Source organism: Methylobacterium phyllostachyos (assembly GCF_900103445.1).
Lineage (GTDB): Bacteria > Pseudomonadota > Alphaproteobacteria > Rhizobiales > Beijerinckiaceae > Methylobacterium > Methylobacterium phyllostachyos.
Genome location: NZ_FNHS01000009.1, coordinates 121,356 through 287,396, shown reverse-complemented (window position 1 = coordinate 287,396; position 166,041 = coordinate 121,356). Strand labels below are relative to the sequence as shown.

At 69.7% G+C, this 166,041-nt stretch carries 158 protein-coding genes and 2 pseudogenes; 67 read left to right on the top strand and 93 right to left on the bottom strand.

Features of this window, described 5'->3' with window-relative positions; all coding sequences use genetic code 11:
• Nucleotides 1–396: 396 nt before the first annotated feature.
• On the bottom strand, nt 397–918 hold the full coding sequence (locus BLQ49_RS16600) for a DUF2244 domain-containing protein (RefSeq protein WP_091717516.1): 522 nt from the start codon (nt 916–918) through the stop codon (nt 397–399).
• A 20-nt stretch (nt 919–938) separates the two neighbouring features.
• On the opposite strand from BLQ49_RS16600, the gene nth reads away from it, so the two are divergent.
• Both nth and purC read left to right on the top strand, forming a co-directional pair.
• On the top strand, nt 939–1,718 hold the full coding sequence (gene nth / locus BLQ49_RS16595) for an endonuclease III (protein WP_208859073.1): 780 nt from the start codon (nt 939–941) through the stop codon (nt 1,716–1,718).
• A 196-nt stretch (nt 1,719–1,914) separates the two neighbouring features.
• Nucleotides 1,915–2,709, top strand: a complete 795-nt coding sequence (purC, locus tag BLQ49_RS16590) for a phosphoribosylaminoimidazolesuccinocarboxamide synthase (protein WP_010684691.1) — start codon at nt 1,915–1,917, stop codon at nt 2,707–2,709.
• A 5-nt stretch (nt 2,710–2,714) separates the two neighbouring features.
• Here purC and BLQ49_RS16585 read toward each other — a convergent pair whose 3' ends face one another.
• From BLQ49_RS16585 to BLQ49_RS16570, 4 genes are all read right to left on the bottom strand, one after another.
• Entirely contained in the window at nt 2,715–4,289 is a 1,575-nt protein-coding gene (locus tag BLQ49_RS16585) for a glycosyltransferase family 2 protein (RefSeq protein ID WP_091717514.1), read from the bottom strand.
• Entirely contained in the window at nt 4,286–6,163 is a 1,878-nt protein-coding gene (locus BLQ49_RS16580; protein ID WP_091717511.1) for a glycosyltransferase family 2 protein, read from the bottom strand. Before BLQ49_RS16580 ends, BLQ49_RS16585 begins: the two co-directional genes overlap by 4 nt.
• A 151-nt stretch (nt 6,164–6,314) precedes the next feature.
• Nucleotides 6,315–6,935: a hypothetical protein gene (locus BLQ49_RS16575; protein WP_091717509.1), complete on the bottom strand. Its 621-nt coding sequence runs from the start codon at nt 6,933–6,935 to the stop codon at nt 6,315–6,317.
• A gap of 77 nt (nt 6,936–7,012) precedes the next feature.
• Nucleotides 7,013–7,558 (bottom strand): invasion associated locus B family protein, encoded by a 546-nt coding sequence (locus tag BLQ49_RS16570; RefSeq protein ID WP_425284007.1) that lies wholly within the window; start codon nt 7,556–7,558, stop codon nt 7,013–7,015.
• Nucleotides 7,559–7,744: 186 nt separating this feature from the next.
• Here BLQ49_RS16570 and BLQ49_RS16565 point away from each other — a divergent pair, with 186 nt between their 5' ends.
• Nucleotides 7,745–8,119: a hypothetical protein gene (locus tag BLQ49_RS16565; RefSeq protein WP_091717508.1), complete on the top strand. Its 375-nt coding sequence runs from the start codon at nt 7,745–7,747 to the stop codon at nt 8,117–8,119.
• 12 nt (nt 8,120–8,131) lie between these two features.
• On the opposite strand, the gene BLQ49_RS16560 is transcribed toward BLQ49_RS16565, so the two are convergent.
• The 3 genes from BLQ49_RS16560 to BLQ49_RS16550 all read right to left on the bottom strand — a co-directional run bounded on the left by BLQ49_RS16560 (nt 8,132) and on the right by BLQ49_RS16550 (nt 9,846).
• Complete coding sequence (locus BLQ49_RS16560) at nt 8,132–8,863, bottom strand: M48 family metallopeptidase (protein ID WP_091717506.1); 732 nt, start codon at nt 8,861–8,863, stop codon at nt 8,132–8,134.
• A gap of 87 nt (nt 8,864–8,950) precedes the next feature.
• Nucleotides 8,951–9,472 (bottom strand): A24 family peptidase, encoded by a 522-nt coding sequence (locus BLQ49_RS16555; RefSeq protein WP_244507629.1) that lies wholly within the window; start codon nt 9,470–9,472, stop codon nt 8,951–8,953.
• A 209-nt stretch (nt 9,473–9,681) separates the two neighbouring features.
• The gene (locus BLQ49_RS16550) at nt 9,682–9,846 is read right to left on the bottom strand and encodes a Flp family type IVb pilin (RefSeq protein ID WP_091717502.1); all 165 of its coding nucleotides are present in this window, start codon (nt 9,844–9,846) and stop codon (nt 9,682–9,684) included.
• A gap of 318 nt (nt 9,847–10,164) precedes the next feature.
• On the opposite strand from BLQ49_RS16550, the gene BLQ49_RS16545 reads away from it, so the two are divergent.
• From BLQ49_RS16545 to BLQ49_RS16535, 3 genes are all read left to right on the top strand, one after another.
• The gene (locus BLQ49_RS16545; RefSeq protein WP_091717500.1) at nt 10,165–10,656 is read left to right on the top strand and encodes a pilus assembly protein N-terminal domain-containing protein; all 492 of its coding nucleotides are present in this window, start codon (nt 10,165–10,167) and stop codon (nt 10,654–10,656) included.
• Nucleotides 10,657–10,767: 111 nt separating this feature from the next.
• A complete protein-coding gene (locus BLQ49_RS16540) occupies nt 10,768–11,415 on the top strand; it encodes an RraA family protein (protein WP_091717498.1) in 648 nt (215 codons plus the stop codon).
• A 65-nt stretch (nt 11,416–11,480) separates the two neighbouring features.
• Entirely contained in the window at nt 11,481–12,155 is a 675-nt protein-coding gene (locus BLQ49_RS16535; protein ID WP_091717496.1) for a metallophosphoesterase family protein, read from the top strand.
• A gap of 170 nt (nt 12,156–12,325) precedes the next feature.
• Here BLQ49_RS16535 and BLQ49_RS16530 read toward each other — a convergent pair whose 3' ends face one another.
• From BLQ49_RS16530 to hemA, 8 genes are all read right to left on the bottom strand, one after another.
• On the bottom strand, nt 12,326–12,709 hold the full coding sequence (locus BLQ49_RS16530) for a DUF423 domain-containing protein (RefSeq protein ID WP_091717495.1): 384 nt from the start codon (nt 12,707–12,709) through the stop codon (nt 12,326–12,328).
• Nucleotides 12,706–13,371 (bottom strand): ribosome biogenesis GTP-binding protein YihA/YsxC, encoded by a 666-nt coding sequence (yihA, locus tag BLQ49_RS16525; protein ID WP_091717493.1) that lies wholly within the window; start codon nt 13,369–13,371, stop codon nt 12,706–12,708. Before yihA ends, BLQ49_RS16530 begins: the two co-directional genes overlap by 4 nt.
• Nucleotides 13,372–13,384: 13 nt before the next feature.
• A complete protein-coding gene (yidC, locus tag BLQ49_RS16520; protein WP_091717491.1) occupies nt 13,385–15,241 on the bottom strand; it encodes a membrane protein insertase YidC in 1,857 nt (618 codons plus the stop codon).
• Nucleotides 15,231–15,827, bottom strand: coding sequence for a ribonuclease P protein component (rnpA, locus tag BLQ49_RS16515; RefSeq protein ID WP_091717489.1), 597 nt, complete (start codon nt 15,825–15,827; stop codon nt 15,231–15,233). The genes yidC and rnpA overlap by 11 nt, the downstream gene beginning before the upstream one ends.
• Nucleotides 15,828–15,888: 61 nt before the next feature.
• Nucleotides 15,889–16,023, bottom strand: coding sequence for a 50S ribosomal protein L34 (gene rpmH, locus BLQ49_RS16510; RefSeq protein ID WP_039893469.1), 135 nt, complete (start codon nt 16,021–16,023; stop codon nt 15,889–15,891).
• A 169-nt stretch (nt 16,024–16,192) separates the two neighbouring features.
• Nucleotides 16,193–16,738 (bottom strand): adenine phosphoribosyltransferase, encoded by a 546-nt coding sequence (locus BLQ49_RS16505; RefSeq protein ID WP_091717486.1) that lies wholly within the window; start codon nt 16,736–16,738, stop codon nt 16,193–16,195.
• Nucleotides 16,739–16,808: 70 nt separating this feature from the next.
• Complete coding sequence (locus BLQ49_RS16500; RefSeq protein WP_167627719.1) at nt 16,809–17,606, bottom strand: inositol monophosphatase family protein; 798 nt, start codon at nt 17,604–17,606, stop codon at nt 16,809–16,811.
• Between the two features lie 314 nt (nt 17,607–17,920).
• Nucleotides 17,921–19,216 carry a 5-aminolevulinate synthase gene (hemA, locus tag BLQ49_RS16495; RefSeq protein ID WP_091717484.1) on the bottom strand — a complete coding sequence of 432 codons (1,296 nt, stop codon included), beginning with the start codon at nt 19,214–19,216 and terminating at the stop codon, nt 17,921–17,923.
• 579 nt (nt 19,217–19,795) lie between these two features.
• On the opposite strand from hemA, the gene murA reads away from it, so the two are divergent.
• Complete coding sequence (gene murA, locus BLQ49_RS16485; protein WP_091717480.1) at nt 19,796–21,085, top strand: UDP-N-acetylglucosamine 1-carboxyvinyltransferase; 1,290 nt, start codon at nt 19,796–19,798, stop codon at nt 21,083–21,085.
• Nucleotides 21,086–21,179: 94 nt separating this feature from the next.
• On the top strand, nt 21,180–21,446 hold the full coding sequence (locus BLQ49_RS16480) for a transcriptional regulator (RefSeq protein WP_143012271.1): 267 nt from the start codon (nt 21,180–21,182) through the stop codon (nt 21,444–21,446).
• Between the two features lie 4 nt (nt 21,447–21,450).
• Here the strand turns inward: BLQ49_RS16480 and BLQ49_RS16475 are convergent, their stop codons facing one another.
• On the bottom strand, nt 21,451–21,864 hold the full coding sequence (locus BLQ49_RS16475) for a hypothetical protein (RefSeq protein WP_091717476.1): 414 nt from the start codon (nt 21,862–21,864) through the stop codon (nt 21,451–21,453).
• Nucleotides 21,865–22,044: 180 nt separating this feature from the next.
• On the opposite strand from BLQ49_RS16475, the gene BLQ49_RS16470 reads away from it, so the two are divergent.
• The 5 genes from BLQ49_RS16470 to BLQ49_RS29050 all read left to right on the top strand — a co-directional run bounded on the left by BLQ49_RS16470 (nt 22,045) and on the right by BLQ49_RS29050 (nt 25,394).
• Nucleotides 22,045–22,494 (top strand): DUF2948 family protein, encoded by a 450-nt coding sequence (locus BLQ49_RS16470; protein ID WP_091717474.1) that lies wholly within the window; start codon nt 22,045–22,047, stop codon nt 22,492–22,494.
• A gap of 12 nt (nt 22,495–22,506) precedes the next feature.
• Entirely contained in the window at nt 22,507–23,802 is a 1,296-nt protein-coding gene (gene hisD / locus BLQ49_RS16465) for a histidinol dehydrogenase (RefSeq protein ID WP_091717472.1), read from the top strand.
• Between the two features lie 10 nt (nt 23,803–23,812).
• Entirely contained in the window at nt 23,813–24,295 is a 483-nt protein-coding gene (locus BLQ49_RS16460) for a UPF0262 family protein (RefSeq protein WP_091717584.1), read from the top strand.
• Between the two features lie 23 nt (nt 24,296–24,318).
• Complete coding sequence (locus BLQ49_RS16455; RefSeq protein ID WP_091717470.1) at nt 24,319–24,801, top strand: arsenate-mycothiol transferase ArsC; 483 nt, start codon at nt 24,319–24,321, stop codon at nt 24,799–24,801.
• A gap of 149 nt (nt 24,802–24,950) precedes the next feature.
• Nucleotides 24,951–25,394 (top strand): hypothetical protein, encoded by a 444-nt coding sequence (locus BLQ49_RS29050; protein ID WP_143012270.1) that lies wholly within the window; start codon nt 24,951–24,953, stop codon nt 25,392–25,394.
• A gap of 66 nt (nt 25,395–25,460) precedes the next feature.
• Here the strand turns inward: BLQ49_RS29050 and BLQ49_RS16450 are convergent, their stop codons facing one another.
• A complete protein-coding gene (locus BLQ49_RS16450; protein WP_091717468.1) occupies nt 25,461–25,787 on the bottom strand; it encodes a hypothetical protein in 327 nt (108 codons plus the stop codon).
• A 154-nt stretch (nt 25,788–25,941) separates the two neighbouring features.
• Nucleotides 25,942–26,619 (bottom strand): transglutaminase-like cysteine peptidase, encoded by a 678-nt coding sequence (locus BLQ49_RS16445; RefSeq protein WP_208859072.1) that lies wholly within the window; start codon nt 26,617–26,619, stop codon nt 25,942–25,944.
• A gap of 252 nt (nt 26,620–26,871) precedes the next feature.
• Here BLQ49_RS16445 and BLQ49_RS16440 point away from each other — a divergent pair, with 252 nt between their 5' ends.
• From BLQ49_RS16440 to BLQ49_RS16420, 5 genes are all read left to right on the top strand, one after another.
• Entirely contained in the window at nt 26,872–27,450 is a 579-nt protein-coding gene (locus BLQ49_RS16440; RefSeq protein WP_091717464.1) for a c-type cytochrome, methanol metabolism-related, read from the top strand.
• Between the two features lie 152 nt (nt 27,451–27,602).
• On the top strand, nt 27,603–28,793 hold the full coding sequence (locus BLQ49_RS16435; protein ID WP_244507628.1) for an FIST signal transduction protein: 1,191 nt from the start codon (nt 27,603–27,605) through the stop codon (nt 28,791–28,793).
• Nucleotides 28,790–30,136 (top strand): ATP-binding response regulator, encoded by a 1,347-nt coding sequence (locus BLQ49_RS16430; protein WP_091717460.1) that lies wholly within the window; start codon nt 28,790–28,792, stop codon nt 30,134–30,136. The genes BLQ49_RS16435 and BLQ49_RS16430 overlap by 4 nt, the downstream gene beginning before the upstream one ends.
• A 166-nt stretch (nt 30,137–30,302) precedes the next feature.
• Nucleotides 30,303–31,703, top strand: a complete 1,401-nt coding sequence (locus BLQ49_RS16425; RefSeq protein ID WP_091717457.1) for an MFS transporter — start codon at nt 30,303–30,305, stop codon at nt 31,701–31,703.
• A 67-nt stretch (nt 31,704–31,770) separates the two neighbouring features.
• Nucleotides 31,771–32,568 (top strand): SDR family NAD(P)-dependent oxidoreductase, encoded by a 798-nt coding sequence (locus BLQ49_RS16420; RefSeq protein ID WP_091717454.1) that lies wholly within the window; start codon nt 31,771–31,773, stop codon nt 32,566–32,568.
• A gap of 280 nt (nt 32,569–32,848) precedes the next feature.
• Here the strand turns inward: BLQ49_RS16420 and BLQ49_RS16415 are convergent, their stop codons facing one another.
• Nucleotides 32,849–33,226 carry an SWIB/MDM2 domain-containing protein gene (locus tag BLQ49_RS16415; RefSeq protein WP_091717452.1) on the bottom strand — a complete coding sequence of 126 codons (378 nt, stop codon included), beginning with the start codon at nt 33,224–33,226 and terminating at the stop codon, nt 32,849–32,851.
• 412 nt (nt 33,227–33,638) lie between these two features.
• Here BLQ49_RS16415 and BLQ49_RS16410 point away from each other — a divergent pair, with 412 nt between their 5' ends.
• Complete coding sequence (locus BLQ49_RS16410; RefSeq protein WP_091717450.1) at nt 33,639–34,124, top strand: DUF2721 domain-containing protein; 486 nt, start codon at nt 33,639–33,641, stop codon at nt 34,122–34,124.
• Nucleotides 34,125–34,238: 114 nt separating this feature from the next.
• Nucleotides 34,239–34,598, top strand: a pseudogene (locus tag BLQ49_RS16405) (PRC-barrel domain-containing protein); the annotation flags it as partial.
• A 29-nt stretch (nt 34,599–34,627) separates the two neighbouring features.
• Here BLQ49_RS16405 and BLQ49_RS16400 read toward each other — a convergent pair.
• Nucleotides 34,628–35,035 (bottom strand): hypothetical protein, encoded by a 408-nt coding sequence (locus BLQ49_RS16400; protein ID WP_091717446.1) that lies wholly within the window; start codon nt 35,033–35,035, stop codon nt 34,628–34,630.
• A 301-nt stretch (nt 35,036–35,336) separates the two neighbouring features.
• Between BLQ49_RS16400 and BLQ49_RS16395 the strand changes: the two genes are divergently transcribed.
• The 4 genes from BLQ49_RS16395 to BLQ49_RS16380 all read left to right on the top strand — a co-directional run bounded on the left by BLQ49_RS16395 (nt 35,337) and on the right by BLQ49_RS16380 (nt 40,735).
• Nucleotides 35,337–36,035, top strand: a complete 699-nt coding sequence (locus BLQ49_RS16395) for a PRC-barrel domain-containing protein (protein ID WP_091717579.1) — start codon at nt 35,337–35,339, stop codon at nt 36,033–36,035.
• Nucleotides 36,032–37,414 carry an MFS transporter gene (locus BLQ49_RS16390; protein WP_091717444.1) on the top strand — a complete coding sequence of 461 codons (1,383 nt, stop codon included), beginning with the start codon at nt 36,032–36,034 and terminating at the stop codon, nt 37,412–37,414. Before BLQ49_RS16395 ends, BLQ49_RS16390 begins: the two co-directional genes overlap by 4 nt.
• A 260-nt stretch (nt 37,415–37,674) precedes the next feature.
• Nucleotides 37,675–39,444 (top strand): ABC transporter ATP-binding protein, encoded by a 1,770-nt coding sequence (locus BLQ49_RS16385; protein WP_091717576.1) that lies wholly within the window; start codon nt 37,675–37,677, stop codon nt 39,442–39,444.
• Nucleotides 39,445–39,805: 361 nt separating this feature from the next.
• Entirely contained in the window at nt 39,806–40,735 is a 930-nt protein-coding gene (locus tag BLQ49_RS16380) for a glutaminase (RefSeq protein WP_091717442.1), read from the top strand.
• A gap of 85 nt (nt 40,736–40,820) precedes the next feature.
• Here the strand turns inward: BLQ49_RS16380 and BLQ49_RS16375 are convergent, their stop codons facing one another.
• A complete protein-coding gene (locus BLQ49_RS16375) occupies nt 40,821–42,551 on the bottom strand; it encodes a methyl-accepting chemotaxis protein (RefSeq protein WP_091717440.1) in 1,731 nt (576 codons plus the stop codon).
• 252 nt (nt 42,552–42,803) lie between these two features.
• Between BLQ49_RS16375 and BLQ49_RS16370 the strand changes: the two genes are divergently transcribed.
• From BLQ49_RS16370 to BLQ49_RS16360, 3 genes are read left to right on the top strand one after another with little or no spacing between them, the layout of a single operon-like run.
• On the top strand, nt 42,804–44,213 hold the full coding sequence (locus tag BLQ49_RS16370) for an MFS transporter (protein ID WP_091717438.1): 1,410 nt from the start codon (nt 42,804–42,806) through the stop codon (nt 44,211–44,213).
• A 34-nt stretch (nt 44,214–44,247) separates the two neighbouring features.
• Complete coding sequence (locus BLQ49_RS16365; protein WP_091717437.1) at nt 44,248–44,832, top strand: Uma2 family endonuclease; 585 nt, start codon at nt 44,248–44,250, stop codon at nt 44,830–44,832.
• A 51-nt stretch (nt 44,833–44,883) separates the two neighbouring features.
• A complete protein-coding gene (locus BLQ49_RS16360; protein WP_091717436.1) occupies nt 44,884–45,897 on the top strand; it encodes an adenosine kinase in 1,014 nt (337 codons plus the stop codon).
• 109 nt (nt 45,898–46,006) lie between these two features.
• Here the strand turns inward: BLQ49_RS16360 and BLQ49_RS16355 are convergent, their stop codons facing one another.
• The 3 genes from BLQ49_RS16355 to BLQ49_RS16345 form a co-directional block, all read right to left on the bottom strand.
• On the bottom strand, nt 46,007–47,689 hold the full coding sequence (locus tag BLQ49_RS16355) for a methyl-accepting chemotaxis protein (RefSeq protein ID WP_091717435.1): 1,683 nt from the start codon (nt 47,687–47,689) through the stop codon (nt 46,007–46,009).
• Nucleotides 47,690–47,852: 163 nt separating this feature from the next.
• Nucleotides 47,853–48,824, bottom strand: a complete 972-nt coding sequence (locus BLQ49_RS16350) for an NADPH:quinone oxidoreductase family protein (protein ID WP_091717434.1) — start codon at nt 48,822–48,824, stop codon at nt 47,853–47,855.
• A 55-nt stretch (nt 48,825–48,879) separates the two neighbouring features.
• The gene (locus tag BLQ49_RS16345) at nt 48,880–50,967 is read right to left on the bottom strand and encodes a hybrid sensor histidine kinase/response regulator (protein WP_091717574.1); all 2,088 of its coding nucleotides are present in this window, start codon (nt 50,965–50,967) and stop codon (nt 48,880–48,882) included.
• Between the two features lie 230 nt (nt 50,968–51,197).
• Between BLQ49_RS16345 and BLQ49_RS16340 the strand changes: the two genes are divergently transcribed.
• Complete coding sequence (locus BLQ49_RS16340; RefSeq protein WP_244507627.1) at nt 51,198–51,602, top strand: GrpB family protein; 405 nt, start codon at nt 51,198–51,200, stop codon at nt 51,600–51,602.
• A gap of 105 nt (nt 51,603–51,707) precedes the next feature.
• On the opposite strand, the gene BLQ49_RS29045 is transcribed toward BLQ49_RS16340, so the two are convergent.
• The 7 genes from BLQ49_RS29045 to BLQ49_RS16310 all read right to left on the bottom strand — a co-directional run bounded on the left by BLQ49_RS29045 (nt 51,708) and on the right by BLQ49_RS16310 (nt 59,937).
• Nucleotides 51,708–52,655, bottom strand: coding sequence for a hypothetical protein (locus BLQ49_RS29045; RefSeq protein WP_143012269.1), 948 nt, complete (start codon nt 52,653–52,655; stop codon nt 51,708–51,710).
• 44 nt (nt 52,656–52,699) lie between these two features.
• Nucleotides 52,700–55,846, bottom strand: coding sequence for a DNA polymerase I (polA, locus tag BLQ49_RS16335; RefSeq protein WP_091717432.1), 3,147 nt, complete (start codon nt 55,844–55,846; stop codon nt 52,700–52,702).
• A gap of 22 nt (nt 55,847–55,868) precedes the next feature.
• Nucleotides 55,869–56,231 carry a HepT-like ribonuclease domain-containing protein gene (locus tag BLQ49_RS16330; RefSeq protein WP_091717430.1) on the bottom strand — a complete coding sequence of 121 codons (363 nt, stop codon included), beginning with the start codon at nt 56,229–56,231 and terminating at the stop codon, nt 55,869–55,871.
• The gene (locus BLQ49_RS16325; RefSeq protein WP_091717428.1) at nt 56,212–56,508 is read right to left on the bottom strand and encodes a nucleotidyltransferase family protein; all 297 of its coding nucleotides are present in this window, start codon (nt 56,506–56,508) and stop codon (nt 56,212–56,214) included. Before BLQ49_RS16325 ends, BLQ49_RS16330 begins: the two co-directional genes overlap by 20 nt.
• A 61-nt stretch (nt 56,509–56,569) precedes the next feature.
• The gene (locus BLQ49_RS16320) at nt 56,570–58,051 is read right to left on the bottom strand and encodes a UdgX family uracil-DNA binding protein (RefSeq protein WP_208859071.1); all 1,482 of its coding nucleotides are present in this window, start codon (nt 58,049–58,051) and stop codon (nt 56,570–56,572) included.
• Nucleotides 58,051–59,262, bottom strand: a complete 1,212-nt coding sequence (locus tag BLQ49_RS16315; protein ID WP_091717572.1) for a putative DNA modification/repair radical SAM protein — start codon at nt 59,260–59,262, stop codon at nt 58,051–58,053. The genes BLQ49_RS16320 and BLQ49_RS16315 overlap by 1 nt, the downstream gene beginning before the upstream one ends.
• Before the next feature lie 78 nt (nt 59,263–59,340).
• The gene (locus BLQ49_RS16310; RefSeq protein ID WP_091717423.1) at nt 59,341–59,937 is read right to left on the bottom strand and encodes a regulatory protein RecX; all 597 of its coding nucleotides are present in this window, start codon (nt 59,935–59,937) and stop codon (nt 59,341–59,343) included.
• A gap of 155 nt (nt 59,938–60,092) precedes the next feature.
• On the opposite strand from BLQ49_RS16310, the gene BLQ49_RS16305 reads away from it, so the two are divergent.
• The 3 genes from BLQ49_RS16305 to grpE all read left to right on the top strand — a co-directional run bounded on the left by BLQ49_RS16305 (nt 60,093) and on the right by grpE (nt 65,092).
• Nucleotides 60,093–61,514, top strand: coding sequence for a TAXI family TRAP transporter solute-binding subunit (locus BLQ49_RS16305; RefSeq protein ID WP_091717421.1), 1,422 nt, complete (start codon nt 60,093–60,095; stop codon nt 61,512–61,514).
• Nucleotides 61,515–61,586: 72 nt separating this feature from the next.
• On the top strand, nt 61,587–64,379 hold the full coding sequence (locus tag BLQ49_RS16300) for a [protein-PII] uridylyltransferase (protein ID WP_091717419.1): 2,793 nt from the start codon (nt 61,587–61,589) through the stop codon (nt 64,377–64,379).
• 101 nt (nt 64,380–64,480) lie between these two features.
• Nucleotides 64,481–65,092, top strand: a complete 612-nt coding sequence (gene grpE, locus BLQ49_RS16295; protein WP_091717570.1) for a nucleotide exchange factor GrpE — start codon at nt 64,481–64,483, stop codon at nt 65,090–65,092.
• A gap of 18 nt (nt 65,093–65,110) precedes the next feature.
• Here the strand turns inward: grpE and BLQ49_RS16290 are convergent, their stop codons facing one another.
• The 4 genes from BLQ49_RS16290 to BLQ49_RS16280 form a co-directional block, all read right to left on the bottom strand.
• Nucleotides 65,111–65,482, bottom strand: coding sequence for a phospholipase A2 family protein (locus BLQ49_RS16290; RefSeq protein WP_244507626.1), 372 nt, complete (start codon nt 65,480–65,482; stop codon nt 65,111–65,113).
• Between the two features lie 183 nt (nt 65,483–65,665).
• Entirely contained in the window at nt 65,666–66,403 is a 738-nt protein-coding gene (locus BLQ49_RS16285; RefSeq protein ID WP_091717417.1) for an outer membrane protein, read from the bottom strand.
• 36 nt (nt 66,404–66,439) lie between these two features.
• Nucleotides 66,440–66,574: a hypothetical protein gene (locus BLQ49_RS30630; RefSeq protein ID WP_280140979.1), complete on the bottom strand. Its 135-nt coding sequence runs from the start codon at nt 66,572–66,574 to the stop codon at nt 66,440–66,442.
• On the bottom strand, nt 66,571–66,900 hold the full coding sequence (locus BLQ49_RS16280) for a hypothetical protein (protein ID WP_244507625.1): 330 nt from the start codon (nt 66,898–66,900) through the stop codon (nt 66,571–66,573). The genes BLQ49_RS30630 and BLQ49_RS16280 overlap by 4 nt, the downstream gene beginning before the upstream one ends.
• Nucleotides 66,901–67,051: 151 nt before the next feature.
• Between BLQ49_RS16280 and BLQ49_RS16275 the strand changes: the two genes are divergently transcribed.
• Together BLQ49_RS16275 and BLQ49_RS16270 are read left to right on the top strand one after the other, a co-directional pair.
• Nucleotides 67,052–67,897 (top strand): DUF6502 family protein, encoded by an 846-nt coding sequence (locus BLQ49_RS16275; RefSeq protein WP_091717415.1) that lies wholly within the window; start codon nt 67,052–67,054, stop codon nt 67,895–67,897.
• 11 nt (nt 67,898–67,908) lie between these two features.
• On the top strand, nt 67,909–69,222 hold the full coding sequence (locus tag BLQ49_RS16270; protein WP_208859070.1) for a DUF5666 domain-containing protein: 1,314 nt from the start codon (nt 67,909–67,911) through the stop codon (nt 69,220–69,222).
• Here BLQ49_RS16270 and ada read toward each other — a convergent pair.
• The gene (ada, locus tag BLQ49_RS16265; RefSeq protein WP_091717566.1) at nt 69,219–70,301 is read right to left on the bottom strand and encodes a bifunctional DNA-binding transcriptional regulator/O6-methylguanine-DNA methyltransferase Ada; all 1,083 of its coding nucleotides are present in this window, start codon (nt 70,299–70,301) and stop codon (nt 69,219–69,221) included. The genes BLQ49_RS16270 and ada overlap by 4 nt on opposite strands.
• A gap of 214 nt (nt 70,302–70,515) precedes the next feature.
• Here ada and BLQ49_RS16260 point away from each other — a divergent pair, with 214 nt between their 5' ends.
• Nucleotides 70,516–71,502, top strand: coding sequence for an alginate O-acetyltransferase AlgX-related protein (locus BLQ49_RS16260; RefSeq protein ID WP_091717411.1), 987 nt, complete (start codon nt 70,516–70,518; stop codon nt 71,500–71,502).
• Between the two features lie 8 nt (nt 71,503–71,510).
• On the opposite strand, the gene BLQ49_RS16255 is transcribed toward BLQ49_RS16260, so the two are convergent.
• Nucleotides 71,511–72,257, bottom strand: a complete 747-nt coding sequence (locus tag BLQ49_RS16255; RefSeq protein ID WP_091717408.1) for a YebC/PmpR family DNA-binding transcriptional regulator — start codon at nt 72,255–72,257, stop codon at nt 71,511–71,513.
• A gap of 217 nt (nt 72,258–72,474) precedes the next feature.
• Here BLQ49_RS16255 and BLQ49_RS16250 point away from each other — a divergent pair, with 217 nt between their 5' ends.
• Nucleotides 72,475–73,542, top strand: a complete 1,068-nt coding sequence (locus BLQ49_RS16250; RefSeq protein WP_091717406.1) for an SDR family oxidoreductase — start codon at nt 72,475–72,477, stop codon at nt 73,540–73,542.
• Between the two features lie 89 nt (nt 73,543–73,631).
• On the top strand, nt 73,632–74,606 hold the full coding sequence (locus tag BLQ49_RS16245) for an MBL fold metallo-hydrolase (protein WP_091717403.1): 975 nt from the start codon (nt 73,632–73,634) through the stop codon (nt 74,604–74,606).
• Here the strand turns inward: BLQ49_RS16245 and BLQ49_RS16240 are convergent.
• Genes BLQ49_RS16240 through BLQ49_RS16225 form a run of 4 tightly spaced genes read right to left on the bottom strand, consistent with a single transcriptional unit; the run spans nt 74,567 to nt 77,995 of the window.
• The gene (locus BLQ49_RS16240; protein ID WP_091717401.1) at nt 74,567–75,355 is read right to left on the bottom strand and encodes an HAD-IA family hydrolase; all 789 of its coding nucleotides are present in this window, start codon (nt 75,353–75,355) and stop codon (nt 74,567–74,569) included. The two genes, BLQ49_RS16245 and BLQ49_RS16240, sit on opposite strands and share 40 nt — an antisense overlap.
• The gene (gene rpe / locus BLQ49_RS16235) at nt 75,349–76,035 is read right to left on the bottom strand and encodes a ribulose-phosphate 3-epimerase (RefSeq protein WP_091717399.1); all 687 of its coding nucleotides are present in this window, start codon (nt 76,033–76,035) and stop codon (nt 75,349–75,351) included. The genes BLQ49_RS16240 and rpe overlap by 7 nt, the downstream gene beginning before the upstream one ends.
• A 20-nt stretch (nt 76,036–76,055) precedes the next feature.
• Nucleotides 76,056–76,916 (bottom strand): phosphoribulokinase, encoded by an 861-nt coding sequence (locus BLQ49_RS16230; RefSeq protein WP_091717396.1) that lies wholly within the window; start codon nt 76,914–76,916, stop codon nt 76,056–76,058.
• 23 nt (nt 76,917–76,939) lie between these two features.
• A complete protein-coding gene (locus tag BLQ49_RS16225; RefSeq protein WP_091717394.1) occupies nt 76,940–77,995 on the bottom strand; it encodes a class 1 fructose-bisphosphatase in 1,056 nt (351 codons plus the stop codon).
• A gap of 181 nt (nt 77,996–78,176) precedes the next feature.
• Here BLQ49_RS16225 and BLQ49_RS16220 point away from each other — a divergent pair, with 181 nt between their 5' ends.
• The 3 genes from BLQ49_RS16220 (at nt 78,177) to BLQ49_RS16210 (ending at nt 81,257) form a co-directional block, all read left to right on the top strand.
• The gene (locus BLQ49_RS16220; protein WP_091717392.1) at nt 78,177–79,124 is read left to right on the top strand and encodes a LysR family transcriptional regulator; all 948 of its coding nucleotides are present in this window, start codon (nt 78,177–78,179) and stop codon (nt 79,122–79,124) included.
• Nucleotides 79,121–80,362, top strand: coding sequence for an NAD(P)/FAD-dependent oxidoreductase (locus tag BLQ49_RS16215; protein WP_091717390.1), 1,242 nt, complete (start codon nt 79,121–79,123; stop codon nt 80,360–80,362). The genes BLQ49_RS16220 and BLQ49_RS16215 overlap by 4 nt, the downstream gene beginning before the upstream one ends.
• 427 nt (nt 80,363–80,789) lie before the next feature.
• A complete protein-coding gene (locus BLQ49_RS16210; protein ID WP_091717388.1) occupies nt 80,790–81,257 on the top strand; it encodes a hypothetical protein in 468 nt (155 codons plus the stop codon).
• Nucleotides 81,258–81,448: 191 nt separating this feature from the next.
• On the opposite strand, the gene BLQ49_RS16205 is transcribed toward BLQ49_RS16210, so the two are convergent.
• Nucleotides 81,449–82,690, bottom strand: coding sequence for an MFS transporter (locus BLQ49_RS16205; RefSeq protein WP_208859069.1), 1,242 nt, complete (start codon nt 82,688–82,690; stop codon nt 81,449–81,451).
• Nucleotides 82,691–82,772: 82 nt separating this feature from the next.
• Complete coding sequence (locus BLQ49_RS16200; RefSeq protein ID WP_091717386.1) at nt 82,773–83,687, bottom strand: amino acid ABC transporter substrate-binding protein; 915 nt, start codon at nt 83,685–83,687, stop codon at nt 82,773–82,775.
• Nucleotides 83,688–83,898: 211 nt separating this feature from the next.
• On the opposite strand from BLQ49_RS16200, the gene BLQ49_RS16195 reads away from it, so the two are divergent.
• Nucleotides 83,899–84,816, top strand: coding sequence for a pyridoxamine 5'-phosphate oxidase family protein (locus tag BLQ49_RS16195; protein WP_091717384.1), 918 nt, complete (start codon nt 83,899–83,901; stop codon nt 84,814–84,816).
• Nucleotides 84,817–84,823: 7 nt separating this feature from the next.
• On the opposite strand, the gene BLQ49_RS16190 is transcribed toward BLQ49_RS16195, so the two are convergent.
• Nucleotides 84,824–85,465: a glutathione S-transferase family protein gene (locus BLQ49_RS16190; RefSeq protein ID WP_208859068.1), complete on the bottom strand. Its 642-nt coding sequence runs from the start codon at nt 85,463–85,465 to the stop codon at nt 84,824–84,826.
• A 186-nt stretch (nt 85,466–85,651) separates the two neighbouring features.
• Between BLQ49_RS16190 and BLQ49_RS16185 the strand changes: the two genes are divergently transcribed.
• From BLQ49_RS16185 to BLQ49_RS30625, 5 genes are all read left to right on the top strand, one after another.
• Nucleotides 85,652–86,032 carry a response regulator gene (locus BLQ49_RS16185; RefSeq protein WP_091717383.1) on the top strand — a complete coding sequence of 127 codons (381 nt, stop codon included), beginning with the start codon at nt 85,652–85,654 and terminating at the stop codon, nt 86,030–86,032.
• Nucleotides 86,033–86,112: 80 nt separating this feature from the next.
• Nucleotides 86,113–88,089, top strand: coding sequence for an AI-2E family transporter (locus tag BLQ49_RS16180; protein ID WP_091717382.1), 1,977 nt, complete (start codon nt 86,113–86,115; stop codon nt 88,087–88,089).
• Between the two features lie 111 nt (nt 88,090–88,200).
• Nucleotides 88,201–89,820: a hybrid sensor histidine kinase/response regulator gene (locus tag BLQ49_RS16175; RefSeq protein ID WP_091717381.1), complete on the top strand. Its 1,620-nt coding sequence runs from the start codon at nt 88,201–88,203 to the stop codon at nt 89,818–89,820.
• Nucleotides 89,821–89,838: 18 nt separating this feature from the next.
• On the top strand, nt 89,839–90,153 hold the full coding sequence (locus BLQ49_RS16170) for a plasmid stabilization protein (RefSeq protein ID WP_091717380.1): 315 nt from the start codon (nt 89,839–89,841) through the stop codon (nt 90,151–90,153).
• A 476-nt stretch (nt 90,154–90,629) separates the two neighbouring features.
• Nucleotides 90,630–93,332, top strand: coding sequence for a bifunctional diguanylate cyclase/phosphodiesterase (locus BLQ49_RS30625; RefSeq protein WP_167627718.1), 2,703 nt, complete (start codon nt 90,630–90,632; stop codon nt 93,330–93,332).
• 51 nt (nt 93,333–93,383) lie between these two features.
• On the opposite strand, the gene BLQ49_RS16160 is transcribed toward BLQ49_RS30625, so the two are convergent.
• The 5 genes from BLQ49_RS16160 to BLQ49_RS16135 all read right to left on the bottom strand — a co-directional run bounded on the left by BLQ49_RS16160 (nt 93,384) and on the right by BLQ49_RS16135 (nt 99,040).
• On the bottom strand, nt 93,384–94,583 hold the full coding sequence (locus BLQ49_RS16160; RefSeq protein ID WP_091717378.1) for an L-dopachrome tautomerase-related protein: 1,200 nt from the start codon (nt 94,581–94,583) through the stop codon (nt 93,384–93,386).
• An 89-nt stretch (nt 94,584–94,672) separates the two neighbouring features.
• Complete coding sequence (locus tag BLQ49_RS16155; RefSeq protein WP_143012268.1) at nt 94,673–94,900, bottom strand: hypothetical protein; 228 nt, start codon at nt 94,898–94,900, stop codon at nt 94,673–94,675.
• 183 nt (nt 94,901–95,083) lie between these two features.
• Nucleotides 95,084–96,160 (bottom strand): catalase family protein, encoded by a 1,077-nt coding sequence (locus BLQ49_RS16150; RefSeq protein WP_091717376.1) that lies wholly within the window; start codon nt 96,158–96,160, stop codon nt 95,084–95,086.
• Nucleotides 96,161–97,005: 845 nt separating this feature from the next.
• A complete protein-coding gene (locus BLQ49_RS16140) occupies nt 97,006–98,370 on the bottom strand; it encodes a HAMP domain-containing sensor histidine kinase (protein ID WP_091717374.1) in 1,365 nt (454 codons plus the stop codon).
• Nucleotides 98,363–99,040 (bottom strand): response regulator transcription factor, encoded by a 678-nt coding sequence (locus tag BLQ49_RS16135; protein ID WP_091717373.1) that lies wholly within the window; start codon nt 99,038–99,040, stop codon nt 98,363–98,365. The genes BLQ49_RS16140 and BLQ49_RS16135 overlap by 8 nt, the downstream gene beginning before the upstream one ends.
• Nucleotides 99,041–99,323: 283 nt before the next feature.
• On the opposite strand from BLQ49_RS16135, the gene BLQ49_RS16130 reads away from it, so the two are divergent.
• The 7 genes from BLQ49_RS16130 to BLQ49_RS16100 all read left to right on the top strand — a co-directional run bounded on the left by BLQ49_RS16130 (nt 99,324) and on the right by BLQ49_RS16100 (nt 107,029).
• On the top strand, nt 99,324–99,521 hold the full coding sequence (locus BLQ49_RS16130) for a polyhydroxyalkanoate synthesis regulator DNA-binding domain-containing protein (RefSeq protein ID WP_091717371.1): 198 nt from the start codon (nt 99,324–99,326) through the stop codon (nt 99,519–99,521).
• A 34-nt stretch (nt 99,522–99,555) separates the two neighbouring features.
• Entirely contained in the window at nt 99,556–100,899 is a 1,344-nt protein-coding gene (locus BLQ49_RS16125) for an efflux RND transporter periplasmic adaptor subunit (protein WP_091717369.1), read from the top strand.
• A gap of 7 nt (nt 100,900–100,906) precedes the next feature.
• Nucleotides 100,907–104,065: an efflux RND transporter permease subunit gene (locus BLQ49_RS16120; RefSeq protein WP_244507624.1), complete on the top strand. Its 3,159-nt coding sequence runs from the start codon at nt 100,907–100,909 to the stop codon at nt 104,063–104,065.
• Between the two features lie 51 nt (nt 104,066–104,116).
• Nucleotides 104,117–104,848, top strand: a complete 732-nt coding sequence (locus BLQ49_RS16115) for a response regulator (RefSeq protein WP_091717367.1) — start codon at nt 104,117–104,119, stop codon at nt 104,846–104,848.
• Nucleotides 104,848–106,221, top strand: coding sequence for a sensor histidine kinase (locus BLQ49_RS16110; RefSeq protein WP_091717365.1), 1,374 nt, complete (start codon nt 104,848–104,850; stop codon nt 106,219–106,221). Before BLQ49_RS16115 ends, BLQ49_RS16110 begins: the two co-directional genes overlap by 1 nt.
• A 182-nt stretch (nt 106,222–106,403) precedes the next feature.
• Nucleotides 106,404–106,667, top strand: coding sequence for a GCG_CRPN prefix-to-repeats domain-containing protein (locus BLQ49_RS16105; RefSeq protein WP_091717363.1), 264 nt, complete (start codon nt 106,404–106,406; stop codon nt 106,665–106,667).
• A gap of 68 nt (nt 106,668–106,735) precedes the next feature.
• Nucleotides 106,736–107,029, top strand: a complete 294-nt coding sequence (locus BLQ49_RS16100; protein ID WP_091717560.1) for a GCG_CRPN prefix-to-repeats domain-containing protein — start codon at nt 106,736–106,738, stop codon at nt 107,027–107,029.
• A gap of 72 nt (nt 107,030–107,101) precedes the next feature.
• Here BLQ49_RS16100 and BLQ49_RS16095 read toward each other — a convergent pair whose 3' ends face one another.
• From BLQ49_RS16095 to ydiJ, 3 genes are all read right to left on the bottom strand, one after another.
• Nucleotides 107,102–107,800: a L,D-transpeptidase gene (locus BLQ49_RS16095; RefSeq protein ID WP_091717361.1), complete on the bottom strand. Its 699-nt coding sequence runs from the start codon at nt 107,798–107,800 to the stop codon at nt 107,102–107,104.
• Nucleotides 107,801–108,103: 303 nt separating this feature from the next.
• Nucleotides 108,104–109,000 (bottom strand): ketopantoate reductase family protein, encoded by an 897-nt coding sequence (locus tag BLQ49_RS16090; protein WP_091717558.1) that lies wholly within the window; start codon nt 108,998–109,000, stop codon nt 108,104–108,106.
• An 11-nt stretch (nt 109,001–109,011) separates the two neighbouring features.
• Entirely contained in the window at nt 109,012–112,095 is a 3,084-nt protein-coding gene (gene ydiJ, locus BLQ49_RS16085) for a D-2-hydroxyglutarate dehydrogenase YdiJ (RefSeq protein WP_091717359.1), read from the bottom strand.
• 115 nt (nt 112,096–112,210) lie between these two features.
• Here ydiJ and BLQ49_RS16080 point away from each other — a divergent pair, with 115 nt between their 5' ends.
• The 6 genes from BLQ49_RS16080 (at nt 112,211) to rpmG (ending at nt 117,648) form a co-directional block, all read left to right on the top strand.
• Complete coding sequence (locus tag BLQ49_RS16080) at nt 112,211–112,549, top strand: hypothetical protein (protein WP_091717357.1); 339 nt, start codon at nt 112,211–112,213, stop codon at nt 112,547–112,549.
• A 131-nt stretch (nt 112,550–112,680) separates the two neighbouring features.
• Entirely contained in the window at nt 112,681–115,002 is a 2,322-nt protein-coding gene (gene rnr, locus BLQ49_RS16075; protein ID WP_091717355.1) for a ribonuclease R, read from the top strand.
• Nucleotides 115,003–115,025: 23 nt separating this feature from the next.
• The gene (locus BLQ49_RS16070; protein ID WP_091717353.1) at nt 115,026–115,490 is read left to right on the top strand and encodes a DUF983 domain-containing protein; all 465 of its coding nucleotides are present in this window, start codon (nt 115,026–115,028) and stop codon (nt 115,488–115,490) included.
• The gene (locus tag BLQ49_RS16065) at nt 115,447–116,190 is read left to right on the top strand and encodes an NUDIX hydrolase (protein WP_091717351.1); all 744 of its coding nucleotides are present in this window, start codon (nt 115,447–115,449) and stop codon (nt 116,188–116,190) included. Before BLQ49_RS16070 ends, BLQ49_RS16065 begins: the two co-directional genes overlap by 44 nt.
• A 53-nt stretch (nt 116,191–116,243) precedes the next feature.
• Nucleotides 116,244–117,374 (top strand): MFS transporter, encoded by a 1,131-nt coding sequence (locus tag BLQ49_RS16060; RefSeq protein WP_208859067.1) that lies wholly within the window; start codon nt 116,244–116,246, stop codon nt 117,372–117,374.
• A gap of 106 nt (nt 117,375–117,480) precedes the next feature.
• Nucleotides 117,481–117,648, top strand: a complete 168-nt coding sequence (gene rpmG / locus BLQ49_RS16055) for a 50S ribosomal protein L33 (protein ID WP_091717349.1) — start codon at nt 117,481–117,483, stop codon at nt 117,646–117,648.
• 141 nt (nt 117,649–117,789) lie between these two features.
• Here the strand turns inward: rpmG and BLQ49_RS16050 are convergent, their stop codons facing one another.
• The 22 genes from BLQ49_RS16050 to BLQ49_RS30310 form a co-directional block, all read right to left on the bottom strand.
• Nucleotides 117,790–118,707 (bottom strand): LysR family transcriptional regulator, encoded by a 918-nt coding sequence (locus tag BLQ49_RS16050; protein ID WP_091717347.1) that lies wholly within the window; start codon nt 118,705–118,707, stop codon nt 117,790–117,792.
• Nucleotides 118,708–118,783: 76 nt separating this feature from the next.
• Nucleotides 118,784–120,445, bottom strand: coding sequence for an OFA family MFS transporter (locus BLQ49_RS16045; protein ID WP_091717345.1), 1,662 nt, complete (start codon nt 120,443–120,445; stop codon nt 118,784–118,786).
• A gap of 199 nt (nt 120,446–120,644) precedes the next feature.
• Nucleotides 120,645–120,938, bottom strand: a complete 294-nt coding sequence (locus BLQ49_RS16040; RefSeq protein WP_091717343.1) for a formate dehydrogenase subunit delta — start codon at nt 120,936–120,938, stop codon at nt 120,645–120,647.
• Between the two features lie 4 nt (nt 120,939–120,942).
• Nucleotides 120,943–123,804 carry a formate dehydrogenase subunit alpha gene (fdhF, locus tag BLQ49_RS16035; RefSeq protein ID WP_091717341.1) on the bottom strand — a complete coding sequence of 954 codons (2,862 nt, stop codon included), beginning with the start codon at nt 123,802–123,804 and terminating at the stop codon, nt 120,943–120,945.
• 9 nt (nt 123,805–123,813) lie between these two features.
• A complete protein-coding gene (locus BLQ49_RS16030) occupies nt 123,814–125,373 on the bottom strand; it encodes a formate dehydrogenase beta subunit (RefSeq protein ID WP_091717339.1) in 1,560 nt (519 codons plus the stop codon).
• Nucleotides 125,370–125,843 carry a formate dehydrogenase subunit gamma gene (locus BLQ49_RS16025; RefSeq protein WP_091717337.1) on the bottom strand — a complete coding sequence of 158 codons (474 nt, stop codon included), beginning with the start codon at nt 125,841–125,843 and terminating at the stop codon, nt 125,370–125,372. The genes BLQ49_RS16030 and BLQ49_RS16025 overlap by 4 nt, the downstream gene beginning before the upstream one ends.
• A 409-nt stretch (nt 125,844–126,252) precedes the next feature.
• Nucleotides 126,253–126,909 carry a glutathione S-transferase family protein gene (locus tag BLQ49_RS16020; RefSeq protein WP_091717335.1) on the bottom strand — a complete coding sequence of 219 codons (657 nt, stop codon included), beginning with the start codon at nt 126,907–126,909 and terminating at the stop codon, nt 126,253–126,255.
• Between the two features lie 96 nt (nt 126,910–127,005).
• Nucleotides 127,006–127,512: a cytochrome c-type biogenesis protein gene (locus tag BLQ49_RS16015; protein ID WP_244507622.1), complete on the bottom strand. Its 507-nt coding sequence runs from the start codon at nt 127,510–127,512 to the stop codon at nt 127,006–127,008.
• A gap of 17 nt (nt 127,513–127,529) precedes the next feature.
• Complete coding sequence (locus tag BLQ49_RS16010) at nt 127,530–129,530, bottom strand: heme lyase CcmF/NrfE family subunit (RefSeq protein WP_091717333.1); 2,001 nt, start codon at nt 129,528–129,530, stop codon at nt 127,530–127,532.
• A gap of 10 nt (nt 129,531–129,540) precedes the next feature.
• A complete protein-coding gene (gene ccmE, locus BLQ49_RS16005) occupies nt 129,541–130,047 on the bottom strand; it encodes a cytochrome c maturation protein CcmE (RefSeq protein WP_091717331.1) in 507 nt (168 codons plus the stop codon).
• A gap of 154 nt (nt 130,048–130,201) precedes the next feature.
• On the bottom strand, nt 130,202–131,689 hold the full coding sequence (ccmI, locus tag BLQ49_RS16000) for a c-type cytochrome biogenesis protein CcmI (protein ID WP_091717329.1): 1,488 nt from the start codon (nt 131,687–131,689) through the stop codon (nt 130,202–130,204).
• 183 nt (nt 131,690–131,872) lie between these two features.
• Nucleotides 131,873–133,291, bottom strand: coding sequence for an ATP-binding protein (locus BLQ49_RS15995; RefSeq protein WP_091717327.1), 1,419 nt, complete (start codon nt 133,289–133,291; stop codon nt 131,873–131,875).
• Between the two features lie 15 nt (nt 133,292–133,306).
• Nucleotides 133,307–134,461, bottom strand: a complete 1,155-nt coding sequence (locus BLQ49_RS15990) for a 2-methylaconitate cis-trans isomerase PrpF family protein (protein WP_091717326.1) — start codon at nt 134,459–134,461, stop codon at nt 133,307–133,309.
• Nucleotides 134,462–134,463: 2 nt separating this feature from the next.
• Entirely contained in the window at nt 134,464–135,141 is a 678-nt protein-coding gene (locus BLQ49_RS15985; protein WP_091717324.1) for a response regulator transcription factor, read from the bottom strand.
• A gap of 35 nt (nt 135,142–135,176) precedes the next feature.
• The gene (locus BLQ49_RS15980) at nt 135,177–135,548 is read right to left on the bottom strand and encodes a PepSY domain-containing protein (protein WP_091717322.1); all 372 of its coding nucleotides are present in this window, start codon (nt 135,546–135,548) and stop codon (nt 135,177–135,179) included.
• A 313-nt stretch (nt 135,549–135,861) separates the two neighbouring features.
• On the bottom strand, nt 135,862–137,385 hold the full coding sequence (locus BLQ49_RS15975) for a serine protease (RefSeq protein ID WP_091717320.1): 1,524 nt from the start codon (nt 137,383–137,385) through the stop codon (nt 135,862–135,864).
• A 182-nt stretch (nt 137,386–137,567) separates the two neighbouring features.
• Nucleotides 137,568–137,906 carry a hypothetical protein gene (locus BLQ49_RS15970; RefSeq protein ID WP_091717317.1) on the bottom strand — a complete coding sequence of 113 codons (339 nt, stop codon included), beginning with the start codon at nt 137,904–137,906 and terminating at the stop codon, nt 137,568–137,570.
• Nucleotides 137,907–137,989: 83 nt separating this feature from the next.
• A complete protein-coding gene (locus tag BLQ49_RS15965) occupies nt 137,990–138,400 on the bottom strand; it encodes a 3TM-type holin (RefSeq protein WP_091717315.1) in 411 nt (136 codons plus the stop codon).
• Between the two features lie 2 nt (nt 138,401–138,402).
• A complete protein-coding gene (locus tag BLQ49_RS29730; RefSeq protein WP_091717313.1) occupies nt 138,403–139,056 on the bottom strand; it encodes a glycoside hydrolase family 19 protein in 654 nt (217 codons plus the stop codon).
• A 148-nt stretch (nt 139,057–139,204) separates the two neighbouring features.
• The gene (locus BLQ49_RS30315; protein WP_244507621.1) at nt 139,205–140,662 is read right to left on the bottom strand and encodes a DUF2793 domain-containing protein; all 1,458 of its coding nucleotides are present in this window, start codon (nt 140,660–140,662) and stop codon (nt 139,205–139,207) included.
• 16 nt (nt 140,663–140,678) lie between these two features.
• Nucleotides 140,679–144,578 carry a baseplate multidomain protein megatron gene (locus BLQ49_RS15950; RefSeq protein WP_091717311.1) on the bottom strand — a complete coding sequence of 1,300 codons (3,900 nt, stop codon included), beginning with the start codon at nt 144,576–144,578 and terminating at the stop codon, nt 140,679–140,681.
• A 103-nt stretch (nt 144,579–144,681) separates the two neighbouring features.
• The gene (locus BLQ49_RS30310) at nt 144,682–144,843 is read right to left on the bottom strand and encodes a hypothetical protein (RefSeq protein WP_244507620.1); all 162 of its coding nucleotides are present in this window, start codon (nt 144,841–144,843) and stop codon (nt 144,682–144,684) included.
• Here BLQ49_RS30310 and BLQ49_RS15945 point away from each other — a divergent pair.
• The 3 genes from BLQ49_RS15945 (at nt 144,842) to BLQ49_RS15935 (ending at nt 147,091) form a co-directional block, all read left to right on the top strand.
• Nucleotides 144,842–146,431 carry a methyl-accepting chemotaxis protein gene (locus tag BLQ49_RS15945; RefSeq protein WP_244507619.1) on the top strand — a complete coding sequence of 530 codons (1,590 nt, stop codon included), beginning with the start codon at nt 144,842–144,844 and terminating at the stop codon, nt 146,429–146,431. The two genes, BLQ49_RS30310 and BLQ49_RS15945, sit on opposite strands and share 2 nt — an antisense overlap.
• 73 nt (nt 146,432–146,504) lie before the next feature.
• Nucleotides 146,505–146,807, top strand: coding sequence for a type II toxin-antitoxin system RelE/ParE family toxin (locus BLQ49_RS15940; RefSeq protein WP_091717309.1), 303 nt, complete (start codon nt 146,505–146,507; stop codon nt 146,805–146,807).
• Complete coding sequence (locus tag BLQ49_RS15935; RefSeq protein ID WP_091717307.1) at nt 146,807–147,091, top strand: addiction module antidote protein; 285 nt, start codon at nt 146,807–146,809, stop codon at nt 147,089–147,091. Before BLQ49_RS15940 ends, BLQ49_RS15935 begins: the two co-directional genes overlap by 1 nt.
• On the opposite strand, the gene BLQ49_RS15930 is transcribed toward BLQ49_RS15935, so the two are convergent.
• Genes BLQ49_RS15930 through BLQ49_RS15920 form a run of 3 tightly spaced genes read right to left on the bottom strand, consistent with a single transcriptional unit; the run spans nt 147,022 to nt 149,082 of the window.
• Nucleotides 147,022–147,549 carry an NlpC/P60 family protein gene (locus BLQ49_RS15930; RefSeq protein WP_425284010.1) on the bottom strand — a complete coding sequence of 176 codons (528 nt, stop codon included), beginning with the start codon at nt 147,547–147,549 and terminating at the stop codon, nt 147,022–147,024. The two genes, BLQ49_RS15935 and BLQ49_RS15930, sit on opposite strands and share 70 nt — an antisense overlap.
• A 5-nt stretch (nt 147,550–147,554) precedes the next feature.
• Nucleotides 147,555–148,430, bottom strand: coding sequence for a DUF2163 domain-containing protein (locus BLQ49_RS15925; RefSeq protein WP_091717303.1), 876 nt, complete (start codon nt 148,428–148,430; stop codon nt 147,555–147,557).
• Between the two features lie 10 nt (nt 148,431–148,440).
• Nucleotides 148,441–149,082, bottom strand: coding sequence for a DUF2460 domain-containing protein (locus tag BLQ49_RS15920; protein WP_091717301.1), 642 nt, complete (start codon nt 149,080–149,082; stop codon nt 148,441–148,443).
• Nucleotides 149,083–149,335: 253 nt separating this feature from the next.
• On the opposite strand from BLQ49_RS15920, the gene BLQ49_RS15915 reads away from it, so the two are divergent.
• The gene (locus tag BLQ49_RS15915; protein WP_091717298.1) at nt 149,336–150,253 is read left to right on the top strand and encodes a TauD/TfdA dioxygenase family protein; all 918 of its coding nucleotides are present in this window, start codon (nt 149,336–149,338) and stop codon (nt 150,251–150,253) included.
• Between the two features lie 46 nt (nt 150,254–150,299).
• On the opposite strand, the gene BLQ49_RS15910 is transcribed toward BLQ49_RS15915, so the two are convergent.
• The 7 genes and pseudogenes from BLQ49_RS15910 to BLQ49_RS15880 form a co-directional block, all read right to left on the bottom strand.
• Nucleotides 150,300–150,872 (bottom strand): phage tail tape measure protein, encoded by a 573-nt coding sequence (locus tag BLQ49_RS15910; RefSeq protein WP_091717296.1) that lies wholly within the window; start codon nt 150,870–150,872, stop codon nt 150,300–150,302.
• Between the two features lie 11 nt (nt 150,873–150,883).
• A pseudogene (locus BLQ49_RS15905) lies at nt 150,884–151,048 on the bottom strand (phage tail assembly chaperone); the annotation flags it as partial.
• 50 nt (nt 151,049–151,098) lie between these two features.
• On the bottom strand, nt 151,099–151,431 hold the full coding sequence (locus tag BLQ49_RS15900) for a gene transfer agent family protein (protein ID WP_091717294.1): 333 nt from the start codon (nt 151,429–151,431) through the stop codon (nt 151,099–151,101).
• A gap of 4 nt (nt 151,432–151,435) precedes the next feature.
• Nucleotides 151,436–151,846, bottom strand: coding sequence for a phage major tail protein, TP901-1 family (locus BLQ49_RS15895; RefSeq protein ID WP_091717292.1), 411 nt, complete (start codon nt 151,844–151,846; stop codon nt 151,436–151,438).
• A gap of 11 nt (nt 151,847–151,857) precedes the next feature.
• Complete coding sequence (locus BLQ49_RS15890) at nt 151,858–152,274, bottom strand: DUF3168 domain-containing protein (RefSeq protein WP_091717290.1); 417 nt, start codon at nt 152,272–152,274, stop codon at nt 151,858–151,860.
• Nucleotides 152,271–152,624, bottom strand: coding sequence for a head-tail adaptor protein (locus BLQ49_RS15885; protein WP_091717287.1), 354 nt, complete (start codon nt 152,622–152,624; stop codon nt 152,271–152,273). Before BLQ49_RS15885 ends, BLQ49_RS15890 begins: the two co-directional genes overlap by 4 nt.
• Nucleotides 152,625–152,647: 23 nt before the next feature.
• Nucleotides 152,648–153,208, bottom strand: coding sequence for a head-tail connector protein (locus BLQ49_RS15880; protein WP_091717285.1), 561 nt, complete (start codon nt 153,206–153,208; stop codon nt 152,648–152,650).
• Nucleotides 153,209–153,235: 27 nt separating this feature from the next.
• Between BLQ49_RS15880 and BLQ49_RS15875 the strand changes: the two genes are divergently transcribed.
• Nucleotides 153,236–153,970: a S1 family peptidase gene (locus BLQ49_RS15875; RefSeq protein ID WP_091717283.1), complete on the top strand. Its 735-nt coding sequence runs from the start codon at nt 153,236–153,238 to the stop codon at nt 153,968–153,970.
• Nucleotides 153,971–154,335: 365 nt separating this feature from the next.
• Here the strand turns inward: BLQ49_RS15875 and BLQ49_RS15870 are convergent, their stop codons facing one another.
• Nucleotides 154,336–154,572: a hypothetical protein gene (locus BLQ49_RS15870; protein WP_091717281.1), complete on the bottom strand. Its 237-nt coding sequence runs from the start codon at nt 154,570–154,572 to the stop codon at nt 154,336–154,338.
• 451 nt (nt 154,573–155,023) lie between these two features.
• Here BLQ49_RS15870 and BLQ49_RS15865 point away from each other — a divergent pair, with 451 nt between their 5' ends.
• Both BLQ49_RS15865 and dps read left to right on the top strand, forming a co-directional pair.
• Nucleotides 155,024–155,932 (top strand): S1 family peptidase, encoded by a 909-nt coding sequence (locus BLQ49_RS15865; RefSeq protein ID WP_091717279.1) that lies wholly within the window; start codon nt 155,024–155,026, stop codon nt 155,930–155,932.
• A 197-nt stretch (nt 155,933–156,129) separates the two neighbouring features.
• Nucleotides 156,130–156,675 carry a DNA starvation/stationary phase protection protein Dps gene (gene dps / locus BLQ49_RS15860; protein WP_091717277.1) on the top strand — a complete coding sequence of 182 codons (546 nt, stop codon included), beginning with the start codon at nt 156,130–156,132 and terminating at the stop codon, nt 156,673–156,675.
• A 60-nt stretch (nt 156,676–156,735) separates the two neighbouring features.
• Here the strand turns inward: dps and BLQ49_RS15855 are convergent, their stop codons facing one another.
• From BLQ49_RS15855 to BLQ49_RS15835, 5 genes are all read right to left on the bottom strand, one after another.
• A complete protein-coding gene (locus BLQ49_RS15855; protein ID WP_091717275.1) occupies nt 156,736–158,028 on the bottom strand; it encodes a phage major capsid protein in 1,293 nt (430 codons plus the stop codon).
• A 27-nt stretch (nt 158,029–158,055) separates the two neighbouring features.
• On the bottom strand, nt 158,056–158,547 hold the full coding sequence (locus BLQ49_RS15850; RefSeq protein ID WP_091717273.1) for an HK97 family phage prohead protease: 492 nt from the start codon (nt 158,545–158,547) through the stop codon (nt 158,056–158,058).
• A gap of 100 nt (nt 158,548–158,647) precedes the next feature.
• On the bottom strand, nt 158,648–159,835 hold the full coding sequence (locus BLQ49_RS15845; RefSeq protein ID WP_091717271.1) for a phage portal protein: 1,188 nt from the start codon (nt 159,833–159,835) through the stop codon (nt 158,648–158,650).
• A gap of 739 nt (nt 159,836–160,574) precedes the next feature.
• Nucleotides 160,575–161,921: a DNA-packaging protein gene (locus tag BLQ49_RS15840; RefSeq protein WP_091717269.1), complete on the bottom strand. Its 1,347-nt coding sequence runs from the start codon at nt 161,919–161,921 to the stop codon at nt 160,575–160,577.
• On the bottom strand, nt 161,887–162,537 hold the full coding sequence (locus BLQ49_RS15835) for a hypothetical protein (protein ID WP_091717267.1): 651 nt from the start codon (nt 162,535–162,537) through the stop codon (nt 161,887–161,889). The genes BLQ49_RS15840 and BLQ49_RS15835 overlap by 35 nt, the downstream gene beginning before the upstream one ends.
• A gap of 591 nt (nt 162,538–163,128) precedes the next feature.
• Here BLQ49_RS15835 and BLQ49_RS15830 point away from each other — a divergent pair.
• Both BLQ49_RS15830 and BLQ49_RS15825 read left to right on the top strand, forming a co-directional pair.
• Nucleotides 163,129–164,223: a sensor histidine kinase gene (locus tag BLQ49_RS15830; protein WP_091717265.1), complete on the top strand. Its 1,095-nt coding sequence runs from the start codon at nt 163,129–163,131 to the stop codon at nt 164,221–164,223.
• A gap of 81 nt (nt 164,224–164,304) precedes the next feature.
• Complete coding sequence (locus BLQ49_RS15825; protein WP_091717263.1) at nt 164,305–164,733, top strand: SufE family protein; 429 nt, start codon at nt 164,305–164,307, stop codon at nt 164,731–164,733.
• Nucleotides 164,734–164,749: 16 nt separating this feature from the next.
• Here the strand turns inward: BLQ49_RS15825 and BLQ49_RS15820 are convergent, their stop codons facing one another.
• Nucleotides 164,750–165,604 (bottom strand): DUF6456 domain-containing protein, encoded by an 855-nt coding sequence (locus tag BLQ49_RS15820; protein ID WP_208859066.1) that lies wholly within the window; start codon nt 165,602–165,604, stop codon nt 164,750–164,752.
• Nucleotides 165,605–165,683: 79 nt separating this feature from the next.
• Nucleotides 165,684–165,923, bottom strand: coding sequence for a hypothetical protein (locus tag BLQ49_RS15815; protein ID WP_091717262.1), 240 nt, complete (start codon nt 165,921–165,923; stop codon nt 165,684–165,686).
• Between the last annotated feature and the right edge of the window lie 118 nt (nt 165,924–166,041).

The following is a 166,041-nucleotide window of genomic DNA, read 5'->3' as shown; positions in this document are numbered from 1 at the left end:
GGCTTGCGCCCGAACCGACCCTTGCTCGACTGGAGGAACCGTGATACCGGACCGACCGTTCGGTGGTCCGCCTCAGCGGTGGAGGGCGTCTAAAGCCCGCCGATCCCCCTGTCAACCCCGCCTCGAAGCCGCCGAAGCGAACCATCCGCGGAGCCGGCCTCAACAGACAAACAGAAGACCGCCCGGCTACCCAGCCGGCCAATCCCGCTGCTTGTCAGAAGATGCCTCAGCGCCCGGTCCACTCTCGCGGCCGGCGCCGATGAACCGGGGTATAGATCCCCCAATCCGACCCGTCAACGGCTTTGTTCCAGGGTGGGCGATTTTTTTGATCCGGCCGTCGCGCGCGCCTTGCGAGCCTCCGTAGGCCACCGGCGCCATGCAGCTGATCGAGGGGGTTCAGTAGCCCTTCTTCACCTGCGCCAGCGCCGCGCTTAAGCCCTGAGCCACACGGGCGCGCTCGTCGGGGCCGGCATCCCGGGCGACGAGCGCCTGCTGCCGGCGGGACACCAGAGTCAGGCGCTGGAGCCCGTACTCGTCGTCCTCCACCGTCTCGATCTTGGTCCAGAGCGGGTTGAACCGCCACTCGCGCCGCTCCCCCCGGTGGCTGACCCGGGCGAGCAGGATCTCGATCTGCGAGATCATCACCTCCTCGAAGGAGCGGCCGCGCCGGACGCTCACCTTCAGCGCCGCATAGATCGCCAGCATGTCGAGGCCGAAGAAGCCGGCCACCGGCCAGAACCCCATCCGCCACGCCCAGACCGATACGGTGAGCGAGACCGCACAGCAGCCGGTCATCACCACGCGGAACCCGAGCCGGCTCAGTGACTGGTGCGGCCGGATGGTCGCCGCGAAGACGGGCCGATCCATCGAATCGGGATCGAGGCCATAGGGGTGGACGGAAGGATTGCCGCTCGCCATGCGATCCATATAACGCGCCCATGCCCGCCAGAAAGACACCGAGTCCCGTGACGGATCGCGCCGCTCGCGGGGTGGCGAAGCGGAGCAAGGCTGCCGCCTCCGGTCGGCTCGCCGGCCCGATCCGGCCCGCCGTCACCGCGCAGGTCGATACGGTGCCCGAGGCTGTCGATCCGGAGACCCTCGTCGAGATCTTCCGCCGCTTCCACGCGGCCGAACCCGAGCCGAAAGGCGAGCTGCATTACGTCAACCCATTCACGCTGCTGGTCGCCGTTGTGCTCTCGGCCCAAGCGACCGACCGGAGCGTCAACCTCGCCACCGGTCCGCTCTTCGCGGTGGCCGATACGCCGGAGAAGATGCTGGCCCTCGGCGAGGAGCGCGTCCGCGACTTCGTCCGGACGATCGGGCTGTTCAACACCAAGGCGAAGAACGTCGTCGCGCTCTCGCGCATCCTGGTCGAGCAGCATGGCGGGGCAGTACCGGCGAGCCTGGAGGCGCTCCAGGTGCTGCCCGGCGTCGGCGCCAAGACCGCGAGCGTCGTCCTGAACATTGCCTTCGGGGTTCCGCGGATCGCGGTCGACACCCATATCTTCCGGGTCTCGAACCGGATCCCGCTCTTCGTCGGCACGACGACCGACAAGGTGCAGGCCGGCCTGGAGGCGATCGTGCCGGACGCCTACCGCCTGCACGCCCATCACTGGCTGATCCTGCACGGCCGCTACACCTGCAAGGCGCGCAAGCCCGAATGCCCGCGCTGCCGCATCGCGGATCTCTGCCGATACCCGTCCAAGACGACGGCGTGATGGCATCCGGGGCACGTGCGGGGCGCCCTCCGCAATCCCGCCCCGCGGGCTAACGCGTTGTGCTGGCAGCCCGGTTCGGCTAGTTTGGCGGCCGGTCGCCGGGGCCCTCGGGCAGAGGCCGTCCGGCTGCCCGACCTCGCGTCCGGTCGCCGCGCCGCGGATCCTCCCCATCGTCGCGCATCAGGAGCCTCGGCCCATGGACTTCCTCAAACCACGGTACACGCCTATGAACCGCCGCCGTCGCATCTACGAGGGCAAGGCGAAGGTCCTCTACGAGGGGCCCGAGCCCGGCACGCTCATCCAGCACTTCAAGGATGACGCGACGGCCTTCAACGCGAAGAAGCACGAGGTCATCGACGGCAAGGGCGTGCTGAACAACCGGATCTCCGAGTTCGTTTTCCAGCACCTCAACGATATCGGCGTGCCGACGCACTTCATCCGCCGGCTCAACATGCGCGAGCAGCTGATCCGCGAGGTCGAGATCATCCCGCTCGAGGTGGTGGTGCGCAACGTGGCGGCTGGCTCGCTCGCCACGCGGCTGGGCCTGGAGGAAGGCACCCAGCTGCCGCGCTCGATCATCGAGTTCTACTACAAGAACGACGCGCTGAACGATCCGATGGTCTCCGAGGAGCACATCACGGCCTTCGGCTGGGCGACGCCCCAGGAGATCGACGACATCATGGCGCTGGCGATCCGCGTCAACGACTTCCTGTCGGGTCTCTTCCTCGGCGTCGGCATCCGGCTCGTCGACTTCAAGATGGAGACCGGCCGCCTCTGGGAAGGCGACATGATGCGCATCGTGGTGGCCGACGAGATCTCCCCGGATTCGTGCCGGCTCTGGGACATCAAGTCCTCCGACAAGCTCGACAAGGACCGGTTCCGCAAGGATCTCGGCGGGCTGATCGAGGCCTATACGGAAGTCGCCAAGCGGCTCGGGATCATGTCGGAGAACGAGAAGGTGCAGGGCGGCGGGCCCCGGCTCGTTCAGTAAGGATCTCAGGCCGGCGGGCGGCGCAGGCGCACCGGGCCTGCCTCCGGGAATCCCGGGCGCAGCCGTGCGTGGGTCGAGAGGTCCGGGTCGAAACCCGGGTGATAATGGGGGTCCTGCGCCAGCAGCGGCCCCCATCGCTCTTTCAGGGCGGCGACTTCGCGCGCGTGGCGGGTACGGGCCTCCGGGGTCCAGCGGCGGCTCGCCGCCTCGCGGTGGTGCAGTACGGCCGCCGGCACCAGCAGCGTGCGGTAGCCGGCCGCGTTGAGGCGCAGGCAGAGATCGACGTCGTTGAAGTCGACCGGAAAGGCCTCGGCGTCGAAACCGCCCACGGTCCGGAATTTCTCCGCCTCGACCATCAGGCAGGCGGCCGTCACCGCCGAGACCGCATGCGTTGCGCGGAGCGCCGCGCCGTAGCCCGCGGCGTCTCCCGGGAAGTGGCGATGCCCATGGGTGACCAGACCGCCGGTACCCAGCACGATGCCGCCGTGCTGGATTCGGCCTTCACCGTCGAGGAGCTTGGCGCCGACGGCGCCGACACCCGGGCGCAGGGCTTCGCGGGCCATCAGCATCAGCCAGTCGGGCCGGAAAGCTTCGACGTCGTTGTTGACGAAGACCAGCAGCCGGCCCCGGGCGCGGGCGGCGGCGGCGTTGTTCATGGCGGCGAAGTTGAACGGCCCGGGACAGGGCACGACGTGTCCCCTCCCCTCCCCTTCCAAGGCGCGGAGATAGGCAAGGGTCTCGGGCTCGCGGCTGTCGTTATCGCAGACCAGCACCTCGAGATTCGGCCAGTCGGTGCAGCTCCGCAGGCTGTCGAGGCAGGGGCGGAGCAGGTCGAGGCGGTCGCGGGTCGGGACGATCAGGCTGGCGAGCGGCCGCGGATCGGGGAGCAACGCCTCAACGCGCAGCAGGCTATCCGGCGCGACGACGATGCGGGCTCCGGCACGGCCGGTTCGGCCGAGATGCGCTTCCACCACCCGATGATGGATCCGCCCCCCCTCGCCTGCCGGCGGTGTGGCACCTGATGGCCCCCCGCGTCGGATCGACAGGATTTCCGGTAGATGGCCAATGGCCCGGGGACCGTGCCGCTCGGCGATCCGAAACGCGGCATCCGCCGGGCTGAGCGGATCACAAGCCGGAGCGAGGGCGCTGCCCCGATAGGCCAGAACCGGCCCGAGATAGTCGAGGGCTGCCAGCCGGTCGGCGTCGAAGACCGGCGGCAGGAGCGGCCAGACCGGGTCGCCCGGCCGGTCCTGCACGAGCGCGTCGCCGTAGAGCGCCTGGAGATTGGGCTCGGCATCGAAGATGGCGGCGATCCGGGCCGGGGCGCCGGCCACGAGCACGCCGTCGCCGACCATGCGGATGTCGTCGCCCAAACCCATCTGGTCCGGCGGGAAGCGTTCGAGGATCTGCGCCGGGAGGGTCAAACGGTGATCGATGCCCATGAGGGCCGCGAGCTTCTGCCGAGCGCGCAGGCGCTTGCCCGTCAGGCGCGCCCAGAGGATCGCGCGGACCTCCCCGGGATGGCCCAGGATCCGGCGCACCGCATCGGCCAGCCCATACGGGGACTGGCGCGGACTCATTCCAGATCCTCGCCGAAGGTCGTGAGTGACAGGGACGGATGGTAGAACGGATCGTGGCGGATCGCCCCACGCCAGCGGTCGGAGAACCGCGCCGCCTCCCGCTCGAACCGGACGCGCTGTGCACCGATCGAGGGCCCCCGGCTCACCGATTCCAGGTGGGCGAGGGTCGCGTCCGGTGTCCAGACCGTCTTCCAGCCGGCTGTGCCGAGCCGCAGGCAGAAATCGACGTCGTTGAAGTCGATTGGGAAAGCGTCGGCGTCGAAGCCGCCCACCGCCAGATATTTCTCGCGCGATACGGCAAGGCAGGCGGCCGTCACCGCCGAGATCTCGTGCGCTACGCGCAGGCGCCCAAGATGACCGGGCGTGTCCCCGGGGCGGCGCCGCAGGATGTGGCCCGCACGGCCACCGAGGCCAACCACGACGCCGGCATGCTGCAGGGCGCCATCGCCGTAGAGGAGCTTCGCGCCCACGGCGCCGACCTCGGGCCGGCAGGCCTGCCGGACCATCGCGGCCAGCCAGCCGGGCTCCAGCACCGCAACGTCGTTGTTGAGGAGCACGACCACAGAGCCCGTCGCCACGGCGACGCCGGCATTGACCATGGCGGCGAAGTTGAAGGGCTGCGGGTCGATGTGGATGCGCACGCGCGGATCCCGGCGCAGGGTCTCGTAGTGAGCGAGCACCGCGGGGTCGGTCGAGCCGTTGTCGACGATGATCAGCTCGAGCGGCGCGTAGGCGGTCTCGTGCAGGACGCCGCGGCAGACGCGGGTGATCAGATCGAGCCGGTCGCGCGATGGGATCACGACGCTGACCGCCGGGGGCGGATCCGGCAGGGGCCAGTCGAGACGTACGGCGCCGTCGCACAATACCGCGGCCGGTGCGCCTGGACCCCTGAACCGCGCCGAAAGGGCCTCCACCCGGCTCGGCGGATCGAGGGGATCGGCGGCGTTGCGGGCGACCGGCCGTACGACATGGGCCACCCGTGCCCGCACCGAGACGGCGGCGCGCTCCAGCGTGAATTCCATCTGCGCCATTGAACCGACGGACGACGGTAGGGCTTGGCTGAGGAATTCTCGGGATACGAGCAGCGGGCGGCCCGGATACCCCGTCGCCAGGGCGAGATCCGGGCTCCAATCCGGCTTCAGGCGCGGTTGGCCGTCGGGGCCAATGGAATCGCCGTAGGCAAGATCCGCGTGCCGAAGGGCATGGGCCAGGAGCGTCAAGGCCTCGGGTTCCGGGATGTCGCCGGCGCGCAGGAGGCACAGGGCCTCGGCTCCGGTGGCGAGATCGTCCGGGCCGCCGTCCTCGTCCCAGGCTCGGTGGACGGCGCGGGCATCGGAACGCGGGGGCGGCGCACCCTGCCAGGCGACACAAATGCCTTCAGGGCGGTGCGACTGTGCTGCGAGCGCATCCAAGGTAGAGGCCAGGGCCGCCGCCTCGTCGGGCCGGGCGAGCACGAGGCATCGGATCCGCAGGGGCGCGGGTGGTACGTGGGGCCGCCGGGTCCGGGCCTCGGCCCAGGCGGAGAAGCGCGCGAGCGGCGTCACGGCGCAGGTGCCGCGCAGGGTGTCGCGATAGCGCCGCTCCGAGCCACGGACGCGTTCGTAGAGCGCGCCCACGAAACGCCAGGGCCGCCGGAGGAGACACTGGGCCAGCACATCGATCTCGCGCCGGACGCCGACCCGCTCCAGGACGAAGTCGGGACCGGCGCAGAGGCGGATCTCCCGCGCATCCTGTGGGATCAGCCCAAGCCAGTGGCCGACACCCTGGCATGCCCCGGGCAACACGAAATCCTGAGGCAGGTCGCTGGGGCCGCGCAGGACGCGCAGGATCGGACGGCGCGGCGCGACCGTGGCGGCGTCCGTGTAGCTCAGCACGATCCAGCCGGCCGGATGGTCCGGGAGGACGAGGCGGCGATCAAAGACGGGATCGGCCGCGGGCTCAAGGCGGAAGCGAATCTCGCGACCGGACCAGACGCGATCACGACCGGTCGCCCGGGGAAGCGAATCAACGCGGCGCGCCGCGGCGTCACTGGGCAGCGTCGTCGCCTCCGCCCGCCGGGGCCGCAGCGACCGCCGGCTTCCGGCGGCGCGGCTTCACGGCGGTCTTGCCGGCACCCTTGCCGCCCGCCCCGCCGATGACCCCCACGCCCACCGCGATATCGTAGTCGGCGGTCATCGCTGCGGGGACCGGAAGCGCGTCGGCAACGATGCTGGCGAAACCCTGCGCCTCGCCGGGTCCGACGACCACGGCGGCGCGCTCGACCCGGCTCGTGATCACCTTGCCCTCATGCCGGATCTGGACCGTGACCGGTACGTCGAACCGGCCCGGCGCGCCGGCCGGCCCGAGCAGGACGTTCACCTCGACGCCGACTTTCACGGTGATCGAGCCATCCGGAAGCCGAGTGCATTCGCGTGCGAGACGGCCGAGGGAGAACTGCGTGCGCACGTTCGCTCCGGCCATTGTCCGGGAGGCGGCGGCGTTGTCAGCAACATCCACCGGCGGACAATAAGGCGGATCGAGGCTCTCGGGCTGTGAAGGCGGGACCGTGGTGCCGCCGAACTTGAACAGGTTGGAGAGCACGTTGCCCTCCTCGGCCTGGGCCGGAGCTGCGGCGATGAAGGCGGCGATCAGGCCGGCAGCGGCCATGATCCGGGGGCCGCCTCGGGGACAGCATCCCGTGCTATTCCGATCTCCCGCCATGGCACGGCTCCCGAACGGCATCGTCATTTCAAGCTGTCGAACCCGGCCGCAAAACCCTTCATCGAGAGCGGGATGCCGACGCCTTCCTCGGGTGTCTGGAACACGATGAAGGTGGCCTGCGTGCCGCTCTTGAACTGGCGGATCAGGCCGTCATCCATCACCACCTCGGCCACGCAACCGGTGGTAAGGCAGCGGACGAATCCGGCCCGGCCGATATCGGTCTGGTCGATCTTCAGGCCGAGCCCCGACGGCAGGAGGACGCCGAGAGGCGCCACGACCCGCAGCAGGTAGCCCCGGTTATCCGCAGTCTTCAGGACGATGACCACGAGGGTCAAGTTCGGCCGGTCCTCGGCGGCGAGATACTGCACCAGGGCGCATTGCTCGGCCTTCGCGCCGGCCGGCGTCTCGCAGCGGAGCTGCCAATCGTCGAAGGTCTTGCGGACCATGCCCTGGGCGCTCGCGGACCCCGCGGGGGCGAGCGCCGCCGCGACGAGGGCAAGGATGACCGGCAGCGTGACGCGCAGGACCGCGCGCCGGAAACGAACGAGCCTCGCGTGAAGCGGCACCACCGATCCCTTCGGAACGCTCCGGCCGCAGACCGGCGGGAGCCGTACAATCGGGCGCGTTCGGACCATGGTCCGCCCCGCGCTGTCAAGCGATCCGGGGGCTGTGTTGCGCGGGGGCGCTATTCGGGCGGTATCGCGCGGCCTAGATAAGTCCGAGTCAGTCCTCAAGCACCGGATCGTGAAGTCGTGATGCGCCTGCTCGCCCTTTCGGCCGCCTGCCTGACGGCCACCCTCATGCAGGCCGGGGCTCAAGGCCTGCCGGTCGGCGAGACCACCTATATCGAGCGCTCGCTCAATCACAGCGACACGCTGGTGATCGAGCATCCGCCCGTGGCGGTGAATCCGTATGGCCGCCGCACAGGGCAGGCCGCGATCGCCGGCTATTGCCGCGATGGCGGCCTGGTCCGCCGGCGCGACGCCTTCGGCAATCCGGTGATCATCCGCCAGCGCGAGATCTGCGACAGCGTGGCCCCCCGCACGCTCGATCCCGGCGAGGTCGATCCGCGTCCGACATGGCCGGCCGACGCCGTCGCCCGCGAGCGGGTGCTGCGCGCCAAGGGCTGATGTCGAGCGCGCTCAACCGTAGCGGTGCAGGCTGCTGCCGTTGCGCTTGAGCCACGCTTCGGCGGCGTCGACGTTCGGGCAGAGCTCGCCCAGGAGTGCCCAGAACCGAGGCGAGTGGTTCATCTCGCGTAAGTGGGCCATCTCGTGGGCGACGAGATAATCGAGCACCATCGGGGGCGCCAGGATCAGGCGCCACGAGAAGTTTAGCTCCCCGCGCGCGGTGCAGGATCCCCAACGGCTGCGTGTGTCGCGCAGGGTGATGCGGATCGGCCGCTGCCCGAGGCGCGGCGCATAGCTCTCGACCGCCTCGAGGAGATCGCGCCGGGCTTCACGGGTCAGGAAGTCCCGGATCCGGCGCGCCGCATGGGCGGGCTCGCAGGCGACCGCAATGACCGGCTCGCCGGCGTCACGTTCGATGCGCACGCCGCCGCGCATGCCGCTCAGGCGTACGCGATGCGGCTCTCCACGCAGCGGCAGGCTCGCCCCCGGCTCGAAGATCACGCGCTCCGGCAGGCGGGCCAGCCGTGTCGCGACCCAGCCCGCATGGCTCTCGGCGAAACGCTGCGCGGTGGTCACGGCGGTGCGGCTCGGGAGAGTGATCACCACCTCGCCGGTGGCCGCCGACACGCGCAGAGTGATGCGGCGCGCTGTCGGGCGCCGCCGGAGCGCGATGCGGAAACGCGCACCCTCGTGCTGGACCTCGAGATGATCCGGATCGGGACGACGCAGCAGCGCGAGGGGCATGCGCGACTTCTAGAACATCGTGCCGGGAACCGGAACCGGTGCGATGTCCCGGGGCATGCAAGCCAAAGCGCGCGGCGCTCGGCCGTTTCAGCCGGCGAGCGCCCGAGTCCAGACTTCGGTCTCGGGGAGAACCAAGAGGGCGGCGGCGGCGAGGGCGATGCCGTAGGGAATACCGGTCTTGGCGTCGTGCAGATGCAGGGCGAACGGCATACGCGCGACCCGTTGGGGCAGCGGGTGCGTGCGTGCGAACAAGATGGCGAGGGTCAGGGCGCCGCCGAGGATCGAGGCAACGAGGAGATAATCGCCGAGGCCATCGAACCCGAGCCACAAGGCGGTTGCGGCCGCCAGCTTGGCATCGCCGCCGCCGATGACACCGCAGGCAAACAGCGTGAAGGTGACGATGAGGACGAGCGCCCCCGCGCCGAGATGCGTGCCGATCTCAGTCCAGCCCATAGGCCCCGTGACCGCGAGCAGGGCGAAACCCGCCACCAGGGCCAGCGAGATCCGGTTGGGGATCAGCATGGTCAGCAGATCGCTCGCCGCGGCGTAGGCCATCAGGAACGGAAACAGCACGAGCAGCCCGAAGCCCGCGAGGTCCAGACCCGCCATCTGAGCGCTTGCCCCATCTGCAGAAACCATCTCAGGCCGACCTCTGATGTCTGGCGCCGGGTAGAGAGATTGCGCGGGGCCGGGACATCCCGACCCTCGGAACACGTCTTCACACGCCACGGCCACGCAGCCGGTCGAGAACGCCCCCGTCGCACGGTCGCGACGGGGGCGTTTCGGACCTGCCGCAGATCGTTGCCGTCAGGGTTCGATCAGCCCAGGTTGCCGGAGATCTGGTTGAACTTGTTGCCGAGGTTGTTGCCGACGGTCTTCAGCGCGGCGATGATGGCGACGGCAATCAGGGCGGCGATCATGCCGTACTCGATGGCGGTGGCGCCCGACTCGTCGGAAGCGAAACGCGTGAACAGGCTCTTCATGAGGGACGATCCTTCGATCAAAACGGTGCGACTAAAACTTACACGGTGACCGACGAAGAATTTTCAGGTCTCGATCGGCGGCTCGCACAGACTGCCGATTACGCCTTGAAAATCGGTTAAATCGGTTTTTGGTGGCATGAACAGTCCGTGCCACTGTCAGCTTGGTGAAGGTTCGGTTTCGCTAAAGCCCCACGGGTCGCAGCATCGCAGGGCGGATCGTCGATTGGGACTTGCTTAGCGCTTCCTTCACCCAATCCACGTATCGGTATGACCCCGGGCGGGATTCCATCCACGGACCGCCCCACTCGAGCACCTCCGATGCGCCGCACCCTGTCGAATGCGGGCCGAGCCGGCCTCCTTCTCTTGCTGGCAAGCGTCGCGGCGACGGCCGGGCAGGCCGAGCCATTGCCGGTGGTGACCGTGCTGGTCGACAACGCCAAGGTCATCCGGTTGCCGGAGAAGACCTCGACCGTCATCGTCGGGAACCCGATCATCGCGGAGGTCACGCCACAGAAGAACGGCGTCCTCGTGCTCACGGGTAAGAGCTTCGGCTCGACCAACCTGATCGCGTTGGACAATGCCGGCTCGATGATTGCCGAGACGATGATCCGGGTGGAGGCGTCGCGGGATTCAACCATCACGGTCCAGCGCGGCCTCGATCGGGAGTCGCTATCCTGCACACCGAACTGCCAGCCCGCCGTCCAACTCGGTGACTCGGCGAGCTATTTCGGGACGACCAGCGGCCAAGCGGATGCTCGCCGCAAGCTCGCCACCAGCGGCGGCGGCGCGATGCCAGGTCTCGATCGCTGACGGACGTCACGCCGAGCGAATGCCACGACACGGCACCGTTCTTCGGACAAAATCCCGCGCGCGTCACCGGTCCGCACGATTCGGACGGGATGCCGGGAGAGAACCAGGCCGATGACAGCCATCACACAGAACCCTATACCGCCCTCCGTCGACCCGGACCTGCTCGCCGCCTTCCAGGACGTCGCGACGGCGACGATCAGCGATTGCCTCGACCGCATGCCGGTCCTGAGTGGCCTGCGCCCGTTCCATCGCGAAGGCCAGCTCATCGGTACGGCCTTCACGGTCCAGGTCCGGGCGGGCGACAATCTCGCGATCCATCAGGCGCTGGAGACGGCCCGCCGCGGGGACGTGATCGTCGTTGATGGCGGCGGCGACCTGAGCCGCGCCCTCGTCGGCGATATCATGAAGGCGATCGCCGAGAGCCGGGGGATCGCAGGCTTTGTCATCGACGGGGCCGTGCGGGACACCGGGGCCTTCGCGGCTTCCGACTTCCCCTGCTACGCCCGCGCTGCGACACCGCGCGGCCCGTTCAAGGCAGGCCCCGGCGCGAGCAACCTGCCGGTCTGCATCGGCGGCTGGACGGTGAACCCGGGCGACGTCGTTGTCGGCGATGCGGACGGCGTCGTCACCTTCCCGCCCCGAATCGCGCCGACACTCATCGAGGCCGTACGCGCGCAGGCCGTCCGGGAGGCAGAGGTTCTCGGGCTGATCCGGTCTGGCCGCTACGACGGCCGCTACGCGCGGCCCGCCAACGGCTGAGACTGTCTCGCCGGGCGAAGACCCACACCCTTGCGGAGCGGAGCGCCCCGGTGGACGATGGCGCCATGGAAACCGGGCCCCTCACCTACGCCATCGGCGACGTCCACGGCTGCGCCGCCCTCCTGGATGCGTTGCTGACGCGGATCGCCGACCATGCCGGCGACCGGGTGCACCGGCTCGTCTTCCTCGGCGACTATATCGACCGGGGCCCCGACAGCGCCGGGGCCCTGCACACCATCAGCCGCCTGCACTGGGCCGAGCCAGACCGTGTCGCCTGCCTGATGGGCAATCACGAGCGGATGCTGCTCGACGCGCTCCATACGCCACAGGCGGCCGAGCGTTGGCTGTACAATGGCGGCGAGGCGACCTTGGATTCCTTCGGCGTGCACGACGTCGCCGATCTGCCACGCGACACCCTCGACTGGATCGAGGCCCTGCCGACCCTGCATGCGGACGCATCCCATTGGTACGTCCATGCCGGCTTCCGGCCGGGATCCGAGATCCCGGATCCGGACGATCACAACCGGCTCTGGATCCGCGAGCCCTTCCTGGAGGGCGATCACGATTTCGGGCGGCACGTGGTCCACGGCCACACGCCGCAGCGGAACGGCTATCCGGAGCGCCGCCGGTTCCGAACGAACCTCGACACCGGGGCGGTCTATGGTGGCGCGCTGACGGCCGGCGTCTTTTCCGAGATGCAGGGACCGGCGGTGAATTTTCTGCAGGTGAGAGCTGCGTAGGTCACCGCCCGGATATGGAAGGGCGCGAAGACGCACCCATCTTTGCGAGCGCAGCGAAGCAAGCCGGTGTTGCAGGACGTGTGCCGAGCTGAGTGCTTCCCTGGATGGCTTCGCTGCGGTCGCAAAGATGACGCGAGTCGACCCGACGATGTTACCCGCTCGGTATGCGTTCAGGTCCGCTGTCGCCCCGGCACCAGGGCGCAGAGCATCCCAAAGAGCCAGCCGCCCATCAGGGCGAAGCCGCCGGTGGGTGCGGCCATCGGGAAGAGCGGATGCTGGAGCCACGTTCGCACCGCGAGATCGCCGCAGAACAGGATCAGGCCGACGACCAGCAGCCCCGCCGCGGCACGGGCGAGAGTCGGCCGCGCCAGCCCGGCAGCACCCAAGCCGATCAGAGCCAGGATCGCGGGGGCGTGGAACAGCAGGAACTGGGCCGCGGTCTTCAGCGAATCCGCCCCGGGGATGTGTGCGGCGGCGGCGCTGAGCGCGACGCCGAGGAGGCCGGCGAGACAAGCGAGCGCCGCAAGCGCTCGGTCGATCCCCGAAAGCCTCACGCGCCGCGCTCCACCAGGAGCTTGGCGATCGCCGCCCGCAGCTCCGGCACGCCGGAATCGTCCCGGCTCGACGTGAGGATCACCTGCGGAAAGGCGGCCGGGCGCTTGGCGAGCCCCGCCTCGATCCCGGCGATGCGGCTGGCGACCTCGCCCTTCTTGAGCGAATCGCCCTTGGTCAGCACGACCTGATAGCTCACCGCCGCCTTGTCGAGCCCGTCGAGCACGTCGGTGTCGATCGACTTGAAGCCGTGCCGGGCGTCGATCAGCATGAACACCCGGGCGAGGTTCGAGCGACCTTTCAGGTAGGCGTGGATCAGCCGGGTCCAGGCCTCGACCTTGGCCTTTTCGACCGCGGCGTAGCCGTAGCCCGGCATGTCGACCAGGGACAGGCGCTCGCCGATCCGGAAGAAGTTGAGCTGCTGGGTCCGCCCCGGCGTGTGGGAGGTCCGCGCCAGGGTGTTGCGGCCGGTGAGCGCGTTGATCAGGCTCGACTTGCCGACATTCGAGCGCCCCGCGAAGGCGATCTCGACACCCTCCATGGGCGGCAGCCGGTCGAGGGTCTGGGCAGCCGCGTAGAAGTCGGCGGCGCCGGCAAAGAGAAGGCGGCCGGCCTCGGTGAGGTCGGCCGCGTCGTCGTTGGTCTCGGTCCCAGTATCTTGCACGGCGTCTCGCCCGTCAGCCCTTGGTGGTGGCTGCCTTGGTGCCACCGCGCCGGAACGTGTTCCGCAGGTTGTCCCACAGCTCCACCTTCACGCCGTTGCGGCGCATGATGATGTATTGCTGCGTCACCGACAGGGTGTTGTTCCAGGCCCAGTAGATCACGAGGCCGGCAGGGAACGAGCCCAGCATGAAGGTGAACACGATCGGCATGAAGGTGAAGATCTGCGCCTGGACCGGGTCCGGCGGCGCGGGGTTCATCTTCATCTGCACGAACATGGTCACGCCCATGATCAGCGGCCAGACGCCCAGGTGCACGAAATCAGGCGCCGGGAAGGGCAGCAGGCCGAACAGATTCACGATGCTCGTCGGATCCGGCGCCGCGAGGTCGTGGATCCAGCCGAAGAACGGCGCGTGGCGCATCTCGATGGTGATGAACAGCACCTTGTAGAGCGCGAAGAAGACCGGGATCTGGATCAGAACCGGCCAGCAGCCGGCGACCGGATTGATCTTCTCCTTCTTGTACAGCTCCATCGTGGCCTGCTGCTGCTTCATGCGGTCGTCCTTGTACCGCTCGCGGATGGCGGCCATCTCCGGCTGCACGGCCTTCATCTTGGCCATGGAGACGTAGGACCGGTTCGCGATCGGCAGGAACAGCAGCTTCAGGCAGAAGGTCACCACCAGGATCGAGACGCCGAAATTGCCGAACAGGTGGTAGAAGAAGTCCAGCGCCCGGAACATCGGCTTGGTGATGAAGAAGAACCAGCCCCAATCGATCATCAGATCGAAGTGCTTGATGCCGAGGTCCTTCTCGTAGCCGTTGATGACGTTGACTTCCTTGGCACCGGCGAACAACCGCTGCGTCGCGGTGGCCGAGGCGCCGGCCGCGAGGTTCACGGCATCGCCGCGCACGCTCGCCTGGTAGACGTTGGTGGTGCCGTCGGTCCGGTCGGTGAAGGCGCCGGTATAGGGCGTGTCCTGATCGGGGATCGCGGCCGCGGCCCAGTACTTGTCGGTGATGCCGACGAAACCGCCGCTCACGCCGGTCCAGGCCTTGCCCTTGGTGTTGGCGCCGCCGTAGGCGCCCTCCTTGGCGAGCTTGTCGTAGGTGAATTCCTGCAGGCCGTCATTGCCGAGATAGCCGATCATGCCCTCGTGCAGGACGTAATAGCCCTGGGTGTGCGGCTTACCCCAGCGGGAGACGAGGCTGTACGGGTAGAGCGTGATCGCCCCCGAGCCCTTGTTCTCGACCTCGTCGCGGATCGTGAACATGTACTTGTCGTCGACTGCGATGATCCGCTTGAAGACGAGGCCGGCGCCGTTGTCCCAGGTCAGGGTCGCGGGGCTGCCGGGGGAGAGCGTCTTGCCGTCGCTTGTCCAGAGGGTGTCGTTGTTGGGCAGCGGCCCGGCATTGGCGCCGACCCAGCCGAACTCGGCATAGTAGGGCGTCTCGCTCCCGGCCGGCGAAAGCAGCACGATCTCCGGGCTCTTGGGATCGACGGTCTCATGGTAGTTCTTGAGCGACACGTCGTCGACGCGGCCGCCCTTCAGGGCGATCGAGCCCGAGATCGCCGGGGTGTCGATCCGGATGCGCGGCGAGCGGGCGAGCGCCGCCTCACGGGAGACCGGGCCACCCTGGGGGGTGGGGAGCGTGCCGGGAACGGGGGCTGCCGGACCGCCCTCCTTCGGCGACGGCGAGGGCACGCCGTCCGGGGTCACGCCCGGGGGCTGCTGCTGTTGCTGCGCCGCTTTGTTCTGCGCCTCGATCAGCCGTTGCTGCTCCACGCGCGGACCGGCCACGAAGTACTGCCACCCGAGCAGCACCAGCAGCGACAGGCCGATGGCCACGAACATGTTCGTCTTGTCATTGCCCATCAGGGACACCGCCGCACGCGTTCGGAGTGACGTCAGGGCGGGCGCCGGTCCCGTCGGACCCGCGCGCGCCCGTGATTCGAGGACCTCTGCCGCGCCCGTACGACGCGCCGATGTCGGCTTGGCCGGACGGCGCGGACTGGCCCGCATCCAGCGGGAGAGGTGTGGTCGAGGAAGGTCGAGCGCCAGATTGGCCGGATCGCTTGCCGCGGCCCTGGCCGGGAGGCCGAGGAGCGGCCGGACGCGTTACCGCGGGGAGCGCACGGCGCAGATCCTCGGCGAGGGCCTCGAAGGGCGCATCGAGCGCGGGGCGGCGGGCGATCAGCACGATGTCGGCCGGCAGGCTCGCGAGGTCGCCCGGGAGATCGGCCGCGACCAGGGTCACGGCGGCGCGCAGGCGGCGGCGGATGCGGTTGCGCTCCGTCGCGTGGCCGACCCGCTTCGTGATGGTGAAGCCGAGCCGCAGGCCGGGCGGTCCATCGGAAGTCCGGAGACGGCCCTGGGCGCTCATCCGCTCGGTATGGAAGCGGCGCCCCTCGGCCGCCGCCAGGAAGTCGGGTCGTTTCGTCAGCCGCTCGATCGTCGCCATCGATGGTCCGATCCCGGCCAATCCCATCCTCCGCGGCATGGCCGCGAAGGGCACTCCGGCCTTAGGCCGACAGCTTCTTGCGGCCGTGGGCGCGGCGGCGCGCGATCACCTTGCGGCCACCGGCGGTGGCCATGCGCGCACGGAAACCGTGGCGGCGCTTACGGACGAGCTTGCTCGGCTGATAGGTTCTCTTCATGGCTCAGAGCCTTCAAAGGTCGAGGCGCGCTCGCGGGCAGCTAATGCTGCACCCGACCTTCACGCGTCCTGGTTGTCTGCAAACACGAAGGGCGCCCATGCGGGGCGCCACGTCGCGAGTGGCGGGCTTATGGCGGATGGGTCCGGCGAAGTCAACGTTTCCCCGGGGCTCAATGACCCTCGAACTGCATGAGGGTGCGCACCTCCACGCCCATGTCGCGCAGGCGTCGCGCGCCGCCGATCTCCGGCAGGTCGATCACGAAGCAGGCAGCGACGATCTCGGCGCCGATCTTCTGCAGCAGATTGACCGCCGCCGTCGCCGTGCCGCCGGTAGCGATCAGGTCGTCGACCAGCAGCACCTTGTCGCCGGGCTTCACCGCATCGACGTGGATCTCGATCTCGTCGGTGCCGTATTCCAGCGCGTAGGCCATCGAGACGGTCTTGTGCGGCAGCTTGCCCTTCTTGCGGATTGGCACGAAGCCCGCTGAGAGCTGATGGGCGATGGCGCCCCCTAAAATGAATCCCCGCGCCTCGATGCCGGCCACCTGCTGGATCTGGCCACCCGCATAGGGGTGGACCAGCGCGTCCACCGCCCGCCGGAAGGCACGGGGATCGCTCAGCAGCGTGGTGATATCGCGGAAGATGATGCCGGGCTTCGGGTAGTTGGGAATCGAGCGGATCGATTCCTTCAGCGCGACGTGGCGGCGGGCTTCCATGCGTTCGGCCTTCCGTGAGGAACCGCGGGCTTAAAGCAGAAGCCCGGCACCATGACCAGTTTCCTGCGGCTCAGGCCGCCTGGACCTTCTTGAGGATGGCGACCAGTTCCCGGTGCAGCTCCTCGTTGCCGGCCGCGACCGAGCGGGGTGCCAGGGGCTCAGCCGCGCCGTCCGCCGAACTCACGAACCCGCCCGCCTCCCGCACCAGGATCACGCCCGCGGCGAAGTCGTAGGTCTGGAGGTCGCGCTCCCAGTAGGCGTCGAGGCGCCCGCAGGCGACGTAGGCCATATCGAGGGCCGCCGAGCCCATCCGCCGGGTGCCGCCCGCCACCGCCATCACGGCGCCGAGCTCGCGCAGCAGGCGCGGATGGCTGCCGCGGCCGAGATAGGGCGTGCCGTAGCCGACAAGCGCGTCGGCCATGTCCTGGCGGCCGGAGACGCGGAGGCGGCGGTTGTTGAGATAGGCGCCCTTGCCGCGCTCGGCGACGAACAGCTCGTCCTTGATCGGATCGAAGATCACGCCGGCCACGATCTGGCCCTCGCGCTCCAGCCCCACCGAGACCGCGAAATGCGGCACGCCGTGCAGGAAGTTGGAGGTGCCGTCGAGGGGATCGACATGCCAGGTGTGGCTCTTGTCGGTGCCCTCGATGATCCCGTTCTCCTCCAGCACGAGGCCGTAGCCGGGGCGCGCCTTCATCAGCGCATCGCGCACGACCTCCTCGGCCTTGCGGTCCGCCGCCGAGACGAAGTCGCCCGGGCCTTTGCGCGAGACCTGCAGGTTCTCGACCTCACCGAAGTCGCGGCGCAGGCCCCGGGCGGCCTTGCGCACGGCGTCGACCATCACGGTCATGAGGGGTGAGGAGATCATCGGTTCGAGACTTTTCGCGAGGACGGGTTGGCGCCGTCGTTACAGGGGCGCGCCGGAAAAGACGAGATGGGGGCGGGGGATGGGAGGGATGCTGATGCGAGCGCGAGGGCACCGTGGCGCCCCCTTCCCCCATCTGCGGGGGAGGGTGGCCCCTGCGTCAGCAGGGGTCGGGAGAGGGGAACCCCGCTTCCGAATAGGGCGCAGCCTTCACACAGGGCAGAGCTTCATTCTTTACCGTCGCTCCCCTCTCCCGACCCGCTTCGCGGGCCACCCTCCCCCGCAGAGGGGAGGGAGACGCGGGGAGCGTCGTGAACCTACTCCGCCGCCTCGACGAACACCGTCCCGGCCCGCGGCAGGTCCAGCGTCTCCCAGGTTTCCGTCAGCGCAGCCGCCAGGCGCTCGATATGCGCGGCGTCGTGGAACGGCGAGGGCGTGATCCGCAGGCGCTCGGTGCCGCGCGGCACGGTCGGATAGTTGATCGGCTGGATATAGATGCCGTGACGCTCCAGCAGGTGGTCGGCCGCCGCCTTGCACAGCTCGGCGTCGCCCACCATCACCGGCACGATGTGGGTCTCGGTCTCCAGAACCGGCAGGCCCGCCGCGCTCAGCGCCGCCTTGGTGGCCGACGCCTGGCGCTGGTGCGCCTCCCGCTCGGCGCTCGAGCGCTTGAGGTAGCGCACCGAAGCCCGCGCCGCTGCCGCCACCGCGGGGGGCAGCGCCGTCGTGAAGATGAAGCCCGGCGCGAAGCTGCGCACCGCGTCGCAGATCGCCGCCGAGGCCGTGATGTAGCCGCCGACGCAGCCGAACCCCTTGGCCAGCGTGCCCTCGATCACGTCGACCCGGTGCATCACCCCGTCGCGCTCGGCGATGCCGGCGCCGCGCGCCCCGTAGAGGCCGACCGCGTGGACCTCGTCCAGATAGGTCATCGCGCCGTAGCGGTCGGCGAGGTCGCAGATCGCGCCGATCGGCGCTACGTCGCCGTCCATGGAATAGACCGACTCGAACACGATCAGCTTGGGCCGGTCGCCGGCCTCGCGCAGCAGCGCCTCCAGGTGCTGGAGGTCGTTGTGGCGGAAGATCTTCTTCTCGCAGCCCGAGTGGCGCACGCCCTCGATCATCGAGTTGTGGTTGAAGGCATCCGAGAGGATCAGGCAGTCCGGGATCAGCTTGGCGATGGTCGAGATGCCGGCCTGGTTCGACACGTAGCCCGAGGTGAAGACGAGGCCCGCCTCCTTGCCGTGCAGGTCGGCGAGCTCGCGCTCCAGATCGACCAGGGGCGAATTGTTGCCGGCGATGTTGCGGGTGCCGCCCGCGCCGACACCGCAGCGGGCCGCGGTCTCGGTCATGGCGGCCACCACCTCCTTGTGCTGGCCCATGCCGAGGTAATCGTTGGAGCACCACACGGTGATCTCGGCCGTCTTGCCGTCCGGCTGGCGCCACTTGGCGGTGGGGAAGCGGCCAGAGATGCGCTCGATATCGGCGAAGACCCGGTAGCGTCGCTCGCCGTGGAGTTGATCGAGCGCACCGCGGAAATAGCGCTCGTATCCGGATCCGGCCCGCGTCGATCCCGTGGGGGCGAGCGTCGTGCTGGGCATCCGGGTCACGGTCATCGAGCGTCCTTCGCGTATTCGGCCGTGCGGGCGGCGCCCTCGAGCGCCTTCTGTCCCGCGATCGAGGTCCGGCCTCGGTCAGTCCTTCGCGTGAGGGGCGCAAGATACGCGCGGATCTGGAACTGGTTCAAGGTAAGGTTCCGGCATCGCTGCCCTGCATCCGTTGAGAGGGCCGCTCGAACGCGGTAGCGTTGCGCCGCGTCCAGCTGTCCCAATAGGGTGCGTCGTCCTTGCATTTTCGCCTCGCGTCCTTCCGGAGCGGTACCGCTCCCGTCGCCGAACCCGACCGGATCTTGCGGCGACGAAGGGTCGCGCGGTGACGGACGCCCAGGACGCACGCGTGGCACGCCTGAAGGCCGCGCTCCGGGAGAATTTACGCCGCCGGAAGGCACAGGGCCGCGGCCGCGCCGATGTGCAGCCGGCGCCCGACGCCAATCGGGCGAGCGAAGACGGGTCCGAATCAGGCGGTCCAGATTCCGACAAATCCCGGCTATAGGAACGGCCAAGCCTGGGCGCTGCAGCGCCCGCGAGGAATACGGCCGGCCGCGCGCCATGGGGTGCGCCGCCCGAGGATATATGATGGACCGCATCCACATCACCGGCGGCGTGCCGCTCAACGGCGTCATCCCGATCTCGGGCGCCAAGAACGCGGCGCTGCCGCTGATGATCGCGAGCCTGCTCACCGGCGAGACGCTGGAGCTGATCAACGTGCCGCGCCTCGCCGACATCGCGGCGCTGACGCGGATCCTCGGCAACCACGGCGTCGACCACATGGTGGTGGGCAAGCGCCCGGGGCAGACGGCTGAGACCGGACAGACAATCCGGCTGACCGCCTCCAACATCATCGACACCACCGCGCCCTACGATCTGGTCTCGACCATGCGGGCGAGCTTCTGGGTGATCGCGCCGCTGCTCGCGCGGTTCGGCGAGGCGAAGGTCTCGCTGCCGGGCGGCTGCGCCATCGGCACCCGGCCGGTCGACCTGCTGATCATGGCGCTGGAAAAGCTCGGGGCCGAGATCGACATCGATGCCGGCTACGTGGTTGCCCGGACGAAGAACGGGCTGCGCGGAGCCGAGATCACCTTCCCGAAGGTCACGGTGGGCGGCACCCACGTGGCGCTGATGGCCGCAGCTTTGGCCTACGGCACCACGGTGATCGAGAACGCTGCCCGGGAGCCCGAGGTGGTCGATCTCGCCGAGTGCCTGAACAAGATGGGCGCCAAGATCCGCGGCGCCGGCACGCCCCATATCGAGATCGAGGGTGTGGCCCGGCTCGGCGGCGCCCGCCACGCAGTGCTGCCCGACCGGATCGAGACCGGCACCTACGCCATGGCGGTGGCGATGGCGGGCGGCGACGTGGTGCTCAAGGATACACGCGCCGACCTGCTGCACGCGGCCCTCGACGTCCTGTCCACCACGGGCGCCGAGATCAGCTCGGTCGAGGGTGGGATCCGGGTGCGCCGCAACGGCGCCGGCATTGCCGCGGTCGACGTCACCACCGATCCCTACCCGGGCTTCCCCACCGACCTCCAGGCGCAGTTCATGGCGCTGATGACGCTCGCCAAGGGCCAGTCGCATATCCGCGAGACGATCTTCGAGAACCGGTTCATGCACGTGCAGGAACTGGCCCGCCTCGGCGCCAAGATCCGGCTGGACGGCGACCTTGCCGTGGTCGAGGGCGTGGAGCGGCTGAAGGGTGCCCCCGTGATGGCGACCGACCTGCGCGCCTCCGTCTCCCTGGTGATCGCCGGGCTCGCCGCCGAGGGCGAGACCCAGATCAACCGGGTCTACCACCTCGACCGCGGCTTCGAGGCGCTGGAGGCCAAGCTCGGCCGCTGCGGCGCGCAGATCGAGCGGGTTCGGGCCTGAACCCGATCTGATCCCGGTCGACGGCGCCATATGGCTTGTTCCCAACATGGGAACGGGCCGGTCTACGGATGTGAACGCCGTCGCGCGTTCCGCCGTGGGGAGACCCAACGGCGATCGGTTCGAGGTCTTTCTCAGCCTGCTCGCTGCTCAGATGCAGAATGTCCGGATCGCGGCCGACTCGGTCGAGATCCTGCACTTCGCCATCACCGATATAGGCCGCTCCCTTCGTGAGCGCGCGTCCGAGATCCTGAACCGCGAGCATGCGCTGAGGCTCGGCGTGATCCCGGCGATCAGCGCAGCCTGCAACCTGCCGATCGCGTCGCTGGCGGCGCCCTATCGCCTGGAAGACGACGCCGCCTGAGCGCTCAATCGCCGATCTGGCCGCGCTTGTAGCCGAAGCCCGGAATCTCGCAGCCGCACGGCGTATTGGGCAGCCCGGCCGGCGCCGCGCACGTGCCGCGGGACGTGACGCAGATGGCGTCGTCCCACCGGCGCGCCTCTGGGGATCGCCAACGGTCCCGGGGCCGATCGTAGCCGTCGTAGAGCGGCGGGGGCGGGGGCGGAGGTGGCGGCGGAGGTGGCAGGTTCCAATCGTCGTCCGCGGGCGGCGGCGGGGGCCGATGGTGCGGCCTGGGCGCTCCGTACTCGTAGCGGCCCGGCCCGGGCTCCCCGTACATGTAGATCTTTGCGTCCGGCCCCCTCTGCGCGCGCGCCGGGCCGGCGAGCGGGAGGCTCAGCGTCAGGGCGGCCAAGGCCACGTGCGTGATGCGCTTTCCCATTCCGATCCTGCCTTGAATCGTCGGCCGGGCGATCTTGCACGCCGGGGCTGGCGCGAACCTGTGGCGCAACCGGATCGCGATCGCGGCTGCGGCCGTTGCCCGAACGGGGCGGTGCCGCTACCTACGCCCTGCCGCACGCCCCCAGCCGTTCGCGCACCCCGTGTTTCCAAGGACCCGTTCATGGAGCTGCTCAGGCTCGCCGCCCTCGACGCCGAGGACCTGACCGTGATCTCGGCCCACCTTCAGGATGCGATCCTTCGGCCGGAGGACCTCACCTTTCTCGCCGACGAGCAGCGGTTCCTGATGGTCGCGCGGCGCTTCGACTGGACGCCCAATGTCCCGCCCCGGCGCCGGCTCACCGGCCTGCATATCGAGCGCGTGCTGGCCGCAAAGACCCGTGGTCTCCAACGCGGCGACGCGATGCCCATGAGCCTCCTCGCCATGACCTTCACGCCGACCGACACGCCCTCAGGCATCATCGATCTCGTTTTCTCCGGGGGTGCGGGGGTGCGGCTGGAGGTCGAGTGCATCGAGGTCCGGATGAAGGATCTCGGCCCGGTCTGGGAGGCGGCCACACGGCCCGGCCACGACATCGACCGGCCGGACGCGGCCCCCGTCACGGCGGCCTGAGAGGAGACCCCGATGGTCCGGCTCGACAGCAGCGATCCGCATTTCGCCGCCGATTTCGCGCGGTTGCTCACGGTCAAGCGTGAGATCGCCGAAGATGTGGATGAGGCCGTGCGCGGCATCATCCGCGACGTCGTTGATCGCGGCGACGACGCCTTGGTGAGCTACACGCAGCGCTTCGACCGGCTCGGCCCGGACTTCTCCGCCGGAAGCCTCCGGGTGACCGAGGCGGAGATCGCTGCGGCGGTCGAGGCCTGCCCGCGCGATCTCCTCGACGCCCTGGACCTCGCCGCGGAGCGGATCGAGGGCTTCCACCGCGCCCAGCGGCCCACGGACCACCGTGCGACGGACGCCCTCGGGGTCACCGCCGGCTGGCGCTGGACGGCGCTGGAATCGGTGGGGCTCTACGTGCCGGGCGGGACGGCGAGCTACCCGTCCTCGGTGCTGATGAACGCGCTGCCGGCCCGGGTCGCCGGGGTGCCGCGCGTTGTCATGGTCGTGCCGACCCCGGACGGCCAGATGAACCCGCTGGTGCTGGCCGCTGCGCAACGCTCCGGCGTCCACGAGGTCTACCGGGTCGGCGGCGCCCAGGCGGTGGCGGCCTTGGCCTACGGCACCGCCACCATCGCGCCGGTCGCCAAGATCGTCGGCCCCGGCAATGCCTGGGTGGCGGCGGCCAAGCGCCGGGTGTTCGGGCAGGTCGGGATCGACATGATCGCTGGCCCCTCCGAGGTGCTGATCCTGGCCGACGGCCATGCCAACCCGGACTGGATCGCGGCCGACCTCCTGGCCCAGGCCGAGCACGACGTGGCCGCCCAGGCGATCCTGATCACCGACAGCGCCGAGCTTGCCGAGGCGGTCGAGGCCGCGGTCGAGCGCGCGCTGACCACCCTGCCCCGTCAGGAGATCGCCCGGGCGAGCTGGCGCGATTACGGCGCCATCGTGCGGGTGCGGAACTTCGACGAGGCGGTACCGCTCGTCGACCGACTCGCCCCCGAGCATCTGGAGATCGAGACGGACGATGCCGAGGCACTGGCCGGCAAGGTCCGCAATGCAGGGGCGATCTTCCTCGGCTCGCACACGCCGGAGGCGATCGGCGACTATGTCGGCGGCCCCAACCACGTCCTGCCCACCGCCCGCTCAGCCCGGTTCTCCTCCGGCCTCGGGGTGCTGGATTTCATGAAGCGGACCACGATTCTCGCCTGCGCGCCGGAGAGCTTGCGGGCGCTCGGCCCGGCGGCGATAAGCCTCGGCCGGTCGGAGGGCCTGGAGGGGCATGCCCGCTCCGTCGCGATCCGGTTGAACCTGTGAGGGGATGGGGATGGCGGAGAAGCAGCGCGGGCCGAACCGCCTCGCGAGGGTGACCCTCGACGAAGGCTCCATCGCCCGCGGCAACCCCGATCAGGAGCACGAGCGGGCGATCGCGCTGTTCGACATCCTGGAGGACAATTCCTTCACCATCCCCGGCCGCGAGGGGCCCTACGCCCTGACGCTCGGCCTCGTGGAGAACAAGCTGTCCTTTGCGATCAGCACCGTGGACGGCGAGCCGGTGATGACGCACCTCCTGTCGCTGACGCCGTTCCGGCGGGTGATCCGCGACTACGAGATGATCTGCGAGAGCTACTACAACGCGATCCGCACCGCTTCGCCCTCGCAGATCGAGGCGATCGATATGGGCCGGCGGGGCCTACACAACGAGGCGTCGGAGACCTTGAAGCAGCGTCTTGAGGGCAAGGTTGATCTCGATCACGACACGGCGCGCCGCCTGTTCACCCTGATCTTCGCCCTGCACTGGAAGGGCTGAGGCGCCTTCGGCGCCGACCGGCGATGGCGGAGCCTCTCCCCGAGACCACACCCGCGACCCACTCCAAGAAACGGCGGGTCCAGTCCGTCCTGTTCATGTGCAACTACAACGCCGTGCGCTCCGCTGCCGCGGAGGCGATCGCGCGCGCGTATTTCGGCAAGTCCACCTACGTGCAATCGGCCGGGGTGCGCTCCGGCGAGCCCACCGATCCCTTCATGATCGCGGCCCTCGACGAGGTCGGAATCGATGCGAGCCGGCACCGCCCGCGCACGGTCGAGGAGCTGGAGGACTGGGAGGGGCTGAACTTCGACCTGATCATCACCCTCTCGCCGGAGGCCCATCACCGGGCCCTGGACCTCACCCACACCCTCGCGGCGGATGTCGAGTACTGGCCGACCCCCGACCCGACTCTGGTGCAGGAGGCCTCCCGCGAGCAGCGCCTCGACGCCTATCGGGATGTCCGCGACGGGCTCACGCAGCGGATCAAGGCGCGGTTGAGGGGCTAGAAGGATCCCGGCCCGATGTTCCCGGGCTGCGATAGCACCGGTGCCCCGGCACCGCGTTAGACGCCCCGCATCTGAGCGCCCCTTGTCAGGAAAGCGCGATTGCGCATTATCGCCGCCCAACTCGCGCGAGGCGATGAGCCGTATCCGCCATGACAATCCTCCGTTGTTTCACGGCCGCATGCCTCCTGTACGCATCCCTCGGCGGCTCATCCATTGCGCAATGGAGTCCCTTCGGAGAGGTTGTCGATGTCACAGTGACGAACAACTGCTCGATGACAGGAGGGGAAATCGCAGTCGTCGTGTCGGATGGCATTTTCTATTGCCCGTCACGCGCCAAGATTATCAACAATCAAGTTCCGGATGCGGATCACTTCTATCTCGTTCAGGCCTACGGGCAATTGGCGATCCACAAACGATCCATGAAGCTGGCCGATTGCTGGGCCGCCCACCAACTGGCCGCTGCGCCGAATGGCCGGCACTACGTGCGGCAGTGGATCCGGCACTGGCAGGCGTACGGGACTTGGAAGGCGGCTTACGATTCGCCCGAGCAGAGGATTGCCAATGTTCGGAGCTGTTGCGCCTGCGGGATATGAGCGCGGCGCGTTTCCGGCCATCTGAGGGCGCTCAGCAGGGGTCGGGGCGAAAACGGCTCGGCTGCCTCAACCAGGATTGCTGATCAGCCATGTGCGGTTGCGGCCGGCCAGCAGCGGCCTGGCACGGGCAACGTCTTCGTCATCGAGGAGCGGAGAGCCCGTCAGTGCCGCGAGATAGGCCGCCTCGGGATCCCGGCAGGCTCGAAAGGCGGCATCTGCAGCCAGATCCCGCGCCGTCAACGTAACCTGAACCCGGAAATTGCGGGCGAGGCAATCGCGCCAAACCGCGTGACGCATCGCGGCCTCGCCATCCGCCCGCGCTGGGCAGGCGTTCGCAACGAGAAGCACGGCCATCAGGAACGGGGTCGTCGAGACGAGGCGGGCTTGCGGCATCGATCAGGCACTCCGTCCCGGGACAGAGTGGTTCCGATGAGGTTAGCGGCCGGTTAACGACGCCTCCGTTCCACCGCGAAACTTTCGGCCCCGGCCACGGCGGCGAGGCGCCGGCCAGCATGTTGCAGGCTGCGGTCGCCCGCAGGTTCCGCCATCAGCGGTTTGCGGTGGTGACGGGAGAGGTGACACCGCCGAGGGACACCCAGGCGACCGCGTCCTGGCTCTCGCGCTTGATGAACACGTAGCCGGTCTTGTGCCAGGGCAGGATCGTGTTGGTCTTGTTGTCGAGCACCAGATCACCCCGGTCGGTGATCAGGGTGAGCACGGCGTGGCCCTCGCCCTTCTCGTCGATCACCACGGTCATGCGCATGGCGCGGCGCGGCAGGCCGGCCTCGGCCAGCAGGTGGCGCTTGAGCAACTGGAAGTCCTCGCAATCGCCGATGCCGTCCTCGGCCAGATCCCAGCGGTCGGGCACGTGCAGGTGCTCCTGATCGGTCATCGGCTCGACCGCCTTGTTGACCCGGCGGTTGACCGACACGATCGTCGCCCAGGTGGCGGGGGTGAGGCTGATGCGGGCCGGCTCGGTGCGGTCGACCGCGCACTCGGCCGCGTAGCTCTGGCAGAACGTCACCCACGCCGCGATCGGCTTCGCGTCGCCCTGCAACCGGGCACCGACCTCTGCGGGCAGGCTGGCCAGCGTCTGGGCCTGCGCCGGAGCCGCGAAGCCCAGGAAGGCGAGCGCCAGACCGAACGCCGCATCGCGACGGCGGGAGAGCCGACGCGATGCGGGGCCCGAGACCAGTCCCTGCACCTTGGAAACCGCGAACCGCATCGCCGTGTCTCAACCGTTAAGCTCTCGTTAACGAAAGCTCTCACGCCGGCGGCCCGGCGGCAATCCGCCGATTAACAAAAGGTTAATGCTGTGCGCAACGCGGATAAGCCGACCGGTCCGCTTGGGCCACCGTAGGGTCCGGGCGACAGCGCGAAATCGTGATGTGACCGTCGCGGGCCCGATGCGCCCGGGCGCCGTTATGGTCTCACCGCACCCGCGCGACAGCGCCTGTGGGCGGCAGGAGGAACGCCGATGCGGTGCGCGGACAGAGTGACCGGACTTATCCTGGCCGGACTTGCGGCAGGCTCGCTCTCGACAATCCCCGCCCGAGCGGCGCCCCCCGCCACACCGGCGGCCACCGCTTCAGGCGCGGCGGACCTGAAGAGCGAAGGTCCAACCCAGCCCGCCAAGGTCCAAGACGGCCAGTACACGGACAAGAACGGTGACCCGACCTACCACATCACGGATAACGGCAAGAAGGTCGATTGGTACACGATGTCGGGCTACCTTCGGTACAACGCCAACTGCATCGTCTGCCACGGGCCGGACGGCATGGGCTCGACCTACGCGCCGTCCCTGGTCGATGCGCTCAAGGGCATGGACTATGCGCATTTCGCCGGCATCATCGTCGGCGGCAAGAAGGACGTGAACGCCTCGCAGGAACTGGTGATGCCGGCCTTCGGGGATAACCGGAACGTCATGTGCTACATGCCGGACATCTACACATACCTGCGCGCCCGCTCGGACGGCGCGCTGGGCCGCAACCGTCCCCCGGAGCACGAGCCCAAGCCCGCCGCCTTCGAGAAGGCCGAGGATGCCTGCATGAAGTGAGGCCCGGCCCGGCACATCCCGGATCGGACGGCAGAACACCCCCGTTGCGCGGATTGATTGCGCACGACATACTCACCCCGAGACACTGAAGAGCGGGCAGCAAGCCCGCCGAGGGGGTCCGCAGGGGGTGAGACGTGGCTCAGGGATCGGGTGTGCGCCGCCATCTGTGCGGCATCTGGACGGCCTGGACGGAGGCGGCCTCGGCCGCCGACGCGGTCGCGGACGTCGCCCGGGCGATCCGTGAAGCCCACCTCTCCCAGATCGTCGTGTTCTTCTCGGCCGATTACGACGCCGCGGTGCTGGCCCGTGAGCTGGAGGCGTGGTTCCCCGGCGTGCCGGTCTCCGGCTGCTCGATGTCGGGGGGCATCGCCCCGGCCGGCGGCCTCGACCGCGGCCTCGTGGTCATCGCGTTCCCGGCCGAACGCTTCCGCATCGTCTCCACGATCCTCGACGCCATCGATCATCTCGATGTGGAGCGAACCGCCTCGGCCGTGCGGGCCCTGCGCCGGACCCTCGATCCGCTCGACCCCTGCCGCGACGGCGACCCGACTGCAGCCGGCCGCCGCTTCGCCCTGTCGCTGATCGACGGCCTCGCCAACGCTGAGGAAACCGTGGTCTCGGCCATCGCCTGGGCGCTCGACGGCATCCCGATCGTCGGCGGCTCGGCCGGCGACGACCTGCGCTTCCGGGATGCGGTGCTGCTCCATGGCGGCCGGATCCACCGCAAGGCGGCGGTGCTGGTGCTGGTCGAGACCGACTTTTCCGTGGAGATCTTCAAGAGCGACAATTTCGAGCCGACACAAACCAAGTTCGTGGTCACGGCTTCGGACGGGGAGCGGCGCGAGGTTCAGGAGTTGAACGCCGAACCGGCGGCCCGGGAATACGCCATGGCGATCGGCCTCGATCCCGAAAATCTGTCGCCGATGAGCTTCGCCGCCTATCCGCTCGCCGTGAAGGTCGGTGGCGAGTATTTCTGCCGCTCGATCCGGCGGATGAACGAGGATGGCTCGCTCAGCTTCTTCTGCGCGGTCGATGAGGGCGTGGTGCTGACGCTGGCCGAGCCCCGCGACATCGTCGCCTCGACCCGGGCGGAGCTGTCTCGCCTCGACGCGCAGCTCGGCGGCGTCGATCTGATCATCGGCTTCGAATGCGTGCTGCGCCGTCTCGACGCCGAGAGCCGGCAGGTCCGCCACGGCATCACCGACCTCTACCGCCGTTACAACGTCGTCGGGTTCGAGACTTTTGGCGAGCAGTACCGGGCGATGCACCTGAACCAGACGTTCACGGGCATCGCGATCGGCAAGAGTCTGGCTGTGCCGGATGGGGCTCCGGTCGCGTCGTGAGCCTGCATCCGAACGGGCTGGAGACCGACGCGTCCCTGCGCCGGCGGATCGAGAAGCTCGAGCGGATCAACGCCGCGCTGATGTCCCATGTCGAGCGCACCATGGACCAGCGGGGCAGCGCCTACTCGCTGTTCCAGACCGCGATCATGCTGGAGGGGCGGGTCCGCACCCGCACCGAGGAGTTGACCGGGCTGATGCACCGGCTGGAGCGCTCCAACGAGGCGCTGGCCGCCGCCAAGGAGGAGGCCGAGACCGCAAATCGCTCCAAGACCCGCTTCCTGGCTGCCGCGAGCCACGACCTGCTGCAGCCCGTGAACGCCGCCCGCCTGTCGATCTCGGCGTTGGCCGACCTCGACGTGCCGCCGGAGGCCCGCGCCATCGCCGGCCAGGTGGAGCGGGGCCTGCAGACCATCGAGGACCTGATCAAGACGCTCTTGGACATTTCCAAGCTCGACGCCGGTATCGTCCGCCCGCTTCTGCAGCCGGTCTTCCTGCCCGATCTGCTGGCCGAACTCGCCGAGAGCTTCAAGCCGTTTGCCGAGCGCAAGGGCCTGCGGCTCGCCGTACGCTGCCCCGATCTCACCGTCACCAGCGATCCGGTGCTGCTCCAGCGCATCCTGCAGAACCTCGTCTCGAACGCGGTTCGCTACACCGGCACGGGCGGCATCGTGCTCGCCGCCCGGCGCCGCGCCGGCGGTGTCTCCATTGAGGTGACCGATACGGGCTGCGGCATCGCCGCCGAGGAATGCGCCCTCGTGTTCGACGAGTTCTTCCGCGGCGGTGCCCGGTCGAGCAACGGCGAGGAGCCGGGCCTGGGCCTTGGGCTGTCGATCGTGCGCCGCATGGCCCAGGCGCTCGACCATCCCCTGACCCTCGCCTCCCGGCCGGGCCACGGCACGCGGGTCACGTTGGCCCTGCCGCTGAGCGCGGTCCCGGCCGCCGCTGCACCGCCCACGCCGGTGGCGACCCGCCTGTCGGGAGCGCACGTCCTCGTGGTCGAGAACGATGCCTCCACGGCCGACGCCCTCGCCCGCCTCCTCCAGAACTGGGATGCCCGGGTCTCGACGTTCCGCAATCTCGCCGGGGTGCGGGACGCCGTCGCGGCGGGGGCCGCGCCGCCGGATATCCTCGTGCTCGACTACCATCTCGACGACGGCGCCTGCGGGCTCGACGTCGCCGCCTACCTGCGTGGGCGGCGCGTGGAGCCGCTCCCGGTGATCGTGACCACCGCCGACCATTCCGCCGCGGTCGAGGAGCGGGTCGCGGCGGACGGGGCCGAACTCGTGCGCAAGCCGATCAAGCCGGCGCAGCTACGCGCTCTGCTGACCTACATGCTGGCTTGAGCGGCTTCAGAACAAATCCCTCCGCGCCGTGACATAGAACACACCGCGCCCCTCGACGGACCGCCCCGCCTGCGCGACAGGGATCGGCATCCGCGGCGCCTCCGCGCCCGGTCCCTCCCCGCCATCGACGTCACGGACTCCCCGGACGCCGCAGGAGCGCGCGATCATGGCGCAGGTCCCGCCCGGTTCAAGCGCCGCCACGGGTAGCCCGCAGGACGGCCTGCCGCCGCGCGAACGAATCCTCGCCATGGCAGCCATCGGGCTCGCCATGACCATGGCGGTCCTCGACGGCGCCATCGTCAACGTGGCGCTGCCGATCATGGCCAAGGATCTCGCGGTCAAGCCCGCCGACGCAATCTTCATCGTCAACGCCTACCAGATCGCGGTCACCGCGAGCCTCCTGCCGCTGGCGGCGCTGGGCGACATCTTCGGGTTCCGGCGGGTCTACCTGCCCGGGCTCGCGGTGTTCGTGGCCGCCTCGCTGGCCTGCGCGGTCGCACCGAGCCTGCCCCTGCTGATCGCGGCCCGCATCGTCCAGGGCCTCGGCGCGGCGGCGATCATGAGCGTCAACATCGGCTTCGTGCGCTTCATCTACCCGCACCGGATGATCGGCCAGGGCGTTGCCAACGTGGCGCTGGTGGTGGCGGTGGCCTCGGCCGCCGGCCCGACCGTGGCGGCCGCGATCCTCTCAGTGGCGACCTGGCCCTGGCTGTTCCTCGTCAACATCCCGGTGGGCCTCCTGGCGCTGACGGTCGCCTCGCGCACGCTGCCGGTGACGCCCGCGAGTGGACGGCCCTTCGACGCCGTGAGCGCTGTCCTGAACGCCCTGACCTTCGGCCTGCTCATCATCGGCATCGACGGGCTGGGCGATCCCGGGGCACAGGGCCTGGCCTTCGCGGAGCTGGCCGGCGCCCTGGTGATCGGGACGATCTTCGTGCGGCGCCAGATCCGCCTGCCGGCGCCGCTGCTGCCGGTCGACCTGCTGCGGATCCCGGCCTTCGCGCTGTCGATGGCGACCTCCGTGGCCTCGTTCTGCGCCCAGATGATCTCCTACGTGGCCCTGCCCTTCTACTTTCAGGACGTGCTGCACCTCTCCAGCACGCAGACCGGCTTCCTGCTCACCCCCTGGCCGATCGCGGTCGCCGCGATGGCGCCGGTCTCCGGGCGCCTCGCCGACCGATACCCGCCCGGGATCCTCGGCGGGATCGGGCTGGCCATGCTGGCGGCCGGTCTCATCTCCATGACGCTCCTGCCCGCGGCGCCCGCGACCCTCGACATCGTCTGGCGCCTGACCCTGTGCGGCCTCGGCTTCGGCCTGTTCCAGTCGCCCAACAACAAGGTCATCGTCACCTCCGCGCCGCGCGACCGGGCCGGGGGTGCCAGCGGGATGCAATCGACGGCCCGGCTTACCGGCCAATCGCTGGGCGCGGCCCTCGTGGCGGTGATCTTCGGCCTCACCCATGGCCTCGGGCCCGCCCGGGCCGTCACCCTTTCGCTGTCCTGCGCGGCGGCGCTTGCCGTGATCGGCGGATGTGCCAGCGTCCTGCGGCGGAGTCGGACCGGTTAGACGGTGCCGGCATGTGACTCACGCGGCCCATGCGCGTTGATGCTGCATCGCACCGTTGGAGGATTCGATGGATCTCGATCTCACCGGCCGCAAGGCCCTGGTCACCGGCTCGACCGCCGGCATCGGCTACGCCATCGCGAAGGAACTCTGCGACCTCGGGGCAGAGGTCGGCATCAACGGCCGCACGCCCGAGCGGGTGGAGGCGACGCTGACCAAGCTGCGGGGCGAAGCGAAAGCCGGCCGTGCCTTCGCGGCGCCGGGCGACGTGGCGACCGCGGAGGGGGTCTCGGCCCTGGTGCGGGCGCTGCCGGCGGTCGACATCCTGGTCAACAACACCGGGATCTTCGAGCCGAAGCCGTTCTTCGAGATCCCGGATGCCGACTGGCAGCGCTTCTTCGACGTCAACGTGATGAGCGGCGTGCGCCTGTCGCGGGCCTACACGTCCGGCATGGCTGAGCGGGGCTGGGGCAGGGTCATCTTCATCTCCAGCGAGTCGGGGATCAACACGCCCACCGAGATGGTCCATTACGGGATGACCAAGACCGCACAGCTCGCGATTTCCCGCGGCCTCGCCCAGACGGTCGCGGGCAGCGGCGTAACGGTGAACAGCGTCCTGCCCGGACCGACCCTCTCGGAGGGCGTTGCGGAGTTCATGAAGCAGATGGCCGGCGGCCAAGCGGACGCGGACCTCGATGCCATGGGCCGCAAGTTCGTCGCCGAGCATCGACCGTCTTCGCTGATCCAGCGGCTCGCGCAGGTTGAGGAGGTGGCCAACCTCGTCGCCTATCTGTGCAGCCCTGCGGCGAGCGCCACGACCGGCGCTGCGCTGCGCGTCGATGGCGGCGTGCTGCAGGGTCTCGCATAAACCTCCGCCTGGCGGCGGAGCTCGCTCCGGCGCGGGCAACATCCCGACTTCGAGCCTTGCCTCAGGTCAGGACGAGGCGCGCGGCGGAACCCGGAAACCAAAGCCGCAGAGCGTCCCTGTCCGGGGCGCCGCGATCCGGTCGGACCTACGGTTCTGGGTTCCGGGCACGCGCTGCGGCGGCTCGAGGGTAGGCGGGCGCTCGACAGGATCGTCTGGAGAGCGCGACGGCTCCTAGAGCCGAACGTCCGGACGATAGACCGGGCATGGCTCTAGGGAATGATCAGGCTTTCAGATGCGCCGCGAGATGCTTGTTCATCTCGAACATCGAGCACTTATCCTTGCCGAAGACCTTCTTCAGCTTGTCGTCGGCCATGATCTCGCGCTTGTTCTCGGGGTTCTGCAGATCGTGCTTCTTGATGTATTCCCACACCTTGCTGACCACTTCGCCGCGCGGCAGCGGGCTGGTGCCGACGATCGCGCCGAGCTCGGACGAGGGCTTCAGCGGCTGCTGGAGGGCGTTCGGCTTGGTGCCGGCGGCCGCCTTGGTTGCGGCGGGCTTGGCAGCCTTCGCAGGGGCGGCCTTGGCCGGAGCCTCTTTGTCCGCAGTCTTGGTGGTCTTGGCCGCCTTCGGCGCAGCCTTCTCGGTCTTCGTGGCCATAAACTTCCTCCGGTTCTCGGGCCGCAGGCCGGGGCATGATCACCCCACGGCCGAGCCAGCATAGCAGCAACTAAGCGGTGCCGCTGCCGTTCCAAGGGGAAATCGCCTCTGCGCGCCCCTCATCCACAAGGCACATGTCGAAATCCACACCGGAAGCGGCCGATCCGGGGCGGCGCGTAGTTCATTCATCGGATCGAGAAGCGCGAAACCTGTTCTTAACGATCCTGCCCCCGTAGTACAGCGATGTTCGCCCCGATCCTCACGCTCGCACTGCTGCTCGCCGCAGGCCTCGTCACTGGTCTCGGGATCGGCATCCGCGCCGAGGCGGCGACCGGAACGGAGCCGGCGCGCGGTCTCGTCTGAGGGCGCCGGGATTGCCGCGGCGGCCTGACCGGACCATCTGCCCGCCGGCATGACCGATCTCATCACTCCCGGCACCCTGGAAAGCACCGCTCACGTCGTCCAGGTCGCACTGAGCCCCGTCTTCCTCCTCTCGGGCATCGCGACTCTGCTCAACGTCTTCGGCTCCCGGCTGGCCCGCGTCGCCGATCAGGCCGATCACGTCTCCGGGCTGCTCGCGGGCGCCGCGGATGCCGAGCGCATCCGCCTGGGTCGGCGCCTCGACAGGCTGCACCAGCGCTCCCTGGCTCTCGATGCCGCCGTAGTCCTGGCGGCCCTCGGCGGGGTCGCCACCTGCGGCGCGGTGCTGACGCTGTTCGTCGGCGCGCTCCGAGACGCGACGGTGGCCACGCTGCTGTTCGGCCTGTTCGGCGCGGCGATCCTGTGCACGCTGTGTGCCCTCGTCGCCTTCGGCTTCGAGATGCTGCTGGCCAGCCGCGCGGTCCGCAGCCGGATCAACGAGCGGCGCGCCAAGGCCGGCTTGCCATCGGATAGTTGAGCGGGAGACACCCATGCCCGACGCCCGGTGCGTGGAACCGGTCTCCCGCCTCCCTCTTGGTTCTGACGAGCAACAGGGTGCGGAAAGTCCCGCATCCAACGACCGGGAGCGACCATGCCGACAGACCTGCCCAACGAACGCGCCGTCAGAAAGCCCGGGACTCTAGAGCTCGATCCCACCGGCGAGGGCATCGCCATCGATGAGACCGCCCGGCTGATCGCCACCAACAAGGTCGAGGGCGCGGCGGTCTACGACCAGACCGGCCGCCATCTCGGTGCCATCCACACGATCATGGTGGACAAGCTTTCCGGGCAGGTTGCCTACGCGGTGCTGGCGTTCGGCGGTTTCCTGGGCCTCGGCGAGACCCATCACCCGCTGCCCTGGAAGGCCCTGACCTACAGCCCGGAACTCGGCGGCTACGTGGTCGACATCGATCCCGGCGTCCTCGCGGGCGCTCCGAATGAGGCCGTGGGCTAGGTCGACCGACGCGGGTTCGCGGATCGTCAGAACTTCCCGCCGAGGCCGACGCTGCCGCCGGGCGCCATCGTCGGCCCCATCGAACCGCTGCTGGTCCCGGCCCCGACCGCGCCGTTGCCGCCGTCGAGATCCTCGCGCCGGATGCGCCGCTCACCCGAATCCGCGGACCGCGTCGCGCTGCCGGCGGCCTTCGGGATGGCGAGCTGCTTCGTCGGCGCGGTCTGGAGCGGCTGGCCGTCGGCATCGACGGCGGCGTTGCGGGCCTGCCGGTTCGGCAGCGCGTCCCGCATGGAGGGCGGGAGCCCGACATCGGAGGCCGGCATCACGCCGCCCCCACCTCCAAGCGCCTGACAGCCGGCCACAAGTCCGGACAGGGCGGCGCCCAGCGCGAGGCCGCGCAGGGCGGGGCAGCTCGACGAGGGGAGGATCGGCATCGTGTGGTCCTCGAAACAAGGCCGCGGTGCTGCCCGCGGCTCGCGTGACTTATGGGCCGTTCTCTACTCCGGGGATGCGGCGAAAACCAGACACCGTCCCCGCGACCGCCACGGCCGTCCCGGCAAGGGTGCGGAACCAAACCTTCCTTGAACCTTGCCCGAACCTTGCGACGCGGCTGATGGGATCCATAACTTCGCCCAGGTCCTGCGGCACGACGGCGATCCGCAGGCGGAACCGCGCCGGCGTGCCGGCTCGGCCCGGCCCTTCCTCAGAGGACGAAGCGTGTTCAGAACCAACCGGATGATCGCGGCCGTGACGCTCGCCCTCTGGGCGTCGGGGGCGGCGGTGCAGGCGAGCGGGAGCGAGAGCGCGCCCGGCCAAGCATCGCCCCAGGCACCTGCGGCGAATCCGGCTCCTCCTGCGACCAACCCGGCCTCGCCCGCCCCGGCCTCGCCCGCCCCGGCGCCGGCCGCGGCGGCCCAGACCCCGGCGCAGCAGCAGCAGGGCACGCCCGCCACGGTTCTCGACACGCAGGATTACGAGAGCCTGCTCGGCCGCAGCGTGCGCAGCGCCCAGGGCGACGAGCTGGGTCGGGTCATCGACATCATCATCGACAAGGAGGGTCACCCGCGGGCGGCGATCATCGATTTCGGCGGCTTCCTCGGGGTCGGCACCCGCAAGATCGCGGTCGACTGGCGCGCCCTGCGCTTCAGCTCGGACGGCGGCAAGGAGCGCAAGCTGTCGGTCGCGCTGACGCGCAATCAGGTCCGCGTGTCGCCGGAGTACAAGGCGGGCGAGCCGATCGTGGTCCTGGGCCCCGCGAGCCCCGCCGCACCCGCGGCCGAGGGCGATCAGGCCGCCGCGCCCGCGGCCTCGCCTGCCGCCCCGGCCGCCGCTCCCGCGGCCAACCCGGCGCCCCCCGTCGCCTCTCCGACACCCCCCGCTTCCACGGGCCAGACCCCGCCCGCCGCACCGCCGGAGAAGGCTCCGGATAGATGACGGTGGCCCGATTGAAGGTACGAACCGCTGTCTCCCCCCGCGAGCGCGAGATGCCCCGGCAGGACATCCGCGCGCGCGCCATGCGCCTGAAGGACCAGGGGGCCGAGTTCCCGCGCGAGCCGTCACCAGTGGCCGGGACCTCCGTCGGCGAGCGCCGGATCTCGTCGGCGAGCCGCTACGGGCTCGACGCCTTCGCGTTCTTCGTCGCCAACCTGCAGACCGGGTTCGGGCCGTTCCTGGCCGTCTACTTCTCGCAGGCCAAGTGGACCCAGTCGGATATCGGCTTCGCCCTCACCGTGGGCAGCCTCGTCGCCCTGCTGGGCCAAGTGCCGGGCGGAGCCTTCGTCGACGTGGTCCGCTCGAAGCGCTTCGCGGCCGCGGTGGCGGTGATCGGCATCGCGGGCAGCGCCTTCGCACTCGCGGTGTGGCCGAGCTTTCTGGTGGTCCTGCTGGCGATGGCGGCACATTCGGCGGCGAGCTGCGTGCTGACGCCGGCCATCGCGGCGATCAGCATCGGCCTCGTCGGGCGTGCGCAAGCCGGCGAGCGCCTCGGCCGCAACGCGAGCTTCGCGGCGCTGGGCAACGCGCTCGGCGCTGCCGGGATGGGCGCCATCGGCTATTACCTGTCGAACGGGGCGGTGTTCTACCTGACGGCAGCGCTCGGCATCCCCACGGTGATCGCACTGGCACGCATCCGCGCCGGGGACATCGATTCCGGAGTGTTCGCGGAGCCGGCACGTCCAGAAGCGCCCCGCGCCGCCGGTCAGGACGGCATCCGCTCGCTGCTCACCAACCGCGGGCTCCTGTGCTTCTCGGCCTGCATGGTGCTGTTCTTCCTCGCCAATGCCGCGATGCTGCCGCTGGTCGGCAGCGTCCTGACGCTCCGGGCGAGTGAGACCGCAACCGCCCTGGTGGCTGCCTGCATCATGGTCCCGCAGGCGGTGCTGGCGGTCAGCGCCCCCGCGGTCGGGCGCGCGGCCGAGCGGTTCGGCCGCTACCCGGTGCTGCTGTTCGGCTTCGGCGCATTGCCGGTGCGCGGCCTGATGCTCGCCTACACCACCAACCCCTACGGCCTCGTCGCCATCCAGGTGCTCGACGGGATCTCGGCCTCAGTCCTCGGCGTAATGGTGCCGCTCATCGTCTCGGACCTCACCCGTGGGACCGGGCGCTTCAACCTCGCCCTCGGCGCGGTCGGCACCGCCATGGGCATCGGCGCCGCCCTGTCCACGTCGCTCGCCGGCGTGATGGCCGACCGCCTCGGCAGCCACAGCGCCTTCCTGGGGCTGGCCTGCGTGGGCTTCGCGGCCTTCATGCTGGTGGCGTTGATCATGCCTGAAACCCGTCAGCCCGGGGCTGATCCTGCGGAGCGCGCGGCCTAGGGCGTGCTTCGACGGAGCGGCTGCCGGTTCGGCGCAGGAGCGCATGTCCCGGCTCAGGGCACCGCGGCATCGGATTCGCTTGGACGTTTCCACACCGCTCAAGCGGTGTTCAGGTTTGACGGATAAAAGCGCACGGGAGGTGCGGACCGGTGCAACATATGGCAACGCTCTCGCGTTGCCGCTGCGGGTTCGACTGCGTCCGCGCTGCACTCCGCCTTGCCCGTAAGCCAGAGCCGCGCGAATACGGAATGGTCACCGCGATGGAAGAGCTGCACCGATACGCCGAGAGGCCCTTCGCCTTCGTCGGACGGTATCTCCGCCGCCGCTGGGTGCCGCACGTGGTCATCCTGATCTCGGTGCTCGGCGCCGTCGGCTTCTCGGTTTCGACCGATTACGCGCTCAAGGGCGTGGTCGATGCGCTCACCAAGGGTCCGGGCCCCGGCAACACCGTGATCTGGAGCGCGCTCGCGGTCCTGATCGCCTTCATCGCCGCCGACAACATGCTCTGGCGCGTCGCGGCGCTGACCGGCGCCTTCACCTTCGTAGGCATCACCGGCGACATCCGCCGCGACCTGTTCCGGCACCTGACCGGCCATTCCCCGACCTTCTTCTCCGATCGGCAGCCCGGCACCCTGGCGTCGCGCATCACGGCGACCTCGAACGCGATCTTCACGGTCGAGAACATGTTCGTGTTCAACGTGATGCCGCCGACGGTCGCGGCCTTCGGGTCGATCGCCTACATCGCCACCGTCAACACCACCATGGCGGGCATCCTTGCGGGCGTGTTCGCTGCGGTCGTCGTGCTGATGTTCAAGATGGCCGCGGCCGGCAAGCCGCTGCACCACGACTTCGCCGCCAAGGCCGCCTCGGTCGATGGTGAGATGGTCGATCTCGTCGGCAACATGTCGCTCGTGCGCGCCTTCTCGGCGTTCAAGCGGGAGGGCCAGCGCTTCGAGGGCACCGTCGCCACCGAGATGCGGGCGCGGCGCTCCTCGCTCCTCTACCTCGAGAAGCTGCGCATCGTGCACGCGGTGCTGACCGTGCTCGCCGTGTTCGGCCTGCTCTACTGGGCGATCCAGATGTGGGAGGCCAAGGAGGCGACCAACGGCCAGGTCGTGCTGGTCTGCACGCTGGGCATCCGCATCCTCGCCGCGACCCGCGACCTCGCGGTGGCCTTGGTCGATGCCACGCAGCACACCGCCCGCCTGTCCGAGGCTTTGCACACGCTGCTCCAGCCCCACGACCTCGTCGATCACCCGGAGGCGCAGCCGCTGACCGGCCAGGGCGCGAAGATCGAGTTCGATCACGTCGCCTTCAATTATCCGGATGGGCGCCCCGTCTTCACGGATTTCGACCTGACGATCGAACCCGGCCAGCGGGTCGGTCTCGTCGGCCGGTCGGGCGGCGGCAAGTCGACCCTGTTCTCGCTGCTCCAGCGTTTCTACGACGTCCAGAGTGGCGCGATCCGGATCAACGGCCAGGACATCCAGCGGGTGACGCAGGAATCCCTGCGTGAGGCCATCACGGTGGTGCCGCAGGACGTCTCGATGTTCCACCGCAGCTTGCGCGAGAACATCCGCTACGGTCGGCCCGACGCCACCGACGAGGAAGTCTGGCAGGCGGCCGAGGCGGCCCATTGCACCGACTTCATCAAGGCCCTGCCGGAGGGGTTCGACACGATCGTGGGCGACCGCGGCGTGAAGCTCTCGGGCGGCCAGCGCCAGCGCATCGCCATCGCGCGGGCGATCCTCAAGAATTCGCCGATCCTGCTCCTCGACGAGGCGACCTCGGCGCTCGATGCGGAATCCGAGGAGGCGATCCGGCACGCGCTGGCCAACCTGATGAAGGGCCGGACCGTGATCGCCATCGCCCACCGTCTCTCGACGCTGCAGGATTTCGACCGGATCGTCGTGCTGGAGGGCGGCCGGATTGCGCAGGACGGCTCGCCCGACAAGCTGACCCATCTCGACGGCTTCTTCCGCGAGCTGATGAAGAAGGAGTCGATGGCGATGGCGCTCGCCGCCGCTTGAGCTTGCGTGGATTAAACGAGTCGGATGCCCACGCGCCCTTCCTTTTGCAGGCTGCAAGGTTTGCGATCTCGACGAGCGCATCCGTCAGCTTGACGGTGCGCGGGTCCCCTCTCCCGTGCGGGAGAGGTGGCCTGTCGCGCTTCGACACCACCTGCATGCTTCAAACCTGTGTAGCCGGTAGCCCGCCGAGGTGGAGGGTAAACCCGCAGTTCCTCCTGTTGCCTCCCACCCCAATCCCGCGGTTCCCTCACCCCAACCGCGCTGCTAAAGCGTCGCAAACTTCGCGCCCGACGCGGACCGGACCTTGCATCGCCGGCGCGGCCCGGCCCGCGGGCGAGGCATCCCGACCCTGAGCCCAACCGTGCCCGACCTCGCCCACGTCATCCGGGAGATCTCCGAGGAGATGACCGAGCGCTCCGACCGGGGCGCTGTCGCGGACTACATCCCCGAACTCGCCCGTATCGACCCGAAGAAATTCGGCATCGCGGTGATCGACGCGGAGGGGCAAGCCTTCACGGGCGGCGACAGTGAGACGCCGTTCTCGATCCAGAGCGTCTCGAAGGTCTTCACCCTGACCCTCGCGCTCGGCATGGCCGGCGACCGGTTGTGGAAGCGGGTCGGTCGCGAGCCGTCCGGCAACCCGTTCAACTCCATCGTCCAGCTGGAGCGGGAGCGCGGGGTGCCGCGCAACCCGTTCATCAATGCCGGCGCCATCGCGGTGACCGACCTGATCCTCTCGGGCCACGAGCCGCGCGAGGCTTTGGGCGAGATCCTGCGCTTCATGCAGTTCCTGGCCCAGGATCCCAGCATCACGATCGACGAGCGGGTGGCGGCCTCCGAGAAGCGCACCGGCTTCCGCAACACCGCGCTCGCCAACTACATGAAGTCCTTCGGGGTCATCGACAATCCGGTGGACTACACGCTCGGCGTCTACTTCCACCATTGCGCCATCGCGATGACCTGCCGCCAGCTCGCCGCCGCCGGGCGGTTCCTGGCCCATAACGGCATGAACCCCACGACCGGACACTCGGTGGTCTCGGCCGAGCGGGCGCGCCGCATCAACGCGATCATGCTGACCTGCGGCCATTACGACGGCTCGGGCGAGTTCGCCTATCGGGTCGGCCTGCCGGGCAAGAGCGGCGTCGGCGGCGGTATCCTGGCGGTGGCGCCCGGAAAAGCCTCGATCGCGGTCTGGTCGCCGGGCCTCGACGCCGCCGGCAACTCCCATCTCGGCCGTATCGCTCTGGAGCGCCTGACACAGCGCATGGGCTGGTCGGTGTTCGGGGCTTAGAGCGCGCCCGGCCGGAGTGGACACCGGTTCGGCGCAAGACGACGCAAGATAGCCGAGACTCGGGTGCTGGTCCCGGAAGCGCCGATCACGCGACCCGGCGCCCGACGAGGTCATGGGGAAGGACCGGGTCCCGTCCGGTGACGGCGCGGTAGGCGACAGCGAGTTCGCTTGCGCCGCGCAGGCCTCCGGGCTCGTCGCGATAGCCGTGCGTGCCCGCGATGATCCCGCCCTGCCACATCCGCTCGATCTCCGCCCGCTCCCGGGTGTTGACGAAGCCCGCGATGAAGGCGTCGGCCGCCATGAGCAGGCGGCAGGCGGAGGAGTGATCGGCCGTGGCCGCCGCATAATACCAAGGCGCCGCGGCGATGTTGCCCGGGAGGATCTCGATACGCCCGCACCAGGGGCTATCCGGATGGGTGCAGGCCCAATGCATGATCGGCGCATCCACCGCGAAGGCATCCACCGCGCCCCCGGCGAGGGCGTCATGGATGCGGCCCTGATCGGTCATCGCGATCAGGCTGCCCAGGGTGGCAAGGCGCGGCCCGGCGGCGCCCAGGTGCTGCGCCCAGCGCAGGCCTGCCGCCTCCAGGGTGGCGTATGCACTCGGATCGTTGATGATCCCGAGGGTGCGCCCCTCCAGATCGGCAAGCGTGCGGATGCGGGTGTCGCCCGCCCGGCGGGCGAGGACATAGTGCAGGTAGCTGTAGGCGCGCGAATAGGCGATGCCCGTGAACGCCGCGCTCGGCGGCAGGGCCGACCAGACGATATCGACAGGCGGGTCGCCCGGGCCGCGGCCCACGGCCAGGAGTTCCGTACACTGGTCCCAGGGGCATTCGACGAACTGCGCCTCGACCCCGAGGTAGCGGCTGAAGGCGGTGGCGTAGTCGATGTCGAGCCCGACCAATGGGCCGCCCGCAGACTGGCGGAAGGACAGCCCCTTGAAATCGGGTTCGACCGCGATGCGCAGGCGCCCCCGGGCCAGCACAGCGTCGAGCCGGTCGTAGTGGGCCGGCAGGCGCGCAAGGCCATACCGGACCGGATCGGGCGTCGGCCCGCCCGAGACGGCCGTCGCGACATCCCCGACGAGCGCTGTGGCCCGCGCGGTCTTCGCTTCCGTGCGGTCGAGGCAACCCTGCATCGCGGCGAGTGCCTCGTTGATCGAGGCGTTGCTGGCGCTGATCGCGGCCAGCTCGCCGCCGACGGTGCCGAGCAACGTCTCGATCCGGTCGGAGGTCACCCGTACCACCCCGCCGAGGTCGTCGAGGGCATGATCGGTCGACTGACGCAGGGCTTCGAGCTCGGCGCGCACGTCCGAGAAATCGATGACCGTCGCGGCGGTGCGGGCACTCTCCCGGGTCCGGTTGGCGAGGTCCCGGACCTCCATGGCCACGACGGCGAAGCCGCGGCCCTCGGCTCCGGCCCGCGCTGCCTCGATCGTCGCATTGAGCGACAGCAGCCGGATCGTGGCACCGATCTGATCGATCATCGCGACCAGCCGCCCTGCCTCGGACGCCTTGGCGTCGATCCGCTCCGCGATGCGCTGCATCTCCGACGTGACGACCCGCATGGCGTCCGCCACTGCGCCGACCAGCAAGTTGCGCAGATCGGCTGCGGTGCGGGCAGCCGTGTCGCGCCCGACACTATCCCGCGTGGCCGCAAGCGATGCCTCGACACCGGAACTCTGACGCCGGATCTCCCGGGTGAAGCTGCCGGCTTGTCCGTTGGCCTGCGCCGCATAGTGCAGCAGCGTGCTCACGCCGTTCAACGCCTCGACCAGCACGGCCTCGGCTGTCTCCTCGGTAACGGTTCCGCCCATGCTTCGGCCCAGACGCAGCGATAAACCTGAATTCCTAACTACGGCGGTGCAGGACGCTGCATCCGCCCTGCCCAAAGCCACCCTTGTTCAGCGCAAATTTTAACCGCCCGCGGCCGATATCGACGCCACCGCCTCCGGTGCGACCGCTCCTGGCGAACACCCGATCGACGCCCCGGCCCTTGCGGGCGGCGCTGTTCCGGGCGAGTGGCCGAGGATACGGCCCGGAGCCGGATACGGGCAGAGCACGCGCATATGGCCACCACGACACACGGACCGGGAGCGGCCGACGCCCTTGATCCCGGCAACCTCCTCGCGCGCCTCGACCGGCTGCCCGCCACGCGCACGATCTGGCGGCTCGTGGTGCTGCTGGGCCTCGGCTTCTTCTTCGAACTCTACGATCTGCTGTTCACCGGCTACGTCGCACCGGGTCTGGTCAAGGGCGGGATCCTGACGCCGACTACCCCCGGCCTGTTCGGGGCGAGCGGCGTCGCGAGCTTCGTGGCCGCCCTGTTCACCGGCCTGTTCATCGGCACCCTGTTGTGCGGCTGGCTCGCCGACCGGTTCGGGCGCCGGGCGATCTTCATGTGGTCGCTCCTGGCCTACACCGCCGCCAATCTCGTGATGGCGTGCCAGCATGAGGCCTTCGGGCTCAACCTCTGGCGGCTCGTTGCCGGGATTGGCCTGGGGCTGGAAATGGTGACGATCGGCAGCTACCTCTCGGAGCTGGTGCCGAAGGCGGTGCGCGGCCGCGCCTTCGCCCTGTGCCAGGGCATCGGCTTCACGGCGGTCCCCGTGGTGGCGTTCCTCTCCTACCTGCTGATCCCGACCGCCCCTTTGGGCATCGACGGCTGGCGCTGGGTCGTGCTGATCGGCGCCTCGGCAGCCCTTGGGGTCTGGTGGCTGCGCGCGGGCCTGCCGGAGAGTCCGCGCTGGCTCGTTGAGCACGTGCGGCTCGCGGAGGCGGACGCGGTCCTGCGGCAGCTCGAAGCGCAGGTCGCCGCGGAATTCGGGCGCCCGCTGCCCGCGCCCGCCGCGCCGGAGCCGGTGCAGCCGCGCGGCGCCTTCCGCGACCTGTGGGTGGCGCCCTATCGCCGCCGGGCGCTGATGATGGCCGGGTTCAACGTGTTCCAGACCGTGGGCTTCTACGGCTTCGCCAACTGGGTGCCGACGCTCTTGGTAGCGCAGGGCGTCACGGTCACGTCGAGCCTCGCCTACACGGCGCTGATCGCGCTCGCCGCCCCGGTCGGGCCGCTGATCGGTCTTATCATCGCCGACCGGTTCGAGCGCAAGCACGTCATCGTGGCGGCCGCCCTCGTGTACATCGCCTGCGGGCTCGCCTTCGCGCGGACCACGGAGGTCGAGGCGATCGTGGCGCTCGGCATCGGCCTGACGCTCGCCTCCAACGTGATGTCGTACAGCTTCCACGCCTATCAGGCCGAGCTGTTCCCGACCGGCATCCGCGCCCGGGCGGTGGGCTTCGTGTATTCGTGGAGCCGGTTCTCGGCGATCTTTACCGGCTTCGTCATCGCCTTCGTGCTGCGCGAGGCGGGGACGCCGGGGGTGTTCCTGTTCATCTCGGCGGCGATGCTGGCCGCGGGGCTGCTTGTTGGCCTCCTCGGCCCGCGGACGCGGAATGTGGCGCTGGAGAAGATCGCCGGCTGAGGTCTGCCGGTTCGAATCGTGTTACGCTAAGCGCATGGTCGCACTGCCGAAGCAACGGATGGACGTCGACACATTCCTGGTCTGGGCCGAAGCTCAGCCGGGGCGCTTCGAACTGGTCGACGGCGAGGTCTTCGCGATGGCGCCGGAACGGGCCGGACATGCTCTGGTGAAGTACGCGACACAAACGGCCTTGAAACGGGCGATCACGGCGGCCGGAACTGGCTGCCGCTGCCACATGATGCCCGACGGCATGACGGTCCGCATCGATGGAACGACGACCTTTGAGCCCGATGCCCTCGTGTATTGCGGGCCACAGATGGATGTTGAGGCCATCGAGGTGCCCGATCCCGTGATCGTCGTTGAAGTCCAGTCGCCGGGTACGCGCTCAGTCGATGCAGGCTTCAAACTGGCGCGATATTTCAGTCTCGCGAGCGTGGCGCATTATCTGATGATTGATCCGGTCAAGCGCTTGGTCATCCATCATCGACGCGGCGCCGAAGAGCTGATCGAGACCCGCATCGCCACCGACGGCATCCTCGACCTCACCCCACCCGGCCTGACCCTGCCCGTCGCCGACCTCTTCGCCGATCTCCCGCCCCCCGCAGATCCCGCGGCTTGATCCGATCCGAGGCGGATGTCACAGCGGCGCGAACCCCAATCAGGACGCCCGATGACAGCCTCCCTCGATCTCCTCGTGCTAGGCAACGCGATCGTCGACGTGATCGCCCGCGCAGACGAATCCTTCCTCGCCGATCAGGGCGTCACCAAGGGCGCCATGCAGCTCATCGACGAGCCGCGGGCGGAATCGCTGTTTGCGGCCATGGGTCAGACGACGATCGTGTCGGGCGGCTCGGGGGCGAACACCGCCGTGGGCGCGGCGCTCCTCGGCGCCAAGACAGGCTTCGTCGGCAAGGTGCGGGACGACGAGCTCGGCACCCTGTTCGGCCACGACCTGAAGGCCACCGGCGTCGGCTTCACCGTCCCGGCGGCGTCCGAGGGGCCGGCCACGGCCCGCTGCCTCATCCTGGTGACGCCGGACGGCGAGCGCACGATGAGCACCTATCTCGGTGCCTGCCAGGGCCTCTCGCCCGCCGATGTCGACGACGCGCTGGTGAAGTCCGCCCGGGTCGTCTACCTCGAAGGCTATCTGTGGGATCCGCCGGCGGCCAAGGACGCGTTCCGCAAGGCCGCCCAGATCGCCCACCAAGCCGGCAACGCCGTGGCGCTGACCCTGTCGGACGCCTTCTGCGTCGGCCGCTACCGGGACGAGTTCCTGGGTCTGATCCGCGACGGCAGCATCGACATCCTGTTCGCCAACATGGGCGAGCTCCAGAGCCTCTACCAGACCGATGATGCCGAGGCCGCCGTGGCGGCCCTGCGTGACGAGCGCAACGCCCGCGGCCGCCACCTCCTCGGCCTCGTCACCCGCTCGGCCGACGGCGCCCTGGTGGTCCAGGGCGGCGAGGTTCGCGCCGTCGAGGCGAGCCCGGTCCACGCGGTGGTGGACACGACCGGGGCCGGTGACCTGTTCGCGGCCGGGTTCCTCGCCGGCCACGCCCGCGGCCTCGACAACGTCGCCAGCGCCCGGCTCGGCACGCTGGCGGCCGCCGAGGTGATCCAGCACATCGGCGCCCGCCCGCAGACGGACCTCGTCGATCTCGCCAAGGCGCGCGGACTGCTCTGAACCCGCCTTGCTGCGAGCCGAGTGCGATCGCGTTGCAATCGAGCCCGGCTCCAAGCGTCTGTTGTGACGTGCGCTCCGCAGAACCGGCATTCGCTTCTGCGGAGAGCGCTCAGGCGGCCCGCACGGTCGCGAGGAAGCGTGTCACCTCGCGGCCGAGCTGCTCGGAATGCTGCGTCAGCTCCGAGGCCGCGGTGAGGACCTGATCCGCCGCCGCCCCGGTCTCCTTCGCGGCCCCGGCGACGTCCGTGATGGTGCCGGTGACCTCGCCGGCCCCCTGCGCCGCCTGCGCGACGTTGCGGACGATCTCCTGCGTAGCCGCGCCCTGCTGCTCCACCGCCGCGGCGATCAGCGTCGTGACGGAGCGGATCTCCTGGATGCGCCCGCCGATCCGGCCGATGGCCGACACGGCATCGCCGGTCGATCCCTGGATCCGGGCGATATGGCCGCTGATCTCTTCGGTCGCCCGCGCGGTCTGTCCGGCCAGCTCCTTCACCTCGGCGGCCACCACGGCGAAGCCGCGGCCCGCCTCCCCGGCCCGGGCCGCCTCGATCGTGGCGTTGAGGGCCAGGAGGTTCGTCTGCTCGGCGATCGTGGTGATCATCGTCACCACATCGCCGATCTGCGAGGCCGCACCGCTCAGATCCTGCACCAGATGGGCGGTGGCGTCGGCTTCCTCGACAGCCGACTGGGTCAGCGCCGCGGAACTCGACACCTGACGGCCGATCTCCTGGACCGAGGAGCCGAGTTCCTCGGCCGCCGAGGCCGCGGTGTTGACGTTGCCGGCGGCGGTCTCGGCCGCGCTGGCCACCCGCCTGGAGCGGTCGGCCGTTCCGGACGCCGTCTCGCTCATGATTGCGGCCGTGCCCTGGAGCGCCGAGGCCGCCGCTGAAACCGTGCCGATGATGCCCCCGACCGCGTTCTCGAACGCGTCGGCGATCTGGCGCATGCCCGCCCGGCGCTGCGCCTCGGCGCCGGTACGGGCCTGGACGGCCTCGGCCTCGAGGGCGCGGGCCCGGATCAGCCCGTCCTTGAAGATCTGGACGGAGGCCGCCATGGCGCCGATCTCGTCGCGCCGCCCGGTGCCGGAGACCGTCGCGGTCAGATCGTCCGCGGCGAGGCGGCCCATGACGCCCGCCAGGGACCGGATCGGCCGTGCCACCATACGCCAGACCACCCAGAGACCCGCCCCGGTGACCAGCAGGCCGGCCAGCAACAGGCCGATCGACACGGTCCAGGCGGTCCGATAGGCCGCCTCGGCCCGTTCCGTGGACAGCTTTGTGCCCTCGGCGTTGACGCGTGCGAGGTCGGCAAGGGCACCGAACGTGTCGACCAGCGGCTGGCGGGCCGGGGCAATAGCGTCGCGGGCCGCATCCCGATCGCCGCGCTTGAGGGCGGCGATGATCACGCCGCGGGCCGTGAGATAACCCTGCCACCGCGTCTCAAACGTATTCCAGAGCGTCGCCTCGCGGGGGGAGCCGATCAAGGTCCGGTACCGCCGGAACGCCTCGGGGATCGCGGCATCCATCTCGACGAATTCTTGATCGAGATCCCGGTTCTCACGGTCTTCAGTGGCCACAACTTTGCGTATCGTCGTCGTGTGATAGCGAAGAACCGTGAATTGAAGTGCGCTCAGCTCGGCATCCTTCCGCATCCACGTGTCACGAATTTCCGAGGCAGATGTCGCAACAGAGGCGATCTGAGACAAATTTTCATACGTCGTAGCAATCAATAAGAGAAATCCAATCAAAGATGGCACCGCCAATTTAAAAGTGACGCCCCGCAACGAATTCATCGCACTTTCTCCAACGTTTTGACGCTGGGTTTTTGACACAAGACGGTGACGACGAGCACAAAATCGCTCGCATTACTCGATGCAACCAGCGCAGAGCTGTCACGACGATTTCGCCGGACGCTCAGGATTTCAGGCTGCGCGGTCGCCTGCTGCGTCCGCTCGATCAGGGCCGCAGCAATACCTTGCCGACCGCCGCCCGGCGGGTCAGCAGGCCGAACGCCTCCGAAAACTCGGCCAGGGGGTAGGTTCCGTGCACCTGCGCGGTGAGCTTGCCCGCGGCGACCCAGTCGAGCAGCCGGCGCTGGTCGGCCCGATGCGCCTCCGGCTCGCGGTCGAGGAAAGCGCCCCAGTGGACGCCCTGCACGTCGAGTTCCTTGAGGAGGATCAGGTTGAGGGGCAGCCGCGGGATGTCCCCTGCGGCGAAGCCGATCACGAGGTAGCGTCCGCGCCAGCCGAGCGCCCGCAAGGCCGGCTCCGCATAGGCGTCGCCGACCGCGTCGTAGACGACATCGACCCCGCCGCCCGAGATCCGGCGCAGCTCGTCCTTGAGGGTCGCGGGATCGTAGACCAGCCCCGCCTCGGCCCCGTGGGCCTGGGCGACGGCGAGCTTCTCCTCGGACGACGCGCAGGCGATCACCCGGGCGCCCATCAGCCGACCGAGCTCCACGGCGGCGAGCCCGACGCCCCCGGAGGCGCCGAGCACCGCGAGCCATTCGCCGGGCTGAAGCCGCGCCCGGTTGGCGAGGGCGTGGAGTGAGGTGCCGTACGTGATGGTGAGTCCGGCCGCCTGCTCGTCCGGCACCGCGTCCGGCACTGGCGTGAGCCGCCTGGCATCGACGGAGATCGTCTCGGCGCAGCAGCCGTGCCCGGCATGGACGATCACCCGGTCGCCCACGGCGACGCCGGCAGCCCCCTCCCCCAGCGCCTCGACCACCCCGACACCCTCGCCCCCCGGCGAGAACGGAAGCGGCGGCTTCACCTGATAGCGACCGGCCACGATCAGCGTGTCGAAGAAGTTGAGCGCCGCCAGCCGGATCCGCACCAGGGCCTGGCCCGGTCCGGGGACGGGATCGTGCCGCTCGGCGATCTCCAGATGGTCCGGCCCGTCGAGCCGCGTGCACAGCAGCGCCTTCATGGCGTCTCGTCCTCCCTGGCGTGTTCCGCCGATGAGGCCCGAACCGGCGCTGCGGTCAAGCCGTCCCGATCATCTCGCGGATGCGGGCGCCCAGCACCTCGACCACGAACGGCTTGGTGATCACCTGCATGCCGGGGGCGAGCTGACCGTGGCCCAGTACCGTCGCCTCCGCGTAGCCGGTGATGAACAGCACCTTGAGGCCGGGACGCTTCTCCCGCCCGGCTTCGGCCATCTGGCGGCCGTTCATCCCGCCGGGCAGCCCGACATCGGTCACCAGCAGGTCGATCCGCACGTCGGATTGCAGCACCTTGAGCCCGGCAACGCCGTCGGCCGCCTCGATCGCGGTGTAACCGAGATCCTCCAGAACCTCCGTCACCAGCATGCGGACTGTCGGCTCGTCGTCGACGACCAGCACGGTTTCCCCGGGGGCGGCCCGGGGCGGCGCGCCGAGGACGGTCTGCGCATCCTCCTCCGGCACCGCACCGCCGTGGCGGGGCAGGTAGAGGCAGACCGTGGTGCCCCGGCCGACCGCGGAGTCGATCCGCACCTGCCCGCCCGATTGCTGGGCGAAGCCGTAGATCATCGAGAGGCCGAGGCCGGTGCCCTGCCCGAGCGGCTTGGTGGTGAAGAACGGCTCGAACACCCGCCCGACGATCTCCGGCGGCATCCCGGTGCCGGTATCGGTGACGCAGAGCGCGAGGTACTGCCCCGGCGGCATGTCGAGGCGCCGGGCGGATTCCACGTCGAGCCGCGTGTTGGCGGTCGCGATGGCGATCCGCCCGCCCTCCGGCATCGCGTCCCGGGCATTGATGCACAGGTTGAGCAGCGCGTTCTCGAGCTGCGGCGGATCGACCAGGGCGGGCCAGAGGCCGGGTTCGCCGCTCACCTCCACCGCGATGGACGGCCCCACGGTGCGGCGGATGAGCTCCTCCAGGCCGGCGACCAGCCGGTTCACGTCGGTGGGCTTCGGGTCGAGGGTCTGGCGGCGCGAGAAGGCGAGCAGCCGGTGCGTCAGGGCGGCGGCACGCTTGGCCGCGCCCTGGGCGGCGTTGATGTAACGGTCGACATCCATCATCCGGCCCTGCGCCAGCCGGGTCTGGATCAGCTCCAGGGAGCCGGAAATGCCGGCGAGCAGATTGTTGAAGTCGTGCGCGAGGCCGCCGGTGAGCTGGCCCACCGCCTCCATCTTCTGCGACTGCCGCAGGGCCTCCTCGGCGGCGGCGAGGGCGTCGGCGCGCTCGCGCTCGGCGGTGAAGTCGCGCCCGACCGCGTTGATCACCCCATCCCCCGGCCGGGCCGCCCAGCTGATCCAGCGGTGGCCGCCGTCCCGGTGGCGGTAGCGGTTGTCGAAGCGCGTCAGACGCTCGCCGGCCGCGAGGCGCCCGCCCCCCTCGATCGTGCGGTCCACATCGTCCGGGTGGATGAGGTTCATCAGGTTGGTGCCGACGAGTTCGTCCGCCTGCCAGCCCAGCACCTCGGTCCAGGCCGGGTTCACCGCGGTGATCGTCCCGTCGAACAGGCTGCGCAGCATCATGTCGGTGGAGAGGGTCCACAGGGCGTTGCGGTCGGCGGTCCGCTCCGCGACCTGATGGGCCAGGGTGGCGTTGAGGCTGCCGAGTTCCGTGAGCGCGGCCTCCAGCTGGGCGCGGCTCTCGACCAGGGCGGAATCGGCCAGCACCCGGCCGGTGGTCTCGTTGGTGAGGATGAACAGCCCGGCGACCTCGCCCGCGGCATCGAGGACGCGGGAATACGAAAACGTCCACCACGTGTCCCGGGCGCCCCGGTCGGTATCGAGCTGCCAGGGCAGGTCGACGAAGCGCTCCGGCCGGCCCGCCTGGGCGGCGTCGATGATCGGCTTGGCCTGATCCCAGGCATCGGCCCAGACTTCATCGAACCGCGCCCCCATGGCCCAGGGCAGGCGCGGCCCGAGCAGCGGGAAGTAGGTGTCGTTGAAGAAGAAATGGAGATCGGGCCCCCAGGCCAGGATCATCGATTCCGGCGAGTTGAGCACGAGGGAGAGTGCCGCGCGGAAGTCGGCCGGCCACGTCTCCGGCGGGCCGAGGGGGTGGCCGGTCCAGTCGCGCGCGCGGATCATGCGCGCGGCTTCGCCGCCGCCGGCAAGGAAGGCGAGGGGGTCGGTCACGAATTCTGAACGGTACACGTCATGGGCGTATGCCGTATGGCTGGCTTTGGCGGCATCTCCAAGACGACGATAGCGATCGACGGCGTAAGAACGCTTGGACAGGATCGATCCTGGGAGGCTGTAAGCGGACGGCATGACTGACGAAGGACTGTTTCGCCTTGCCGATAGCGAAGCGGCTCGCGCGGCGGCAGAACGCCTGTTCCAGACGGTGAGCGATCAGTTGCGCGCAGTTGCCCGCCTCGGCGGAGACCCGGCATGTCGGGGCGACCGCCATACCGGGTTGCCTGACCAAGGGTGATCTCGACGTAGCGGTGCGCGTCGAACGCGCCGACTTTGCGGCCGCCGATGAACGGCTCGCACGGCTTTTCGCCCGTAACGACGGGTCGATTCGAACCGAAGAGTTTTCAGCCTTCGCAGATGCGAGCCGGATGCCGCATCTCGGCGTTCAACTGACCGTCAAAGGCGGCGCCCTTGATCTGTTCCACCCCTTCGCTGACGCTTTGCGGTCCGAACCGGCGCTTGTGGAGCGCTACAACGCTCTCAAGCGAGCTTATCAGAACCAGCCAATGGCGCTTTACCGGGCGGCCAAAGATGCGTTCATTTCCGAAGTTCTAAACATACGTTTTCCATCTTGATGATGCACCGCACTGCTCAATTAATTCATTAACGAAAATCATTCCTCGATCAGGATCCGCGGCCCAACGAAAGAGGCAAATGAATTACACATCGTCCGAAAATTCTTACTGACTTCTCTGAGGACGTCGAGCGACTTCGCTTTGATCGATCTCGTTGAAGCGTTTACAGAATTCTTGGTCGGTTATTTGCCCGTCACCATAGTCATTAAAATCTATCTGCGACGGCCTGAAGTACTCATTGAACTCAAGACTATGTCGAAATCCAACGAAGAAGGATTGTGACAAATAATAAAATCTAACGAACGGAACTTTCTCATATTCTTTTTTTATGAAAGGCGCCCCTTTCGTTCCCTCTATGAACCATGGCTGGGTTCCGAAGCCGCCGAACTGACTTCCAGTAATCATGGAAATCAAACGAACAGCGCTTAGCGCATCATCTCTTAACGTAGCATAGGTCGCCAAGCTAAAATGTATCGAGCGATTTCGAATTAATTTCAACTCATTAAAATTATGTACCACATCTGCCAATAAAACATTCCAATCTGTTAATACGGAAAGCATAAAATCCCAGTTATCAAAAGATTTTTTTCTATATATCTTCTTATAATGAGGCGATTTTTTGAAATATTCCTTCAAATCAAAAATCAAATGGTTGAGTATACGTTCTCCGAGAGCACATGCGCCCGTCAGTGCGGGATAGTAATTACAGGAAACGAAAGATGACCTTATTTGTCTTTCAAATAAATTATATTGTGCAATTATGGAAATAGGCGCCGCACCAATATCTTTAAAATTCTGCACTTTTTGGTCAAAATCAATTGTTCCATATTCTGTCTTCAGATCTGTTAGCAGGTTATCCCGATTTCTCAAATGCAACTGCTTTACCTGCTCCTCCCATTGATCCACAATGTCGATATCTAGTATCTCGACTCTTGTATCAAAATTAAAGAATGGCAACACCCTAAAACGACGATGTCCCTGATCGCATAATTCAGCAAGACAATCTATATAGTCTGCCAAATCTTTATTGAGGACATCTATTGTTTTGCGCATTTAATTGTGCTCGCAAATCCCTGATCGCGAACGATCACATAGCCTCAATGCGCCTCCTGCCAATTCCCCGCCGCCTTGGCCTCCACCACCAGCGGCACCTTCAGCGTCAAAGCCGGCGCCGGCGCCTGCTCCATCACCGCGGCGATCACCGGGATCGCGGCCTCCACCTCGTCCTCGGAGACCTCGAACACCAGCTCGTCGTGCACCTGCAGCAGCATCTGCGCCTTGAGCTTCTTAGCGGCGAGCGCCGCCTCCATCCGAGTCATGGCCCGGCGGATGATGTCGGCGGCCGAGCCCTGGATCGGCGCGTTGATCGCCTGACGCTCGACGCTGGCCCGCTCGGACGGGTTGTTGGAGCGGATCTGCGGATAGTGGCAGACCCGGCCGAACAGGGTGGTGACGTAGCCCTTGTCGCGGCAGCTCCGCTTGGTGGTGTCGATGTAGTCGCGGATGCCCGGGAACTGCTCGAAATACTGCTTGATGAACGCCGAGGCCTCCTCGCGGCCGATGCCGAGCCGGTCGGCCAGCCCGAAGGCCGAGATGCCGTAGATGATGCCGAAATTGATGGTCTTGGCCCGCCGCCGCAGGTCAGGCGTCATCTCCTTGAGCGGCACGCCGAACATCGCCGAAGCGGTCGCCGCGTGGATGTCGATCCCGTCCGCGAACGCTTTTCGCAACTCCGGGATGTCGGCCATGTGGGCCAGCAGCCGCAGCTCGATCTGCGAGTAATCGGCCGAGATCAGCCGGTTGCCGGGGGCCGCCACGAAGGCGCGGCGGATGCGCCGGCCCTCCTCGGTGCGGATCGGGATGTTTTGCAGGTTCGGCTCGGACGAGGACAGCCGCCCGGTGGTGGTCGCCGCCAGCGAGAACGAGGTGTGGACCCGCGCCGTCTCGCGATCCGCATGGGTCTGGAGCGAGTCCGTGTAGGTGGATTTTAGCTTCGAGAGCTGACGATATTCCAGGATCTTCTTGGGGAGTTCGTGCCCCGCCTGGGCCAGTTCTTCGAGGAGCGTGGCGGGCGTCGCCCACTGGCCCGAGGGCGTCTTCTTGGCGCCCGGCAGGCCCATCTTCCCGAACAGGATGTCGCCGATCTGCTTCGGCGAGCCGACCGAAAACTTCTCGCCGGCATCCTCTTGGATCTCCTCCTCCAGGCGGACGAGGATTTGCGAGAAATCGCCCGAGAGCCGGCTCAGCATCTCCCGGTCGACCCGGATGCCGCGCTGCTCCATCCGGGCGATCACCGGCAGCAGGGGCCGCTCCAGAGTCTCGTAGACCGCGACCCGGTGCTCGGCCACGAGGCGCGGCTTCATCATCCGCCACAGGCGTAAGGTCACGTCCGCGTCCTCGGCCGCGTAGGCAGTGGCCTTGTCGATGGCGACGCGGTCGAACGTCACCTTGTTGCGGCCGGTGCCGGCCACGTCCGAGAAGGTGATCGGCTGGTGGCCGAGATGGCGGCGGGCGAGTTCGTCCATGCCGTGGCCGCCCTTGCCGGCATCGAGCACGTAGGAAATCAGCATCGTGTCGTCGAAGGGCGCGATCTCGATCCCGTATCGGGCCAGCACGACCCAATCGTATTTCAGGTTTTGGCCGACCTTCAGGACGCCCGGGTTCTCCAGGAGCGGCTTCAGCCGAGCGATGGCCTCCTTCAGGGGGATCTGGCCAGGCACCGGTTCGGCCACGTCGGAGGCCGCGGCGCCCTCACCGAACAGGTCGGTGGCATCGGCCTGCACCTTGGCAGCCTGGATGTGGGCAAGCGGGATGTAGCAGGCCCGGCCGGTAGCCACCGCCAACGAGACGCCCACGAGGCCGGCCTTGTGGGCGTCGAGGGCGTCGGTCTCGGTATCGACCGCGATCACCCCGGCTTCTTCGGCCTCGGCGATCCAGGCGTCGAGCTGGTCCAGGCTGGCGACGGTCTCGTAGGCGGCGGTGTCGAACGGCGCCACCGCCTCGGCAGCGCGCGCCGCCACCACGTTGCCCGGCGTCGCCTCGACGGGCGCCCGGGGCTTGGCGGGGGCGTCGGGCAGGTCGAGATCGGCGAAGGGGTCGATCTCGCCGCCCTCCGGCGGGGCGGCGCCCGGCGGGCGCTCGGTGCCGGCCGCCGCGGTCTCGGGGTCGGGCGGGACGGAATCGCCGAAGAACGGCACCGCGTCGCTGCCGCCCGCGCCGTTGCTGTAGCCGTGCGGCCGGGCGCCCGGCAGGAGCCGCGGATCGGGCTTCACCGCCTCGGGGTCGACGTGCAGCATCTGGGCGATGCGGCGGGTCAGCGTGTTGAACTCCATCGCCTTCAGGAAGCCGACGAGCTTTTCCGGGTCGGGCTTGGGCACGCCGAGTTCGTCCAGCGGCACCGGGACCGGCACATCCTCCATCAGCGCCACGAGCTGTCGCGAGAGCCGCGCCTGATCGATGCTGGCGAGCAGGGTCTCCCGGCGCTTGGGCTGCTTGATCTCGCTGGCCCGCTCGAGCAGCGCGTCGAGGCTGCCGAACTCCTTGATCAGGGCCGCAGCCGTCTTCAGGCCGATGCCGGGAACGCCGGGCACGTTGTCGGAGGTATCGCCGATCAGCGCCAGCGCATCGCCGATCTGGTTGGGCTGAAGGCCCTCCCACTTGGCGATGATCGCCTCGACGTCGAGGTTGCGCTCGGGGCGATAGCCAGGCTTGCCCTTGGAGCCCGACTCGAAATCGTAGAACCGCACCTGCGGCCCGACGAGCTGCATCAGGTCCTTGTCGGAGGACACGATGATGACGCCCGCGCCCCGGGCTTCGGCCTGGCGGGTATAGGTGGCGATCAGGTCGTCGGCCTCGTAGCGCTGCAGCTCGACGGCGTGCAGGCCGAAGGCGCGGACCGCGTCGCGCATCAGCGGCATCTGGCGCTTGAGATCATCCGGCGCGTCCGGGCGGTGGCCCTTGTAGTCCGGGAACATCTCCTTCCGGAACGAGCCCTCGGACTTGTCGAAGACGATGCCGAGATGGGTCGGCATCGTGCCGGCGGCACCGTCCTGCAGGAACTGCGCGATCTTGGTGCAGAACAGCCGCACGGCACCGGTGGGCAACCCGTCCGAGGGGCGCGAATTGTACTTCTGGTCCTGATTGATCGACTGGAAATAGGCCCGGAAGATGAACGACGAGCCGTCGACCAGGATCACCTGATCGCCGGGTCCGACGGGTTTGGTCTCGGGCTTCGCGTCGGTCATGGGCTCGGGCGGCTCGGGGCGATCAGGGGTCGGGCGCGGCGCGGTCCAGCTCGGCGCGGCAGGCCGCGACGAGAACGGGCAATTCGTGGTGGACGGTCAGCCAGACGATGTCCAGCGTCACCCGGTGGTAGCTGTGGCGATAGACATTGCCGGCATCCGCGATCTGTCGCCACGGCACGTCGGGATACCGGGCCTTCGTCTCGGCGCTCAATCGGCGGCTCGCCTCCGAGACGATCTCCAGGCAGCGCACGACCGCGAAGTGCGTGCGCTCGTCCGCACCAAAAGTCTCCAGCGTGAACCCCGCCACGAAGCGAGCGGCGCGCTCCGCGTTGACGACGATGTCGGCGCAGGCGGTGCGCTCGCGCTCAGAAGGCGAAAACGGCATCACGCTCGGCCCGCGTGCGGACCCGATCCTTCAAGGCCGCCCGGTTCGCCACATCGACCCGGATCGGAAATAGATCATCGATGAAGTGGCAGAGCCCGACATAGCCATAGACACCGCCAACGACCGGCGCATCGATGTCGATCATCACATCAAGATCACTATCCGCCCCCGCCTCGCCGCGAGCGACCGAACCAAACAGCGCCGCATGCAGCACCCCGCGACGGCGCAGCTCCGCCTCGTTGGCGCGCAGGATGTCGAGGGCAGCGAGCTTATCCATGGCGACGGAACTGGAGCGAATCGGCGCCCGTCAGCATAACAGAATCGCGGGACGCAGAGGATCACGCCGCGAGCTCTTGCCCCAGCGCCTCCACCCGGCGCAGGTCATCCACGAAGGCCGCGTAAGCCTCCTCCTTCGCCTCGTCGGGCAGGCGCAGCAGGTAGGACGGGTGGACCGTGATGAAGCCCTGGAAGCGGTTGTCGTGCCGCTCGAAGCGGAACGGGCCGCGGGCGCGGGTGATCGGCACCGCCTTGCCGGTCAGCGCCAGCACGGCCGTCGCGCCCAGCGCCACCACGAGCTTCGGGGCGACGAACTCCAGTTCCCGATCGAGCCACCAACGATAGTGGCTGACCTCGCCGGCCGTCGGCTTCTGGTGGATGCGGCGCTTGCCGCGCTCCTCGAACTTGAAATGCTTGACCGCATTCGTGAGGTAGCTCGCCCCCCGGTCGATCCCGGCCTCCGCCATGGCGCGGGAGAGGAGCTGCCCCGCCGGCCCGACGAAGGGACGGCCCTGCCGGTCCTCCTGATCGCCCGGCTGCTCGCCCACAAAGGCGATGGTGGCGCCGACCGGGCCCTCGCCGAGCACCGCCTGGGTCGCGCCCGGCACCAGCGGCTCGGTCCGGCGGATGATCGCGTTCAGTTCGTCGAGGTTTTTGGGGTCTTGGTCGGCCATCGCGGCGACGGCGCGGGCGGGTTCGCGGCGTGTGGGCAAGGTCGGCTCCCTCTCGATCATCGCTTCGGTGCGCCCGGCCGCCGCCCGGACCAGGGCCGGGATCGCGGCGGTCTCCGGCATATTGTGCCAATACTTCTTGGGCATCTCGGCCCGCATGGCCTTGAGGTTGGTGCGGGCCGGGTTGAACGTGCTCTCGTAGTAGGTCTGCCAGCCGGCCTCGAAGCCATCGCCCTCGGGCAGCTCCGCGCGATCGCCCGGAGGGCCGAAGGTCAGGGTCTCCGTGTCCCAATGCGCCGAGCCGTCCGGCGTCAGGATCGACCAGCGCATGCCGCGGAAACGGCTGACGAAGAACGGCGCCGCCGCCTCCAGAATGTGGTGATCGGGCTCGAACCACGCGACGTAGTGCTCGCCGCCGCTGTCTTCAGCCCGGCGGAAGCGCAGGAAGGCGTGCATCTTGTGGAGGTCACGCCCGATCGCCTTCGCCATCCGGTGCAGGCGGTGGACCAGCGGATCGCTGCCCACCTCCATCAGATGCCGCTCGCCGTGGCAGACGCGCCAGATCAGGGCGTAGAGCAGGCCATAACGCTCCGGATCGCGGTGGGGGATCACCTGCGGGATCAGGGCGGCGACGGGTTTGGGCAGGGCGAGCGGTGGGGCGGGCGTCCCCTCCCCTTCCATACCGAAGAGACCGGGCGCGTCCGTCACCGACCACGTCACGGCCTCGGGCGGGATGTCCTGCGCGACGAGGCTTCGGACGGCCTTGCGGAAACCGTCGAGATCGGCGCCGGGGCGTAAGGTGATGGCGCGCGCCCGACACGCATCCCCTCCCACCGCAGAGGGGGGAGGGAGTGGCGAGGTTCCAGCCTCCATCAAAACAGGCTCAGCTGCGTCGCAGGCTCGACCAGCCGCGTGCGCAAATCCAGCCGGTCGGTGAGCCCCACCGGCCTGTGGTCGGCCGCGACCAGGAACGGCCGCGCCCGCTTCAGTCCCGATGTCAGCCGAGCGACATCGTCCAGGCGCAGAGTCGCGTGGCGGCGGGCCTTCACGATCTTGTCGACCGCCCGGGCGCCGAGCCCCGGCACCCGCAGCAGCCATTCCCGATCGGCCTTGTTCACGTCGACGGGAAACTTTTCGCGGTGCTTGAGCGCCCAGGCGAGCTTCGGATCGATGTCGAGGGCGAGCATGCCGCCCTCCGAGGCATCGGCGACCTCGTCGGGGGTGAACTCGTAATATCGCAGCAGCCAATCAGCCTGATACAGCCGGTGCTCCCGCTGCAACGGCGGCGGCTTCGGCGGCAGGATCGCCGAGCCATCCGGGATCGGGCTAAAGGCCGAGTAATAGACCCGCTTCAAACCGACGCTGCCGTAGAGCAGCGCGCTCTTGCGGATCAGCGCCTCGTCGGTAGTGGCATCCGCACCGACGATCACCTGCGTCGAATGCCCGGCCGGCGAGAAGCGCCGCTTCTCGGCCTTGGCCTGCACGATGCGCTCGCCAATCTGCGCCATGGCGCCCTGGATCGCGGCGCCATCCTTCTCGGGGGCCAACTGCTGCAGGCTCGCCTCGGTAGGCAGTTCGACGTTGATCGAGAGCCGGTCCGCATAAAGGCCGGCCTCCTCGATCAGCCAGGGGCTCGCCTCAGGGATCGACTTCAGGTGGATGTAGCCGGCAAAGCCATGGTCGCGCCGCAGCGATTTCGCCACCCGGGTCAGCAGCTCCATCGTGTGGTCGGGCGACTTGATGATGCCCGAGGACAGGAACAGGCCCTCGATGTAGTTGCGCTTGTAGAAATTGAGGGTGAGATTCACGACCTCTTCGACCGAGAACTTCGCCCGCCGCACGTTCGAGGAGCGGCGGTTGATGCAATAGGCGCAGTCGAACAGGCACCAGTTGGTCAGCAGGATCTTCAGCAGCGAGACGCAGCGCCCATCCGGCGTGTAGGCGTGGCAGATCCCTGCGCCGGTCGTGGACCCAAGACCGTCCTTGCCGGCGGCGCGCTTCGGCGCGGCCGAGGACGCGCAGGAGGCATCGTACTTCGCGGCATCGGCCAGGATGCGCAGTTTCTTGGCGAGGGTCTCGTCCATCGAACAGACAATGAACAACACGGCCAAAGGTGCAAGGGCGCGCCGCTTCTCACCCCAGGTCGCGATGCCGCACCCTTATCACTCCGGCTCGTCCACCTCTGCATCCACCACCCGCCGCGCGAGGGTGTAAGCGAACCCGGCCCGGGCCATCGCGGCGAGATCCCGGTCGCGGTACGCGGCCCGCTGGTCCGGCCGGCGATACGGCCCGAGCCGCCGCCGCTTGGCGTAGGCCTGGGCGGCCTGGTCCTCGATGTCGGCCGCCTGCCCATCCGGTACAGCATCGCGCTCGGCCTGCATGGCCGCCTCGACCACGTCGCGCGGAACGCCCTTGGCGGCGAGCTTGGCCGAGACGCCCCGACTGGACGTGCCGCGACGGCGCAAAGTGGCGACGCGGGTCTCGGTGAAGCGCGCATCGTCCACGAGGCCGGCCGAGACCGCCCGCGCCACCGTGGCGGCGATCATCTCGGCGAAGGCCGCGGGGTCCTCGCCGCGCAGCCGTGCCCGCTTCTCCACGCGCCGCGCCAGGGTTCGGCGCAGCATCTCGGTGGAGGCGCTATAGCGCTCGAGGTAGTGCAGCGCCGACCGTTCGAGCCAGGTCGGGCTGACCGGCTTCGGGGGCGGAGCCGCGGCGTTCGGGGCCCCCGGCCCGGATCCTGCAACGAATGTTCGTTTCACCGGTTCTTCACGATCTCGACAGGTTTGCGTTCCATGACTTGGGTATGGAACGCGCGCAACGCGACAGGCTCGGCCATGGCCCGAACCACCGTCCCTCGCCCGATCGTCCGCGACCCCGGTGGCGGCAGCGCCTCCACGCTTTGGTGGCGTCTCTGATGCGGCGCGAATGGCTCCTGGTCCTCGTGGCCCTGGGCCTGGCTGCGGTCGCAGCGGCGATCGTCTATCTGTCGCGTCCGAACACGCTCACGGTGGCAGTCGGCCCCCAGGACGGGCCCGAAGCCGCGCTGATCGAGGCCTATGCCAGCGCGCTCGACCGGGCTCGCGAAGATGTGCGCCTCAAGGTCGTGCGCTACGGCGACGTCCGCGACAGCGCGATGGCGCTCCAGCGGAACAAGGCCGACCTCGCCGTTGTCCGGCCGGACGTGTTCCTGCCCGAGAACGGCCTGACGCTGGCGATCCTTCACGACGAGGCCCTCGTCATCGCGGCGCCGGAGGCGGCCGATATCGACGACATCCCCGCCCTGACGCGCAAGCGCCTCGGCATTGTGGTGCGCCACAGCGCCGACCTGCCCTTTCTGACGAACCTGCTCTCTTTCTACGACCTCGTGCCGGAGAACCGGGCCGAGGCGGTGCCCGAGGGCGGTGCAGCAGTTGAGGAGGCGGAGGCGGGCCACGTCGTGGTGGTGCCGCTGAAGGTCGGAGAGGTGACAGCCGCGCTCAACGACAAGCGCGTCGATGCGGTCGCGGTGATCGCCAGTCCCGCCTCGAAGACGGCCGGCGCGGTGGTGCACGCCGTCGAGCTGGGTTCGCCGGAGCGCAAGATCGGCTTCGTCTCGATTCCCGACGGGGACGCCATCCTGCAGCGCTTCCCCGAACTGCAATCGGTGACCATCCCGGCCGGCACATTCGGCGGGCGTCCGAAGCGCCCGGACGAGGAGATCAAGACCGTCGGCGCCTCCTACCGCCTGATGGCGCGGGGCACGGTGAGCCGGGTCGCGGTGGCCTCGGCGACCCAGCACCTGTTCGAGTGGCGCTCGCGCCTCGCCGCCGCGGCCCCGGTCGCCAAGCTGATGAAGGCCCCCGACTTCGACACGACGGTGGCGGCGACCTCGGCGCGCCTTCCCAACCACCCCGGCGCAGTCGACTATTTCGAGCGCGAGCAGCAGACCTTCCTCGATCGTTACGAGGACTACATTTACCTGTTCGCCTTCTTCGGCGGCACGATCGGCTCCGGCTTCGCGTGGCTCGGTCAGCGGCTTGCCCGCAAGCGCCGGGAGCGGGTCGACTTCGTTCTCGACCGGCTGCTCGCCATCATGCGCGAGGTGCGCGCGGCGACGCAGAGCGAGGCGCTCGACGCGCTTGCGATTGAGACCGACGAGCTTGTGGCCGACGTCGTCTGCTATGCCCGGGAGCGCAGCATCGATACCCGCACGGTGAGCGCGCTGATCCTGGCGGTGGATGGGGTTCACGCGGCCATCGCCGATGCCCGGCGACAGACCGATCAGGCGGAGACGCGCAGGACCACCCGCAGCCGGACGGCGCGACTCCTAGCCCTCGACCTGCCGGCCGCGGAGTAGTGACTAACGCCGCCAGCGTGTTCCGCATCGCCGCATGGCTGGCGGCGTAGGGATATCATGCTAACGGGAGCCATGTTCGATCCCGTCGCCGCCCTTGCCACGGTCCTAGAAAACCTCGACCGCGAGGCCCGCGAGCCCACCAAGCTCCGCGCCGCCCTCGTGCCCGAGCTGCGCCGGGTGATCGAGGAGGGCCACCGCGCCGCCGAGGCCCAGCTTCTCAGGGATCGCAACGGCCTGCGCTGCGCCCAGACGCTCTCGAATCTCACCGACGCGGTGGTCCGGGCGATCCACGACGCCGTGGTCTGGCGGCTCTACCCCAACGACAACCCCTCCACCGGCGAGCAGCTCGCCGTGGTCGCCACCGGCGGCTACGGGCGGGGCACAATGGCGCCGGGCTCGGACATCGATCTGCTGTTCCTGCTGCCCTACAAGCAGACGGCTTGGTCGGAGAGCGTCGTCGAGGCGATGCTCTACGTGCTGTGGGACCTGAAGCTGAAGGTCGGCCACGCGACCCGCTCCGTCGAGGAGTGCCTGCGCGAGGCGCGGGCCGACATGACGATCCGCACATCCCTTCTGGAGGCGCGCTTCCTGTTCGGCTCGCGGATCCTGTTCGAGGAGTTGGTGACGCGCTTCGACATGGAACTGGTGGTCGGCTCGGCCGCCGAGTTCGTTGAGGCGAAGCTGCGCGAACGCGACCTGCGCGTTTCGAAGGCCGGCTCGTCGCGCTACCTCGTGGAGCCCAACGTCAAGGACGGCAAAGGCGGCCTGCGCGACCTCAACACCCTGTTCTGGATCGCCAAGTACACCTACCGGGTGCGCGATCAGGCCGAGCTCGTCAGCGCCGGCCTGTTCACCCCGGAGGAATACGCGCTGTTCGAGCGCTGCGAGGAGTTCCTGTGGCGGGTGCGCTGCCACATGCACTTCGTGACGAAGCGTGCGGAAGAGCGCCTGTCCTTCGGCCTGCAGCCGCGGATCGCCGAGCGATTCGGCTACGAGCCCCGTGGCGGCCTCTCGGGCGTCGAGCGCTTCATGAAGGCGTATTTCCGCTTCGCGAAGGATGTCGGCGACCTCACCGCCATCGTCTGCGCGGAGCTGGAGGCGCGCCACGCCAAGCGCACGCCGGTGCTCGACCGCTGGATCGGCCGGTTCCGCGACCGGTTCCGCGCCACCGCCATGGAGGCGGAGGATTTCTGGATCGACCACGGCCGGGTCAACCTGCGCGCAGAGGACGCCTTCGAGCGCGATCCTACGAACCTGATCCGCCTGTTCTGGCTCGCCGACCGGCACAACCTCGCGATCCACCCGGACGCCAAGCGCCTCGCCAACCGCTCGCTGCGGCTCGTCAACCCGTCACTGCGCGGGGATCCGGAGGCCAATCGCCTGTTCCTCGACATCCTCACCTCCCGCAACGCCCCCGAGGAGGCCCTGCGCGAGATGAACGAGGCGGGGGTGCTCGGCCGGTTCATCCCGGATTTCGGTCGCATCGTCGCGATGATGCAGTTCAACATGTACCACCACTTCACGGTGGACGAGCACCTGCTGCGCACGGTCGGCGTGCTGGCCGACATCGAATCCGGCCGGAGCCAGGAGACCTACCCGCTGGTCTCGCGCCTCGTGCACACGATCCATAATCGCACGGCGCTCTACGTCGCGATCCTGCTGCACGACATCGCCAAAGGCCGGCCGGAGGACCATTCCATCGCGGGCGCCGCCATCGCGGAAAAGCTCTGCCCGCGCTTCGGCCTGAACCAGGCCGAGACCGAGACGGTGCGCTGGCTCGTCGAGCACCACCTGCTGATGTCGATGACGGCGCAGAGCCGCGACCTCTCGGACGCCAAGACGATCGAGCGTTTCGCCGCGAGCGTGCAGACCCTGGAGCGCCTGAAGCTCCTGACCATCCTGACGGTGGCCGACATCACGGCGGTCGGCCCCGGCGTCTGGACGGCCTGGAAAGGTACGCTGATCCGCACCCTGTACGACGAGACCGAGGTGTTCCTCTCGGGCGGCCATTCCGAGATCGCCCGCACCGACCGGGTGCGCCTCGTCCAGATGGGCCTGCGCGAGCGGCTGCCCGGGTGGGCCTCGGAGGAGTTCGACGCCTACGCGGCCCGGCACGGGCAGGCCTACTGGCTGAAGGTCGACGGCACACGCCAGCTCAAGAACGCGATGTTCCTGCGCGAGGCCCTGAGCGACGGCCGCACCAGCGCCACCGACGTCGCCCTCGACCCCGTGCGGGGCGTGACCGAGATCACGATCTACTCGCCGGACCATCCGCGTCTGCTCGCCATCATCACCGGCGCCTGCGCGGCGGCGGGCAGCAACATCGTCGACGCCCAGATCTTCACCACGACCGACGGCTTCGCCCTCGACACGATCTTCATTTCCCGCGCCTTCGAACGGGATGAGGATGAAACCCGCCGGACGAAGCGCATCACGGCGGCGATCGAGCGGGCGCTAAAGGGCGAGATCCGCATCGCCGACCTCGTGGCCGACAAGCACCCGCCCACGACCACCCGCGCCAAGACCTTCCCGGTCCCGCCCGACGTGACGCTCGACAACGCCTTGTCGAGCCGGGAGACCGTCGTGGAGGTCACCGGCCTCGACCGGCCCGGCCTGCTCTACGAGCTGACCACCGCGTTCGGGCGGCTGTCGCTCAACATCACGTCGGCGCATGTGGCGACCTTCGGCGAGCGGGCGGTCGACGTCTTCTACGTCACCGACCTCACCGGCACGCGCGTGACGCAGCCCGACCGGCAGGCCGCGATCCGCGGGGCCGTGATGGATGTATTCGCCGGCGACGTCGCTGCCCTCAAAGCCGAGGGGCTGGAGGCGCTGGTCGCCGCACCGCCCCCGCGCGAGGCATGAGCAACGGGTTGATTTCGCTGGCCCCGGGCCAGATATCAGCGCCGGTTCCGCGTGCCTGAACCCCTTCCCCGGACGACTGAAACACGATGACGAGCAACGACATGCCCCAGGATGACCAGCGCCAGACCACGGTCGAGGCCGGTGCCGGTGCGGCCCAGGATCCCGCCTCCGCGGGCCAGGGCGCCGAGGCGTCCGTCGATCCCATCGCGGAGACCCTGGCCCTTCTCACCGCCGAGCGCGACGAGCTGAAGGACCGGACGCTGCGCACGCTCGCCGAGATGGAAAACCTGCGCCGCCGCACCGAGCGCGAGGTCGCCGATGCCCGCACCTACGCGGTCACGAATTTCGCCCGTGACGTGCTCAACGTGGCCGACAACATCCGCCGTGCCCTCGACAGCGTCCCGGCCGACGCAAAGGCCTCGGCCGACGGCGCGCTCAAAGGCTTGATCGACGGGATCGAACTCACCGAGCGCGACCTCGCCAAGACCCTGGAGCGCCACGGCGTAAAGATCGTCGAGCCGCAGGGCCAGAAATTCGACCCGAACCGGCACCAAGCCATGTTCGAGGTGCCGAACCCGGACGTGCCCGCCGGCACCGTGGTGCAGGTGGTCCAGTCGGGCTACGTCATCGGCGATCGGGTGCTGCGCCCAGCCCTGGTGGGTGTCGCGAAGGGCGGCCCCAAGGCGGCCGCCAACCCGGCCGACGCCGCCTGAGCGCTCCCACGGCGTGCCCTACTGACAGGGCAGCCTCGTGATGAAATCGGCGATGAACCGGGCCGTCTCGCGGGTGTGAGCCGGCGCGTGTGGGTTGCGGGCGACCGCGCTCGCCTCAACTTCAAGCCGCCGGTTGCAGGCGCAGGTCGTGACTATGCCCGACAACGGGTCGGCCGAGCAGGCGTCGTGGCGCGCGCAGGCGCGGTCCAGGGCGTCGATGGGCCTGTAGCCGGGGCCACGGTTACCCGGGCCGCAGAAATTGCCGTAGATCAGCACGGCGCCCCGCCCGGCAGGACCGGGCGGGATCACCTCCAGCGCCTGCGCCGAGGCGAAGGTCGTGAGGTTCAGGACGAGGAACGACGCCGCTGAGGCGTGGAGACTGAGAGTCATCACGGCCAATCCTGTCGGAAATGCCCCCGACACCGCGTGGTGACACCCGCGCGGCATCCGGCACCAACGACCCCCGGACCAGCCCCGACAGGCGCGACCGGCCGATGACGTCGCAAAGCCGAACATCGCGCATAGCGACGGAACCCGGCCGCCCCGTCAAGATCCGCCGCATTCAATACTGACTTAGAACCGATAGTTCACCCCGGCGCGGACCAGAGCGAACCCTGAATCCTGTTTGCCGGCACCATAATACGCCGGGACACCGGCGTTGTAGTAGGTGGTCCCGGCGAAACCGCGACCGAGTTGGACGTACAGGGCTTCCACTTTTGCCGACAGCTTCTCGGTGAAGGCGTATTCCACGCCACCGCCTGCGGCGTAGCCGGTCCGGTCGGTCCCGGGCAGCGTGTAGGGATAGGAGGCGGCGTTGGAGGCGCGCGAACCGCCGCCATACGCGAAGCCGCCGGTCCCGTAGATCAGGACGCGATCAAAGGCATAGCCAAGGCGGCCGCGGACTGTCCCGAAATAGTCGAGGCTCGGGCGGACACTGTAATAGGGCGTCGCGCCCAGATAGGCTGCATCCGCCTTGGCGAAGGCTGTGCCCTGGATGTCGGTCTCGAAGCCGATCACGAAGCCGGAGCCGGGCGTGAACTGGTAGTTGTAGCCGATCTGGCCACCGCCTGCGAAGCCGCCGGAGCGGTTGCCGCCGGTCACGGCACCGTAGGTCGGATCCGTGAAGCCACCGCTGTTGGTGTGGAACGCGTAGCCGGCATTCAGACCGGCATAGAAGCCCGTCCAGGTGAAGACCGGCGGCAGCGGCAGGGGCGGCGGCGGCGCGCGGCGGGGCAGATCCGCAGCCTGGGCGCCGAATGCGACGAAGCCTGCCGCGGCGCCGAGGAACGTGGCGCGAAACGAGAGCGTCATACGGTGTCTCATCTGTGATGCGGCTGGGCCGCAGGATCAGAGGGCCAGAAGCAGCAGGCCGACGACGGTCACCGACAGGATCAAGCACAGCGCAAGATCGAGGATGGAGGCGCCGCCGCAGGTCGAAGGCGGCCGTGCGTCGTTCCGGTCGGCCGGGGATAGGGCGATCACGACCGGACCTCCCCGCGCCCGATCGCGCGGGAGGCGACCCGGGCGGCTCTGAGGGCGCGTAAGGGCGTGATGGCCCGCTGGGGTGCCGCCGCCCCGTCTGAGGGGTTGACGGGAGCGGCGGCCTGCGACGCCTTCGTTTCGCCGGCGCGGTGGACCGTGTCCGCGACAGCGATGCCGAAGACGGGCAGCGCGAGGGCGGCGAGGACGCAGACGATACGCCCGAGCCGCGACATGGGATTGTCCTTCGAGATCCGTTTGGTGGTGAATTCTTGAATCCGGATGGGCGGCAACGCGTCCCGAGTGAGAAGGCGTGTCTCGACCGTCATCCGTTGAACTCCGCTTTTTCCGTGGGAAATTTGACCACACAGCGAAATTACGTGTGTAAAATTCCCACGTCAACGCAAAATGAGAAGATCGGCGTGCGTCTGCGCACGTTGTGGGATTGTCTCCCACGCCACTTCGTCTAACGTCCGAGTTATGTCCGAGATTGCCGAAACACCGCGCGAGGGTGCAAGCCTGCACGCGCCGCTGGCGCGGCTCCTGCGCCCGCTGGTACGCCTGCTGGTGGCGCGCGGCATCACCTTTCCGGCGCTGACCGACCTGCTGCGCGAACTTTACGTGAACGTGGCCGAATACGATTTTGCCTTGGCGGGCAAGGAGCAGACCGACAGCCGCGTCTCCCTGCTCACCGGCATTCATCGCAAGGAGGTTCGGCGGCTGCGCGGAGCCGGCGCCCCCGTGAGCGTCGTGCCTGCCGTGGTCTCGCGCACGAGTCGGATCATCGCCCGCTGGATCGCCGATCCGGCCTTCACCGATCCGCAGGGGCATCCCCTGCCGCTGCCGCGGACCGCCGAGGGCAACGCGCCCTCCTTCGAGACCCTCGTCTCGGGCGTGACGCGCGACCTGCGCCCCCGGGCGGTCCTCGACGAGTGGCTCGACCGCGGCCTCGCCTTCATGGATACGCAGGACCGAATCGTGCTGGCCGAGGCCGCCTACGTCCCGCGCGGCGACGGCGCGGAGGGACCGCAGCTCTACTATTTCGGGCGCAACCTGCACGACCACATTGCGGCGGCCGTGGCCAACATCGTGGGCGACAAGCCGCGGTTTCTGGAGCGGGCCGTCCACTACGACGGGCTCTCGAAGGAGCTCGCGGCCAAGCTCGAGGCGCGGGCCCGCGAGATCGCCATGGAGGCATTGCAGCAGGCCAACCGGGAGGCGCATGCCGCCTGCCAGGAGGATCCGGGCGGCGATCACCGTTGGAACTTCGGACTCTACGTCTACGCGGAGGCCGTGCCGCCCGCGCGTCCCGCGGACGAGCGCTGAGGGTCCGGCCGGTGCGAGCCATGCCCAACCGCCGCTTCGTCCTGCGCCTTCTCGCGGGCGCCGCGACGCTGCTGCCGTCCCCCGCCCGGCCGCAGGAGACACCGCGCGACCAGGGGATCGGTGGCACCGGCATGATGCGCACCGACGGGCCGCGGGATGGCTCCTCGAATGGCTCCCTCGGCGAAGGCGACCGTGGCATCGGCGGCACGGGCGTGATCGGCACCATCCGCCGCTTCGGCTCGATCATCGTCAACGACCTGCGCATCGCCTACCCGCCGGAGGTCGAGGTGCGCATCGACGGCGCGCCCGCGAAGGCGGCCGACCTCAGGATCGGGCACGTGGTCCACGTGGTCGCGAGGCCCGAAAGCGGCAGCCTCGCCACGCGCCGCATCGACGTGGCCAGCGAGGTGGTGGGTCCGGTGGAGGCAGCCGCACCGGGACGGCTGATCGTGCTGGGCCAGCGGGTCTCCACCGCGGGCCTCTCCGGCGACTGGAAGCCCGGGGCGCGGGTCGCGGTCAGCGGATTGCGGCGGCCGGACGGGGTCATCGTGGCGAGCCTCGTCGAGCCGCGCGAGGCCGGGCCGGATCGGGTCGCAGGTCCGGTGCGGCGCGGCGCGGACGGAGCCCTCAGGATCGGGTCCCTGCGCTTGACGGGCGCCGCCACCCTGCCCCCGGGCCGGCGCGCCCTCGTGACGGGAACGGCAACGCATGGTGCAATCAGCGTAACCAATGCCGCGCAGCTCGGCCTGCCGTTCCCCCCTGGGCTGAAGCAGCTTTCCATCGAGGCTTATATCGGCCGGGCGGGGAACGGCCTGGACCTCGGCTCCGGCTACAGGGTCTCGGGGCGTCCGGGTGCGAAGGTGCCGCGTCAGGGCAGCGTGCGCGCCGTGGTGACCGCTGACATCGCCCGCGACGGCAACCTGACGGTGGACCGCTTGCGAATCGAAGACCGTATCGCCCCCGAACCCCGGCAGCCCGAGGCTCCGCGATTCGAGCGGGACCGCGACCGCCTGGACCTGCGCAACCTGCCCGACGAGCTTCCGGGACGCTTCGGTGCGGAGCCGGGCGGTCGGGCGAGTTCACTGGGCGAACAGCGGGGCTCCGTCATCGACACGCGCCCCGGCGCTGGTCCGATCCCTGGCGCCGAGGGTCCCGGCGGCTTCGGGGGGCCGCGGGGTGGCTTCGGCGGCGCACCGCCCGGCGTACCGGGGGGCTTCGGTGGCCCTGCTGGCGGACCTGGCGGGCCGGGGGGTGGTCCGGGTGGCTTCGGGGGGCCCGGCGGGCCTCCGGGCGGCTTCGGCGGGCCTCCGGGTGGCCGCCGCTAGGAATTTTGCGTGCCCGCCTCGCGTAGGAGCAGGTCGCGCTTGCGGGCGACGCCCCATCGGTAACCGGACAGAGCCCCGTCCGAGCGCACCACCCGGTGGCAGGGGATCGCGACCGCGACCGGATTTGCCCCACAGGCCTGCGCGACTGCCCGAGTGGCGGCCGGCAGCCCGATGGCGCGGGCGATCTCCGCGTAGGTCGCGGTCGAGCCCACGGGGATCTTCCGCAGCGCCTCCCAGACCCGTTGCTGGAAGGCCGTGCCGCGGATGTCGAGCGGCAGATCGAGACCGCGACCCGGCATCTCCACGAAACCGATGACTCGCGCCATCCAGCCCTCGAAGGCTGGATCGCCGCCCACGATCTCCGCGCCCGGGAACCGGTCCTGGAGATCCTGCAGGAGCGGCTCCGGCGTATCCCCGAGCAGGATCGTGCAGACGCCCCGGTCGGTCGCCGCGACCAGGATTGCGCCCAGGCTGCAGGCGCCGATGCCGAACCGGATGCGCAGGCCCGCGGCGCCCTTCCGATAGGCCGCGGGCGCCATACCGAGGCGCGGCGCGCCCTGCACGTAGAAGCGGCTCGCCGCGCCGTAGCCGGCCGCGTAGAGCGTCTCCGTGACGGAGGCGGCGCCGGGCAGTTGGGCGGCCAGGCCGGCGGCGCGGTGGGCGGCGGCGTAGCCCTTCGGCGTCACACCGATGGCGGCCTTGAACACCCGGTGGAAGTGGTAGGCGCTGAGGCCCGCGTCGCGGGCGAGCGCGGCCAGCGTCGGTGCAGTCTCGGATGATTCGATCCGGCGGCAGGCACGGACCACGGCCTCGGCCCGGCGGGCGGCGAGGTCGGGCTCATCCGGCCGGCAACGGCGGCACGGCCGGAAGCCCGCGGCCTCGGCGTCGGCGCAGGTCCGGTGGAAGGAGACGTTCTCGGGCCGGGCTTTCCGCGACGGGCAACTCGGCCGGCAATACACCCCCGTGGTGCGGACTGCGTACACGAAAGTGCCGTCAGCCCCGGCGTCGCGGGCCATCAGGGCGGCCCAGCGGGCAGCGTCGGGGTCAGGCGGCGAGTCGGCCCTTGAAACGGAGCTCATGGCGGTACTCTGCAGTGTGGCGGGCACGATGGAGAGGGGCAAGACGAGCTCCGGCGGGTGAAAGACGACGTTGTGCCCATCCTGGCCCTGCACCGCCGACCGGGCATCCTGCTCCTTGCGGCCGAATTTTTCCGTCGCATCGTTTGAGGTCGGGATCGATGCTGTAAAACCGGTGCCCCGGCCGTGACTGGTCGAACAGCCGCACGGGGGTATCGTGGCGCCAAGCAACACCGACCATATCCATGTCGGACAGGATGGATGGCTGTTCCTGAAGACGGGGACGAACGACGTCCTCGGCCAGTACGAGCGGCCCGAGGAGACGACCGAACTCGTCTGGCAATGGCGCAGCCTCGTCGCGGCCCGGGAGCGGCGCCTGCGCGCCATGGGTATCCTGTACCGCCACGTCGTCGCGCCGGAGAAGCTGATGGTCTACGACCACCGCCTCGACGGAATCACCATCCGGCCGGACGCCTCGCCGGCCTACCGGCTGCGCAATGGCGAGCCCCCGACGCGGGGCCTGCGCACGCCCTACGGCCTCTACGCCGCTTGGCGTCGGCGGAAGCGCTGGCGGGAGACCTGCATCGACCTCGTGACGCCCCTGCGCGCCCAGCGTGACGCGGCCGATCTCTACTGCCGGACCGATACGCACTGGTCCTTCGACGGCTGCTATCTCGCCTATGCAGAGATCTGCCGGGCGCTTCAGACCGAACCCCGGGCGGCGCTGCGGGACCGCCCCTTCTTCGAGACCGACCACGACGGCGACCTGGGCAGCGCCTTCGACCCGCCGCGGCGGGCGCGGTCACGGACCGTGCTGATCCAGCAGGACGCCGTTCGGACCTATGCCAGCCCGATCGTGGAGGCGCGGGAGAAGGCCGGTCTCCTGCACACGCTGCATGTCGGCGCGCACGTGGTCTACGGCAACGCCCAGGCCACCGATCCGCGCCGCCTCGTGCTGTTCGGCGATTCGTTCTCGCACGTCATGCCGTACATGCTGACGATCCTGCTGGCCGAGACCTTCCGGGAGTTGCACTTCGTCTGGAGCACCGCGCTGGACTGGTCGTATATCGAGCGGGTGAAGCCCGACATCGTGCTCACCGAGGTGGCCGAGCGCTTCATGGTGCAGGTGCCGGACGACACCTTCTCGGTGGAGCGCTACGCGCAGGCGCGGTTCGGCGCGGAACTCGCGGCGGCCCGCGCCTGAGAGGCCCGTCAGGCCTCCAACTTGGCCACCAGCGCGTCCGACAGGGCGAAGTTCACGTAGACGTTCTGCACGTCGTCCTGATCCTCGATCACCTCGACGAGGCGGATCAGCTTCTCGCCGGTCTCGTCATCGACGGCGATCGTGTTCTGGGCCTTCCAGATCAGGCCGGTGCGGCTCGGCTCGCCGAAGCGGGTCTCCAGCGCCTTGGCGACCTCGCCGTAGGAATCCTGCGCGCAGATGATCTCGTGCCCGTCCTCGCCGGAGCTGACGTCGTCGGCGCCGGCCTCGATTGCGGCCTCCAGCATCGTGTCGGCATCGGCCACGGAAGCCGGATAGGCGATCACGCCGACGCGGTCGAACATGAACGCGACGGCCCCGGTCTCGGCCAGGCTGCCGCCCGACTTGGTGAAGGCCGAGCGCACGTCCGAGGCCGTGCGGTTGCGGTTGTCGGTCTGCGCCTCAACGATCAGGGCGGCGCCGCCGGGGCCGTAGCCCTCGTAGCGGATATCCTCGTAGTTCTCGCCGTCGGCGCCGGCGGCCTTCTTGATGGCGCGCTCGATATTGTCCTTGGGCATGTTCTCGGCGCGGGCCGCGAGGATCGCCGCCCGCAGGCGCGGGTTCATCGCCGGATCGGGCGTGCCGAGCTTGGCCGCCACGGTGATCTCGCGGGCGAGCTTGCCGAACACCTTCGAGCGGACCGCGTCCACCCGGCCCTTGCGGTGCATGATGTTCTTGAACTGGGAATGGCCTGCCATGGCGTGTCGGACTTTGTTCGTTGGCGCGGGCGGGCATTAGGGACCCCGCCGACGCGGCTGTGAGGTCGCCCGCGTTATAGGCCGCCCCGTTTCGACGAAGCAACGCGGCGGCCGAGCCCCGAGACCTCCACCTTTGATCTTCGTGATCGGGTGGAAGCGGAAAGATTGCCACGATCAGGCGTTGCTGCAGGGATTTTCTCTCTCAGCTGGGGACCCGATGTCGAGCCGGAACGGACGCAATACGGTGATGGTGGCGGGCGCAAGCGCCGGCGTCGGCCGCGCCGTGGCCCACGAATTCGCCCGGCACGGCTGGAATGTCGGCCTCATCGCCCGAGGCGAGGCGGGGCTCAAGGGTACGATCCGCGACGTCGAGCAGGCCGGTGGCCGGGCGCTGGCCTTCGCGGCGGACGTCGCCGACGCCGACGCCGTCGCGCAGGCGGCCGATGAACTCGCCGAGCGGTTCGGCGGCATCGACGTCTGGGTCAACAACGCGATGGTGACGATCTACGCGCCCGTGCAGGAGACGAGCCCGGAGGAGTTCCGGCGCGCCACCGAGGTCACCTATCTCGGACAGGTGCACGGGACGCTTGCGGCGCTCAAGCACATGGTGCCGCGCGACAGGGGCACGATCGTGCATATCGGCTCGGCACTCGCCTATCGCTCGATCCCGCTTCAGGCGACCTACTGCGCCGCCAAGGCGGCCGTGCGCGGCTTCGTGGACAGCTTGCGCAGCGAGTTGCTGCACGACGGCAGCCGCGTCCGGCTGACGATGATCCAGCTTCCGGCGGTGAACACGCCGCAATTCGACTGGGCACGCTCGCGGCTGCCGCGCAAGCTCGAGCCGGTGCCACCGATCTACCAGCCCGAGGCCATCGCCCGCCACGTGTTCCGGGCGGCCCATGACGCGCCGCGGGAATTGTGGATCGGCGCCTCGGCCTGGAAGGCGATCGTCGGCAACATGCTGATCCCGGGCTGGATCGACGGATACCTCGCCCGGCACGGCTATCGTGGGGAGATGACCAGCGTGCAGGCCCAGAAGAACCGCCCCGACAATCTCTACGAGCCGGTCGACACCGATCCCGGGGCGCATGGCCGCTTCGATGCCCGCGCCACCGCGCATGTGGCGGCGGCCGATCCGCGCTGGCTCAAGCTCGGGATCGCAGCGGCGCTCGGCGTGGTGGCGGGCACGATGCTGTTCGCCACCGAGGCGCAGGGGCGCAGTGAAGGCCGCAGCGAGGGGGCAGCGGAGCGCCGGCTGGGGAGACGCGTGCGGTCGCCCCGTTGATTGAGCGACGCATGGCAGCGGACACCGGCGACCTGGCGGGGCGCACCGCGTCGCATCGCGCTTCGTAAGGCAAAGACCCGGAGAATCTAATGTCCGACACGGCCCGTCGCGACTTCATCCAAGGTGCGCTCGCCTGTGGCGGCGTCCTCGGCCTCGGTGGCCCTGCCCGAGCCACCAGCCCCCTCGGTGGCGCACAGGCACCCGGCTTCTATCGAAAGCGCTTCGGCACGTACGATGTCACGATCTTGAACGACGGCGTGCGGAGCTTTCCGATGCCCGATCGCTTCGTGCGCAACGTCCCGCGCGACGAGGCGCTCGGGGCTGCGCAGGCCGCCTACATGCCTCCGGGTCAGGTCACGGTGCCGTTCAACCCGACCCTGATCAACACCGGTTCGAAGTTGATCCTGATTGACACCGGGAACGGGCCGGTCCCCGGCGCGCCGGTCGGACGCCTCCTGGCGAATCTGGCAGCCGCAGGGCTCCGCCCCGAGGATGTGGACCTCGTACTGCTCTCGCACCTTCACCCCGACCACACCAACGGGCTCAAGACGGCGGATGGCGGCCTCGCCTTCCCGAAGGCCGAGATCCGTGCGGCGGCGCCCGACTGGGACTTCTGGATGAGCGACGCCAACATGGCCCGGGCCGCCGATCCGGTGACGCAGGCCTATTTCGCCAACACCCGGCGGGTGCTCGCCGACCTGAAAGACCGGATTGGGACCTTCGCCTGGGATGAGGAGGTCGCCCCGGGAATCACCGCCCTGGCCGCCCCCGGGCACACGCCGGGCCACACGGCCTTCGCGGTGGCCTCCGGATCGGACCGCCTGCTGATTCAGTCCGACGTGACCAACATCCCGGCCTTCTTCCTGCAGCACCCCGACTGGCACGTCATGTATGATTACGATGCCGACCAAGCGCAGGCGACGCGCCACCGCTTCTACGACACGGCCTCGGCCGAGAAGGCGCTGGTGGTGGGCTACCACTTCCCCTTCCCGTCCCTCGGGCACGTGGAGCGGACCGGACCGGGCTACCGGCTGGTCCCCATCGCCTGGAACGCCGTGCCCTGATCGTCCAGGGCCTCGTGCCATCGGATGAGGCCGGCGAGATCGACAACGCCGCCGGGCCATTCGAGGCCAGCGATATGGCGGTGGGGCTGCCCCGGTTCGCCGAGATCCGATACCGCCGAGAAGGCGCCGTCGAGCCGATGGCTGTCGGTGTAGCGGCTCCGGGTCGCCAGGACCGGCAGCCCGGCGGCGCGGGCCGAGCTGATGCCGGCGGCCGAATCCTCGAATGCCACCGCCTCCGAGGCCGGGATGCCGAGGCCAGCGAGCGCGAGGAGGAACACGTCCGGCGCGGGCTTCTTGCGGTCCGCCTCGTCGCCCGCCGCGATCACGTCGAAGGGTTCTGCGCCCGGCGGGAAATTCGCCGCCAGGAGACGCTCGACGTTCGGCCGGCTGGTGGTGGTGGCCACCGCGAGACGGATCCCGGCCGCCCGGGCCTCGCCGATCAGGCGGCCGATGCCGGGGCGCAGCGGCAGACCACCTTCCGTCACGAGGTCGCTGTACGCGGCAGTCTTGCGCGCGTGGATCTCCGGGGCCAGGGCGTGGAGCGCCGCCGCCTCGTCCGGACGGCGCGTTTCGATGTAATGGGCGAGCCGCTCCTTGCCGCCCATCACGGTGAGCAGGTCGGCGTAGAGCGCCGCGTCCCAGCGCCATGTCAGGCCGAGGGCTGCGAAGGCCCGGTTGAACGCTCGGCGGTGCAGATCCTCCGTCTCGGCGAGGGTCCCGTCGACGTCGAAGATCAGCGCGCTCAGCACGACAGGTCGCGGCCGGAGGCGCCCTCCGCGCCGTCGCGGATCGCCGCGATCCGCTCCGCATAGGCGCCCGGGCCGCCGCTGAAGACCGCGTTGCCGGCCACGAACGTGTCGGCCCCCGCGCGGCTCGCGACCTTGACGGTCTCGGCGTCGATGCCGCCATCGACCTGGATGCGGATGTCGCGCCCCGCCACCATCGCGCGCACCCGCGCCACGGAATCCATGCAGCTCTTGAGGAAGCTCTGCCCGCCGAAGCCCGGGTTGACCGTCATCACCAGCACGAGGTCCACGATGTCGAGCACCGGCTCGACCAGGGCGGCCGGCGTGCCCGGGTTGATCGCCACGCCGACGCGCTTGCCGAGGTCGCGGACGGTTTGGAGCGAGCGGTGGATATGCGGCCCGGCCTCGGCATGGACCGTGATCCCGTCGGCGCCCGCCTCGGCGAAGGCCGCGAGGTACGGATCGGCCGGCGCAATCATGAGATGGACGTCGAAGAACTTTTCCGTATGCGGCCGGAGCGCCTTCACCACCGGCGGGCCGAAGGTGATGTTGGGCACGAAATGGCCGTCCATTACGTCGAGATGGATCCAGTCAGCCCCGGCCGCATCCACGGCGCGGGTCTCTTCGGCGAGCTTGGAGAAGTCGGCGGACAGGATCGAGGGGGCGATGATGGGTGGGAGCATAGGAGGCTTTCGGGATTGGCTCAGGCCAGCCGGCGGCGGCGCTCGACGAGTTGCATGATCATCGGCGTCAGGATCAGCTGCATGGCGAGATCCAGCTTGCCGCCCGGGATCACGATGGAATTGGCCCGGCTCATGAAGCTGTCGTGGATCATGGAGACAAGATACGAGAAATCGATCCCCTTCGGATCCTTGAAGCGGATCACCACCATCGATTCGTCGGCGGTCGGAATCCAGCGGGCGATGAACGGGTTCGAGGTATCGACCGTCGGCACACGCTGGAAGTTGATGTCGGTGAACGAGAATTGCGGGCAGATGGTCTGCACGTAATCGGGCATCCGCCGCAGGATCACGTCGGTGACGGCCTCGGTGGAATACCCGCGGAACGAGCGATCCCGGTGCAGCTTCTGGATCCACTCCAGGTTGATCACCGGCACGACCCCGATCTTCAGGTCAGCATAGCGGGCGATGTCGACATCCGGGTCGGCGACGCAGCCGTGCAGACCCTCGTAGAACAGGAGGTCGGAATCCGGCGGGAACGCCTCCCACTCCGAGAAGCTGCCCTCCGGGATGCCGTAGGCCTGCGCATCGTGCGGGTCGTGGGCGTAGTGGCGGGTGCGGCCGGTGCCCGATTCCGCATAGCTGCGGAACACCGCCTCCAGCTCCGGCAGCAGGTTGGCCCGGGGGGCGAAGTGCGAGAGCGTCGGCTCGCGCGCCATCATGGCCCGCATCGTGTCCCGGTCGAAGGCGTGGAAGCCGTCGCCTTCGATGAACACCGCCCGCACATCCTCCCGGCGGAAGATCTGCTCGAAGGTGTTGCGCACCGAGGTGGTGCCGGCCCCCGAGGAGCCGGTCACCGAAATGATGGGGTGCCGCGCCGACATTCGTTTCGGACTTTACGTCGTGCTTACGAGCGCATCAGGCCGCGCTGGCCGAAAAGCGGCGAGCGGCCGGCATCGGGCTTGCCGCCCGCGTAGTAGGCCGCAACGCACGACACCTCCTCGGTGGAGCCGCAGACGAGGGGGGCGCGCTCGTGGATGCCGGTGGCCACGATGTCGAGGATGCGCGTCTGGCCGTCGGTCGCCGCGCCGCCGGCCTGCTCGACCAGCATCGCCACCGGGGCGACCTCGTAGAGGAGCCGCAGCCGGCCGCGGGCATAGTTCTTCCGAGCGTCGCCCGGATACAGGAACACGCCGCCGCGGGTCAGAACGCGCTGGATGTCGGCCACCAGGGAGGCCAGCCAGCGCATGTTGTAATCCTTGTCGCGCGGGCCCTCGGTGCCGCGCTGGCAATCCTCGATATAGGCCTTCACGGGGGCGTCCCAGTGCCGGGCGTTCGAGGCGTTGATGGCGAACTCCTTCGTCGAGGCCGGGACCGACATGGCCGGGCTCGTCAGCTTGAACGTCCCGTCCTTGCGATCGAGCACGTAGGATTGGGTGCCCTGGCCCAGCGTCAGGATCAGCGCGGTGGCCGGGCCGTAGGTCACGAAGCCCGCCGCGATCTGCGCAGAACCCGGCGTCGTGAACGAGGCGATCGGGTTGCCCGGGTCCTTGATCGACGGCCGGATGCCGAAAATCATTCCCACGGCCATGTTGACGCCGATGTTGGACGAGCCGTCGAGCGGGTCGATGGCGACGGCGAGCGGCGCATCCGGGTTCAGCCGCATCACCTCCTCGGCCTCCTCGGAGGCGACCTCGGCGACGGGCGCATCGCGGAGGGCTGCGGTCACGCTCTCGTGAGCGATGACATCCAGCGCCTTCTGCACATCGCCGTCGCTGTTGTGATCGCCCGAAGCCGCGAGGTCGCCGCCGAGCGCCCCGCGCCCGATCCGTTCGCTGATCTCCACCGCCGAGCGGGCCACCGCCGCGATCACCGCGGCGGCATCCTTCAGCGCGGGGTCGGCCTCCACGGCCTGCGCGAGGCAGGTCTCGAGGGCCGTCCCGATCGCCGCTGAATCTGCCATCGGCCTACTCCTCCTGCTCGGACCCCGCCTGCCGGGATCGCACGTTCCGCGCAGGCTCTGTAGCGGCCGCTCCGCCGTCACGATAGCGGCTCCCGCCTCCGGATCGACAGAGCCGATAGCCCGGCGTTCAAGATTTCTGTGCGATCTTGTATGAAAGCGCAAAAAATACGAGACCTCGGCCATGCGCAACCTCTCCCTCAAGCAGCTTCAGGCGGTGGCGGCGGTGGCCCGGCTCGGCACCATGACCCGGGCTGCGCAGGAGCTGAACGTCACCTCGGCGGCGCTCTATGCCCGTATCCGCCAGCTGGAGGAGGAGGCCGGCCTGCTGCTGTTCGACCGGACCCCAGGGGGCCTCAAGCCCACCGATGCGGGCCGCGAGATGCTCTGGGCGATCGACAGCATCAACACCGTGCTGGAGACCTGCACGGACCGTCTGCGGACCCTGCGTGGTGCGGAGGGCGGCCGCGTGGCGCTCGGCGTCGTCTCCACCGCCAAATACTTCGCGCCGCAGGTGATCGCTGGCTTCGTCAAGAGGCATCCCGGTGTCGAGATCAGCCTGTCGGTGCGCAACCGCGGCCAGACCGTCGAGGCCCTGCGCGGCTACGAGATCGACTTCGCGCTCATGGGCCGCCCGCCCCGCGATTTCCCGATCGAGGCCGCCACCTTCGGCCCACACCCGATCGTGCTGATCGCAGCCCCCAGCCATCCGCTGGCCGGCCGGACCGGCCTCCAGAGGGAGGACCTCGCCGACCAGCCGTTCTTCCTGCGTGAGGAGGGATCGGGCACGCGGATGGTGTTCGAGGAGTTCATCGCCGGCGTGCTGGTCAAGCGGGCACCGCTTGAGATCGATACGGGCTCGAACGAGACCATCAAGCAGGCGGTCATGGCCGGCCTCGGCATCGCCCTCCTCTCGGTTCACTCGGTGGCGGCGGAGCTCGAGAGCGGGCGCCTCGTCCTCCTCGACGTGAAGGGCCTGCCGATCCGGCGCGACTGGTACGCCGTCCGGCGCGCCGACAAGGTTTTGGGGCCGGCGGCCTCGGCGGTCTGGTCCTACCTGATGACGGAGGGCGCGCGCAGCCTGCCGGGCGTCGCCCAGAGCGGGCTGGCCCTGGAGGGAGCACGGGCGTGAGCACGGCCGGGATCGTCGTCGCCGGTGCGGGTCAGGCGGGCTTCCAGCTCGCCGCCTCCCTGCGTGAGGGCGGCTTCAAGGATCCGATCACCCTGGTGGGCGACGAGACCGCCCTGCCCTATCAGCGGCCGCCCCTGTCCAAGGCCTATCTCGCCGGCAAGACCGAACGGGAGGGTCTGTTCCTGCGCCAGCCCGGCTTCTTCGCCGAGCACACGATCACGCACCGGCCGGGGATCCGCGCCACCGCGATCGACCGGGCGGCCCGGCGCCTCCACCTGTCGGACGGCGACAGCCTCGCCTACGACCACCTCGTGCTCGCCACCGGCGCCCGGAACCGGCCTCTGCCGGTCCCTGGCGCCGATCTCGGCGGCGCGCACCAACTGCGCGGCCTCGCGGATGCCGACGCGCTTCGGGCGGAGATCGCGGCGGCCCGGTCCATCGTGGTAGTGGGGGCCGGTTTCATCGGACTCGAATTCGCTGCCGTCGCGGCGTCCCGCGGCCTCCCGGTGACGGTGATCGAGGCGGCAGACCGGCCCATGGCGCGGGCGGTCTCGCCCGAGATGGGGCGCTTCTTCCGGCAGGCTCACGAGGCCCTGAGCGTGCGCTTCGCCTTCGGGGCTGGTGTGACGGCGATCACCGGTCGGGACGGCCGCGCGGCCGGCGTGACCCTCGCGGACGGATCGGACCTGCCCGCCGATCTTGTCCTCGTCGGCATCGGCGTGCTGCCGAACCGGGAACTCGCCTTGGAGGCGGGGCTGCCGGCCGAGGATGGCGTCCGCGTCGACACGTTCCTCGCCACGCCCGATCCGGCCGTCTCGGCGATCGGCGACTGCGCGCGGTTCCCGAGCCCCTTCGCGACCGGGCTCACGGCGGACGGCACGGTGCGGATCGAGTCCGTGCAGAACGCCATCGACCAGGGGCGCTGCGTGGCAGCCCGGCTCCTCGGCAAGCCCGCCGCCTACGGTGCATTGCCCTGGTTCTGGAGCGACCAGGGCCCGCACAAGCTGCAGATCGCGGGCTTGTCGGGCCCCGGCGATGCCAGCGTGGTCCGCGGCTCCGGCCCGGCCTTCTCGGTCTTTCGCTTCCGCGACGGGCGGCTGAGCGCCGTGGAATCCGTCGATCGGGCCGCCGACCACATGATCGCCCGGCGCCTACTCGCCGCCGGGACGGCACTGACGCCCGATCAGGCGGAGGATCCGAATTTCGACCTCAAGGCGCTGGCGATGGGGCGGGCCTGAGGGCCAGTCCCTGTCATCGCGAGCGCAGCGAAGCGACCCAGGGCGGCGCGACATCGGCCGGTGTGGTGCGCCCTCGATTGCTTCGCTGCGCTCGCACGGACGACCACATGCGGGTCGGAGCACCTCATGGGTCGTTCACATAGATCGAACCTGGCCCGCACAATCAGCCGAGCGCCGTTCCGTTTCCTGGTCCAGTGCAGCGCCCGCGGAATGCGACACGGGAGCCGGCGCGCGAGGTCGCGCCGAGACAACGGCTTAGTTAGCGACAGGGCCGTATCTGCAGAACTCTGCGGGGGGCAGCTTCCGACCCATGCCAGCCGTCCGGGGAGCCCCCGTTGCGTCCCGAAGGCGGCCACTCGTCGACCGTCCGGCAACTTCGGCTTGGGGTGGTTTGCACACGCCGTCGCCTCTCACCATGATCGGCGGCATGAAGGACTGGATCGAGCACTTCCGGGCGGCAGCGAAAGGGTTGACCGTCTCCCACGTCTGGCGCGGCTATGGATCGGCGCTGCTCATCGAATTCGGCGCGCTGCGGCCGCCGACCCTCACGCGCAAAGACGGCACACCCGGCGAACCGTCAGGTGAGATCGGTCTGATGATCCAGTCCGATTGGCGTATCGAGGACTCGTGCACCATCGTGTGCGGCAGCAGCAGCGACGACGAACTCTGGAAACCGACGTTCGCTCGCCTCATCGACAAGCACATCATCGACGTTGCGACGTTCGGACGTTTGCCCGAGTTGCTCATCTCGCTCTCGGAGGACCTCCACATCGCGTCGTTCTCGACCTTGGAGAGCGATCCCGCGTGGACACTGTTCGACCGGCGCGGCTCCGCAGAGATTGTGGTCGGGTGTTGGTCCGGCGTGATCACCGGGGAGCCAGCGAGAACCGCTTAGGGTTCGGAGCGGGCGCGGCGATGAGGTCGCTCCTCCGCGTTGCCGCCCGAAAGCAGACCGCCGGAGAACCGCCCGAACGATCATGCCACTCTCGACCCGCAGCGGTCCTTCACGCGCTCAGGCCCATCAAATTCAACTCTACAGTCGCGTCCGATCGCACTGCAGATGGGCACAACTCCCAATGAAGTCGCTTACCCCGGGAACGGGACTGGTGCCGGCTTCTGCCGCAGGGCGAAGGCCGTGATGATTCCCAGCGCCAGGATGGTCACCGCACAGCCGAACAGCGCCCCGAACTGCCCGAAGCGGAGCAGCGCCTGCCCGATCACCGCGACGCCGAGCGCCTGTCCGCAGAAGAACGAGAAGGCGTGAAGCGCCACCGCGGAGGCCCGTGCCTTGGGCGCCACCTCCGTCACCTGGGTCTGGTAGGTGTTGTGCAGCATGTAGAAGCCGAGCCCCATGGCGGTGAGCGCGGCACAATCCGCCTGCCACGTGCCGGCGAGCCCGACCACGGTGAGCGAGGCGCCGCAGATCAGCCCGCCGCCGATCAACATCCGCGGCAAGCCGAGGAGCCGCACCAGCAGCCCGACCAGCGCCGAGTAGACAAGGCCGCCCACCGCGAACCCCGCCAGTACGAGCCCGGCCTCGCGCGGGCCGCCCTCCCCGCGGGCCTCGATCAGCGGCGCGAGGTGCGGGAACACGCCGAAGATCGCGATGGCCTCGATGAACACCGCGGAGAACAGCACCCGCGCCCGGGGATTGCGCAGGATCGTCCGGTAGCGCGTCACCGCCTCGCCGAAGGCCGGGCGGCGGGCGGGGGCCCGGCCGGCGCGGTCGAAGCCGAACACGGTCGCGGCGCAGGCGAAGGCCGCCACCGCCGCGGTAACCGCGAAGACGCCGCGCCAGCCGATCGCCGCCTCGATCAGGCCCGCGAAGGTCGAACCGGAGAGCTGGCCGAGGATCACCGCCACCAGGAAGCGCCCGATCGCCACCTGACGACCCGCCATGGGCACCCGGTCGCCGAGCAGCGCCAGGGAGAGCGGGATGCAGCCGCCAGCGGCCGCGCCCGCCAGCATCCGCAGGCCGAACAGGCTGTTGATGTCGGGGGCGACGCTACACAGCGTGAGCGCCACAGCCAGCACCGCGAGGCAGGTGCTCATCACCCGCTCCTTGCCGAGCGCATCGCCGATTGGCCCGAGCACCGGCTGGATGAACGCGTAGGGCAACGCGAAGGCGGTGGAGAGGAGCGCCACCGTGTGGGCGTCGCTACCGAGATCCCGGGCGAGCACGCCGACGAGGGGTTCGACCGAGCGCAACGCGAAGGTGCTGCCGAACCCCGCGCAGGCGAGCACCACGATCAGCCGCGGGATCGAGGTGGCCGGCGGCGGGGCGGGGCGCGCCGTGGACGGGAGGGCCTGCTCTGGGCTGTCGGTCATGGGGACGCTGCGCGACGCGGGCGGGGTGCGACATGCGGCATCGCATCTCCCCGGCCCGAGCGGAACCCCGCCGCGCGACAGATCAGTGCGCGTAGAATGCGGGATCCGACTCGTCGGTCGGGTGGGCGAACGCCCAGCGCAAGGCCGGGGAGAGCGGCACGTTGTAATTGAGGCCGCGCGGCGGGACCGGCTTCAGGAACCAGCGATCATAGATCGTCTGGATCTCGGGGCTGCGGTAGAGGTCTGCGGTGGCCCGGTCCACCACCGCCTTGAAGGCGGGATCGTCCTTACGCATCATGATTCCGTAGGGCTCCGGGTTGGACAAGGTCTCGTCGCTGACCACGTAGACGGCGGGCTCCTTGGACTGGGCCGCGACGACGCTGAGTTGCACGTCGTCCATCACGAAGGCCGCCGCCCGGCCGGTCTCGACCAGCAGGAAGGCCTCCGGGACGTCCTTGGCGGCGATCACCGTGATCCCGAGCTTCCGGTCGTTGTTAGCCTTGATCAGCATCAGGATATTGGTCGAGCCGGCCACAGACGCGATGCTCTTGCCGCGCAGGTCGTCCAGGCTGGCGATATGTTGGTCCTTCTTGGAAACGAACCGGGTCGCGGTGAGGAAATGCGTGTTGGTGAAGGCCACCTGCTTCTTGCGCTCGGCGTTGTTGGTGGTCGTCCCGCATTCGAGATCGACCGTGCCGTTGGTGATGAGAGGGATGCGCGACGAGGAATTGACGAACTCCATCCCGACTTCGAGGCCCGGCATCTTCAGCTCGCGCTTCACCGCGTCGGCGATCTTCATGCAGATGTCGATCGCGAAGCCGACCACCTTCTGGTTCTGGTCGATATAGCTGAACGGGGGCGCGGTATCGCGCACACCGAGGACCAAGCGGTTGCTGTCCTTGATCTTCTTGAGCGTGCCGGTCAGGGCCTCGGCCTGGGCCGGCGCGGCCAGCGACAGCGCGGCGAGGAGCGTGAGGAGAGGCGGTAGCAGACGCATGGGTGGGCCCGGTCCGATCATCGCGCGTCGGGGAGCCGGCCAAATGGAACCGACGGAGCCCGAATGCGCGGCGGATCGGGCTCCGGGAAGCCACTCAGCAAGAGTCCGGCCGCGAGCGCGCTGGACGCGACAAGGAAGACAAATATTCCCGCCGCTTGGCCGTCATCCCGATGCCGGCCGCTCCAATCCCCGAACCCACGCAAGGTGAGCCATGGCAAGCTTCCATGCCGACGAGATCGCCGCCCAGGAACGGGCCGGCCACGTCCTCGGCGAGACCCCGGCGATCCGCGCGTTCATGCCCGAGCAGCACCGGATCTTCTTGGCCGGCCTACCCTACCTGTTCGTGGGGACGATCGATGCGGCCGGCGCGCCCGTCGCCACCGTCCTGACGGGTCAGCCCGGCTTCGTGCGATCCCCGGACGCAACGCATCTTGCGATCGCGGCGGCGCTCGACCCTGCCGATCCGGTCGCCCGCGTCCTCGTGCCGGGCGCCGAGGTCGGGATCCTCGGCCTCGACTTCGCGACGCGGCGGCGCAACCGGGCCAACGGCCGCGTCGTGCAGTGCGATCCGGAGGGCCTGACCGTCGCGGTCGCCCAGAGCTTCGGCAATTGCCCGCAATACATCCAGCGGCGCATATCCAGGCCGGTGGTGGGTCCGGCGGGGCCGGTCGAGCCCCTCTCCGTCCTCGACACTGAGGCCGCAGACCTCGTCCAAAGCGCCGACACGCTGTTCGTTGCAAGCCGTGCCCGGGACGGCCTCGCCGATGGCGGCGCCGATATCTCGCACCGGGGCGGCCGGCCAGGCTTCGTCAGGATCCGGGGCGATGTGCTGACAGTGCCGGATTTTCCCGGCAACCGCTACTTCAACACCCTCGGCAACCTGATCGGTGAACCGCGGGCGGCGCTGCTGTTTCTGGACTTCGCGCGCAGCGACCTCCTGGTCCTGCAGGGCCGCACCGTGATCGACTGGACCGGCGCCGAGGCCGCGCACCTGATGGGCGCGCAGCGCTCGTGGTCCTTGACCGTGGAACAGGGCTGGCGCCGCCGGGCTGCGGTTCCGCTGCGCTGGGGCGCCCCCGAACCGGCACCGCAGCTCACTCGCACCGGTCTCTGGGCAGGGCCGGCCTGAGGGACGCTCAGACCTGGGTCGCCGCGTGTGCCGCTGCGAGGTCCGCGTCGGCGGTCGCAACGGTCCGGAAGGCCGGGCGGGCGCGGATCCGCTCGACATAGGCGGTCAGCACCGGATCGGGCGCGACGATCCCGAACCCCATCGTCCAGCCCAGCGCCCCGCCCCACAGGATGTCGGCAGCGCTGAAGCGCTCGCCCAGCAGATACGGGCCGGGTGTCAGCGCCTCGACCACCCGGGCGATGACGCTGTCGTAATCGGCATAGGCCGACATGGCGCGCGGGCCGGGTTCGCGCTTCAGGTGGCGATCGATCACCGCGGGCTCGAAGCAGGAGCCGTAGAACACCATCCAGCGCAGGTACGTGGCCCGGGCGGGCTCGGTGACCGCGGGGGCGAGGTTGGAGGCGGGGAACAGGTCGGCGAGGTAAAGGTAGATGGCCGCCTGCTCGGTCACCAGCACGTCCCCGTGGCGGATCGCCGGCACCTTCGCCATCGGGTTGACCGCCCGATAGGCGTCCCCGAGATGCTCGCCGGCGCGCATATTGAGGGTGCGCAGGCCGTACGGAACGCCCAGTTCCTCCAGGAGCACACGCACGCCGGTCGAGCGTGTATTGGGGGCGTGGAAGAGCTCGATCTCGGGCATATTCGCCATTCTGCTTCGTCCCGGAATTGTTGATTCGCCGGTCGGCACGCTCATGCCGGTGACAGGTTTGGTCAACCACCGATCGCGCCGCCGTTTCATCCGGGACCGGAATCGCGGCAGAAACGTTGGGCGATTGTGCATTGCCGCGCGTTAGGCTGCGGGCCGGCACGTTGAGAGCCGGGGGTTCGGGTTCCGATGGCGAAGATATTGTTGGTTGAGGACCATGAAGAGATCTGGGACTTCCTGTCCCGACGCCTGAAGCGGCGCGGCTACGAGGTGATCCTGGCGCATGACGGCGAGGCCGGCGTCCGTCAGGCCCGCTCGGGGCAGCCCGATGTCATCCTCCTCGACATGAACCTCCCAGTCCTCGACGGCTGGTCGGTGGCTCGCACCCTGAAATCCGGAACCGACACCCGGGCGATCCCGATCATCGCACTGACCGCGCATGCCATGTCGGGGGACCGCGACAAGGCGATCCAGGCGGGCTGCGACGACTACCATCCGAAGCCCGTCGATTTCTCGAAACTGCTCAGCCAGATCAGCGCTGCCCTCGGCGAGACCGCGCAGGCCGGCTGAGACGGGCCGGACCGCCCGCAACCTTCCAGACGCCGTCGCGCCCCGCGGCTGGCAAGACCCATGTCAATTGGAGCGTGTCCGTGAGCGAGGATCCCGTCACCGCCCAGCGCCTGCGGGAGGGCCTTCCGGTCTTCGTGGCGCTGGCCTCGCTCCTCCTGATCGTAGCCGCCATGGCGGCACTCTATCTTGGGCGCGAGATCCTCGTGCCGGTGACGCTGGCAATCCTTTTGAGCTTCGTGCTGGTGCCGGCGGTCCGGCTGCTTCGGCGCCTGCGCGTGCCCCGCGCCCCCGCGGTTCTGCTGGTCGTGGTGATCGTGTTCGGCGCCCTGTTCGGGATCGGGAGCCTCATCGCCAGCGAGGCGTCGCAGCTCGCCACTGACCTGCCGCGCTACACGCAGACCATGCGCACGAAGATCAAGGATCTGCGCGGGGCGACCGCCGGGACCGGCAGCCTCTCGCGCGTCGTCGATATGGTCCAGGACCTGAGCGCGACTCTGCAGCCGCCCCCCGCCGCGGAAGTTCGGGGCGAACCCGGCTCGCGCACGCACCCGCTCACCGTGGAGCTCACGCCCGCCCGCGCCAGCGTCATCGACACGCTCCAGACCTTCGCCAGCCCCCTCCTCCATCCGCTGGCCACGACCGGCCTGATCCTGATCTTCACGATCTTCATCCTGCTCCAGCGGGAGGATCTGCGGAACCGGGCGATCAAGCTCGCGGGCGGCTCGGAGGACCTGCGGCGCACGACGGCCGCGATCGACGATGCGACCAGCCGGCTGAGCCGGTTCTTCCTCGCGCAGCTCGCCCTCAACATCGCCTTCGGCGTGGTGATCGGCGTAGGGCTCTGGGTGATCGGCGTGCCGAGCCCGACCCTGTTTGGCGTGCTCGCGGCGATCCTGCGCTTCGTCCCCTATATCGGCGCCGCGATCAGCGCGCTCCTGCCGCTGATCCTGGCCGCCGCGGTCGATCCCGGCTGGAGCATGGTGATCGCCACCGCAGCCCTGTTCCTCGTGGTCGAGCCGATCTGCGGCCACGTGATCGAGCCGCTGCTCTACGGCCATTCCACCGGGCTCTCGCCGGTCGCCGTCATCCTGGCGGCGACGATCTGGACCTTCCTGTGGGGTCCGATCGGCCTCGTGCTGGCCACGCCGCTCACCGTCTGCCTCGTCGTCCTCGGGCGGCATGTGGAACGGCTCTGGTACCTCGACGTGCTGCTGGGCGACCAGCCGGCCCTGTCGCCACCCGAGATCTTCTACCAGCGGATGCTGGCGAGCGATCCCGTCGAGGCAATCGACCAGGGCTGGCAATTCCTGAAGGAGCGCGCCCTCGTCACCTATTACGACGAGGTCGCGCTGGCCGGGTTGCTGCTCGCCCAGGAGGACCTCTCGCGCGGGACGCTCGATCACGATCGGCAGGCACAGGTCGGCGCAGCGATCCGCTCGGTGGTCGACCGCCTCGGGACTGCGCCCGTGTCGCGGCGGATCCGTCGGGGTTCCGGGCGCGGCCCCGACACGGAGACTGCGGCTGCGCTGGCCGCCGTGGGGCCCGACCGACAGGTGGCCGGTATCGTCCTCGCCCGCGAGGATCTCGCCCCACAGTGGCGGAGCGAGACGCCGGTCCTGTGCGTGTCGAGTCGCGGCCCGTTCGACGAGGCGGCGACCCTGATGCTGAGCCAGATCCTCGCGCGGCACGGCCTCGCCTCGCAGATCCTGTCGATGGCGGCGATCCGAGCCGGTAAACGCCCCGACAATCCGGAGGGACTGGCGCTGATCTGCTTCTCCTATTTGGAGCCGGTGAGCCTCTCGCAGATCCGCTTCACCGTCCGGCAGGCCCGCGCTGCCGTGCCGGGGGTGCGCATCCTTGTGGGCTTCTGGCGCGAGCGCGACCCGGCAACGCTGGACCGCCTGCGCCGGGCGACCTCGGCGGACTTCCTGGTCACCTCGCTCAACGAGGCGCTTGCGGCGGTCCTGGGCGCCTGCCGCGAGCCGGCACGCCTCCGGGTGGCCCCGGTCGCGCCGGCCTCGCTGCCCACTCCGGCGCACACGACGGCACCCGCCTGATCGGCGAGCGTGGTCGACTTCGCACCGTAGACCATTAGTGTCCGCCCGAGCAGGTCGGGACGGGCCGCACGGCTCCTGCTTCCACGGCCTGAAGGGTGAAGACCGCTTCGCATGTCCGAGACCCCAGAAACCCCACCCGTCGGGTCCAGTCCCCCGGTTCGGGACAGTGCACCGAGTGACGTTTCGGATCGCAAGAGCGATATCTTCTTCGCGGCGGTCGAAACGACGCGGATGCCGATGATCGTCACCGATCCGCGCCAACCCGATAACCCGATCATCTTCGCCAATCGTGCCTTCCTGGCGATGACCGGGTACACGCCGGAGGAGTTGATCGGTCGCAATTGCCGCTTCCTGCAGGGCCCGGACACAGATCGCGAGACGGTCGCGCAGGTTCGTGCAGCGATCGCTGAGAAGCGGGAATTCGCCACCGAGATTCTGAACTACCGCAAGAACGGCTCGACCTTCTGGAACGCGCTGTTCGTCTCGCCGGTCTACAACGCCGATGGCGAGCTCGTGTACTATTTCGGCTCCCAGCTCGACGTCTCCCGCCGCCGCGACGCCGAGGAGGCCCTGGGCCAAGCTCAGAAGATGGAGGCGTTGGGCCAGCTCACCGGCGGCATCGCGCACGATTTCAACAACCTGCTGCAGGTGATCGTCGGCTACGTCGATATCCTGGCGGTCGGGTTGGAGAATCCGGATTCCGACCGCGCCCGGCTTGGACGTGCCACCGACAACATCCGGCAGGCCGCCGAGCGCGCGACCACGCTGACGCAGCAATTGCTCGCCTTCGCCCGCAAGCAGCGCTTGGAGGGGCGGGCGGTCAACCTCAACACCCTCATCGAGGGGATGGGCGAGATGGTCACCCGCTCGGTGGGCGAAGCGGTGAAGGTCGAACTCGACCTCGCCGAAGGTCTTTGGAACTGTCGCGTCGACCCAACCCAGGCCGAGGTCGCGATCCTGAATGTGCTGATCAACGCCCGGGATGCGATGCCGGATGGCGGCACGGTGCGGATTTCTACGGAAAACAACGAGGTCTCCGCCCGGGGGCGAGAGATCGGCCCCCTGCGCGACGGCCGTTACGTCAGCATTGCGATCCGGGACACCGGCACCGGCATCCCGCCGGCGGTGCTGGCCCGGGTGATGGATCCGTTCTTCACCACCAAGGAGGAGGGCAAGGGCACGGGGCTCGGCCTCTCCATGGTCTACGGCTTCGCCAAGCAATCGGGTGGCGCGGCGCAGATAGAATCCACCCTCGGCGAGGGTACGACCGTGCGCCTGTCGTTCCCGGCAACCGACGGGGACGTCAAAGCGCCCGCGAAGGTCACCCTGCGCTCCGTGGACCGGCAGGGCACCGAGACGATCCTGATCGTGGACGACCGTGAGGATGTGGCCGAACTCGCCCGTACCATCCTGCGGGATTTCGGCTACGCGACCCTGGTGGCTAGCAATGCCCGTGAGGCCCTGGAGATCCTCGATTCCAGCGAGCGGGTCGATCTCCTGTTCACCGACCTGATCATGCCCGGCGGCATGAACGGGGTGTTGCTCGCCCGGGAGGCGAGGCGCCGACAGCCCCGGCTCAAGGTCCTGCTCGCCACCGGCTACGCGGAGGCGAGCCTGGAACGAACCGATATCGGCGGCTCGGAGTTTGACCTTCTCAACAAGCCTTACCGGCGCACGGAATTGGTCCGCCGGGTGCGGGCGATCCTCGACGGTCCGACTGGGGTGGGCTGAGCTTGAAGGAGACGGGTAATGTCTCAGGGCGACAAGTCGAAATATACGGACAAGCAGAAGCGTAAGGCCGAGCATATCGCCGAGTCGTACGAGGCGCGCGGCGTGCCCGAGCAGGAGGCGGAAGCGCGCGCCTGGGCCACCGTCAACAAGGACGACGGCGGCGGCAAGAAGCCCGGCGGCTCGGGGCGTGGCAGGGCGACGGGGCACCCGGCGGCCCACAAGGGCAGCGAAGCAGGCGGCAAGGCGTCCGCCGGGCGCAGTGCCGCCGAACGCTCGGCCTCCGCCAAGAAGGCCGCGGCCACCCGCAAGGCCAACGCTGCGGCGCGCGCGTGACATCGGTGTGAGTGCCTGCCGACGACCAATCGGCGTCGCGCCAACGCGCAGCCAGGCTGCGGCGCTGCACGACGTCATGTTCGTCGTAGCTCAAGCCCGTCCTGGCCGCTCAGCGAACGTCACGGGCTGCCTTCGCTTGGCCAGCTCCGAGGCGAGACGGTTCCTTGGACCGTGCCCGATTGCCCTTGCAGCCGGGCACGGCGCTCGCGCCGTATTGCGACGCGCCGATATCCCTCTCGATAGAGAGGATCCTAAGCGGCCAGCGGCATTACGGCGAGATGGCCGAAGCTGCGCTACGCCTAAGCCATCGCCAGAGCCGCGCAGAAACGTTCCGGCAGGACCCATCGAGGCCGCCAACTCAAGGTGATGTGACCATAGATCGTCTTCGCGCATCTCAGATCGGTAAGACCTAATTCTCCGCTTCAATGCTAATGGCGCGTCTATGGGGCATCCCGGGTGGTCTGAGCCTACACGACATGCGCGACTTACGATCAGTGTTCAAGATCGCGTCGATCCGCTTGCGGGGAACGCCGATCATGGGCTGCGGGATTTTGGCCACCGTAATCGCCTTCGCGGCGGCCGTGATGGTGGTGGATCTTCAACGGCAGGCGACGCGAGACATCACGCGCGGGCTCACGAGCCTGTCAACGGTTCTGGCGGACCAAGCAGACCGTGCGCTTCAGGCGATGGAACTCGCCCAGGAAGCAGTGATCCATGAGTTCCACGACGCCCATGTCACCGATGCGGCTGGATATGCAGCTCTCGCAACCCGACACGACCTCTACGAGGAACTGCGTACCCGCATCGCATCCCTGCCCCAGGTCAACGCCATTACGGTGCTGGATCACACGGGCAAGCTGCTGAATTTCAGCCGCTACTGGCCGATTCCGGATGTCGACCTGTCCGACCGCGACTACTTCCAGGCGCTGGTGTCCGATCCGGCCCTGCAGCGCTTCATCAGCCGGCCTGTCCGCAACCGCGGCAACGCTGTGTGGACGATCTACGTCGCCCGCAAAGTAACCGCCCCCGACGGCACGTTCCTCGGCTTGGTTCTCGGCGCGGTCGAGCTCAGCTACTTCGAGGATCTGTATCGCCGGATCATCCCAGCCGACGACTATGTCGTGGGCGTGTTCCGCCGGGACGGCATGCTGATGGTACGCTATCCGCACCGGGATGACGCCACCGGCAACGCCTATCCGAGCAGCGCGGCGACGCTGTTCGCGGCCAAGGGCATCGCCAGCGGCGAGGCCCGCATCGTGAGTCCGATCGACGGACAGGATCGCTTCGTCTCGGTGCAATCCCTCGACAATTATCCTCTGATGCTCATCGTCAGCCGGACGGCGAAGGCCGCTCTGGCGCCGTTCCGCCAGCAGGCTGGTGCCATCATCGTCAGCGCCACCCTGCTGACGGCGTGCCTTGTTGGCTTGGGGTTCTCCATCGCGCGCCGGCTGCGGGATCGCGAGAACCAGGGGCGGGCGGAGGAGCGCCTGCGCGGGGAGCACGATCTGCGCGTCCAGCACACCGCCTTCGGGGTCGCCCTCGACAACATGGCGCAGGGGCTCTGCCTGTTCGACGGCCAGTGCAACCTCGTGATCATGAACGCACGCTTTGCCGCGCTCTACGCGATCCCGGACGGGTTACGGTGCAAGGGCGTCCCGGCCGAGGCGATCCGCGGGCACATCTGCAGCCGCCTGGTCGCGGAGCAGGATCGGAACTACCTTCTCGCCGAGCCACCGGGCGAGACCCGCATATGGGATGTCATCGAACTCAACGACGGTCGCGCGATCGACGTCGCCCGGGCACCGGTCCCGGGGGGCGGCTGGGTTTGCACCCATGAGGACATCACCGAGCGCCGCCGCGCCGAGGAGCGGATGCGCTTCCTGGCGGGGCACGATGCCCTGACCGCGCTGCCGAACCGGCGGCTGTTCCAGGAAACCGTCGAGCGGGAGCTCGCAGCCTGCGCCGCCGCCGGGACGGAGGCGGCGCTCCTGTGCGTCGATCTCGACGGGTTCAAGCAGATCAATGACATCTTCGGCCATCCGGCCGGCGATGCGCTCCTGATCGAGGTGGCCGGCCGCCTCCGCGACGTGTTCGGCGCGGGGTCCATGGCGGCGCGGCTCGGCGGCGACGAGTTTGCGGTGCTGGCGACCGACCTCGGATCCGCGCGGACACCAGGCGATGCGGCGCGGGCCATCATCGGGGCCTTGACCCCCTCCTTTCGATTGGATGACGCCCGGGTCGAGGTCGGCTGCAGCGTCGGCGTCGCAGTCTTCCCGCGGGACGGCGCGGCCTATGACCGGCTCCTCGGTGCGGCCGACATGGCGCTCTACCGGGCCAAGTGTGAGGACAAGGGCACGTTCAGCCTGTTCGAGCCCGCGATGGACATCGAAGCCCGAGAGCGGCATCGGCTCGCCTCCGACCTGCGCAGCGCGATCGGCACAGGGCAGTTCGACCTGCACTATCAACCGCAGGTCGAAGTCGCGACGGGTCGGGTCACCGGCTTCGAGGCCCTGCTGCGCTGGCATCACCCCATTCGCGGACCGATCTCGCCAGCACAGTTCATCCCGATCGCCGAGGAAACCGGCCTGATCCTCCCGTTGGGGGAGTGGGTCCTGCAAACGGCCTGTCGCGAGGCGGCGGGATGGGCGAAGCCGCTCGGCATTGCGGTCAACCTTTCGATCGCTCAGTTCCGGCAATCAGGCTTGCCGGATTACGTGCACGCGGTGCTCAGCGAGACCGGCCTGGACCCGCGCAGGCTTGAGCTCGAGATCACCGAGAGCCTCTTCCTTGAGGACACGACCCGCGCGAGGCGGGTTTTGCGGCAGTTGAAGGCGCACGGCGTGCGCATCGCGATCGACGATTTCGGGACCGGCTACAGCTCGCTGCTGACGCTTCAGTCCTTTCCCTTCGACCGGCTGAAGATCGATCGGACCTTCGTCAGCCAGATTGGAGTGACACAGAAAGGCATGGCGATCGTGCGGGCGGTCATTGTCCTCGGCGAGAACCTGGGCATGCCGGTGATCGCCGAGGGCATCGAGACCGAGGCGCAGTGCGCGTTCCTGCGGGAGCATCACTGTGCCGAGATGCAGGGCTACCTGTACGGACGTCCGCGGCCCATCGCGGACTACCAAGACTTGCTCATCGCTGACCTGGAACCCGCCTGCCGGCTCAGTGCGTGATCGCGCCTGAGCCGGACCTCGGCTGCTGTCGATCCTGCGCCTTGATCGACCTCACCGCGCGGTTCCGTCCTTCGTAGACCCGGTGACGTCACCTGAGGCCGCCTTGATGGCCCAGAGTTCCGTCGGGAGGCTGATCGGTGCGCCAGGCTTGTAATCGGCCGAGTCCTGGATGTGCGACGTCGTCAGGTAGATCGTGCCGTCCGGCCCTTCGCTGAAGGTGTCCGGCCAGCGCAGGCGCGGGTCTTGGACCAATGTGGTGAGGCCGCTCCCCTTACCGCTGAGGTCGCGGACCTTGACCGAATTATCCTGCGGCGAGGTCACGTACATCCGGCCGTCCTTGCGGGCGATCAGCAGGCCGTCGGCCGGCCCGTTCTCGCCGACCGCGACGATCTTCGATTCCAGCGTCCGGTCGCTCAGCATCTCGGGCACGAAGGAAGCGGTCGCCCAGCCGGTGAGCGCCTCGGTGGGCAGGCTGTAGAGCGTCTTGCCCTTGATCGCCTGCCAGTACAGCGTCTTGCCGTCCGGCGAGAGGGCAATGCCGTCCGCCGAGAATGCCACGCCGCGGCCATCCGGGCGGCGCAGGGGCTTGCCGTCATACTGCACGGTCACGCTCTTGTCCGGCATGGTCGCGGCATGGCCGGACAGGACGCGCTTGGCCGAACCGCTGTCGAGATCGACCACGATCAGCGCGCCCTCGGCGCCGGAATCCGTCAGGTAGGCGGTCTTGCCGTCGGGCGAGATCCGCACGTCGTTGATGTAGGAGGCCTGCAGCACCGTGCTCGTATCGAACGGGATCGTCTTCACGACCTGGTTGGTCTTCAGGTCGATGCCGACGAGCTTGGGGCCGCCCTTGATCACGTGCGCCATGGCGGGAGCGGCGGCATCGACCACCCAGAGCCGGTCCTGGCCGTCGGCCACCACGCTCTGCACGCAGACAAAATGGGTCTTCGGGTCGACCGTGTCCGCATTGGCGTTGCGCCAGCTGTTCCAGGCCTCATCCGGGAAGGGCACCGGCTTGCCATCCTTGAGTTCGGCCACCGAGACGGGCGCGTCCTCACTCCAGCGGGGGAAATTCACGAACATCCGCCCGTCGCGGCTCACGGTGACGCCGGTGACCTGATGGTCGAAGTTCGCGACCTGGGTGAGTTTCCCCATCCCGGGGTCCTCGGCTGCGGCCGGGCCGGCCAGCGCCGCGACACCGGACATCAACGTCGTGGCCAGCCCGACGCGAACGCCAACAGCAAGCTTCATAGCGCGCACTCCAAGTCAGATGACGGGATGACGATGCGGGCCAACGCATCAGGACCCGATGGGGTCCCAGGAGCGGCGGGAGGGTGCCGTCAGCCGCGCTGCCAGTCCTGAACGAACAGGTCCGGCACCGCCAGGGCGGCGCAATGCCCGCCGCGCGGCATCTCCCGCCATCGCGCGACGCGGTCCAGCCAGTCCCGAGGCGGCGCGGGCGCGCGTGGGACGGGATAGGCCGAGACGACGGTCGGCCCGTCGGCGCATCGTCCGGCCGGCATCCGGCGCACGCCCTCGTGCTGCGCCCCGGCATAGAACCCTGGCACGGTCGCGAAGGTGTTGGTCAGAATGGGAGGCGCGGCGGACGATAGGCCCGCATGCCGGCTTTGGATTGGGCCGAGCGGTCTGGATCTCAGGCGACGGGGAATGACCGCAGCGGAGCCTCCGAGGGAGACCACAAAGATCGGCGTGCGGCGGAAGGCTCCCGGAGCTGCATCGCCGGTGCGCCCTCAGCGGCCGGCGGGCGGCTCGTGGATCGGGCAGCCGTTGAAGCGCTCGCGAAACTGCGCCGAGTGCCGGTATGGCGCGTTCCGGGCGCGGTTGATGTTGCCGAGCGGCCGATGTGCGGCAAGCCCGGTCCAGACGCTGAAGCGCATCTCCTCGTCGACCGCCCGCACCCGGTCCCCATCCCAGCTGTCCTGCGGCTCGACCCGGATCAGTCCGACCCGCTGGAACGGGGCCGCCGCCTCGTCCCACGCCACGGTCGGATCCTCGACCGGCTGGCTATCCAAGTCGCGGCAGAGCTGCACCCGGAACTCCCAAACGCCTGTGAGGCCGGCCATCTCGGATTGCACCGTCTCGCGGATCGCGTTCGGGCGGTCGGAAGCGTCGATCTCGGTGCCGGTCCGGGCAGTCAAACCCGCCGAAACCGGTTGAAGCGAGAACTTGGCGATGTAGTCGCCGTAGCGGAACGGCGTGACGCTGTAATAGGTCTCACCGAGCGGATCGACGTTGGGCGCACCGCCCAGCGCGGCGAGGGTCGGACTCTCGACACCGACCGCCTGCAGAGCCTTGTTGACCCCGCGCAGCACCGTCGAGGCGGCGACCTTCAGGCCCTCCGCCCGGTCGGTGGTCCCGGCCAGAAGCTTCAGGCTGCCAAGGAATTTTTCCGCATCCGGGGCCTGAAAGACCGGCCCGTTGACCATGATGAAGTTCTGCGTCGTGCCTTCCGCGTCCGGCAGACGCTCGCCCGGCACATCGAGAACTTTCAAGGCCAAGCCGCGCGGAAGCGAGACGGCATCGGGCAGGATGTCGCCGGCATTGGTCGACAGTCGCATGTAGACCCTGTGCTCGCCCGGCGTGGCGAACAGGCCCTGCGCCAGCTCAGGGGGGAGGCCCGCATCGATCGTCAGCCTGCCCTCCAGAATCCCGTGGGCCTTGGCATGCACGGCGCGGACGGCATGGCCGGAATCGCTGGCGACCCGCTGCAGGATGGTATCGAAGGTCTCGCACAGATGTGCGATGGTCTGTCCCTCGTCCTGTCCTAGGGTCTCGACCTCCGGGCTGTAGCGCACAGGTGCTTGCAAAGTCTGTCTCTCCGTCAATCCTCGACAGAACTTGCTTCGTAGCCCGACGTTCCGGATCGTGCGGCGATCAATCGCCCGTTCTGAGATCAGGGAATTTGCGATCCACCGAACTCTCAGAGAGCTTCGACGCACCAGACCCGACGGATGACGCCGTCAAGGCTTCGATGGGCAGAACCGCTCGTCCTGCCAAGCTTTGCCCCCGGCTGGGCAACCGTGAGGCAGGCGCTGTCGGCCCGGTGCCCCTGCGGCAGCACGGCGTTCGACCGCCCGTGCCCGACCTCCTCTCGTACGGAACCCGACGCAGCCCCGACCAAGACGTGGCACCAGCCGCCGTCGCGGGATTGGATCTCGAGGGACATCTCCCGCGAAACCTCGTCGAGCACGCGCGCCGAAATGTGCGGGGCAGCGGGGGGATACGCATCCCGAGAAGCTGCACGCTTTCGGCCCGAGACGGCGCGGGCACACCGGCCCAGGCCCGCACTCACCTATGAAGGCCGGAACCGCGTCGTCCGCGTTCCTCCGACGCGCTGCCGAAGAAGCCTGCGGCACCCTCGCACGCATCAACCGCTTGCCAACTTGATTTATGTCAAGATTACGAGGCATCACAGGTGTCATTGCAAGCTCACGCCAGCTCGCGCCTATCGTTTAGGGGGCGGTCAGCCATCTGTGCCGCCGAGGTCGGCGCGACAGCCCGGTGCGCCCGTGCCCATCCGTGAGCGTGGCGAACCGCGACGAGGCCTGCGGCAGCCCGAAACCGAGCACTGCGCTGACGAAGCCACATCAGTCAGAAGCCGAGCAGGAAGATCCCCGTCTGGAAGATCGGGCAGACGCGGCGACCCCCGGCCTTAGCCCGCCGTCGCAGCGGGGAAGGTCAGATCGAAACGGCACCCGCCCGTCGAAGCCGCCCCGACGTTCACGGTGGCATCGTGGAGCTTGGCGATCGCGGCCACGAGACTCAACCCGAGACCGTTGCCTGGGGTCTGGCGGGCTACCTCAGCGCGGTAGAAGCGCTGGAAGATCTTACTGCGTTCGCTCACGGGCAGGCCCGGCCCCGTATCCTCCACGGCGATGCCGATCCTGTCGCCGAGGCGGGAGAGGCGCACGCAGACGGCGCCGCCTTCGGGCGTGAACTTCAGGGCATTGTCGAGGAGGTTCGACAGGGCCTCGAAGCAGAGGTCGCGGTCCCCGCGAATGGCATGGATCCCGGCAGCGACCGCGAGGGTGAGCCGGACGCCCTTATCCTCGGCGGCGGGCTCGAACAGATCCACCGCCGCCGCGGCCAACTCGCCAAGATCGACCGGGGCGAAGGCGGTCCGGCGCCCCTCTTCCATCGCCCCGAGCCGCAGCACCGCCGTGACCATGGCAAGCGTCTGGTCGATCCAGGCGAGGCCCTGATCGATCGTCTCGTGGAACGCCTCCACCGTCTTGGCCTGTACCCGGCTGCGTTCCAGCCGGGCGCGCAGGCGGGTCAGCGGCGTGCGCAGGTCGTGGGCGACCGCGTCGCCGACGCTGCGGACCTCACCCATCAGGTGCTCGATCTCGTCGAGCATCCGATTCACGTTCGCGGCCAGACGGTCGAACTCGTCGCCCCGCGTGCCGACCGGCAGGCGCCGGCGCAGGTCGCCGCGCATCACCTCGGCCAAAGCCGCCTCGGTGGCGGCCAGCCGCCGGCGGCCCCGCCGCGCCAGCAGGAGGCCGCCGAGCCCCGACAGGGCCAGCGTCGGGACGAGGCCGAGGCCGAGCGCCCGGAGGGTCGTCACCCGCACGCGGTCGATCTCGTCGGAATCATGGGCGATCACCACTGTGCTGCCGTCGGGCAGCGGCAGGGCAGCCGCCCAGATCTCGTCGTCGAGGCTGCGCCCCGCGACCTGCACGATGGCGCTGACGCGATCGGCATCCCCGTCGCGGGCGAGCCGATCAGGCATCGCGTCGAGGTTACCCGCCCGGCGGGCGCCATCGGGGCCGAACAGGCCGCCATAATGGGTGGCGTGCAGGTCCATGGCGGTCCAGGTATCGACCCGCAAAGCCGCAGAGGCGGGATCGGCCGCGGCGGCGCGGACTTCGAGCCGCAGCGTCTCGGCCAGTTCCTCGCGCAGGTAGGCGGCCGTCTGCCAGTAGATGAAGGCGAAGATCGCCAGCGCGAGCAGCACCGACCACAGGGCGATCCCGAGCGCCCAGCGTAAGGTTGTGGAGCGCAGGAGATCAGTCATCGGGGGTGAAGGTGAAGCCGAGACCGCGCACGTTCTGGATCAGGGGCGGTCCGCCGCACGCCTCCAGCTTTCGGCGCAGACGACCGAGATGGACGTCGATCAGGTTCGATTTCGGGGTGAACCGGTAGTTCCAGACCTCCTCGAACAGCATCGCCCGGGTGACGATCTGGCCGGGCGCGCGCATCAGGTAGGCGAGGAGCTTGAGTTCGCGCGGCAGCAATTCGAGGTCGCGCGCGCCGCGTCGGCCGGTCCCGGCGATGAGGTCGATCTCCAGGCTGCCGACGCGCAGTAAGGTCGCACGGCTGTCCACCGGGCGCCGGAGCAGCGCCTCGATCCGGGCGGCGAGCTCGCCGAGCGCGAAGGGCTTGGCGAGATAATCGTCCCCGCCCGCCCGCAGGCCGCGGATCCGCTCGTCCACGTCGCCCAGCGCGCTCAGCACCAGGGCGGGAGTCCGATCCCCATCCCGGCGGAGATCCTGCAGGACGCCGAGTCCGTCCTGGCCGGGCAGCATCCGGTCGAGGATGATCGCGCCCCAGGCGCCGTCCCGGGCCGCCCGGGCCCCCTCCGGCCCATTCGCCGCCCAGGTGACCGCGTGACCACGCCCGCGCAGATCGTCGAGCACGACCCCGGCCGTCTCCGCATCGTCCTCAATCAGCAGCACCCTCGCCACGCCCGCGCCTCCGACCCGTTTCCCCTGTGCCGCACTTCGGCCGGGCGGTCCCGTGCCGACGCGACTGTGAACCCGAATTTAGTGGCGCCCCATCGGCTTCGCCTAACTTATTAGAATGACTCTAACGCGTACCAACGCGGGTTTCACGGCCCATTTTCGTCTCACCGGATTGCCACGATGCAGACCCCGTCCCGCAGAATGCGTGCGCACCGATGGGCCCGCCTTGCGGATCCGGGCATTTCCGTTCGCGATGCCGCCCGCCGCCATCCCACGGGCACCATGCATGCCTAGGAAGAAGCGGCCCCGGCGCCTCATCAACCGCTACGCCCAGTCCCGCCTCTACGACGTGGAGACGCGGAGCTACGTCTCGGTGGATCGGCTGAGGGAACTCCGCAGCGAGGGCTATGAGGTGGTGGTCCGCGAGGTCGAGACCGGGCGCTTCGTAAGCGACGAGGTGCTGCGCCCGGGTTTCGACGCATGAGCCGGCCCATCTCCGGCGATCGACGAGCGCGGCGATGACGCTGAACACGGAGGCGCCTGCCCGCGCCACGGACGCAGAGGCCGTTGCGCCCGAGGACCTGCACGACGCGGTAACCTCACCACCCGCCCAAATCGCGCAGCGCCGCCGCGGCGGTATCCGCGCGCTCCTCCTGCTGGCCCTGGCCGGGCTCGCTGCGGCGGGCTGGATCGAGCGTGCGCCCATCCTGTCCATGCTCGGCCTGACGCCACCTGCGCCAAGCACGCCGGCGGCCGAGACCGACACATCCGATGCGGCGCCGGCGAACCCCGATCGCGTCACCCTCGATGCAGCAGGCCAGACGCGGATCGGCCTCGCCTTCGGGACGGCCGAGACCCGCCGGATCGTGCTGCCGGTGCGCGTTCCCGGCACGGTCGCCTTCGACGAACGGCGGGTGACGCACCTCAAGCCGCGGACGCAGGGCCGGGTGCTGAGCCTCGCCGTCCAGCCCGGCGACCGGGTTCGGGCCGGCGAGACCCTGGCGACCCTTGACGCCGCCGGCCTCCTCGATGCCCGCAACGGATACCTCGCCGCGCAGGCTGCCCTCGGCGAGGCAAAGGCCTCCGAGGCGGTGGCCGCGCTGCAGTTCAAGCGTGGTCAGGAGCAGCTCAAGTTCGGTGGCGTCGCCCAAGCCGAGGTGGAACGGCGGCAGGTCGATCTCGCCAAGGCCCAGGCGGCGGTGAAATCAGCCGAGGCCAACACCGAGATGTACCGGGCACAGTACCAGCGCCTCGCCCCGACCGAGGGGGGCGCTCCCGGGACCAGCGCCGTCGTCACCCCGATCGCCGGGGTCGTCACCAGCGTCGGCGTGACCCTGGGTGAGGTCGTCGACACCACCCGCGACGCCGTCACAGTCGCCGATCCGACCCGCATCCTCGTGCTCGCCAACCTCTACGGGCCCGATATTGGTCGGGTGAAGGCGGGCGATGCCGCCACCGTGGAGAGCCCGATCCCGGGCCAGGCCGCCCTCGACGGCCATGTCCGCTCGGTGAACGCCGCCCTGGATCCGGCCACCAACACGGCGCCCGCCAGGATCGAACTCGACAACCCGGGCGACCTGCTGCGCGCCAACATGTTCGTTTCGGTGACGATCGCCGCGGATCTCGGCCGCGACGGCGTCATCGTTCCGTCGGCCGCAATCCAACAGACCGAGCAGGGGCCGATCGCCTTCGTGCGCGTGACACCGGACCAGTTCGAGCGGCGCGCCCTGACGCTTGGAATCCAGCGCTCCGACTGGGTCGAGGTGCGCAGCGGCGTCGCGCCCGGGGACAGCGTGGCGACGAAAGGCAGCTTCGGGCTCAAGGCGATCCTGCTGCGCAGCCTGCTCGGCTCGACGGATTGAGGCCCCGATGCGGTCGTGGTTCGCCCTCCTGATCCGCCGCCGGTTCCTGGTGCTGATGATCGCGCTCGCCGCAGCGGCGGGCGGAATCATCAACCTCGAAGGCCTGTCGATCGACGCGGTGCCGGACATCTCGCCCAAGCAGGTGATGATCCTGACCCTGTCGCCGGGCCTCGGACCGCTGGAGGTCGAGCGGCTCGTCACCTTCCCGGTGGAGAACGCCATGGCGGGGGCGCCAGGCCTGACCGGGATCCGCTCGACGTCGCGGGCCGGTGTCTCGGCGGTCTACGTCACCTTCGCGGACGGCGTGCCGATCACGGAGGCGCGCAGTCAGGTGTTCCAGCGCCTGCCGGCGGCCAAGAGCCTGATGCCGGCGGGCGTCGGCGACCCGCAGATGGGCCCGATGGCGACGGGGCTCGGCGAGATCTATCAGTTCGAGCTGCGCGGGCCCGCCTACACGCCGATGCAGCTCCGGCGCACCCTGCAATGGACGATTGCGCCGAAGCTGAAGCTGACGCCCGGCATCGTCGACGTGAACATCTACGGCGGCCAGATGCCGACCTACGAGGTCCAGTTCTCGGCCGACGCTTTGCGCCGCTACGGCGTGAGCCTTGCCCAGGTCTTCACGGCGCTCGCCGACAACAATGCCGCCCGCGGCGGCGCCTACATCGAGCACAACGACCAGCAGGAGGTGATCCGCGGTCTCGGCCTCGCCAAGGGCCCGGACGACATCGCCAATATCGTCGTCGCCATCGGGCCGGGCGGCGTGCCGGTGACCATGGCGACGCTGGGGAAAGTGGTGGAGGCCCCCAAGGTCCGGCTCGGGGCCGTGACCCACGACGCCGAGGGCGAGACGGTCGTCGGCATCGCGCTGATGCAGATCGGCGACAATGCCAGCGCGGTGGTCGGGCGGGTCAAGAAGACGATCGACGACCTGCGCCCGCAATTGCCGCCCGGCATGGAGATCGTCCCTTACTACGACCGCAGCGCGCTCGTGGACCGCACGATCCACACCGTGGAGCACAACCTCCTCGAAGGCGCGATCCTCGTCATCGTGGTCCTGCTGCTGCTCCTGGGCAACCTTCGCGCCGGCCTGATCGTCGCCGCCGCGATTCCGCTCGCGATGCTGATGGCGTTTGCCGGCATGCGGCTGCTCGGCCTGTCCGGCAACCTGATGAGCCTGGGCGCCATCGATTTCGGCCTGATCGTCGATGGGGCCGTGGTGATGGTCGAGAACGTGCTGCGCGCCCGCGGCGAGCACCCGGACCGGCCGCCCGGGGACCTGATCCGGGACGCCGCCGCCGAGGTGGCCAAGCCCGTGATGTTCGCGGTGGCGATCATCATCCTGGTCTACGTGCCGATCCTGGCGCTCGAGGGCGTGGCCGGGAAGATGTTCGTGCCGATGGCGCTGACCGTCATCCTGGCGCTCTCCGGCTCCCTGGTCGTCACCATGACGCTGATGCCGGCGCTCGCCGCGATCTTCCTCTCCGGCCGCGGCGTCGGCGAGCGCGAGACGCGGCTCGTCCACTGGCTGCGCGCCGCCTACACGCCGCTGCTGAAGGCCGCCGAGCGGCATGCCGGGCTCACCGTGCTGGCGACGCTTGCGCTGTTCGCCGGCTCCTGCGTGCTGGCGACGCGGCTCGGCGGCGAATTTCTGCCCAAGCTGTCGGAGGGCTCGATCGTCATCACCTCCGAGAAGCTGCCGGGCATCGATCTCAACGCCTCGCTCGCCACGGTGACCCGCATCGAGCGGGTGCTGAAGTCGTTTCCGGAGGTGAAGCGCGTGGTCTCGCTCACCGGCAGCGCCGAGATCCCGACCGACCCGATGGGCGTCGAATCGACCGACAGCTTCATCACCCTCGCCGACCCCGCCACCTGGAAGACGGCCGACACGCAGGAGGGCCTCGTCGCGGCCTTCGACAAGCGGCTCAAGGAGGAGGTTCCGGGGGTGACCTACGCCTTCTCGCAGCCGATCCAAATGCGCATGGACGACCTGCTGGAGGGCGTGCGCGGCGACGTGGCGATCAGCCTCTACGGCGACGACCTGAAGACCCTCAAGGACAAAGCCGACGCCATCGTGCGCACGGTCTCCGGGATCGATGGGGCCGCGGACGTCAAGGCCGAGGCGCAGGCCGGCATGCCGGCGCTCACGATTCAGGTCGACCGCGCCAAGGCGGCCCGCTACGGCATCAACGTGTCGGACGTGCTCGACATGGTCGAGAGCATCGGCGGCCGGACCAGCGGCGTCGTTTACGGCGACGACAACTCGATCACCGAGATCGTGGTGCGGCTCGACCCGGCCGACCGCAGCGACATCGAGCGGATCCGCGCCCTGCCGGTCGGCCGCTCCGGCAACGGCGATCCCGGCCGGGAGGCGGGCAGCCGGATGATGGTGCCGCTGTCGATGGTGGCCAGCGTGGATGTGGCCTCCGGCCCGGCGCAGATCAGCCGCGAGCGCCTGCAGCGGCGGATCTCCGTGCAGGCGAATGTCCGCGGCCGCGATGTCCAGAGCTTCGTGGACGCCGCCAAGGCCGCGGTCGACCGGCAGGTGATGCTACCACCACGGTATTCGCTGGTCTGGAGCGGGCAGTTCCAGAACCTTCAGGAGGCGACTGCAAGGCTCACCGTCGTGGTGCCCGCGGCGCTTGTGGCGATCCTGCTGCTCTTGGTGATGATGTTCGGCGACATCCGCCTCGCCGGGCTGATCTTCCTCAACGTGCCCATGGCGGCCACCGGCGGCATCCTGGCGCTGACGCTCCGCGACATGCCGTTCTCGATCTCGGCGGCGATCGGCTTCATCGCGACCTTCGGCATCGCGATCCTGAACGGCGTGGTACTGACGAGCTACATCCGCGACCTGGAAGCCACCGGTCTCGCTCCCCGGGAGGCGGCGACGCGGGCGGCCGAGATGCGGCTGCGCCCGGTGATGATGACCGCCCTGGTGGCGGCCCTGGGCTTCCTGCCGATGGCCCTGTCCACCAGCGCGGGCGCCGAGGTGCAGCGCCCGCTCGCCACCGTGGTGATCGGCGGGCTGATCTCGGCGACCCTGCTCACGCTCGTGGTCCTGCCGGCGGTCTATCCATGGGTGGCGGGCGTGCGCCTCGGGTCCGGGCGGAGGGAACGGACAGCCCCCAGACGCGGGAAGGCGCCGCCCTGTAACGTTTTGTGACAACGGCCGTTTCCGCGTTGCCGTGCCGCCCAGCCTGCCTATCCTCGGATCATGACCGACGGCACCACCATCGCCATCGTCGAGGACGATCCCGAAATCCGCGCGCTGCTCGCCGGCTATCTCGAAGGCGAGGGCCTGCGCGTCGTCGCCTTCGATGGCGGCGCGAGCCTCGATCGTGCGCTCGCGGCAGGACCGGCTCCGGATCTGATCGTGCTCGACTGGATGCTTCCGGGCGAGGACGGGCTCTCGATCTGCCGCCGCCTGCGCGGGGCGGGCGGCCCGCCCATCGTCATGCTGACCGCCAAGGACGAGGATATCGACCGGGTGCTGGGCCTGGAGATGGGCGCCGACGACTACGTCTCGAAGCCGTTCAACCCGCGGGTGCTGCTGGCCCGCATCCGCGCCGTCCTGCGCCGGACCGGCGCCGCTGCCCCGGCCGTGGAGACCGGCCCCAAGACGCTGAGCGTGGCCGATCTCGCCATCAACCTCGCGGCACGCACTGTGATGACTGGGGAGCCCGCCGCCGAGATCCCGCTCACCAGTGCCGAATACGATCTGCTGCACTGCTTCGTCACGAGGCCCCAGCGGGTCCTCTCGCGCGACCAGCTCCTCGACTGGACCCGCGGCCGCACCGCCGACGCCTTCGACCGCACCATCGATGTGCAGGTCAGCCGCCTGCGGCACAGGCTCGACGCGGCCGGCAGCAGCGCAGCGGGGCTGATCAAGACCGTGCGCAACGCCGGCTACATCCTGGCCGCTCCGGTGGAGACCGGGACGCCGTGATGGGGCGGATCGGCCTCCTCGGGCGGATCATGCTGGTCCTCCTGGGGGCGCTCTCGCTGCTTGTCGTGGCGACCTTCGGCATCGACCGCTGGCAGCGCAGCCAGGAGGGCCGGCCCTACGCCTCTCGCTTCCCCCGCCTCGATCAGGCCGCGGGCATCATGGCGCTGATGAAGGATGCGGATCCGGCCCAGCGGCCAGCCATCCTGCGGGCGGTGAACGGCGAGGCGCTGCGGGCCGAGATCGTGGACACGCCGCTCGACGTGGCGGAGATGATCCGTGATCCCGTCCTCGAAGGGCGTCTGCGCCGCCTGACCGGCGACGCCTCCGACGGCATCCGCGCCTTCACCGAGCCCACGATGCTGTACCGGGGCATCGGTCCGGCCGACCGCGCCGCCGGTACCGGGCGACGGGCCATGGGCGGCCTGGCGCTCGCCACCGATCGGCTGCCGGACGGGCGGACGCTGATCATCTGGGCTGTTACCAAGCACCGCTCGCTCATGCCGTGGCTGCTCGGGCAGCCGCTCAGCCTGTGGGTGGCGGTGCTCGGCGTCGTCGCCGCCGGCCTCGTCATCGTCGGCGCTCGGCACGAACTCGCCCCGCTGCGCCGCCTCACCGACGCCGTGTCCCGTTTCGACGGCCGCGTAACCGAGCGGACCGCCACGCCGCAGGGCGCACCGGAGATCCAGCGTCTCACTCAGGCCGTGCAGGCGATGCAGGAGCGCATCGTCGGTCTGATGGCCGAGCGCTCGCTGCTGATCGGCGCGATCTCGCACGATCTCAAGACCTACCTGACGCGCATGCGCCTGCGGGCGGAGGGCATCGCCGAACCGGACAGGCGGGAGCGGCTGGTCGAGGACCTCGATACGATGACCGCGCTGATCGAGACGTCGCTCGGCTTCGCCCGTGGCACGGCCGCGGAAATCGGGCGGGCGCCCGTGGACCTTGCTGATATCGTCGCGGTCGAGGTCGCCGAACATGCCGCGCAGGGCGCGCGGATCAGCTTGTCGGGGGAGGAGGTGCCCGACGCCACCGTGGCGGGCGACGCCGTGGCCCTGCGCCGGGTGATCGCCAACCTGATCGGCAACGCGGTCAAGTTCGGGCGCTCGTCGGTCGCCGTGGCGGTGCGGCGGGCGGGCAGCGCTTGCCAGGTCGTGGTGGAGGATGACGGGCCGGGCATCCCAGAGGCGGAGCGGGTCTCAGTGTTCAGCCCGTACTACCGGGTCGAGCGGTCGCGGAACCGGCAGACCGGGGGCACCGGGCTCGGCCTCGCCATCGCCCGGCAGATCGCGGAGGCGCATGGCGGTACGATCGTGGCCGAGGCCACGGCATCCGGCGGGGCACGCCTTGTGGTGACGCTGCCGGCCCTGGCCTGACGGCTGAAACGCAACCGCAAGGGTCGGTCACACAACGTTACGATGCGGCGCGAACCCGTCACATCCAAGCACACCCTGAGAGAGAACCTTCGCCCAACCCGATGCGGCACACCCGCCGCCGGGACTCGGATCGGGATGGCCACGCGCCGGTCTCGGCCGAACCGAGCAGAAGGAGTTCCTCGATGTTGAAGGTCCTCGCCTCCGCCGCGCTGCTGGCTGCCCTCGCGGTCCCGGCCTCAGCCCTGCCGCTCGTCCAAGACGCGGTCGCCATTGGGCCAGGCGTTGCGCGGATCATCCAAGTCTATGGCGGCTGCGGACTTTACGGGCACCGCGGGCCCTACGGTGGGTGCCGCACGGGCGGCCAGTGGGGCGGCTATGTCCGCGGCCGCTCCTGCCCGGCCGGCTTCCACATCGGCCCCTACGGCCGCCGCTGCTGGCCGAACTGAGCTCTTTCCCCGAAGCCCGATAGGTCCGGCCGCGGGCCGGACGCTCATCCCCCCGATTGGAGTCCATCATGATCCGCAAGCTCGCCCTATCCCTCGCCCTGGTGTCGGGGATGCTGCTTACCGTGCCGGCCGCCGAGGCCCGGGATGGATGCGGCCCCGGCTTTCACCGCGGCTTCTACGGCTGGTGCCGACCGAACTGGCGGCCCTACGCCTACCGCCCCTACATCTACGGCCCCGGATACCGCCGGTTCGGCTATCATCGCTGGGGCGGCTACCGCTGGCACCATCACCATAGCTGGCATCGGGGCTTCGGCTGGCATCGCGGGGGCTTCCGTCACGCGGGCTGGCACCGGCATTTCTGAGGCGCCGACGGTGCCCGGGACACATCACAGCGTCCCGGGCACCGCCCCGACAGCCGGTGTCGGAATCAGGCCCTAGGCGGGCAGAACCACCACCTTCGTCTTGACCGGCGTGCGCGCGTAGAGATGGATCATGTCCTGGCTGAGCAGGCCGACGCAGCCGCTTGTGATGCCGGAGCCGATCGATTCGGCATCGCTGCTCGCGTAGATCGTGTAGAGCGTATAGGCGCCGTTCTGGTAGAGGTGGAGCGTCCGGGCGCCGAGCGGGTTGTCGAGGCCGCCCGGCATGCCACGGGCATACTTGGCCGCCTCGGGCTGCCGCCGGATCATCTCCGCGGGCGGCGTCCAGGTCGCCCATTCGGATTTGCGGCCGACATAGGCGTCGCCGCTCCACAGGAACCCCTGACGGCCGACATTGGCGCCGTAGCGGGTGGCGGCACCGTCGCCCTCAACGCGGTAGACATAGTAATTGGCCGGATCGACGATGATCGTGCCAGGCGCTTCCTTGGTCTCGTAGCTGACGGTTCGGCGATAGTATTTCGGATCGACCTTGCTGATATCGACCGCCGGGATCGGGAATTTTTCGCCCGGCATCGGCCCGTAGGTGTTCCGCGCCTCGGCGAGGAGCAAGCCATCGGAGGTCGCGCAACCGCCGAGCCCGAGGGCACCGACGCCAAAGGCCGAGCCAACCAGAAACGACCGGCGGTTGAGGAGCCCAGGCCGTGCGACCCCGTCCATCGCGCCGGCATCGGCAGTCCGACCCTGCATCGTCATGTTCCTAGACTTCCCCTGCCCGCATTGCTGGCGCGCCACACCCGCCGCGCGAATGGTCAAGCTTGAGAGTGCCGGTCTCCGGCGCACCTGGCAAGCTCGGCTTTTCAGAAGTTGAAGCCGGCGGAATGTGTCGAGAGTGCGGCCAATATCGTCGGTCGACCAGATCTGGGCTCCGAGATCGCGTGCGAGATACTGACATCGCGCAAGACTATCCGCGCTTGGAATGGACGGGCGCAGGGTCGCCGCCGATGGGCGTGGAGTCCGGCATGCCCGGCGACCACCTTCGCGGTATCGCTCCCGGCTTCAGACCACAGATTGCGCCTCGGCGAGCCGGACGAGCGTGTGCAGCATCCGGTTGGCCGGGACCGGAATGCCGAGTTCGGCGCCCTTGCGCACGACATAGCCATTGAGGTGGTCGATCTCGCTGCGCCGACCCCGCGCGAGATCCTGAGCGGTCGAGGAGCGCTGGTCGGCCATGGTGATGCTGAGGTCCAGCACGCGATCGAGGATGTCGGGCGCCACGGACACGCCCGCCGCATCCGCGACGGTGACGCATTCCCGGACCACGTCGGTCATGGACGCGATCACGCCCTCGCCCTGCACCAGCCGGCCATAGGGGAGCTGCGTCAGCGCCGAGAGGGCGTTGTAGGCGCAGTTGAGGATCAGCTTGCCCCAGAGGGCATCGAGGGCCCGCTCCGAGACAGCGGTCGGGATACCGGCGGCCGTGAAGGCGGCGGCGATCTGCGCACTCGCCGCCGAGGCTCCAACGATCAGGTCCCCGCGGCCATTGTGCAGGACATGACCGGGCCCAAGCATCTCGGTGGCGACGTAGACCGCGACCGGGACGACCGGCCGTCCGAGCACCGTGGCCAAGCGCTCGGCGTTGTCGACACCGTTCTGAAGGCTGAGGACGGACGCCGAGGGACCGAGATGGGGCGCGATCATCGCGCCGGCCGCCTCCGTGTCGTCGGACTTCACGCAGACGAGCACGAGGTCCGCACCGACGACGCCCTCGGCCGCCGTGGTCGCCCGCACGGCCACGGAGGCGGTCCCGGTCGCGTCCTCCCGAACCAATCCCTTGGCACGGACCGCCTCGACGAGGGCGGGACGTCCGATCAGCGTGACGGCGTGGCCGGCCCGGGCCAGCAGGAACCCGTAGTAGCAGCCGACCGCGCCGGCCCCCACCACGGCAATGCTCAGGCCCGCCGCGCTCATCGCGCAGAAGCCGCCGCGCGCTCGGGATGGAACGGCGCCGCGCCGGCCGCGCCCGCGCGGACATGCTCAAGCAGCGCCTGGGCCGGGTGGCGCAGGCGCACGCCATCCATGAGCTTCGCTTGGCTCCGGCAGGAATAGCCATCCGCCAGCAGGGTGCAGCCGGGCGCCTCGGCCACGTGGCGGGCCCAGCTCAGGCCGTAGATCGCCGCCGAGGTGGCGCGGTGGCGCGCCTCGTGCCCGTAGGTCCCGGCCATGCCGCAGCAGCCGGCAGCCGGCACGTCGAGCCGGATGCCCAGATGTGCAAAGACGGCCTGCCAGTCCCGGACCGCCCCCGGGGCGTTGGTACGCTCGGTACAATGGGGCAGCAGCCGCATGGTCCTGTCACCCTGGCGGGATGGGATGCGGTCGAGCCGGGACGCCAGCCATTCCGGCAGGAGATGGACCTTCGGGAGGTCATCGCCCAGCGCCTGCGCATATTCGGACCGGTAGGTCAGCGTCATCGACGGGTCGATGCCGACAAGTGGGATGCCCTGCCGGGCGAGTTCCCGCAGCAGGGCGGCATTCGACCGGGCCGCGGCCGCGAACCGGGCCAGGAAGCCGTGTACGTGCAGCGGCTTGCCGTTCGGCCGGTAGGGCACCAGCCAAGGCTTGAAGCCAAGCGCGATCAGTAGCGCGCAAGTGTCGGCCACGACCTCCGCGTCGAAGTGGCTGGTAAAGGCGTCCTGCACCACCAGAACGGCGTTCTCTCGCGCCGCCGGGTCCAAGCGGCCCAGCGCCTCCGGTGTGGCGACGGCAACGCCGAGGCCTGCCAGGCGGTCTTCGAGGGCGACGGGCGACAGGGCCGGGATCTCGACCAGGCCGGCCCTGGCCAGGAGCAGCCGGGCGACGGGATTGGCCAGGAACGCGTTGCTCAGGCGCGGTACCCGCGCAGCCAGGGGCAACAGCGGCTCCAGAGCCGCCACGAGGTGGTCCTTCAGGGGCCGGGCGTAGCGGGTGTGATAGAGGGCCAGGAACTTCGCCCGGAACATCGGGACGTCGACCTTGATCGGGCAGGCGCCCGTGCAGGACTTGCAGGCGAGGCAGCCATCCATCGCCTCCTTCACGGCATGGGAAAAATCCCCTGCGTCTAAACGGGGCCGGACGCCTTGCAGTAAGGTGGCGGCCAGATCGCGCAGCCATCCGGCTCGCTGCCGGTTCAGCTCGACCGCCGGATCGACACCCTCCGCCGCGGCGCGGTGCAGCCACTCGCGCATCAGCGAGGCGCGCCCCTTGGGCGAATGTCGGCGCTCGCGCGTCGCCTTCCAGGATGGACACATGGCCTCGTCCGCGTCGAACGAGAAGCAGGCGCCGTTGCCGTTACAGTGGAGCGCCTCGACGAAATCCTGCCGCACCGGAGCCGGGATGGTGCGGTCTCGCTCGCCACGGCGCGGCACGCCATCGATCCGGGTAAGCGCCTGCCCCCTGGCCGAGGCGATCTTGCCAGGGTTCATCCGGTCACCCGGATCGAAGGCGCGCTTGACCGCTTCGAGCGCCGGCATCAACGGCCCGAAGGTCGCCGGCACGAATTCCGAGCGAAAGCCCTTGCCGTGCTCGCCCCAGAGCAGCCCGCCATACTTGGCGGTCAGCGCGACAACCCCCTCCGTCACCTCGCGGATCAGGCCGTTCTGGGCCGGATCCTTCAAGTCGATCGCGGGACGGACGTGCAGCACACCGGCATCGACATGGCCGAACATGCCGTAGCGCAGCCCTTTGCCGTCGAGGAGGGCCCGGAACTCGGTGATGAAGTCGGCGAGCCGCTCCGGCGGCACGGCCGTATCCTCCACGAATGGGATCGGACGGGCATCGCCCGCGGCGGCACCTAGCAAGCCCACCGCCTTCTTGCGCATGGTCCAAAGCCGCTCGATCGCCGCGCCTCGGGCGATGGTGAAGCCAAGGCGTTTCGTATCGGTGCCGCGCTCGGCCACGAGCATCTCGGTGAGCCGCGCCAGGGCGGCCTCCACGCTGGCCTCGTCGTCCCCGACGAATTCCACCAGGTTGATGCCGTCCACAGGCCGCCCGGCTGGATCGTCGGGGAAGAAGGCCTGCACCTCAGCCCAGATCGGGTCCTTCCGAGCGAGCGCCAGCACGGTCGAGTCGATGGTCTCGACCGAGGCAGCGCCGAAGGGCAGCAACGCTTGTGCATCGCGGAGCGCGGCGTCGAAATCCACGTAGGAGAGGGCGACCAGCACCGCAGATTTCGGGATCGGCAGCACGTTGAGGCGCGCCTCGGCGATCAACGCCAACGTGCCCTCGGAGCCGCAGATCACGCTCTTGAGGTCGAACCGGCCGGCCGCGTCGTGCAGATGGGCGAGGTCGTAGCCCGTGAGGCAGCGGTTGAGCTTGGGGAAGCGCTCCGCAATCAAAGCCGCGTTCTCGGTAATGACGGCATCGACGGCGCGGTGGATCTCTCCGACCCGGTCGTTGCGTCCCTTGACGGCTTCGAGGCCAGCCGCATCCAGGGGCTCCGCGGTCCAGACGGTGCCGTCGGCGAGCACGCAGGTCAGCGCCAGGACGTGGTCCCGAGTCTTGCCGTAGAGGCACGAGCCCTGTCCGCAGGCGTCCGTGGAAATCATGCCGCCGATGGTGGCGCGATTCGACGTGGAGAGTTCGGGCGCGAAGAACAGGCCGTGCTTGGCGAGTTCCCGGTTGAGCTGATCCTTCACAACCCCCGGCTCGACCCGGACATTGCGGTTGACGACATCGATCTCCAGGATGCGGTTCATGTACCGCGAGGTGTCGACCACGATGCCGTGGCCCAGCGACTGGCCGTTGGTGCCCGTCGCGCCGCCCCGGGGCCGGATCACGATCTCGGAAAAGCGTGGGTCGTCGAGGAGCTTGGCGATGCGCACAAGGTCGTCGCGGGAGCGTGGGAAGGCTACGGCCCCCGGCTCCACTTGGTAGATCGAGTTGTCGGTGGAGAAGACTGTGCGGTCGGCATCCGACAGCGACAGGTCGCCCTCGAAGCCGCGCAGGCGCAGTTCCGCGCAGGCCGCGGCGTAAAGCGGCACGGCCTCGGTGTGGCGAGTCAGGACCGGGATCATCCGCGTCTTCTACACCCGGGGGACCGTCTGGAAAGATCGGCGGTTCTGTCACACCGGACCGCCGGCGCCTGGCATCCGGCTTGCCACATCGACAGACCCTTCGGAATGGATGCCCATGAACGCGAGCGTGGAACGGGTCAGGGATGCCCTGGCCGAGTTGATCAAGGCGGCCCTGATCTCGGATGACGCCGTGAGCCTCGCTTTTCGGGAAGCGGGACGCACCAAGCTCGCGGCGCTCGCGGGAGATCCGCCGGACCCGGCGAGCCTGCGCATGGACGGCGCCTGGATGCTGGCGATCCAAGCGGCCGAGACGCCCGAGCTGGCCCCGCAGGAGGGACAGGTGAACCTGACCCTGCCACGCGCCTGCCCGTTCACCCTGGAAGAGATCGTGGCGCCGGGCTTCGATGTGGACCAAGCCGTCGACCACATCCGGAAAATCGCCTCGACCGGTTGAGCAGACCTGTTGAGGGGGGACGGCGTGGCGTTGCCGCGGGCGGGTCCGGCACCCATGTTAGGATCACAGGATCAGATTGGTCCGACGCCCGCCCGGGCATCATTTTCCAAGAACCATCCGGCACTCATCGTTTGGCACGAAGCACCACCGCCCCGGGGGCCGAGCCCGCCGCTCCCCCGCCCCTCCCCACCCGTGAGCAGATCCTCGCCTTCGTGGCCGAGTCGAAGGAGCGCGTCGGCAAGCGCGAGATCGCCCAGGCCTTCGGCATCAAGGGTGCGGCCAAGATCGAGCTGAAGCGCATCTTGAAGGAAATCGAGGCGGACGGCGCCCTCGACCGCGGTCGCGGTGGCCTCGCGCCCGCCGGACACCTGTCGCCGATGGTGCTGGCCGACATCCGCTCCCGGGACCGCCACGGTGATTTCCTGGCCGTCCCTGTGGAATGGGCCGGCACCGGCAAGCCGCCCGCCATCGTGCTGACGCAGCCGCGCGGCCCCCGCAAGGGCAATCGGCCTGCGCCCGGCATCGGCGACCGCGCCCTGATCCGCGTCGAGCGCGACGCCGAGGGCGGCTATAGCGGCCGGGCCATCAAGGTCATCGGGAAGAACAAGGCCGAGATCATCGGCGTCTACCGGGCCGGCGCGCAGGGCGGCCGGATCGTGCCGGTCGAGAAGCGCTCGCAGGGCCGCGAGATCCTGATCCCGCCCGGCGAGGAGGGGCAGGCCCGCGACGGCGACCTTGTCAGCGTCTCCCTGGAGCGCGAGACGCGGTTCGGCCTGCCCAAGGGACGCGTGCGCGAACGGTTGGGCTCGCTGGGCTCCGAGAAGGCGGTAAGCCTGATCGCTCTGCATCTGCACAACATCCCGCACGTCTTCGCAGACGCGACCCTGGCCGAGGCCGACGCCGTAAAGCCCGCCACCCTGACGGGCCGCGAGGATTGGCGCGACCGGCCGCTCCTGACCATCGATCCGCCGGACGCCAAGGACCACGACGACGCCGTCATGGCCGAGGCCGATCCCGACCCGGCCAATCTGGGTGGCTTCATCCTGACCGTCGCCATCGCCGACGTTGCGGCCTATGTCCGGCCGGGCTCAAGCCTCGATCGCGAGGCGCTCGAGCGGGGCAACTCGGTCTACTTCCCCGACCGGGTCGTGCCGATGCTGCCCGAGCGAATCTCGAACGACCTCTGCTCCCTGCGCGAGGGCGAGGACCGGCCGGCGCTCGCGGTGCGCATGGTCATCGCGGCCGATGGCGAGAAGCGCCGCCACAGCTTTCACCGAGTGATGATGCGCTCGCGCGCCAAGCTCGCCTACGCACAGGCGCAAGCGGCGATCGACGGTCAGTCGGACGACACGACCGAGCCGCTGCTGGAGACGGCGCTGCGCCCCCTTTGGGCGGCCTACGCGGCCCTGCGCGCGGCCCGCGACCGCCGGGGGCCGCTCGCCCTCGACCTGCCCGAACGCAAGGTCCTGCTCTCCCCGGACGGCGCTGTCGATCGGGTGATCGTGCCGGAACGCCTCGATGCGCATCGGTTGATCGAAGAATTCATGATCCAGGCGAACGTCGCCGCCGCCGAGACCCTGGAGCAGGCCAAGCAGCCGCTGATCTACCGTGTCCACGACGAGCCGGCGCTTGAGAAGATGCGGGCGCTCGGTGAGGTCCTGGCCTCGGTGGGCATCAAGCTGCCCAAGGAAGGCGCGCTGCGCCCTGCCCTGTTCAACCGGATTCTCGCGACCGTCGCCGAGACCGAGCACAGCGTCTTCCTCAACGAGGTGATCCTGCGCAGCCAGGCCCAGGCCGTCTACGCCGCGGAGAATCTCGGACATTTCGGGCTGAACCTGCGGCGCTACGCGCATTTCACCTCGCCGATCCGGCGCTACGCGGACCTGATCGTCCACCGGGCTCTGATCGCCGCCTGCAGACTCGGCTCCGACGGGCTCGCGGGGGATGTCTCCCTCGGCGAGTTGGCGCAGATCGGCGAGCAGATCTCGGCGGCCGAGCGCCGCGCCATGGCGGCGGAGCGCGAGACCATCGACCGGCTGATCGCCCACCACCTCGCCGACCAGATCGGGGCCAGCTTCGAGGGCCAGATCGCCGGCGTGACCCGGGCCGGCCTGTTCATCAAGCTCGACGGGACCGGGGCGGACGGCTTCGTGCCGGTCTCGCAGCTCGGCGCCGATTATTTCCGCCACGAGGAAGGGCGGCATGCCCTGGTGGGCGAACGCACCGGCGAGACCTTCCGCCTGGGCGACCGGGTCGAGGTTCGCCTCGTCGAGGCGGCGCCGGTGGCCGGGGCGCTGCGCTTCGAGCTGCTCAGCGAAGGCCGGACCCGCTCAGGTGCCGGCAAGGCCGGTCCGGGCAAGAAGCCCGGCGGCCGGCCGTTCAGGACAGCCCCGCCCGGCCGTCCCGCCGGCATCCGCAACACTGGGACGCGCCATCGCGGCTCGCGCCGATGATCGGGCCGTTGTAGACCCTAGATATGGCCGCCGACGCGATTCCCCTGCGCACCCGCCTCGTGCCCGCGATGGCCCGGGGCTTCATCGGCCGCTGCCCGCATTGCGGCCAGGGGCGGATCTTCGGCCGCTTCCTCAAGGTACGGCCCGAATGTGACGCCTGCGGTCTCGAACTCCACAATCACCGGGCCGACGATCTGCCGCCCTACGTGGTGATCTTCATCGTCGCCCACATCGTCGGCTACCTGATCCTGGAGACGGAGAGCGCCTATGAGGTTCCCCTCTGGGTCGAGATGGGGGTCTGGCCGGTCTTCACGCTCCTGTTCGCGCTGATGCTGCTCCAGCCCGTGAAAGGTGCGGTCGTCGGACTGCAATACGCCCTTGGCATGCACGGCTTCGCCACGTTACCGCGGAACCGCCCAGCCCCGGGACCGGAGGAGACACGCCTTGCCGCTGCCGCAGCAGGAGCCCCAGATCACCACAGCTCCTGAGCAGAAGCCTGCCGCGGCGCGGCTGCGGCCGCGGGATGCCGCGACCCTGATCGTGATCGACCGGCGTGGAAGGGGCGCCCCGAAAGTCCTGATGGGCCGGCGCAACCCGAACCTCGCCTTCATGCCGGGGAAGTTCGTCTTCCCGGGCGGCCGGATCGAACTCGGCGACCGCCACATGCCGGTGGCCGGGGCGCTCCCCGATTACGCGGAGGCGGCGCTGACCCGGCAGGTTTCGCGGCCACCCCACCATCTCGGCCGGGCCCTGGCCCTCGCCGCAATCCGCGAGACCTACGAGGAGACCGGCCTGCTGTTGGGTACGAAAGAGCACGGCGCCCCCGAGGACGTGCCGGCCGGCTGGGAGGGCTTTGCCCGGCACGGCGTGCTGCCGGATCTTGAGGCGCTGCACCTCGTCGCCCGGGCCATCACCCCGCCGAAGCGCGTCCGCCGCTTCGACACGCGCTTCTTCACCATCGACCGCCGCATGGTGGCGGCCGAGGAGCCCGGACGGGTTCAGGCCGATGCCGAATTCACCGAACTCGCCTGGGTCCGGCTCGACGCCGCACGCAAGCTAGACCTGCCCTTCATAACCCGCGCGATCCTGGACGATTTGGAGGTGCAGATCGCCGCCGACTTTGCGCCCTACCGGATGATCCCCTTCCATTTCGAGCGCTATGGACGGCGCGAGCGGGTGGCCCTGTGAACCGTTCGGACGGATTGGAGCAGGATCAGCGGCCGGGGATCAGATCGGAGGATGTGGCGGCGATCGCGGCGGCCGTGACCTGCGTCACCGTGGTCGGCATCGGGTTGAGCCTGTCGATCCCGCTCCTTTCGATCGAGCTGGAGCGGCGGGGCGCATCCAGCACCCTGATCGGGCTCAACACAGCGGTGGCGGGCATCGCCAGCATCTGCACGGTACCGTTCGTGCCGCGGCTCGCGGCGCGGATCGGCGTCGCCCTGCTCCTGGGACTGGCTCTGGTCGTCGGCGCCATCAGCCTCGCGCTGTTCCCGGTCCTGCCAGGCATCGCCCTGTGGTTTCCCCTGCGCTTCGTCTTCTCGATGACGCTCGGCGCCCTGTTCGTGCTGTCCGAATACTGGATCAACGCCGCCGCCCCGCCCGAGCGGCGCGGCCTGGTGATGGGCATCTACGCCACCGTCCTGGCGGCCGGATTCGCGGTCGGACCGCTGCTGCTCGCGCTGGTCGGGACCGAGGGTCTGGCGCCCTACGCTACGGGGGCCGCCCTCATGCTGGCGGGCGGCCTGCCGATCCTGCTGGCCCGCGGGCTGTCTCCGACGATCGAGCCGGGCTCCGGCCGCGGCATCCTCGGCTACGTCCGGCTCGCCCCCGGGGCGCTGGCGGCCGCCCTCGCCTACGGCGCCGTGGAGACCGGCATCTTCGCGATCCTGCCCCTCTACGGCCTGCGCCTCGGCTACGACGCGCAGGGGGCAGCCGGGCTCGTCAGCCTGATCGCGCTCGGCAACGTGCTGTTCCAGATCCCGTTCGGCTGGCTCGCCGACCGCTTCGACCGAAGCGCGGTGCTGCTCGGCGCCGGCCTTGCGGGCGCCGCCGGCTCGGCCCTGATTCCCCTGACAGCCAGCAGCCCCATGGCGTTCGGGCTGCTGCTCCTCGTCTGGGGTGGCATCGCCGGCACCCTCTACACGGTCGGCCTCGCGATGCTGGGCGACCGCACGCCGGCGAACGACCTCGCGGGCGCCAACGCGGCCTTCGTGGTGTTCTACAATGTCGGCCTGATGCTGGGGCCGCCGGTGATCGGCGGCGGGCTCGACCTCGTGCCGCCGCACGGTTTCGCGTGGGCGCTGCTCGCCCTGTTCATGGCCTTCGTAGGCTGGCTCGCCGGGACGGAGCGATCAGCCCGCCGCTCTTGACCTACCGGGCCTGATCGGGCATTCACCCGCCCGTATTCGGCCGGGTCCTCCCGGCCATTTGCGTTTCGCTCACGCGGAATGCCGCACCCTGCAGGAGCGCCGCGCCATGGCCAAGGCCGTCACCGTCAAGATCAAGCTCATTTCCACTGCCGACACGGGCTACTTCTACGTCACGAAGAAGAACTCCCGGACGCAGACCGAGAAGCTGTCGATGCGCAAGTACGACCCGGTCGCGCGCAAGCACGTCGAGTTCAAGGAAACCAAGATCAAGTAAGACCGCATCCCGGCCGAGCCGTCGATGCAAAGCCGCTCCGGAAACGGGGCGGCTTTTTCGTTGGGCTTCCGTCTTTGCGAGGGGAGCGAAGCTATACTGGGATGGCGAAGGCTTCGAGCGGGACGCCCCAGTCCCACCCCGTCAGGCGGGTGTCGACGCCGCCAGTTCCGGATCCAATGTGCGCGCCAGCGACCGGGCAATGGCGACGAGGGCGGTCACCATCGGGGTCGAGGGCTCGCGGCGCGGGGCGACGAGGCCGATCGTGTGCTCCAGGTCCGGCCCGGTGATCGGAATGGTACGCACGCCCCCAATGGGCCCGAGGGCATCGACCAGGATCTCCGGCATGATCGAGGCCCAGCGCAGGGTGCGCACATGGGTTAACAGCACGATCATCGAGTTCGACTCGAGGGTGGCGGCGGGGTCGGCCCCTGCCTCCCGGATCTGCTGGTCGATGATCCGCCGGTTCTGCATGTTCGGCGTGAGCAGGCAGAGCGGCAGGCTGCCGGTCTCAGCCCAGGTAACGCTCGCCCGGCCGTCGAAGGGACCGCCGATCGCCGTCACGAGGCGGTAGCGCTCCCGGTAGAGCGGCACGGAGATCACCCGGCCGAGGGGCTCGTTGTCGAGATAGGTCAGGCCGGCATCCGCCTCGAGATTCTCGATCAGCGAGAAGATGTCGGCTGATGTGGCGGATTCCACCGTCAGCCGCACGTCCGGATGCCGCTCGCGGTAGGGCGTGGTGAGATTGACGATCATCGGCAGCGCCGTGGGGATTGCGGCGATCCGTAGGTGCCCGGTCAGCCCGCGGCGCAGACCGGTGACCTCCTCGTGCATGGCCCGGGCATCGGCCACGATCCGCCGCGACCATTCCAGGACACGTTCGCCCTCCGGGGTGAAGCCCTGGAAGCGGGAGCCGCGCAGGACGAGCTGCACGCCGAACCGGTTTTCCAGCTGCTTCACGCCGGCCGAGAGGGTCTGCTGGGTCACGCCGCAGGCTTCGGCGGCGTGACCGAAATGCTGCTCGCGGGCGAGGGCGAGCAGAAAGTCCAGCTTGTCGATCACGACGCAAGGGTTCCGGCACGGCGAGGCACCGGAAGCCTAGCGACCCGCCGGGCCCGCCACAACCAAGCGCGCGCGCTCAGCGGAACAGGATGAAGGCCTTCGACAAAGTGATGCCGATGCCCCAGATGATCGGGATGCCGACCACCGCCCAGGCCAGGGCCGCGCCGAGGCTGAAGCCGCCGCGGCCGATACCGAACGAACCGGATGGGCCGCCGGCTGTGGTGCCGCCGCGGACGTCGAGGGAGGCCCGCTCGGCATCGGACATGAACCAGCGCTCTGCCAGCGGCCGGACCAGCAGGTTGCAGAGGAACCCGACCGCCAGGAAGCTCGCCAGCACATACATGGTCCGGCCGTAGAGATCCGCGCCCTGCACGCCGGCGGCGATCTGCGCCTCCCGGATCTTGGTGATGACGAACGGCCCGACGATGCCCGCCATCGACCACGCGGTGAGCAGGCGGCCGTGGATGGCGCCCACGAACTGCGTGCCGAACACGTCGGCAAGGTAGGCCGGAACCGTCGCGAAGCCGCCGCCATACATCGACAGGATCACGCAGAAGATCGCGACGAACAGGGCCTGCGAGCCGATGCCGGCTGCCCAGGGCGCGGCCGCATAGAGCACGCCGCCGAACGCGAAGAAGATCGCGTAGGTGACTTTCCGACCGATCCGATCGGACATCGAGGCCCAGAAGAACCGACCCAGGATGTTGAACAGGGAGAGCAGGCCGACGAAGCCGGCGGCGATCGCGGCGACCTGTGCCTTCTGGCCGGCGTCGAGAGCGGAGAAGCCGGTGCCCGGCAGGCCGATCAGCTCACCACCGAAAATTTCCTGCAGCATCGGCGAGGCCAGCGCCAACACGCCGATACCGGCCGACACGTTGAGGAACAGGACGAGCCAGATCATCCAGAACTGGAAGGTCTTGTGAGCGTCCCGGAGATGGACGTGACCGGAGGCGATCATGGCGTTCTTCGAGGCCGGCGCGGTCCACCCATCCGGGCGCCAGCCGGCGGGCGGGACCCGATAGCCGAAGGCGCCGCCCAGCATGAACAGGATATAGCCGACGCCCATCACCGCGAGGGTCTGCCAGACACCGGCCGAGTCCGCCGTCCGGAAGGTCTTGATCAAGGTATCGGCGAGCGGCGAGCCGATCATGGCACCGCCGCCAAAGCCCATGATCGCCATGCCGGTGGCCATGCCGCGCCGGTCGGGGAACCACTTGATGAGCGTCGAGACCGGCGAGATGTAACCCAGACCCAGGCCGATGCCGCCGACCAGGCCCATGCCGAGCCAGACCAGCCAGAGTTGATGGATGTAGACACCGAAGGCCCCGATCAGGAATCCGCCCCCCCAGCATAGGGCGGCCGCGATGCCGGCCTTGCGCGGGCCGGCCCGCTCCAGCCAACCGCCGAACAGGGCGGCCGAGAGCCCGAGCACGACGATGCCGATCGAGAACACCGTGACGAGGTCGCTGACCCGCCAATCGCAGGTGGTGGTGAACAGGGCGGTCATCACGCCCATATCGGCGCAGGCGGCCGGGCCAGGCTTGCCGACCGAGAGCGCCCGGGTCAGCGGCAGCCAGAACACCGACAGGCCGTAGGCCATGCCGATGCAGAGATGGATCGCCAACGCCGCCGGCGGGACCAGCCATCGATTGAAGCCCGGCTTGGCGACGATCCGCTCGCGCGAAAGCCAACCGTGTTCGCTCCCGGGCGCGACCGCGCCCGTAATCCCAAGACTCATGATGTCATCCTCCCCGGCAGCCACGTAGGCGGGCCGCGCGTGACAGGATGATGCGCGATCGATGTGCAGGGTTCCAGCCTCGCTAGACGCTCAGCGGATACTTTTAATCCTGACCGCTCCGGTTTGTACGCACATCCGGTTATGAAAAGGGCCCCATACGGGGCCCAGATCTCGCTCTCTACGCAGTTCGCTGGGGGTCTCAGCCCGCGTCGCTCGCCCCCGCGCCGAGCTTTTGCGGATCGCGCGTAGCCGGACGGATTGGGCTCTCGGCCTGGGGTTCGGCGCCGCGCAGGGCCCGCTGCACCAGGGTGTCGGCCCGTTCGCCCATCTCGGGCAGGGCCGCCTCCAGTTTCGAGACCATTTTGGGCGTCCAGAATGCCACGATGTGCTTGTGGATGCCTGCCACCGCCTCCTCTTCCGGGTAGGACCGGAAGAAGGAGGCAATCTGGTTGGCCATACGGAGGAGCTTGTCCTCCTGCGTCAGCGCGCTCATCGCCTCACTCCGCCGCGTCGAGGGTCTGGGCAATCCGCGTCAACGAGAAATCCTCCTCGTAGAACTTCGCCTGCCAGTCGGAGGGCCGGTTGGTCCGCCGGACCTGCACCGCCGTCACCTTGTACTCGGGGCAGTTGGTCGCCCAGTCCGAGTAGTCTGTGGTGATGACGTTGGCGCCGGTCTTGGCATGGTGGAAGGTCGTGTAGACCACGCCGGGCTGCATCCGCTCGGAGATCCGGGCCTTCAGCGCGATGTCACCCGAGCGGCTCTCCAGGGCGACAAGGTCGCCGTCCACGATGCCGCGCAGTTCCGCGTCGAACGGGTGGATCTCCAGCACGTCCTCCTCGTGCCAGCGCGAGTTCTCGGTCCGCCGGGTCTGCGCGCCGACATTGTACTGGGACAGGATCCGGCCCGTGGTCAGGATCAGCGGGAACTTCGCCCCCGTCCGCTCTTCGGTCGCCACGAACTCGGTGATCATGAACCGGCCCTTGCCGCGGACGAACCGGTCCACGTGCATCATCGGCGTGCCGAGCGGCGCCTTCTCATTGCAGGGCCACTGCACCGAGCCGAGCTCGTCGAGCTTGGCATAGGACACGCCGGTGAAGCTCGGCGTCAGGCCGGCAATCTCGTCCATGATCTCGGACGGGTGGCTGTATTCCATCTTGTAGCCCAGCGCGTTGGAGAGCAGCACCGTGCCCTCCCAGTCGCCGTAGCCGCCCATCGGGGCCATGACCTTGCGGACCCGCGAGATGCGGCGCTCGGCGTTGGTGAAGGTCCCGTCCTTCTCGAGGAACGAGGCGCCCGGCAGGAAGACGTGGGCGTACTTGGCGGTCTCGTTCAGGAACAGATCCTGGACGACGATGCACTCCATCGCCTTCAAACCCGAGGTCACGTGATGGGTGTCCGGGTCCGACTGCGCGATGTCCTCGCCCTGGATGTACATGCCCTTGAACGAGCCCTCGACGGCCTCGTCCAGCATGTTGGTGATGCGCAGGCCCGGCGCGTTGTCGAGCTTGGCACCCCACAGGGCCTCGAAGCTCTCACGGGTCGCGTCATCCGAGACGTGGCGGTAGCCGGTGAGCTCGTGCGGGAACGAGCCCATGTCGCAGGAGCCCTGCACGTTGTTCTGGCCGCGCAGCGGATTCACGCCGGCGCCGAGCTTGCCGATGTTGCCGGTGGCCATGGCGATGTTGGCCATGCCCATCACCATGGTCGAGCCCTGGCTGTGCTCGGTGACGCCCAGCCCGTAATAGATGCCGGCCGCGCCGCCCTTTGCGTAGAGCCGGGCCGCGCCGCGGACCTGCTCAGGGTCGAGGCCCGTGAACTGCTGCTGGTTCTCGGGGGAGTGGCGCTCCTCGGCGATGAACCGGGCCCAGGACTCGAACTCGGCCAGATCGCAGCGCTCGCGGACATAGGCCTCGTCGATCAGCCCCTCGGTGACGATCACGTGCGCCATGGAGTTGATGAAGGCGACGTTGGAGCCGGGCTTCAGCGGCAGGTGATAGTCGGCCTTGATGTGGGGCGACTTCACGAGGTCGATTTTTCTGGGATCCGCGACGATGAGCTTCGCCCCTTGCCGCAGGCGCTTCTTCATCCGCGAGCCGAAGACCGGGTGGCCGTCGGTCGGGTTGGCGCCAATCACCAGGATCACGTCGGAATTCTCGACCGACTTGAAGTCCTGGGTGCCGGCCGAGGTGCCGAGCGTCGACATCAGGCCGTAGCCGGTCGGCGAGTGGCAGACGCGGGCGCAGGTATCGACGTTGTTGTTGCCGAAGGCGGCGCGCACCAGCTTCTGGACGAGGTAGGCCTCCTCGTTGGTGCAACGCGACGAGGTGATGCCGCCGACCGAATCCTTGCCGTACTTGGCCTGGATGCGCTTGAATTCGCTCGCGGCCCGGTCGATCGCGTCTTCCCAGGACACCTCGCGCCACGGATCCGTGATCTTCTCGCGGATCATCGGCTTGGTGATACGGTCCTTGTGGGTGGCGTAGCCGTAGGCGAAGCGACCCTTCACGCAGCTATGGCCCTCGTTGGCCTTGCCGCCCTTGTAGGGGACCATGCGGACGACGCGCTCGCCCTGCATCTCGGCCTTGAACGAGCAGCCGACGCCGCAATACGCGCAGGTCGTGACCTCTGCGTGCTCGGGCTGGCCGAACTCGTGGATCGACTTTTCTTGCAGCGTAGCCGTGGGGCACGCCTGAACGCAGGCGCCACAGGACACGCACTCGGACTCGAAGAAATTGGTCGGACCCGCCGCCACGCGGCTGTCGAAGCCGCGGCCAGCGATGGTCAGCGCGAAGGTGCCCTGCACTTCCTCGCACGCCCGGACGCAGCGGTTGCAGACGATGCACTTCGACGGATCGTAGGTGAAGTACGGGTTCGACTCGTCCTTCGGCAGGTATTTTTCCGCCGTCGGCGCGACGTGGTTGTCGCCGTCGTAGCCGTAGCGCACGTCGCGCAGGCCGACGATGCCGGCCATGTCCTGCAGCTCACAGTCGCCGTTGGCCGCGCAGGTCAGGCAGGTCAGGGGGTGGTCGGAGATGTAGAGCTCCATCACGCCCTTGCGGAGCTTGGCGAGCTTCTCGTTCTGCGTGTGCACCACCATGCCGTTCTCGGCCGGGGTCGTGCAGGAGGCCGGGGTGCCGCGCCGTCCCTCGATCTCCACGAGGCAGAGGCGGCAGGAGCCGAAGGGCTCCAGAGAGTCCGTGGCGCAGAGCTTCGGGATCTGCGTGCCGGCATGCATCGCCGCCGCCATCACCGAGGTGCCGGCCGGTACGGTGACCGACATGCCGTCGATCGTCAGCGTCACCGTCTGCGCGTTGACGCGGATCGGAGTGCCGTAGTCGATTTCTTTGATGAGGGCCATGTCGCTACCTCACTCGGCCGCCGCAGGCAGCGAGCCCGCGCGGCGAAAATCTTCCGGGAAATGAGTGATCGCGCTCATCACGGGCATCGGGGTCAACCCACCCATGGCGCAGAGCGATCCATCGGTCATGACCTCGCAGAGGTCCTCGACCAGCTTGAGATTCGCGTCCGGTCGGATGCCGGCGATGACCTTGTCCATGGTCTCGACGCCGCGGGTGGCGCCGATGCGGCAGGGGGTGCACTTGCCGCAGGACTCGGTGGCGCAGAACTCGAAGGCGAAGCGGGCCTGGGCGGCCATGTCGACCGTGTCGTCGAACACCACGATGCCGCCATGGCCGACGAGGCCCTTCTGGGCCGCCATCGCCTCGTAATCGAGGGGCGTGTCGAGGAGATGATCGGGAAAGTAGGCCCCGAGCGGCCCGCCGACCTGCACCGCCCGGACCGGCCTTCCCGAGCGCGTGCCGCCGCCGAAATCTTCGATGACCTGACGGAGGGTGATGCCGAAGGCCATCTCGATCAGGCCGCCGTGCTTGATGTTGCCGGCGAGCTGGATCGGCAGGGTACCGAGCGACCGGCCCATACCGTAATCGGCGTAGGCCTTGGCGCCGTTCTCCAGGATCCACGGCACGGCCGTGAAGGTCATGACGTTGTTGACCAGCGTCGGTTTGCCGAGGAAGCCCTTGAGCGCCGGGATCGGCGGCTTGGCGCGGACGATGCCGCGCTTGCCCTCCAGGCTCTCCAGGAGCGAGGTCTCCTCACCGCAGATATAGGCGCCGGCGCCGAGGCGCACTTCCAGGTGGAAGGTCTTGCCCGAGCCCAGGATGTTGTCGCCCAGCACGCCGGCCTGGATACCGTTGGCAATCGCCTCCTTAAGGGTGGCGAAGGCCTGCGGGTACTCGGAGCGCAGGTAGATGTAGCCGCGCGTGGCGCCGGTCGCGACGCCCGCGATGGTCATGCCCTCGATGAGGTTGAAGGGGTCGCCCTCCATCATCATCCGGTCGGCGAAGGTGCCGGAATCGCCCTCGTCGGCGTTGCAGACCACATACTTCTGGTCCGCCTTGGCGAGCATTACGGTGTTCCACTTGATGCCGGCCGGGAAGCCGGCGCCACCCCGGCCGCGCAGGCTGGAGTCGCGCACCGCCACCACGATGCCCTCGGCATCGAGCTTCAGGGCCGCCTCAAGGCCGCGATAGCCGCCATGGGCCCGGTAATCCTCGACGGAGACCGGGTCGATCACGCCGCAGCGGTGGAAGGTCAGGCGCTGCTGCCGGGCGAGGAACGGGATCTTTTCCGGGTCTCCGAGGCGCAGGGCATGGTCGCTGCCCTCGGTCAGGCCGGCATCCAGCAGGGCATCGACGTCTTCGAGCTTCACCGGGCCGTAGGCGATCCGCCCCTCTTGGGTGCCGACCTCGACCATCGGCTCCAGCCACGCCAGGCCGCGGGAGCCGGTGCGCACGATGGTGACGTCGAGGCCGCGGCGCTCGGCGCCGGCGAAGAGGGCGCGGGCGACCTTGTTGGCGCCGAGGCCGAGCGCGACGGCGTCGCGCGGAACGTAGAGCGTGACGCTCACTGGCGCACCTCCGTCAGGGCAGCTTCGAGGGCGTCGGCGGTCAGGTGTGCGACGGGCTCACCATCCACCAGCGCGGCGGGGCCGTTCGCGCAGAGGCCGAGGCAGTAGACCGGCTCGACCGTGGCGTTGCCGTCGGCGGTGGTCTCGTGCCAACCGCAGCCCAGGCGACCGAGGATCTCGCGGTGGAGCTTATCCGACCCCATGGCCTGGCAAGCCTCGGCCCGGCACAACTTCACCTCGTGACGGCCCGCGGGCTGCGCGCGGAAATCGTGGTAGAAGGTGACGCAGCCGAATACCTCGGCCCGCGACAGGTTCAGCGCGTCCGCGATCAGCGGCACGGCGCCTTGATCCACGTAGCCGAACGTCTCCTGCAGCGCGTGCAGGATCGGCAGCGTGGCCCCTTCGAGATGGGTGTGCTCGGCGATGATCCCGGTGGCGCGCTCGGCGCTCCAGGGCTCGTGACGCGCCATGGTTTCCAGCCCAGTCTGTTCCTGTTCTAATGCGAAGTGGAACAGAAATGCCGGTTGGCTTCAATCGCGCTGTCCGGTTGCGCGACAAAGGACGTCTGTCGAGCTGTCACTCGGCTTGCGTGGCCCTCGGCACATTGCCCTAAACAGCTGACACAGTTTTCGTTTTCGAATCGGCATCGCGGCAAGAAATTCTTTCCCGCGCCGCAACATGAATTTGTGCCCTGCAAGAAATTGCAGAGGCATGGAAAGCTCAGCGTCGTTCCGTGCTTGCAATCTGCGAACGGTATCGATGTGCCGCGTTACCACGCACCCGGCAGCTTGGCCGACAAAAGGACGCGCTGAACGGCCCCTCACCGCCAAGCTTGCACCGTCTCGTTGAAGGCGCGCAAGATTTCAGCGCAACGCCGGATCAGAACTCCATCTCGAGTTCTTCGATCTCGTCCGGCTCGTCGGCGGCGGCCTCCGCCCAGTCGACCATCAGCGGCCAGTGCAGGATCGTGTCCCGATAAGCGGCGGCCCGGGGCGGGAGTGCGACATCGTAGGTGCGGAAGCGCGTGCAGACCGGGGCATACATCGCGTCGGCCAGGCAGGGTTTGGCGCCGAACAGGAAGGGACCCTCGTAGCGATCCAGGCAATCGTCGAAGATCGTGACGATGCGCTCGATATCGGCCTTCGCGCCGTTGAAGACCCGGAAGGCGGGGTGGAAGGCGCGCAAGTTCATCGGCAGGGCCGAGCGCAGGTTGACGAAGCCCGAATGCATCTCGCCGGAAATCGACCGGCAATGGGCGCGCTCGGTGATGGGACCGGGTAGCAGCCCAGCGTCCGGGAACGTCTCACCGAGGTATTCTGCGATGGCGATGGTATCCCAGACCACGACATCGCCATGCCGCAGGCGGGGCACCAGGAAGGACGGGGACAGGTGCAGCAGTTCCGCCCGGCTGCTGGCATCGGTCCCGGCCAGGACCTCGGTCTGGAAGTCGAGCCCCGCCATTCGGCAGATCAGCCAGCCCCGCAGGGACCACGAGGAGTAGTTGCGGCTCGAAATGGTGAGCGTTGCGGCCGTCATCGTCCTGCCCCCAGGTCCGTCGCCGATCTTGCGGCCCGCGCAGGCCGATCCAAGACTCGTGCCGAAGCGCCCCGCGAATCACGATCGCGCTTGATTCTACTCCCGTCGCAGGAGCGCGGCGACCTCGGCTTCTTCGGCGGCCGACAGGCCGCGCGTCGGGGCCGGCCGGCGACGGCGGGCGAGGCGCCAGATCCCGAACCCGCCGAGCAGGACCGCGAGCACCGGCGTCAACCAGAGCAGCAGCGTGTGCAGGGCGAAGACCGGGCGCAGGAGCACGAATTCGCCGTAGCGCGCGACCACGTAGGCGAGCACGGCGTTGTCGCTGTCCCCCTTCTCCAGACGCTCGCGGACGATCAGGCGGAGATCCTTGGCGAGCGGCGCATCGGAATCGTCGATCGACTGATTCTGGCAGACGAGGCAGCGCAGCTCGGCGGAGATCTCCCGGGCGCGGTGCTCGAGAACCGGATCCTTCAGCACCTCGTCGGGCTGGACAGCGTGGGCGGGGGCGATGAGGACGAGAGCGGCGATGAGCGCGGCGCCGAGTCGGGCGCGCGCCTTCCCTCCCCCCGCAGGGGGGGGAGGGAGAACCGCAGCGGGCTTCATATCCGTGACCGCGCCCATCACTCGGCCGGCACCGCATTCGGCAGAGGCCGGACCTTCGCCTTGGCGGGGGCGCCGACGCGCATCCTTCGATCCGTGAGCGAGAGCGCGCCCCCTGCCGCCATCACCACGGCACCGAGCCAGATCAGCAGCACGAGCGGCTTGTAGTACAGCCGCAGGCCGATGCTGCCGTCCTGGCCGATCTCGCCGAGGCTCGCATAGACCTGGCTCACCCCCACCGTCAGCAGGCCGGATTCCGTCACCGCCATCTTGCGGCTCGGATAGAAGCGCTTGCCGGTCTCCACCTGCCCGACCTCGTCGCCGGCGCGGGTCCGGATCGTCAGATAGGCGGCCGCCTCCTCGTAGTTCGGGCCCTTGCGGGGCGCGATCCGCTCCAGGGTCGCCGTGTAGGGCCCCGTCGTCAGGCTCTGGCTGGGCTTCAGCGTTGCCAACCCCTCGGCGGCCCAACCCTGCGCGGCGATGCCCAGCACAACCACGCCGACGCCGGCATGAGCGAGCGCCGTACCCCAGGCCGAGCGCGGCAGGCCGATGGCGCGGCGCCCGATCTGGCCGAGCGAACGGGTCCGGCTCGCCCCGTAGCCCCGGGCGCGGGAGACGATCTCCAGCGCGGAGCCGATCAGCAGGTAGACGCCGAGGCCGATCCCGACCGGCGCCATGACCGGGCCGCCCCAGGTCAGGGCGAGCACCCCGAATCCGACCACCAGGGCCAGGGCCAAGGCCGCGAACAGGCGCTGCGCGGCCGCGAGCACGTCGCCGCGCTTCCAGGCCAGGGCCTGCCCGGCGGGCACGATCAGCAGGAGCGGGATCGCCAGCGGCACGAAGGTGGAATTGAAGAAGGGCGGCCCGACCGTGATCTTCTCACCGGTCAGCATCTCGAGGAGCAGCGGGTAGAGGGTGCCAACCAGCACGGTGGCGCAGCCCGCGACCAGGAAGAGATTGTTGAGGACGAGGGAGCCTTCCCGGGAGATCGGTGCGAACAAGCCGCCCTGCCGCAGCAGCGGCGCCCGCCACGCGAACAGCGTCAGCGAGCCGCCGATGAACAGGATCAGGATCGCCAGGATGAAGACGCCGCGGGTCGGGTCGGTGGCGAAGGAATGCACCGAGGTGATGACCCCTGAGCGGACCAGGAAGGTGCCGATCAGCGAGAGCGAGAAGGTCAGGATGGCGAGCAGCACCGTCCAGACCTTCAGGGCGTCGCGCTTCTCCATCACCACGGTGGAGTGCAGCAGCGCCGTGCCGGCGATCCACGGCATCAGGGAGGCGTTCTCGACCGGGTCCCAGAACCACCAGCCGCCCCAGCCGAGCTCATAATAGGCCCAGTACGAGCCCATCGCGATGCCGAGCGTCAGGAAGCACCATGCGGTCAGCGTCCAGGGCCGCACCGCCCGCGCCCAGACGGCATCGATCCGCCCGTCGATCAGCGCGGCGACCGCGAAGGCGAAGCTGATCGAGAAGCCGACATAGCCGACATAGAGAAGCGGTGGATGGATCGCGAGGCCCGGATCCTGGAGCAGCGGGTTGAGGTCGTTGCCCTCCAGCGGCGCCGGGACGACACGGCTGAACGGGTTCGAGGTCGTGATGATGAACAGCACGAACACGAAGGTGATCAGCCCCTGCACGCCGAGCGTGTTGGCCCGCAGCCGCGGCGGCACCGAGTTCTTCGCGGCCGCCACGCAGGCGCCGAACAGGGTGAGGATCAGGACCCAGAGGAGCATCGAGCCCTCGTGGTTCCCCCAGACGCCGGAGATCTTGTAGATCAGCGGCTTCTGCGTATGCGAGTTCTCGACGACGTTCTGGACCGAGAAGTCCGATGTGACGTGCGCGTAGGTCAGCGCCGCGAAGGCGAACAGCACGCAGGCGAAGGCGCCCAGCGCCGCCTGCGAGGCGACTTGCCGGAGCGCCGGATCACCCGAGCGCGCCGCCCAGATCGGCATCACCATCTGGACGAGGGAGATCGCCAGCGCGAGCGCGAGGGCGAAGTGGCCGGTCTCGACGATCATGCGGGTTCCCTCACCGCTCGCTGCGGGGGCCGAGGGTCGAATCGGCCGACGCCGTGGCAGGCTTCGGCGCAGCCTTGTTCGGGCCGCCTTCCTGCCAGCGCCCCTGCGCCTTCAGCGCGTCGGCGACCTCGCGCGGCATGTAGGATTCGTCGTGCTTGGCCAGCACCGTGTCGGCGCGGAACTGCCCGCCCGGCTCCAGCACGCCCTCGGCGACGACGCCCTGCCCTTCCCGGAACAGGTCCGGCAGCAGGCCTTTGTAGTGCACCTCAACGGTGGCGTTCGTATCGGTGACGGCAAAGTTCACCGCCTGGTCCGGTCCGCGCTTAAGCGAACCGTCCTTTACCAGCCCGCCGAGCCGGAGGCGCGTGCCCGGCGTGATGGCCTGCAGGGCGATGTCGGAGGGCGAGCGGAAGAACACGATCGAGCCGCTCATGGCGAACAGGATCAGCCCGACGGCCAGCGCCAGCACGCTGCCGCAGGCGGCGATCAGGATCAGGCGGCGGCTCTTACGCGTCACGATACTTCCACCCCGCGATCCGGTGGGCGGTCACCCGCCCAGGCCCGAACCGTTCTCATTCTAGCTCATCAGGGTGTCGGCTTCACGAGAGCGCCGGTCAAGGGCGGGCGTCGGGACCGATTGTCATACGGCTGATCGCACGCGATCGTGACGATCACGGGTTGGTCTTGGCCGGCAAATCCAGCTCCCGGGCGAGCCCGTCGAGCCTCACCACCGCCTCACCGTTGGCCGCGAGCGCCATCCGGGCGCGGTCAAGGGCCTTGATCGCCTGATCGCGCTCGCCCAGCGCGCTGTAGGAGCGCACGAGGCGCATCCATTCATCCGGGGTGCCGCCCCGGGCGGCAAGACGCCGGTCCAGACCATCGACCATGCCGCGGATGGCGGCGTCGCGCTCGGCCTGCGGCATGGCGCGCACCGCTGCCATCGCAGCTTCGGTCTCGGCCCGGGCCGCCGGTCCCGCGGGGGTGGGCTCGGCGGGGCGCACCGGGCCGCCCTCGGCATCGAGGCCGACGGCGCGGGCGCCCTGCTCGACCTGGGCCAGACCCTGCGGATCGCCGGCAAGTGCGGTGCGGGCGCGGGCCAGGGCGGCGGCCGCCTGATCGTGCTCGCCCAGCACGGTGCGGGACCGGACGAGGCGCAACCACTCGTCGGGCGTGCCGCCGCCGGCCTTGAGCCGGGCATCGAGCCCGTCGACCATGCCGCGGATCGCCGCCTGCTGCGCGGCCGGGATTTTCGGCTCCGTCGGCGCCGGGGCCAGAGGCGCCGGCTCGCCCTTGAGGCGGGCGAGCGTCTGGCGGACCACGCCGAGCCAGGGGGCGTCCGGCGGGCTCGCGGCTTCGAGGGTCGTGAGCTGGCGGATCGCCTCGCCGGTGTCGCCGGCCTGCTCGGCAGCCCGGGCGAGGTAGAACCGGGGCTTCGGCGCGTTCGGTTCCTTGGCCTGCGCCTTCTCGAACAGCGCCTTGGCGTCGGGCGTTACCGTGCCGTCCGCGGCCGCCGTGAGGGCTTCACCCTGATCGGCGAGGAGGTCGGCGGTCTCACCCTTCAGCCGGGCGATGTTGCCGTAGGCGCGGGCCGCGTCGTCGAACCGGCCGGTGCGCATGTAGACCGGGGCGAGCACCGCCCAGCCGCGGGCATCGTTCGGGTCGCGGGCGAGGCGGGCCTCGATCTGGCCGACGGCTTTCATCAGCTCGTCGGCGCCGCCGCGGGCGGCCTGCCGGTCCGCATCGGTCTGGGCGGGCAATTCCGGCGAGCCGTAGAGCCCGTAGGCGATCAGCGCCACGAGCGGGATGGTGGAGACCGCGAAGGCCGAGGCCGCCCGGCGCCGACGCAGGCGCGGTTCCGCGGGACGTGCGGCCTCGGCGGCGCCCGCATCCTTCGCCTCAAGCTGCACGTCACGACTAGCCCTGAGCAGACGGCGGCCTGCCTCCGCGCGCGCGGCTTCGGCCTCCTCGGGGGCGATCAGGCCGCGCTCAAGATCGCGCGCGATCTCGGCGATCTGATCCTCGTAGAACGCCGTTTCGGTCGCGAGCGCTGTCGTCCCCGCCTCGCCGGTCGGCACGGCGGCGCGGCGCGAGAGCGGCCAGAGCAGGCCGAGGACGGCCGCCGCGGTCATGCCCGCCAGGATAAACCAGATCGCCGTCATGAACCTTCGCCAGCGGGCCGGACCAGCCGGCTCCTTTCCGCGCCATGTGGAGCCGACGGTGGGGCGCTACGACGCCCCCTGGCGGCGGCACGGTGTCACGCAACTGCCGCGCGAAGACAAGGGCGGCGACAAGGGGAGAGAACGGGCTTGGCCCGGGAGCACGATCCGCACGGCGAGGATCGATCAATGTGCCGCGACCCCCACCGGCGCGTCGCCCGGGACTTCCAGCACCGCCCGCAGGCCGCCCAAAGCCGCCTGCTCCAAGGTGAAGCGCCCCCGGTACAGGGCGGCGAGATCGGCGACGATCGACAGGCCGAGGCCGGAGCCGGGCTTCGATTCGTCGAGCCTGCGACCCCGCCCGAGCACGGCCTGGCGGGCCTCCGGCGGCAGGCCCGGACCGTCATCCTCGATGGCGACGACGAGATGTGGATAATCGGCCTTGGTCACCGCCTCGGCCCGGATCGCGACCCGGCCGTGGGCCCATTTCGAGGCGTTGTCGACGAGATTGCCGACCATCTCCTCGAAATCCTGGCGCTCGCCGCGGAAGCGCAGGCCGGGGGGCACGTGGACGTCGTAGGCGATGTCCTTGTCGCGGTAGATTTTTCCGAACGTCCGGACGAGGCCCGCCAGCGCCGGCTCGACCTCCGTCGAGGTGCCGAGCGTGCCGGCCAGCGCGGCCGCCCGCGCCCGGTCGAGGTGGTAGTTCACCTGATCGCGCATCACCGCGGCCTGCTCGCGGATCTTCTGGGCCAGTTCCTCCGGGGCGTCCGAGGCGCCGACCTCGTTGACGATGATCGAGAGCGGCGTCTTCAGGGCGTGGGCGAGGTTGCCGACCTGCGTACGGGCACGCTCCAGGATCTCGCGGTTGGTCTCGATCAGGAGGTTCACCTCGCCGGTGAGCGGGGCGATGTCGCGGGGATAGGTACCTGTGATGCGGTCGGCCTCGCCCCGGCGGACGGCGCCCAGAGCCGCGCGCATCTTCTTCAGGGGCGCGAGGCCGAACCGAATCTGCAGCAGGGTGGTGAGCGCCAGCGACAGGCCGAGCAGGCCGAACGTGATGGTCAGCGAATTGCGGAAGCGGTCGACGTCGTTGACGATCTCGTCCGCCGGCCCGGCGACCCGGACCGTGTAGCGGCCCTCCTCGCCGAGATCGACGTCGCGCTCCATGATGCGCAGCAGGCGGCCGTCCTGCGCCTTGCCGTAGCCCTGGCGGATCTGCCCGACACCGACCCTACCCTCCGAATCGGTGGCGGGTGGCAGCGGCACGCCCACGAGGGAGCGGGAGGTGCGCAGGTCCCGGGGCTTCGCATCGGGCTTGCCGACCTGCCAGTACCAGCCCGACAGGGGCAGATCGAAGCGCGGGTCGCCGAGCGAGAAGGTCCGGCTCTCGGGGTCGTTGGGCGAGACGAGATCGGTGGCGAGGTTGTTGGTGAAGACGAGCAGCCGGCTGTCGAAGGCGCGCTCGGTATTCTCCCGGTAGAGCGTCGTCAGGATCCAGGCGGCGATCAGCAGGATCGCGGAGCTCGACAGGAAGGCCGACACGGCGAGCCGCACCGCGATCGAGCGGCGGCGCAGGGAGAGGAGGCCGATCAGGTCGATCATCGCAGGGCCCAACGCTCAGACCGGCGGCGCGGCATCGTAGAACACGTCACCCCGCATCAGCGGCCGCGCGGTGCGGTAGAACGAGCCCCGCTGCGCCTGCCAGACACCGCCGTCGCGCGTCACGGCGGCGTCGGCGGTGAGGATGCCGGAGGGCATGCCGACCCGCAGCGCCGCGTCGGTCGCACGCGCGGCCTCGTGGACGAGGCTGCCTTCGATCCGGGCGGCGACCGCGAGGCACAGGGTGGCGGTGAGCGGCAGGGCCTGGTGCGGCACGCCGTTGGAGATCACCCGGGCGGTCAGGTCGATGGCGTCGGCCAGCACCGGTTCGCCGGAAAGGCTGCCGGCCTCTTGCGGCGGTGCCACGATCCCCACGAACGGCACGTGGACGATGCGCGCAGCGGCCTCAAGGTCGGGCGCGATCCCCATCGCCACGGAGGCAGCCCGGCGGATGCGCCCGAGCCGGTCGAGCAGGCCCGGCACCGCCTCCAGGGCGGCGGGCAGCTCGGTGCCGGCAAGCCCCAGATCGGCGGCGCGGACGAAGACGCAGGCATTGGCCGCGTCCACCAGCGAGGCCTCGATCGGGCCGAGGCCCGGCACGTCGAGGATCTCGCGAACGGCACCGGTGGGGAGGAGCCGGCCCGTTGTGGCGCCGCCGGGATCGATGAAGTCGAGCCGGATCGGCGCGCCGGTGCCGGCAACGCCCGGGATCGCGAGATCGCCGTGATAGACGGTGCGGCCGCCGGACACCGGAAAACGCGCCTCGATCAGCTTGCGCGTGTTGGTGTTGTAGATCCGAAGCCGCACCGACCCGTCCGGAGCCTCGATCAGCCCCTCGTCCACCGCGAAGGGGCCGACCGCCGAGAGCATGTTGCCGCAATTGCCCGACAGGTCGATCCGGCCTTCGCGGACCACCACCTGCACGAAGGTGTAGTCGATATCGGCGTCGGGCCGCTCCGAACGCGCGACGACGCAGATCTTCGACACCGAGGAGACGCCGCCGCCCATGCCGTTGAGCTGCCGCCCGAACGGGTCGGGGCTGTCCATGGCGGAGAGGAAGACCGGCTCCCAGGCGGCGAGATCGCCCGGCACATCCCGGCGGTGCAGCATCAGCGCCTTGCTGGTGCCGCCACGCATGAACACGGCCGGCAGCGTGCCGGGAACCGGCACCATGCTCACACCCGCGCCGGCGGCTGGTTGGGATCCACCAGATAGCCGAGGCCCCGCACCGTCTGGATCAGGTCCACGGCGAGCTTCTTGCGCAGGCGCCCGACGAACACCTCGATGGTGTTCGAGTCCCGGTCGAAATCCTGGTCGTAGAGGTGCTCGGTCAGTTCCGCCCGGGAGACCACCCGGCCGGTATGGTGCATGAGGTAGGAGAGCAGCCGGTATTCGTGGCTCGTCAGCTTCACCTGCGCACCGTCCACGAAGACCTTGCCGGAGCGCGTGTCGAGGGTCACGGGCCCGCAGGCGATCTGGCTGGAGGCATGGCCGGCGGCGCGGCGCAGCAGCGCGCGGACCCGGGCCATCAGCTCTTCCATGTGGAAGGGCTTGGTGACGTAATCATCCGCCCCGGCATCGAAGCCATCGACCTTGTCGGACCAGCGGTCCCGGGCGGTGAGGATGATCACCGGCGTCTTCACCCCGGCCCGGCGCCACTTCTGCAGCACCGTGACGCCGTCCGCCTTGGGCAGGCCCATGTCGAGGATGATGGCGTCGTAGGGCTCGCTCTCGCCGAGATAGCCGCCCTCCTCGCCGTCATAGGCCTTGTCGGCGACGTAGCCGGCCTCCTCCAGCGCGGCGACGACCTGCCGGTTGATGTCCTTGTCATCCTCGACGACGAGCAGACGCACGGCTCACTCCCCTCCGCGGTGGTTTCGGCGCCCGCTCAATACTGTCCGGCCACGCTGCCGGTGCGCGCGTCCACGATGACGTGCACGAAGTGACCGTCCCGACGCAAGGCGGTCAGCATGTAGACCAAGGTGTCCTCGTAACGGCAGAGGCTCGCCCGCTGAATTTCGGCCCGGGGGATCACGGTGCGAGCCGCGCGGATCGCCGCCACGGGCGGGATCACCCGGCGCTCGCCGACCTCCTCGCGCATGTCGGCCGGCGACAGGCAGGTCTCGATCCGCAGCGGCGCCTGCGCGGAGACCGCGCCCGTCTGGGGCGCCGGCCCGTCATCGGCCATGGAGCCGAGGCCGCCAGCGGCGAGGGCCGCGGCGGTCAGGCTGATGGCGACGAGGGCGATGGCGTAGCGCATTGGCGGGAGATGTGGGCCGAGGGCACTGAATGCGCCCTGAATACGTAGCCATTGCTGTCCCGCGTCGGGCCGGAGGAAGGTGGGTGATCGGCGTGCGGACGGCATCGTGCCGGCACTACGGCTGAGGCGGCACCCGGTTCCCGCGCGCGTTGCGCGGGCGCGGGAACGGCTCGTGCGCAGGGCCGCGGCGGGCGGGCGATAAGCGGCAAGCGCCGGACAAGGGAGGTCCGCCGTCAGTCGGACGGGACCACGGGCATGCCGACGATGGACGGCGCGGGCATCGTGCCGCAGTCGGATGCCCGCGACCCCGATCTCACTGGCAGGCCACGAGTCCGCTGACGGCCTTGGCGGCATCGGCCAGATCGGCCGGATCGAGCTTCGCCCCGGTGATCGCGCCGGGCGTCACCGCCACGCCGTTGCTCTCCAGGAACGAGGCCAGGATCGCGCCCTTGATGGCGAAGTTGATGTTCTGCGGGAAATCGCCGGAGGCGATCGCAACCTTCAGGACGTTGAGCTTCGATTGCACCACGCCGGCCACGTTGCCGAAATTGTCGAGCACCGGACCGCCGGAATTGCCGGACTGGACGGGTGCGGAGATCTGGTAAAACCGCGAATCGTCGTTCACGCCGGCCAGGGCGGTGACGTTGCCCAGGGTGAAGTTGCCTGTGTTGGCCAGCATGTCGAGGTGCGGGTAGCCGAACGTGGCGATCCCTTCGCCGAGCCGGGCGCCGAGCCGCAGCGGCGCGGACTTATGGCCCTCGGCGCCGGCGACCTGAAGCAGCGCCATGTCGTTTGCGGCATCCGTCGCCTTGACGCCCGCCTTCCGGATCTGACCGTCCGGTGTCTTCACGACCACATCCTTGCACGTCTCGATCACGTGGTTGTTCGTGATGAACCGGCCCTGCCCATCGACGAAGAACCCGCTTCCGGTCGAGATCCTGTCCTCCGGCTTGGCCTGCGCGACGGGCGGCGCGGCCGGGCTCGGTGCCGGGGCGAGGGCCTTCGGCGCCGGCGGGACGACGGCCGGATCCGGTCGGCTCACCGGCACGACGGCCGGTGCCGCGGCAACGGCGGGCGCTTCCTCCAGGAAGCCGGGCGGCTCCACGAACGGACGGCCGTTCATCACCGAACCGAGCGAGGCCGACATGAGGACGGCGATACGCTCGCCGTTCACGACGCCCTTCGCATTGTTCCAGAATGCCGCGAACCCGAGGATGCCGTCACCGTCCGCATGATACCGGACATACTCGTCGTCCCCGTCGCTCGTCGTCGCCGAGATGACGAACCAGCCATCCTTGATGACCGAATAGTGGATGAAGGTGCCGTTGCCGCGCATCTTCTCCAGAAGGCCGCCGTAGATCAGCTCCGGGGTCGTTGCGGGGAAATAGTTATAGGAGATCTGGAAGCGATCGTTGGCATCGCGATAGGTGAGGCCGTTCCTGTTGGGGTAGGGCCGAAGGCCCATGCCCTGCGGCATCCAGATCGGCCGGCCCCGCATCGGATGGCCGATCTGGCGGAAATTCCATAGGTTGAACATGGGGCGCGCTACGGTGAACAGCCTGTCCGACGTCACCTTGTCGAAGCGGCCCGACGGCGTCAGGCCGTTGGCGATCTGGAACTCGCGAATTGCATTGAAGGTGTGCAGGGTGAAGCGTTCGGTGGGCACGGCATTCTGGTAGCCGGCACCGATCAGCATCGTCTGCGCGATGACGCGCGCACGCAGATCCGAGATCGAATTGAAGGCCTCCTCGGCGGGATAGTAGGCCGGTGGCCGGGGCGCCGCGCCGGCCGGGGATGCCGACAGAGCCAAGGCCAGCAGGACCATTCCGCGCCGCATGACCGCACCCCCATCCCTGGATCGAGGGCCACATTCTCGCCACAAAATTTTAAGTTGCAACCGCTCAATTTGCGGAGATCTGCGGCGTGGTTACTCCCGCCGGACGCGCGTGATGCTCAAGGCGCTCCGGTATTGGCGCTCCGGTATTGAAGGGATGCGACCAGGGAATCGGGTCGTTGTCGTCAATGCGGCGCCAGCCCGACCCTGGCCAGCACGATCCCGCCGAACGCCAGCAGCGCCGCCGAGGCCAGCCCCCAGCCGATCCGGTAGAGCGACCTCACCTGCCCGTTGACCTCGGCCAGACCCCTGGCCGCCTCGGCCCTCGCCCCGTCCACCGCCTTGTCGATCCGCCGCTCGATCTCGTCCCGCGCCACGAAGGCCTCGATGTCCCGCCGGTAGGCCACGCCCTCCAGCTTCTCGTCCATCCGGTCGAGCTTGCCCCCGAGCGCGTCCATCTGACGGCCCGTGGCCTCGACCCGCTCGATCAGGCGCCCGATCCACTCAGGCAGCGTATCCGCCATGACCCGGCTCCTCCGTGCCGCCCGCGGAGCCTGCGCCCGTGGCATTGTCCCGTCGCTCATCCGCGCCTCCCCGGTTTCGCGGCTCACCCCTTCGGCCCGACCACCTGCGGCACGAGCTTGTCGACCGATCGGGCCAGCATGTAGGCGCCGATGCCGACCGTCAGCAGCGACCACAGCTCCGCCGGCACGCCCTTGAGCGCAGCCACCACTTCGACCTGCAATCCGAGCATCGGCGAGACCACGCCGACCCAAGTGATCATCGCCAGCGCCCACAGCACCGTAATCGGCCGGGCGTTGCGCGCGAGCGGGCTCTCCGAGCCGGCATCGGCCTTCATCACCTCGGCCATAGCGCGGCCGAGATCGCCCTGCTGGTCGATCAGGGCCTTCTGCAGGTCGAGCTGCACCTGCAGGCGCTGGCCCTCGTCGGGCAGCACACGCGCGAGGATCGGACTGAGCGCACCGAGCAAGGCCGGGAGGAGAGCGAGGAACCCCATGGTCAAACACCCTTCTGCATGTTGTGGCGGATCGTATTCCGGAGCCGCGGCCACCAAGCGGCCGGTTGCAGCCTCGGCGCGGCGGCCGGACGCGCGGCCTCCAGGCAGGCGAGGAAGGCCCGGTGGTAGCCGGCGATCCGCGCCCCGTTCTTCGTCCCGTCACCGTTGATGATGGCGCGCGCACCCTCCGGATCGTCGGACCGGGCGTTGAAGTACCGCCCGAGCGTGTGGCCGGGGCGGAACAGCCCGTCGCGGGCGCCGAGGATCAGGATCGCCGCGCTCGTGGCCGGCACGAGTGCCAGATCCGGATCATCGACGAGGTCGAGCCCGAGCAGCCGGCCGAAGGTCCGGTAGTTGTCGATCCACGTGACCTGGCTCGCGCCGCGGCCGTAATAGACCCGGCCGTTGACCGGCATGCCGTAAGCGTGGCCGCGGCCGCGGCCGTCCTCGCGAATCGACAGATCGAGCCGGCACTCGTGCCAGGCGGTCGCCAGCGTGTAGGCGACGTGGCGCGGGTCGGTCGGCCAGCCCAGCCGCTCCCAGGCGTCGAGGAGCGCGGTCAGCCCGTCGACCTCGACCTGCGGCAGGTGGGGCCCGCACGGGCCGGTGGCGCGGAGATGGGTGAAGAAGGTCGCCCGCACGAGCGGTGCAGTCATGGCATCCTCACGAAGGAAAGAGCGGTCGCGCAGGGTCGTCGGGGGTGGCCATATGCAGGCCGGGACGGAGGTGCGGGCGAAGGCCGAGCCGCGGGACCTCAGGAGGGCCCGTCGTGTCCGGCCGCTGTCGCCGTATCGTCCGATAGGGTTACAGCTCCGCGCTGGCGGTCCAGGCCACCGGGCAGTAGTCGCCGGCGGCCCCGGTCGCGCCGAACCAGAACCAGATATCCTCGGGCGTGCTCGCGATGGACGAGATCGTCCCGGTGAAGCTGCCGCTGCCGTCGATGGTGGCACCCAGGGTCGGAACGACACGCATCCGGGCGATCCGCACGGGCACGACGCCGCCGCTGAAGAAGCCGGACACGTTCGCCCGAAAGAGCATGAGCTTTCCGGTCTGATAGTAGCGCTGGCAGCGGCGCATCTCGTCATCCCGGCGCTCGAACGCGGTGGCCGTCCCGCCCGGTTCGAGCTGGGCGAGGCTCACCGTCCCCGCCGTGAACTCGACCACCGCGTTGGATCCGGCCGTCATCGTGCCGGCGGAGCCGGGGCCGGCATAGGCGGGCGGGCTGGACGCGCCGGGGGGATAGACCCGCCCGCCGGCCGTGCCGCGCCAGGACAGGGTATAGGCACCGCCCTCCGGCAGGGAGAGGCCGCCCTCGATCACCTGCACGAGCGATCCGGCGGTGATCGTCACGGTCACGTCGCCGTTGGTGGCGGTGGCGAACGACAGGGTGACGCCGTTCGCCCCCGCCTTCCACCGGTCCATGATGTAGGCATCGGCGGCGTAGCTCAGCGGCGCCCCCGACGCGTTGCGCTGGTTGGTCGCGAAGCTGCCGTTGATGAGGCGGTTGCGGAAGGCGAGGCCCCGGGCGGCGACGAAGGCCGTCGTGGCGAGCTGGGCGGAAGCGTCGCCGGGGGCGGGGGTCGGCGCCTTCGGGCTCGCCGCGAAGGCGACGACCCCCGTCGCGGCCGAGGCGGTGAGCGCCGTGGAGAAGGCCGCGCCGTCCGGGGACGTCTTGAGGACGACATCGTCGCCGCCGAGGGTGCCGAACAGCGCCCGGGCCGAGTAGCCGGTCTGGAACACGAAGCCGGCATCACGCGCGGCCGCCTTCTTGTTCACGCTCACCCGCATGTCGCCCGAGCCGGGCGTGACGTCGTCCCAGCTCAGGAGCGCGGCGTCCGCCTTCACGGCGAGACGGTTGGAGCCGTCCGCCTCCGTGTTGATCCCGAGGCGGCTCAAACTCTGGACCGCCGTGAGCGTGCGGCGGACACTCGTCCATGCGGCACCGTCGAAGATGTAGAGGTCGGCCTCGTCCACCACGTAGGCGAGCCAGCCGGCCCGCGGGACCGCGCCGATCCAAACCCCGTCGGCGTAGCGCACCACCTGGCCCGCGAGCCCGGCCCAGGCGCCCCCGGGGCTCGACGCCACAACGAGGTAACGGTCGCCCTCGGCGGGGCTCGGCGGCGGCGCGGTCAGATCCTTGTCGAGGCAGGCGAGCTGGACCAGCGTGTCGAGGAGGCCGAGCGCCTCGTTATGGGTGACGTGCTTCTGCGCTTGGCTCGCCGCGATCAGCGGCAGGCCGAGGTGGGGCGTCGAGTCGGACATGGGAGCTCCCGGGGGTTCAGGCCGAACGGACGGGGATGCGGGCCCGGCGGGCGGGCCCGGGGCCGGCGACGGCGCCGATCTGCGCCACCGCCACGTCGAGGCTCCGCTGCGGGCCGCCGAAATCGGCCGTCTCGCCGGTGTAGAGGAGTTGCTGAGCGTCGATTCGCAGCGTGCGGACGGCCGCGCCGGTGTTGGCGAACAGCGTGACCGCGTAGGCCTCCGGATCGTCCAGGGGGATCTCGGCAGGCTCCCAGGCATCCCCGTCGCGGCGCGCCCGCCGGATCCACGAAAGGAGCACGCCCTGCGGCATGCGGCGCGCCCGCAGATGGACCGGCCGCAGAGGCCGCAGGGCGCCGAGCCCGGCGGTTGCGGTCAGCTCCGTAAAGGCCGGGTCGCCGGGATCGCGCCCCGCCGGCCCGATGCGGTAGCGGAAGACGCGGCCGACCGCGTCGAGCCGGTCGACCAGCGGCACCACCGCGCCATCATCGAGGCGCACGATCAGGCTGCCGGCGGGGGCCGGCCGAGCTGCGGCGTCCTCGCTGCCCGCCAGTCCGCGCAGGAGCCCCGAAAGCCGGAAAGTGTCGGCCCCGATCAGCACCGCGTTCGCGGCGCCGAGCAGCTCCACGGCGCCATCCGGGCCGATCAGGGCGAAGAGGTTGCCGCCGGAGAGCATCGCGTGCTCGCCAATCGACGCGAGGGCATCGCCCCGGTGCAGGGTGACGTCGAGACTCCGGTGCCGGTCGATCCGCCAGAGCGGCCCGGCGGGCAGCGCCGAGAGCGTCCGCCCCAGGCAGGCGGGGTAATCGACGATGCCCTGGAGTGCGAGCGGCCCCGTCCCTTCCGCGCGCCAGATCGCGGCCGCCCCGGGCCAGGGCTCGGCCGCCACCGCGAGGTATTGCAGGACCGTAGGGCTGCCCCGGTCCGCCGGCAGATCGAGGGCCAGCGCCAGGGGCGGACCTGGGAAGGCCGGAGGCGCCACCTGCGGCTGCGCCATGCTGCGCGGCAGGCCGCGCCCCGGCCCGGCCCTGGGCGGGATGCCGCTCGCCTCGATCCGGCGGCCGGTGGGGGCGTCGTCGATCCGGTCGATCTTGCGCAGCACCGTGCCGCCCGGCACGTCGGCCGGCACCGCCAGGAGGTCGCCGGGCTCCAGCTCGACCCGGCGCGGGCTCAAGGTGAAGACCGCGCTGTCGCGGGCCGCGATGATCCGGTCGAGCATCGCCTCGGCGAGACCGTCGCCGGTCTCGCGCCGGGTGACGATCGCCGCATCGATCCGGGTCTCGTGCCGCCGTTCGCCCACCGGCCGCACCGCCGCCGCGGTGGCGCGGCGGTAATCCGGGCTCTCGGACTCGGTGAGGCCGAGTTCGACCGAGCGCGGCAGGGAGCTCTCCTCGGCCCGGACCTGACGGAGCACGGGCTTCTCCTCGGAGAGCCGGACGAGGTCGGCCTCCTCCAGAACCGAGGGCCTGTCCCGGCGCGGCCCGCGCAGGCGCAACCGGCCGGCCACCGCCGAGACGTCGAGCCCGTAGACCTGCGCCAGGGTCTCGAGCGCACCCCGCGCCGAGAGCGGCCGGTCGAGCACGTAGCCGTCGAGATAGGCCGCGGCCTCGATCGCGACCGGGGCGTCGAACCCGAAATCGGCCAGGATCTTCTGGACCAGCAGGTCGAGGTCGCAGCCCTCGATCCGCCCGGTGATCCAGTGGCCGACCCGCCAGTTGCCGATATCGGCCCAGACGCCCCGCACGGTCGGGAAGGCCGGATAGGGCCGCGCGTCCCAGGCCCAGACGAAGATCCCGGCCGGATCGACCATCCGCCCGCCATAGACCGGCGAGACCGGATTGTCGGCCTCCCGGAAGCCCGGCACCGCCGGATCGAACCGGGCGATCACCGCCTCCAGGCCACGGAGCTGGATCAGCTCATCCCGTAAGCCGCGCGATTCCGGCGGGAAGGCGTTCTCGACCGATTTCGGATCGGGGAAGACGTTGGGCCCGTTCGTGCCCTTGTCGACCGCCGGCACGCCGAGTTCGGTAAGCCAGACCGGCTTTCCCATCGGCACCCAGGCGGTCGTTCGGGTCTCGACGCCGCCGTCCCGCTCGACATGCGGGTTCGACCACCACGCCACGAGATCCTTGACGCGGAAGACCCAGGGCTTGCCGGCGGCCCCGTCGGTGATCGGGACGCGGGCCTGGACGGCGCGGGCGTCGGCGTCGGGATAGTACCAGTCGAAGGCCTCACCGGAGGCGCCGCGATCCTTGAGATAGGCGCGGTCGTAGATGTCGCCCGCCACCGCGGCGTCGGCATGGTCGGGCGTGTCGCGCCAGTCGGAGACCGGGGCGTACCAGTCGAGCCCGACCGCCGCGATGTTCGGGTCGGCGAACAGGTCGTCGAGGGGGAAGCGGATCGTGGCGCCCCCGTCCAGGACATGGGCGCCGTACTCGGTCCAGTCCGCGCCGTACACCAGGGCGACGCCCGGGCCGAGCAGCTCGCGCACGGCCGCCGCGATCGCCCGGAAGGCCTGCACCGCCGGGTAGCCGGAGGCGCCCCGCACCCGGGTCAGCCCGACATACTCGCTGCCGATCACGAAGCCCGCGATCCGGACGCCCTTGGCCGCCCACTGCGCCGCCAGATCGGCGTAATGCAGCACCTCGGCGGTGTAGCCGTTGGCGAAGAAGGCCGCGACCTGCGCGTCGGCCGCGGCCGTCCCGTCCGGGCTTCCCGGGACGCCGGGGGCCGGATCGCAGGTGACACGCCCCCGCCAGGGATAGGGCGGCTGGGCCGCCCCCGGCACGCGCGGATCCGGCAGCCCGTTGCCGGCCGGCACGTCCATCATCACGAAGGGGTAGAGCAGCACCTCCAGGCCGCGGCCGACCAGCTCGGCCACCAGCCGGGTCAGGCCGTCGTCGCTCGGTGTCCCGCCGTAGGACGGGTTGCCGTCCGGCAGGATCGAGACGATTTCGGCGTCCGCGCGGGTGATCCTGGCGACGCTCCAATCGGCCGGCAAGGCCTGCTTGTGCCGCGCCTCGACCTTCGGGACCACCCGGCAGGCTCCGGCCCGCATGTCGGTGCCGAACCATGTCGCCACCACGGCGACCCGCCGCAGGTTGGGGCAGAGCGCCTGGAGCGCGTCGAGGGAGGCGAGCACGTCGGTGGCCCGCTGGAGCTGGTGCCGGTTGGCGGCCTCGGTCCGGCCGAGGCCGAGATCGACGGTGACGAGATCCGGATCGAGGCCGAACTCGCTGGCGCCGGGAATCATCTCGATGGCGCGGATCCGGCCGTAGAGCCCGTTGACGGGACGGATCACCTCGAAGGCGAATTGCGGGATGCGGTTGCCGAAATCGGCGAGCGGCAGGCCCTCGATCACCACGTAGGCGAGGCCGCGATAGGCGGGCGCGTTCTCCGTCCCCTCCTTGGCGACGATCAGCGGATCGGGCGCCTGATCCGCGCCGCCGGTGTAAACGCGGATGGTGAGGCCGACCTGATCGATCTCCTTGCCGTCCGCCCAGATCCGGCGGACCATGGCGATCTCGCCCTCGCACAGCCCGATCGCGAGGTTGGCGAAGTAGGTGTAGCGGGTGGTCACGGTCTTCTGGCCGCCGCCCATACCCTTGGCGGGGGTCGCGGCACGCTGCACCGTGGTGTTGGCGACCTCCAGCGGGCGCGTCGCCCAGATCAGGCTGCCGCCGATCCGCGCCCGGCCGTAGACCCGGGGAATCGGATCGCCCTCCGTGGAGGTGAGCCCGCTGACATCGGCGAGCCGCGGCCCCGCGACGAAGCGCGTGTGCGGACCCGAGCCGGACAGCGCGCCGTCGAGCCCCGCGCCCGCGACGGCCCCGAGGGTGCGCCCGACCACGGCACCGATCGGCCCGCCGAGGGCGGTGCCCACCGCCGCCCCGGCCGAGGACAGGATGAGGGTCGCCATGGCGGTGCTCCAGCAGCCAATGAATTTCTATGTGCGGCCAAGATGATCCGGCCCCGACCACCGGTTTGATGAGATGATCAACCCTGCCGCGGCGCAAAATTTGCTACACGATCACCGGCATGATCTTCACAAACCTGGATGGGAGCCGCCGATCGATGATCGGGAACATGAGGCCGAGGATACGGATCCTGCACAAGATCATCGCAATCGTCGCCGTCATCGGTGCGATCGTCGGCGGATGCATCTGGCACGCGAGCAGGCGCATGGACGCGATCGGCGCGCAGTACGCGCGCTTCATCCAGCACGACGCCAAGATCGCCGACGGCGCCCGCCGGATCGTCCGCATCTTCAATCAGACGAACTACGCCATCTACCGCGTCATCGCCGAGACCGAGGCCGACCGGATCCGGAAGGCGAGCGAGGAATTCGACATCGCGGTCGCCGGCCTCCGGCGTACCTTCGTGGCCCTGAGCCGCGAGGCGCCCGAACTCAAGGCGCAGATCGAGACGCTGCAGGGCGGAATCGAACGCTACATCTCGGATGTCTCGGAGGCGCGCATCCTCGGCGAGGCCAACCTCAACGCCGAGGCCCTGGCCCTGCTGCACGAGAAGATCGACCCGACCGTCACGGACCTCAATCAGGGCACCACCACGCTCAGCGAGAGCATCAGCGGCCGCATGGCGGCCGGCGCCGAGGATCTCAGCCAGGAGATCGAGCGGATGCGCCACGACCTCTGGGCCTATACCGGCCTCGGCCTGTTCGCCGGGCTCGCCACCGCGATCGCGGTCGGCATCTTCGGCATCGGACGCCCCCTCGGCCGCTTGGTCGCGGGCCTGGAGCGGATGGCCGCGGGCGACACCGACGCGCCCGTCGCCGGGGCGCGGCGGCAGGACGAGATCGGCGCCGTGGCCCGGGCCGTCGACGGCATCCGTGCCCTCGTGGCCCGGAGGGCCGACGCCGAAGTCGAGGGCCGCCGGGCCGCGGACGCGGCGGCGGCGGCGGAGCGGCGACGCACGATGGAGGCTCTGGCGGACGCGTTCGAGGCGACGGTGGGCGGGATCGTCGAGACGGTTTCGGACTCGGCCAGTGCCCTGCGGGCCACCGCGTCGGCGATGAGCGACACCGCCCGCGAGACGGCAGAGCGGTCGGCCGCAGTGGCGAGCGCGGCCGAGGCGACGGCGCAGACCGTCAGCGCCGTAGCGGCGGCGGCCGAGCAGCTCGGAGCCTCCACCGGGGAGACCGGCCGCAAGGCCGACGATTCGGCCCAGCTGACCCAGGCGGCCGTGAGCGAGGCCGATCAGAGCACCAGCCAAGTCGGCGCCCTGAGCGCCGCGGTTGCGGAGATCGCCGACGTGGTGACCCTGATCGCTCAGATTGCCGGCCAGACCAACCTGCTCGCGCTCAATGCCACGATCGAGGCCGCCCGCGCCGGCGAGGCCGGCCGCGGCTTCGCGGTCGTCGCCACCGAGGTCAAGGACCTCGCGGCGCAGACCGCGCGGGCCACCGAGACGATCGGCCAGCGGATCGCGCAGGTCCGGGGCTCCACGGACGCGGCCGTGCGGTCGATCACCACGATCGGCAACCGCATCCGCGAGGTCGGCGCCGTCACCGCCGCGATGGCGGCAGCGATCACCCAGCAGGGCGCGGCCAGCCGTGAGATCGTCCGGAGCGTGGGTCAGGCCGCGGCGGGCACCGATGCCGTGACCCGGACCATCACGGAGGTGGCCGAGGCCGCCGGGGAGACCGGAACCGCCGCCGATCAGGTGCTCGGCTCGGCCGAGGCCCTCGCCCGGCAGTTCGAGGCGTTGCGCGGCGAGGTCGCGGGTTTCCTGGCCACCGTGCGGGCGGCGTGACGGCGCCGGTTCAGGACCGCATCTCCTCCGACATCGCCTTGCTGGGACGTATCCGAGCAGATACGCTCTCTGCGTGACGGCGATCCTGCTATCCGACACGTTCCGGTCTTGGCTCGCGGGCCTGCGGGATCATCGCGCCAAGGCTCGCGTCGCGGCGCGGATCCGTGCCGCCGAGCTGGGTCACCTCGGTGATGTCAAACCAGTGGGCGCGGGGATTTTCGAGATGCGGATCCCGTATGGCCCCGGATACCGTATCTATTATATCCGCCGCGGCGAGGTGACGTACCTGCTGCTGTGCGGCGGCGACAAATCCAGTCAAAACCGGGACATTCAGCGGGCCAGAGCCATGGCTGCCAAGCTTGATGGGATCGCCTGATGCGTTTCACCCCCTTCGACGCCTCGGAGTTTCTCGATAGCGAGGAAGCCATCGCCGAGTACCTCGCCGCCGCCCTCGATGATCCCGACCCCGAATTGTTCATCGCCGCTCTTGGCGATGTCGCCAAAGCCCGCGGCATGGCGCAGATCGCCCGGGAGGCGGGCCTGGGCCGGGAAAGCCTCTACAAGGCCCTGACGCCGGGCTCGAAGCTTCGCTATGAGACTGTTCGCAAGGTCATGGACGTCTTGGGCGTCAAGCTGACCGTCGCGACCGGTTCTTCATAACTCGGGTCTGATCCAGCCTCCGGGAACCGGAACACCCCCGTTCGGTGCCGCCGCCACCATCCGGTGAGCGCCACCTCGGCGACGCAGGCGCCGTCATGGGCGTGGATCATGGCGCCGTCGCCGGTGGCAATGGCGCAGTGGCGAGCCGGCAGATGGCGGCGGAAGGCGAAGAGCAGCACGTCGCCCGCCCGCGGCGCGATCTCCGCCGACGGCGCCGGCACGAGGTGGCGCGCCGCCGCCTCGGTCAGCGGGTCGGTGCCGGGGGCGGCCGATTCCGCCCAGGTGCCCGAATAGGGCGGCACCGCCTCGGGCTCGGCGCCGTAGAGCCCGCGCCAAACCCCGCGCAGCAGCCCGAGGCAGTCGCAGCCGATCCCGCGGAGCGAGGCCTGATGCCGGTAGGGCGTGCCGAGCCACAGCCGCGCCTCGCCCAGAGCCGCGATCCCCATGTCACGCCGCATCGCGCTCATCGGAACAGGCTCCCGCCGTCGAGAATGGAGTCGGAGCCCGGCACGGGACGCATCACCGTGTCGTTGCCGGGCATATGCGGAAAGCCCTGGAAGTTGATCGCGTTGGCGAACCGGTCCCGGCAGGTGGCGAGGCGCTTGTCGCAGCCGGCCGTCAGCGTGAAGGCGTCGCCGGTCGCGACCGGCCGGGGCGGTGTGGTCCAGAGTTCGATCAGGCCGCCGAGCTGGAGGCGCACATCCGCGGCGAGCCCGGCATTGGCGCCCTCCGTCCAGGCAAGCCGGCCCCCGGTGAACAGGCCGTCCGGAAAATCCCCGACCAGCGCCGCCGCGAGGGTGGCGGGCTCCGGAACGCCGGTGACGCGGCCGGCAATCCGCCACGCCGCGAGATCGACCCGGCAGCGCCCATCCCCGAGATCGGCTTCGCAGGTGGCGCGGTAGGTGCGGCCGCGTTCCGCATCCAGACGGTGCGCCAGGCCGCGCAGTTCCGCCACGAAGGCGTCGCCCTCCCGGCGCACCTCGCCGATCGTGGCGACGTTGAGGAGCAGACGGGTCTCGGGGTTGGTCCAGTCCACCAGCCAGGTCTCGACCGCGGCGCCGTCGTAGAGGCCGCCGGCGATGTCGGCCTCGGTCAGGCCGAGGCTGCTCAGCGCCCCCGCGACGTCGCCGCCTGAGACCGCGAAGCCGGATTCCGCACTGGCCTCGGCGGCGTCCAGCCCGGTCCGGGCGCGGTGGACAAGGCCCGCAACCGTCAGGTCGCGGTCGTGGTCGGTGAAGCCGAGGGCGAGCCCGTCCCGCCGCCGCAGGGACCAGCAGCGGCACAGGGTGGTCACGCCCCCCGCGAGATGGGCCGCGAAGGCCTCCGGGATGTCGCGCATGGGTCTTCCCTCAGGGCACGATCTCGACGAGCGGCACCCGTGGGATCTCTCCGGCCGTGAAGGCCGCGAGATCGATGGTGAGTTCGTCGGTGTCGAAGCGGACCGGCACGTCGAAGGCGAAGCCAGCGGTGACAGTGGCGCCGGGCGCCGGGACATGGCCGGGCTGGAAGGTGACGAGGCCGGTCGTCGGGTCGCACGCGAAGGCCTCGGGCCCAGCTTCCTGGCCGGCCACCGCCACCCGGACGCTGCCCGCCACCGGCTTGGCGATCCGACGGCGATAGGGGGCGAAACCGCTCCCGTAGGTCTTCACCAGCGGGAAGGTCGCTGTGGCGCCGTCGCCGGTGCCCAGCGGCTGGTCGAGGGGCCCGATCGCCCGGCCCGGCGGCCCGGAGCGGCCGTCGACCCGGTCGCGGAAGCGGAAGCCGTAGAGGCGACCGCGCCGCTCCTCGAAGAAGGCGAGGACGGCGTGGAGCGCGTCGAGCCCGCGCAGCCCGAAGCCGGCATCGTAGCGGCGGCGGGAATCCGCCCAGCGGCCGTTCCGGTGCTCCCGGCCCGAGGCCAGGGTGACGATCTCGGTCAGCCGCTGCAGGCCGCCGCTCGCGCGCAGCGAGACGTCGAGGGGGAACAGCACCTCGTGGAAATCCTCGGCCATGGCGGGCGCCTTCGGTTCGCGTCGCGCCGATGCGGCGCCGGGGAATGCTGTCGCTGCGCGTTCGCGACACCTGGAAAAACTCTTCCGGAAAGATCCGCAAAATCAAAAACACCGTTCATCGACAAATTTGGCCGGCCGTCGGAAGATCATCGGCGTCGGCGCGGATGAATCCGGGTCCTTCAGGCCAGGAACATCTGCATTCATCGCCTGCCGGCCGCGTGCCGTCACGCCATCTTGCCAGGAACCTCTTCCGATGAGCGCCATACTCCAGTCTCTCCACGCCCCGTCCACCACCCTCGACATCCGCCGTGTCGCCGGGCGCATCGGCGCCGAGATCCGCGGTATCGCGCTCTCAGGGGACCTCGATGCCGCCACCGTCGCGGCGATCCGTGCGGCCCTGGTGACCCACAAGGTGCTGTTCTTCCGCGACCAAGCCCTCGACGAGGCGGGTCAGGAGGCGTTCGGCTGGCGCCTCGGCGACCTCGTGCCCCACCCGACCGTGCCGTCTCTCCCCGGCACGGCGGGCGTGCTCGACCTCGACGGCAGCCGGGGCGAACGGGCGAGTTCCTGGCACACGGACGTGACCTTCGTGCCGGACTACCCGGCGATCTCGATCCTGCGGGCCGTGACGCTGCCGGCCTATGGCGGCGACACGCTCTGGGCCAACACGGCGGCGGCCTATGCCGAGCTGCCGCTCCCCCTGCGCGACCTCGCCGACAAGCTCTGGGCGCTCCACTCCAACGTCTACGACTATGTCGGCGGCCGGGTGAACGTGCTGGAGGCCGGGCGGCGGCGGCACGAGGAGGTGTTCACCCGCACCGTGTTCGAGACCGAGCACCCGCTGGTCCACGTGCATCCGGAGAGCGGCGAGCGCTCGCTGATCGTGGGCCACTTCATCCAGCGGATCCTGGGGCTGACCACGTCGGATTCGCAGCACCTGCTGGCGATCTTTCACGACCACGCCACCCGGCCGGAGAACACCGTGCGCTGGTCCTGGCGGACGGGCGACGTGGCGATCTGGGACAACCGGGCGACGGTCCACCGGGCGGTGGACGATTACGACGACCAGCCCCGGGTGGTCCGCCGCGTGACGATCCAGGGCGTCGCGCCGGTGAGCGTCGACGGACAGCGCAGCCGCGCGCGGGAAACGGAGGTGCGCAAGGCCGCGTGACCTGCGGCCGGGCTGGGTTTGCGCGCCGCTTCTGTGGGCAGACAGGTCACGTCGCCCGCTGGCCGCGCGCCACCGCCCGGACGAGGCTCGCCGTCACCTGCGCTTCGGACCGGCGGAAGGCTGCCGGATCGGGCGTGGCGATGTTGACCGTCACCGAGACCGGCCGCACCGACGCGCCGCCCGCCGCGACGCCGAGGCGACCGTCCGGGCCGCGGGCGAGCGGCAGGATCGCCTCCGGGCCGGCCTCGCCCATGAGGCCGGTGCCGCCCGCCATGGGGAAGTAGGTCGGCGCCGCCACGACCCCGCCGTCCGCGAAGGGCTGGACCCGTCCAGCGCGGAACACGCCGCCCCGGCCGAAGCCGGGCTCGGAGCCCGCACCCAGCACGGAATTGATGAGGCCGGTGACTCCGGACTGGATCGCGCCGCCCGCCGCCCGGGTCGCCGCGCCGGCGAGCCGGGTGCCGATCATGCCGAGCACGCCGTCGAGGCTCCGACCGGAGGCAGCGCCCCGGGTCAGCGCCGCGTCGAGGCTGCGGCCGAAGTTCTGAGCCAGCCGGTCGAGGGTCTGGAGCCGCTCGGCCCGCGCGGCATCCTGGGTATCGGCTTCGGTGTCGGCCATCTGTCAGCCTCTCAGGTCCTGTCGGGATAGGCGGCGAGCAGGTCCTCGAAGGCCGTCCGGGTCAGCGGCGTCGGCCCGGCGCGGCGGCCGAGGGCGGCGGCGAATTCGCGTGGGGTCGCCGACCAGAAGTCGCCGGGGCACCAGCCCAGCACGCCCAGGCCGAGGGCCAGGGCGTCGTCCCAGGGGAAGGCGGCAGGGAGTCGGGTCGGAGCGTGCGGCTCCGACCCTACGGAGGGTTTGCCGGGCCCGACGCCTCCCCGAAGGCGGCCGCGAGAACGGCGCCCAGGGCCACCGAGACGGCATCGAGTCCACCCGCGAGCGGCAGCCGCGCCACCGCCGCGTCGTCGAGATCGTGGCCGCCGCCGCGCAGGGCGACGCCCAGCAATGCGATCAGGTCGCGCGCCGAGACCCGGCCGGCCGTGAAGCGCCCGGCGAGCCCGGCGAGGTCTCCGGCCTGGAACGCGCTCTCCAATTCGGCGAGCGCCCCAAGGGTCAGGCACAGGGTGTAGCGCTGCCCGCCGAGGTCGAGCGGCACCTCCCCGCGGATGCGGTTCGCCATGGCGTCAGGCCACCGTGAAGGCGAGCGCACCCGCCGAATCGAGGCTCATGTCGAAGGTGACCTCGCCCGCGTGGTCGCCGCGATATTCCAGGCTCGCGATCTGGAACGGCCCTTCCAGGATCCCGAAGGCCGGCACCACGATCTGGAAGGTCTCGATCGCCCCCTCGAAGAAGATCAGCCGCAGGCGTGCGTCCGAGGCCTGATCGCGGAACACGCCCGAGCCCGCGATGGCGGCCCGGCGCACCCCGGCCCCGGCGAGCAATTCACGCCAGCGCCCGGCGGAGTCGGCATTGGTGACGTCCACCGCCTCGGCGTTCAGCGTGATCTGCCGGCTGCGCAGGCCCGCCACCGCCACGAAGCCGCCCGCACCGTCCCCAGCCCGGATCAGCAGGTCCTTGCCCTTCTGCGCGCCCATCGGTGTCCTCCTCACAGGGTCTCGGTGACGGCCTCGACGGTGAGGCTCGCCCGGGCCTCGCCGGTCCGGGCGTCGCGGTGGGCCTTGATGGCGCGCACCCGCAGGGTGACGAGGCGGCAGCCGGCGAGCGGCATCGCGGTGTCGATGAGCAGCGCCGCCATGCGCTCGGCGGCGTCGAGCGCCGTGCGCACCGAGCCGGGCTTGGCGATCACCGCGATCTCGTGGCTGTGGCGGTGGCGCTCGGCCCCATCGACGGAATCGTCCTCGATCCCGGCATCGCCGAACAGCGCATAGACCGGGAGCGCCCCCCGGGGTGGCTCGTCGTAGAGCCGGACACGGCCACCCAGCAGGCCGGCCAGCGCGGCATCCGGGGTGAAGCGCGCGATCAGGCCGGCACGGAGGGCGAGGAGCGGGCTCGGATCGGTCACGACAGGCTCTCCCGCGGCAATTCCTCGACGTGGCAGATGCAGTCGCGGCCCCGCCCGTCGGGCTCGGTCACGGCGCGGATCGCGAAGCGGCGGGGGCCGGCGGCGAGCCGCATGGTCGGGTCGAGGTCGGTCCGGCCCCGCAGGGTGATGCGGTAGGCAGGCAGCGTGTCGGTCCGGCCGCCCGCCGGGCGGTCCACCATCCCGGCCGGCGCCAGGGCGCCCCACAGGACCGGGCCGGCCACGTAGCGGCGCAGCACGCCGCCGAACCCATCCGGCTCCTCCAGGGGGCGTTCCAGCACGAAGCGCCGCCGCCGGGCGCCGAGCGGCGGATGACGGGGGGTCAGAGCCATCGGGCGATCTCCGGTACCGGCCATCACAGGCGCATCCGGCGGAAGGGCGCGGCGAGGTCGGCGGTGTCGCTGCGGACCGCGTCCGCCTCGTCGCCGCGGTGCTCGTAGCGGGCGGCGGCCAGCCGCAGGATCGCGAGCCGCAGGGGCGCCGGCATGGCCGGCCCGTCGCCGCCGAACCCGGCCGCGACCTCGATCAGGATCGTGCGTCCGGCCGAGTCCGGCACCGCCGGATCGACCAGCAGGCACGGCGCCTCGACCGGGTCGGGGCCGGGGCGCACCAGTCCGACGTCGAGGTCGGTCACGCCCTCCGCGCCCGCGAGCCCGGCCCGGGTGACCGCCACCAGCGGGCTCAGCGGCAGCGGGACCTGCCCGTCCGGCGGCCAGGCAGGCAGCGCAATCCGGTAGCGGCCCGGCAACAGGATCCGGCGGGTCTCGATCTCCAGGCTGGCCCGCACGGCCGTGATCAGGGCCTGGAGCAACCCGTCTTCGGTGCCGCCATCGTCGGAATCGAAGCGCAGGTAGGCGCGCAGCTCCGCGACGCTCACCGGCTCGACGGCGGCGGCATCGATGCGTAACGGGATCATGGTGTGTCCCTCGTGAGCGGTGGTCCGATGCTGGTCTCGAAAAGCCGCCCGGCGGCAGCCGTCATCGCGGCCGCCCTGTCGCTGGCGGGAAGCCCCGCGCGCGCCATCGTGGGGGGCGCCGAGACATCCCCCGGCGGGGCCGTGATGGTCCTGTCCTCCAAGGGCGGCGTCTGCACCGGCGTGGTGCTCGCCCCCGACACGGTGCTCACCGCCGGCCATTGCCTCGCCGACGCCCCGCAGCACCGCGTCCATTTTCGCGATGCGGCCGGCGCGCCGGTTCTGGTCGAGGTGGCGGCGCGGGCGGTGCATCCGGGCTACGACGCGGGCGCCGCCCGGGCTCGGCGGCGCTCCATCGACCTCGCACTCCTGCGTACCGCGACACCGCTGCCGCCGCGCTTCGCGCCGGTGACCTTGAGCGCCGTGCCGACGCGGGCGGGCGAGGATCTGATCCTCGGAGGCTACGGCGCCGCCCGGCCGGGCGACCCGCGCTCCACCGGCACCTATCGCAGCCTCACCCTGCCGGTGATCGAGCCCTATGGGCCGAGCCGGATCCTGGTCTGGCTGCGGGGCGGCGCAGGCGGCGCCTGCCAGGGCGATTCCGGTGGGCCGATCGCGGGGCCGGACGGCACCGTGCGGGCGCTCGCAGCCTGGATCGGCGGCACCTGCGGGGGTCTGACCCAGGGCGTCCTCGTCGGGCCGCAGCGCGGCTGGATCGACGGAGTGCTGGACGGTTGGGGCCGAAGCGCCCGCTGGACCGAGTAGTGTGCCTCTGAATGCAGCGCACCCTCTGCGCAGTCTGCATCGCCCATCGGCCGGCGCAACCGAATACTAATCGCCCCTCGTAAAGATCCGTCGGAGATCTGCCCTGCCGCGCGGCAGGTCTCCGAAATGACGGGTCGCCGTGGAGCCGGGACTGTTCGTCGACCGGACTGCACGCATCATCCGTGCGGCGCGTGCTTCGGGACGTGCCTTCCGCACCATTGAGCGCGCGGAGACAGGGCCCCCCGGAGTATTCGCGACCCATGCTGACGCCCCGACAACGCTTCACCCTGAGCGTGACCCTGTCGATGACGGCCATCGCCCTGTGGGCTGCGGCCTCCTATCTGCGCGGCCACGTCATCTGGTGGCTATGAGCCACCTCCGCCGCGGCGGTGCCGGAGGTAAGAGCCCAGCATGAAACCGCCTTGCAGGGCCGACAGGTAAGCGAACAGGATCAGGATGTCGGCGAACTCGAAGCTGCCCTTCGATAAGACCCTCAGCACAGCGACCGCAAAAAAGACCGCGCTGACCAGAAAAATGGACCCAACACGAAAATAAATGCTCATCATGAGACCGGCTAGGAAAGAAAAAATCAAGCCGATCATACGTCTTACCCTTCAAGTCCACGGATGGATCGGCTCTTCAATGGCTGAATCATTCCAGCTTTCTTTCCGACAGATCCGCGGAGACCCTCCCTCGACATCCTGACGACGAACCGCGCCCTTCGATAAAACGGCCGACGTGCTCCTTACCGGCGCCCGTCGCGTGTGGCGACGTTCATAGCGAGGTAGGCCTACCGTATCGTTTCACGCGACGACGGCATTTGCCGCATCCTGACCGGGGGGGCGTCGCGATCCGCCGGGCGGGGCAAATCCATCCTCGTGTCGTGGATCCGCGGCCGGGATGATCCACCATGCCGGTCCGCTGCGGCCTGAGACAGATCGGATCCGCAGGGAACCTCAGCTTGGCCAGGTCATTGCCATGCTCTAGGCTCACCTTCACGCCGCCCGCTCGCCAAGGGCGCGCCCCCGCGCCGATCGCGCCCCGGAGTGCCCGATGTTCCCTCGCCCGATCCGCAAGGCCGGCCTTCGCGAGCGCCTTGCGTCCGGCTGCCTCGGAGCCGGCCTGCTGGGTGCAGCGCTGCTCGGGGCATTGGCCGGCCAGCTTCCCACACCCGCGGCGGCCGTGATCAACGGCGCCACCACCCGCGACCCGGACGGGGCGCGCAGCTTCGTGGTGCGCATCGAGAGCACGGAGGGCGAGATCTGCTCGGGCACGCTGATCGCCCCGGACCTCGTTCTGAGCGCCGCCCACTGCGTGATGCGCCCGGCGGGCTACACGGTGATCGGCGTCGACCGCGGCTTCCGCCAGCACCGGATCCCGGTCATCGCCACGACGATGCATCCGGACTTTGTGCCGGGTACGACTCCGGAGGAGCAGCCCGGCGTCGACCTGGCGCTTCTCAAGCTCGAGCGGCCCCTCGGCGCCGATTTCGTGCCCCTCGATCCGCGTGGCGCCGGCTCGATCAGCAACGGCGAGCCGGTCGAAATCGCAGGCTTCGGCGTCGTGGCCGAGAACCGGCGTGGCTCCGCCCGCATCCTGCGGCTGGCGCATCTCGTCTCGATCGGCTCCCTGCAGGTCGCCAACCGGGTGACCGTGGTCACAGACCGGCGGCGCATGGCCGAGACCTCGGGGGCCGGCGCATGCCTGGGCGATTCCGGCGGCCCGATCCTCACCGGCGGCCCCGGCGGCTACCGGATCGTCGGCGTGGTGAGCTGGTCGAGCGGCGCATTGCAGCAGGGTGCCCGCCGAACCGCCTGCGGTGGCTTCACAGCGGTGACGCCGGTGGCCGAACATGCCGGCTGGATCGCGGCGCGCGCGGCCGAGCTGTCGCAGATGCAGGTGAGCGATGCACAGTCGCGCGGTGACCGGCCCGCTTGGGCGGCACGCACCCGCCGCCGCTAGCCGCAACGGGACGGCTGTTCGTCGCAAGAAAGCGTTCTGAAACAAGGACTTGGAACGGGTTCCGATCGTGGCACTGTCGGAAGTGGTTGCAGGTCCCAGAGGATGCTCACCTTACAGTAGATCATTCGCGCCTGCGGGAACCTCAAGCCGCATCGGCACTTTCGCATCCGAACCTTTTAGGCTCACGGAGCGAGACTATGGCCGACACCGGCATCAGCAACACCCCCCGGTCGCACAAGACCCGCAACAACACCGATTCCAACGCCAAGAAGGTCTCGATCGAAGCCCTCAACGCTCGGTTGGCGGACGGCATCGACCTCGCATTGGCGATCAAGCAGGCCCACTGGAACCTGAAAGGCCCGCAATTCATCGGCGTCCACGAGATGCTGGACGGGTTCCGTACCGAACTCGACGAGTTCAACGACAGCGTCGCCGAGCGCGCGGTCCAGCTCGGCGCCACGGCCTTCGGCTCGACCCAGGCGGTCGCCGAGCGCACCAAGCTGCCGGCCTACCCGACCGGCATCTACGCGATCGCCGATCACATCGCCGCGCTGATCGACAGCTATGCCACCTACGCCAACGCGGTGCGTGAGAACATCGACGAGACCGACGAGGCGGGCGACCCCGATACGGCGGACCTGTTCACCGAGATCTCCCGGGCCGTCGACAAGCACCTGTGGTTCCTCGAGGCCCACGTGCAGGAGCCGACGGGCGCCATGCGCGACGGCAATTCCGGGCGTTGAGGCAGTCATCGGGCTGCGGGTATGACCCTCCCCCTTTGCGGGGGAGGGAAACCCGGGTGCTCAGCTGAACTTCAACAGTTTGATCGCGTCGAAGTCCTGCACCCCGCCACCCACACGCTTGGTGGTGTAGAACAGCACGTAGGGCTTGGCCGAATACGGGTCGCGCAGCACGCGCATTCCGGTACGGTCCACCACCAGGTAGCCCCGGCGGAAATCGCCGAAGGCCACCGACAGGCTGTCCTTGGCGAGGTCGGGCATCGCCTCGGCCTCCGTCACCGGGAAGCCGAGCAGGGTCGCGGGCTGGCCGGCGGCGAGCGGCGGCTGCCAGAGGTAGTTGCCCTCGGTGTCCTTGAACTTCCGGATCGCGCTCTGCGTCCGCCGGTTCATCACGAAGCCGGCATTCTGGCGGTAGGCAGCCCGCAGACCGTAGACCAGATCGAACAGCACGTCCGCCGGATTGCTCGACGGGAAGGCCCCGGCCGCCCCCGTGGCAACGAACCCGAGCTTGCCCGGCACCCAGGCGGAATTGGCGATCGTGTCGTAGCTCAGGAAGCCCCGCGGCCGGCTCGAACCGTTGCCGCTGACGAAGGCGCCGCCCTCCTGCTCGGCGAAGGCGGTCTCGACCTCGGCCGAGAGCCAGGCATCGAGATCGACCACGGAATCGTCCAGCAGCGTCTGGGTGGCGGCCGGCATGGCGTAGAGTTCCATGGCCGGGAACGCGATCTCGGAGAGCGCCGGGGCATCGGTCTGCGGGCGCGCCGCAGTCTCGGCGGCCCAGCCGGTCACCGGTGCCCCCACCGAGACCGCGCGCTTGTACTGCGCCCCCGAGATCTGCTGCACGGTGGCGATGGCACGGATCGGGGAGACGGCGGCAAGGCGCGTCAGCACGGTGCGCTCGATCGTGTCGGGCACGAGGTAGCCGCCATCCGGCCCGGAGCCCGCCGAGAGCGCCTTGGATTCCAGCCGCTTGAGGCCCGCGCTCTCGCCGGCCCGGACGTAGAGGTCGAAGGCCGCTTTGTGCTCCTGGGCGGTGGCGTCGATCCGCGGCCCCGGCTGGCCGAGCGGCGGCCGGGCCTGCTCCAGGGTGATCCGGTCGAGGCGCGTGCGAGCGGCGTCGAGCGCCGCATCGATCCGGGCGAGCTTCTCCTCGGTCAGCACGTCGGTGCCGAGGCGGCCCTCGATCTGGCCGATCCGGGAATCGTTGGTCTCCTTGAAAGCCGCGAAAGCGGCCGAGAGTTCGTCCAGGGCGGAGCGGACCGGGGCCCCCTCGGGCCGGGCGGCCTTGTTCTCCAGATCGGGCAGATGGCCCTTGGTTTCGTAGGCGGCGGGGGCGAGCAGGGTATCGGCGGGCATCGAAAACCTCCGGGTCGGGGGTGGAAGTCAGGGCCGGTGGGCGCCGTTCGGGGCGATCCGGCGGGCAAGGCCGCGGATCTCCGCGGCCAAGCGATCGGGCGCGAGGGAGTCCGGATCGGGACTCGCCCGGGCCTGCGGCTGCAGCGGGAAGGTCACGAGGGAGATCTCCCAGAGATCGACCCGGTGCAGCCGGCGCTCGCCCCCCGCGCCCCGGCGGGCCAGCAGCGTGCGGAAGCCGATCGACAGGCCGTCGAGGCCGCCCCCGCGCAGGAGCGCATCGACCTCCCGGGCGCGCTGGACCGCGAGGTTGAGCTGCCCCTCGGCGAACAGGCCGTGGGCATCCTCGCGCAGGGCGAGCCAGCGGCCGATCGGCTCGGACGGGTCATGCTGGAACAGCAGCCGCACGCCGGCGGGCCCATGGCGCGCGAGGCTCGCCGCGAAGGCGCCCGGCACGACCACGTCCCGGCCGAGATCGGGCACGCCGAAGACGCTGGCATAGCCGGTGAAATGGCCGTCCATAGGGGGACTCCTCGCGTGGCTGTTCCGCGCGCAGACTGCGGTGGATCCCCTCTCCCCGCGCGCGGGGAAGGGAAGGGCTGCCGTGCGGCGAGCGGATCCGTCAGGCCTCCCCCTCGCGGGGCATCTCCGGCGGATAGCCCACTGCCGCGCGCTTCTCGGAAATCGATAGGAACTCCGCCGCCTGCACCCGCCGCCAGAGGGATTCCCGCTCGGCCGAGAGCGCCTCGATCCGGTCGAGGTCGGGCTCAAGGTCCACCGACCCGAAGGCGGGCTCGAGCCACACCCCGAGGGCCTTGGCGGTGCGGGTCGCGAGCGGGATCAGGGTCTGGCGGTAGAGCGCCCGGTTGGCCTCGGCGTAGTTGGCGTGGGTGTTGTCCCCGGGCAGGCCGAGCAGCAGCGGCGGAACCCCGAAGGCCAGGGCGATCTCCCGGGCCGCCGCGTTCTTCGCCTCGACGAAATCCATGTCCCGGGGCGACAGGGCGAGCGGCTTCCAGTCGAGCCCGCCCTCCAGCAGAAGCGGCCGGCCGGCATTGGCGGCGCCCTGGTAGTTCGCCTCCAGCTCCGCCTTCAGCCGGTCGAACTGCGGCTCGGACAGCGTGGCACCGGCGAAGACCAGCGCCCCGGAGGGCCGGGCGGCGTTGTCGAGGAGCGCCTTGTTCCAGGCGCTCGCGGCGTTGTGGATGTCGAGCGCGGCGGCGGCGGCCGCGATCGGGGCGAAGCCGCCGGCCTCGTCCTCGGGATGGAACAGGCTGAGCGCCAGGATCGGCGCGACCTCGGGGGCGCCGGGCGCCGGCAGGTCGAACCGGCGGCTCTGGCCGCCCGCGGTGTAGATGTAGGCGGCGGGCCAGCCATCCGGCCCCGGCAGCATCCGCATCCGCCCGGGCCGGAGCGCCTGGAGCGCCGCGACCCGCCCGTCGAGGGTGACGGCCTCCAGATAGGCGGTCCCGGCGAGCAGGAGGTCGGCGAAGACGGTCTCCAGGAGCTGCGTGCCGCTCTCCCGTGGGTTCGGCCGGGCGAGCAGCGCCAGCAGGTCGCCGCCCCGCGCGGCGTCGGGCCCGGTGGCGATCAGCGGCAGGCTCGCGGCGCTCTCGGCAACCAGCCGGACCGCCCGGTGGACCACCGGGTTGCGCTGATAGCCGGCCTGAGCGAGTGCCGCCGGGTCCCGGGGCGTCCAGCAGGCCCGACCCTCGGCGTAGAGCGCGAAGGCGGGGGCGGCCTTGGTGGCGGGGGCCGCGCCGTGCGGGGTGCGGCGGGCAACCCGCGCCAGCCGTTCGAGGAGGGTCGACATGCCGGTCTGGTCCTGCGTTGTGATTCGACGAGGCGGAGCCGCTTCCCCGCGCAGCCCGATCCGGCGCCGATCCTGGCGGTCGCGGTTCGGGCGCAGGACGCCCCCGCCTAGCCGGAGCTCGATGGGCTTCCGGTCCTGGCGCGGCCCTTCGGCCGGTTCGAGATCGCCCTGCGGCTGTCACGCCGGGTCGCCGGGGCGGTCGTCACCCCGACCTGGAACGGCGTCGCCTTCCTGGCCGCGGGGGGCCGGATGACGCTCGCTAGGCCGGAGCGCTCTCCGCTCGGGGTCGGCTCGCTAAGCCCATGAGGCCGGCGACGGGACGCACCCGGTGATCCTGGCCCTGCCCGATCGGCGCGCCGACAGTAAAAAAGACGGGTTTCAGCCGCGCGGCCGGGGCGTCGTGGTGCAGGCGCCACAGCGCGACACACCGAATCGTGTATACAGGATGCAGTTCGTTCCTGAGACCACGAACCTCCTTTCGGCGCGCTTCCCCTGGGGAGCGCGCCGCATTGTTTTTCGGTGCACGCGGGCACCGCGCGAGCGCCGTCCGATAGAGCCGACAGGCGGCTGCGCGTCTCCACCCCGCACAAGCGTGCGGATCCACGGTGCGCTCGACAGCTTGAGCGTCAAAGGCGAGGCCGGGATCCTCGGCCCGCGCGGGGAGCGGAAGACCCCGTGGTCCGTTATGGGGCCCGGACGATGCGCGCATCCGGGGCCGTCCCCAGCCCACGCCCGCCCCTCACAGCCGCCGGATCCGCGGCTCCGCCCGCGTCTCCAGCATGAGATGCGTGAGCGCCCAGACCAGGGCGTCCAGCCGGTCGGGCGAGGCGCCGCCGGACAGGCCGTCCGGACCGAAATCGCACAGCTCATCCTCGAGCGCCGGAAACGCCCCGACATGGTGGACGAGACCACGGGCGTAGAGCATCGAGACCGGCTCGGCCCGCAGGTACTTGCCCCGCGTGGCGTGGACCCTGGTCACCGGCACCGCCGGGTCGCACTGCGCCAGCACGGCCGCCGCCATCTCGCCCCCCTGGTTGACCTCGACCACGAGGGCATCGGCGGCGAGCCGGTGATAGAGCGTGAGCGCCACCCCGGCCCAGGCCTGCGGGGTGGCGCGGGCGAGGCTGGCATCGGCCAGCACGTAGGCCCGCTCCCCCGCCCGCCCCGCCGCCACGATCCCGCAGGCATCCGAACGCGCCCCCGATGTCGTGGGTGGATCGACCGCCACGACGATCCGCCCGAGTTCGGGGGCGGCGCCGACCCGGCCGGTCTCAAGGCCACTGCGGTCCCACAGGGCGTCGTCACGGTCGGCGATCAGTTCGCCGTCAAGTTCCTGGCGGCCGAGGCGCGTGCCCGCATAGCGGCCGACCACCCGCTCCAGGAAATCCGGCGCGAGGTGGGCGGCGTTGTCGCGGGTGCGGGCACGGCTCACGACGGTGCGCGGGTCGGCGAGCAGGCGACGGATCAGCGGCACCGGCCGCGGCGTCGTGGTAACGAGGTTGCGCGGCCGGGCGCCGAGGCGCAGGCCGAATTGCAGCATGTCGAAGGCGGCCTCCGGCCGGCGCCACTTGGCGGCCTCGTCGCACCACGCAGCGCCGAATTGCGGGCCGCGCAGGGCGTCCGGCTCCTCGGCCGAGAACGCCTGGGCGACGGCACCGTTTGCCCATTCGAGCCGTCGCCGGCTCGGCGACCAGACCGGCCGGGTCCGGTCGCGCCGGGGCAGGCTGAGGATCCCCGAGGGCCCCTCGATCATCACCTCGCGCACATCGAGATGCGTCTCTCCCACCAGCGCGATGCGCCCCACCGGCTCGGGTGTGAAGGCCGGATCGCCGCGGGCGAGGGCCTCGACCCATTCGGCCCCCGTGCGCGTCTTGCCGCTGCCCCGGCCGCCGATCACCGCCCAGGTGGTCCAAGGTTCAGTCTGAGGTTCGGTTCTGGGCTCCGTCGCGCCCGCATCCGGTTCGGCCGGCGGGAGCTGGTCGGCGCGGGCGCGGTGCAGCCAGTCCGTGTCGAGGGCCCAGAGGAGGTCGGGCGGCAGAGTCGCGAGGAAGTCAGGCAGGCGCCCCGCCGCCGACAAAGTCATCATAGCGTCGCGCGATCTCCGCGCGGAGCGTCGGCAGATCGCGTGCGGTACCGTCATCGCCGCCCTCCCCCGCCGCGCCGCGCGCACTCTCGGTTTCGATCTCGTCGAGCAGCCGCCGCAGGCCACCCAAGTCGCGCAGGACCCGGGCAGACTCGCTGAGCGCCACCCCCTCCCGATCCAGAGCCGCGTCGAAGGCGGCGATCTGCCGGGCGATGTGGATGCGCAGATGTGTCCGCAGGGTCGGCGGATCGATCGGCGGCGCGGGATCGCGGGCCCTGCCCTGAACCGCCCGCCCCGGCCGCGGCGCCAGTTGCAGGGCCGCGCTCACCAGATCCGCCGGGTCACGCCCGAAGCCCAGGGCCACCGCGATGTCGACGGGATCGTTGCCCGGCTGGTCCAGCAGACGGGCGACCGCCGCACGCCGCGCCGCGGGCCAGCGGGCGAGCACCCAGTCCCATCGCGGCGGCCGCACCCAGCCGGATCGGGTATTCCAGGTCTTGATCGTGCCGGGCCTGACCCCGGTCCGGGCGCCGATCTCGGCGATCGGTAGGTCGGTTTCGCGCAAGAGCCGCAGCACTTCCGCGCGCCGCTCCGCTGGATGGGCCACGCGCAACCGCATCGCCGCCTCTCCGCACACGTCTCGACCGTGCTTGAGTGATAGCCCAGCAGCGTTCCGGTGTCAAGCCTTAATTCCTATCAACTGCGGTTTTAGGAATTCGCACCCGGCCGTTTGCCAGGGTCCGCTGCCCGATTCCGTGCGCAGCGACCTTCCTCCGCAGAGGGGATTATGGATCCCGCATCGCGTTCGAAGACGTCATGTCGGTATCACCGCCGGTCCCCACCCCGGCAGGGCTGGGGGCTACGCAGGTTGAGGGACGCTGCTGATGGACGAACGGAAGCGGCCCAGTCTCCGGTGCGGGCGAGTGGGAGGATCTTGGCGAAAAGACCTTGGCGAAGGGGGAAAGGGGTGTCCGCACCCAATCCTGTGCAGACGGCTCGATTACCGGGGCTCTCCCGTCGGCCCCCGGGGCGGCATCGCCCTTGCTGGGCGCACAAGCGTACGCCTGCGGCGACGGCGCCGGCCCACCCCCTGTGCATGACGGCTGCAAAGGCGGCGAAGGACCGGAACGGCGTCCCGGTCGGCACGTTGACCGGCGCACTCCACTCGGTCGACTCCTCACAAGCATCATCAAAGCGAATCGGGCAGAGAATGGTCGGACAGCCCCCAGGGTCCGGAACGGCTGAACCGCTGGACGACACTCCTGCGGCAGGTTCTGAGGCGGGTCCGGCTCAGGGCACCGCCGGGGCAGCCGCCCTGACCGACAGCTTCCGGCATTTCGCCGACGTGGTCCCGCTGATGATGTGGCGCTCGGATGAGCACGGCCACGCGATCCACCACAACGAGTGCTGGCTGGAATTCACCGGGCGTCCGCTCGCGGCGGAACTGGGTCTCGGCTGGCGCGAGGGCCTGCACCCCGAGGATTTCGAGCGGCACGCCCGGATCGTGGCCGAAGCCTTCCGGGCGCGGGCCCCGTTCACCGTGGAGTTCCGCCTGCGCCGGTACGACGGGGTCTACCGCTGGCTGCTCGATACCGCGCGCCCCCTCATCGAGAACGGTCGGTTCCAGGGCTATCTCGGCTCCTGCTTCGACATCACCGACCGGAAGCACGCGGAGGAGCATATCGAGCACGCGCTCGCCGAGAAGGAGACCCTGCTGGCCGAGGTCTACCATCGCGTCCGCAACAACCTTCAGGTGATGGTGAGCCTGATCGGCCTGTACGGGCGGGCGGCGCCGGATGCCTGCCGGGGCAGCTTTGAGGCGCTGGGTCAGCGGGTGCGGGCGATCGCGCTGGTGCAGCAGCATCTCCACGAGGCGCCCCACATCGCCTCCATCGACCTCAAGGATTACCTGCACCGTCTGGCCTCGGGCCTGGGGCAGCTTCGCCGGGCCGGGCGCATCGGCGTCCAGGTCGGCGGCAACGGCAACGGGCTTGTGGAGCCGCGCACCGCCAACGCCCTCGGCATGATCGTCGCGGAGATCGTGGCCGAGTGCCTGGACGCCACCGCCGAGCACGTCGCCTGCTCGATCAGCATCGATCTGGAGGCCGAGGCGGGCCGGCCGCTGCGCGTCGCCATCGTTTCCGGCGTGAGCGAGATGGCGGCCTCCGGCCGGCCCAACGTCCCGAAGCTCGGGCCACGCCTCATCGCCGCCTATGCGGCTCAGGCCGAGATCGCCGTGACGGGCGAGGCCACGCCGGCCGAGCCCCTGCGCCTGACCCTGCCGGCCACCGCGACCGCGCAATGACGGCCCGCGTCGCTGAACCCCGTCGCCACGCGGGACCAGCCGGCCTATAGGGGCACGGACGTTTCCTGGATCCGGACGAGCATGCTGCCCCCGATCGAGACCATCATCGAGAATTTCGAGATCGTCGAGGACGACGACATGCGGCTCGAATACCTGATCGAGCTCGGTCGCGCCCTGCCGCCGATGCCGGAGGCCCTGCGGAATGAGGCCAACCGGGTCCATGGCTGCGAGAGCCAGGTCTGGATCGACACGGCCGTCGAAGGGTCGGGCCCGGAGGGACGGCTCAAGCTGCAGGGCTTCAGCGATTCCTTCATCGTCCGCGGCTTCGTGGCGCTGATGGTGGCGCTCTACACCGGCAAGAGCGCCCGCGAGGCCGCCGAGACCGACGGGCTGGACCTGTTCCGGCATCTCCGCTTCGGCGCCCACGTGACGTCGAAGCGTTCCAACGGCGTACGGGCGATGGCCGAGCGCATCCACCGCGACGCCGTCCGGCTCGCCGAAGCGGCCTGAGGGGCGGCGCCCGCCGTCACCCCCGCCACAGGCGCAGGCGCGCGCGCTCTGGCCCGGTGGCCTCCCGCTCCAGGCCGTAATGCTCGGCGAGCCGCCCGAGGGCGATGCGCGCCACGACCTTGGCCGAGCGGGCCGGCCAGCGGCGCTCGGCCTCGATCCGCTCCAGGCCCTTCAGGAAGCCACAGAGGTCGATCAGCAGGCCGGACAGGTCGCTTCCGACCGCGTCGAGGGCGCCGCGGACCCGCTGCCGCGCCGCAATCACATGGTCCGCCGCGGAGGCCGGGTCGCGCGGGCCGCCGCCATCGACCCGCGTGGCGCCGAACTCGCTCCCCATCCGGGGCAGCAGCGCGGCCGAGGTCATGTCCCGCCGCAGTCGCTCGCCGGCCTCGAACGACGCCGCGTCGATCAGCGGCTCCCCGTCCCGGCCCCGGCGGCGGACCATCCAGGCAAGCGGGTTCTCCGCGGCGTTGCGCAGGGTTGGGCCCGCCTCCCCGTCTCCCGCCACCAGGGTCAGCTCCCGGTGCTGCGCGGCAAAGGCTGCTTCCCCGCCCGCAGCCTGCCGCCGCAGGCGCGATCGCCCGGCGGCGCTGATCGTCAGCCGCGTGCCGGCGGCGTCCCATTCCGCGAGGTCGGCCGCGACGAGGGCCCGACCGGAGGCAGCGGCGAAGCGTCCGCTCCCCACCGAGATGCCGTCGCTCCCACGGCGGGCCACCAGCGAATCCTCCGCGAAGGGATCGGGCCGCGCATAGGCCTCCGGCTCGCCGAGCCGGGCGAGGAGGCGTGCCGCCTCGCCCGGCAGATCGCCCCGTTGCGACGGACGCCCCTTGGACCGCTCGGCGCGGATGAGCCCTCGTGCGACCAGTTTGTTCATGTTTTGTTCCGATGGCGGTACACAGCGATCTCAAGCCGCCACCCTGACAGGAAATTTCAGAAAGTCAAGGCTTTTTTACCTAGATCGTATCCTGTGGACGGACCACGGGCCGCGTCGGCGGCCGGTGCAGCACGTGGGCGATCTCATCCTCGGACTTGCCGCGGACCTCGTAGCCCATCGCCTCGAACCGATCGATCAGCGTCGTGCTCGTAGCTGCCGAGCGCGCCGCCCATTCGGCAAGGATGTCGTTGACCTGCTCCAGATCCGGCTCGTCGTGGTCCTCACGCGAATCGGGGGGCGGATTGGCGGCTGCGATCATGATGGCACCTCGGGCTCCGACCGGCGGCCGCCCAGGCGGATGCAGGGCGGCCGGTTCCTCAACGTCCAAGGTCGGGACGGGCTCCAACACGTCCCCGTTCCCACGCGGCGCACCGGCG

What these genes read in the sequence shown, in the direction of transcription:
- BLQ49_RS16100 (WP_091717560.1), top strand. Translation starts at nt 106,736, where the DNA reads ATGATCCGCAAGCTCGCCCTATCCCTCGCCCTGGTGTCGGGGATGCTG.
- BLQ49_RS16440 (WP_091717464.1), top strand. Translation starts at nt 26,872, where the DNA reads ATGCGGTGCGCGGACAGAGTGACCGGACTTATCCTGGCCGGACTTGCG.
- rpmH (WP_039893469.1), bottom strand. Translation starts at nt 16,023, where the DNA reads ATGAAGAGAACCTATCAGCCGAGCAAGCTCGTCCGTAAGCGCCGCCAC.
- BLQ49_RS15870 (WP_091717281.1), bottom strand. Translation starts at nt 154,572, where the DNA reads ATGATCGGCTTGATTTTTTCTTTCCTAGCCGGTCTCATGATGAGCATT.
- BLQ49_RS16170 (WP_091717380.1), top strand. Translation starts at nt 89,839, where the DNA reads ATGTCTCAGGGCGACAAGTCGAAATATACGGACAAGCAGAAGCGTAAG.
- BLQ49_RS16450 (WP_091717468.1), bottom strand. Translation starts at nt 25,787, where the DNA reads ATGCCGCAAGCCCGCCTCGTCTCGACGACCCCGTTCCTGATGGCCGTG.
- BLQ49_RS16125 (WP_091717369.1), top strand. Translation starts at nt 99,556, where the DNA reads ATGACGCTGAACACGGAGGCGCCTGCCCGCGCCACGGACGCAGAGGCC.
- BLQ49_RS15855 (WP_091717275.1), bottom strand. Translation starts at nt 158,028, where the DNA reads ATGCCCGCCGATACCCTGCTCGCCCCCGCCGCCTACGAAACCAAGGGC.
- BLQ49_RS16365 (WP_091717437.1), top strand. Translation starts at nt 44,248, where the DNA reads ATGGTCGCACTGCCGAAGCAACGGATGGACGTCGACACATTCCTGGTC.
- BLQ49_RS29730 (WP_091717313.1), bottom strand. Translation starts at nt 139,056, where the DNA reads ATGACTGCACCGCTCGTGCGGGCGACCTTCTTCACCCATCTCCGCGCC.
- nth (WP_208859073.1), top strand. Translation starts at nt 939, where the DNA reads ATGCCCGCCAGAAAGACACCGAGTCCCGTGACGGATCGCGCCGCTCGC.
- BLQ49_RS16315 (WP_091717572.1), bottom strand. Translation starts at nt 59,262, where the DNA reads ATGGACGAGACCCTCGCCAAGAAACTGCGCATCCTGGCCGATGCCGCG.
- BLQ49_RS16205 (WP_208859069.1), bottom strand. Translation starts at nt 82,690, where the DNA reads ATGACCGACAGCCCAGAGCAGGCCCTCCCGTCCACGGCGCGCCCCGCC.
- BLQ49_RS16350 (WP_091717434.1), bottom strand. Translation starts at nt 48,824, where the DNA reads ATGAAGGCGCTGCTGTGCACGCGGCTCGACGGGCCGGACCATCTGGAG.
- BLQ49_RS15865 (WP_091717279.1), top strand. Translation starts at nt 155,024, where the DNA reads ATGTTCCCTCGCCCGATCCGCAAGGCCGGCCTTCGCGAGCGCCTTGCG.
- BLQ49_RS16045 (WP_091717345.1), bottom strand. Translation starts at nt 120,445, where the DNA reads ATGAGTCTTGGGATTACGGGCGCGGTCGCGCCCGGGAGCGAACACGGT.
- BLQ49_RS30310 (WP_244507620.1), bottom strand. Translation starts at nt 144,843, where the DNA reads ATGCGCCTGCTCGCGTGCCAGATGCATCCGCCGACGATCGCACCGATG.
- BLQ49_RS16070 (WP_091717353.1), top strand. Translation starts at nt 115,026, where the DNA reads ATGGCCGCCGACGCGATTCCCCTGCGCACCCGCCTCGTGCCCGCGATG.
- BLQ49_RS15980 (WP_091717322.1), bottom strand. Translation starts at nt 135,548, where the DNA reads ATGCGCTACGCCATCGCCCTCGTCGCCATCAGCCTGACCGCCGCGGCC.
- rpmG (WP_091717349.1), top strand. Translation starts at nt 117,481, where the DNA reads ATGGCCAAGGCCGTCACCGTCAAGATCAAGCTCATTTCCACTGCCGAC.
- BLQ49_RS16410 (WP_091717450.1), top strand. Translation starts at nt 33,639, where the DNA reads ATGACCGATCTCATCACTCCCGGCACCCTGGAAAGCACCGCTCACGTC.
- BLQ49_RS16230 (WP_091717396.1), bottom strand. Translation starts at nt 76,916, where the DNA reads ATGTCGGCGCGGCACCCCATCATTTCGGTGACCGGCTCCTCGGGGGCC.
- BLQ49_RS16185 (WP_091717383.1), top strand. Translation starts at nt 85,652, where the DNA reads ATGGCGAAGATATTGTTGGTTGAGGACCATGAAGAGATCTGGGACTTC.
- BLQ49_RS16560 (WP_091717506.1), bottom strand. Translation starts at nt 8,863, where the DNA reads ATGCCCCTCGCGCTGCTGCGTCGTCCCGATCCGGATCATCTCGAGGTC.
- BLQ49_RS16420 (WP_091717454.1), top strand. Translation starts at nt 31,771, where the DNA reads ATGGATCTCGATCTCACCGGCCGCAAGGCCCTGGTCACCGGCTCGACC.
- yidC (WP_091717491.1), bottom strand. Translation starts at nt 15,241, where the DNA reads ATGGGCAATGACAAGACGAACATGTTCGTGGCCATCGGCCTGTCGCTG.
- BLQ49_RS16400 (WP_091717446.1), bottom strand. Translation starts at nt 35,035, where the DNA reads ATGCCGATCCTCCCCTCGTCGAGCTGCCCCGCCCTGCGCGGCCTCGCG.
- BLQ49_RS29045 (WP_143012269.1), bottom strand. Translation starts at nt 52,655, where the DNA reads ATGCGCAAAACAATAGATGTCCTCAATAAAGATTTGGCAGACTATATA.
- BLQ49_RS16305 (WP_091717421.1), top strand. Translation starts at nt 60,093, where the DNA reads ATGCGGCGCGAATGGCTCCTGGTCCTCGTGGCCCTGGGCCTGGCTGCG.
- BLQ49_RS16140 (WP_091717374.1), bottom strand. Translation starts at nt 98,370, where the DNA reads ATGACTGATCTCCTGCGCTCCACAACCTTACGCTGGGCGCTCGGGATC.
- BLQ49_RS16330 (WP_091717430.1), bottom strand. Translation starts at nt 56,231, where the DNA reads ATGCCGTTTTCGCCTTCTGAGCGCGAGCGCACCGCCTGCGCCGACATC.
- BLQ49_RS16385 (WP_091717576.1), top strand. Translation starts at nt 37,675, where the DNA reads ATGGAAGAGCTGCACCGATACGCCGAGAGGCCCTTCGCCTTCGTCGGA.
- murA (WP_091717480.1), top strand. Translation starts at nt 19,796, where the DNA reads ATGGACCGCATCCACATCACCGGCGGCGTGCCGCTCAACGGCGTCATC.
- BLQ49_RS15990 (WP_091717326.1), bottom strand. Translation starts at nt 134,461, where the DNA reads ATGGTGCCGGTTCCCGGCACGCTGCCGGCCGTGTTCATGCGTGGCGGC.
- BLQ49_RS16395 (WP_091717579.1), top strand. Translation starts at nt 35,337, where the DNA reads ATGATCGCGGCCGTGACGCTCGCCCTCTGGGCGTCGGGGGCGGCGGTG.
- BLQ49_RS16475 (WP_091717476.1), bottom strand. Translation starts at nt 21,864, where the DNA reads ATGGGAAAGCGCATCACGCACGTGGCCTTGGCCGCCCTGACGCTGAGC.
- BLQ49_RS16565 (WP_091717508.1), top strand. Translation starts at nt 7,745, where the DNA reads ATGCGCCTGCTCGCCCTTTCGGCCGCCTGCCTGACGGCCACCCTCATG.
- BLQ49_RS29050 (WP_143012270.1), top strand. Translation starts at nt 24,951, where the DNA reads ATGACAATCCTCCGTTGTTTCACGGCCGCATGCCTCCTGTACGCATCC.
- BLQ49_RS16245 (WP_091717403.1), top strand. Translation starts at nt 73,632, where the DNA reads ATGTCCGACACGGCCCGTCGCGACTTCATCCAAGGTGCGCTCGCCTGT.
- BLQ49_RS15880 (WP_091717285.1), bottom strand. Translation starts at nt 153,208, where the DNA reads ATGATCCCGTTACGCATCGATGCCGCCGCCGTCGAGCCGGTGAGCGTC.
- BLQ49_RS15925 (WP_091717303.1), bottom strand. Translation starts at nt 148,430, where the DNA reads ATGCGCGACATCCCGGAGGCCTTCGCGGCCCATCTCGCGGGGGGCGTG.
- BLQ49_RS15885 (WP_091717287.1), bottom strand. Translation starts at nt 152,624, where the DNA reads ATGGCTCTGACCCCCCGTCATCCGCCGCTCGGCGCCCGGCGGCGGCGC.
- hemA (WP_091717484.1), bottom strand. Translation starts at nt 19,216, where the DNA reads ATGACCGTGACCCGGATGCCCAGCACGACGCTCGCCCCCACGGGATCG.
- BLQ49_RS15900 (WP_091717294.1), bottom strand. Translation starts at nt 151,431, where the DNA reads ATGGCGAACCGCATCCGCGGGGAGGTGCCGCTCGACCTCGGCGGGCAG.
- dps (WP_091717277.1), top strand. Translation starts at nt 156,130, where the DNA reads ATGGCCGACACCGGCATCAGCAACACCCCCCGGTCGCACAAGACCCGC.
- BLQ49_RS15845 (WP_091717271.1), bottom strand. Translation starts at nt 159,835, where the DNA reads ATGTCGACCCTCCTCGAACGGCTGGCGCGGGTTGCCCGCCGCACCCCG.
- BLQ49_RS16600 (WP_091717516.1), bottom strand. Translation starts at nt 918, where the DNA reads ATGGCGAGCGGCAATCCTTCCGTCCACCCCTATGGCCTCGATCCCGAT.
- BLQ49_RS16455 (WP_091717470.1), top strand. Translation starts at nt 24,319, where the DNA reads ATGGCGGAGCCTCTCCCCGAGACCACACCCGCGACCCACTCCAAGAAA.
- BLQ49_RS16460 (WP_091717584.1), top strand. Translation starts at nt 23,813, where the DNA reads ATGGCGGAGAAGCAGCGCGGGCCGAACCGCCTCGCGAGGGTGACCCTC.
- BLQ49_RS16390 (WP_091717444.1), top strand. Translation starts at nt 36,032, where the DNA reads ATGACGGTGGCCCGATTGAAGGTACGAACCGCTGTCTCCCCCCGCGAG.
- rnpA (WP_091717489.1), bottom strand. Translation starts at nt 15,827, where the DNA reads ATGGCGACGATCGAGCGGCTGACGAAACGACCCGACTTCCTGGCGGCG.
- BLQ49_RS16195 (WP_091717384.1), top strand. Translation starts at nt 83,899, where the DNA reads ATGGCAAGCTTCCATGCCGACGAGATCGCCGCCCAGGAACGGGCCGGC.
- grpE (WP_091717570.1), top strand. Translation starts at nt 64,481, where the DNA reads ATGCCCCAGGATGACCAGCGCCAGACCACGGTCGAGGCCGGTGCCGGT.
- BLQ49_RS16210 (WP_091717388.1), top strand. Translation starts at nt 80,790, where the DNA reads ATGAAGGACTGGATCGAGCACTTCCGGGCGGCAGCGAAAGGGTTGACC.
- BLQ49_RS15875 (WP_091717283.1), top strand. Translation starts at nt 153,236, where the DNA reads ATGCTGGTCTCGAAAAGCCGCCCGGCGGCAGCCGTCATCGCGGCCGCC.
- BLQ49_RS15995 (WP_091717327.1), bottom strand. Translation starts at nt 133,291, where the DNA reads ATGATCGACCTGATCGGCCTCCTCTCCCTGCGCCGCCGCTCGATCGCG.
- BLQ49_RS15895 (WP_091717292.1), bottom strand. Translation starts at nt 151,846, where the DNA reads ATGGGCGCGCAGAAGGGCAAGGACCTGCTGATCCGGGCTGGGGACGGT.
- BLQ49_RS15965 (WP_091717315.1), bottom strand. Translation starts at nt 138,400, where the DNA reads ATGGGGTTCCTCGCTCTCCTCCCGGCCTTGCTCGGTGCGCTCAGTCCG.
- BLQ49_RS16425 (WP_091717457.1), top strand. Translation starts at nt 30,303, where the DNA reads ATGGCGCAGGTCCCGCCCGGTTCAAGCGCCGCCACGGGTAGCCCGCAG.
- BLQ49_RS16015 (WP_244507622.1), bottom strand. Translation starts at nt 127,512, where the DNA reads ATGAAGCCCGCTGCGGTTCTCCCTCCCCCCCCTGCGGGGGGAGGGAAG.
- BLQ49_RS16105 (WP_091717363.1), top strand. Translation starts at nt 106,404, where the DNA reads ATGTTGAAGGTCCTCGCCTCCGCCGCGCTGCTGGCTGCCCTCGCGGTC.
- BLQ49_RS16585 (WP_091717514.1), bottom strand. Translation starts at nt 4,289, where the DNA reads ATGAGTCCGCGCCAGTCCCCGTATGGGCTGGCCGATGCGGTGCGCCGG.
- BLQ49_RS16220 (WP_091717392.1), top strand. Translation starts at nt 78,177, where the DNA reads ATGCGCAACCTCTCCCTCAAGCAGCTTCAGGCGGTGGCGGCGGTGGCC.
- BLQ49_RS16095 (WP_091717361.1), bottom strand. Translation starts at nt 107,800, where the DNA reads ATGACGATGCAGGGTCGGACTGCCGATGCCGGCGCGATGGACGGGGTC.
- BLQ49_RS16375 (WP_091717440.1), bottom strand. Translation starts at nt 42,551, where the DNA reads ATGGGCGGAACCGTTACCGAGGAGACAGCCGAGGCCGTGCTGGTCGAG.
- BLQ49_RS16545 (WP_091717500.1), top strand. Translation starts at nt 10,165, where the DNA reads ATGCGCCGCACCCTGTCGAATGCGGGCCGAGCCGGCCTCCTTCTCTTG.
- BLQ49_RS15915 (WP_091717298.1), top strand. Translation starts at nt 149,336, where the DNA reads ATGAGCGCCATACTCCAGTCTCTCCACGCCCCGTCCACCACCCTCGAC.
- BLQ49_RS30625 (WP_167627718.1), top strand. Translation starts at nt 90,630, where the DNA reads ATGCGCGACTTACGATCAGTGTTCAAGATCGCGTCGATCCGCTTGCGG.
- BLQ49_RS16470 (WP_091717474.1), top strand. Translation starts at nt 22,045, where the DNA reads ATGGAGCTGCTCAGGCTCGCCGCCCTCGACGCCGAGGACCTGACCGTG.
- rpe (WP_091717399.1), bottom strand. Translation starts at nt 76,035, where the DNA reads ATGCTCCCACCCATCATCGCCCCCTCGATCCTGTCCGCCGACTTCTCC.
- BLQ49_RS16285 (WP_091717417.1), bottom strand. Translation starts at nt 66,403, where the DNA reads ATGACGCTCTCGTTTCGCGCCACGTTCCTCGGCGCCGCGGCAGGCTTC.
- BLQ49_RS15830 (WP_091717265.1), top strand. Translation starts at nt 163,129, where the DNA reads ATGGTCGGACAGCCCCCAGGGTCCGGAACGGCTGAACCGCTGGACGAC.
- BLQ49_RS16160 (WP_091717378.1), bottom strand. Translation starts at nt 94,583, where the DNA reads ATGAAGCTTGCTGTTGGCGTTCGCGTCGGGCTGGCCACGACGTTGATG.
- BLQ49_RS16575 (WP_091717509.1), bottom strand. Translation starts at nt 6,935, where the DNA reads ATGGCCGCTGCCGGCCTGATCGCCGCCTTCATCGCCGCAGCTCCGGCC.
- BLQ49_RS16360 (WP_091717436.1), top strand. Translation starts at nt 44,884, where the DNA reads ATGACAGCCTCCCTCGATCTCCTCGTGCTAGGCAACGCGATCGTCGAC.
- BLQ49_RS15820 (WP_208859066.1), bottom strand. Translation starts at nt 165,604, where the DNA reads ATGAACAAACTGGTCGCACGAGGGCTCATCCGCGCCGAGCGGTCCAAG.
- BLQ49_RS16555 (WP_244507629.1), bottom strand. Translation starts at nt 9,472, where the DNA reads ATGGCGGGTCTGGACCTCGCGGGCTTCGGGCTGCTCGTGCTGTTTCCG.
- BLQ49_RS15920 (WP_091717301.1), bottom strand. Translation starts at nt 149,082, where the DNA reads ATGGCCGAGGATTTCCACGAGGTGCTGTTCCCCCTCGACGTCTCGCTG.
- BLQ49_RS16010 (WP_091717333.1), bottom strand. Translation starts at nt 129,530, where the DNA reads ATGATCGTCGAGACCGGCCACTTCGCCCTCGCGCTCGCGCTGGCGATC.
- BLQ49_RS16280 (WP_244507625.1), bottom strand. Translation starts at nt 66,900, where the DNA reads ATGACGGTCGAGACACGCCTTCTCACTCGGGACGCGTTGCCGCCCATC.
- BLQ49_RS16535 (WP_091717496.1), top strand. Translation starts at nt 11,481, where the DNA reads ATGGAAACCGGGCCCCTCACCTACGCCATCGGCGACGTCCACGGCTGC.
- BLQ49_RS16505 (WP_091717486.1), bottom strand. Translation starts at nt 16,738, where the DNA reads ATGGAAGCCCGCCGCCACGTCGCGCTGAAGGAATCGATCCGCTCGATT.
- BLQ49_RS16540 (WP_091717498.1), top strand. Translation starts at nt 10,768, where the DNA reads ATGACAGCCATCACACAGAACCCTATACCGCCCTCCGTCGACCCGGAC.
- fdhF (WP_091717341.1), bottom strand. Translation starts at nt 123,804, where the DNA reads ATGGCCCTCATCAAAGAAATCGACTACGGCACTCCGATCCGCGTCAAC.
- BLQ49_RS16080 (WP_091717357.1), top strand. Translation starts at nt 112,211, where the DNA reads ATGAACGCGAGCGTGGAACGGGTCAGGGATGCCCTGGCCGAGTTGATC.
- BLQ49_RS15930 (WP_425284010.1), bottom strand. Translation starts at nt 147,549, where the DNA reads ATGCGGCGTGACATGGGGATCGCGGCTCTGGGCGAGGCGCGGCTGTGG.
- BLQ49_RS15975 (WP_091717320.1), bottom strand. Translation starts at nt 137,385, where the DNA reads ATGCGGCGCGGAATGGTCCTGCTGGCCTTGGCTCTGTCGGCATCCCCG.
- BLQ49_RS15935 (WP_091717307.1), top strand. Translation starts at nt 146,807, where the DNA reads ATGCGTTTCACCCCCTTCGACGCCTCGGAGTTTCTCGATAGCGAGGAA.
- BLQ49_RS16415 (WP_091717452.1), bottom strand. Translation starts at nt 33,226, where the DNA reads ATGGCCACGAAGACCGAGAAGGCTGCGCCGAAGGCGGCCAAGACCACC.
- polA (WP_091717432.1), bottom strand. Translation starts at nt 55,846, where the DNA reads ATGACCGACGCGAAGCCCGAGACCAAACCCGTCGGACCCGGCGATCAG.
- BLQ49_RS15840 (WP_091717269.1), bottom strand. Translation starts at nt 161,921, where the DNA reads ATGATGACTTTGTCGGCGGCGGGGCGCCTGCCTGACTTCCTCGCGACT.
- hisD (WP_091717472.1), top strand. Translation starts at nt 22,507, where the DNA reads ATGGTCCGGCTCGACAGCAGCGATCCGCATTTCGCCGCCGATTTCGCG.
- BLQ49_RS16020 (WP_091717335.1), bottom strand. Translation starts at nt 126,909, where the DNA reads ATGACGGCCGCAACGCTCACCATTTCGAGCCGCAACTACTCCTCGTGG.
- purC (WP_010684691.1), top strand. Translation starts at nt 1,915, where the DNA reads ATGGACTTCCTCAAACCACGGTACACGCCTATGAACCGCCGCCGTCGC.
- BLQ49_RS15850 (WP_091717273.1), bottom strand. Translation starts at nt 158,547, where the DNA reads ATGGACGGCCATTTCACCGGCTATGCCAGCGTCTTCGGCGTGCCCGAT.
- BLQ49_RS16255 (WP_091717408.1), bottom strand. Translation starts at nt 72,257, where the DNA reads ATGGCAGGCCATTCCCAGTTCAAGAACATCATGCACCGCAAGGGCCGG.
- BLQ49_RS15950 (WP_091717311.1), bottom strand. Translation starts at nt 144,578, where the DNA reads ATGGCGACCCTCATCCTGTCCTCGGCCGGGGCGGCGGTGGGCACCGCC.
- BLQ49_RS15970 (WP_091717317.1), bottom strand. Translation starts at nt 137,906, where the DNA reads ATGGCGGATACGCTGCCTGAGTGGATCGGGCGCCTGATCGAGCGGGTC.
- BLQ49_RS15910 (WP_091717296.1), bottom strand. Translation starts at nt 150,872, where the DNA reads ATGGCCGACACCGAAGCCGATACCCAGGATGCCGCGCGGGCCGAGCGG.
- BLQ49_RS16120 (WP_244507624.1), top strand. Translation starts at nt 100,907, where the DNA reads ATGCGGTCGTGGTTCGCCCTCCTGATCCGCCGCCGGTTCCTGGTGCTG.
- ccmI (WP_091717329.1), bottom strand. Translation starts at nt 131,689, where the DNA reads ATGACGGCGATCTGGTTTATCCTGGCGGGCATGACCGCGGCGGCCGTC.
- BLQ49_RS16250 (WP_091717406.1), top strand. Translation starts at nt 72,475, where the DNA reads ATGTCGAGCCGGAACGGACGCAATACGGTGATGGTGGCGGGCGCAAGC.
- ada (WP_091717566.1), bottom strand. Translation starts at nt 70,301, where the DNA reads ATGAGCTCCGTTTCAAGGGCCGACTCGCCGCCTGACCCCGACGCTGCC.
- ydiJ (WP_091717359.1), bottom strand. Translation starts at nt 112,095, where the DNA reads ATGATCCCGGTCCTGACTCGCCACACCGAGGCCGTGCCGCTTTACGCC.
- BLQ49_RS16275 (WP_091717415.1), top strand. Translation starts at nt 67,052, where the DNA reads ATGTCCGAGATTGCCGAAACACCGCGCGAGGGTGCAAGCCTGCACGCG.
- BLQ49_RS16290 (WP_244507626.1), bottom strand. Translation starts at nt 65,482, where the DNA reads ATGACTCTCAGTCTCCACGCCTCAGCGGCGTCGTTCCTCGTCCTGAAC.
- BLQ49_RS16200 (WP_091717386.1), bottom strand. Translation starts at nt 83,687, where the DNA reads ATGCGTCTGCTACCGCCTCTCCTCACGCTCCTCGCCGCGCTGTCGCTG.
- BLQ49_RS16025 (WP_091717337.1), bottom strand. Translation starts at nt 125,843, where the DNA reads ATGGCGCGTCACGAGCCCTGGAGCGCCGAGCGCGCCACCGGGATCATC.
- BLQ49_RS16320 (WP_208859071.1), bottom strand. Translation starts at nt 58,051, where the DNA reads ATGGAGGCTGGAACCTCGCCACTCCCTCCCCCCTCTGCGGTGGGAGGG.
- BLQ49_RS16110 (WP_091717365.1), top strand. Translation starts at nt 104,848, where the DNA reads ATGGGGCGGATCGGCCTCCTCGGGCGGATCATGCTGGTCCTCCTGGGG.
- BLQ49_RS16550 (WP_091717502.1), bottom strand. Translation starts at nt 9,846, where the DNA reads ATGAAGAGCCTGTTCACGCGTTTCGCTTCCGACGAGTCGGGCGCCACC.
- BLQ49_RS16325 (WP_091717428.1), bottom strand. Translation starts at nt 56,508, where the DNA reads ATGGATAAGCTCGCTGCCCTCGACATCCTGCGCGCCAACGAGGCGGAG.
- BLQ49_RS16130 (WP_091717371.1), top strand. Translation starts at nt 99,324, where the DNA reads ATGCCTAGGAAGAAGCGGCCCCGGCGCCTCATCAACCGCTACGCCCAG.
- BLQ49_RS15945 (WP_244507619.1), top strand. Translation starts at nt 144,842, where the DNA reads ATGGACGCGATCGGCGCGCAGTACGCGCGCTTCATCCAGCACGACGCC.
- BLQ49_RS16175 (WP_091717381.1), top strand. Translation starts at nt 88,201, where the DNA reads ATGTCCGAGACCCCAGAAACCCCACCCGTCGGGTCCAGTCCCCCGGTT.
- BLQ49_RS15835 (WP_091717267.1), bottom strand. Translation starts at nt 162,537, where the DNA reads ATGCGGTTGCGCGTGGCCCATCCAGCGGAGCGGCGCGCGGAAGTGCTG.
- BLQ49_RS16190 (WP_208859068.1), bottom strand. Translation starts at nt 85,465, where the DNA reads ATGGCGAATATGCCCGAGATCGAGCTCTTCCACGCCCCCAATACACGC.
- BLQ49_RS16500 (WP_167627719.1), bottom strand. Translation starts at nt 17,606, where the DNA reads ATGATCTCCTCACCCCTCATGACCGTGATGGTCGACGCCGTGCGCAAG.
- BLQ49_RS15825 (WP_091717263.1), top strand. Translation starts at nt 164,305, where the DNA reads ATGCTGCCCCCGATCGAGACCATCATCGAGAATTTCGAGATCGTCGAG.
- BLQ49_RS16370 (WP_091717438.1), top strand. Translation starts at nt 42,804, where the DNA reads ATGGCCACCACGACACACGGACCGGGAGCGGCCGACGCCCTTGATCCC.
- BLQ49_RS16445 (WP_208859072.1), bottom strand. Translation starts at nt 26,619, where the DNA reads ATGCGGTTCGCGGTTTCCAAGGTGCAGGGACTGGTCTCGGGCCCCGCA.
- BLQ49_RS30315 (WP_244507621.1), bottom strand. Translation starts at nt 140,662, where the DNA reads ATGTCCGACTCGACGCCCCACCTCGGCCTGCCGCTGATCGCGGCGAGC.
- BLQ49_RS16300 (WP_091717419.1), top strand. Translation starts at nt 61,587, where the DNA reads ATGTTCGATCCCGTCGCCGCCCTTGCCACGGTCCTAGAAAACCTCGAC.
- BLQ49_RS16355 (WP_091717435.1), bottom strand. Translation starts at nt 47,689, where the DNA reads ATGAATTCGTTGCGGGGCGTCACTTTTAAATTGGCGGTGCCATCTTTG.
- BLQ49_RS16040 (WP_091717343.1), bottom strand. Translation starts at nt 120,938, where the DNA reads ATGAGCGCGCTGACGCAGGAGGACAAGCTCCTCCGTATGGCCAACCAG.
- BLQ49_RS16115 (WP_091717367.1), top strand. Translation starts at nt 104,117, where the DNA reads ATGACCGACGGCACCACCATCGCCATCGTCGAGGACGATCCCGAAATC.
- BLQ49_RS16225 (WP_091717394.1), bottom strand. Translation starts at nt 77,995, where the DNA reads ATGGCAGATTCAGCGGCGATCGGGACGGCCCTCGAGACCTGCCTCGCG.
- BLQ49_RS15815 (WP_091717262.1), bottom strand. Translation starts at nt 165,923, where the DNA reads ATGATCGCAGCCGCCAATCCGCCCCCCGATTCGCGTGAGGACCACGAC.